A 168,432-nucleotide genomic window follows, 5' to 3' on the forward strand; every position below is an offset into this window, starting at 1 on the left:
CTCGACCCGCATCGCCTGATGACCTTAAAGCTAGACTTAAGGTCACACGCTTCGCGAATTACCACCCCTCACGCAAGACGGCCCCCGTCGGAGGCGTACGGATTGTCGGTCTGCGATTGCAAATTACACGGCTCGATGGCACGCGGAAGATGAGCCAGAACCGCAATGCGGCGGATCGCGCCGGCGTCATCGAAGGGTTATCGAAGAGCGACCGTGACGAAGACCGTCGTGTGGCTCACCTCATTGCGAAAGGATGACGAACTCGAACGACGTATTGTGAACGACGCGGTATCACCTGCATTTTCTCCATATCCTCGACTGCTCTCCTTCTGCGCAGCGATGCGCCGACGCCGGTCGGTTCCTGCTCGGGTCAGGCGCTTTTACAGAGCACAGAAAACCATACACGACGCCATCGCTTGCGCGTCGCCTATTGCGAGCGGCAGCAGCGGCGCGAGGCCCTGAGGCCAACTCCGGAGAAGAGCGGTACACGGTTGCAATCCGGGGCCTGCTTCGGGGCGCATGACAGGAATGCTCTGCATTGAGATCGGATTCAAGGGGGCTGCGCCGGCTCCACTGTCATCAAAGCAACCCTTCCTAAACCACTTTAGCACTTGGGATTGGCTCTAGCTGATCAGCCACACCGAGACTCTGCGCAGCCACAGGCGACGATTGCATGCATTATAAGTAAATAATGTCGCTCTCCCGACTCAAACAAGGATGCTTTGGAGGGCGATTGCCGTCATTCTCTCGAACACTGCGTGTGCAGCTTTCGTCTGATTCCGCTTGACGCCCTGCAAGTCTCAAGAGACTTGCAGGAAGCCCTCAAAGCGTCCTGAATCTGACGTTACGGTCAGACTGTAGATCTTCTGATTATTCGCGAAAATCTGCGAGACCGCGGGATCGAGGTTGCTGTCACTCGCTCCAACACTCCTCGATGGGCAGTAAGAAACGCGAATGTCTCAAATCCTCGAGGTCTCGCCGCTCGCTTGTGTCACGATGATCGGGGCTCCCGGAGCGCCCTGCTCGATATCGAACTCGAGCCTAAGACGGTGAAGCGACCTGTTCCGACCGATCCACGCCCTCCGGCGCAACCGGCATGCTGAACTGAAAGACCGCCCCGCGAGGATCATTGGCGCCCGCCCACATCCGGCCCCCGTGCGCCTCAATAATAGAATGGCAAATGGCCAGCCCCATGCCCATCCCTTCGGACTTGGTGGTGTAAAACGCCTCGAACACGCGGTCAGCGCTGTTCGGATCAAGTCCTGGACCCGTATCCCGAAAAGTGACCACTACGTTATTCGAGTCATCTGTCCGCGCACTGATCAGTAACTCGCGGTCACCTTCGTTGATCTCGCTCATGGCCTCGATGGCGTTCGTGATCACATTGAGAATCACCTGCCGGACTTGGACGCGATCTGCGCGGACGAGCGGCAACGCCTCAGTCCGTCGCGTTTGCACCCATACATCATTTTTCGCAAGTTCCGCGCGAACTAGGGCCAGCACCTCTAAGATCAATTCGTCAATTGCGAGAAGCTCCGTTTGCATAGGAGCCTTATTCATAAGAGCGCGGATCCGACGGATCACGTTCCCTGCACGCATACTGTCACGGACGATCAAAACGAAGGTCTGCCGAACTTCTTCCAGATTTGGCGGCTGAGCACCGAGCCAATTTAGCCCCGCCCCCGCATTACTGCTGATCGCGGCAATCGGCTGGTTGACCTCATGGGCGATTGAGGCGGCCAGCTGTCCCATTGTCGTGATCCGATTGGCGTGTGCCAGCCCCATCAGAGTCTCGCGATACCGTCGTTCGCTTTCACGGGCTTCCGCTTCCGCTCTCTTTCGCTCTGTCAGGTCGAGGACGAAGCCAACACCTTGGTCGTCTCGCGCATCGAAGACGGCGAGGCCAATTAGCACCGGCACGCGGCTGCCATCCTTGCGGACATACTCTTTCTCGAACTGCTGAACGGCTCCGGTCCGTTTTGCTTCTGTTCCAGCATCCAGTGTGCGCTCGTGCCATTCTGGCGGTGTCAGGTCGAGACCGTTCACTCGCCCCGCGACGAGATCCTCTCGGTCGTATCCAACCATCGTGAGGAAGGCTTGATTTGCCTCGATGATCTCGCCTCCTTCGCGAATGATAAATATTCCGATGATGTTAGCGTCGAGTAAGCGCCGAATTTTTGACTCCCGTTGCTGAACTTCGCTGTACAACCGGCTGTTTTCCAGCGCAGTTGCAGCTTGCGAGGCAAGCATTTTCAGCACCGAGTTGCGGGCAGCCGAGAATATGCGCGCGGCGAGATTATTCTCCAGATAAAGTACGCCGATCAGCTTGCCCTGCGTGATCAGTGGCAGGCAAAGAATAGAACGCGCTTTGCGCTCGCGGATATACGGATCTTCCGCAAATGAAGGCTCGGCGGCAGCATCTTCGAGAATGACGTTTTCGCGGACACGTAGGACGAAATGCAGCACGGACTCGGGAAGTGCCATCGGAGTTACGGGCTGTTCATTCACCTTTACAAGCAGCGCATCCGCTACCGTTGCGGCTTCCGCCTCGATCCGCGGCTCGCCTCCATGCAGCAGAATTAACAAACCTCGTTCGGCGCCGGCCTGCTCAATGGCAGTCCGCATAAGCGTGTCGATTAGTTTTTGAAGAACCATCTCGCCGGAAATCGCCTGCGACACTTTTGTAACCGTCGCGAGATCAAGATGCTCAGCCGGAGCTCCGATCCTCATTCCATTCGCGGCAGGAGTGGTCTCATCATGGTTGAGATGGGGATTCAGCTCGTCGAGCTGACGCACTTTGCCATCTGCTCCCCAACGAAGGTAGCCGCGCCGCGCCTCCTGCAGGTAAACCCGGGAGATTCTGTCAAAACCGCGCGCAGCATAAAAGCGCGCTGCAAGTTCGCAAGCGATTGCCTCGTGGTGGGCGAAACCGTTACGTGCTGCGGTCTGGATTGAGTGTTCATACAGTCGCATTGCGTCTGTATCGCGGTATTCCCGCCTTGCAATTTCAGCGCCGACCAAGGCAGCCCGATTCTCAAAGTTTTCGGGGCAATTCGTCGCCCATATCTGCAGCTGTCTGTAATGGGCATCAATGATATCCCGATGTTGGTGTTGTTCGCTTTCGCCTGGCTTGTCGCAATAACATGAGTGAGACAGCGCACCATAGAAGTGAAACTCCGCGATCAAGGGCTCTGTCGGCATGGTCCATAATTTGGGCTCCGCCTTGGAGCGAGCATCAACAGCCGCAGCATAATCGCCGGCTATAAATCGCGCCTGAAGTTTGCGGATCCAGTAGATGGTTTCGCTAGGTGACGGCTCCGGACTGCGTGCCAACGATCGCTCGACGTCTAGCTCGTCAAATTGTTGGTCATCGAAGCAACCGAATGAGCGCGTGAGGCCGCGCATGCTTCGAATGATTGCGAGCTGAGCGGCTACGGTATCAGCAGCAAACTGAACCTTTCTATTCCGTATCATAGCGAGGCTTTTCTCTATCTCGTTCTGTACCTCTTTCAGGGGATCTCCGGCCATGATCATATTTGAGGTTAGATGAAGCAAGCTGTACGCCTCATAGATGACATCGCCGCTGCTGACCGCAGCTGCGAGCGCTCGCCGAATCAAAACCCGGCCACCTCTTAGGGGCTTCGTCCACGGGATGACGTTGCACCCGAAGGCCAAATAGACGGGAGCCCGAAAACGGGAGAACTCACCGCGATCAACCAGGTCGCAAGCAAGACGACCAAATTTGTCAGCTGCTTGGTAGTCACCGAAGCGCCCGGCCAAGATTCGGCCTAGCCATGCGTAATGGGCGCAAGAAGCATCAGTGTTGCCGTATTCGAGGCTGATGGTGACAGCTCTGCAGATGACCAAAGCGGATAAATTGGCGTCCGTGAAACCTGCGGGCGGAAGAATCCGGGTCAAGACGGCAAGCGTGGCAAGCGTGGTCTGATCTGTCATTGCAGGCAAACTAGCAAGATCCTCGATTGCGTCGGGCAGTTGTGACCACATCCGCTGATATTCGGCTAATGTTTCCTGGTCCGTCGGATGCTGCGACCACTCGATCCCGACGTCGTGAAGATATTCGAGCCCTGTGAGCACTGCCCGCCCGTGCTGACCGAGCGTCAAGTAAAGATCGACCCGCAAACATGCGACCGTTGCTCGCTGGGGCGCGTTCAAGGCGCGCTTCGACAGTACGGACAGGAGGCTCTCTGCAATTTCCAGCTGGCCTACCAAGAATTCGCATTCGGCCCGGCTTGTCTCCAGTGCGAACGCGAGTTCGTGGCGCCTTTGCCAAGAGTGCTCCGCGAGCAGCGCAGCACCGAGGGTGAAATATGTGAGTGCCGAGGCGTAGGCCGCCGACGCCCTGGCACGCTGCCCTGCGACTAAATTCAGCTCTGCGAGCTGCTCACGCTCCTGACCGGAGGCAATTAGCGCGACACCTCGATTGAGTTGGCTGACGATGTCGAAGATAGCCTCTTCGCGTTTGTGCGCAGGGACGTGTGCCGCCAGCATCCTACCGATCCGCAGATGGGCAGAAGCGCGCGAGGATTCTGGCACCAGCAAGTAGGCCGCCTCTTGAACGCGATCGTGGAGAAAGCGGTAGGCTGTTCCGTGGCGCGCGATCAGTTCCTGCCGGATCGCCGGCCACAGGGTCGCGTGCACCTGCTCCTGCGAAATTTCGAGCACGATCGCAAGCTCCGCCGTCCCGGCGATGTTGCCGAAACAGGCCAGCTGTTGCAGCGCGTCCTGCGTTTCCTCGGGCAGGCGGATGAGCTTGCCGAGCATCAGATCCACGACGTTCTCGGTGTACGCTTTTGCGTGAATACGCTCGAGATCCCATCGCCAGCGCGCCGACTCGTGATCGAACGTCAACAGCTGCTCTTCGGCCAGTTCAGAAAGGAATTGAATGGCGAAGAACGGATTACCCATCGTCTTCTGATGCACCAATTTTGCAAGCGGGGCAGCGCGTTTTGGTCCGCAGCGAAGGGTATCCGCGACTAACTGCGCGACATCGTCTGCAGTGAGCGGCGAGAGCGTGATCTCCTCGCAATTTACGTCGGCTCCCCTGATGGAGTCGAGCTTGCGTTTGAGTGGATGGCCTGCATCAAGTTCGTTGCCGCGGTAAGCTCCAATGAGCAGCAGATGCAGATCCGACTGGGTCAGGAGATCCTCGATGAAGTCGAGCGTTGCGGCATCATGCCACTGCAAATCGTCGAGGAAGAGCACCAAAGGATGGGTTCGCCGGGCGAACACGCCAATAAAGCGACGAAGCACCAGCTGGAAACGAATTTGCGCTTGCCGGGCTGGAAGCTCAGCAACCGCGGGCTGCTCGCCAATGATCAGGCTCAGATCGGGAATCAATTCGGCCATCAGTCGTCCATTCGCGCCGAGCGCCTCCCGGAGCGCTTGCCGCCAGGTGGCGAGTTCGCCCTCACTTTTGCTGAGAAGAGGACGGACAAGACTCTGAAACGTCTGCACTAGCGTCACATAGGGAACGTCGCGCTTCAGTTGGTCGAATTTGCCTGACACCAACTGCCCGCGCGAGGGCACCAGTGCTTTGTGTAGCTCCTGGACGAGCGAAGACTTACCGACGCCGGAGTAACCGGCGACGAGCACCAACCTCGGCGCGCCGCTCTTCACCGCGCGATCGAAAGAGGCAAGCAAAGCCTCGATCTGAAGGGCTCTGCCATAGAGCCTCTCGGGGATGAGCAACCGATCAGGTGCGTCGTCTGTGCCGAGCTCAAACGGGTCGATGCGACCGTGGGTGGCCCATGCTGCGAGACAGTGTTGCAGATCGTGCTCAAGGCCAGCGGCAGTCTGGTAGCGTTCCTCGGCGGTTTTCGCGAGGAGTTTCATCACAATCTGAGATATCGGCAGGGGGAGGTTTTGTGATTTCTCGACGGGCGGGATTGCTTTTCTTGCAATATGACAATGGATCCACTCCAAGGGATCTGAGCCCGTGAACGGCAGCGCGCCGATCAGCATCTGATAGAATGTCACGCCAAGTGAATAGAGATCACTGCGACAATCGACCGAGCGATTCATTCGTCCGGTCTGTTCGGGCGCCATGTAGGGCAACGAGCCGGCGATGAACTCGGCAGGCTCAGGCGGCACGCGCTCGCGGGAAAGACGGGAAGCCAGACCAAAACCAGTGAGTCGTACCTGTTCGTCAGGACAATTGACCAGAATGTGAGCGGGTTTCAGGTCCTTGTGGACTAAGCTGTGCCGGTGAAGCTTGCCCACGGCCCTGGCGATACCAACAGCGAGGCGCAGGAAGCGCTTGGGTTCCATACGGACCCCGAGCAAATTTAGCAGTGGCTCGCCGCATGGATCCTCCAGGACCAGCATAGTCCGACCAGCTTCCCGGATCAGTTCCAACGGCCGCACCGCCCATGCCTCGTCTAGCTCCTCCCTCAGCTCATACTCATGGGCGAGGCGGTCGAGCGTCGTTGGGTCTTCCGTGATGGGCCGCACGGCAAGCACGACAGCCCTGCTGCCGTGGATTTGCCTCGCACGGCAGAACGCGCGATCACCGTCCTCCCACAGGGGCTGGATGTCACTGTCGACATTTGAGCCGAACAGTGTTCGGCTGAGGGGGTCCCGCGGCATTTGCCCGCCCGGTCAATAAGGACTGAGCCGAAACCTGACACATATGGGGCGAGCTTGTGAAGGGACTTCGCAAAACGGCGCGAGTACCGATTAAGGCCGCCAAAGAGTGGACCGCGGCACCCCGAGACGCGACTTACACACCCAATGCGTGGCCCGATCGTGTCGATCCAGCCCAGTCCTGCGCGCCGGCCGAACGAACACACGTGAGCGCCCCTGCAGCAGCTCGCGTTCGAGCATCTTTACGACAAACATGACGGAAAGGACTTGAATCGCACCTAGCGTCAGGTTGTACGAAGTCGGTGCGAGGTGCTTTCCTCAACCGCGCAAAGAGCAACTCACAGGCGCTCTGAGAAAAAGAAAAGTTCATGTGCTGATGCCGCTGCTACTCGTTCTGATGTCTATTTTCCTTAGTATGGGTGCGATAGTCTACGCCGCTTGCCGATCTCAACGCGGGCGGGATCGGCGCATGCACAGGCACGATAGCGCCAATTCGCTCAGCTCGCGCCCCCGCGTTCAACTACCAAGGCGCCGGGCATTCTGATCCTTCAGCCGCATAATGGGTCGTCCGCTGCAGCCTCATTCGCGAGGGCCAGGCGACACGCGCCGCCATGCTAAAGCGAGCGCCTCAAGTTCTGGAGTCGGTGCTTCTCGATCGCTGCTGATCGTTTGATCGATGCCGCGGGGCCGATCCGACGCGACGGCGGACAGACGCGAAAGGCAGTTCTCGACCAGTCGGGCGGTTTTTGCTAGACTTTCCTGTACCATCACGCTGGCGCGAATGGCTGACCCGTCACATACCTGGAAAATCTCAAACTTTGCACTGCGCGAAAGTCCTTGAAAGGCAACGTGGTCAATCAAAGGTCGTAGTAGGGCGACGATTCTACTGTAAATCGTACAAGTGAGGCTCTGATCGTGACCAGGCGCTCTGAACCGCGGAAGGAAGCCGCAAATGTCGTTGGGCCGGAGGTGAGGCCGCGCGTCTTCCTCGTCGACGATGACCTCTCAATGCGCGAATCGCTGGTCAACCTATTTCGTTCGATCGGTCTGGATGTCGTTGCTTACGGATCGGCCCGGGAAATGCTCCAGAGCGAGCTCCCTGATGTTCCTAGCTGCCTTGTGCTTGACATCAGGCTGCCGGGATTGAGCGGCCTTGAGCTCCAGAGTGAGTTAGCCAAACTGAAGATTCACATTCCTATTATTTTCATCACCGCTCATGGCGATATTCCGATGACTGTCAAAGCCATGAAGAGTGGAGCAATCGATTTTCTCAGCAAGCCGTTTCGCGATCAGGAACTACTCGATGGCGTAGTCGCAGCTATCGAACAGGATCGGAAGAGACGAGGTGTAGACAAGGTGGTCAGGAGGCTGCAGTCCTTGTTTGAGGCCCTAAGTCCACGAGAGCAGGATGTATTGAAACTAGTCGCCGCCGGCTTATTGAACAAACAGGTAGCTGCGGAACTCGGGCTCGCCGAGATTACAGTCAAAATCTATCGGGGTCACGTGATGAAGAAGATGGGAGCTCGATCGCTGGCCGATTTGATCAGGATGACTGAGAGGCTGGGAATTGGGACCGACCGTTTCAGGGTACAAACCTAGGTATGGTTTTACAATTTCGTCGTGCAAGCGCATCCTTCTGCTGGCCGTCATGCTTCCGCCAGCGCCTTCGCCCAACTAAGAACGGGTCGTCTTGTCTAGGTATTCAACTATTTCCGTTGTCGACGACGATCCTTCGATTCGTGCCGCACTGAACAACCTTTTGAAATCGCAGGGTCACAACGTTCGTACGTTTGCATCGGCTGACGAATTCTTGCGGTCATCTCAATTGAACGATACGTCCTGTGTCATTGCAGACGTGCAGATGCCCATGATGAGCGGCTTTGAACTTTTGGAACAGATGCGGGCCCAGGGCCACGCTGCGCCATTCATCCTGATGACTGCCTTCGCAGATGATCGCACGCGAGCCCGCGCGTTGAGCGCCGGCGTAACCGGCTTTTTTGCCAAACCCTTTGCCAGTCTGGAGTTGATCGCCTGCGTCGATGAAGCGCTTAGCGAGCATCTTGGTGGAACGAACGCGTGAAAGATGGGGAAGCAGTCTGGACCAAGCCGCACCTGCGCGGCGCTTACGATGTCGATCAATGCGCGATTACCCGTGCTACCGCGTGCCAGTGGCGATCCTCGCCCTTCGATCTTGCCGCATTCCTGTCGTTGTTGTTGCAGTTTCGGCATCTGGTTGAAACACTTCGTCGGGCTCCTGACAAAGCGCCTCTGGTATGATCGCGCAATCAGACGAGGCGAGGCCCTCCTCGCTTTAACGAAGGAGCGCCCTACGTTCAGTGCTACGATCCTTGCTGACTTAGCGCGAAAGTGCCACGGCAGCGGCTTGCCGGCAGTACCTCGTTAGAACAAAGAACTCACCTGAAACTTGTGCGACCGCTCCAGATAGGTCGGGCACCGGAGTTTGTGGGAGGAAAGGCGCGGCGATCGCGGCCAAAATCACGCAGTCGGTCGAAACGATCGGTGCGGAATTCACAAAAGCCACCAAGATCGCATTTTGGCGACGTTGGCTTTCGCAGGATCGAGTGGTGTACGCCACACTCGCGAACTTGCGTTCGCTCCCAGCCTTCGGCGGGCCGAAGCACCCAAAACCTACGCATCCGCTGCAGGGCAACACAAATGCCACTGGTCGAAGCGATTTCAAGCCCAACGCCTTTGCTGCCGAACGCATCCACGCCGACCACTCTCCGCGCCGGTCCGGCCAAACGCAAGGCCCAAAGCGGGGCTCTGGACGCGCGATAAGCCCGCGCGCCGGGCCAGATCTGCGGGGCCGTGTCCCTTCTACTCGCGGGACCGTGAGCGTGAGCATCCAACACACGCTTCCGCCTGGCGGGCCGCCGTCGCCGGAGCGCATCGGCCGCTCTGGTCGCGATGAAATTTTTCGGCCCACATACTTCCCGTTTCCAAGCTAACCGCGCAGTATGCGCAAATTCTTCAATCGCGCGCGGCTAAGCAAGTTTGCCCGCGAAGGACGACTTAGCCGGGGCCCTCGCTGGATGGGGACGAAACTACTAAACATAGTAGCTTTGTTCCGCCTGGTTCTCGGGTAAGCCGTTGGAGCTGATTTTCAGACGCCCTACGCATAGCCGAAAGGACGCCGAGAGCCGCCGGAACTGTGCGCTCGTGGTCTGCCAATCCTGTACGATGTTGGCCGCGCGCTTGTTCGTCGAACAGATTTTCTTGTCGAGGAGACGACCACATGGTTGGAGGACACGAGCCGCACAGAATGAAGACAGTCGAAATGCTAGAGTCCAACGTGCGCTCGTACTCACGTTCCTTTCCTGCTGTCTTCAGCAGGGCGCGCGGCTCGATTATGTTCGCAGAGGGTGGCCGAAAGGTCATTGACTTTCTGTCCGGCGCTGGAGCGCTAAATTATGGCCACAACAATCAGGAGATCAAATCGGCAATCAGCGAGTATCTGGAGTCGGACGGGGTCGTCCACGGCTTGGACATGGCCACTCCAGCAAAGATCGAATTCATGGAGACCTTTAGCTCTGTCATCCTTCGTGAACGGAATCTTTCCTACCGCTTTCAGTTTACGGGGCCTACGGGAGCTAACGCTATTGAAGCAGCTCTAAAGCTCTCGCGTAAGATCACAGGACGTCACAACGTCATTTCTTTCACGAATGGATATCACGGCCAAAGTTTGGGAGCCATAGCCGCGAGCGGTAACCGCTTTTACCGCAAAGGCAGCAGCATTCCCTTATCCGGCACAACGTTCATGCCCTATGATGGGTATCTTGGCTCCGCTCACAGTGCGGCGGATTACGTGCGAAAGGTATTAATGGACGAGAGCAGTGGCACTGATCTTCCAGCCGCCATTCTCGTCGAAACCGTGCAAGGAGAGGGAGGCATTAACGTCGCCGGCGAGGAATGGTTGCAGTCAATTCAGGCTTTGGCAAAAGAGGTCGGAGCTATTTTCATAGTTGACGATATCCAAATGGGCTGTGGCCGTACAGGCGAGTTCTTCAGTTTCGAGTTCGCTGCGTTGTCGCCAGACATTGTTGTACTGTCGAAATCGCTGAGTGGGTACGGTTTGCCACTATCGATGCTCCTGATCAAAGAAGCGATTGACGCATGGGAACCAGGCGAGCACACGGGGACGTTTCGAGGAAACAACCTTGCACTCGTCTCTGGCAAAGCGGCTTTGAATCTGTATTGGCGCAACCAGACGTTCTCGCAACAGGTCCGACGATTGGGCGCATTTACGCGGCGTCGACTCGATGCTATCGCGCACCAGCACGGAAACAGGTTTGCTGTTCGTGGACGGGGCCTGGTATGCGGATTCGATTGCAAAACGACCGAAATCGCAGAGGCGACGTCACATAGAGCGTTTGAGAAGGGATTGATTATCGAGCGATGCGGACCGACCGATCAGGTTGTAAAGTTCTTGCCTGCACTTACGATCGAGCAAGAAACGTTGGGACAAGGCCTCGACATATTCGAGGAGTCATTGACCGAAACGTTGAATTCAGCCCGAGCAAGCTAAACTTGTAGGCACACGAGAGAAACTGTTGCTAGCGACCGCATCGCCGCACACGCCGAAATGGTCAGGAGTTTTGAGGCCATGATCATGAAGGTGAAGCCTGAAGGCCAACACTATCTGTGACCCGCCGAGTCGGCTGATGCGCGGAGAACGCCTGCTGCCCTCCTTGATCCACAACACGTGAGTGCGAGCAGCACCTTGACCATAGAACCTCGCAGTCGCGAGCGATTCTGGTCCAGCTGGCTTATCTAAGTTTCCACTCTGAGGTCGGCCCAAGGTGAGCTCGCAGCGGAATGGAGTCAAATGGTGTGGTATAGCTTCTTGGTGGCCACGTGCCCAGCCGCACGGGTGCGGACTTTGTTAGGACCGTAGATTGTGCAGCAGCGATCCAGCCTGAGCCGTTTACAGCATAGGTGCAGCAACAATCACTCCGGCGGCCGGCGTTGCGACGAAAGCCGTCAAGGAACGAGCGGTGGGGATGTCCCGGGTTCTGTTGAATTTCTGAAGAGGTCGGCGTTGCCGCCTTGAGCCGGTAGGCTCGGGGTGCTGATTCCAAAGGAGAGCAACGCCATCACGAGAGATATCACACACCGGCTGGTTGGCCGGCGGCCGGCGCGGTGGACGAAGCATTTGCGGAAGTGCGGGCGAGTCCTCGAGTTCAGCTATCAGAAGCCCCTATTTGGCGTGAGCGCCTCGGCGGCAAGCGAAGGTGACGGACCAAATGTCAACTGGGCCAACCGAAGAAGCCCGACGCATCTGCCGGGTCCGAGATGCGTCGGGCTGAGTGGAAGGCTGAGCGCGACAGTCTTCCTCCCAGAACCGCGTTTGCAAATAGTATGCCGTGCCCGTACTGCTACACCAGTATCTCAAATTAGATATCTGCCCTGCCACAAAGTTCCGCGAGGCATTCGGAGACGCTCAGCCAGCTCCATCTTCAATGGCCTGACTATTCCCGTTCCAAAAACTCCCGCCATCACCTTTCGTTTGGATCAAAAATGAGGCAGAAGAAGCGGACAACGGGCCGCCGGCTCATCAACAACAGATATCTAGATGTTTGATACATTGCTACGCGTGACTGGAACGATCGCGCCGAGCTCGCGCACGACAGAGGCAAACGATCGAGATCTAAGCTTAGATTTCGCGAAAGGTGCGCTCATTGTTTTGGTGATCGTTGGGCACCTGATTCAGTATGTCATCTACCGAGACGACGGGTTTTGGTATTCGCCGTACTACAAATCGATCTATATGTTTCACATGCCGCTCTTTATGGCGATAAGCGGATATCTTTCTTCTCGATCACTGCTGCAAAAGTCGTTCACTCGAGCAGCCAGCGACCGTGCGAAGCAGCTCTTGCTGCCGATGCTGTTTTGGTGGACGTTCATGGAGACAGCTAAGCTGGCGGCATTGTGGCGCGCGCCCAGCCTAACGAGCGGACTTTTGGAATTTGTAGACGATTTCGCTGGCACATACTGGTTCATCTGGGCCACGTTTGTTTCCTACCTTCTCCTCAAGATTTCTACCAGGCTAAACCACCAATCGTGGGTCATATCTGGCTTAGCCATACTGGTCGCACTCGCGCCTCTGACATTCTCCATATCACCCCTGATCAGATTCACTTACCCGTTCTTCTGCTTCGGCTTCTTGCTTGCTCAATCGAGAGAGCGATGGACGCGTACATCGCGACATCACAAGCCGCTCCTAATTTTACTTCTCTCAATAGTGACCTGCGTATGCTTTCTAGCTTGGGGCAAGGATACCTATGTCTACAATAATCTTGGGGTAATTCACGATTTTCGGTCGGCTAAAAACGTGCTTCTGATGTTTGTTGGCTCTGCAGCTGCCTCAGCAATCGCTATCGAACTCCTGCTGCAATGCTGGAGCGTTGGCCATTCAAATCGAATTGCCCGCTTTATCGCTGTGGAGTTGGGCCAGACCACGCTGCTGCTCTACCTGGTCCAGGGTACCGTGTTCCGTCTCATGGATTTCGTACAGTTCGGAGAACTTTGGGATCTCACGACCCGGTTGATCATCGCGGGTATGCTCGGGGCCGCGATTATTGCGATCGCGCTAACGGTGCGCTCGATTGTTCGCGGCGTTCCATATCTGTCGCAGCTCGTCCTTGGAATGCCGCCACGCTCTGGTCTTCCGCAAGCCAAACCTGCAATGAACTAGCTGTATGCATTTGACGTTTGTACGGCAGGGTATGGCGATAGCTTGTGACGCCGCGGGAATAGCGCTCGAACCCAGATCCGACGTCGACGGCGTGCCGCCGGTCGAGCCGGTGATCGGCATAAGAGCAACCCCATCGAAGCGTGTATTGATCAGGTTTGTATGGCACCGGCGAACTCAGCCCATTGCCTCCGTCCATAAGATCGACTGTCGTGAGATTAGCTTCGCTGCACCAGTCGTCCAGCCGCCGGGTTTCGACCCAGATCTGGCGATCGAACCTAATCAAATCACACTCAGCGAGATGTTTCTTCGAGTGCCGTACTGAACCCGAGAGTCCAGTCGTTCGAACCTCCTCTCGGCCCGCAGCTGCCCGAAGTAAAAGGCCCTCAGCAACGAACAAGCCGTTCTTGTTCGATGAGATGGCGACGCGATTACTCATCGCCAGCAAGTTGTGCTCAGATTCAGTCGCGCGCGCAGCGAGCTCGGCCGGGGCGCCTTCGAGGACAAGAGCAAAGCATCCGGCTGCTGTAGCTGGCGCGCATCGTCAAGCAGGCGTAGGGCATCGTCCACGTTCCGAACTTGTACCTTGAAGCCGCCCATCGCGTTCACGCTTTTGTGGTGTGAGACCAAAGATGACCCATCACGGAAATTTCGCAATTCACCAAGGCCCGGATCATCTCAACACGCTTGCCCCTCCCTCAAGTTCGAGGCGTCTGCGCCACGCTGCAGGACGCCTCGAGCGTTGCATATCGGGTCGTCGGAACTGAGATGAAAGCTGAGAAACGGCATGTCAGCTACAAGCAGGGCGCCAGGCCCTGTTTGCGCGACCACGACCAGGTGGTGATTCATCGTCGCCATGCTGACCGGTAAAGTGGTCATCAAACCCAAAGCATACGTTGCCGACGCTATCGCCGACAAGAATGACGTCGACGACAGGATCGGCGATGCGTGCCGTTACCCGCATCATAAGCCGTGATCATCACCATGGCGCGCCCTTCCTCCTTGCGTCGTTGCAGAACTGGAATCGTGACGCGTTCAACCGGCAGCTGCGAAGTGTGGCTCATGTCGATCTGATCCGGCCCCGCATGTCTCTGGAAATGGCCTTCCCCTTGGAGAGCGAAAGGTATCTGTCATTAGGGAGCCCGAAAAGGAGCGTCACTGAGAAGTCGGAAGCACAAAGCTTCCAATGATTGGGCGGTCAGCAAATAAGGTCTTTCAACATGTCCTCTGCGCGGTGTTCCAGGGACTGACCATCCGAACATTCTGAGCGTCAAAAACGGCGGCCTGGAGACGACGCACGCGAGCGGCGATAGTGGGTGTGCTTATGAGGCTGCGATTTACGTGTCAAAGCCGCTGTCGGCCCCTTAAGGCGGCATGTCCGTTACCTCTGGCTGCTGACAAGGATGGGCTGGCGCTTAAAGCCACGGCTTCGGCGGACTGCAGGCTCCGCAAACGACCGCGACCAGGCGAGGGAAATAGGAAAGATGCACCAGCGCTCGCGCGGCTGCCGCAAACTCCGGAATGCGGATGACGTGTCCAGCATCTCCGTGTCCGTAGAGGCTTGATAAGACCTGCCGTCCAGGCAATCTCATCTAATCGAAATGACGGCGGAACTTCCGCAACAGGCCGTCACCAATGGACGCATAACTTCATGATTTTGTAACAACTTCGCGCAGGCATCCACACAGATGAACACGCAACCAATCGCGATAACGCGATCGGACTGAAACCGAACGCGCGATGACACTGTGGACCGACCCGGCGAAGCCCGCGATCTCGCCCGGCCGGCAGCACCCACGTTGCAGATGCGAGGTCACAATCGTCCATTTCGTAGGTATATGGCAAGGCTCTCTCAAGTCGTTCGGGAAGCCGACGACAGCTCAGGATCCTTGATCTTGCGCTGCCGCGCGTCTCTTTCAGGCCAGTGTATCGGCAGCGCCACAAATGCCTGCATATATTTCGTCCAGGTCACCTGCTGTTACACAATATGGCGGCATCACATAAATCGTATTACCGAGTGGGCGCAGCAAGAGATTACGGTCTTTAAAGAAGGCGTGAAGCCTCGGGCCGATGCCTGCGAGATAACCGGTATCTCTCGTCTTCAGATCGAGTGCTGTGATGGTGCCGCTACGGCGAACGTTTGCAAAGCGCGGATCGGCGCGGAATGCTTCAATTGCGTGCTCCTGCATGGTTGCAACCGCAGCGATGCGCCGGTGACATTCCTGGTCTTTCCACAGCTCCAGGTTAGCCTTAGCGGCGGCACAGGCCACCGGATTTGCCGTGTACGAACTCGAGTGAAAGAATGTGCGCGTACGGTCTTTTGAATAATGGGCATCGAAAATCTCCGCCCGGCAGAGTGTCACCGCGAGCGGCAGCGCCCCTCCCGTGAGACCCTTCGAATAGCACGCTATGTCTGGCACAACATTGGCCTGCTCGCAGGCGAAGATTGTTCCGGTGCGGCCCCAGCCCGTCATGACCTCATCGGCAATGAACAGGACGTCCGACGCCTCGCAGATCAGCTTCATCTCTCTTAGCACCCAAGCTGGGTACATCAGCATTCCGCCTGCCCCTAACACCAGAGGCTCGACAATAAAGGCTGCGGGATTTTCGTTCCGACATGCTGACTCAAGCGCATCAAGCGTCGCCCGCTCAAGACCGCTCGCAGGGAACGGGATTGAGGTCACGTCGAACAGGAGAGGTCCGTACGCCACGTTGAAGACACCGCGGGCACCAACTGACATCGCACCGAACGTGTCCCCGTGATAGGAGTGCTGCATGACAACGATGCGTGTTCGCTGTTCGCCTATATTGTGCCAATAGCCGAGCGCCATCTTCAAGGCGACTTCCACGCTGGCTGAGCCACTGTCCGAGTAGAACACGTGGTCCAAGCCTCGGGGTGTGAGTTTCAAAAGGAGCCGAGCGACCTCCTCGGCCGGATCATGCGTGTAGCCGGCGAAAATGATTTGGTTCAGCTTGCCGGCCTGTTCCTGAATCGCGCTCACGATCTGCGGATGGCAATGGCCGTGAGTGACGACCCACCAGGATGAGATTGCATCTATGATTCGATGATCATCCGCCGTGTAGAGATAAGCACCGTCGCCACGCACAACCTTGGTCATCTCGTTGTGAAGAGCATGCTGCGTGAATGGGTGCCAAATTGGCCACCTCTTGTTTGGCTTCATCGCTTGAAATCGCCGGGAACAAACGAGCCTTTGAAGACATCCCGTAGGCTGTCTGCCGTCAAAGGAGAAATCCAGGGCAGCCGTCCTAACCACCGCACCCGCGCGATGTCACAAATTGCGCTCTCAGTTTCAGAATTTCTTTCCCCGATGAATGCGATCCCAAGAATGTCGATCTGGCGCTTTCGCAAGGCCTCTATCGAGAGCAGCGAGTGATTGATGGTCCCGAGTAGCGTGCGCGCGCAAAGCACGACGGGAAGTCGCCACCGCTGGAAGATATCGATGTAGAGTGCGCTAGAATTCAGCGGCACCATCAGCCCGCCAGCGCCTTCGATGACGAGCGGTCGCTCCCCGGTATCCGGCAGGACGAGCGAATCGGGGTCGATGCGAATTCCATCTATTTCGGCGGCATGATGCGGGGAAGCGGGCGTTTTAAGGCGGTAACGCTCCGGAACGATCCGATCGGCCGGAAGACCGCTTAGTCGTGCGGCCTGCTGGCTATCGGTCTCTCCTTCAACACCGGCCTGAATTGGTTTCCAGTAATTCGCGCCGAGAAGATGGGCAAGGCCTGCCGAAAAGACAGTTTTGCCGATCCCTGTATCTGTGCCGGTCACCACGATCCGCTGACTCATCGAGATCCGCCCCTCGTCTCCTCAACGAGGGCATCGAGCATCGCACGCACCTCATTCTCTCCGACGTTGAGCGTCAGTGAAATTCGTAAACGGGCCGTGCCGGCCGGCACCGTTGGCGGTCTGATTCCTCGGATGTCAAATCCGCGAGCCTGTAGCGCGGACGCTAGCCTCATGGCGCGGGCATTCTCGCCAATGATATAGGGCACGATCTGCGAGTTCGAAGGACTTCTCTCGCCTCGCGCAACCATCTCCCGATGCGTGAACGCGACAAGCCTCGCCAGCCGCTGTTGGCGCTCCGGCTCCTCCTGCAGGATCAACAGAGCCTCCCGTACGGCTACCGCCATTAACGGCGAAGGGGCGGTCGCGAAGATAAACGGGCGACAGCGATTGATTATGAAGTCGCGCAGCACGCCAGAGGCGGTAACAAGCGCGCCGGCGGCTCCCAGCGCCTTGCCGCAGGTATGAATAACCAGGAGATTTTCGCGTCCTTCATAGGCCGCCGTGAGGCCTCGCCCCTGCTCGCCGTAAACGCCGGTGGCATGAGCTTCGTCCACAACCAAGAACGCATCGTGCCGGTCCGCGATCGCGAGCAGGTCTTCAAGCGGTGCGAAATCGCCATCCATGCTGTAGAGGCTCTCGACTACGATCCAGACCCGCCCCGCTCCGCCCGCGGCACGCCAGTCGCAAATTGCGCTTTCGATAACCTGGGGGTCGTTATGGGCGCTGATTCGAAACGCGGCTCGGCCAGCTCGTGCTCCTTCGTGAATGCTGGCGTGAACCAGGGAATCAAGGACGAGCAGGTCGTCCCGTTGCGGCAACGTTGTCAGCACCGCAAAATTTGCGACATAACCACCGCCGAAGAAGAGCGCGGTCTGCGCGCCGAAGAACCGCGCCGCTGCTGCTTCGAGGCGTTCGTGCTCCTCGCAGTTTCCGCGCAGAAGCCGTGATCCGCCGGCTCCGATCGGAGTACCCCCTTCGAGCGCGGTGACGATGGCTTTTTTCATGCGCGGCGCGCTCGCCAGGGCCAGATAATCGTTTGATGAAAAGTCAATCCCGGTGCGCGGCCTGAGACTCCGCAGGCGGTCGTCGTTTTTAAGCGCATCTAAGCCTGCCGCATAGCTGGCGACTTTACCCGCAATGATGGAATTCATTCTTCACTCCGAGCAAGGATGGACGCAGCAAAACTCCCAACTGGTCGCCAACGACAGGATCTTACGGCGGCTAGCTTGTTGGATTCAAACCGGGACGACGCGATTTTGTCGATCAACCAGCACAATGCGCGGCCTGAAGATTCTTGCATCCGCCTCGTCAAGTGAGGCGTATGCAACGATACTTATTTTATCGCCGGGCATCGCCAGTCGAGCCGCCGCACCGTTCACGTCTACCGTGCCGGACCCTTGTGGCGCTTCCGTCACAAACGTTGCAAAGCGTGCCCCCGTCTCGAGGTTGTACAGTTCGACGCGTTCGTTAATCAGGATACCGGCCGCGTCCAGCAGTGCGCGATCAATCGAGATCGAGCCTTCAAAGTGCAGGTCGGATTCAGTTACCGAGGCGCAATGAATCTTTCCCTTCATCATGACAATCTGCATTTCTTACCTACGCTGATAGCTTGCACGCAGCACGCCGTTGTTCTGATGACTTAAGCGAGTCCAGACGTAATGCCGAGCCGGGCTAACAAACTTGCATCACGGTCAAGTTGCGGGTTTTTGGTAGTCAGCAACACATCGCCGACAAAGATGGAATTCGCACCCGCCAAGAAGCATAGGGCTTGGAGTTCATCAGTCATATACTGGCGCCCGGCGGCCAACCGTACGACGCTCTTGGGCATCATGATCCGCGCGGTCGCCACCAGGCGCACCAGTGCAATCGGATCGGAACGCTCCGCCGTGACCTTCACCGGCACGCCATCCACCTCGTTCCACAGGTTGATCGGTATACTTTCCGGATGCTTGGGAAGATTGGCGAGCAGTACCAGCATGCCGAGACGGTCATCGACGTGCTCACCCATGCCAATAATGCCGCCACAGCAGACTTTGACCCCCACCTCGCGCACGCGCGTAAGAGTGTCGATCCGATCTTGCAAAGTCCGCGTAGTGATGATGCTGCGGTAGAACTCCGGCGAAGTGTCCACGTTATGATTGTAGAAGTCGAGGCCGGCGTCGGCGAGCCGCGTGGCTTGCTTTGGCGTGAGCATGCCGAGCGTTACGCACGTCTCCATGCCGACACGTTTAACGGCGGCAATCATGTCGCAGACCTTATCGAGATCGCGGTCCTTTGGGCTGCGCCACGCCGCGGCCATGCAGAAGCGACTCGCCCCGGCCGCCTTGGCGCGCTGCGCGGCGGCGACCACATCAGCGCGATCCATCAAGCGAGTCGCCTTCAGGCCAGTGTCGTAATGCACGCTCTGTGCGCAGTAGGTGCAGTCTTCAGGACAGCCGCCCGTCTTGATGCTGAGCAGGCTTGCGGTTTCGACGTGGTTTGGGTCAAAATTGCCGCGATGAACGGTCTGGGCCTGAAATAGGAGCTCGGCAAATGGCTGCGCGTAAACTCCTTCCGCCTCGGCCCGTTCCCAGTCGCGGCGGACCGGCGCGCCGTTGCGGCCGCTATTGCCTTCGACTTCCACAGCACCCCCAAGATTTTCGGTCGATCATACAGGCGACCCCGTCGTGCGTAGCTTCGCAAAGCAACACTCTTGCCCGGTATTGACGAGAAATATCGCCGAGTTGCGCGGGCATGGCGCTGGTATCAGGCTAATCGCCGCTCCCTCATGCAGGATTTCCTCGCGAGGCCGAGACCAGCGCAACAACGCTCCTCGACGCGCCTCACTCAGGTAACTAGCCGATGCGTACGGTAGTTGCGCCCCGTAGGAGCCTCTCCTGATACAAATGTATTTGGCCGCGCGCCGTGTACAACGGATCCACGATCTGCTCACCTGGCCGATTCCACGATGGTGTGGTTATGCGCGTCACATCCCGTACAATAAACGGTGGCCCGGACGAGCCGACTCTGCGAGCGTTACCTCCCGCCGCCTCCAGAAGCGCAGCGGGTTGGGCTCTGGGGCGCAGAGTAGCGGCCCGGCGCGCCCTTGGCGGGTCTGTGGCCACCTAGGCTTGCTCGCCGCCCCTGGCTGTGGTGAGCAACTCCGCTGGACTCTCGATCACGTCGTCGCCGCCCGACTTGGCACGACGCGGCGAGATCTGCTAAGACGTCGCACTCATCTGCGCAAACAGAATTGCCGCTTCAGACGGCCCGAGCCCGACGATGCCCACGAAGGCTGCCGGAGGCATCGGAATGACCTGACGGGTCGGCCTCCAGAGATGCAGGCAGTAGCGACTATTGTTCACATACTGCGAATGAGGAGGATGCAGCTGCATCACACATTCCTCTTCATCCCAAAACATTTCTTTGGCGAAGCACATCTCCTCCCAGTTTGGAGATCGCCGTGGCGTCGACACAGAGACATGCTCCCATCCCGGACGGACGAAGCCGACGATCTTGAGTTGGCAGCCACAAGGCCCCTGCACGAAGAAGAGACCGGAAGGACCAGACCCCGGTGCGGTGGCGAATCGGCCATCGCGGACGCGCCCCGCTTCGAGTCTTTCTACACTTTGCTTCCTCATGCGTCCTCTTTCTTCTTTTGGCCGATAGAGTTGCATCCGGCACCACTCGTGTTGTTCGACTCGTACATCGAACGGCTGGTACCCTGGCATGGGCGGCCCCAACTGCCGCTGATCATCTGCACCGACTTACTTGGATGAAGAACATCGGTTCTGTCCGCATCGTTCACCGGGGAGTTCTCTTGGGTTTATCTTTCGACAGCTGAGCTCTCTTAAACTTTCTCGTCATTCGCCCGTTCGTTGCGAACTTGGCTCATGCAGACAATCTGCGAAGACATCGACGATGGCTTGTCTTGGCAAGCCGTGCCACCAGGAGCTTCTGCTCGCCTCGTCGCCTGAACAAGTCCGCAACGTATGGCGTTGAGCTCGCCGTGCTTGGTGCAAGATGCCAGAATTCGACTGAAACGCTTAATGGCGGCGGAAGCCAATTCGCGTGGCATGATCCGGGCGAACCGGCTACTTTGTCACCCAAACAAACGTCGCAGGCTTCAGCACATGATGCAAAGCGACGCCAATGCCTCCCCAGTTCATCGAGCGAGAGGCTTTGATTTCGACGATCTGGCGGTGGCTTTCATCTCATTCCTTCATGTCTAGCGGTTAGCCGGCTTGCCGCCTGAGACACCGTCAATGCGTCATCTATGTGGCCGGCCACCGTGACTCCGAATGGATTCATGGTCAGAGGCTCGCACGCGCGGACCGCACTCGTTCAGCAGCCTCGCTCATTGGCCTTACCGCATGAAGCAGTTCAGCCCTAGCGGGCTGTGAGCTCCAACGGAGAGACACCCCGCGCCGGGGTCACAAGCATTGACGATCGGTGCAACCGTCCGCCCGGTCGATCAGAACTGCCCGTCAACCTCATTTCTTTGCCGCCCCTCCGCGAGGCGAGCCAGCTTATCATATTCCTCAGCGACCTTGATGAGCCTGCATCTGGATGTGTCGTCCTCGAGCGACTCCGCTTTTCTTCGGGTCGCTTCAGCACGGCTTCGCCAATGTTTGGCGTCTGAGAACAGGTTTTTTTGCTTCATGCGGAAGACGATGCAGTTTTTAGATCAAGAAAATGCGACACATGCCCTACGTAAGATCCCGTAGGTTGGCTGTCGCAAAAGCACCTCATTTGCCGTTATCTGCCGACCGCTCTGTTGATGTCTGAGATGCGACAAGCCGCTCGCACCAAGCGCGGCGAGGGGCGCGAAATGCGCGACTCTCGACATTAGGGCTTGAATCGTACGTAGCGTCAGATTGTAGGGTCTTCTTACAGGTGGCGAGCGTGCTTGGCCGTACAACAGCTTCCGGGCGACACAATTTCGAGTGTGTCGTTTGGCGAGCCAGATTGCAGAAGGCCCGCGTTGTCTCGGACGCCGCAGTGAAGCCGCCTCGGCGACTCATTGCAACGTGTCGCGATGAAGCCAGGCTGCAGGAGAACCGGATTCTAAGATCGCAGCAGCATTGTCGCGTGGCGATTGCGCCGCTTTGTAGATTGCTCACGCAGAGGTCGCGGTCCGGAGACCGGGGCCTCGCAGCTCAGAGTGGAATGGAAGTTGGGGGCCATACTCATCTTACATAGCCGTGATGCGGCCGCGGCGAACCTGCAATAGCTTGCTCACGCCGAAACAGGTAGCTGTAGGCATACACGGTTGCCAGCATTCTCGCCAGAGATGCGCCGACTGGTCGCTCATGCCGGAGCCCCCTACGGGTGCCTGGATTGACTCCGCCGCCGCCTCCATCATGTTTTTCGTATCCAAAGACGGACAACACGGCCTCCGGAGTAGCAATGACTTCTGCAGCTTTGGCTACCAAGCAGTCGTTCAATTGACTGCCATGGAGCGCGCGAGGTCAGACCACAAGGAAATCTCGATCTATGCCCTGTCCGAAATGTCACACAGATAACTGGTGCGAGATCGCAATGCACGATCCCTGGAGCGGCCGACCAGTGATCAACTGCAATACTTGCGGTGAATATGCCGAGTACGATTGCCTCCAGCGCAAAGCAGCGCACGCGATCATCGCAGCTACCTTGGCTTGTACCGTGAGCAAAGAGGACCAGCGAGATCCGCGGGCGGTTGCTGACAGCATTTTGGATGTGCTGGAGAATGCCGGCCTAACAATCGCTCGCGCCTCAAGATGAATGGGAGGAACCGATCGGCGCCGCTACAAGGCCCCGCCCGTCCATCAGAGAGCATGGCCAACTGCGCCGCTCGTTCCAACAGCCACTTGATTGCCTTCAAAACGCCGTCTGTCCCCTGGCCGACCTGGAGTAGTCGGCATAGCAACTCTTTGATACCAACAACGATTGTAGCAAACGCGCCAATCTGGACCCGAGCCGCGACGCTCTCAACGGGACCAGGGCTGAGTACCGCTTAGGCGCGGGCTTCCAACGTGAGGCCCGGCAGATCTTCCCACAAGTATCGAACCCGCGATGATCAACCCCGCGTGGCCTGCACCTGACGGCGCCTTTCGCGGTCCATAGTTCACAGTTATCTAGAACGGCGAAGTCACTGTTAGGTGCCTTGACGGGAGTTTGGCTCATTGACCAGATTAACGGGCTGCCGATTGATCTCGTTTCCTATTCTGCTCAGCCGCCGCGGCACCGACAACTCCCGGGAAGCAGCCCTATTATGACGGGGACAGCGGGAGAGCTCGGCTGGATAGACAAAACCAATTCGCACAGACTCGAGAGAGCATTCAGCCATGGACGATTGATTCCGGCGCCGAGGCAGCTCCTATCCACACATTCAAGTAAGCTTGACTGATTCGCTTGATCACTCGTGGCCGGCGACGAGCAGCCTCACAGCTGGGCGTAGCTATGCGCGCACACTCGAGCGGACCCGAGCTGCGCGTTCCGCAGACGACGATACAGAAAGCCAACTGCCGTGGTGAAGCGCCTCCCGCCCTCCTCGTCATGCGGCTGGCTCCTGGCGAACGAAGACGGTTTCGACATATTCACGCGATAAGCCCGCAGGGGGGATTGAATCGTACGTAGCGTCAGATTGTAGAGTGCCCCCTTAGGGAGCACCAATGTTCGGTCGCTTCAGAAGTTCCTGTGCTAAAGCGGAGCAGGCCGGTTGCTTGCGATGAGAGCTTTTCTGCCAAAGCGGCGCTCACTGCGAAGAACGCTGTTTCTGTCCTGTTCACGCAGATCGCCGGCCCGTATGAAGACAAGATCGCCCACATGTAAGAAGGCCCAATCCAGCCTTGCAGGCTTCGATATACGTTTGCGGGCACTGAGTGCCCAACCCGCCGCTGCGAGATTGATGCGCTATCCCGGAGCGGACATGTGAGAGGACCCGATAGATCCAATAGGGTCTTGCTCGTCGATCACTGTGAGGGCCAATGCCGGGCCATTGTTGGTTTCAGGAATAGCGATCCTGGAACCGCATATATGTGCGGCGAACCTGTTGTGATGGGACCTCGCCAAAAGCTGTCATCATGGTGCGCTTATCACCATTCCCGAATGCACGTCACGCCATGGTCGGGCGGACGCAGCGTCGTTGAAGGAAAGCAGACTAGATGACCAACAGTAATCCGAGACGAGCGCGCGCAATTGCTAGGCATGGGCAGCGGTCGTCGCGGGAGCAAGAGAGCTGCCGATAGATCCGCGAGCTGGATCTGCGCGACGTGCAGGCCTGACGATTGCCCCAGGGCCGAACGCCGATCCAGGCAATGAGGCCCATCAAGACCTGATGAACGAGTATTAAGAAGCTTATGTGAGCGCCTTGGATCAGAAATGATGTGGAAGTGTATACCCGCGAGGGACTGAAGATTGATCTCGCACCTTGATTGAGGGCAACACCGCGTTCGAAGCCGATAAGCCGGCGATCCATTTCGAGGGCGCGCCTCTAAAGCTTACGCTGCTTTCAGCGCATGCGAGCGGGTGGCACGTGGTTTAAAGGCCCGGGTCGACCTCTCCACGAGCAGCTCATCCGAATTCTTTCTGCCGAGGGGCTGCAAATCAAATGTGATAATTGAGGTAGAACGCAGTTGATCCGTCAGCTCAGGCTGCTGTCCGCAGAATGCTTGCTCAAGAACCGGGACTTTGCCGCGGGCATCAATAAGAGAAGGGGCGCTCGGGACCAGCAAACCGCCAGTTTCAATGGCAGCGGCACGTGCTCAAGGCGAGCCTATTCACGCAATGCGGGCTTTGCCTAGTCATACTACGGCCGGCCCAAAGACATGCTTGCGAGCGCGGAAAACACCCCCGCGCCGAATGGTCGCCGAACCGAGCACTGACCTTCTGAACCATATCGTCCGCGCGCTAAACGCACGATTGCTGTTGATTGCGTGGCCACTCGCGAGCAATGAACCGCCAGATTCTTTTCGCTACTGAATTCGTCATTCGGTGGCGCAGGGCACACTGATCGTCGCGATAAACCCCTTGAGGTCCCATATAGCACTGGCCTCATTCATGCAGCGTTTTTCTGTGAACTCAAACAGCACAGAGTCAATATGCGCGCCTTCACTTTTGCTTGCCAGATCACCAACTTGATTGTCCAGAAATGGATCGATTATGATAAGTACTGCGCGACAAGAGAACGAATTTCAATGCTTTGTTTGCCCGGCTTGCTCGCGGTTGCACTGGATGAACAGCAGACCGGAAACCTCTTAGGTAAGGACACGAAATGAGGGACACTCGCTGGCTCAACGCGCGAGTTGACCACGCAGGGGACTGTGGAACGCTTCTCGGCCAAACGGGTCTGCTTATCCCCTATGCGCGTCCGCAATTTCATTAATTGCACCCGCGCAATAGAGAAACGCCTGACGAAGGCTGAACGAAATCTTCTGGGCTACAAACTTTCGTATAGTCCTTCAAAACCCTTTCGATGTGGAATGTTACCTCCGTACAGTTGAGCAATTGATGCAATGCCTATACAGAGTCCAGAACTCGGCAGTTCGAGAGCGCGACGCTTCCGCATTCGAAGAGCCCAGACGCGATTGACGTCGTCGATCGGGGACCGACATTAGCCTGCGCAGAGCAACGATTTGTCAAACCAAGAGAGCAAACGGCGGGTCGCTCTAATCACCGGCGTGACTGGACAGGACGGCGCCTATCTCGCCGAACATCTGCTGTCGCTCGGCTATATCGTGCACGGCATCAAGCGGCGCTCGTCTTCGTTCAACACTGCGCGGGTCGACCATCTCTACCAGGACCCGCATCTCGGGGACGTGCCGTTCCTGATGCACTACGGCGACATGACGGACTCGACCAATCTGATCCGCCTGGTGCAGCAGATCCGGCCGACCGATATCTACAATCTCGCAGCCCAGAGCCACGTCGCCGTCAGTTTCGAGAGCCCCGAATACACCGCCAATGCCGATGGGATCGGCGTACTGCGGCTGCTCGAGGCGATCCGGATCCTCGGCATGGAGAAGGAGACCCGGTTCTACCAGGCCTCGACCTCCGAGCTCTATGGCCTCGTCCAGGAGATCCCGCAGAAGGAGACCACGCCGTTCTATCCGCGCTCGCCTTACGGCGTGGCGAAGCTCTACGGCTACTGGATCACGGTGAATTACCGCGAGGCCTACGGCATGTTCGCGAGCAACGGCATCCTGTTCAACCATGAGAGCCCGATCCGCGGCGAGACCTTCGTCACCCGCAAGATCACGCGCGGCGTCGCGCGTATCGAGGTCGGGCTCGAACAGACGCTCTATCTCGGCAATCTCTCGGCCAAGCGCGACTGGGGCCATGCCAGGGATTATGTCGAGGGCATGCATCTGATCCTCCAGGCGGACAAGGCCGACGATTTCGTGCTGGCGACTGGTGAGACGCGCTCGGTGCGCGAGATGGTCGAGCTGTCGTTTGCGCAAGTCGGCCGCCGCATCGAATGGCGCGGCGAGGGCGTCGACGAGACGGGCGTCGATGCCAAGAGCGGCAAGACCGTGGTGCGGATCGATCCGAGCTACTTCCGTCCGACCGAGGTCGATCTCCTCGTCGGCGACGCCAGCAAGGCGCAACAGGTGCTCGGCTGGAAGCCGAAGCGCAGCTTTGTCCAGCTCGTCGAGGAGATGATGGCAAGCGATCTGGCGGAAGCAAAACGGGAGGTGGCCCATGGCAAACGCACCGTTTGAGCTGAAGGGCAAGAGCATCTACGTCGCAGGTCATCGCGGCATGGTCGGCAGCGCGCTGATGCGCCGGCTCGCGCGGGAGGACGTGCAACTCGTCACGGTCGACCGGCGCGAGGTCGATCTCTGCAACCAGGCCGCCGTGTTCGACTGGTTCGCGAAAACGCGGCCGCAAGTGATCTTCCTCGCCGCCGCAAAAGTCGGCGGCATCGTCGCCAACGACACGCTGCGTGCCGAGTTCATCTACGACAACATCGCGATTGCCGCGAATGTGATCCAGGCCGCGCATCAAAACGGCGCCGAGAAGCTGATGTTTTTGGGCTCGTCCTGCATCTATCCGAAGCTGGCCCCACAGCCGCTGCGCGAGGATTCGGTGCTATCAGGCCCGCTCGAGCTGACCAACGAGCCCTACGCGATCGCCAAGATCGCCGGCATCAAGATGGCGGAAGCCTATCGCAGCCAGTACGGTAGCGACTTCATCAGCGTGATGCCGACCAATCTCTATGGCCCCGGCGACAATTATCATCCCGAACTGAGCCATGTCGTTGCCGCGCTGATCCGCCGCTTCCACGAGGCGAAGGTCGCGGGCGCAAGGAGCGTCGCCGTGTGGGGCACCGGCACGCCGCGGCGCGAGTTCCTCTATGTCGACGACATGGCGGATGCCTGCGTGCACCTGATGAAGAGCTATTCGAGCGCGGATCTTGTCAATATCGGCACCGGCGAGGACATCACCATCGCCGAGTTCGCGCGGGTCGTGGCTGAGGTCGTCGGTTACGGCGGCGAGATCACTTTCGACACGTCGCGCCCCGATGGCACGCCGCGCAAGCTGCTCGACGTCAGCCGTCTCGCCAGGCTCGGCTGGCGCGCGAGGACAAGGCTTGTAGATGGAATGCGGCAGACCTACCAGGCCTTCTTGGCGGTATCGGGTACATCGGACAAAACGTGAGACTCAGCTGCTAACTGCTGACGTCGCTCATTGTCCGATTGCCAGAAAGTTGCTTTAGGATCTTCCGGCGAATTCGACTGGGCTCCACGTGTTGCTTGGAGCTCGCGCACCTCCGGGTGCCGCGTGCCCGATGGAGGGCAGGCACGGCTCGATTGGCCGATAACTATAGCGAGCGAATTGGTCAGGCGCGCCTTGCGGGACGCTCTGTTTTGAACTTGAGGTAAACTGATTAGCATGTGCGGAATTGTCGGCATCTTGGGGCGCGGTCCGGTCGCGGATCGTCTCATCGATTCACTGAAGCGACTGGAATATCGCGGCTACGACTCAGCGGGCATCGGAACGCTCAAAGGAAACCAAATCGAGCTTCGACGCGCCGAGGGCAAGCTGAGGAACCTTGAGACACGCGTTCAGTGCCATCCGCTCTCAGGCCATGTCGGGATTGGGCACACGCGCTGGGCTACTCATGGCAAGCCGACGGAGCACAATGCTCATCCGCATGCAACGGACAATGTTGCAGTCGTCCATAACGGCATAATCGAGAATTTCCGCGAGCTGCGAGCGGAGCTAAAACAGCATGGCGCCTGTTTCGCCTCTGAAACAGACACCGAGGTGGTGACGCATCTCATCGACTTTTATCTGAAAGATGGCTGCTCGCCGCAGGAGGCAGTAAAAGCGTCCCTGCCGCGGCTAGTCGGCGCGTTTGCGCTTGCAATCCTGTTCAAGGGTCAACACGACCTCATGATCGGTGCGCGCAAGGGCTCACCACTCGCGATCGGGCATGGCGAAGGCGAAATGTATCTCGGATCGGATGCTATCGCGCTCGCGCCCCTTACCGGCTTGATCACCTACCTTGAGGACGGCGATTGGGCTGTGCTCAACCGCAACTTCAGCGTGGTCTACGACACACAAGGCACAGTTGTCCGCCGGCAGGTGGTGAAATCTGGCGCGTCGTCTGTTGTCGTCGACAAAGCAAACTACCGCCACTTCATGGCGAAGGAAATCCACGAACAGCCCGGGGTGATCGGGCAGACGCTGGCGCATTACGTCGATATCGCCACCGAAAGCGTAGCACTGCCGCAGGAGCTTCCGTTCGACTTCAACGAGATCGGACACATCTCGATCGCGGCTTGCGGCACGGCAGGCTACGCCGGCCATATCGGCAAATACTGGTTCGAGCGGCTGGCTCGTATTCCGGTTGAGCTCGATGTCGCCTCCGAATTTCGCTATCGTGAGGCGCCGATGCGCAAGGGAGATCTTGCTATCTTCATCTCGCAGTCCGGCGAGACGGCCGATACGCTGGCCGCACTCCGCTATGCCAAATCGCAAGGCCTGCATACCGTCTCGATCGTAAATGTACTGAGTTCGACCATTGCGCGCGAAAGCGGGACAGTGTTGCAGACACTCGCCGGACCTGAAATCGGCGTTGCCTCGACCAAGGCGTTCACATGCCAGCTCGTCGTCCTGGCGGCGCTTGCGGTCGCGGCTGGCAAGGCGCGCGGTGAATTGCTGGAGAGCGACGAGGTCGATCTCGTGCGAGTGCTGATCGAAATTCCGCGGCTCGTTACAGCGGCGCTTGCCAGCGAGCCGCAGATCGAGAAGATCGCACGCGACATCGCCAAATCGCGTGACGTGCTATATCTTGGTCGCGGCACGTCGTTTCCACTGGCCTTGGAGGGGGCACTGAAGCTAAAGGAGATCTCCTATATTCACGCCGAGGGTTATGCGGCCGGAGAGCTCAAGCACGGCCCGATCGCCTTGATCGACGAGAACGTTCCCGTAATCGTCATTGCTCCCTGCGACCGGGTGTTCGAAAAGACCATCTCGAACATGCAGGAGGTCGCCGCACGCGGCGGCAAGATTATTTTGATAACGGACGCTCGGGGAGCCGCAGAGGTATCCATGGATTCACTCGCGACGATTGTGCTGCCGGAGATGGGTACGACGTTTACGTCGATTGTCTATGCGATTCCGGTGCAGCTTCTGGCCTACCACACGGCCATCCTGATGGGCACGGACGTCGACCAACCCCGAAATCTCGCGAAATCGGTAACCGTCGAATAAGGCAGGGTGATGCGGCCTGGAAGTGTCGTGGTCAGATTCTGAATGCGCACAAGTCTCGGTCAGATCGAATTACGATGTGCCGCCCGGCTCCTGGCCCGATGCCACGGCATGGTTTGTGGCCGGTTCATAGCGCTTGCTTACGGAGGCCGAGACTCATGTGCAAAATCTACGGCCAATCAGGTTACGAGGCTGGTGTGGCGTTGCCTCCGGCAAGCAAGGAGTCGCGTATGACTTATCACGGCATTCCGATTGCTTGGACCTGGTCATAATTCGTGACGAACGTTAGGTTTTTCGTACGGCGTGGGAGCCAGATGAACCTGTTCGATTGATCCAAACGAATGCTCGCTTATCGCTGAGGAGGCCCGCTACGTTCTTACCCTCAACACGGGTTTTGGAGCGCATTAGGACCGCAACGCCCCTCGAAGTACGAGGCGCGCCTCGCTTCGAAGGACAACGTGGCACTTGCCGAGCATGGCGATCGGCGCTATCGGACGGGCTCGATCGCCAGCACGCTCACCAAACGTTTTCCGTCAAACCTCAGGTTAACTTGAGCAACTCGAGGCCAAATCGCTGGACGTCGGGGTGAGATGCTAACGCACCTCGGCCCCAATCGCAGGCTCGCGAGCTGTTCTAGCACGACATCTCACGGAGCTCTTCTGCCGCTCGAATGCCATGCATCTCGTCCTTCCTTTTCATTACATGTCGGTGCGCTCAATGAGCGAATTCGGCCACGCCACAGACAACAACCTTGTCACCGAGAATTGCCCGAGGTTTCAGTAGCTTGAGAGTCACTCCTGCCGTGCGAGCGGAATAACGCCCGAAAAACTGTGCGAGTTTGCGGCAATTGCCGAAAATATGCCGGAAACGTCAGGCGCTTACGGGTTGGTCGATAGTGCCCTGATGGCAGATTCGCGGCCATGAAACTGCACTGGGCTGGCGTGAGATTTTCTCCGGGACCGGCCATTTCAAACCGAGAGGAAACTCGCCATGTCACCAGCGTCCATCGCGCATGCGTCAAATGCCAAATCGCGCATTGGCGCCATCTTACGTGCGACGAGCGGCAACTTCCTCGAGCAGTTCGACTTCTTCTTGTTCGGGTTCTACGCCAGTGCCATCGGAAACGCGTTCTTTCCATCAGGAAGCGAAACCGCTTCACTGCTTAACACCTTCGGTGTGTTCTGGTTGGGGGCCTTGATGCGACCGGTTGGCGCGATTGTGCTTGGAGCCTATATTGACCAGATTGGCCGTCGGCAAGGCCTGATCATCACGCTTTCGATCATGGCTGTTGGCACCGTCATCATCGCCTTTTGTCCCGGCTATGCAACAATCGGCATTGCTGCACCCGTGATCGTGCTGTTCGGACGGCTGTTGCAGGGTTTTTCTGCCGGCGTTGAGGTTGGCGGCGTTTCCGTCTACCTCTCCGAGATTGCCACTCCGGGCAACCGCGGCTTTTACACATCGTTTCAGTCCTCGAGCCAGCAGGTTGCGATCTTTGTCGCGGCTCTTATCGGGTATTTTTTGAGCGAAGCACTTCCGGCCGAAATGGTTGCGGCCTGGGGCTGGCGGATCCCATTCTTCCTTGGCTGCTTGATCGTTCCGCTTATCTTCGTCCTGCGCCGGACGCTGGAGGAAACTCCGGAGTTTCTGGTCATGAAGACCCACCCAACGGCCCGCGAGGTCTTTGCCTCCACAGTTGCGAACTGGCGCATTGTCATTCTCGGCATGATGATCGCGATGCTGACGACCACGACCTTCTATTTCGTCACAGTGTACACGCCTACCTTCGGCAAGCACGTATTGCAGCTGTCCTCGCAGAACACGCTCTTGGTGACGCTTTTGGTCGCCGTGACGAACTTCATCTGGAACCCAATTGGCGGCGCGATTTCTGACAGAATCGGTCGGAAGCCGGTCTTGCTGACCATTGCCGGCCTTGCCCTGGTGACTGTATATCCGGCGTTGTCTTGGCTTGTGACCGACCCAAGCTTTGGCAAGATGCTGGTAGTGGAGATGATGTTCTCGTTCTACTTTGGCACCTATAGCGGCGCCATGTTGGGCGCTTTAGTCGAAATCGTACCGAAGCACGTTCGCACAACCTGCTTTTCTTTGGCCTTCGCACTCGCCGCAGCTCTCTTTGGCACCTTTACCCCGCTCGCATCGACTTGGCTGATCGATCGGACCGACGACAAGGCTTCGCCGGGCTTCTGGTTGATGTTTGCAGCTTTGCTCGGCATTATCGCCGCGCTCACGATTTATCCAGGAAACACCAAGAGAGTTGCGAAGCTGTCGCGACCCGAGCGCTCTAACCGGGCCGTAAGCGCGCAATTTACCACGCATTAGCAGCGCGCCCACGGGGGGACCTTCACGTCGAAGACTGAACTGAGCGGGGTGCGTGGCGGTCCTTGCGGTGATCTCGCGGTGGTCCGCGTGCCACTCTGCGGGTCACGGTTCTTCCTATGCGATGTCGAGCAGTATCGGGACGAGCCGTGGCTGATGTTGACCGGGAATGGCTGAGCACTATCGGCATGCTCGATTCGTTCTGTGGTCGAGCGGCGCGCTGATAATGCTCGCACTTTGCGGCTACTTGAAACCGGCAGAGCTCGCGCGAGGGAGATACATCCCTCGCGCGAGCTCCACGTGCACTGCCAAGCAAACTAAACGGGCAGTCTTGAGGCGAATACCAGTGGACTGGTGTATCGCAGCTCGCCAAACCTTAGCGAGCGCTCGAAAAGCTTGAATCGTGCCTGGTGCACCGAGCGACGGGCCAATGCATGACCACGACCCAGGCCGGCGCTGGCTCCGCTCGATCAGCCGCGACTTCACGCACCGCTAGTTTGCGCGGATGAGGTACCGCGCGCAAGCTGTGCGAGCTCCGTCTCGAGCGTAGGGTTGCGCTTGAACATGGCGTCGATCAACGCTTGCGCCGGCTGCTCGGCCGCTTCCACCCACGTCGCCTTCTCCGCTCGTGCGGAGGGCGCGAAGACACGCTTGACGACGGTCGGCGACCCCCTCAGACCGCATTTGGCCATGTCATCCACGCCGGCAGTTTGAGCGCTCCATTTTACGATTGAGGCACGGGCCGCACGCAAGGCATCGATCATTGCACCGCGGCGAATTTGATTGCTTGCCTCTAACATGCTGATGAGACAAGGAAGCTTGGAACGCAGCACCTGGACTCCTCCTTCGCAGCGCCGTTCCGCATCGATCGTGCGTGCTTTGAAGTCCAACGCTTTGATTGTCGAAACATAAGTAAGCTGCTGGACCCCGAGCCTCTTCGCAATGCCAGGTCCCACCTGCGCGGTATCGCCGTCGATAGTCTGCTTGCCAGTGAATATGAGGTCTGGTGGGCCATATTCCTTCCCGATATTGCGAATCGCGCACGCCAGCGCGTAACTCGTCGCCAGCGTATCGGAGCCCGCGAAACTACGATCAGTGAGCAGGACAGCACGATCGGCACCAAATGTCAGCGCCTTTCGGAGAGATTCTTCAGCCGACGGCGGGCCCATTGTGAGAACAGTGATTTCGCCGCCGAACTTGTCTCGTAGCTCGAGCGCAGCTTCCAGTGCGAACAGATCATATGGGTTGATGATTGTCGGCACGCCCTGACGCATGATCGTATTCGTGACAGGATGCACGCGGATTTGTGCGGAGTCGGGGACCTGTTTGATGCAGACGATGCTGTGCATATGCTTCTCCTAAGATGTTGAGCAGGCTCCCCACGAATAGCAACTGTCATACCACCCCAAGGCATTTCGCCTATGAGAGACGAATGCAACGGCTGCCGACTGACGGTGAGACCGTTGGGGACTGCGACGGGCTGCGTAAAGCGGACGTGATCTCTCTGATCTGAGCTGCGCCATAAACGGCGCGGCCGCGATCTTGCGCTAGTTCGACACCTAATCACTTCTCATAGTGCGAATACATTGCAAGCGGACGATGACCAGCATCGGTTGACGCGAAGATGGCTTACACTTCCCGGCATGGCCACCCCCAAGCAGAGCACATCGGTTTCGTATCCGCTTCATGGACCAGAGTACCGCCTCTTGCACGTTCTCCTACCGCGCCCGGGGGAGCGAGAGAGACGCGAGCCCGACTTTTTAATCAGAAACGCTTGATCTCGATACCGTGCCTTCTCAAGGCATAGCCAATCTGGCGCGGCGTCAGTCCAAGCAAGCGCGCCGCCTTGGCCTGTACCCACCCGGACCTTTCCATCGCCGCGACTACACGCTCGCGATCTGTGACCTTGGCGGCACCTATGCTAGGTCGGCCGGGTGGCTCTAGCGGCGTCAGTTCGCTACCGACCGGCTGATCGTGTGCCACAGGATGTGTCGGCGGCATGCTCAGCCTTGTGGGAAGTGAGATTATCGGGCTCGGCTGTCGCGCCACTTGCTCCGGCCCGCACTTCCATAGCGTGGCCGACAGGCATTGCCCGTGCCAGCAGGCAAAATCGTCTCTTCCGATCGATGATCCGTGCGCCAGCGTCGCGGTCCGCTGCACACAGTTCTCCAGCTCGCGGACATTACCGGGAAATCCGCAATTCATAAGAACGTCAACCGCACTTGAATCGAAGACCAGAGCACGGCCGTTCTCATTGTTGAAGTTCTTCAAGAATCGAGTGGCGAGAAGCGGAATATCAGTGCGTCTATCGCGCAGCGGCGGCAGTAGCAGAGGAACCACGCTGATGCGATAATAGAGATCGGCACGAAACTCCTTCCTTGCCACCGCCTCTTCAAGATTCTTATTCGTGGCTGCAATCACGCGGACGTCGACTTTGATCGTCTGATTGCCGCCCACCCGCTCGAACTCCTGCTCCTGAAGTACGCGCAGGAGTTTCGCCTGGAACGAGGCCGAGATCTCGCCAATCTCATCCAGAAACAACGTTCCCTTGTCGGCGAGTTCAAAGCGCCCCTTCCGCGCGTTGAATGCGCCCGTAAACGCCCCCTTCTCGTGACCGAACAATTCGGATTCCAGCACTGTCTCGGTGAGGGCTGCGCAATTCAGCTTGATAAAGGGGCGTTTGGCGCGCGCTGAACGCTCGTGAATAGCCTTCGCGACCAGCTCTTTGCCGGTACCCGATTCGCCACGCAACAGAACGGTGCTATTCGATTTTGCGATCAGCTCGATCTTCTCAAGCATCGCGCGCAGCGCCGGGCTGTCGCCGATAATTCCATCGACTTGGACCTTCTTACGCGCCCACCCATGAGGCTTGAGTTCGGACAGCTGCTTCTGCGGCCGGAACTCCTCGTCCGTAGGCCGCCCGCGATCGCGCGCAAAAACGCAATGCAGCTTCGCCGTCTGGCCCACAAGGCTTGCGACCATCGTCAGCACGCGGAGGTCGTCCTCGAGCTGCGCATGCGTCCCGTTGTCTGCGATGCGGTCGATGCTCAGCGTACCCACAACCTTCTCGTCAATCTCTATGGGAACGCCGATGAACGCAACACACGTATTACCGGCGGCGTCCAACATCTCGACGTCCGAAGAACTGAAGATCGGCTGCAGCGCTACGTTCTCGACGATGAGCGGCCGCCCCGTCGCCACAATTTGATCAATTGCTCCTTGCGGCAAGCGCCCCCCGCAACGCGCGTCGCGCCCTGCGCTCCGGCCCTCGTCTACGATGATCTGGGGCACCCCGTCATGTTCGAACAGACATACGATGCCGCGCCGCATCTGCACGAGCGATGGCAGACGCTCGATGACGCTCGCTAGCTTGGCTTCGAGCCGGCATAGGCCGGTGAGCGTGTGCGCTATTTCAAAGATCGTGCTTAGCGATTTCTCTTGCGACGGCAGAATAGAAGCGGAAGGGCCCGCAGAAGCGGAAGGGCCCGCGTCGGAGGTTGAGTTTGGTCTTTCGCGCAGGGAAACGCTGTCCAGCATAATGACTTCTCCGTTCCTTTCTTGATCCTCCCCATCACCTCGATCGGACTTGTTGGACTCGTGTTGCATGCCTGCCTCGATCTGACATCCGGTTCTCAGGGCGGGGCGAGAGATGACGCCTCTTCATGGCACGCCGGCAGCACTTACAGTGCTAGATTTGCCGCTTTATTCTTTCCAACTCGCTGCGCGGATTCGCCCCGGCCAACATGGCTTCCACCGATGAAACTCAGTTAGCCGGGTTCAGGGACGAATTCACTCACAAGTGTTGCCCGCCATTGATCGGCACTTCGGCGCCAGTGACATAACTCGCCGCATCTGAACATAGGAAGAAAATGACCTTGGCGACCTCTTCGGGTGTACCCACCCGGCGTAGTGGGATCTTTGGCACAAGATACGCTTCCGTGTCAGGCGACAAAATGTCCGTCTTGATTTCGCCGGGCGCGATTGCATTGACGCGAATGCCATGTGAGGCGTAATCGTGCGCCATTTCGCGCGTGAGACAAGCGAGCGCAGCTTTCGACGTGGCATATGCCGTTCCTGCAAATGGATGCACCCGCGCTCCGGCGATCGAAGTCACATTCACGATCGAGCCTGAAGCCGCTTTTAGCTCATCGAACAGACCCTGAGCGAGCAGGATCGGCGCCACCAGATTGAGGTGGAACACGCTCATCCAGGTATCGACTGAGGTCGCCAGCGACGTAAGCCGGGCACCGTTTGGCGTTTTTGGTGAGTTTCCGGCATTGTTTATCAGTCCCTGCAGCGGTGCGCCGGCAAGGCGCTCCTTTATCTGGGCAATCACGCGCGGTAACGTCCGATGATCGCTCAGGTCGACTTCGATATAGCTATCCCCCTCTGAGTCCCATGGGCACCGCACCGCCTCGAATGGTTGGCGCGCGCAAGAAATGATGCGCCAACCGGCTTCCGAAAACAATCTTCCAGTGGCGCGACCGATACCGCGCGATGCCCCGGTCAATACCAGCGTTTTCCGCTCACGCAGCGGACGGCCCCCTCCATCGGCGTGAATTGGACCGCGAGCGTCCGTTTCCGACGATTGAGCTGTGACCGCATTGTCATCTGGTAGACCTAGATTCACACGCGACTCCCCTCCGCTCCCCTCGCCTGTGCACCTGGTGCAGGATCCGGGCCAGAGCGATGCAGGGCACAGGTGGCGCGCTTGTAGGACGCAAATGGCAGGTTCCGAACATCTGGCCTGTTTGCTTTTCGACACCAACCACGCAGCAATGGCTGTCGTCGAGCTCCCGGGTGCTGCCCACTGCGTGCGCTAAGCCTTCGAGCCGAGAGGCTGGTGTTTCCATCGCGAGCTGACTGCGTCGTCCTCCATGAGTGGTCTGTGGGTCATGCGGGCTGGACGAGATAGGTAAGCTGCCTTTGGCGGAGATCAGGATTTAATGGCCAGTTCGTCCAAGTTGCTCTCGGCCATGGTACGCGCGGCCGCACATGCGGCTCTTGAGCAATATCGACGGGCCGCCGGCCCCGCGGTTCATCCACCTCCGTCCGAAAGGACTCTGCGAGCGGCGCATGAACAAGGCCGTCGTCCAGAAAACGAGCTGACCGTAAAAGGGTTGCCAAGCAAAGGCGATCCATCTACCGGACGCGCCTCCTTGCTGCTGGGACATTCTGACGTGACTGTCTGTTACGTCAGATTTCCTCGGCGACCCGAACCGCCATTGCCGTGCTTTTCACCGTCTGGCCCGCGATGGCGGATTTGGCCGGTGGATGACAGAACCATAACCTTTCCGCGCGACTCGACTTACACAGGAGGGCCCGAAGCATTGCAGCAAGGCCGTCGGCGCCCGCGGGCATTGGCCTTACGCTTCGCAGGCGTTCGCCCTCCCACCGCACCGTGGTGGTGCGCCGGTCAGCCGTCGCTTGCGGGACGGAAGTCGCCATCCACCGATCCTGCGAGACGTTGCGAAACGCGATGGTGTCGAGCCAGCAGTCTCAGACCGATGATGTAGCCCGCCATTCCTCAGGCTCACATTCTGGCGCTTCATGAAGCCGCGAAATGTTCGTATGGGTTATCGATCATGGTCAAGTGCTCCGGCTTGCTCTTGTCGAATTCAATAATCCGTGGCACGAGCAGACGGGCATAGCGCGTGAAGGCGCTGGTGGGGGGAAAGCGGATCACTGTAGCGCATCGCGCAAGAAGATACATGTCGATGAGAGCGGAAGCTCCACCTTCAATTCCCATTTCCGCACTATGCAACGGCCCTGCCCGATCGGCCTGGAAACGTTTTGGTACGGCGAAGACATCGGGAAACAGACCCGATAGGCGATCGAGCACCTGTGCACTGTCCGTGCACAGGAAGACCTTTACAGGCTTTGGATATGGCAAAGCCTTGGCTTTACGGATGGCCATGCAGACCTGACGGAGGGCGAGCTCCGAATCGGCCCAGTACGGAGCATGCTCCATGATATCTTCGCCATTGCCGTGCCGAACATGAACGCCAATGATGCTATGGCCGCTAAAGTGTTCCTCATACAAGGCGTCGATCCGCGCTTGAATCTCAGACCTGAGCTTGATGTTCCGAAAGATCAGTCGTTCGGCTTCCTCGCCACAACGCCACATCAGGCAGGCGTCACAGACAATGGTGTTGGCTTCGTTATCTTCTCTTGCCTGGAACAGCTCGGTCAGTTCGTCACGTTCTTTGAAGATCTGCTCATCCGGACGATGGATGCAGTCGATCGACGGCCTATTCCACCACCGCGGGAAGAACGGTCCGGGAAACGAGAGCTGGTTGATCCGGTCATCGCAAATCACCGGCACCCCAGCGATGTCCTCAAGCGGCTCGAAGAACACCAGAAAGGCGTTGCTGAACGGTTGGTCGATGTAGCAGGAACCGCGCCAGTCAACGACGAGCGTCCGCCCGGTCCGCTGCGCGTACGACCAGGCTGAGGCCAGCGACCAGAGGCAGTCACCAAAGCCGGTACGCCTGCGCGAAATAACAAAGCGTTCCTTCGTCAAGTTATAAACCCTTCTCGTTGCGCAAGATTAGTTTTGTGTGGCGCACCTACTCCTGCGATTCCGATCCACGCCAATGGACGGCTGGTCACCTGGACGCAAGGCGATCAACCCGCAAGCCCTCCTCCACGGCACCGCGATTGGCAGGTCATGCAAGAGGCGTCCAAGGAGCCCTCTTCCGCATTGCCCACCTTTTACGACCGCGCAGTCTGCGACGGATGCAGCCGAATACGGCGCAGATCCCAGAGCCCGCGCAGTTCGCTCACGAGAGCTTCTCGCCTAGCCCTGTCAGAGGTGACCCTGGCGAGAAGATCGGCAAGAACAGCTTCCTTCTCAATTTGCATCAGCATGTCGAACAGGTCATGCGAGACGCGCACGCTGTCCTGGGTGGAATGACCCATGCGGATCTCGCAGACTGTCTCCTGGCGTTCTCGGCCCGCATGAGCACGAACCCGGTAAAGAGATACATGGGGCGGCAGTGATACGGCGAGTGCAGTCCAGCTTTCGAGCGTTGTTGCCCGCTTCTTGACGAGGAATGACCCGACTACAAGACCATCCAGCTCGGTCGATAAAAACGCCGTAATCGCATCGGCAACGGAATCTACGATCGGTTCGGCATTGTTGTTGAAGGACGTATTAAGCAGAATCGGGACGCCTGTCCGGCCCTTGAACGCATTGATGAGTTCCCAATAGCCGGCATTGTTCGTGCGGGAAACCGTCTGCAGCCGAGCCGTACCATCGATATGCGTGATCGCGCCTAGCAAAGCACGCTTGGATTCGTGCACGCGAACGACGAAATTCATGAAGGGATATTCTGCGCGACCATGCGGCAACTCAAAGAACGCGCCCGCATCCTCCTCCAGAACCGATGGCGCAAATGGTCGATAACTCTCGCGCTTCTTGACCATCGCATTGATCCGGTCCTTGTTCGCCGCGGGTCTCGGGTCTGCAAGAATACTGCGGTTGCCGAGCGCGCGAGGGCCGAACTCCGATCGGCCCTGTACCCAGCCGATCACGGCGCCATCAGCCATCCACTCGGCTGCTCTGGTTGCGACGTCAGCGGTCCGTTCAATCTCCAGGTGTGCAGCCCATCCCTTCAGTTCCTGTTCGATGCTGTCGTCGCTGCCGACATCTGGCCCCCAATAAACCGCCTGTAGTCGCTCGCGGGGCGCAGGCTGCCCGGCCTCGTTCGACACCATCAGTGCCGCGCCCAATGCGCATCCGGCGTCATGCGCAGCCGGCTGCACGAAGATGTCTTCGAACAGGCCTGAATACAGGAGTTTTCCGTTCAGCGTGCAGTTGTGAGCCACCCCGCCAGCCAGGCACAACCGTTTCATTCCAGTCGACTCACGGTAATGCCGAAGAATGTGAAACACGATCCGCTCCAGCGCCTCCTGCAACGATGCGCTCACATCTCGATGCTGTTGCGTGAACGGCATTCCCTTTCGCCGGACCTCAATATTGCGCAGCAATGCCGGACCGATACGGTCGAGGTGAACGCGGTAGCCACCGTTTGCGGAGAGCTCATAGAATTGGGAAAAGAGCTCGCGATAGCGTGCGGGATCTCCGTAAGGAGCCAGCCCCATAACCTTATACTCGTCGAACAGGCCGTAGCCGAGATATCGGATCGTCTCCAGATAGAACAGTCCGAGAGAGTTATTCTCTGGAAAGGTCATAAGCTCGGTCATTTCGGTGCCCGACCCGACCGCCAACAGACCCGACAGGAAGTCGCCACAACCGTCGATCGCGAGGACCAGGCTTTCTTCAAAACCCGACATCGCCAGAGCGCTCACGGCGTGGGCCTGATGGTGGCCTACGAATGACACCCGCGAAGGATCAACTTGGGTACCGAACTCCGTGGCTAGAAGGTGCCGTAACAGCAGATTGGCATCTAGCGGAATTGAGATTTCCGGTTGTGAGATGAACAACCGTTCGAGCATCGCATTGCAATAGGCTTCAGTAGCGTAGAACGCAATACGATCGACGTCGCGAAGCTCCACACCCGCGGCTGCAAGACAGTATTCAATCGCACTGCTCGGGAGCTTGTTTGAATGTTTGATCCGGTTGAGGCGCTCCTCTTCCACGGCAGCGAGCACGCGCCCGTCCTTGACAAGTACCGCGGCGCCGTCGTGCAGAAACGTGTTCGGTAGTCCGAGGGGGTTTTCATAGACCCTGTCGAGGCCGCCACTCAATCCTAGACACAGCATCTTGTTCTCCGTTAATCCTGAGAGGCCTGTTGGCCTATTTCGTATCGCTTGCTTTGGGAGTAGGCCGCACGTCGCCGCGGGGCCGATCAGGCATCGCTAGCGTCACGAGACTCACATAAGCGTCGCACGCATCCGCGGTTCGTTACGCCCGATATCTCATCTCGCACACGCGATGCTTCGCTTTAGGTCTTGTTCCTCTCACCGCATCAGGCGCTGCCGAAGCAGCACGGCCGATACGAGGAAGGGAAATGCCGCGTAGATGCAAAGTGCGCCCACATGCAATCCGACGCTGTCGACCGGCCGACCGAGCATTGCCGGACGAATGAGATCGACCGAATGAGTCAGCGGCAATAAGGCCGCGATGCGTTGAAATGAACCGGGCAACTGGCTCATTGGGAAGATGGTCCCGCTCAAATACATCATGGGCGTGAGAATGAGCGACTGGTAGAAGATGAAATAGTCGTGGCTTGGTGCAAGGGCTGAAACGACCATTGCGAGGCTCGCGAAAGTCACGCCAGTGAGGGCGATGGCTGGTAACGCATAGGGGATGGATGACCACTCTGCGTAACCCAGCGCGACGGCGACAATCGTGATCGCTGTCCCGGCGAGCAAGGCCTTGCTCGCTGCCCATGCCACTTCACCGAGAACAATGTCGCCGAGCGTAAGGGGCGTACAGAGCACTGCCTCCCAAGTGCAATTTGTCTGCATGCGAGCATAAGCCGCATAGATCGTTTCGAAGGTTGCGGAGACCATCGCGCTTGTGGCGACCATGCCAGCCGCCAGAAACGAGATGTATGAGGTCCCCTCAACACCACCTATGATCATTCCAAGGCCAAACCCGAGACCGAACAGAGAGCTCATCGGCTCGGCCAGATTCCCAAGAATCGATGCCAGAGCGACTTTCCGCCAGACCAAAAAATTGCGGCGCCATACCGCGATCCAGTTCCATGGATTAGCAGGGAGCGCCGGCGCAAAACGTTGCCACATCGTTCAGTCCTTTATCTCTCGCCCGGTTAGCCGCAAGAAGACATCCTCCAGATTTGGAGGACGCTGCAGAAAGCGGAGATCCGTGCGGTTGGCAAGCCGGAGGCGCACCTGCTCTGGATCCGTGACATAGCAGAAGAGCGTCTCCCCGCTCACCTCAGCGCGCTGCACTTGGAGTCTGACCAGCGGCAGCAGTTCATGCGGATTACCGCCGTAAATCTCGATCACTTGGCAGCCGATCTGCTGCTCGATCAGCGCGTGAGGCTGACCTTCGGCGATCTTACGGCCGTGCTCAAGCACGCACAGGCGGTCGCACAATCGCTCCGCCTCTTCCATGAAGTGGGTGGTGAGAAGGATCGTTTTGCCGCGCGCTAATAGCGAGCGCAAGCGTTCCCAGATCAGGTGACGGCCGTGCGGATCAAGGCCGGTCGTCGGCTCATCAAGCACCAAGAGCTGCGGGTCGTTAATGAGGGCCCGTGCCAAGGTCAGGCGTCGCCTCATGCCGCCGGACAGTTCGGAGACGCGGGCATCCGCCTTGTTCTCCAGGCGCGCGAATTCGAGCAGTGACGGCGTCACCGCTTTCACCTCAGCCGCGCTCATGGCGAAGTAGCGCCCGAAAACGAGCAAGTTTTCGCGCACCGTGAGCTGAAGATCAAGGGTATCGAACTGTGGGACAACCCCGATCCCCCGGCGCGCCAAGCGCGCCCTTGCCGGCACTGGCTCGCCGAGCACGCATATCTTACCTGCGTCGGGCGATGCAACGCCCAGGATCAAACGCGCAAGCGTGCTTTTACCCGCGCCATTTGGTCCCAGCAGACCGAAGCACTCTCCCGGCGAGACCGTAAACGAAAGAGCGTCCACGACGACCCTGTCGTCATAGAACTTGCTCACCTGGAAAAGGTCGACTGCCGCGGTTGACATTTGCTTACGCTATCGCGACGGACGTTGTTCGCGCCGCTTCCTCGCTTGCGCGCCTTTTTGTCCAAAGCAGGCCGTCACACCATACGTGATCGACGCCTCCCCACTCGCACGCGGCGGCAGCATCCGGGAAAAAGCCGCGTCCATGCAGATTGGCGCTGGTATTGCAAAGCAGCGGAATGGCTGTGAGCTTCTCGTATTCGACGAGAAGCTCGGCCACTTTATGCTGAGAGGTTCTGGAAACGGTCTGTAGACGAGCAGATCCATCCAGATGCACGACGGCGGGAATTTTGTCCCGCCATTCCGGTCGCGTCTGGTGATCGAACAGCATGTACGGATCGGGTATTCCAGGGCTAAAAATCTCCGCCGCACGATCCTCCAGGCATATCGGCGCTACCGGCCTGAAATGCTCACGAAGTTTGATGTCGTTGAGATGATCTTTCATTCCTTCCCAGCTCGCAGCCGCGAGAATGCTTCTGCCACCCAAGGCTCGTGGTCCGAGCTCGGCACGCCCGGCAAGGAAGACCACGGGCTTGTCGCAAGCGAGGATCGCCGCAAGTTCGCCCATAGTGCAGGGCGCGCCCTCCCATTCGGGCGGGACTTCGCTGGGACGCACCGCCGGTCCACTGTAGACCGACCATTCCAGAGCTCTAAAGCCTTGCTGTGCTGCCAATGCAGAGCAAGCAGCACCAATGGCTGAGCCGCTGTCGTTCGGAAAGGGCGGCACCCACACGACATCGAACAGGCCGGTCGCACGAAATGCACTATTCCACTTAATATTCAGGCCACAACCGCCGGCTATGCAGAGGTTACGCGCCCCCGCAAGATCGGAATACCGCTCCACAACATCAGCAATGGTGCGAACCAGCAGACGCTCTAGAAAGACGTGAAATGACGCAAGGACGTCTTCGGCTTGCTTTTCCTTCAATCGCATTGCGCACGCTTCGAAGAAGTCGTGCAGAGCTTCAAGCGGCGATTGTGAGCTGTTGATCTGTTCAAGCTCAGGACAAGCGCCCTCAGCATCCGTGGCAAAGTGCGCTTCATAAAGTTCATGAAACGTCTTAATACAGTCCTCGTCGGGCGACCCCAGCGCGATATAGGCCATCAGCTTGCCGGCAATACCGAGATCCCAGCTGGTCCGGTCTGCCCGCCTGTAAGGTCCAAAGTGATGTCCTGCCGTCGCATAGGCGTGACCTATCATCGGAAACAGGCACTCGATGAACCGGATGCCGTGGGGCTCGACATAGTAGAGGCGTGGGAACATGCAGCCGTCCCACACCAAGCAGAAAGCAGATTGTGCGGATTTGGCAAACGAGCTGACGCAGTATGCGGACGCTACGTGCCCGGTGACATGGGGATAGCTTTGGTAGGGATATAGCTTCCCATCAAGCATGAGACCGATCCGATCGCGCGACGTCAGGGGGCTATCGCCTTGCCGTTCGACATACGGCGCGCCCTTGAGCTTGATGGTCGTCGTCCCACTAAGGACTTCAAACTGCGACTCGAACTCTCCATCCCAGCCATCGATGACGAACTGATCAACATCGCTCGGGTCCAGCCCGTGCTCCGCCAAGGCGCTAACAACGGCATCCAGGTTGTCGATGGTTTGATAACGCGGATTGTTGTTTAGCTTCTCCTGTTCGACACAAAACACCACCCGGCCGTCCTCGATCAGAGCGACTGCCCCGTCATGCGTCAGCTTGATACCGCAGATACGCATAGTGGCTCCTTTCAAGCTCGGCCGTTAGGACGGATCGAAGATCGCTCCGGATTGCGAAAGCGGACCAACAAGCAGTCTTCGTCAGCCGACTGCCCCTGGCACTGCACGCGTTCGACCTCAATGAGCGCTTCAGTCAACATCGTGATGACTGTCTCGGCGCCAGCGACATGCCCCCATCGCCTGCAGGTGGCATCACGTGCAGATCCGAAGACCAGATGCCCACCTGGAGCAAGCATCTTCACCATCTTGTCGATTGCGGTACGCATCCGTGTCATGTCCTCGAGATAGTAAAGAACTTCGGCGACCACGATCAGATCGAACAGCTCTTCGGTCGAGAACTGCAGAATATCGGTCGCCGCCCAGCTGATATGCGACCACCTCTTGGTCCGCTGGACCGCTCGACCGATCGCTCGCGGCATAACATCGATGACCGTGAGCCGTTTGCAGTGAGGAGCAAGCTTCTCTGTGAATGCACCGGCCGCGCACCCGATCTCGAGACCGGTTGAGACGGCGCCGTTCGACAGCGATAGCCGTAGCAATTGGGTGTGACGCTCACGTTCGAACGGATTGTCGTCAAGCCGCCACGGGTCATCGTTAGTCAGCTCCCGTTGCAGCGATTGATATGTCTTGTCCACGCTCACCACTCAATCCTCAACAAAGCTGTCAGTCAGTCTCGGCCGCGATGCCATCAGTCGCGATCAGCTGCGAGGGAGCGCGCGAAAGACCTGCCGCGCGAATTGAGCCAGGCGTTTTCGATGCCGGGTTAAGGCTTGGTCCAGTTGTGGCGTCTTCGATCGAGGCCTTCGATTCGTCAACGTGTGATGATTTCGCTACTTTGCGCGAGAGCCAGTCGCTGTTGCTCAAGGTACAGAGCGCATAGGCTTTCATCGGGAGCAGGAGGAAGATGTTGATCGGGGTGTGCAGCGAGAAGCCAATAAATCGAAGCTGGCCGGCACGAAGGGCCGCCACGCTGCATCGAATCATGGTCATCGCGACAATGGTCAGACCGGTCCACCAGGGTACGGTGCCGGTTAGTGCGAGCTGAGCGAGCGCGGCAATCGAAGAGATGGCGAGCAGCAGCGGCCCGAGGTTTTGTCCGAGCACGTCGAGCGTAAGGTACCGGTCCAGTCCGGGCAACAGGTGCAAACCCAGCAGCGTGTCGCGGTAAGTGCTCCGCGCCCAGCGGAGCTGTTGCCGCAGATACGGCAAGAGCCTGTCCGGGACCACCGTGGCGGCGATAGCGTCCGGAACGTACTCGGTTCGAAACCCTGCCTTGAGCATGAGGATCGTCAGATGGCGGTCCTCACCGAAGTCGCTCGGCTTTCCGCGGAAGAATTGCGTCTCGTATTGGTCCAGCAGCGACAGCAGCGCGGAGCGGCGGTACATGGCACACGGCCCGCAGCAGCACATGACGGCACCAAAGCGCGTCTGCGCCGCGCGCTCCTCGTTGCAAGCCAACCAGTACTCCATGTCGATCAATCGGGTCAGCCAGCTGTCGTTCCGGTTGCTGGCCGTCAATTGCCCCATGGCCGCGCCGACGGCTGGATCCTGCATCTTGCGTACGAGCTTGCTGACCACGTCGCTGGCGATTTCGGTGTCGGAATCGACATTGAGCACGAGATCGCCGAACGACCGGCGTATCGCTGCGATCTGCGCCTTACGCTTTCCAACGTTGCTCGGCAGCAGAATGACGCTGAACCTCGGGTCATATGCGTAGCTCGCATGGACCGGGGCCACTGCAGCGACATTTGCAGAGCCGTCATCGACCACATAGACCTGCAATCGCCCTGGGTAGTCCTGGCTTGCAAGAGACTTCAGGCAGGCCGCCAGCGTGAGCGGGTCCTCGTTGAAGCAGGGCACGATGACGTCCACGCTGGGCAGAGCACCGGTGTCGACCGGGTCGTACGGCGGCAGTGAGGCGTCGGTTCGCAGCGCATAAAGCGCCTGCGCGCTCTTATGGACGCTGGAGAGCAACGCGTAGGAGGCAACAGCAACGGTGCTGATGGTGGCAAGCAGGCTCATGGGAATTGATCTATTCAGTGAGTTTGAGGAAGCGACCGGATTGCAAATCCACGGTCATGCAGTGCTGGAATGAGCTGGGCGAGCGCCGTCACAGTCTGGTCGCGCCGACCAGAGTGAGGGCAGCGTTCCAACTCGTCGGGAGGGCACCCGTCGTGCAGGAGCACGATGGCCCCCGGCCGGACCGAGGCCAGCACCGCGGCAACAATCGCCTCGGCGCCAGGACGAGACCAGTCTTGCGGGTCGACTGACCAGTGCAGGGCTGCCAGTTCGGCCTTCGCCGACGCGGCGAGGGCCTCCTTGGTCCAAGCCCCATACGGCGCACGCATGTGCCGCACAGAGGCTCGGGGGTAAGCCATTCGGATGGCCTTGTTCGTCGTGAGGATCTCGTATTCCACCTCATCCGGCATGCATTTGGATAAATCCGGGTGCGTCATTGTGTGGTTTGCGACTTCGTGCCCTTCTGCAATGATGCGCTGGATCAGCTCCGGCTGACCCGCGGCATATGCACCGATCACGCAGAAGGTGGCGGGGGCCCGATGCTGCGCCAGCACATCCAGGATGGCCGGCGTGCAATGCGGGTTGGGCCCATCATCAAATGTCAGATAGACGCAGTGCTCTCCGCCGAGGTCGGCGTAGTCGCTCCGCGCTTTAGTTTCGTCGTCTGCGGACGTCACAGTTCTGGCCCGTTTCGCTCAATCGTCTCACCGGCCGGCCATTCGCTCATTGGCCTTGCAATCGGCAGAACCAGGACGACCACGTCCTCCACGCGCGTCGGAGGCACAGTGAGATAGACATCCGGACGAGTGGACCGGACACGGAGCCCTGGCAAAACAGTCGCCAATCCCTGTCGCCCGAGCAGCCTGGTAATATGTTTCTGCAGGGCGGATCGGACCGTGCCAAAGCCGAACGGCACCCCAAGATCTCGCAATACGGGATACATCACGCGGATGGAGTGGCTGATGCCGAGCCCCTCGAGATCCGGGCGTACCCCGTACAATCCGAGTTCAGCCACAAGCAGATCGATCTCACCAACTTTTATGAAGCGGCGCAGTGCGCCGACGTGAATCGCGACGCCACGATCATCGTAGCCGATTGCCCGAATCTCAGGCCTTGCGCCGGCCCAGCTTCGATGATCTTCAAAGGGCTTTGCATTGAATGCCCCGGTCGGACCATAGGTCTTCCGGAAGAAGTCGGACAATTCAATATGGTCAGCAAGTTGAAGCTCATTCTCCCAGCACAGCCTCCAACGAACTGGAGGGCGCGCCGAAACACCTCGTCTGGATTCGGGCGCGATCATTTTCATAGAGAGTAATTCCTATTCATTATCTGGCTCCTGACGCAGGCCAGCAGTTCGCTACGCTCGAAAGGCTTGCTCAAGAACTGGAGTCCAGCTTGCAGGACTCGCCTCATGTCGTCTTCGGAGTTGTCTGTGAGCAGAACGGTGGGAATCGCGCCTCCGGATGCAGCCAGATGATGGAAAAGCTCAAAGCCACTCATCACGCTCGGCTGCATGTCCGCGATCAAGCACGACGTGATCAAACGGCGGCCCGATTTCAAGAATTCGTCTGCGCTCTCGAAGGGTTCAGGTACGTAACCCGCAGAAAACACCATGTCTGTCAGAGCTTCACGCACTGACCGATCTGCATTCACAATGGATACGACGTCGAGCGTGTGCGCAACTCGCATGAGGTTCGCCAGGGACGCCTTCGCTTGCATGTTCCGCACGATTTCTCCGCAGCAAGGACGCAATCGGATGCGACCAAAACACATTTGGCACCCGCAACCGAAGGGGTTCAACTGGAGGGAAATCTACGGCCAGGTTGAGCGTTCGCTCAATTCTACGGCGGTACACGGCCGGTATAGAATGGGTTGGCGAAGCCATACGATGGTTTGCTCGTCCTATACGCCCACGCACATTTGCGGATCCCCACCGTGCTAGCTCGGCGAGATATGACTTGCGCAACACGCGCGAAACTGCGACCGCACGGTCCAGATGTCTTGATCGATCCCTGGCGCTGGACTGAGACGCGCTACGATTTGTAACCATTCTGATAGATCTGACATCTCGCTAAAACTATCCTTTGCTATCCTCATTCGGTACAAATGGTAAAATCGATTGTATCGATCGAACACATTCATACCGTGGATCACTCAAGATTATGCGTTTCAAGGGCCTCGATCTGAATCTCCTCGTCGCGTTCGACGCCCTGGTGACGCAAGGCAATCTCACTTCGGCGGCAAGAAGCATCAACCTCAGTCAACCTGCCATGAGTGCTGCCGTCGCGCGGCTTCGCACTTACTTTCGCGATGAGCTATTCACGATGAGGGGCCGGAAGCTTGTCCCAACGCCGCGGGCTCAAGCGCTCGCAGTCCCGATTCGCGAGGCTCTCGCTCACATTCAGCTCTCCATCATTTCTCCGGACGGCTTCGCTCCGTCTCAATCGAATCGGCGATTCAGAATCATCCTGTCCGACTTCATGACTGTCGTGTTTCTTCGACGAATCGTGGACCGCGTCGCGCGGGAAGCTCCGACAATCAATTTCGAGTTGCTGCCGCCCGTAGAGGAACCCGATGAACTTCTCCGGCGGGGTGAAGTCGATTTTCTCATGTATCCGGAGATGTTCATGTCGAGTGCGCATCCCAAGGCGGCACTGTTCGAGGACACTTTCGTTTGCGTGGGCTGCCCCATGAATAAGCAGCTGGCGCCGCGACTTACGTTCGAGAAGTACATGTCGATCGGGCACGTGGAAGCCCAGTTCGGGCGCTCCCTGAGGCCCTCCTTCCACGAATGGCTCTTGCTCGAGCATGGTTTCAAGGTACGCACCGAGGTCGCTGTGCAGGGTTTTGGTATGATTCCGCCTATGATATTGGGCACCAACCGCATAGCGAGCATGCCCTCAAGATTGGTCAGCCATTTCGCAAACACGATGCCCCTGCGGGTCATCGAGCCTCCGCTGCGACTTCTCACATTCACCGAGGCCGTCCAATGGCCCGCCATTCATAATACTGATCCTGCAAGCATTTGGATGCGCAACATGTTCTTCCAAGAGGCGTCCATGATGGTCTCTCCGTCCGAGACCAACCAATGTCACGGATCGTTCTAGGATTGTTCGGCCGTTTGCGACCTACTCTTCGTTAACCAGATCTACGCCAGGCTCGAAGCTCCGGTCCTCGCTGGTGTTCGGATTGGCGCGCTTGAGCGTAGTTTGATCGGGTCCGCGGCCCTATTGATTTCGCCGTGGCGTGACGATTTTGCGCGTCATACAGCTCGTTCGGCGGCGCTCCGCAATGACTTTCCGCTGATCCGACGGGCTGCTTCGCACTGTTCTACATGAGCTGAGCTCAGAGCTCGCGAAATGATCCGGCCAGTCAGATGAACGAGATCCGGCCTCAGCACTAAAATCTCTTGAATCGTACACCGCGTCAGGTTGTAGCCAAAGACCTGCGATCGAGGCTGCAAACGTGGACACTGCCAGCGCACCCGCACCGCTCTTCGCCTGCCGGTGGGCATTCTCCTTGCGGTCTACTGTCCCGGCGATCGCAGCAGTAATGCCGAAGCATGTCAGTAGCTAGACGCCTCTTCGCGGGCCGCCCCACAGGGTCGACCATTCGGATCTCGCGACAGTCGCGTTCTTTTCGAAAGTGTCGTGGCGCGTGGCGGGCGGGATGCCGCCGTTAGCCCCGAGTTGCGGCCCCTCACCGCTGTCCCCGAAGAGCTACTTCGGTGCGGTAACATGATTTGCCTATCTTACCCAAAGCATCTATGTCCAGCGCTCGCAGACCAAAGCGATACTGTTCGAGGATGAAAGTGAGTGAGCTTCTGGACGAGCAAGCCATTACCCGCGACAGTTGGACTGTGCTGCCCAACACTGATCCGGCCCAGGTCTGGATATGCGAGTTATTGCTGTAGCAGCTATGGCACGTCATTGTTTTCCCGGCGCGGCCGCGCGGCGCCCGGTGCCTGCTGACCCGTTTTGAGCGCCTCCAGGTCCAACGGATATCGGAGCGATCCTTCGAGGCTCGGTCCTCAATCGCGAGTAACCTTTCGCCAGCCGCGCGAGGTGCGCTTGCGTTGAGATACATGCCGGGAATGGTTTTGCGGCCCGCCTTCACTCATTCTACCGACGCTTTGCGTCGCGGACTTGCGCCGTTGAAGAGCAGCCATCATCTTGTGGCATTCCAAAATCCGATTTTGCCATGCGCGAACAACGCCTTCGCACCCGCAAAGCCATCTCAACAGGACTAGCAGCGTGTCGAAAATGCTCTTAGCCGCCGAACGGGCGGCCGCGCCACGATGTGGTGGTACGACTAATCTGCGTTGATTGACCAGCCAACGCCCGCTCGACGATAGACATCACAGCAAGAATTCGACCGAAAGAGGCCCATCTGATCAGATCAGTACTGTGTCTGGGCCCCCGTTCGTGAAGCTGTCTCTCAAGAGCAAGCGGGGCTGCATGTATCTGCTTTCGCTTCGCGTGGCGATCAGACAGCAGATGGCCTGCAGCATCCAGCAGAAATTGCACAGTTTCGGTTAGGGCAGTGTTGGACAAAAGGGAAGCAAACGCCTGTTGCACAACGGCACCACACGAACGTCCTGTCACATTCTTTGGCGCACGTCGCCGCTCCGTCTCCTTTTTGCCCCACCACAGCCAAACGGCTTCGTCACGTGCGGCGCCGGTGCGACAATCAAAGGAGCTTACTCTTGGATAAGCCGAGCGGAGTCTACGATCCGGAGGATCTCGCGAGCTTGGGAAACCTTTTTGATCGAGCAATCGCGTTTTTACCGATATGCATGCGAACCAGCGAGAATCGCGTGGCGATCGCAAGACTTGTGATGCAACGCGCAGCGAGGGACGAATTGGCGTCGCTGGCGAATTTGATGCTTCACTTGTCTCGGCCGCTTGATCAACTCAGTCCTCCTGGGGGTTCGCAGCAGGAGACCATCATCTAGATCATTGAAATAACTTGATTCTCACGTGACGTCAGGTTGTAGGCTTGCAAATTGAGGACCATGACAAACGCCACACCACGACGGCGCCGATGGCGCATTGGAGAACTTGCAGAGGCGACCGGCGTAACGGTACGCACTCTGCATCACTACGAACATACCGGGTTGCTGACGGTCTCGGAACGTACCGATGGCGGTCACCGCATGTACGATCGTGAAAGCCTACAACGCGTCTCTCAGATTCGCGCCCTACGTGAGCTCGGCTTCTCACTTCCTGAGATCCGCAAAGCTATCGAGGGTCGGACATCTCTCACGGACCTATTGCGCAACCATCTGGAGCGAATTGAAGTTCAAGTCGCGCGGGCGACACTATTACGGGATCGATTGCGCAATATGACGACCCAAGGTGAGACAGAAGTCAGTGTCGACGAGCTGCCGGCCACGTTAGATGCAATGTCGCGGATTGAGGAGCGTACCCCCTCGGCCATCTGCACGTGCGCCTCTAACGCTAGCCGCGAAGATCGGTGGCGCAAGATTCGGGACGAGCTACGTAGCTGCATGGATCGGGGCGAGCCTCCATGCAGTGATCGGGCAAATGCGGTCGCGCGTCAGGCCCGTTCGCTGCTGACTGAGATCGCAGGAGTTGACTCGACTGTCTCGATGATACTTAAGGTGCTGACGCGATTGACCGAACCACACAATCTCGCGGGCTGGGATGCGAGCCTCATGCGATACCTGGATCTCGCTCTCGCCGCGCTGGAGGACCAGCTGGGAAAGAGTTGACGCACACGGTTGCCCGCGACGCGGTTACTGCAATGTCTCTAAACCCAATGAAGTGATGCTGATCCTTGTCTGATGAGGATCGTTCGCCCGTAGCAATTCGCCTGCAAATCTGCGTTGTCGGCACTCTTTGGGGTTCTTCGCTCTGTGGATTTTGGCAATCGCCCTCGACGAGCACCCTTCGAAGTACTTGATTCGCACGTAGCGTCACATTGTACCTTCTAAAAGCATCGCCGCAGCGGCGGGGCGACCGACAGAGCGCCGGCTAGGCCGACGGAGACTCCAATGATCGGCATCACTTTCGGAAATTCCCGGTGAGAGCGCTGGGCGAGAACAAGTCGGTGGATGATCGTCTTTGGCCGTCGCCGGCGACTGCGCAAACGGCACGCTCTTTACCTTTATGCCGGACTCGACGACGAATGCTGCAGGGGCAGCCGCTGTCGCCAAGCTCAAGGGTACGAGCCTATCTGCCGCAGGTTGCACGCTCTAGATGCCGCAGTTCAAGCATGGGCAGGCTCAGTCAAACGGACGGGCACCTTCGATGCCACGTGGGTCGCTGCGGTCCCTACTTCGGGCTCAATCGACACGGCCATTGCCACGTTCAATTCGACTCCAAGGGAGACAATGCCGCTTCTGGGTTCATCGTTTACCGCCGGCGCGACAACACCGTCGAAGCGGTCGCGCAGACCTGACCGCCCGCACCAACACCGCACGGAGCGTTCGAATGATGAACCATCCTCGACATAGCGATTACGCGCTGCTCACGTGCGTCGCAGTCGCCGCAGTCGCAGCATTTCTCGCCCTCGCGGCAATGCTATCAAAGCTGTCGTGCACGCCCGAACGGCCGCCCGAAGAGTACGTTCCCATTCGCCTGGTGCCACTAGAGTGAGCATCACTTCCACATTTGTAAGGCCGACGAACATCAGTGACTTCTTCCAGCTAGTGAAACTGATGCGCACCTCGCTCTCGGGAGTGAGCTGCCAGGACCTCTTTAGGAGGAACGTAGCTTGTGGCAAGATGTCAGTCTTGCGCAGTCTGTCTGCGGATTGCGCGAGTTCAAGCCAAGCGTTAGCAGCGCTGTTCGGCCGAGTGGACGTGGCGTTGCCTCCCCTCGTGAAACAGGTATTCGCTGGAATAACGCCGCGCGCCGCCTGATCCGTGCTGATCGCTGCCGGATTTTGAGACGCGCTCTGATCCGGTGCTGCGCTTAGATCTGAGCCCGTCTATGGCACCCCACCCCTCACATTCATGCACACCTTGCGCTTCCCGGCTCCGAACACAGCGCGCGCATCACATAGGCTCGATGAAGGCCGTCAACTGCTCTCGTCGACAAAAGGGAGAACACCAAATTGGATGCAAAACTGCAAACTATGCTTTCCTCGCTCTCGCCGGTGGCTCGCGAATTGGATGCTCTGCCATCCGGGCGACCCACTCTGGATAATACTTGCGTGAAACTGAACACGAATGAGAACCCATTTGCTTTGCCAGCCATCGTGATGCGAAGCGCGATTGCAGCTCTTGAGGCGCAATACCGCTATCCAGAAGACGACAATGTCAGCTTGAGACAAGCGGCCGCAGCGGCCTATGGGATTGCCACTGATCGCGTGATGGCTGGCAATGGATCGTCTGAACTCCTCAGTCTCATTTACAGAGCCTTTCTTGCCCCGGGCGACGGCATCGCAATGATGTCGCCCGGCTTCTCATTCAATCGCAAGCTTGCCATGTTGCAAGGGGCCCGGTTCATTGAAATTCCCTGGTCTGAACCCGACTGCTTGCCGATGGACGAGCTGCTTTTCGGTCCGGCTAAACATGCCAAGTTCATTCTGCTGGCCAATCCGAACAATCCGACCGGAAGCTTTGTTCCGCTCGCTGAGATCGAGCGCCTCGTTATACGATCTGACCGATTGATCGTATTGGACGAAGCTTATGTCGATTTCGCACCTGAGGACGGCCTACGCCTCGTTGAGCGCCATTCGAATCTTTTGGTCTTGCGCACGTTTTCCAAGAGTTATTCCGCCGCTGGCATTCGCGTCGGCTTCGGTTTCGGCCATCCCGAGCTGATTGGGCGGCTTCGCAACATCCAGAATGTTTTCAACATGAATGTGGTCGCTCATGCCGTTGGCATGAGCATCCTTGCGCATCGCGAGGCCTACGAGGAGAACCATCGCCACGTAAGGCTTCAGCGTCAGCGCGTGGCGACCGCCCTCTCGGAATTTGGGTTCTCCGTAACGCCTTCCCACGCGAACTTCCTCCTCGCCCGTGTGCCGGTAGGCCAGGGTGGCAGATGGTGGCAGGCGGCGTTGCAAGACCAGAGCGTCCTCGTTGCCTTCTTTCCGGATGCCGGCCTGCAAGAGTGCATTCGGGTTAGCATCGGTACAACGCGCCAGATGGATGAGTTTCTTGCGGCTGTCGGCCGCATTCTTAAGAAAATGGGATGCCGTGGCTAGTGACCCCTTGCACTCAGGTCACTGATCCCCGTTCGTCATCGATCCGGACCCACACATGATGAAGCTTCGCGACGCAGCCGGAGTCAGTTTTTGTCCGATCGGAGCATTGCGAGCTGTTGAGAACGGCTTCGCAGCATATGCACCGCAGTGCCAGCGAGCGCCTCTTGCACCCCAAGACCCGGAGGACTCCGGTCCTCTCTATAGGAGATAACTGAGTGAGAAACGTTCTTCCCTCAAACCTGACCTGCGGCATCTTTGATCATCTTGACGAGGACGGCCCCGATATCGCGCGGCAATACGCGGACCGCCTCGCGCTGGCCGAGGCCTACGACCGGCTCGGTTTCTATGCCTATCATCTGGCGGAGCATCATTGCACCCCCCATGGACGCGGTCCATCGCCGAACTTGTTTCTGTCAAGCGTCATACAACGCACACGGCGACTTCGCGTTGGTCCATTGGTCATGCTGCTCAACCTCTACCACCCGTTGCGGGCATTCGAGGAGATCTGCATGTTGGATCACCTGAGCAGCGGCAGGGTCGAGGTCGGTCTTGGTCGCGGCTCCCTACCGATCGAACTGAGTTATTTTGGAGTTGGAGCCGATGTTGCCTCAAGCCGTTACGAGGAAGCTTCCCAAATCTTCGTTAACGCGATGAATGGCGGCCCGCTCTCATACGAAGGGCAACATTTTGCGCTGAGCGACGTTCCTTTGACGCTTTCACCTCATCAGCGTCCTTGTCCCCCGACATGGATTGCTACAAATCGGCCAGAGTCCGCGCATTGGGCGGCGGCGAATGGCGCTAATCTGGCGTGCATGGGGCCCTCTTCTGCCGTTCGCAAGGTGACAGATCGCTATCGCGCTCATCAGAACGCCAAGCATGACGCCAACGGTTCAGCACCATTTCTCGCATTACTCCGCATGATCGTAATTGCCAGCTCTGAAGCAGCCGCCCGCTCCCTCGCCGCGCCAGCCTACGAAACATGGGTCAAGAGCTTTAAGTTCCTGTACGAGCTCAATGACATCCCGCCTCCATCCAACCTGCCCCTAACCTTGGATGCCGCAATTGAGAGTGAACTGTGCGTTGTCGGAACGCGCGCTTCGGTGCGCCAAACTCTTCTCGATCATGTGGAAGAGGCAGGCGCCAACTATCTCCTTTGCCAGCTCGCCTTTGGATCTCTGTCACTGGATGCCTGCCTCAGCACAGCAACTGCGATTCACTCCGAGCTCATAGCGGCAGAGCACTGAGGGTGACCCAACATCGATTCCAATAAGTTCGTCCTTGACCAGGCAATAAATGGCAACACCGAGGGCCGTGAGCACCGCAGCCGGATGCATTTGTCAAGCCGCTCTTATGGTTCAAATGGCTCTTACGCGCATGAGACCCTTTCGACTACATCACGCTTTGGCGCGCCAGTTCGTCAATTGCATTCCACACGAATCCAAGGTTTGGCTTATAGCCCGGGCGGGCCTGTCGTGACGCGGACCTGGCAGCGCTCCGACCAGACGGAGGAGATCGCGCGTAAGCTCGAGATCGTGCTGGCGGAGCTGGCTTCGCTGCGCATTCTGCTGGCTGCGCACGGGATTAGCACCCCTCCACCTCTGCATGAGGACTACCTCACTGTTCAGCGATTCGCAGCGATGAACCACATAAGCCCCGAAGGCGTGCTCTCTCGGATCCGCCGCGGCAAGTTGCGCGCGGAGAACCGCGGTGGCCGCTGGTGGGTGAAATGCACGATTTGCACAGCATAGCCGTGCAGTGGCGAGGACAATAAGGCAGACGAAATGAACCAATCCGAGATCGGGAATCCAGGACATGGAAATGATCTGCGCGTTTAAGTTGCTAACTTTTTTGAGCTCGGCCGGACAGCCGGTAGAGACTCGAGAGATCGATCGAGGTCGACATGGCGCACGACCAACACACCATCGCCAGATCGGAAGGCTCGATCTCGATGCACCCACGCAATCACAAAACGGGTGGGCGCCCCGAGCACCGGGATATCGGGTGACCACCTTTGCGTGACGGGGATCACTCATTCAATTCGGCCTCGTCAACAGAGCGATCCGAGTGAGAAAGCGGAAGAGCACGGATGCGTGGCAGAAGTCCAACTCCGATGCCGCTGCATGCATTGTGGCAAATGGAAAGCGGCGCACACCCTCGATGTCAGTTTTGCACGTGAGCCACCGCACGCTACCGTGTTACGGCCTAGAGCACAGGAAAGGTAAATGCCTTGCTCGCAAATCGCACAGTTTGTGAGTTCCCCTGAGCATATCTTGAACGTCCGTCTCACGCCCCGCTGGGGCGCAGCAGCGGACATGTATCCCAGTCATTCACCTGTTCAAGGTCGCCTAGCGCGCCGCTGTCAAAGGGGACAGGTCTGATTTCGCTGGGATGGTAGCCAGAGTCTGGCTAGAGAAGGAGATAGCCAATGATGTCACCAAGACTGATATCAGTCCTCGGGTCGATGGTAGCAGTCGAGCGCATGTTTTGGAAACTTCGAGAACTGATCGATGGCGATAGCTCGATCTCACCTGAAGTTCGAGAGACGCTTCATGTAATACTAGATGCAAAGCTTCTTTCCGCAAAAGATAAGATTATGAGCGACGCGCGCGCTGCGATTGACGCAACTCCTGGTTTGCCTCAGGCGGTCCGCGATCGAGCATACAGGTCGCTCGACTTTGCAATGAAAATGTTCATGACCAGAACCGCGCCGCCCTAAGGACCTGTTAAGGAAGTGGGTATCTGCAGCGCTCATCCCGAGATGCATTGATCCATGCCCCGCTCCAGCGAGCCCTTGCCCGGACACTTTGCTGTGCAGCGTTGGTTAGCGGAGCGGCTTCGATTGAGCTCCTGAGCAGCTATGAAGCTGATGGGAATGGAGCAAGCTTGGGTGCGCAGCTGCCGAAATGCTGCAGGCTGTTTTTCTCGAGCATCCCGAAGCAGGCTTCTCTGCCCACCTTTTAATGGTCCGCGCGCGACGATCAAGGACGCGTTGACGGCGCTGTGGGAGGCGTCGGATCGGGTGGTGCGGCAAGTGGCTCAAGGTGATGATCCCGACCTTGCTGCCTGCCCTTGAGCAACATGGCCGCTTGCAGCTCGGCCAGTCGGACCGTGATCGTGTTCTGGCTATCAGCGCCGCCACCATCGATCGCCTGCGCGTCGATGTGAAGATCGCGGCGAGCGGCTGCAGGCGGCGCCGTGCCGTATTTTATTCGGCAATCCGGCGCGAGGTCCCGATCCGCACGTTCAATGACTGGAACAGCCCGGTGCCCGGCTCCTGCGAGGTCGACATGGTCGCCCATGGCAGCACGTCGGTGGCTGGCTCGTTCATCCAAACCCTCACGATGCTCGATGTTGCCAACGGCTGGACGGAGTGCCTGCCGTTGCTGACGCGGGAAGGTTCGCTGGTCGTCGAGGCGATCAACCGCGCACAGAGCCTGTTCCCCTGGCTGTTGCGCGGCGTGGACTTTGACAACGACAGCGCCTTCATGAACGATGTCGTCGTGCCATGGTGTCGCGAACAGAAGCTCGAAGTCACTCGCTCGCGCGCCTATAAGAAGAACGACCAAGCGTTTGTCGAGCAGAAAAATGGTGCCGTCGTCCGCCGCCTGATGGGCTATGCCCGCTTCGATGGCGTCGAGACGGCGCGTATGATGGGCCGCCTCTATGCGGCGGCACGGCTCTACATCAACTTCTTCAGCCGTCATTCAAGCTGAAGGAGAAGCGTAGCGAAAGTGCGGTCCTTTCGACGTCACACTCCCGTCATCGGTGGTTGACTAGTTGGTCGGCGCGAGGCGGCGGATGCTTGGTTCCTACGACGTGACGCTACGGCGAGCACGATTGCGACAGCATCGACAAGGAGCACCTTTCACTCTCCCGCGGCATCTACGCCGCTTCGATGCCCGTGGCTATCTGCACTGGGCGAGAAGAGATATCCAGAGTTATCGCACGACTTCGACTTTCATCTCGCGCAGGATCAGCACCGCATTGATCGTGACAAATGCTTCCTGGCCGAGTTCGATTCACCTGAACTCGCCTACCTAAACTGAGAGGTTTCGAATGTGAGGCTTCCCTCCTAGAACTCGATCCGCGATAGTCAGTACAGCGGATGCATCATGAAACCTGACGAGCGCCTAGCCGAGGTCCTTGAGAATAGCGCGTGTTTTGATGATGAGGCAGGGGAGGTGTGGGCACAGTGCCTCTCACCCAGTGAGCGGCTGGCGTATATTCGCAAGCATCGCTCTCACTTCCGGTTCGCAGATTACGATGAAGTGACAGCTGTTGTACGGGGTCGGCGCTTCACCGGTTGCTCATCGCAGCTCCTTCGATGGCGCCACAGGATCAGAGCAAGGGCGTTGCAAAGCGCTTTGCTCTTTTCGGTTGCGGTGTGGCTGGGCGTCATGTGGCTTGCGGTGCGCTTCATCCGCTGAGATCAGCGACCCGCTTTTCGCCCACGCTTACGCAATCTACGTTCGCACGAAGGAGCATAGCGAGGCAGTTGAAGATGATCCGCAACGCCGCAACCTGACGCAGGGTTCGGTTCAAGCATGCCTTTCGGCCCAAATGTTGCGATGCAGCTACAGCTATTCGCGCGGATGTTGTTAAGAGGCGCGAGGCTCGGGGCACTCAAGACATGAGAGTAGAAATGAAGAACTTGTTGCTTGCGACTGTAAGCATTGTGGCGCTTGGCGCGGTGGCGCCCGCATTCGGCGCGGATCTGGCTGCGCCGCCCGTCCAGCCTCTCTATACCAAAGCTCCGCAGCCTGTTGCGGCTACGATCTACGACTGGAGCGGCTACTACGTCGGTATGAACGGCGGCTTGGGCTCAAGCTCGAATTGCTGGGACTTCAATGGCGGCACGCCTGAGGGCTGCCATGATGCCACCGGCGCTACTGTGGGTGGCCAGATCGGCTATCGAAGGCAGATGGGCCAGATCGTGCTTGGTGTTGAAGGCCAGGGGAACTGGGCTGATTTGACTGGCTCGAATGACAGCGTCGCGTTTGCGGATATCAACAAGACCAAGGTTGATGCGTTCGGCGTGGTAACGGGGCAGTTCGGTTATGCCGTGGACAACGTATTATTTTACGCCAAAGCTGGTGCCGCAGTGACGAGCAATACCTATCAGATTAGCCCGACCCTCACGGGCGCGCAGCTTGGGAAGAGCGACCACATTTTTTGGGGTGGTGCATTGGGAGCTGGGATTGAGTACGGTTTCGCGCCGAACTGGTCGGCCAGCCTCGAGTACGACCACCTATTCATGCAGCCCGGAGCGGTGCACTTCCCCACGCCCGCAGGCGGAACCGATCGCATCCGTCAGGATTTCGATCTTCTGACTGCACGGCTCAACTATAAGTTCGGCGGCCCGTTTCTTCTGAAATATTGATCCGCAGTACGAACGGCGGATCGAAAGCCCTGGCCCATGGCCGGGGCTTGTTTTTTGCGAGGGCGGGTCCCAGGCGACTAGGTCGCAATTCAAGCCCAAAAATTGCTCCCATATTGGACGAGTGGCGGCATCCACAACCAACCAGCTTGCGAGGATCACTGTCGCACGCGCGTCATCGATGCGGCGAATGGTCTCCCGTCATAGCCAGTCCACGTCGGATTTAGCCAATCGTGCGAACTTCTCACTCTTCGAAGACACGACCAACCCTCGGCGGGATGCGCATCGAGGCTTCCGAAGACGATCGAGATGACAGGCTTGTCAGCTATTCGCGGCAACAGCATCTTCTGCACCTTGGGCTGAACGTCCTCGCCGCTATTGTCATATTGTCACGCTCGTCAGATCGCTCGCTCGTGACTCCGGCATAGGTCGATACGGGGCAGCGGCGCCGAAACGTCAGATAAGACCGAGGCGAATCGCCTTGGCAACGCAATGGGTACGGCTGTTCGTCTCTAGCTTTCGCATCGCGTTCTTCAGGTGAAAGTTCACGGTATTCTCGCTGACTCTCAGGATGACTCCGATTTCCCAGGATGATTTCCCCTCTTCCACCCAGCGGAGGCAATCCTTTTCTCGTTCGGATAGGGCCACTTGGATTGGATATGGCATCTGCCCTCCGATGACGGCGCGATTTCTGCAAATGCATGATGAAACTGCTAAGCCAATGCGTTGAGACGACTGAGGCGATACTCAGGGTCGACATCGTCGAACCTGGATGCAAAGGATGCGACAGAAATAGATCCATTTGGTGCCTCCGCCACCGACTTAGGCAACCGGTGCTGCGTCTTTTGAGTGGATCGATTTGGGCAGGGGCCCTGCGCCACTTCAGCCTCCTCTCTGCGAAGTGCCCGACCGAACGCGACAATCATACTTCTCGTCATGAGCTGCAATCGACTTGGCTGAGATCGGATAGTTGCTCGATAAAGAACATTGTGCATGCGCTTCTTCGGGAGGAGGCGGACCTGAAGCGTCCAGCAAATGTCGTACCAGCTGAGGCGCCAGGAGCAGTGCCGCAAAAGCACGAGTGCTGGAGAACTGGGGACGCAACGTTCACTGTTAGAATTCGGACATTCGTCGCAAGAGAGACAACCTTGTTCGCGCTAGCTGATAAATATATGTTGCATCGGCAAGTACGCGAACGATCGTTTACGCGTTGGTCAGCCTCCCGCCCCTGCCCCGGGGGCCAGCCGAGCTAGCTAGGCCCAGCGCCCGCGTCATAGGGCGCAGAGGCAATTAGACGCAGAAATGGCATGCATCCGCTGCGATACCGGTCTGCCATGGCGGTCGCGCCGTACCGAACGCAACCCTGGAGATCCCCGGTTGCGCGATCGCGTATTGCCAAGCGCTCGTGTTCAAAAGCACCCGGACATGTTTGGGCGAGCGAATCATCCGAATACGGCAATGGCACCTGCGGCTTAAATGACATTCACCTGACCGCACATCATGGGCGTTCTGTTCACGCACCTTGACAGACAGAAGCCGTGCGGATGGTCTTCCTGCACGGGGCTGGTGCTCCACCTCGGAGATGCACGGCCGTAAATCCGCTTTACAAATAATAGATCATCGGTCCGCTCGGCCAACATGCCCAGAACTCGCGACCGTCTGCACTACTGACATCTGCTCGGATTCCAGTTGCCGCGTTTCGGGCGGAGACGAGTTCGGGCGTGGTCTCGCGACGATAGTGGCTCGTTGTGCGGTAAGCATAGCACCCCCAAGCGTCGCTTTTATCGGTCTCCTCCGCGCCATCAATACTGCCCTTGAAATCACCCGTCTCTGCTCTCATCCTGGTAAGCAGCGTCGCTCACGCAGTGTTCGCAGGCGGCTTGCAGCGCCTGATGCATGTCCGCAATGAGATCACTCGGCCCCTCGATGCCGGCGTGAATACGAATCAATGGTCCATCAAATGAAACCGTTGCTTCCGTTCGTTGAGGACCATCGACAGGCAGCACAAGGCTTTCGTACCCACCCCACGACAATCCGATTCCAAAAAGGCGCAGTTTCTGGAAGAAAACCGAAAGCTGGGCCTTGGAGATAGGCTTCAGAACGACGCCGAATAGGCCACTTGCACCCAAGAAATCCCGCTTCCAAATATTGTAGCCAGGATGGTTTTGGAGCGCAGGGTGTAGAACCCGGCCCACTGCCGGGTGGTCTTCCAGGCTTTGAGCCAGCTTGAGGCCATTTTCGTAATGCTGCCTCATGCGAACGGCTAGTGTGCGCAGTCCACGAAGAGCTAAATAGATGTCATCTGGCCCAGCAATCTCCCCGAAATGATGAGCGCTTTGCTGCAGGAGCGGCCACGCTTCCTTGTTAGCGGTAGCAATGCCTAGAAGGGCGTCGGAATGACCAACGATATACTTGGTCGCGGCATGGATCGAGATGTCGACGCCATGGAGAAAGGGTTTGAAATAGAGCGGCGTCGCCCAAGTATTGTCCATGAGCACGAGCGCACCCGATTGATGTGCGATCGCGCACAGCGCGGGCAGGTCTTGTACCTCAAACGTCATGGACCCCGGGGATTCCAGGTACACGGCTCGCGTTTTTGTCCCAATCTTCGCCAGTAGATCCGAAGGCTGAGTGGGATGGAAGTACTCCACCTTGACCTCAAATCTAGTTAGAACCTGGTTCGCGAACATCCTCACCGGTTCATAGACGTTATCGCAGATCAAAACATGATCCCCGGCCTTCAGGATCCCGAGAAGTGCGTGGGAGCACGCAGAGAGCCCCGAAGGGAACAAGATCGAACGATACCCGCCCTCCAGTTCACAAATGGCAGCCTCGAGAGCACGAGACAACGGTGAGCCGAATCGTCCGTAGTTCGTCACTGGATTCTGCTTGCGCCTATCCCACTCTTCGAGGGTTTCCGAAACGATCGTGGAACCTCGATAGACAGGAACATTGACCATCCCGGCGTGTTTAGCGGGCGCGCGACCGAGATGAGACAATTGCGTGTTGGGCTCTGGCAAGAGTTTATCCCAAGCGATGCGATCCATACCTCTCCTATCTGGGACTCGCGTCGCTTAAATGCGCGGCGAATGCCCACTACTACAAATCTGCAACTCGTCTCAGGCGCGACAACTCGAGAAGTCTGTATCGTATCCCAACCTTGGAGCAGCTCTCTTCCCAGATCGAAAGCGCTGTCGACCGCACAGTGAGACCGCGCCGGACCGAGCTCCCCGAAAATCGGTGGTCAGCTTCATTCAGCTCTTCAGTGGCTCCATCACTACAGCAAAGGGCGGGCCAGACGCGCCGGCTGCGCGCTGCAGGCGGATTAAGCCGGACTGGTCGCATGCCTCGGCCACCAGGCGGATTTCTTGTCGGACAAAAGACGCTGCATGTGGGCTCCTCGCCAAATCGGCTAAATCGGGATCTTGATGTGGGTTGACAATTGCACTTCTATGAACTCGCGCGTTGGCGTTTGTTTTTGCAGCTTCCCAATGAAAGCCTAGTTGCTGCACTGCTTATAGCGAAGCGCGGAGCATGATTTGCGCCGTCATGCAAGTTCGTGGTGCAAGAGCATTTCGCAGCCCCACTACGCTGCATGATCACAACTAACAAGAACCGACACCTGACTGAATCGAGGGCTGGCCCTTAGCAGACTTGACTCGTACCTAGCGTCAAGTTGTACCAACTAGCGGTTCGATTCTTCGAACCGAGACACATTCCGGGCTCAAGGTGCCGGCGCGGCACATTGAGGATCTGCGAGGCGCGCTTGAGATGATGGTGGCAGCTCTTATTGTCCTTTCGATTGTCGCCGCCGGTGGGGCCAACTACGGCGTCCGCACTCGGCGTTTTCGCAGCCGACGAGAGCGCGCGCGGCTGCATATGGCTACGGCCCGCTCCGCAGAGAGCTGCAGCAGTCACGCGCCGTCGCGCAACTCGCTCGAGCAACCCGCCTGCTGGCAACCAGAACCACATCTTGCGGACCAGAAGCGCTCGACAATAGCCCGCGAGGGCTAAACAATTCACGCGCCTGGGATCTCTTCTCATCTGCAGAATTCGCTGCCGGCCCCCTCGGCAAGGTGCAGCTGATGCGCGAGTTCTTACGTTGTGCTGCGGCGTGTCGCGGCTCCAGAACTACGACAGACGCGTTTCTTCGGCGGGGACGTCCGAACGGAGCGACGTCCGTAAGCGGCACGCGTTTCGGCGCGCTAAGTTCAAATAATTTGAAACGCAAGCGAGTCAGACTATACCGCGAAGAAGAACCCCAATCCAAGATCGTATGATGGCTGTAGCCAGGCGTATCTATTCGATTGCCTGCATGCTAACGAAGCTTATGCGCGGTGCGAGGCTTGTTCGCCGATCTTTGCGCTGTAGATCGTCGATCCGCTCTCGGAGGCCTTAACATTCGGGCTCATCAGCCCCTTACTATCAATGATCGTGGCAAACCCCGCTTTTTCAGAAAAGCAGGTGATCAGGAATGCAGCGAGTGCGCCGATCCCACACTCTACCTGCCGGAATGCCGCACGGGTCTGACCAGCGCTTGCGCGACGTACAGCTCGATTTCAGTGAAGGAGCCCGGACGTCCTAGTCAAGGCGACGCTGGCAACTGGGGGATCGCCGCTTCTATAGCCATTTCGGCATTGACCTTACCGCGATCGCGCTCTCATTGCATGCCGGCCCGGGCACAAGGCGTGCGCTCGTCCATTACCCAGCAGGTTGCGAAGATTCTATTCCCCTCAGATGAACGCAATTTGGAGGTCAGGATTCAGGAGGCGCTTGTCGCAATTTGGCTCGAATGGCGGCTCAGGAAGGGATGAAATCCTGAAGGTCTACCTAAACCCTGTGCAGATCGGACGCGGCATCTTCGGCGTCAGTGAAGCTGCGCAGAGTTATTTCCACAAGCAGGTTCAGGATATCGAACTTGGCGCATCAGCCCTGCTTGCCGGCCTGATATACGCGCCACTAGATCTACCTTCGCATGTTGCTCTTCCGAATGCGCGTGACGACCCCATTCCCGCAACAATGCAGTGTCGCCAAACAGGGGTGGCTCGATCGTAAGCACATAGAAACGGGCCATGTTCCGGGCCAGATCGCAAGGTTCAAGCACGAGGTATTGCACCGTGAGTTCGGACATGTGCCAGAATCGCATGCTACCGAAACGGCCGTCCAAATAAACTACTGAATCGATCAGGACGAACGATTCAAAAATTTCATGCCAGCGAGCAAACGAATGCGGCGCGTTCACCGAATTTCAGGACATTTCTGGGCTATTTTCCAGCCGCTCAAAGAGAGAGAGGATTGGCGTCGCCCCTGTGGGACTCAGCTTACGGCTGCGCTGAAGCCCCGCAAGCGGGCTTCCCCTTACCGGGCTGCCATCTCCGGATTGAGTCGTCGCACCCATTGTGGCTCGGATTCTGCTCATGGAGCGGCGGACCGCTTCAAGGGAGGCCGCGCTCGCGTTTTAGCGCCGCGCAAAGCACTATGCATTAAGACGATCCTTCGTTCCCTCTAAGGAGCCCGCGGCCAGTAGTGTCCGTCTTTCGTCGGTCGCGGCCCAAAAATGGCCTGGCCAACTCTAATGACGTCAGCCCCCTCTTCGATTGCCATCTCGAAGTCGCTTGTCATACCCATAGAGAGCAGGTCAAGTCGCGGCGATATCCTGTCGCGTAGCGCGTCTCGCAACTGCCGCAGCAACTTGAAACACCCGCGAACCTTGTCGGCGTCACGACTGAAGATTGCGAGAGTCATAAAGCCGCGAGGAATCAGGGCCGGATAGTCGGGAAGCCGACGCACAAAGTCGCCCACTTCGTTTGGCGAGAGACCGTATTTGCTCACCTCGCCAGAGGTGTTGACCTGGACGAATACGTCGAGACGTCTACCTTCGGCACCGAGCCGGGCCTGGAGCGCATCGGCCAATCGTATGCTGTCCAGCGCGTGAAACTCGCTCGCGAATTTGATCATCGAATTCACTTTGTTTGTCTGGAGGTGGCCGATGATACTCCAGTTCAGCGACAGATCGGCGAGATCTCGAGCCTTGCCCTCGGCTTCCTGAACCTTGTTTTCCCCGAAGTTAGAGAGGCCGAGTTCGGACGCGATACGGATGACGGCGGTTGGCACCGTCTTGCTAACGGGCAACAGACGAACTTCCGAGCGGCGACGGCCTGCCCGCACGCAAGCCGTCTTTATCCGTTGTTCAAGTTCATCGAGATTGGAGCGAAAAAGCGAGCGCGGATCATTCGTGAACCTCTCGTTCTCTGTTTCTGACATCGTCCGCCCCTGGTCCCTCACTCGACCCTTCAGTGAGCGAGAGATCACGACATACTGAATTTCGATCGTTCCGTCCAGATATTGGGCCGTCTTCGCCGCGGTCACATGACGCGCTATCGGCATCTGGGTCAAAGTGCTCTCGCGCCAATCGATTGCATACACTGTATGATGCCGATCATTGCGGCTCTCGTGACGAACTTTTTGCGTGGGCGGCGTCAACGCTAGCGCGCTCACCGCGATCGAGCTTGGATGCCACAGCAGAGAACAACAGCCGCGCGGCGTGAAGATCCGTCGCGACGTCCGCCAGCAGCCATTGCAGCCCTGAGAATCGACGGTTTTCGAACCAAAGGTGGTGACCATGTCGTCGGTCGTTCGTGGCCGCCAGCGCGCGATCGAGCAAGGCCTCCATCATTCCACAGGGCTGCGACGAGCGTTCGGGCGACGTCGACACCGGCCATCGCACGTTTGAAGCCGTCGCTCGGAGGAAAGAGCACTGCGGCCTCGTCTACGGGGCAATCCGACAATTCGATCCCAGCGAGCCCCATGGCGTGACACCCGACTAGATCGTACGGCGGCGTCACCGACAAGCCCGCAGATCGTCGCTCCGCCAGAAAGCCAGCCGAACGCGCACGCATGGCCAGTATCCGCCCAGGGTGGGCGAGGCTACCCTGCACCGTGCGTTTTCTGGCGTGCCGGTTCTGCGCCATCTTGCGGGTGGCGCGTTCGTCGAAATACTTCTTGGCTTGGAGCTCTTGTTGCCTGGACCGTCTCTCGTCTTTACTGGGCCCGAAGCGACCGGCCCTTGAACGACTAAAAGCTCACTCCGCGGGTCGGGCGGTCGCGACTCCGTTCCCCTCCGCGACGTCGAGCGCCGCAAGGCGCCTTCGGCGTGCGCAAGCGCACGTAGACCTGTGCCGCCAAAAGCGTCAAGCAAAGGAACAGAAAGAACGCGCTGATCGGCCGCTCGACGAAAATCATGGCGTCACCACGCTCTAGACCAGCAGCGAACGGCGGAAGTTCTCTTCGAGGCGTGGCCCCAGGACGAAGCCGAGCAGGATGGAGGCCCGGTGGAAATCGAGCAACAGCAGCAGATAGCCGGTCAACCGACGACGACGGTCTCGCCGACGTGGAACATGTCGTTGTTGGTCGAGTAAACGACGATCGCGACGAAGAACACCGCACTTGGGTAGAGATATTTGTAGGCAATCATCAGGAGCTTCACCCAGAGCCCGATCAGCGGGACATTGAGCAGGACCAGCATGATGTTGCCGACCCAGAAGCTCGCGATCAGGCCCCAGAAGATGTGGGGTGCTCTTTGATCAGTTGGGGACCGGGCACGATGCCCTGGATCATCAGCGCACCCAGAATCAGAGCCATGACAGCGTCCCGGGACTCGAGGCTCATAGTCGGGATGAAGTCACCCTGCACGGACGAATGCGTTCGATGCCTCCGGACAGGCGACGCCTTCAATCATGCCGGTGCCGAACTTCTCTGGCGTTTTCGAAACCTTTTTCTCAGCCGAGTAGGAGATAAAGGAAGCGATCGTTGGTCCCGTTCCGGGAATGAGCGAGCAAAGGCTCCCGATGATGGTGCCGCGCAACATCGCGGGGATCGAGCGGCGGAGCTCATCGCGCGATGGGCGCAGATCGCGCAGGCCGACGTTCGAATATCGCGTGTTCACCTCGGAGCATTGGTTCACGCTCTTCATGAACTCAGCGATACCAAATAGACCGAGAGCGAGTCCGACGAGTTCGATGCCGTCAAGGAGATTCGGGATGCCGAACGTGAAGCGCTCCGAGCCGGTCTCGACATCCGTTCCCACGATTCCTAGAACAGGCCCAGCAGCACCATGAGCAGCCCGGCGTAGAAGTCCTTCTTTTGCAGTATGATCGGCATCTCGGCACCTCTATGCGGTTTTGGTCGCTATCACGACGAGCGCCGACGCCGGTTCGGAAGACACCTGCGTCAGCTTGTGCGGAATCGTGGAGTCGAACTGGATGCAATCGCCCGGATTCAATGTCTCCTTGCGCTTTCCGATGACGAGCTCGATCCGGCCGGTAAGGATGAACAGGATTTCCTCACCTTCGTGGTGACTCATGATGCGACCGCGTTTCGCCGTCTTGGTCGGCCGCACGATAAAGGCGCGCATCGTGCGTTCGGGAGCCAGTCCGGCGACTAGCGACAGGTGCGTGTCCACGTCGCCCGCCTTCCCGTTCTTCGCGCGGACAATCGTGATCGGGTCGTGGTCGTCCGGCTGGCCGTAGAAGCGGTCTAAGGTCGTTCCGAGAGCCTCGGCGATCTTGAGCGCGGAGCCTATCGACGGAGAGGAGAGCCCGCGTTCCAGCTTGGAAAGATAGCTACGGGTCAGACCGGAATCGGCGGCAAGCTGCTCCAGCGTCATGCCGCTCTGCACGCGGAGGAATTTGAGGTTGAGTGTCATTGCGCTCGGCTCTCTTTCGAAGTTATTGCCTGCATCGATCACGCTCCAAACCATCGACAATTCAAACCGTGGAACGGGACCCCCGTCCGATCACAGGTCCAGCACCAGTCTTTGTCCGGCGCAATCGCCCACACAGACGATGAGCTCATTCTGCCGCTCAGCAGGCGAAAGCACGCGATCGCGATGGATGGGCGGCCCCTCGGTCCAGCGCGTGCGGCAGGCACCACAGATGCCGCCGCCGCAGGACACAGGTACGTCGACGCCGAGCGCGTCCAGAGTTCCGAGAAGGCCAACATCTGGCTTGACAGTCGCCAGCTTGTTGCTCGCCGACAGATAGAGTTCGTAGGGAGGCACGTCGCTTCGGGCAATGACCTTCGGCGGGGTGAACATCTCAATGTGTTTGCGCTCGTCCGGCCAGGCCGAAACGGCATCTCCGAAGGTCTTCAACATCGCTGCGGGTCCGCAGCAGGCCGCCAGACCAGATCCGGCGAATTCCTCGAAAATCGCGACGATGACGGGCTTGGCCTGCGCGTTCGTGTCGTACAGGCGGACACGGCCTGCTTCGATGGCCGGCGCGATCATGTCAGTCAGGACCGGTCGTCCGCGGCTGGTCCAGTGCAGCACGTAGTTTGAGCGCCCTCGGCGCTCGAGATGCCGAATTGCGGAGATGAACGGGGTTACGCCGATGCCTCCTGCAAGGAATATGTTCGTTCCCTCCTGATCCAGTGCGATCCCGCCGCGCGGCAGCGAGACGGAAATCGGCTGTCCCACCTCCACCCGGTCGTGGAGGAAGTTCGAGCCGCCGCGGCCTTCGCGTTCGCGCTTCACTGCGATCACGTAGCGCCGATCGTCGTCCGGCTCATTGCAGAGCGAATAGGTCCGGACGAGACCCTGCCCCAGGTGAACGTCGATGTGCGCCCCGGGCCTAAACGGTGGCAGCTCCCAATCGTCCTGGTCGACCAGCGTGAAGCGCTTGGTGTCGTTGCCGAGATCCTCGACCTTCGAGACAACGGTGGAGACCGTCTTTACCGCTTTCGCCATCTAGATCGGCCTCACGGCGTCGCCGACGCGCAGCGTGCCCCCCGCGATGATCTTGCACTTCAGCCCCGACCGGTTGATCAACGGATCGAAGACGGACTTGCCGAGTATCTCCTCGATGTGGCGGCACGGCGTTGAAAGGCGGGTCGCCTCGACAATCGCTTCTCCAAGCCGGAAGCGACGGCCGACGAGATGATTCAGCGGGACGCCTTCGACGGTCACGTTCCGGCGATGTTCCTCGGGCAGCAACTCGATCTTGTGGTCGCGTTGCAGGGCCTCGAACGTCTCCATCTCGAACAGGGTGACCTGCCGTCCCTCCTCCGGCTTGTGGGAGTAGAAGCCTGCTTCGTGGCCGACGAAATATCGATCGCCCTCGATACCGCGTCCAGCGACGAGCTCGAGCGAGGGAAACGAGCGCATCGGCAAAAAGGCGCGCGGGGTCTTGTGCAAGAAGCGAACGACGCCCTGCCAAGACATCGTGACCTCGGGCTGATCGATTGCGATCGCGTCCATCGTGTTTTCTCCCTGGGTCTTAATCCGAATTGGCTTCATCTTGAAGCGGCGAGCGATTTATCGAGCGTCTGGCGCACGTCCGAGCGTACCTGGAGACGACCGGCCCCTTGGTCGTCATCGCCTCCGCGACCGTCGATGGGGCACGTTCCGCGTCCTCAATGACGAAGCCCGTCGCGCCGAAGGCGGGCGCCAAAGCGGCAAAGTCGGGATTCGAAAGATCCGTGCCGTACGGACGATCGGGAAAGGCCCGCTCCTGGTGAGACCGGTTGGTCCCGTAGGACCAGTTATTGGATACGACGATCTTGAGGTTCGCGCCTCGGGCGACAGTCCTCGCAAGCTCATTGCCCGTCATCAGGAAGCCGCCGTCTCCGCAGAAGGCGACCACACCTGCCGCCCCGGAAAACGAAGGCTTGCGGCGAGCCCGGACGGGTCTCCGCTGCCCATCGCTCCGCAAGCCGAGCCGAGCAGCCGCGCGGTCGGCTCGAGGCTGAAGATGCGATGGACCCATCCGGCGAAATTGCCGGAGTCGGTCGTGACGATGCCATCGGGCCTGAAGTGCGCAGCGATGGCCGTCACCGCGTGATCGAAGACGTCCGCCGGTGGTACGCCGAACCGAGGCCAACCATGCGTGGCCATCCGCGCCGCGGCAGCCGCGTGAAGCCACTCGGCGCGGTCCCGCGCCGTCACGGGAGCAGCGAGCATGGCCGACACGAACGCGTGCGATCCGGATACCACCGGGACGTCGGTCGGAACGCGCTTTCCGATCGCATCGGGATCCGGATAGACGTGGACCAACGGCTGGCGCGGTTTGGCCTGTCTGGGAAATGCGAAGCCAAGCGAGGATAGATCGCCCAGACGCGTTCCGACGGCAACGACGAGGTCGGCGCGTTCGAGCAGTTTCACATCAGGCTGAGACGTAAAGAACCCGAACTGACCGGCCCACAGCGGGAGAGAGTTCGGGAATTGGTCCTGCATCTTGTTCATAGTGACGACCGGCACGTTCCATTTCTCGGAAAACGCGACCAGATCTTCGCGGAACGATGCCGTCCGACATTCGCCGACGACCAGCAGGATCGGTCGCTCCGCGGCCATCAACGCCGTCCTCGCCTGTTCCATGGCCGCAGCGCCCGGCTCCGGACGGACAGCTCCGTTGGCTGTGGCCGCAAATCTCTCGGCCGGGTCCTCAAGGAGATCTTCCGGCAGTTCGATGGCGACGGGACCGGGCGTTCCCGCATGGGCCACAGCGAGCGCGCGGGCCATCATCTCTGGAACGAGATCCGCCGAGTTCAGACGCACCGACCACTTCAGCACGCCATCGAAAGATCGGCCACAGTCGATCTCCTGCACCGCGTCGCTTGCGAGGTTCGGACGATCGACCTGACCGACCAGCATTACCAGCGGAATCGCCTCCTGCGCGGCCACGTGCAGTCCGAGCGCTGCGTTGAAGGCGCCCGGACCACGGCTCGTCATCACGACGGCTGCGCACCCTGTGAGTTTGGCGTCCGCGACCGCCGCGAGGCTCGCGCTTCCTTCGTGCCGGCAGGTCACCAGATCGAAATCGTTGCGGTCGCGCAGCGCGGCCAGCAGCGCCAGAAAGCTTTCTCCCGGTACGCCGAAGGCCCCGTCCACGCCGTGCGCGACGAGACAGTCCGCGACGAGTTCCGCGACGCGATAGATCATGCGACGCTCCCGTCCTGCGTGATGGTCAGGGAGTCGCCCATGACGCGCAGTGACGCCTCCGTCCGATCTCGCAGCGCCTCGATCGCGAGGCCGTCGAGTAGCGCCCGAACGGCCAGGCCATCCTCGGTTACGTCGATGATGCAGAGGTTGGTGAAGATGCGGGTCACCACTCCGCGCGCCGTGAGCGGATATCCACATCGCTCCACGATGCGGGAGCGGCCATCCTTAGTGGTGTGATCCATCATTACCCAGATCGACTTGGCGCCGACCGCCAGATCGATGGCTCCGCCGATGCCGGGCGGAGACCCGTTGTCACCGGTCGTCCAGTTGGCGAGATCGCCGGCCTTGGACACCTGAAAGGCTCCAAGCACGGCGACGTCGAGATGACCGCCTCGCATCATCGCGAATGAGAGGCTGGAGTCGAAGTAGGAACCGCCGGTCCGGAGCGAGATGGGCATCTTCCCTGCATTGATGAGATCCCAGTCCTCTTCGCCCGCCGCCGGCTTCGGACCCACGTTAAGCACGCCGTTCTCGCTGTGAAGGATCACGCCAGACCCTTCCGGTAGGTAGTCAGCGACGTGAGTCGGGGCGCCGATACCGAGATTGACGAATCCTTCCTGCGGCAAATGAAGTGCGACCATGCGCGCCAGCGCATCGCGTGAAAGCGGTATCATCGGGAGCTCCTTGCGAAAACGCGATCGACGAAGATGCATGGAGTGACTATGGCTTCCGGATCCAAATCGCCGACGTTGACCACGCGGTCGACTTCCACGGCGACCGTCCGGCCGGCGGTCGCCATGACCGCGCAGTGGTTGCGCGCCGTCTTGTTGTAGGTGACGTTGCCGAGCGTGTCGGCGAGATGACCTTTGACGAAAGCGAAATCTGCATGAAGCGGTAGCTCAAGAATGAATTCGCGTCCGTCGACGACGATCTTCTCCTTGCCGTCAGCGAATACCGTTCCGACGCCGACGGGAGAAAGGAAGCCGCCGAGACCGGCGCCGTCCGCCCGGATACGCTCCACCAACGTGCCCTGCGGAACGAGTTCGAGCTCGACCGTGCCGGCACGATATTGTTCGGCGAACTGCTTAGCGCTGCGCGGATAGGAGCAGACGATCTTGCGAACGATCTTGGCTTCGAACCACAGCGACAGATCGTCCTCCGTGGAGCCGGCGTTGTTCGATATCAGCGTTAGGTCGCGGACGCCCCGGTCGAGCACCGCCTTGACCACTCCGAGCGGAAGACCCGCTCCGCCGAACCCGCCCATCATGATGGTGTCGCCGTCCTTGATGCCCTCCACGGCCGCCGCCGCGTCTTCAACCACTACGTTGCGCATCGTTTCGTCCGCCGTGTTTGCTACGGGATTGATTTGGGGTACGTCGCGGACAGGCCGCAGCCGACCCGGTCGAGCAGCATCTCGTTGGTGCCGTCGGCGTAGGCCGCCATCCGGACCTCGGCGAAATGCATGTTCAGGCGGTGGGCCGCGCCGGCGCCCGTCGCGCCCACGATTCGGACGCACTGATCGATGCCCCAAAGCGCAGTGTCGACAGCGAACTTCTTCGCTTGCGCAGCCAGCGCGACCGGATGTCTCCCGATCTGGATCTGCTCGGCCGCGCGGAAGACGAGCGCGTTGGCGGCCTCGAGCCGGACCGACACCTCCGCCAGCTCCCAGCGCAGGCCCTGATGTCCAGTCAGCGGCTTTCCAAAGGCCTGCCGGCCTTCGCAGTAGTCCACCGCCTCGCACAGTGCCGCATATAGCGTCGCGACGCACATGGCGGCCACGTGCACGCGAGCCGCGTTGACGGAAGTCATCGATGCCTTGAGTGCGGAGCCTGGCGCCGCGATCAGGCACCACTCGGGAATGAGGTGGGCATCGAAGGCAATCTCGGCCAGGCGGAAGGAACGCGCTCCAGGAACGACGATCTCGCTGCGCCTCACCGTCCCGGCATCGCCGAATGGCACATAGAAGCTGGCGATGTCCGCTGCGCCTGCAGCGTCGCCGACGCGGGCGAGGACAATCAATCCACCGACCAACAAGCCATTCGTCATCCACGCCTTGGTGCCGGTCAGAGTCCAGCCGCCGTCAACGGGAACAGCCGTGGTGGCAAGGGCCGAGACATCGCTTCCGCCCGCCGGCTCAGTCATAGCCGTCGTCAAGAGCAGCTCGCCGCGCAACGCGGGCTGCAGGAGACGCTCGATCCGGACCGGCGTACCGGTCTGGGAAAGACGCGTCGCTCCGCCTTGGTGATGGTTCAGGCAGAACGCCGCTGCGAAGCCGTGACGCGCCATCTCCTGCGCTACGCGGATCTTGCACAGGTACGACGCTTCCAAGCCGCCGTGAGCGCGCTTCGCCTGAAGTCCCAACATGCCGAGTGCCGCCCATTCGGCGATCCATTTTTCGGGAAACGCCTCGCCCGCGATGTGCGCTGCGAAGACACTCTCCGAAAAGGGGCCGGCGCAGAATGCCCGCGCCTTCGCGACATGCTCGCGCTCTTCCGCAGAAAGTTGAGCGTCGTACTGGTGATAGAAGTCCATAGAAGATCCTTCGGCGAGCTACTTCTGAAGCGGCGCTCCGATGTCCTTGGCCCACTGATTCCAGTAAGCTTCTTCCTTTCCGACGTCGGTCGTGAAGGTCTCCACCGTCGAACCAGCGATCGGAGTTGCGCCGATCGTCTCCAACTGCTTCAGGAACTCCGGATCACTCGAAGCCTTGTCGAGGGCGGCGCCAATCTTGGCGACGACTTCGGCCGGAAGGCCCGACGGACCCGCGACCCCGAACCACGGCGAGATATCAAGACGCTTGCCGCCCGCCTGCTCGATCGTCGGCAGATCCGGGAAGGCCGGCGACCGGTCGGCCGACGTCACCGCGAGCGCCTTGAGGGTGCCGGCCTTGACCTGCTGTCCGATCGTGGCTTCGGTAAAGAAGCCCACCTGCAAGATTCCCGACATGCAATCGACGATCGGTTGATTGCCGCCCGAGTAGTTGATGAACGACATTTTCGTGTCGTAGGCCATATCGAACAGCGTGCCACCGATGTGAGATGTCGCCCCGAACGTACCGCCGAAGTTCACCTCTCCCGGGTGCGCCTTCAGATAGGCGACAAGTTCCGGAACGCTGGCCACGGGAAATTTCGGGCTCACGACCAGCAGATTCCGCTGCTTCGCGACCTTCCGAATGTAGGTGAAGCCATTCTGCTGATCGTAGCGCACGGACGCATAGAGTGCCTTGGCGCGAGTATTCGAGGACTCCACCGCGACGAGAAGCGTGTACCCGTCGGGCTTCGCGCGGGAGACGTTTGACGCGGCGATCATTCCGCCGGCACCACCGTTGTTCTCGACGATGACGGTCTGGTTCAACTCCTTCGAGAGCAGACGGCCGATGACGCGGCCAATGATGTCAGTCGGGCCTCCAGCCGGGAATCCGACGACCAGCTTGATCGTGGTCGAGGGATAGGCATCGGCCGCATCGGCCGGCTCAGCAAGAAAGCCGAGACAAAGAATGACGGCGCCGGTGGCAATCGACGTAGCTTTTCGGAAGGATCGAAACATGGCACCTACCTCGAAGGACGATCCACCTTCGAGCCAATGACACTTTGTGTCAAGTAAGAAACTAACGTGACCAGACCCGAGGCGCACAATGACTCGGCAAAAGCTGCCGAATAAGCATACATTGTGCGAAAGCTAGCAAGAATTGGGCCGATTTTGCCGCCCGCTAGCCGAGTTACATGCTTGCCAGGCCCAATGATTGTGTTCTAGACGATCGGTCTAGTGAGGACGCAATGGTTAAATCTGCAGATAATTACCGCCAGCTGAACGTGTCGAGCCGAAACGAAGTCGGCTATGCGCCGACCCGTGACGTTCTGATCCGTTGCGGAATGGAGGTGATGACCCAGCAAGGTTTCGCAGCTACGGGTCTGGACGCGCTGCTGCGCCGTGCCACGGTGCCAAAGGGTTCATTCTACCACTACTTCGAAAGCAAGGCCGACTACGGCCGCGAAATCATGAAGGCCTACGACTCCTTCTTCCGACACAAGCTGGACCGCGCCCTGAACGACCAAAGGCTTGCGCCGTTGGCGCGCATGCGAGCTTTCGTCGAAGACGCCAAAGCGAGCATGGCGAAATACAGTTATACGCGCGGCTGCCTCGTCGGAAACCTCAGCCAAGAGGTCGAAGCGCTGCCCGAGGACTACAGGTCCGCGTTGGACGAGATCGTCAAGGGATGGCAGCGGAAGGTGGCGCATTGCCTGGAACGCGCATACGAGGCCGGCGAGATCGGGAGCGCGGACTGCGATGCCTTGGCTGAGTTCTTCTGGATCGGCTGGGAGGGAGCGGTGATGCGGGCGCGCCTCGTCAAGAATGGCCTCCCGCTCGATACCTTCATCGCCGGCTTCGTCGCCGGCCTGCCGCGTCCGGACGAGCCGAAGGCCAGGCCCAGAAGAAAATCGTGAAGAGGAGTTCGAGTTGTTCAAAGCCGTGTTGATCGAGAAGGACGAGCGGGGATATCGCGCCGACGTCGCCGAATTGCCGGACAGCCGCCTGCCCGACGGTGAGGTGACCGTCGAGGTCGAGTTCAGCACGCTGAACTACAAGGACGGCCTCGCGATTACCGGCAAGGGCCCGATCGTGAGATCCTTCCCGCTGGTGCCCGGGATCGACTTCGCTGGCGTGGTCTCGTCCAGCTCCGACCCGACCTTCGTGCCGGGGGACCGGGTAGTTCTCAACGGCTGGGGTGTCGGCGAACAACATTGGGGCGGCCTGGCGCAGCGAGCAAAGGTCAAGGCCGACTGGTTGATCAAGCTGCCGCCCTCGATGCCTTCCCGCCGCGCGATGATCATTGGTACCGCGGGCTATACCGCGATGCTGTCGGTCGTCGCCCTCGAGAAGTATGGCATCCGTCCCGGCGCGGGCGACGTGCTGGTGACCGGCGCCGGCGGAGGCGTCGGCAGCATCGCGATCATGCTTCTCCACAAGCTCGGTTTCCGCGTCGTGGCTTCGACCGGCCGACCGGACGAGGAGCCCTATCTTAAGAGCCTGGGTGCTGCCGAGATCATCGACCGGTCACAATTGTCGCAGCCCGGCAAGCCGCTGCAGAAGGAACGGTGGATCGCCGCGATCGACTCGGTAGGCAGCCATACACTCGCCAATGTGTGCGCCGGAATCAAAGCGGACGGAGCGGTTGCTGCGTGCGGCATGGCGCAGGGATTGGATTTTCCCGCAAGCGTCGCCCCCTTCATCCTGCGAGGAGTGGCGCTGTTCGGCATCAACAGCGTGACCCGCCCGAAGGCAGAACGTGTCGAAGCCTGGGATCGTCTCGCTTCCTTGCTTACCGAAGCCGATCTGGAGAAGACGGCGGTCGAGATCAGTCTGAACGACGTCGTCGCCGCGGCTGGCGGCCTGATGAGTGGCCAAGTGCGCGGGCGCACGGTCGTCAACGTCAATAGATGACATCGACCGAAAAGTAGCGCGATGCGACCATGGTGGTCGCGCCTCGAAGCAAACCTGAAGGCAATGACCGCTCGCGCAAAGATGGGAGATCCCCAATATGGCTGCTTCGGAATTAATTGCAAGGGATGGACCTGGGCTCGGGTTCTCGACGCGAGCGATCCACCATGGGTATGACCCTGCCCATCACTCTCGCGCGGTATCTCATCCCATTCATATGACGTCGACCTTCGCCTTCGACAGCGTCGCCGAATTGGACGCGGTGGCCGCATTGGGGGGCAAACTGTATGGGCGGGAGTTCAATCCGACGACCGCATTGCTGGAATCCCGCTTGGCAAACTTGGAGGGTGCCGAAGACGCCGTCGTACTGGCCACGGGAATGGCCGCGTTCGGTGCCTTGGTTCTTTCGCTTCTATCCCAAGATGACGAACTCATCGTCCATCGGACCTTGTATTCGAATACGACGACCATGACGGAACAGGGCTTGCCACGCTTCGGCATAAAGACCATCCCTGTCGATCTCAGTGACCCCGCCAATCTGGATACTGTTCTCACATCTCGCAGTAGAGTCGTCTACTTTGAGACGCCGGTCAATCCCACAGGGGACGTCCTCGACATCGAAGCCATTGCGAAACGTGCGCGGCGGGCCGGCCTCCTGGTGATCGTCGACGGTACATTTGCATCTCCCGCGCTGCAGAGGCCTCTCCAATGGGCGGACATCGTGCTCCACTCCCTTACCAAATATATCAGCGGGCATGGAGACGTTCTCGGAGGGGCTCTCCTGGGACGGACCGAGCTGATCGAAAAAATACGTGATCGCGGCTTGCGCTACATCACCGGTGCCGTCATGTCGCCGATAGTTTCTTCTCTGATTTTGCGCGGGATCAAGACACTTCCTCTCCGGATGGACCGCCACGGGTCCAACGCACTTGCGATTGCGCGCATGCTCGACGCCCACTCGGCAGTAGAGTGGGTGAATTATCCCTTTCTGCCGTCCCATCCGCGGCATGCTCTCGCAAAGAGACAAATGTCAGCGGGATCCGGAATGCTGTCCTTTGGTCTTCGTGGTGGTTTTGATGCTGCCCCCTGTTTTCTCGACTACCTCAAGCTCATTACGCTTGCCGTCAGTCTCGGAGACGCTGAAACGCTCATCATGCATCCCGCGAGCCTGGTTCATGCCCGGCGCGCCGTTCGTCCCGAAGCGCGCCTTCAAAGGGGCGTCGGAGATGACCTGATTCGCCTGTCGGTTGGTCTGGAAGACGAGGCAGATTTGCTCGGCGACCTCGAGCAGTCCCTAAACCGTCTTTAGCTCGCCCGCAACGCGCGTTCGTCAAGGAGAGGCCAAACATGATTTCCCCGCCGCCAGGACTCGAGCCCGCCATGGACTTTGCTCGGATTACTCTAAGCCCGCAGAAAGAGGTCGTCCGCAAGTTCTACAAGGACATGTGGGACAATGCGGACGTTGCTCTAATCCCCGAAATATTTCAGCCCGGATTCACCTTCCGGGGCTCCCTCGGTCCTGTCCTCGTCGGCTTCGATCAGTTCGCGGACTACGTCAGATGGGTGACAGACTCTCTGGAGAACTACACGTCTGATATCCTCGATCTGCTCGAGGAGGGCAACGCGGTCTCGGGAAAGCTGCGCTTCCACGGCATCCATCGGAAGCCGATGTTTGGCCATGCACCCACCGGACGCCACGTGTGGTGGTACGGTGCGCCGATCTTCACGTTTCGAGGCGACAAGGTGAGCGATCTGTGGGTCTTGGGCGACATCCACGGACTGATCGGTCATCTCGCCCCGCCGGATGCGACGAGCAAGCCGGAATTCACAACGGACAAGTAGCCCTGCTCCATGAGCGCTCGCGCCGAGCGGACCACCTTTGACCCATTAACGGAGACAAGCCATGTATACGCCTCCCGCATTCAAGGACGAAGACGTCGAGAGTATCCGCGCGACCATCCGCGACGCCCGCCTGGCCAATCTGGTGACGGCGACTGCCGAGGGCCCGCTTGCGACGCCGCTTCCATTGTTTCTCGACGAAAGCGAGGGCGAGCGCGGCGTGATCTACGGGCATCTGGCGAAGGCCAATCCGCAGTGGCAGGTTCCTCCGATCGGAAACGCGGTCACGATCTTCATGGGTCCAGAGGCCTATGTAACGCCTTCCTGGTACGCGACCAAGCAGGAGACCGGCAAGGTCGTGCCGACCTGGAACTACGTCGCCGTGCACGCGTACGGGCCCGTCGAGTTCTTCCAGGATCCAGAGCGTCTGCTCGACGTTGTGACTCGCCTGACGCGGAAGCACGAAGCAGCGCGTGCGAAGCCATGGGCCGTCTCGGACGCTCCCGCGGATTTCATTGCCGGCCAGTTGCGCGGCATCGTCGGGATCCGCATCCCCGTGGTGCGCTTCGAAGGCAAGCGCAAGATGAGCCAGAACCGTCCAGAGGCCGATCGCGTCGGCGTCGCGGCGGGCTTGGCGGCCAGCGAGAATCCTGCGGATCGGGCCGCGGCCTCTCTAATTCCCGTGCGTGTCTAGCTTTCGGAGGTACGATGTACGAGCTTCAGACGTTCGCGCTGTTCTTGGCCGCCGCTACGGTCGTGGCGGTCACGCCGGGGCCGGGCATCTTCTACATCGTCGCCCGCACGCTGGCTGGCGGCCGGACCGAGGGATTAGCATCCAGCGTCGGCTTGGGCCTCGGTGGTTTCGTACACGTGCTCGCCGGCGCGATCGGCATCTCGGCCCTGGTGATGGCGAGCGCGGAAGCGTTCACTGCGCTGAAGATCGCCGGCGCCTTCTATCTCATCTGGCTCGGCATCAAGACGTGGAGGGAAGCGCGAGTCCTCGCGCCGACCAAAGTCCAGACGACCGGCGCTGGCCGTGCGCTGCGCGAAGGCATCGTCGTCGAGGCGCTGAATCCAAAGACGGCCGCGTTCTTCCTGGCCTTTATTCCGCAGTTCGTCGACACGAGCGTGAACGTGGCGCTGCAGTTCGTTGTGCTCGGCACGATTTCCGTCGCCTTGAACACTGGCGTAGACCTGATCGTGACCCGTTGGGCGGCCAAAGCGAGGGATCGACTCGCCGGGCGACCGACGGGCCTCTACATCGGGATAAGCGATCCCGTAATGGGTGAGCAACGTTGCACAGAACAAGGAAGGGTAGCTCGAATTTCCTCACGGCATACATACAAGGGGGCATACGTGATGGCGAAACGCTGCGTCCGTGTGCCGACTCGTTCGCACGGAGGCTCGGCACAAATTTCGGGCTGTTGAAGATAAATGGCTTCGACGAACTATTTGCCGAGCCTCGGAAGAACTGGTAGGGCACGACGGCTGCACAGCCGATTAAGCGATGCGTCTGCGCAAGCTTCGCGGGTGCAGGCGTTTGATGAACGCGTGGTCCTTAAATTGGCTGCGAGTCAATCGGAGCTTCCTGTTAAGCAAGGTTGCACGCCCCTCGGATGTCAGCACACTCATCATGAGGACGGATGGAAAGGGCATACGGTCGCAGCGTGCGCAGATGAAGTTGGCGCCCTCGAAATCTGGTGGCAGGGCAACGGCTCGATCGATACCGAAAAGAGCGAACCATTCATCTTCGTTCTTGCGTTCAAGCACGAGCTCTCCACTGACGGGGGTCAGCCCTCAGACGAAACACGTCCTGATGTGTGCGTGGGCCACCTTCCGGAGCCCCCATGCGCCCCCTGCAAAGAATGGCCCAGACCGTGAAATCGAGTGCTTCGAGCGCCAAGCCAAACAACTTGTTCAATTCGAAGCAATAGCCGCCTCACCAGGCATTGATCAGTTTGGTCCAGATCGACTTTCAGTCAGATCGGCGATATCGCCTAGCAGAACATCAAAGTTCTCGTAGGGGATCGCACGCATTTGAGCCTGCTGTAGCGCAAGAAGGCCATCAAGCGTTGTCGGGACTTGAGCAAGGCCGATCCGATCGGGATAGGTCGCAATTTCAAATGCCATGGCACGTCCTTGATATCTGGATTCGTTTGATTAAGGGGCCGGACGCGCGATGACTTCGCAGGGCAACGTGTAGAAGGTGACCATCTCTCCCATAGAAATGAAACAGCCTGAGCACTCCGACGACAGCTTCAGTGCCGGTATCCAGCCAACGGGCAATTTGTGCACGGCCGGAACAGCCCGTAGGACTTCCGATCCGCGGCGGTTTGCAACGGCGATCTTCCAGCCTTGCGAATCATGTCGTCTCGCCTCGCCGCGAACGCTCCGCGTTTCCAGATCCACAGGGCGCCTGGTTGCCAGATACAGGCGTAGCGTTTACGAATCGCCTGCGTTGAGCTCATCAAATATCCTAGCCGGGCGCTTTGCTTCGCTCTTGCGCGAACAAGTTGATCTGCGGGCGCTTCTGCATTTCGGCAATCCACATGATGCCCCTGGCCGTCGGAACGGCCGCTTGTCGCCACCTGATCTGCGATTACCTGCCGCGCTGGGCTGAGATCCTGGATGATTTCGAGATTTCCACCGTGTCGGCAATATGGCCGGTCGCGCGATGCCATCCATTGTGCTGCGTAGCGCCGCCAAGGTTCGAAGAATGACGGAGTTGCTCGATAGAATAGATAGCTTTCATCTGAACTCTTGAGTCGTGACGGCGAGAGACCGCTGTTCTTGAAATGCGTCCTTCACTGTCGCTTCAATCAACATGCCGAGAACCGTTATGCTAGTCTTGCTGCAAGACAACAACACCATGTGCTTTGCGAGCGCGGAAACATTTTAGCCTGATGTCAGCGGCCGGACATGAACGTCTTCAAGACGACACGGCTGAAAACAAACATAGGGGAGTCAAAACATGATACGCTCCCCTTGCCGACCTCGCTCGCGTCTGCGCCATGTGCCTGAAACTACATTGTGTGAAGTCTAACCCAATCGTGCGAGCTTCGTTCACAAACGCCTCCTCATTTATGTGACGCTTCAATAGCCTTCACTTTGCGCATAGATGCCGTCACGGAGCGTCTACGCCTTCAAAGCGGCAACAACGGCGGACAGCGCTGTTCGCTCCGTGACATCAAGGAGATCGGAGCGCGCACGAATTCAAACAGCAAACAGGGCCGGATGGTCCCTCGGTGGGGCGTCCAGTTCGCTGAACGTCTTCGTTCTTCAGCGTACGGTTGGGACTGGCCGCTTGAGGATTGGACAAAGACATTCCCGCCGCGTCAACAGTCGCGTAACCCTCTTTGCTGCGGCTTCTAGGCGGAGCATCGCGGGATAGCCCCCATCAGGCACCGTGCCCACCAAAGCTGACTTTTGGTGGCCGCCATCTCGGAAGTCCCGCAGCCGGATCAGGGCGGCTTTTTCGAATCACACACTTCGTTTGCCAATTTCGGCGAAGCCTCATGCGCGCGAAAGAGGGCTTGGTATGAGCCTTGCTTGCTGAGGCGCGAAACCATGTGCTTCGCGCGAGCCGACGGATTACCTCCGCTCGGTGTCGGTTTCAGACATTGGATGTCTGCAACCGGACAGGGTGAAAAACAACAACGCGCAACGGGCGATAGCCATAATCGTCGATCAAGGAGACATAGCATGTCCGGTGTTGCAGGCGCATTTCTGCTGCCTTCAAGCCGCTCACAAAGGACGGTTTACGATCAGCTCAAGCACATGGTGCCGAGGCTTGAAAACCGTGGACAGGAGGGGTTCGGCGTTGCCGCGTTTATGCATGAAGAACGGTTTCAACATACAAAGTCATGCCGGCCAGCAGGCACACTAGCAGGTGTTGATTTCACTGAGCAGGACGCCCATTTCAGACCGCATGTAGCTATAGCACACGTTCGCACTCCCTCTCACAGAGAGAAGAGTGACGCCGACTTCCAGCCCTTTGACAATCATAAAACCTCCTGCCGCCGTTTGACGGTTTGTTTGAACGGGGCTCTGGTCAACGCTGATGAACTTAGGAAAGAACTGCACGCCGAAGGTCATTCCATCAGCGGCAACACCGATGCGGAGCTCTTGCTCAAGCTTATCGAGAACATTTGTCAAAGAGATTATTGGCAACACGGTCTGCCGGTTAACTACGAGAAGGTCTTCCAAGACATTGACAAGGGTGTTGACGGAGCCGTCAGTGCACTCTTGTTGGATGGCCTAGGAAATCTGACCGCCTTCCGCAATCGCAGGGGTTTGCGGCCTTTGGAATTCATGCAAACCGAAGATGGTTTTCTACTTTTTGCCTCAGAAAACAGTGCTTTCTCTGGTCTACAAGGCCGAGTCGACGAAATTCGGCCAAGTCACATCAAGCATGTGAACGGCAGAACGGGAGACTGCCTTGATCACTTTGTGGGCCAGGCTCGGCACAGTCCCAAGCTTTGCGCCTACGAAACGCTTTATCTGGGAAATGCAAGAACGTTGGTGCAAGGGCAATCTCATCTAGCAACTCGTCATGATATAGGCATGACCTTGGGCCGAATTGTCTGGCCGCGATTAGCGGTCGAAACAAGCTCCGCTCCCATAATCGTTTCTTCCATGCCGCGCACCGGGACACCGTATGCCGACGGTCTATTTGCATCGCTGGCCAAGCAGCAAAGTGCGCTCGTCCAACGGCACGAGGTGATCGCAGTAAACCGCTCTCAGCGCACACTTATCGGGTCTCTTGGCGAGCGCAACTCGCTCATCTGGCAAAAGTACCGCGTCGCAACGAACGACGTTACGGATAGAATCATCGTCGTAGCCGATGAAGCTCTTATTCGTGGCGATACAAGCCGCGCAGTGACGGAGATGCTCCTTGCCGCTGGGGCAAAGGCTGTGCATTGGGCAATCGGTTCGCCGCCTATCGTTGCACCAAATTACTACGGCATGGGTATCGAGACCATAGATGAGCTAGCGTTCTGGAAAATATGGAAAAGCCTGGCACCCGAAACGCGGCAGGATAGCCTGCGCTTTCATAGGATCGCGCCGCAAACGCTTCGGGTGATCGAACGCAAAATTGCTCTATCGATCAACGCTGCTACCATTACGTATTTGCCCTTTGAAGATCTGCTTTCCTTGCTGCCGCGGGGACATGAGGGAATCGATCTTTCTGCGTTTACGTTCGAGATGCCGACCCTTGGCGGGCAAAAACGCGCAGACGACAATTTGAATAGATTGATCGCCGAGCTCACCTCAACGAAAACGTCTGCAGCATGAGGTTATGATGAAACCTGCTCTTGTATTCGACTGGAACGGCACTCTCCTTGACGACGCCGGCGCCTTGCTACAAACGACGAACACCATTTTGGGTCGCTTAGGCCGGGCTGCCATTGATATGCAAACCTTTCGGGATCATTTCGATGTTCCACTTTCGGTTTTTTTCCGCAAACTAGGAATGTCGCAGAGTGAAATAGAAACGGTGGATAGCCATGACAGTGCTATTTTTCACGACACCTACGAACCACTGGCGAGCAAAGCCGATCTGCGCGACGGCGCGCGTTGCATTTTGGAAACGGCACGTCAACAACACGTTTCCAGCATTATTGTCAGTAACCATATAGTCGACCCCCTTATTACCCAATTGCGAAGGCATGGAATCGAAGATTGTGTCGCGGAGGTTCTGGCGTTTGAAAGCCGCGCTACTCAATATAAAGGCATAAGCAAAGGAGAGCGGCTTCGTCTGTATATGCGAGCATACAATCTGGACCCCAGCTCAACTTTCATCGTCGGGGACATGCCGGTTGAAACGGATATTGCACGCGAACTTGGCTTGATCAGCGTAGCCATTACGGGCGGATTTGTTTCCGAGACGCGTCTGCGAGCGGCGCAGCCGGATTATCTCATCGAGGACCATCATAAGCTGCTGCCCATTCTGCAGGAGCGTGGCCTTTTTCAGAACTCATAACGACGCAGAGCATGATTGAAACTCCGTCAACTGAAACGCCTGGGAAAGTCGGACAACGAATCGGCCTAATCGGCGCAGGGCGTATGGGAACAGGCATAGGACTCAGTCTTTTGCGTCATGGCGCTGAACTGCATATCAAAGTCAACAGAACCCGTGTTGGCGCGGAACGCTTGACCGGCATGGGTGCTCATGAGCACACCGCAATTTCCGAATTGGCCCGGCATGTAAGTGCCGTCGTTTTATCCCTGCCCTCAAGTTGCGAGGTCGAGGAAGTCTGCCTTGGGCAACATGGGCTATTTGCACATTTGCCCCGACAGAGTTTGATACTTGACTGCACCACGTCCTATCCTGCTTCAACCCTCACTCTAGCCGAACAGGCCAAAAAGCATGCATTGCACTTCATAGATGCCCCCGTAACACGAAGCCCTGAACAAGCAGAGCAAGGGCGTCTCAACGCCATCGTTGGATCTGATCAGAACACGTTTCCTATGGCGGCTCGTGTTCTTACCGCATTTTGCGAGAACATCGTCCATGTGGGTGATATTGGACAGGGCCATAAGCTCAAACTTGTCTATAATAGCATGACGATGGGCATGGCGGCGGTGGTAGCGGAAGCTTGCCAGCTTGCCGATGCCATTGACGTCGACCTTGCAATCTTACGCTCCTTGGTCAGTCGCGGCGCGACCAACAGCGGGATATTCCAAAACTTTGCAGCCTTTTTGTTGGACGAAAAGCCGGATGCTTTGGCAATATCGATCAGAAACGCCAAAAAGGATATTGACTGCAGCGTGCGATTAGCGAACGAAACCGCGTTGAAGGTGCCAGTTCTGACTGCCGCCGCGCAAAAGTTCCAAACCTGTCTCGCCGAAGGCAAAGGTGAATTGACCTTGCCTCATCTTGCGCTTTCGTCAAGGGATGACGAATCACGGCAGAATTAGCAGCGACGCACCCAAAACAAATCTCTACAATCCATGTCTTCCTGTTCTCCAGCGTCGCCTTCACACGGATGGCGAAAGCATCGGCTAGGTGCTTTTTGTACTTCAAAGCGATGCTCGATCTCGGGCTGCTGTTTTGAGCACGCAGGGCCGGCCATCGTTCCCGCTTTCTCCAAGCTCTTTGAAGAATACCAGGCGATCACGAGAGACCGCGATTTGGCGCAACAGCCACATACGGAAGTGAAAGTGCTCGAGGACGTCACCGGCCACAAAGCGGTTGCATAACTTTCTGACGACGCCGGAGCGGATGGCACTGCGAACGTGTCCTGGCTGATCAGGTTGTTGAGCGGGCGTTTGGAATATGTCGATGGACATGTTTAGCCGAATGCTCAAGGAGCTGAGCATCAGACATCTCCTCAACATACCGCAAAGCTTTAAGGAGTTGAGGGTTGTTTGACGTCAGACATTGTGCGCGGCAGCATTCGATGATCACTGATGGCCCATCATCGATGCGTCAAGACCATGATTGCGCAGCTCGGTGGTCGTTCCGAGAGGCAACCTTCGGAAGGGTCGATGCCTTCAACGCTTTCCGAAGTTAGTCGACGATGCCCAAGATCGGAACCCGCTGCTCACGGACCGTGGACGCGCATTTCGGTCTCGGGCGCTTTGCCGAGATCTGCACTAACTGCGCTCTTTGATGCGAGCCGCCTTCCCAAGTTGGGCAGCTAACTCCCACGTGCCTGAACAAATACGCGCATCACGCGGGATTCTAGCTCCAGCACCTAACCCAACGTGAGATTAGGGCGATTTCGTTTCTGAGGAATGTTGTGCTGAAGTTACAGCAATTCACGATGATGTTGCCAAGACGCGCAGAGCCGGGCTCAAGTGTGGAATAGCACTCCAATGAAGAATTTTCTGCTTCTGCAAGCATCGTCGCAATCAACGCGGCGGTCCCGCACTTGGCGCGGATCTCGCTCCATGGCCTGTCCAAACCAACGCGCCGCAGCTGTCGGTCGCTCCCGCGATCTGTGACTGGACCGGTTACTATATATGGGCATAACGGCAGCTGGGGTCGAGCCATAACTGCTAGGATTTCGCAGGCGTTACTCCCGAAGGCTGCCATGGTACGACGGCCGGCACTATCGGTGGCCAGTTTGGCTATCGCTGGCAGATCTTCAATGTGGTCTACGGCGTTGAAGGCCAGGGCAACTGGGCAAACTTCAGCGGCTCCAAATATCAGCACCGCTTTCCCGTCGAACATCAATCGAACCAAGACGGATGCGTTCGGCTTGCTCACCGGCTAGCTCGGCTACGCATTCAAAACCGTGCTGCTTTAGGCCAGGCGGTCCTGTGATGACCAGCAAAACAGACCAGATCAACTCCGACGGTCACTGGGGCGGAGCTTGCTAAAAGCGATAATGTCCGTTGGGGGCGCGCCGTAGGGGCTGGCCTGGAAAGTTAACTTCGCGCCCAGTTGGTCAGTTGGCGTCGAGTATGACCACCTGTTCATGCCGGAGAGCAACGTGACCTTCCCCGCTGTCGGGACGGATCGCATTCACCAGGATGTCGATATGATGACCCTTCGGCTTTACTACAAGCTGTTTCCGGGTTGGAAAATGGCGATCTCAACACGTTTGCGGCGGATCGAGGAGCCCCGACCTTCGGTCGGGGCTTTTTCTTCGGAGTGCTCTTTCGCGCAGCGCTAACTGGCCGCTTTTGCCGAAGCGCCGCCTTTCCAAGTTACGCAAGGGACATGATCTTCTGCACTGGCGCCGGCGACATACGCTCCGTCGGCAGCGGCACACTGGGTGTACGCGCCAGATCCCAGCCTTCGACCTTTGACGGCGTGGTGTGTACGGTCAAGGCTAATGACGCGATTGTCAGGTTCGAGATATCGATGTTTCCAATCTGACGCGCCTGCGCAACATGAGGCGACTAGAGAACCTTCAGTTTTCAAACGGCACGCTGCTTGCTTCATTTCGTACCGCCGTCACCGACGCCGGGCGCCCGGCGCTTGGCTAAAAACCGGATGCGCGCAATGCCCTCCAGAAGGAGCTTGTCGACTAGGTCTAGAAGCTGGTCTTTTGATCGATTCATCCTTGTAAGATAGTCAAGGAAGTAGCAGTTTTAAACTCATGACAAAAATCAACTGAAGCAAACCGTCAGCTCGAATCAAACTACCGATCTTCATTGGCGCCTAGCTACGATCGACTGAAACCCTCACGTCCTACGAGCACCTGCAAATGCTGGACTCCCTAGCCAGACCCATTCTAACTTGCCGCTCCAAAGAATGCTCGAGACTAAGCTCGTAGTTGCCGTATACAACGTGCGCGCTAGCAGCAAGTGGCTTCCTCACATGGCAGGTCGAGCTTGCTCAATGCCTTGGCGAACGATTGCCCATAGGATCGCTTTTTGTCTTCACAGCAGTTTTCATCCGCAAACTGGCTTCGATACAATCATCGTCCCATCAAGATGCTCACGCAACATGGACGTCAAAGATAAGGTTGAGGCGGATCGCCACAATGGCGGCTTGGATCCGGCTGGTCGCGCCCAGCTTTCTCATCGCGTTCTTAAGATGAAAGTTCACCGTATTCTCGCTGATTTGTAATATCCTCCCGATTTCCCATGACGTTTTGCCCTCTGCCACCCACCGTAGGCAATCTAGCTCCCGCTGCGATAGCGCAACTCTCATATTGCAGTTATCTTCGGCCGGACGTGTGATCTCCACACAAGCGGTGTGAAAGTGCCAGGCTAGTGCGTTGAGATGGCCTTTGGAATGTTGAGGATCGGCATCGTCGAACCGAGATGCAAACGATACGACGGATAACCGACCCAATGGCCCAAACAACGGTACACTAATGCCGTGCTTGAGACCAGCCTCTCTGGCCTCATCAAGTACGCGCCTTTCGTCAGGCTGTAGTTGATATTGCTCGGCGAGTTGATCCCACAGAAAGGGCCGCGAAAGCGTCGGTGTCCGCCGGACTACTGGATCGATTTTGTGGTACTTTCGCTTAAAATATCGTTCACACCATTCGGGCGGCCACTTTACGGCCACCGCCGGTGGCGGATACTCCGGTAGACGAAGTGGCTCCGCGAAATTGAGCGCTCCGTAAGAGACTTCGCTGAAGCCTTCGTCGCTCGCACAGCTAACGAGAAGCTCGAAAAGCGGTCTGAGGCATTGTGTTCGCGTCGCGCATTCGGTGAAGCTGAAAAGATCCATTTTGTGGCGCCTCAGCAGGCTGGCCCGAAAGGTCGGTATTGCGCCGCTCCATTGAGCTGGTTTTGAGCGGAGGCAAGTTCCAATCCGTCGCCGAGCCGCTCCGTGATCCCGAGCTCAAGGAGCCCGGTGTCACCGCCGATGTCCGGCTTGCCGGCGAGCATGAAAATTCTGCTTGGTGCAGAGGGCACTTTGCATACGCATCTCCGGAAGGGCGAGAACCTGGCGATGAGAACAGCAAGTGTCGTACCAGTTGCACCGCCAAAAAAATCGTATTTAACGACAATGACTTGAGGATTGGGATAGATTCCGCGGGCGCGTGCGTTGAAGTATTCGCGACATCAGGAGGAAAGCCGACAGCGCCATTTGGCTTGGTTGTTCGTGATGATTGCCTGACTGAATTTTCTCTTGACGTCTGATCGGCACCCCTTGTGCAAGGCACCGCTGGCTCGCTCATTATTGCCTGTCGCTTGCCAAGAAACTTGAAACAAGCGGAAAAGTTCAAGGGCAGCGCAGGCAGGCTATCTGACTCATCTATGAGCCGATCCGCTCTGACCGACCAATACATGCAGTTCTGAGGCACCGACAGGAGATGAGGCGCAGACGCTCGTTGGTCCACTTGCGCGCCGACGCTTCAATCCGTCACTGCGGCTTTTAGCGGCTTAGCAACGTTTCTCAGGACAGCGGCGCGGCAGTTGACAAACATCTGCTTCGTGTAATTCCCGCCTAAGTAATCCAGCACGAAGGTGCCGGTATAATCCGGATCATCGCCCACGCTGCAGATTATGCTGTCGAGAATCTCGCCGATTTCGGGAATGCGCTCGCAGTAACGGGCACGGAGAACATTAACAGCGTTCATCGAGTGAACTGCCTCGTCGGCAATCACCTCTCTCAGGCAACGAAGGAAGCTGCTGCCAAGTCCGGCATAGAACTCTCTATCCGCAGCATAGGCGCGGCAAGTACACATCTCATCAAATGCGATCATAACGATCAGAGAGAATTCGTCCTTCAAGTATTCATTGATTGCAGAAAAACTATGCGATCGAGCTTCCAATCTGTCTCGAAGATCTTTTTCGGATTCACCAGCGACAAGCTCCATGATCCGGATGAAAGCATCGGTGTGGCGCTCTTCATCCGCGGCCCAGGCACTAAAGAACGCCTCAGCTTCGTTGGTGGCGATCAGATTTCGGTTGAACAATTCTTGTTTTAAGTGCCTCGCGTCGTATTCAGTATACAACTCAGGCCACAACTTGTCCCGACGTGCGCGCACAGTCGATGGTCCGGCCGTGAACATCGCCGGCGTCAACTCATCGAAAAAGTCTTTTGGATTCCAGTTACGTCGAATCGGCGCAATCATCCGACTGTCCTTCTCTGCAAGCGGCCTAGCAGAGGACGCTCGCAAAGCATACTTGACCTACACCAAGTATGCTGTCGCCCCCTTGTTTTGGTGGGCAATTTCGAGACGCAACTCATCAAACGGTTTGAAACTCGCGATCATCAACAGAAGCTCATAGGGGCCGTCAACGGTTTTGGAGTTCGCGTGCAGTGTAGGCTGCGGTATCCCATCGCTTTCTTTGCAAACTGCGCGGCGGGATGAACCGGGGGATGTACGATTTGGCTCAATACACATCCTATCAGATCGGCTGGACTCCATGTGGAGGGACTATCGAGTGAGTACCCTGAAAGAGGCGCGCTTAGCTCGCGGATACGACTGATGTCTGAAGTAACTTACTACTTGCTTTGTCCTTCGCCCCCTCTGACGAAGGCAACGCACCCGGAAGGCGACGCAATGTTTCAGCGCCAAGCGACTGTCAGGCACGCCGCAGCTCTGTCGCGCAAGCTAGGTCTGCCTGCACCCTCGCCTTCTCAAGGACGACCGATCCATCGAGCGTCGAGTTGGGGAACGCCAAGGTGATTCAGAAATTTGGGAATATGGAAGGACCCTCCTCTCGATTGTGTGTTGTAGCCGCCAACTTCCCGGCTGCCCTGTGTATTAGGACGCATGCTCGAGTCTGCCAGACAGACACCTTCGGGAATTGGCTCCGGGCGCTGAAAGATGCGAATGCCATTGCTCAATCGCCGCCCGCATGCGCCTTCTCGAACTCGGCAATCTTGGACAATGTGAGACCAATTGAAGGCACTTCCGAATTGCGGTTCGACGACGGCCACGGTATTGACTTTAATTCCTTCAGCAGGGCAACACCGGGTCGTGTTCCCGGTGGTGGTGTAGCTCGGTAGAGCAAAGCCGCCCGGACGCGCCCCCAATAGCGCCGTAGCGGGCGGGCGGTCGTGCGCTGGTCACCGGCAATCCTCCGGTAAGATCGGGTTGCGACACGCCAACCCAACCGAGCAACCACCGATGACCGACGGCATGATGAACCTGCGCACACTCGTAGAGAAAACCCTGATGCCGATCTGCTGCGCGAGATGATCGGCTTTGCCGCCCAGCGTCTATGGAGTTGGAAGTCGAGGGCCAGACCGGGGCGAGCTACGGCGAGAAGAGCCCCGAGCGCCTGGCCCAGCGCAACGGTTACCGGGAGCGGATCTGGGAGACCCGCGCCGGTGCGGTCGAACTGTGCATTCCAAAGCTGCGCAAAGGCTCCTACTTTCCGGGTTTCCTGGAGCCGCGCCGCATGGCCGAGAAGGCGCTCACCGCACGCAGGAAGCTTATGTGCAGGGCGTCTCGACCCGTTCGGCGGGCGATCTGGTGCAGGCGGTGGGCATGACTGGCATCTCCAAAGCCAGGTCAGCCGGCTGTGTGGCGAGATCGACGACAAGGTGAAGGCCTTCCTCGCCCGCCCGATCGACCGCCGAATCTCCGGCTGAAGTAAACCGCGCCGTGCTTCCATGCCCCGAAGGAAGCGAGTCCATAATACCCTCAGCGCGAACATCATCCCGATCCTCGAATTAAAGCTGGCTGAAGAGCTCTCTCAAGTTCGGGGCACTGAGCCACCAATTTCCTCAGTATGCCACCGAGGCGTCTCCGGCCCCTAGAAAGCGACGGTCGCCATGGTATGCCGCCGCTGCGGGGATCAGAATTTGGCGCACTGCGCCCTCCCCAAACCTTAAAGGCGCGCGCGTCCACAACGAATTCGCGCCCTGACTTGCTTGAGCCCGCACTCTCTAGAATGCTATCGACTTCAGAAGCCTTCGCGCAGATCGTGCAGTCTCAAAACCGCGTGGACAAATGCAAGATCGATGATGCCGTTGGTCGGCGCCTCGACCAGGGCACAACTGTGCTTTCAATTTGTGCCATCACTCAAATGATCGGCGGAGCTTAGCAGTGATCCTCGAGCACTGCGAGACGGAACAGGTTTGCGGGCCCGATCAACTACCAACCCTCGTAATTGATCTAGATGACGGAAGCATGTCACCTATCGATTGATGAAATCGGCCGGTCTCCACGTTACGCCGGTCATCACAAGGAATTGGCATGCAACACCGATTACCATCTGTTCTCGCCAACGGCCCTGATCAATCCGCCGGTTCCTCACGTGCTGAAATCCTGCGCGCCGAAATCTGCTCCCGCAGAGAGCTATCGTTCCTCATGGAAGCGCATGATGGTCTCTCCGCCGCGATCGCTGAGCGCGCAGGGTTCAAAGGCCTCTGGGCGTCTGGCCTGTCTATTGCCTGCTCCCTGGGCTACCGCGATGCCAACGAAGCGTCGTGGAGCCAACTCGTAGACGTAGTCGAGCGGATCGTGGAATCGAGCGAACTGCCTGTGCTCGTTGACGGAGATGGCGGCTTCGGGAATTTCAACAATGCACGCCTCGTGACACGCAGGCTCCGTCAGCGTGGAGCAGCCGGCGTCGCGCTCGAGGACAGCTGTTTTCCGAAGATGAACTCGTTTGTTGGGGATCGGCACCCCCTCGCCGACATCGACGAATTCTCTGGCCGCCTCCGGGCAGTGAAGGATACAGTCGCGGACGACTTGATCTTGGTGGCAAGGATCGAGGCATTGATCGCTGGGCATGAGATGGACGAAGCACTTTCGCGCGCTCACGCCTACGCCGACGCGGGAGCCGATGCGATCCTTATTCATTCGCGAAAGAGAACCGCGGACGAAATCCTTTCGTTCGCGCGCGCTTGGCAGAACAGATTGCCGGTCGTGATCGTTCCGACGAAATACTATCGAACACCGATCTCTGCATACCGCAAAGCCAACATCTCTACGGTGATCTGGGCCAACCACTCCATGCGAGCGGCAACAGCGGCAATGCGTCAAGTCTGCGGTCGCATCATCGCTGAGGAAAGCACCGCGAGCATTGAGCCGCATATTGCTACTCTCGAGGAAGTCTTCGAACTGTTCAAGTACGACGAACTAGCCCGTGCGGAAGCGCGATATTTGCGGCCCGACGCTGAACTGCGCAAATAGGGTTTCGTCGACACAGGAGCGCATCGTCATGGTCGAAGACCTCCTGTCCTGGACTTCCTCCTAGCTGGCCAGGTTCGACTGCAATCTCAAATCCCTAACCATTGCACTGAGATGTCCTTAGATGGCGTAGCACGCCTCACTCAGCCGAATGCGCACTTTGCCATCTCGGCAGCTCGAGGCACCGGATCCAGCGCCTTCCTTCTCTCTGGAGAAAGGACCGACCAGGACCATTTGCTTGTCTTCACGCTTGGGCTCCATTTTCAGATGGCTCCCGCAGACCTGATGTCGCTTCAGCATGCCTACGCTGGCGACGAAGAAGCTGTCGGTGTTTCACCCTAGAGGCGCGACGAGAAAGGAACTAAACGGTGACCGATGCTCCCAAGAACGCCGTCATTCTCGCCGCTGGCTGCGGCTCTCGCCTGCGTCCTCTGACAGATCTGCGGCCGAAGTCGCTGGTCGAGGTCAACGGCACTTCGATTCTTCACAACGCTCTGCGCAATCTGGAATTTGTTGGCGTGGAAGAGGTGACGATCGTGGTGGGTTACCGCAAAGATGCCATTCAATATGCCTGCGGTAGCCACTTTGGCGAACTCAAAATCAAATATGTCGAGTCGACCGTCTTCGACCGGACCGGAAGCGCCTATTCTTTGTGGCTGGCGCGCGACGCTCTTCTCTCCGGAGACTGCTTTCTTCTCGAGGGCGACGTCTTTTTCGAAGAGGATGCGCTGCGACACTTGATGGTCTGCCGGGGGACAGACGTAGCTGCAGTCGTTCCCTTCGATGATTCAATGGAAGGGTCGGCCGTTCTGTTGTCGCAGAACGGCTTCATCTCAGGTTTTCGATTGAAGCAAACCGCGGCAAATCTTGTTGCGGATGGCCCACAGCTTTTCAAGACGATGAACCTTCTACGGCTTTCGGCGCCGACACTCAAGGCAACGATCGTTCCGACACTGGACGATGTTGTCGCCGCTGGAGCTCGGCAGACCTACACCGAAGAACTTTTGGGTTATCTGATAGAGAGGCGAGGCCTCCAGCTCGCCGCGGCGCGATGCGATGGCCTCAGCTGGTACGAAATTGATAACGCTGACGATTTGGAGATTGCCGAGCGCATTTTCAAGGACCGAACGAAGGCCTACACGGCGAGACGTGATTTGCAAACGAGGTGAGAGTGCAATGCTAAAATACCTTTGGGATCCAGCGAACGCCATAACGATCACAGGTCTTCTCTTTTCCTCCGCCAGCCTGTTTTTAGCTCTCTCTGACCGCCTTGAGCTATCCGTGGCAGCAGCGCTTTGGGCCGTTCTATCGGACCACCTCGACGGGGTTGTGGCAGGTCGCACGAAAGGTCGCAATCCAGATGTCGCAAGAATGGGAGCGAGCCTCGATGGGTTTGCAGATATCGTCTATGGAGCCGTTGTGCCTGCGGTAGTTGTGGTACAAGTTAGCCAAGCTTCACAACTCGCGCTTGCGACCGCAACCGCTCTACTGGTGACGGGAGCAATAAGGCTTAGCTACTTTGCGAACTTCGGCAGATCGCGCGATGGACGCTTCTTGGGCGTCCCCTTGTCATACGACGTGCCGCTCCTGGCGCTCCTATTTCTTTTTAAGCCTCTTATTCCTGCTGAAGCATTTACTGACGTCGTAAACATTGGCTTCTTGCTGCTCGCTACAGCGCATGTCGCGCCTGTTCGCGTGCCACCACTCGGCGCAATAATGTATACGGCAATAAGCATCTTCGCCGTCGCGTCGTCGGTGGTTTTAGCCAGTCGCTCCTTTTGATTGCGGATGGAAGTATGATCCAGCGACTGCCTTCTTCGTGTTGCAGGCTTCCCTCCATGCAGGTCACATGATGACGTGTAGTCTCGCCAACCGCGGCGTGCACCAGACTTGTTGCCGAGAGCATTTCCCCACCAATCGGCACTGCTCGATGCTTGTTCGCCGTGAGCTTGTCGAGAGATGGCGACCATCTTGCAATTTTCGTTTGTCCTGAAATGTTGAGCTAGTCGCACGCATGAAGAGGGCAGCACAAATGGACCCACCCCTTAGGTCGGACGAGGTCTCTGACCTGATCAACCGATTCCCCGGCGGCTATTGGAAATATGACATCAAGGACTTCGTCCTTCTGGTAAACCCTTATTTTCCGCCGCAGGCGTTCCTTGACGAACTTAAGAACGCGCTACCGCGGCTTATTACCTGCTATCCCTCTCCTAATGCGCAGATGGTCCAGCTTCTTGCGGATGCGGTGAAGACGCCAGCGAATAAACTTGTCATTTGCAATGGCGTGGCTGAACTCATTCCCATCTTCCTTGGTCGACTGGGAATGAGGATTGCTGTCCCGGTCCCAACCTTCAATCCTTATGAAACCACCGCCTTGCCCGGGCGGTTGTCACGCTTTTTTCTGTCACCGCCAGATTTTGAACTCGATGTGCACCGCTACGCAGCATTTGCGCGTACAAATGGCGTCAACGGCGCAGTCGTGATATCGCCGAATAATCCCACTTCGCGGATGGTTCCCTATGCGGATTTACTATATCTCGCTTCCGCGCTTCGAGCTCAACAGCAACTGCTACTGATCGATGAGTCATTTATAGAGTTTAGTGAGCTCGGACGAAGTGCTAGCCTGGAAAATCACTTGCTCGAATTTCCCAATGTGATCGTTCTCAAAAGCCTCGGAAAGATTTACGGGACATGCGGTTTGCGGATGGGGTATGCGGCATCCGCAAATGAACAGATGATGAAGGAAATTAGAGCGGCGCTCCCCACGTGGAATGTCAATACGGTTGGCGAGTTTTTTCTGAGCAGGCTCCCTCACCTCGCGCACGCGGCACAGCAGAGTTGGATGAGGGTAGGCAGCGACAGAGACAAACTATACGCAGACCTGCGCAGCATCGACGGAATGAGAGTTCTAAAGCCCGACGCGAATTTCGTGTTCTGCGAACTGCCGCCCCACTGGCCGGATGGGGACGTGATCGCCTCAACGCTTTTAAAAGATAGACGCATATTGATCAGGCACAGTGGCGGAAAGACGCTTCAAAATGGCAAGCGGTTCTTGCGCATCGCATGCCGCACTGATGAAGACAATAAACTCTTGGTGGAAGCATTGAAAGAAGTTGCTGATTAGCGCAACTTGTCTTCAGTCACCGAGCATTCGAGACTTGAGACATCCTTCGGCATTGAAAGGCACAGCCTGCGCTCCGAGGGAGCGAAGCTAGTGGCCTTCCGGCGCTCGCCCCTCAAAACAGCCAGACAGCGCTGAGGCTCTACATGAAGTGCCGTAGACCGATAGCCCGCCAGCGGCCGCGGCAAGGCGTCGTTGAGCACCTCGACCGCTTACCGGATCGAGAAGGATCCCCGGCTTCCATCGCAGAGAAGGCTCCCCGCGGCCGTCGCCGGCTGAGCCCGTTGGCCAGCGTGTTTGAGACAGAGATGGTGCCGATGCTGAAGGCCGCTCCCGGGCTGCGGCCCGTCGGGATCTTCGAGGAGATGTTTCGGCGCCATGCCGAACTCCGAGCCGGCACCCGTCGCACACTGGAGCGTCGGATCCGAGCCGAGAACGAACGCGTGTGGCCAATCCGACCTCAGAGACGCTTCACAAAATCGGGCCCGCGTTCGGATTCAAGATCGGCTTCGTGCTGATCACGCCCTCCGCATCCGCGAAGAATACGAAGGCGTAACCAGTATCCGCGCCATAATGCCGTTCGACGCTTACAGCAAGGAGCAAGCAGTTCAGTCAAACTTGTAGGAGACCTGGAAGAACGTACCCCATCGTTCCATGCGATAGTCCCCCGGAAGGGGCCCAGAGGTGGCAGGAGGGCGGTTCTCCTGGTTGGCTCCGGTAGCGAGCGTCTTACGTTGGTTTGGCGTCCACATAGCCGAATAGCGGCCACCGAAGCCAACGCTGACGTTCTTAGTGATAAAGTAGGATAGGGCTGCCTCAACCTGCACACCACCGCCACCACTCCCGCGTTGATCAAGGAAGGTCGTGAATTGGCGCATCAGATGGTTGTCGCGTCCTCGGAAGTCCGTCCACGGCAAGTAAGCAACGTCGGCACTTACGCGCCAGCGATCGAACAACATGGTCTCAGCGCTAAGGCCGATGCGCAGCGCATTCCAATCAGTGTCTTGGCTGCCGACAATCCTTCTATCGCCCGGCACAAGGCAAGGTGCAACGTTGGGGGAGGCGGTCTGCACACATCCGATCGTGTCAGACTTCTGGCCGTAGTAGCTCCAGCCCATGAACCCACCAACCTTGTAGGTGCTGCCATGCAGGAAATCGTAACCGGCATCCGCGGTGAAGTACGTGAACCTTCCGTTGCCCTGGCCCGATAGTGTGTTTTGATAAGCGAGCGTGCCCACGCCCCAATCTTCATCGTTCATCTTTCCATTGCTGAAGCGCCCAAACCCGATATTGCCCTTCAGGAAGATTCCCCAGGGGCTGTCCAGCCGTCCGAACAACTCACCGGAAATCCCATCCTGCCCATGGTAGGTGAGCTTTGATACTAGATCAGTACTCCCGTGGTCCCATTGAAAGCTTCCGCGGCTTAACCACAGCCGTGTGCCGCTTTCCAGCGACCACCCATCAGCGAAGCCAATCGGCGACGCGCTGACGGTCGGCTTCGTTGCGTATAGCGGCGTATCTGACCATCCTGGCGTCCGTGGGTGTGCGTCAAAATGGTAGTTCAGACCGAGCTTACCGATGTGATAGCTGCTGGACAGGCTGGTGGTGTTGGCGGGGATGGTTGCCAAGGGCGGCCTCTGTAGGGTCGGAGGGGTCGCGACACTTCGACCGGTGAATCCCAGATAATCGTACTCAAACGTCACGGACCATGCGTTCGCGAGTGCTTGCTCGACGCCCAGGCCGATCGTGCCACCGACTCGACCATAATCGAAATCGGTGGCATTCTGTGGCGCCAAGCCAAATGGGTGACTTCTGCTACGGAATTCGTTATTGTTGGCGACAACGCCGCTATTGTGCTGCGCAGCCACGCCCCCCTTGAGATAAACAAGTGTTTGGCCATGCGGGCCGAACGCATACCCAAGGCGACCCGTCCCGGTCGCAAAGACGCTTGGACCAGCGCTGCAGTTTGCGCTGATGACAGAGCTGGAGGCGGCAAGACAGGTGTTTCTGCCGTCTGAGACAGCGCGACTGGCGTCCAGTTCAACGCCAAAAACCCAGCGTTCCCTCTGCCAGTTGTAGCCGATCTGACCTCCGGCCAGGAACACAGGGGTGTCGACAACGTCACCATAGAGTGACTGGCCATAGGGGTCGCTGAATGATGTTCGCCCGTAGCCCCCACCGACGTGCCCGCCGATATATCCTCCGGTCCAGCTCCAGACGGCGAGTGGGACCTTTACTGCCGGCTTGAGATCGGCCGAATTGACAGCGCCGCCTGCAATGAGCGCAGCTGTTGCGACAGCGTAAAAAAGAAGTTGAGACCGCATTTCACCTCACGAACACAGACGCGCGCCACCTTGCAACGACAGCCAAATGGCCGACGTTATTAGCGCCGCTTCCACAGCGGTTGCGGTTTGCAGGATCTAGGCCAGCGGACGCAATGCGCATTCGCTGCGGTTTTCGACCTCGATGTTGTCTTCGCAACAAGATCGGTGGGTTTTGAAACGGGCCGAGCGTCTGAGGTCGGACACGAAACGCATGCTGCACGCCGGCTCCGGCCGATCGGAAAGGTGGTGAATGCTCCCGCGAAGAGCCCTTTCTCTTGCTCCACACTCCTCGGCTGTCGCACGGCTCGGCCGTCCCGGACGCCGGGGAAGCCGATGAGGACGTCCACATCGCAGGCGACGAGCTCGGAGACGGCGACGCAAGGGCGCTCAGGAAGACTGCAGAGTACCTTGCTGGTTCGGGCCTCGACCCGCAAGCCTTTTAGGCGTTGTCAGATGTGCGGTGAGCGGTGAGCGGCTCTCCGTGTTCCTCGGCGGTTTCTTCTCACACGACGTCGTACTCAATCGGCATGTCTGAGCGAAGGATCGTCGACTCGAGCGCCTCCTCGCTCTTACCGCCGCGAGGATACGCGCGAGGGTCTCGTCAATGCAGCGGCTTTATTCCTCAGCTCATCCCTCTCTAAGGGTCGGAGTTCAAGCGGCGGTACCGCATTCCACAATAGTGGATCGACGGCCAGCCCACTCTTCCGATCCAGCAGTTGATTGAATTGCGTGAAACGCGCGCCCGCCAGCGCTGCATACAGGTTCGGCTCGCTGGCCATCTGACTGGGAGCTGGCTAACCGATCTTGCGTAGGTCCTCGCCTTTTCGGTCAGCCTTTGCCAGTCATTAGGCGAGCCGCTTTTGAGGAAAGAGGAACTCCTATACGTGTGGACGCATTGATCTGTTGAACTGCCCGACAAGCCGATGTCCGCAGCTTTTTCTTCTGCTTTCCTCGCAGTCCAAAGACTCGCCGGTGCCAAATTTAACCGTTGGCCACCGAAAAATGAATGAACTCAGTTGCACAAAGATGGTGCAGAAGCACGCCACCATCACCCACATCATGAGGAAAGCCCGCAGAACGTATGTGGTGCTCCTTGTTCGCATCAGGCTCGCGAACACAAGCAGCACGACCATGAAGCCCAGCATGATAGCCGCGCTGTTGGCGGCGCTTCTGCTGTCCTCTTTTAACGCAGTATAGACAATAGCTGCGGCGGCACCGACGCCTGCAACGCCTATCGCGCACGGAACCGGACGGTACCTCTTCACAGCCTCCAACAGCAGACTCGGCAGATCTGAAACTAGAAATACCGTCGTCCATCAGCAGCGTCCAAGGTAAGACGCTATTTTCGCGATCGTCTTTTCAGCGGGACACGCAACGCCCTCTTCTGCCGAACGTAACGAGAGACCCAGCTGCGATCGGCCGTCCTACTTGCCGTTCCAACCGGCCAACGCCTTCAGGTAGGCATCTGTTTGGTCAACGCTGAACTCGCACCACATGATCAGGTGGTCCGACATCTGGAAGGTGCGCCACTGCCTGAACATGTTAGCGGTCGGCGCGCTTTTACCGCCTCTGAATTCCTTCGGATCGTCGAAGACATAGTCGAAGAAATTGAAAACGCCTGCGTTAGTGCTTTTCACACCTACCTTCTGCTTGAAAAATGCGATTTGGTCGTAGAACTTGTTCTGGTCCACGTTACTCCCTGGCAGCTTTTGCAGCTCGGCCGGGACCTCGAACCTGTTTCTGGTGATCGCCTCGTAAGTCTTATCCGTGCGGGAAAAGATATTGAAGTCGCCGAGCAGTACGAGGTGTTCGGGCGAGTAGTCGGCCGGGGCGCTTGTGTTGATGTAATCCTTGGCCTTGGTGGCAAGCAGCTTGGCAAGCGCGTTGATCTCGTCGACACGCCGCGGATCCTCCGCTTTGGCGGTACCGTAGTAGATGTGGACCGTACACAGGTTGAACTTGGCCCAGCCCACCTGGAAACCGCAGACGAAGGGGGTACGGGCGACCTGGCTCATTCGCTCGGTGGCGGTCTTGCTCGGCAGAACCAGTTCGCCGGCAAGTCCGGTGAAGCTGACCTTGGCCGTGTTGTAGACAAAAGCGAGCCGCTCGAAATTGCCGCCGTCGGCGAAACTGACGTCTGTGAAGATGACGTCCCACTGCCGGCCAAGCAGGCGTAGAATTTCCTTGAGCGCCTTGAGGTCGGCCCGTACCTCCTGCACCGCGATCAAGTCGAAGCGGCTTATGCACTCCGCGATGTAGTACATTGCGTCGGTCGTTCGGCCGCCATACTTGGTCCCGCCGAACTCGCGGATATTCCAGGTTGCCAGCAGTAGCGTACCGTCACTCTTGGCAGGCACCTTCTTCTTAAGTCCGGTGCGCAGTTTGCTGAGCCCCGCAACAATTCTCTGGCGCTGCTTGTCGTCCTTGATCCACCTCAGGCCTGTGTAATTCATCGATAACTCCAAAAAACGATAGAGCGAGCGCGGTCGCTGAAATCACCGTATACAACCACTGATTTTATCGATTTGAAATAGAGGAAGGCCGACGGGGCGGGCAAAAACCCTGCGGCGCTCTGACACAACTTGGATCGCTCGCGGAAGATTGCTGGACAGCGCTGGCTTGGCGCCCTGAGCGCCGGGCGTACCGTTGGCGATCACCGGCCCGGCGTCGTTCCGCCGCGTCCCAAGGTAGCGATGACTTCACCGGCGGCTTGATCGAGGCAGCCAAGCTGCTGCATACAGCTTTTCTACGCTAGACGGCGGCCGCGACTGGCACTCCTGCCCGTCTTCTTGCGTGCACTGTCAGCGCATGATCCGTCGTGGCCTTCCCCCACGCCACTTTCTTGCGCGTCTGTGACATGGCGACACCTGCGCGCCACGCTTGCGCATGGCTGCCGATCACGTTCGACCGATGCGCTACGCAGCAAAAAGAAAGATTTCTGCGTGTTATCGCCCTGATGAGGCCTACGGATCGACGCTCAGTTTATGTGAGATTGTTGGGACGACCCACCACGTCAGCAGAATCAAGATAGACTGCCTCACCGACCTGCACATGACGGAGGTGCTGGTGGTATGCGCCGCTGCTGGTCTCGTAGACCTTTTCGATCGTCCGAGGCACGTCCCCTCCCTCGTCGATGAAGACCTCAGTGAGGCCGCGGCCGGTCATCGTTGCTGGCCGCGAGATGCCCAGAAGACCGAGCACTGTGGGCGCAAAATCGCAAATACTTGAGGGGACTTTTGAGACGAAGCCGCCTTTGACGAGCGGTCCTGCCAAAATGCCGACAGACGACATCTCCTTGGCATGCAACCCGCCGTGCACTCCTAAGCCGACTGGCCCATCCGCACTCCAACTGCGACCGATAAGACCAAAACGATCAAGGCCGCCATCGGATCGAAACGAGAACAGGATATCTGCCGATCGGGCATGGTCGGCGAACACGAGATGACGGGCGAAGCTGCCGGGCGCAATGCCATCGACCGCGCCGCCAGCGGTGAACACCGGACCGCACCAGGGCCTTTCGATCATTGCCCCGACGGCGCGGCGGATAACGATCTGCGAGGGCTCGGCCAGGTAAATTGCTCCGACCTGCCCAGGTATGACGATGGCGTCGATCCCAGCCGCCGGTGCCGGGCCGCAGCGCAGCCCCGCAGCCTCAAGCGTCTGCAAGAGATCGGCCCGCGCATGCACCGTCACGTGCCCGTGATCGGAGGCTGCGATCAGGTGCACGCCCTGGCACACGCCTTCAGCTTCCCACCAATCGAGCACCCGGCCAAACTGCCGATCGACAAAGCTGATCGCTTCCAGAGTTCTTGGCGCGCCGGTTCCACAATCGTGGGAGGAACTATCGGGTTCGCCGAACGAGAGGATTGCGACGTCGGGCCGAATCTGAGGCCAGATGACGTCGAGGAACGCTGAAGTCAGAAAGGCTTGAGAGGCAAGATCCGGGGTGCCGTGGGGTGGCGTCGCAGGCGTCGGCCCAAGCAGGCTCTCCACCTGTCTGAGCATCTCGGCCGAGGTCGCGATAGAAGGGAAGTGGCCCGAGAGCGTCACCTGGCCGAACTTTCGGGCCTTATGGTTCAGCAGACGGGTTGCCCCCGCCGAGTTGGATGCCAGGACTGACAATGTCCTGCCGTTCGCCGCGAGGATCTCGCCAAGTGACGCCACACCGAGTAGATGGCCGTCGCTCGCGGCATCGAGGTCCTCGATCAGACGCGCATTACTTGTGTCAACCAAGCGCGGTGCCGGAAAGTGCCGGTCGAGATACTGATTGCCAACAATGCCGTGGCGATCCGGCGTTGCGCCCGTGATGAGGCTCGTGAGCGCTATCCGTGTTTCGCTGGGATAAACGGTGCGCTGCCGGGCCAGCACCGCACCGCGGCGCTGAAGCCTGACCAGATTCGGCGTCAGCGATGGTTTGATGAGATCCGGCCGAAGCCCATCAAATAGCACGATGAGAACCCGATACCGGTCCGGTCGATTGAACATGATCGTGAGCTTTCGTCTAGCTGGGACGTAGCGGATCGGCCGGGGCTTGGCTGACCTGACGCAGCCTAGCGCCATTGTCTTCGGGATGGACGCTGATCGCTTGCGCGAGGGTGATGCCGGTATGGAGCTCCCAGTCATGCCGACCAACGCCTGGCCGGCGTGCCGACCGGCACCGTGCCGGGATCAGTGGCGTGCGAGCGCCAGCAGCTCTCTTCAGTCGTAGACTGCACCGGGTGAGATTGGACAGCGACTGCATCGCTAGCGGCTTCTGAGCGAGGACGTCAGGTGAGACATCCAACAAGCCAAGGGCAGCCTTGCCTCGCAAACAAAAATAACAAATGCTTCGTCGAATCAAGCTCGCTCGGCGCAGTAGCCGATCCTGATCTGGTCGACATTGCGGTTGAGCCCGGCGTTGTGACTGCTGCTGCCGCCGATTGTGTGGCAGCTTGATTCCGGCGATTGCGATATATCGCGGGTGCTTGGCAGGAATTCCGCGGCTGCGGAGCTCGCAGTCGACGGCCGGCGTCTGGAAAGTCGATATGCCCTGATTGAGAGTCATCGCGTCAGCGCGTTTTGCATGTGGCCACCTGTCACAGGAACGCTTTCGAAGGGAAAACCCGTTGAGCCATTCTGTCGGGGGTACCAAGTTGGAAAGCTCGCGAATTGCGAAGGACGCCTTGAGGAGTCCTACTAGCTCCCGAACGAGCTAACCACTTTGCGTATCGCTTTTTGGAACGGAATGATCGAATAACGCGATGCGCTAGGCGTCTCTTTACGCTTGCAGTCGCGCCATCAGGAGCAACGTCCAATTTTCAGCCAATCTCGAGTTTCGGCCCGCTCGTATCGGCCAGTGCAAGTATCCTGGCATATCGTCGCCGCTTGGCATCAGCGATACGCCCGCATCAGTGAGCGCGGTTTGTCAAGTTGCGGAATCGCAGGACGAGAAGCGCCGCATAGATTGTCGTTCCGGTCGACAAGCCGATCCATATACCAGTGGCGCCAAGACAGACCTTCAAGCCGAGCCAATAGCTGAGGGAAAAGCCGATCAGCCACCAACCAATGATCGCAAACAGAAGCGGCATTCGCGAGTCCTTTAGTCCGCGCAGGCCGCCCGCCGCAATGCACTGGACAGCGTCAGTGATAAACAGCGTTGCGCCGACGACGAGGAGCTCTGCAGCAAGGCTAATCGTTGCCGCCGAACCGGCCGATCTGCCCAGAAACAGCTCGACGATCTCAAAGCGCGCAGCGATCAGTGCGAGCGTCAACGATGCAGCTATGACAATACCGATCAGCATCGCTGCCAGATATGCCTGCCTGGCGCCTGCAATGTCGTTGCGGCCGGCCGCATAGCCAACGCGCACGGCTGCGGCCGTGCCAACGCCCACACAAATCATGAACAGGATCGCGGCGAGCTGTACAGCGATCTGATGAGCGGCCAGTGCACTGGTGCTGATCAAGCCCGCCAGAATCGATGTGGCCCAAAATAGTCCCGCCTCGATCCATGAAGCCATTGATATCGGCACTCCGATTGCGATGAGCTGTCGCATTGTGCGCCAATCGAAACGCCAGAGATGTGTAAGTACATGGTAGTGACGGAACGGACGACGCAGTGCAGCGAACCACAGGCCGGCTAAAAACATGCTGCAGTTCACCAGCGTGGTCGCAAGACCTGCCCCCAGCAGCTCCAGCCGAGGCAGTCCAAGCTTTCCGTAGGCCAGCATATAGACCAGCAAAGCATTCAGGGGAGTCGCTGATAGCGTAATCCACAAGACCGGCAGTGGCCGATTGACCGCGCCCATGAAACTGCGGATGGCCAAGAACGAAAGTGCCGGCGCGGCGCCGAATCCTAGTCCAAAGAGGTATTGCTGGGCGAGCCGCGCAACATCTGGGGCTTGGCCCAATGCAAGCAGTATTTGCTCTGCTCGCAGCGCCACAGCAATAATTGGGAAAGACAGGATCATGGCGGCCCATAACCCCATGCGCAGCGCACCCCGTACTGCGGCTAGATTATTTGCCCCAAACGCCCGCGCCGCCATGGGCGCGATGGCACTTAGTAGCCCCGCGCCGAAGGTGAAGCTAATGAGATAGAACCGGCTTGCCAGCGCGGCCGCAGCAAGCGCCTCGGCGCTGATCCGACCGATCAAGGCAAGATCAGTCGACATCATCGCGATCTGCCCAACCTGCGTCAGCACCATTGGCCACGCGAGTTTCGCGATTTCGCCGAGCTCGACAGCGAGACAATGCATGGCCGCCCGTCTCGTCACTTCCGGGCGCAAATTCGATGTCGGCTTCGTCTCGGCTATTTTGTCCATGTCATCATGGCGCCGCTTGGCTCGGCGAGCGAAGCACTGCCTCTTTCTCGAAAGCATCCACCTGCTGACGTGAACTCGTGGGTCAGTCGACGATACGTTCGCGCTGGGCTTCGACCAGCGCGGCCAGCGATTGTCGCATGCGATAAGTAGAGGAGAGCTTGCAGATGCCGTCTCAAACTGATTGGCCGATTACCACTCGCGCAATGGTGACGGCGCGCATCGGAGTCGAGCGAGCTCGATCAGGGAGGCGAATTCATGCGCGAGCTCCTGAGTTGATGCCAAAGGTTGGAGGACCGAACTTGGACCTGATCAACCCGATGCACTGAAGGCTCATCATCCCGTAAGCCATTCCTGCATTCCTGAGCGATCGATGAGATCCCAATCCTTCAAAGCTCGTGCCAACTGCGACAGCTGGATGCTTGCATTCATCCCAAACCGACCTGTCGGGGGATCGACAGCATGTCGCGAATAAGACGATCGGCATCGCACGTTCAGCCCGAGTGGGCGCCAATGCGACCACAGTGAGTGGCGATTTTCACCGTTATGAAGACGTGCCGGGATGATCATCACGAGCTCTGAATGTTCGCGCTTGCTCGACTGGATCACAGATATCGATATGCAGTCATATGGATGAGCTGCGCGGCCTCGATGACGGCCCGGCGAAGGCGAGCACGGCACGGGTCTTGTCTGGGGCCAATCAGACCGGCACCTTCCTGTCGTCAATCCATCGTATTGGCTTGAAGCTCGCGAACGGCATGAGCCATCGGTGCTCCTGACCAAGTCAGCGCCTCCAATGCGCGCTGTTGACGCTAAATTGGTAGTGCCACTGTCCGGGCCTATGCGAAGCAGTTGCTCGAGATCGACTGTCTTGCCGTTCGCGATCTTCTATTTCTGAGTGGCGTCCAGTAGCGATTGGTGCAATGGCGGCATGCTCCATCGCGCCACGACGATCTCGCGCCCGTCGGCGATGCCATGCGCCAGCTTGCGGATCGACCGCCGAGGCCACGAGAACATATTATGAACTAGGAGTCAGGTCTCCGATCGGCAGTCTCTTGAGGCGACGCGCAGCTCGGCTCCGACAAGCAGCACGATACCGAGCTGCAAGGGTACATGAACGCTCGAAAGCTGCACATGAAATGCGGTACCCTGGCCTAGCCGGCAAGGTTTCGGTTTGAAAACCGATGATGTGCGCTACGTGCCTCTGGTAACGCCGGCATTGTCTCGCTTTCGTTGAATCATTACGTGCCCACATGAGCTTTCAGCTGTCCATCCTGAAGATACTTGCCGGGCAACCGGGCGGCCGAGCCAGTCTTGAACTCGTCAAACAGCACTTGGCGATCTTTTACACCAGTGGGCCCGAGTGGCCAGCGCGCATGAAGCGCATCGCGAGCCGCGAGCCGAACCTCGATATCTTTGGACAAAGGCTGATCGAGCGGGAGGAAGGATATTGGATCATCACTGCGCATGGACGAAAGATCCTCGAGAGGCTTGAGGTCCTTGACGCCGCTGAGAAGCTCAATGAATCTGTGACGAAAGGACAGCCCCAGGGACAGGCCGAGGGGACAGCTGGGCGATGAGAGACTGCCGTTGCCGGCTGCGCCGCCACGACCGATCGCTTGGAGGAAGCGTCCATGGCGTACCTGCCGATGAACTTCGTCAAAGGTAACGGTCCTGCTGAAGCGGCGACACTTTACTTCGCAATTGTCGACGCCGCGCTAAAGGTGTTGATCAAGCGCGAAAAGTGGAAGGGCTTTGAGGAAAAGGACAGCCAAGCCAACTGCGGAGACTCTTGCCAAAATTGGTAAGGCCTTCGGCCTCCAAATCGGCTTTGTCCCGATGGCATCAGCTCAAGCTTATGCAAGCGAGAGCGATGATCATTTGCCCCGAGCCAAACGAAGCTGAGGTACCGAAGTTCTGCCGCCGCGATAAGCAGGAAAAAATTACGAGGGACCCTCACGCGCGGTTTGGTCGGATGCTTGAGCTGAACCTGGCTGCCTTTCTGGGCTACCTGCGTCCAACCGTGGGCTTTTGGGGCTGCAATGATGTCCATCGACTTCATTGGTGCATAGCGTTTGAGTGCCTTGGACGAGTGTCAGGGTTCCGATTTGCTCTCCATACAGCAGAACGTCGAGGACGGAAACATCAGGCATCGTCCTCCTCCTCGTCGAGTGCGTAAGCCGGGCGCGGCGCTTCCGGCAACGCGTGGGCGATGCGGTTGCGCAACTCTCTCAGTTGTTTTGAGGCGCTCTGACCATAGGTAGCGCGTTCGGACCCGTCGACAACTTCCATCAACCGGTCGGTGATGCGCCGGATCGCTTCAAGTTCTGAGCTTCCGAGTTGCAAATTTTCGAGCTCGCGTAAGGCTTGGTTCAGGCCTTCTATGCCCGTCGCATTTTGATGCAGTCGATTTAGCCTGGTTACGGCTGCCTGCGCGCGGCTCAGCACGCTGGAGCGCAAGCGCGCGTCATCGGAAAGTGCAGACGAAGCGTTCCGGACGATAGCCTCGACCGCCGCAAAAGCTTGCGCGGCACCAGAACCACTTCATGGTCGAGCGCGCGCGAGCTCGACGAGGCTGGAGAGCCTCAGATCGGCGCCGCCGCTCTCGATTTTGGAAATGTGGCTCTGCGGTACTGTGATCCGGGCACTCAGATCGCGTTGACTCAAGCCGATGGCCTCCCGGGCCGTTCGGAGGTGTAAAAACAGATCGCGACTGGCATTTGATCTGCTAAAACAGATCACCCTGTAAGCCCGATTTGAGGCAATAGAGGTTTGGAATTCCCGATATATCTGCGCTGCCCAGAAGCGCTATGCGCCGGCTACGGGACATACGCCGGCTGGCTTCGCCGCCCAGGCAAATCTGGCCAAGCATGGTCTGCAGGGCTCAAGGAATGGTATCGGGCCGGAACTGGAAAGAGGACAAGGAGGCGATGTCGGACGCCCAAAGCCGAGGACTGGCTCGAACCTATCTCCCCTGGCCCGGCCAGCGCGCTCGAATAGCTTAAGCGCAGAGGGTTTTCGGCAGCACTCATTTTGGCGGCCGGAGCCTTCCAACCAACTAAGCCGCGCTTAGGACCTCCCGCGGCCGCCGGCAGCCCGTTCCGGCGCCTTGCTGGGCGTGTCCGCGACCTCACCGGTCGCAATCCTGCCGATGTACGGTGTCGGCGTGGCGCTTCTCGCCTTTTGGGGCCTTCATTCGTCGGTTCCATAGTTGAATTATTCGTTATAGTCCTATTTACATCGAACCTTGACCCTCCTGTCGATACAATGTATCTACACTATCTAGTTGCGCAGCAACTTTATTAGTGTATCTTCGTTGTTGATACCTGCCGGGTATCTCGTTTGGAGGTAGCGATGGTCGTTCAGTTTGCAATGTGGGGCAATAGCTTGGCTCTCCGCATTCCGAGCGCCTACGCAAAGGAAATCCAAGCGTTCGCGGGTCGGGAAGCCGAAATCACGGTTCAAAACGGCAGATTAGTCGTAGAACCGCGCAAGACTCCCGTTTACACGTTAGACGGGCTTCTAGCTGGCATGACTCCCGAGAACTTGCATGAGGAATATAACACGACTGCTGCAGTCGGCGAAGAGTTCGGCTCCTAAAGAGCCGTATTGCCCAGACGTGGGTGATATTATCTGGCTCAACTTCGATCCGCAGGCTGGTCGTGAAATGGCGGGACGACACTCCGCGTTAGTGGTGTCGCCCCGCAAATATAATCAATTCTCCCGTCTTTGCCTTCTTTTCCCGATCACTAGCAAGGTAAAGGGCTATTCGTTCGAGTCGCTTTTCCCGGAGGAATTTGAAATTCCTGGCGGCACGGAGCGCGGCGGCTGCGTTGTGGCCGATCAGCTCAAAAGTATGTCTTGGCTTGAAAGAAAGTCGGACTACGCGTGCCGGGCCCCCGATGGCGTTCTGGAAGATGCCATCGCAAAGTGCAGGACATTGCTCCCCCTCGGAGATTAACGCCCGTTTAGACGTGCATTTTGTTTGTCCTGCGGCGGCAATATAAGAGGTCCAGAGAGACAGTGAGGAGTAACCGCAATGGAAGCAGCAGTACTGGAGCGCCCAAGGGCGCGGGTAAGGTCGCGCCGCGTCCGGAGCGAAACCAATATCCACATTCGCGCTACCGCACAGGTGAAGCATCTGATCGATACTGCCGCCGTTGCAGTCGGTAAGACGCTTAGCGAATTTATGCTGGATAGCGCGCGGCAACATGCCATTGATATGCTTTTGGCTCAAAGATTGTTTATTCTCGATCCAAAGAAGCACGCCGCCTTCTTGAATGCGCTTGATAACCCGCCTCCGGCCGGACCAAGCTGAAGGCACTGATGAAGCGTAAGCCGCTTTGGCAGAAGTAATCCAACATCCGGGGAAACGTGCGGGCATGACAACCTCCACGCTTCTCAAGCCTACGCACGACTTCAGCCGTTTTGGCTGTGGCAATGAAGCGCTGAACGATTGGCTCAAAAACCGCCGACTGACCCATTACCTCCCATTCAGCCATTGAGGAGGGCCTCGTGAAAAGCAACGCAAAGGCGCGCCCGGCCAGAATACCGAGTGAGCGCGATGAGCGCCACGAGTCGCGTGGCACGCGCCAAGCCTTAAGAAGGCTGGTATTGTGCAGGTCTCGACCGGCAATTTGCGCAAGGCTTTACTGGTTCTTTCGCGTCGAGCCCCACTCATAATGCGAAAAGCTTGTTGAAAGAACAGGACCGACGCACCTTGTGAGGGCTGCCAAAAAGCATGCCCTGCGCATAGGGACCAACGCTCCTTTCGGAGGTTTGCGACGTCTTACGAATTCTGAATAACCTTCAACATCGCCTTGTTACGCTTCCCTGCGGCATACAGTGGGAGAGGGATTGCTCGACTGGAGTAAGTATCCCGCGAAGTACCTGGACCGGCTCGTGCGGGCACCCGCGCACAGCAAGCCGCTTTACAGCATCCAACATCAGCTTGAGCCAAACTGCGCGCTCGAGGCCGCGGCGTGCGACCCCTATCAGGCTACAACAGCATGTAAATCGAGATCGAGGTCGGCACAAAGCAAACTCGCATTGCTGCACGTCCAACCCGCCTGAGCGGTATTGTTGTTGACGATCATTGTCGAACAAGCCCCGCTGGTGAGACACGCGTCTTGAGGTTTGCCAGCCAGGAAACTCCAAGCCGAACCGGGCGTCCGGCGCTTCTCTTGCCTTGCCATTGCAAGAACAGATCACCTTGAGACGTGAAAGGTCCGACGCAGGCATGAACTTGTCTGCTATGGTGCCGAAAGAGTACGATCGTCTCCCCTGCGAGCAATGAGATATCTTCGATCTCGCGTTTCAAAGTCTCACGACAATGTTTTGTCGATCCGGTCGCGCAGCCAGTCGCCGACCAGCGAAATCGACAAGGTCGTAAGCGAGATGACCAGCGAAGGCAGAACAAGGATCCAGGGAGCACGGGTCAGATAGTCACGGCCATAGCCGACCATATTGCCAAGGGAAGTCAGCGGCGGCTGCACCCCAAGTCCAAGAAAGCTAAGGCCGCTCTCGAGCAGAATGATGTCCGGAAAGGCAAGCGTCATGGTGACGATCAAGGTCGAAGCGATGTTCGGCATGATGTGGCGCAGGTAGAGACGCCATGGACTTGCGCCAAGCTGCCGTACGGCGATCACATAGGCTTGCTCGTTGGCACTCATCGCAAGCGCGCGGGTGACGCGGGCGTAGCGTTCCCATCCGTGGAGACCGATGAGCCCCACGAAAAGGAGCAAAGAATTGCCGAAGAAGGCAAGCACCGCGAGCGCCAGAACGAGAAACGGCATGCTCGCCTGGAAATCGACACAGCTGAGGATGACCTGCTCTACCCAACCGCGGAAGTGAGCAGCCAAAAAACCAAGCGTGATGCCAAGAATGGCGCCGATCAACGTCGCCCCGAAAGCAATAAGGAGGCTGATGCGGATGGATATGACGAGGCGTGCCAGTACGTCCCGGCCGAGCTCATCTGAACCGAAAGGATGCGCGATGGTTCCACCGAGGCTAAGAGGTGCAGCGAGGCGATGATGAAGGTCGAGGGCTGCATAGTCATAAGGAGCGAGGTGATCTGCAGATATCGCGACAAGAAGCATGAAAACCAGCCAGGCGACTGCTATTCCGATCGCGCGGTCGCGCCACCACCACACCTGTCGCATCTTTGAAGACGGCAGAACCTGGTCTGCGAAAATGCTCAATTATCGCCTCCCAGAGTGCAACTGGCGCAAACGTGGATCGAGCATGCCATAGAGCAGATCGATCGTAAGATTGTTGGTGATCATGGCGGCGGCCGCGACGAGCAGGATGCACTGGACGACAGCCAAATCGCGACTGGCGACTGACACGACCAGCAGACTGCCAATGCCTGGCCACGAATACACGCTTTCAACCAGCACCGTTCCCGCGATGAGATTGCCGACCATGAAGCCGACGATGGTCAGCACCGCTATCGCGGCGTTGGGCAGAGCGTGACCGGTCACGACCCTGGCCCAAGGCACGCCCTTGGCGCTGGCCGCACGAATATAGGGCTGTCCAAGCACCTCGAGCATGGCGCTGCGGCTGAAGCGGGCGAGAACGGCCGCGCCGCCCAGACCGAGCGTGATGACCGGCAGCACCACATGGTGCCAAGTGCCGGCGCCGCCCGAGGGGAACCATGGGAGCTCGACTGCGAAAGCGAGTATGAACAGGAGGCCAAGCACGAAAGATGGCACGGTGAAGCCGATAACGGCGACCATCATCACCAAGCGATCTGCCAGACTATCCCGCTTGAGGGCCGCGTAGACGCCGGCCGGAATGCCGATCATCAGCTTGAGGATCAGCGCCGGCGCAGTCAGCATCAGCGTGATAGGAATGCGCTCGGCAACGACGGTGATCGCGGCACGTCCGTCACGCATCGATTGGCCAAGATCTCCATGAACAACGGCAAAGAGGTATCTGACGTATTGCACCCAGAGTGGCGCATCGAGCCCCCAGGCCTTTCGGAAGGCCTCCACCGCTTCCGCGGGGGTTTCCGGCGACAACAACGCCAGTGCGGGATCGCCAGAGGCACGCAGCACCACGAATGCGAATGTAACCACAATTGCCATGGTCAGGAACGCGCGCGCCAAGCGGACCAGAATAAAACGAGCCATCATGTCTCCTTGTCGAGTTCGGCAACATGATCGCCGATCAGATGGCAGGCGACGCGCCGCCTGTCGGGAGCGTATCTGAGCTCTGGAGCGAGCCGCGCGCAAAGCGGAAGAGCGACCGGGCAGCGAGGATGAAATGCACAGCCGTCCGGTCGCGCAGCCGGATTGGGCGGATCTCCTTGAAGGATGGTGCGAGAGCGATGTCGTCCTGGCCTCGGCACCGCGGAAACGAGCGCCCGCGAATAAGGATGCAAAGGATTCAGAAGAACCGCCTCAGACGATCCTTCCTCGACGATGCTGCCGAGATACATCACAGCAATCCGATTGCTGATCAGCCGGACCACTCGCAAATCATGGCTGATGAAGATCATCGCCATGCGCCGCCGCTCCTGCAGGTCCCGCAGAAGATTGATCACTTGCGCCTGGATCGAGACGTCGAGTGCCGATACTGGCTCGTCGCAGACAAGGAGATCCGGATCGGTGGCCAGCGCACGAGCCAGGACGGCACGCTGGCGCTGGCCGCCTGAAAGCTCGTGCGGAAAGCGCCCGAGGTGGTCGGTCCTGAGCTCCACATCCGTAAGAAGCGCATTGACCCGCTCCTCTCGTTCAGACTTGCTGCCTAGCCGATGAATTTCGAGCGGCTCGGCCATTTGCGCGCCGATCGTCAGGCGCGGATCGAGCGCAGCCAGCGGATCCTGGAACACCATTTGGATTCGCATCCTGAGCCGGCGCCATCGACTATCGCCAATAGCGGGCAAAGCTTCTCCGCCGAAGGTCACCTTGCCGGCATCCGGCCGGTCCAGGCCGATCAGGAGCCGGCCCGCAGTCGACTTGCCGCAGCCGGATTCGCCAACCAGTCCGAGAGTTTCGCCGGGAGCCAGCTGCAGAGAGAGCCCATTGACCGCGTGGACCACCGCTGGAGGTTGGAAAAGGCCCTGCCGCAATCGATAATTTCGGACAAGCCCGTCTGCTTGGAGGATCGGCGGAGCAGCCCCGGTCATGCAGCCACGACCTCGCCCGCGGGCCGTTCGCTCGTGACATGCAAGCAGGCAGCCCTGTGTCTGATGTCGCCATCCAGCGAGGCGAGCTCAATCGCCCATTCACGACAGCGTCCGATCCGCCGATCGCATCGAGGGGCGAAAGGACAGCCTGGCGGAAACGCGGCTGCGTTTGGCACGACACCGGGAATGGCGAAGAGGCGTTGCCGCGGCCCATCCAGGCTTGGAAGAGCCGCAAGAAGACCTTTCGTATATGGGTGAGCAGGTTGGTTCAAGAGGCGGTCGGCGGGCAATTCTTCGACGATGTGCCCCCCGTAAAGGACCATGACACGTTCACAGATCTCGCTGACGACACCGAGATCGTGCGAAATCAAGACCAGCGCCATGCCCGTCTCGCGCTGGATTTGCCGCAGAAGCTCAAGGATTTGCGCTTGAATAGTGACATCCAGGGCGGTGGTAGGCTCATCAGCGATCAAGATGTCGGGCTGTCCTGCAAGCGCCATGGCGATCATGACGCGCTGGTTCTGCCCACCGGAGAGTTCGTGCGGATAGGCGCCAAGCCGGCGCGCTGCATCGGGTATGCCGACCTGGTCGAGCAGACGTCGCGCTTCGGCCTGGGCCGTGCGGTGATCCATGTCACCATGGAGCCGCAAGGATTCTATGATCTGATCGCCCACCCTGTGCACAGGATTAAGCGCGCTCGCCGGGTCCTGGAAAATCATGGCGATCTGCCCACCTCGCATCTTGTCCAGGCGAGATGCTGGTGCATGGAGCAGCTCCTCTCCGGCCAAGCGTACGCTGCCCGTTACTTTAGCGCGCCGCGTCAACAGTCCAAGCGCAGCAAGCCATGTCACCGATTTGCCGCAACCGCTTTCACCGACCATGCCCAGCGACTCGCCGCGCGCGAGCGTGAGATTGATTCCGCGCAGCGTCGGCACACCGTCGAACGCGACACGTAAACCTGCGATATGAAGAAGCGCCTCCATGCGAGGCCCCTGCTCGTCCATCATATAGGCCGCATCCGCTTTAATCCGATTCAAGGTATGCGTCATCGCGATCAGGTCCGGATCAGAGCTCTGTTGAATGGGCCGAAATTGAGGTCGAGCGTCAGTCCCGGCAGCCATGGCACATCGCGGCGCTTGCCATAGAACTGGCCTGAGACGTGCAAGATCACGCAAGGGGGATCGAGCTCGTTGATGATCTCGAGCATGCGACGGATGATCGGCCGGCGCTGTTCGCTCTGCACGGTGTCCAGGAGCTTGGCGCCGAGCGCAAAATATTCCTCGTTCCTCCAGACTCCGATCGACCTTGGCAGAGTGCCGCTGGGTCCGAATTCACGCCAGGGATGGCCGAGATGATCGAGGAACAGCGCCGTATTCGACGTATCGAAGATGGCACGGACCGGCTGGCGCTGAACTTGCGCGAAGTTTTCCATCATCTGGATTTTGACGTTCAGGCCAACCGCGCGCCACATCTCGATCATCGTTTGCGCGCCAGAGACCTGATTGGGGTAGTAATTGTTGAGCAGACGATAGGTGATCTGCTCTCCCTTGTAGCCCGCATCAGCCAGCAACTCCTTGGCTTTGCCGGGATCGTAGGCAAGCGAGGGGAATTCGTGGATGTAGCCTTTGCCGTAGCTCGGCAGCTGGTAGCCGTTCGGAATCGGGACCCGGTTCTCCCACAAGCTTTGCACGATCAGCTTGCGATCGAGCGCAAGGCTCATCGCACGGCGAACACGCGCATCCTTCAGAATGGGATCAGTCTGATCGAGGGCGAGCGAGCGGATATTCTGCACGGCACCACCCACGACCTCGAGATCAGCACGCTTCTGGATGCCCGCGAACTGATCCGGCGGAATGTCAGTGGCAATGTCGAGCTCGCTGGCGAGCAGGCCGTTCACGCGCGCGGAAAGCTCGGGAATGATACGGTATTCGATGCCATCGAATGGCGGCCGCCCGCCCCAATACGCATCGTGGGCGCTCAATGAGACACGAATATCAAGCTTGTGATCGACGAGCTTATAGGGACCGCTTCCGACAGGGGCGGTGGTCCAGCGCTCCCACGAGCCCGCCGCCAAAAAGGCGCGCTGGCTCACGACCTCAGATCCCCAAGCAGCCAGACGCTGCTCGAGGAGGGCGTCGCTACCCTTTGCATGCACCACGACGGTGTAAGGATCGACGATTTCGACCTTCTCGAGCCGATCAAGCGACTGAAGCGCCTCGGACATGCCGCTGCGTCCAGGTCCCAGCAGATGGTCAGGACCAAGGCTAAAGGCAACATCTTCAGCCGTCAAAGGCGCCCCATCGTGGAAAACGACTTCCTTGCGCAAGAACAGCCGCAACGACTGCGCGTTGATCCGCTCCCAACGCTCGGCCAAGCCCGGCCGTAGCGTCATGTCGTGAGCATGGTCTACTCTGATCAGCGTATCAAAAATCTGCGGCACGACCCGACGAATGGCAGTATCGGTCGCGATAACCGGGTCGAACGATCGCGGAAATCCGGACATGCCGACTTTGAGGCGGCGACGCGGCAATGTCTTAGGCTCACTCTCCACAGCGCCGGCGCCTGTGCTGGCTACCACGCTTGCGGCAAGGCTACCTGCGATGGCTTGCCGTCGCGTCAGATCGATACGGGTCATCACCGCCTCCGCTTCCACGTTCATTGATGCGAATGCCAGCCCGCAATTTGTTCGACCGGCACAGACTCTCGATTGCCGAAATCGAGCGCTTGTGTTGCTCCAATTTCGCGATCGTGCGCGACTTAAAAGCCTGAACTGCTACGCCAGAATGACACACATCGAATAAGTCGATGTGTGCTTGCAACTATGCGATGATCGGCAGGCCGAGGATGAGGAAGAGCTGAGACGCAAAGGCCTCATGCGAGCGCCAACAGAGCCGCACGAAGACGCGATACAATTATCGTAATCTTCGATGATTTTATCCAAAGCCGCGATCACCTGGCTCGTTTGGTCGTTCGAGTTCGGATAGATCCCCATGCAACCGCTCATTCGAACGCGTAGGATATTGTGTCTTGTCTCTCGTTTCAGAACGGCTCAAGGTCGTCCGTCCCTCTCAAACCAAGGTCATGACGACTCGCGCAGCCGAGCTGCGAGATCAGGGAACCGATGTGATCACGCTTAGCCAAGGCGAGCCGGACTTCGATACGCCATGCGTCATCTGTGAAGCTGGCATCCGGGCCATCCGTGCCGGGCAGACGAAGTACAGGTTGTGTTCAACGCACTATTTGCCAGCCTCGATGCTGGCGACGAGGTTGTGATCCCGACGCGATGCTGGGTCTCCTATCCCGACATGGTGGCGCTTGCAGGTGGCAAGCCGGTGCTCGTCGCCTGCAGTGAACGCGATGGCTTCAAGTTGCGCCCCGAGATACTGGACCAGGCGATCACGCCGCGCACCAAATGGTTGATGTTGAATTCGCCATGCAATCCGACCGGTCCGGTCTACAGCCGAAGTGATTTGCTCGCGCTCACTGCGGTGTTGCGCCGGCATGTGCATGTGCATGTGCATGTGCTATCCGACGCTTCTATGAAAAACTCACCTATGACGCCGACTTTGCAACAATGGCCGCAACCGCGCAGGACCTGTGCGAGCGTACCTTAACGGTCAACGGGGTGTCCAAGGCAGACGCGATGACCGGCTGGCGCGTCGGCTACGGCGCCTGGCCTTTGGCGCTGATCAAAGCCATGAATCTCATCCAGGGCCAGACCTCTTCGCACACCAGCTCGGTTTCTCAATATGCCGCGCTGGAGGCGCTGTCAGGGAGACGGGACGATATCACAGAGTTCGCGCGCGCGTTTATGCAGCGACGCGATCTTGTTATCGCCAAGCTGAACCAGGCCAAGGGGCTTGCTTGCCGTGTGCCGGATGGTGCCTTTTATGTTTTCCCTTCCTGCGCGGGTGTCATTGGCAAGCGCACGCCCGACGGCAAGATAATCGAGACCGACAGTGATTTTGCCATGTATCTGCTCGACGCTTTTGCCGTGGCTGTCGTGCCTGGCAGCGGCTTCATGGCTTCGCCCTATATCCGCATGGCCTATGCTTCCTCGCTCCAGGACCTCACACGCGCCTGCGACCGGATCATCGCCGCCTGCGCGAGCCTGTCCTAAAAGGATTTTCCGATGTCCTCTGCCAAACGCCTCCGTGCCCGCATGACCGAGACTGGCCTTGTCCACGTCATGGCCGCCCACAGCCCATTCTCAGCGATGCTCGCTGAAGAAGCCGGATTCGACGGAGTGTGGGCGTCCGGCTTCGAGCTATCTGCGCTTTATGGGCTGCCGGATATGAGCCTGATCTCAATGACACAGCATCTCGACATGCTGCGGGCGATCGCCGGGCGCACGAGGCTTGCGATCGTCGCGGACATTGATACAGGCTATGGCAATGCGATTAACGTCATTCACGCTATCACGGAATATGAGCGGGCCGGCGCCAGTTCCGTTGTCATCGAGGACAAGACTTTTCCAAAAGTGACGAGCCTTGCTGCCGAGGGCCGCCAGGACCTGTTGCGCATTGAAGAATTCCAGGGGAAGATCGAGGCTGCCATCTCGGCAAGATCAGATCCGGATTTCCTCGTCATCGCCCGCACGGAAGCCCTGATCGCCGGCCTCGGCGAAGTGGAGGCCCTGCATCGGGCACATGCTTATATGGAAGCTGGCGCGGACATGATCCATGATCCTGATCCATTCGAAAAGCAAGACTCCTTGCGAGATCGAAAGCTTTGCGCGCGCCTGGACCGGAACGGTGCCGCTGGTCATCGTGCCGAACGCCTACCCTGACCTCGATGCCAAACGGGTCAAAATGCTCGGCAACATCCGCATGATGATTTATGGCAATTACGGCATTCGTGCTGCAGGAGACCTTCCGCCGGATCATCGCGGATGGTGGCGTCCAGAATGTCCACAAGGATATTCTGCCGGTGGATGAGATCTTCAGAATCCAGAAGATGGAAGAGGCCAAGGCGGCTGAAGCTCGCTTCCTTCGCCAAACGCTGAACCGATGCCTGCCAGCGAGATTTTGAGACGGCACTCAGCAGCGAGCTCTGATTCGCACGCAATCCTGAACGCACCTAAGAAGTCTCGGGCCTGTCATCTCGACGGCCCTCGATGTCGATCCCGACATCAGCAGTCATTCCCCTTGCCGGCAGCTGGAGATCACCTCTTAGAAAGCCGTCGCCAGCAATCGAAGTCGCCGAGCCAGATCGCCCGAATCCTCGAGAAGGCAGATTTTGTGCGCGAGATATCACTTATAAGCGGCAATCCGGCTATAGACATCGAATAATGTGATGGAGCTTCTGGCAATGGCCCGCCGTGACAATCAGGGAGGCCCAGAAGCTACCGGAGCAGAAAATGGCTGCCGAACACAATGAAGTGCCCCTCAATGCTATCCGGGTCTTTGTGACCATTGCGCGCGAGGGAAGCGTCACGCGTGCGGCGAGCACATTGGGAACGACACAGAGCTCGGTCAGCCGCTATTTGGCTGTGTTGCAAGACTACTTTGGCACGGATCTCGTTCAACGGCGGGGCCGACGCAGTGAATTGACAGAATTTGGAAGGCTCTTTGCGAACGCCGTGGCCGAACCGCTTGATACAGTGTGTTTCACCGCGAAGAGAATGCGGCGGAGGAACCGAACGGACGCCAATCGAATCGTAGTCCACACCTCTCTTTCCACCTTCGCCTACTCCTTCCTGATACCCAATCTCCAGGCGTTCTCTGCCGAGATGGGCGGCGTCGTCGTCGACGTGATCAGTTCATTGTCTCCACCGAGATCCTCCGACAGTTTCGACATCCTGCTTACTCGCGATCTTTGTGTCGCTGAACCGGCCGACGATTGGGCGATCTACAATGAGATGCTCGTATGCGTAGGCTCTCCAAATCACGTCATGGGAAAAACGCTCTCCACTGCCCGTTCAATGCCAATTCTGAATATCACATCGCGGCCCGACATACTGCCCACCTGGCTCAGAGCCATGAACCTGACCGCGAAGGACATCAAGTCGGGGGCGCGATACGATCATAATTACCTTGCTTTGCCCGCCGTCATAACCGGAAAATGCCTGCTGGTGGCGCCGGAAATCATTGTCAGCGATCTCGTGCGTACAGGGGCACTCCATGTCATACCGGGATCGCGTACTTCAAGCGGCATGCAATATCGGGCCTATGCGTTGGACCGAAGTGACAATCTCGAAGTCGCTCGCGCCTTTTGCCGATGGGTCGCGCGGCTCTGTAAGAAGGCCGCGATTCCGGAAGCCGCCTAATCGCGTATTTGCGTGATGGCAGACGTTTGATCAATCTTTGGAATCTTAGCGTGTCCATTTGCACATGCTGACTGTTCCGATTGCCGGCGAGCTCGTCATTTTGCGAGCACCGCGGCCAGCCTGCAAGTGAAGACGTTACCCCCGCCCTGTCAAAACGCGTTCAAACCGGCCGACTATGATGGTTTTGTAAGATACGGGCTAGCCGATCAGCCAAAGCTCAGGACGGGTCGCCCTCGCCTTTACGCTTGCGACGGAGCAAGGCGCGATAGCCGCCTCGCACCAGAAGCAGCCCGGTCTTGACCAGGCGAATGGTCCGGCTGCGCAGATCGTGCGTTTTCCAGCCGCGATCGGAAATGCGATGCTTGCCGAACAAGCCTTGCGCGATTTCGCGATAGCTGTGTCCCTCCAACGACCCATCGACCGCACGCAAGGCGAGGATGAGCCGACGGCGGGTCAAGATTGGCAGCGTCAGAGGCGGTGGTCCGATGGGGCGCCGTTCGAGCGCCAGCCAAAAACGATGTGCTGCCCGCAAACGAACCTCGAAACTGCCGTCGAACGGCAGGTCGACGGCAAGCGAGGAGCCGCTCGGTGGAAGTTCTGTTAGCCACAGGCGATGCTTTGCTCCTCCGAGCGCCACGATGGCATGCCATCCATCCGGCGCATGGCGAAGCTCGCTGCCCGCCAATTTTCTGAAATCCAGATCGTACGACGCTGCCGAGCGGACAGCCGCGCGCAAGGGCAGCACGGTCGCGAGCACCTCGGGCGCCCAGAAAATGGCTTGTTGGTCGAAGGTCTTTTGCGGATCAGCTGCGAAAAGACAGTCCCCACTGCTGCCGGAAATGGTCCGGCATCGCGTCCGATCGTTCGCTCATGGCGAGAGCCAAATAGTCTCGTTGGTACTCGCCGTTGCGGCGTAGCCACTCCCAAGCTATGCCCGCGGCCCCTGCTTTGTTCGCATCGGGATAGGCCTTCTCTGATCTCCAGTCAGCACCTGGCATCGCACCACTTTCCCCGTATGTTGATAACGCACATGCAGGGAATTGCAGCCCGACGAATGTGACTATTTCTGGTTGCCCCAATGCAGGTCTTCGCGATTGATGCAGTTTGCGCGATATGACGATCTAATTTTGCGATCGGTCATCACCAGAAGGGACATCCGTTTCGAACGCACTTATTCCTCACTCTTCGGCCAACCGCGCTGCAGGAGCTGCCGAAAGCCATGACGTGCCGCCCACTTGGCGCGAGCCAGATGGCTTTCAAAGATACGTCGGGCGCGATCCGGATCCAGGGTGGCATCAATACCAAGCACAATGCGCGCAACTTCTCGCCAATCAGCGTTATCGGCCTCGGCATCCAGCAGACGCATATACGTGACGGCATGTTGCTCGTCATAGGGCGTGAGCTGCGGCGCGTTAGGCGGGAAATCTGCGATCTTGGGATCGGACGGCACGGCCTGAAAGTCCTACCAGATTGAGAAGCCTATGATTTTAGGGACGGTAGCCGTATTCAGAACCTTTTCGTAGAGAGCCGATTGTCGCGGCCTTCAGGAGCATTCTTGCCAAAGTCAATGAATACCTAACAGCGGTGACTGCCGTCGTTCCCATCAATTCGTTCGCTCCGACCATCGTCCGAATGCATCTGATCGCAGTCCGTTCCGCTCGATCAGCAGAACTGTCGTCCAGCCTTTCGAATCTAGTGGCGAAATGGGACGCAGCTCGTCGTGCTCGTCAGCACAGGCTGATTCGGCGCGCCATCTGAATCCAGTACCGCTCCTTCATTCGGATTACGCGCGGACTCTGCTCATCTGCATTTTGGGCGAACGTACCGCAATAGTATGGTTATAGCCAGTGGTTTGATTGCCGTCGGAATGGCTGCTTTAGCGCATGAAAGCTCGTGCGCTTGTCGCCTGGAATGTGCGCCGGATCCGCGTAGATCGCGGTGTTTCGCAAGAGCGATTGGCATACGATGCCAAGATCGACCGCTCCTATATGGGCGGTATCGAGCAGCAATCGGAGAACCCGACAATCGATCTTCTCGATCGTATCGCGGAAACGCTTGGGGTTCATTTGTCTGAATTCTTTCTTCAGCCACCCAAAGGGGCGATGGCTCCCAAGCCGTTGCGTAAGGGTCGAAAGCCCCTACCCCCACGTAGCAGAAAGAAATGACACTCCTCACGCATGAGCTTTGTACTTGCTGCCCAAGCCGCTCACATCAATTTAGCGACTGCCGCAAGCTCACCGGGGCGGACAATGGATCCACCGATGTCACCGCTTGAGGAGTTCAGGTTGTCCTTGTGTATCCTGATGAGCTCCACCAGTTTCTCGCTGCCGTAGTCGGTGAACGCCATGATGTCGTGGTCACCGAGACCGAAGACCAGATGAGGCCGTCCTCGGGGTCCATTATAAAAGCGGCGTCTGACAGCCAGTCCTCGTCTTCGCCGAGACCCGCTCCGGTCGAAATCGATGATCGGTCAGCATGTCGCTGCCGCTCTCCCGGTAACCCTCATACCAGCGATAGAATGTGGCGCGTGGGATACCAAGATTGTCCCGCCTGGCCAGAAATGCGATTGCTCCACCAGCTAAATGATCGGTTTTTCCTCGGACGCAGGATATCTCATGCCTCGCCCTCCCCCATCCCCGTTCATGCCTTTTTGGGCGACCGGTTCCCCAGCGTAAGGTCGGCCACCGATTTCCTTTGGCGCCGTCGTCTCAAGACGCAGATCTTTCATCTCGCCAGAAGTTGCCGCACCCCACGAACTCCTTTGGCCCGCCATACTACATCGAGGCGGCAATGCCCCCGCGCCGGCAGAGCTCTAAAGATATTCTCCTCGCCCCGGCATTCTTTCCAAGATGATAGCATCTTCTCTTCCGCAGAATACTGCCGGTGTGTTCTGGCGCCGAATGTCCTTCGGTACTTGTTCCGCCGGCGCTTTGCCCGGTCCGGATTTCTGTTTCATCGATGCTTCTGGTGCCTACGATGAACCAGAAATCCCTCATTCGGCGAAACCGTCAATTTGTCTCACACGTGTGACGGCCAGCCCTGATGAACGCGAGCCTCCTTTCTCAAAAGGTTGATCAGTCCTCAATTCCTGGCGCCGTACAATTCCGGGCGCCTATACAGAAACTAGGTCGCAGAACCCGTCCAAGGGCAGCTCATCGCATTGAGGGTAGTGTGTATTGGCTACCCATGCGTTGGTGTCGACCGGTTTGCGCGGCAACCCAATGGACGAAAGTGGGTACCGCCGCTGCAAGCGCCACGGCGCTCGCGGTTACAAAAGCCAATTTTTCATTCGAGAGTCGCTCCCTTAGATTGGCCCCAGCCGCCTTCAACCTGTCCTATATGACGGCCCAACGAGCTGTAAAATGCATGCTTTTGACGATGCATCTACAGTATGGATGAGTATCGCGCGGAGCACCCCGACGGCTGGCTACAGCCGATTCTGCAACCTCTATCGGACTGGAGCGAGATGATCTCGGGGCGCATGGGCCTGGAGAGAAGTTGTTCGTGGCTTCGCGGGTGACAAGGTGCCGGTGTTCGACGCCCGCGACGGCGCGCAGCGGCTGGCCCATGTCTTCGTTCGCCTGCTGGAGTGCGGATTCCGCTCGATGTCGCCCAGCATTCCGAGATGATCTCGCCCACCTTTCCGATTTGAAGTCGCCCACCCATTCCGAGATGATGTCGCCCACCGTTCCGGGATGATGTCGCCCGGGTGACGAGGCCTCTTCTGGCTCCCTTAGGGTCCCCCTTTCGGCTTTGCGAAGGGGGACCCTGGATGCCGACGGAGAGGCTTGCGATGCGCCGTGTGCGCGATGTGATCAGGATGAAGGCGGCTGGGCTGCCGAGCCGCGAGATTGCTCGGCGGATGGGCGCGGCGCCCACGACAGTGCGGCTGACCATCCGGCGGTTCGAGGCCGCAGGCCTGAGCTGGCCGTTGCCCGACGAACTCACGGACGCGGCCCTGGAGGCCCGCCTGTTTGCCAAGACCGGCAACGGTAACCGGCAGGGTCATCGCCGCATCGCCGAGCCCGACTGGGCGGCGGTGCACCGCGAGCTCAAGCGCAAGCACGTGACGCTGTCGATCCTTTGGGAGGAATACGTCGGCGCCGAGCCCGGCGGATACCGGTACTCGCGCTTCTGCGAGCTTTACCGCACCTGGGAGGGACGCCTGTCGGTGACGATGCGCCAGGCGCACGCGGCCGGCGACAAGCTGTTCGTCGACTACGCGGGCGACGGCGTGCCGGTGGTGGTCGACCGCCTCACCGGCGAGCGGAGGACGGCGCAGATCTTCGTCGCCGTGCTCGGCGCCTCGAGCTTCACCTACGCGCAGGCGACGTGGACGCAGGGGCTCGCCGACTGGATCAGCGCCCATGTTGGCGCCTTCGCGGCGATCGGCGGCGTCCCGGCGCTGCTGGTGCCCGACAACACCAAGGTCGCAGTCATCAAGGCGAGCCTCTACGACCCGCAGATCAATCGCACCTATGCGGAGATGGCCGCGCATTACGGCACGGCCGTCTTGCCGGCGCGACCGCGCAAGCCGCGCGATAAGGCCAAGGTCGAGCAGGCCGTCCTCATTATCGAGCGCTGGCTGCTCGGCCGCCTGCGCCACCGCGTCTTCTACAGCCTCGCTGAGGTCAACGCAGCGATCGGCGAGTTGCTCACCAGGCTCAACGAGGAGCGGCCGATCCGACGGCTCGGCGTGACGCGCCGCCGGCTGCTCGAGGAGATCGATCGGCCGGCGCTCAAGCCGTTGCCGGCAAGCCCCTACGTCCTCGCGGAGTGGCGGATCCCCCGCGTCAGCCTCGACTACCACGTCGAGGTGGAGAAGCATTATTACAGCGTTCCGCATCGCTTCGCGCGTGCCGAGGTCGAGGTGCGGTTCACCTCCCGCACCGTCGAGATCTTCCACAAGGGCGAGCGGATTGCCGCGCATCAGCGCATGAGTGGCAATCACAAGCACACCACCGTGCCGGAGCACATGGCCTCCAGCCATCGCCGCTACGCCGGCTGGACCATCGTGCGCATCCGTCAGGACGCCGCCGCGATCGGCCCGGCGACCAGCGCATTGTGCGACCTCATTCTCGACGAGCGCTCGCACCCCGAACAAGGCTTCCGCGCCTGCCTCGGCATCCTCAGGCTCGCCGCCTCCTATGGGCGCGAACGGCTGGACGCGGCAGCTGCGCGGGCGATCGACATCGGCGCGCGCACCTATGGCTCGGTCAAGTCGATCCTTGCCAACAATCTCGATCGGCGTCCTGCTCACCAGCGCTCCGCGGACGATGCGCCGATCCTGCATGCCAACATCCGCGGACCGCGCTACTACAATTAGGAGATCATCCCTTGCTCACACATCCGACCCTCGACCGCCTCAACGCCCTCGGTCTCCACGGCATGGCCAAGGCCTTCGCCGACATCGAAGCTGCCGGTGAGGCTGGCAGCCTCGGTCACGCCGAATGGCTTGCTCTGCTACTCGAACGTGAAGCCTCGCTGCGGCACGACAAACGGCTCGCCACTCGCCTGCGCTACGCCAAGCTGCGCCAGCAGGCGTGCGTCGAGGACATTGACTACCGCACCCCGCGCGGCCTCGACCGCCCACTGTTTGCCAAGCTTGTCGAAGGACGCTGGATCGACGACCATGCCAACCTGCTGATCTGCGGCCCGGCCGGCGTCGGCAAAAGCTGGCTCGCCTCGGCGCTCGGCCACAAGGCCTGCCGTGACAATCGCTCCGTGCTCTATCAACGTGTTCCGCGGCTGTTCGATGATCTGGCGCTTGCCCGCGGCGACGGCCGCCATCCACGCCTATTGCGCGGCCTCGGCCGTGTCGATCTGCTGATCCTCGATGATTGGGGGCTCGAACCGCTCGATGCCGGTGCCCGTCATGACCTCCTGGAAATCCTCGAAGATCGCTACGGTCACCGTTCCACCATCGTCACCAGCCAGCTCCCCATGGACCAGTGGCATGTGCTCATTGGAGATCCCACCTACGCCGACGCGGTGCTCGATCGCCTCGTCCATAATGCCCATCGGCTCGATCTCACCGGCGAGAGCCTGCGCCGAACTCGGCAATCCGCCCGAAAAACCTGAGCCCGTAACGCTGTGGACATGCCGCTTCGCTTGGACAACGCCAGGCGTTGCCCACATGCCCACAGCAACCGCAACAAAAGCAGAAGAAGTTCAAGCCGCGATTCCAGGTTGACCACGCGGCTCGCCAAATGCCAGAGAAGCTACCGCCAGAACGCCTCGTCACCGGGCGAGATCAAATCGGAAAGGTGGGCGACATCGTCTCGGAATCCCCGAGCGACTTCATATCGGTACACCCGGGCGACTTCGTCGGAATCCGCATGCTGGAGCATCCAACCGCACGTTTGCCGGGGCGCGCTGGTCGCGAGCGGTGGCTGACTGGATTGCGCTGCACGTCAATGCTTGGCGGGCGATCGGCGCCGGGCCGAAGGCGATCGGACGCTCTGAGATCCGGCGTAACCGCCATCTGTCGTTATGAGCTCGCCAACTTAACCAGGAGGTAAGGAGCCCATCGCAATGGCGGTCGGCGAAGGAGGGGAAAGCCGCCGCCCCGACTGCACCTTCATCACCAGATACGCTCCGATCAACTACAACTCTGGTAATTGATCTCAAAGCGAACGCTGGTCCATTTACACGAAGAAAACGTTTTGCATCGAGCATCTGACGTATGATGCGTGACGGCTCTCATGCCGCTGACACGCGTCATCATGTCTTCGTGGAATGATCTGTGGGATGGATGGATGATTCCACATGAGCAGAAGCCCAACTACTTCGCGGATAGATGTAGCCAATCCGCATCCTGCTGATGTGTATATTTCCCCCGCCAACTTGACAGCCAATGGCAGAGCACATCTTGGGCACGCCGCTGGACCATTTCTCAGAATCGATGCTTTACAGAGGCACCTGAAGCGGGCAGGACATCATGTCCGTTCTGGGCTTACGACCGACGGTTTCGAGAACCATGTTCTGGTCCGAGCGGCTCGACCCGTCGGACATGGCACATGGCTTCCATGTCAAGATTCTTGACGATCTCGCCTCGGTCGGGATCGTTTTCGATCATTTCGACGATCCAGCGCGTGGCAGCAATCTGCAGCGCTTTGCGGACGTCAGCAACGCCCTGATGGATGCGTTATATGCAGCTGGCTCCCTACACTTCCGCGCAGTGCGCTTGCCAGTGGACGATGCGGGCTCTGCTGCCACACCAAAAGAAGAGCGATTTTGCATTGGAGGCTGGCTCAGTGCAACTTGTCCTGTCTGCGGGGCATCTGCGGGTAGCTTCTTCTGCGAACAATGCGGCCATCATTTCGAACCTGATGAAGCACTGAAACCAGTATCGAGGCGAGGACGGATCGTAGAATGGACGGACAACATCTCCGCCTATCTTTCGATTTCGGGAACAGACCGACTTCTACGGACGTGGCACGACGCGGCCGCATGCGCTTCGACGCCCTCCTCCCAGCGAAGCGGACCAGTACCAAAGATCGAGGGGCGCAGGTTGGCGACTGTAGAATTGAGCAAAGCCTTCCAGGAAAGATCGTGGCATGACACCCTCCCCGGAAACCGCCCTCGTGGACAAACTCCCCAGTGCAGTCTCGTTGGAGGTGTCAATCCCCTTCATGCTTGGCAGTGCCAGCTTGGCTGCGTCCCATGGCTCAAGCTTCTTCCTCGTTGAAGCTCTGCGGTCCATTGGACAAGGCACCACGACCGCCGGGACCGTTATTTCAACAGGTACGATCGCGACAATCCTGAGTTCCCTTCTAGCGGGCCGCATCGCGGATTTACTAGGCTTGATGCGAACCATCACCTTTGCCGCGGCGATGATTGCAGCAGCAATGATATGTTTCGCATCCGCATCGATTTTGCCGCTATTCGCCTACATCGGCGGGCTTCTTCTCGGCATTGGATGGTCTGTATTCTATATCCTGGCGCCGCTTCAGGTCATGTGTCACGTGCAAGCTGAAGCCCGTATCAAGTATCTCACCTTACTTTCAGGATCTCAAATGCTGGGCATCGGGCCCGCTGCCCCCCTGGCCCGAACCGCTGCGGAGGCTATTGGATCCTAGATTGCAGTTTACGCTCTATTTGCCGTTGTATGTATCCTTGGTACGATGCTTTTGGAGTTCGCTGGTAGGGCACTGGCGCAAGCTCCTCAGATCAAAATGCCTGCTGTACGACTGACGTTCAAAGGCGTGGTAAGAGCCTTCAAGTCGAACGCGCGATATCCGATCATCATGATCGGCATTGGCGCCTGCGTTTTCGCCGGTCATTCTACGTTTCAATCGCTCTACGCCACATCGCGAGCACAGTCTCCCGATACATTCTTTTTGGTCTTCGCGGTGACAGCCGTCTTCTTCCGGTTCGCGACGATAATTGGAAGATTTCGCCTTGAACGCGTAGCCGCACTTCTCCATGCATGCACTGTTGCAGGGCTATTCATTCTCTTCTTCAATGTCGGTAGTTACGGCCATTTACATTCTCGGGGCGGCCTTCTTCGCGCTGGGATACGGCCTCAGCTATTCGACGCTGAATAGTATGATTGTCCACATTGCAGACATCGATGAGACAGCTTTCGCCATTTCCTCTCAGGTATTCACGCTCTCCTACTTTATTGGCCTGTTCGGCTTTCCATACGTCGCTGGGCAAGTTGTGAAAGCCAGCAATTTCGATTGTCTTCTGATCGGCATGATGATGCTTATCGCAGCGAATGGCGTCCTTCTTGCAGTTCATATGTTCTCAACCAACCGGAAGCATTGAGTGGCTCCTCGTAGGGATCATGCGATGCTGAAGCACAGCGACAGTTATGGCGTCATCGCAATCGGTGCAGGGCCGGCAAATTTAAGCTTGGCAGCGCTCTCGGCCCCGATTCCGGAAATTTCTCTCCACATTCTCGAAAAGTCAGAGTCGGTTAGCTGGCATGCCGGTCTGCTCGTAGAAGGCGCCGTTATGCAAACCAGCCCGCTAAAGGACTTGGTGACACCGGCTGACCCGACGAGCGCATACAGCTTCCTCGCCTACTTGCATGAAAAGCGGCGACTTTATCAAGCGATCATCCGTGGGCTGGAGCATGTTAGCCGGAGCGAATTTGGCGATTATTTGCGATGGGCAGCGGAAAAGCTGGGCAACGTTCGATTCGGCGAACAGGTTGTTGCAGTCGAATTGCGTGGCAAGTCCTTCAGTATCATAACCAGCCGCCGCGGGTATCAAACGCATACGACCGTCAGCGGCGTGGGTCGAGTGCCCTCTATTCCTGATTGGGGCCGGAATGCACCGCCGAATGAGGTGTTTCACGCAGGCACCCTTATCACTCAACGCCGCGAACTTACGAGCAAGCGTGTTGTGATCGTAGGTGGCGGCCAAAGCGGCGCCGAAATCTTTCTTCATCTCCTGAGTGGCGCATGCGGCGCGCTGGGATCCCTGACTTGGGGTGACGCGCCGCGCAAACATATTTGCGCGCGAGCATAGTCCTTTCGTCAATGAATGGTTCGTTCCGCAATATGGTGGCTGGTTCTTTGAGCGAGGCAGCTCTACTCGGGCGCGGCTTCTCGAACAACAGTCGTTGGCCAGCGATGGCGTCAACTGTTCGACGCTTCGCGCCATCTACAACGCACTTTACGATCGCGAGTTTCATCGAGGTTCCTACCCGACTCACGTACAAATACGCGTCGACACCACGGCAGAGAAATTGAGCGGCGTGTCTCCCTTTCTTCTGGGCTTGCGTCAACAGATGACAGGCATTTGTCCAGAACATGTCGCTGATATTGTCGTCTTGGCCACAGGCTATCGCACCGAACTCCCCTCGTTCTTGGTGCCAGTGCGCCTGGTGGCTCTCAAGAGATCCTGGTTGAGAAGGACTACTCAGCTCGTTTCGATGGCCCCGAAAACTGTCATTTGTACGTACAGAATGTCGCGCGCTTTCAACATGGCATCGCTGATACAAATCTCAGTTTGACTCCTTGGCGCGCTTCGACGGTCCTCAATTCTATCATCGGCCGCATAGCTTACGATTGCGGGCCTGCACGGGGCGTCGTCGACTGGTATAACTCGGGCTTCGAGGACTCCCATTCATCGGCGAGCAAGCAGCCAGCGTGCCGCGATCCGGCCCATGTCGATTGAGAGTCCTTATGAAGAATGCACAGCTGATTACCTTAGGTGACATCACGATCTACAGCCCTGGTTACTGATGCAGACTATCAAAGGATTAGGTGATCCCCAGACCACTTGCCCCGTTCAGCTCATTGAATTCTGGCTGGATCCGTTCGCCGCCTCGACACCCCATTCCCATCCTGCCACGGAGATCTGGCGCATCACGAGCGGCTACGGCCAGGTCATAACAGACGATGGCGCGTTGCCAATCGAGGCAGGCGACCTTGTGTTTCTGCGACCAGATCGAACCCATCATTTGGAAAATGTCGCCAACGAGATTCTAAGCGCCCTGTCTATCTCCTGGATGGCAACTCGATGACGGACGAGATTTACGACCTCGCGATCGTTGGCGCCGGCGTCATGGGCCTCAGCGCTGCCTTCATCGCAGCGAGCAATCGCCCGCGGGACAGAGTCGTCATCTTCGAACGAGATGTCCTTGGGGCAGGCGCCAGTCGCTTTGCGCCCGGCATCCAAATCGACATCTGTCGTAACGAGAGGGAAAGACAGCTCATCAATCATAGTTTGAAATTCTGGCAAGGGATCTATCCCCATGGGCTTTGGCCCGTCGGTCGCGACTGTGACGTGTTTTGGCTGACACGTAATCCCAAAGCGCTCGCGCGTCTGAGTAGCGTGGGCGGCACGCCCCCATCAACCTCGTCCGCACTGAAGCAGAGGCTTTCCTCTCTGCCGCATTTCTCTGTCCCAAGCGATACGGCCGTGGAACTGGATCGGGGTTCTTACAGTCCAGTAGATCGCATTGTTAAGGATCTGGCCCAAAGGCTCAAGGCAGCCGGAGTCTCTCTGTACGAACGGACATCTATTAAACGGATACGGCAGGGACCAAGCAATATTCTTCTTCAAACCTTGGATAATAGATGGTCTGCAAATTATTGGCCGTGGTGCAGGCAATGGGTTTCGTTTTGGGCCCGGATGTGCGGAAGAGGCAATAAGGTCCCTGTATTCCCCGTATCCCGGTGTCGTCACCACGACATGATGTGAAAACTTATGCCTGATACGATCAATATCGAACCAAACCTCCCTCATGATCTCGCAGACATCGGTTATGGCGAGACCTCGAGATCGACCATGATTGTTGATCTGGGCGCCATTCGATCCAATTATCGGAAACTTCAGGCGCTTGCGCCCCGCAGCAGTTGCGGCGCAGTTGTCAAGGCAGACGCCTACGGTCTCGGCGCGGGACGTATAGCGCCGTTCCTTGCTGACCTTGGCTGCACGCATTTCTTCGTAGCCGATGTCGAGGAAGGGATTGCCATACGCTCTGTGGTACCATCATCTGCCAAGATCTACGTGCTTCACGTCGTGATGCCAGGTATGGAGCCGGCTGCCGAGCAGCATGATTTATTGCCCATCCTGAACAGCAGGCAACAGTTGGATGCATGGCTGCGGCATTGCCGACGTCGCAATCGAGCGTTGCCGGCCGGTATCCACGTTGATACTGGCCTGCCTCGGCTGGGTTTTCCCATGGATGAGTTGCAGGCACTCGCCGAGAAAGAAACGGGCTTGTCCGAACTAACCACAGCGCTATTCATGAGTCAGCTTGCTTGCGCAGAGTGGAAAAATGAGGTTAGTCGTCAACAATTACGTCGTTTTCGCAAACTGACCCATTTGTTTCCGAAAGCTATTCTTTCTCTTTCGAACTCGGCAGGACTATTCGCCGGACGCCAATTCCATTTCGACCTCATAAGACTTGGAGGAGGAATTTTTTGGCTTTTCCACATCCGATCACCCCTGCTTCAAGCCGTCGCAAGTCGTCAGTCTGCGAACGCAGATCATTCAATGCCGTGAACTGACGCATGGGGAAGCTAGCGGATACCATATGTCGTACAAGGTGAAGACACGGATGCGTGTCGCCGCCGCATCTATCGGTTATGCCGGTGGATTTCCGCGTATTCTGGGCAATCGGGGGCATGTCTTCATACGTGGTACTCGTGTGGCAATCGTCGGGTTCGTGTCCATGGACCTTATGACCATCGACGTAACAGAGCTGCCCACAAGCTGGACTCTGCCCGGCACCTTGGTGGATCTGATCTGCCCAGAGCAAACTGTGGAGGATTTGGCTTCAGCGGCGAATATGCTGAGCGATGAACTGACCACCGGGATCGGACCCCGGTGCCGCAGGCTTTATGTTCAGTGTTGACGAGATGACCGATGACCTCCTCCGCCCCTCAATCCAAGCAATTCAATCGATCAATCTACTTGGCCGCCGAAGGCATGCGCCTCATGCGTCCGAGGTACTTCACGCCTGAAGTACGCCAGTTTCCAGGACTGGGAGAGATTCTTTCTTCTCGATCTCCTGCGCTCGACCCCATACCATTTGATCATCGAGGTAGGGTGTAGTTACTACCGCCTCATCGGCGTCAAAAATGATGTCACTGATTACCTTGGCATCGACATAAACCCACCTCGCGCACGACGGTCAGAACATGGGGACGGGGCAGTTATCCGCTGCGATGCAAACAAATTCTTGAAGGACGCGGCTGATCAATGAGATCATGAGGCGATACGGAAGGATACTTTGTATACTGCCATTCAATTTTCTTGGTACGATGGATGCCCCACTAGAGTTTCTTGCAGTGGTCTGCCAATCGCCCTTTGATCTGGTCTTGTCGCTGTTTTCAACCAGCGAGAGGGCAACCGTAGTACTATGATCTTTGTGGCATCGAGGTTCAGAGTGTGGCGCGTACCGATGACTATGTTCGCCTAGACTGCTCCAACGGTTTCCAGGCGTTCGCTTTCGATTCGATCTTTCTCAGAAATCGCATATCCGGTTATGGCTTCCGCCTGAACAATGCAGAGCATCATGACGTCTGCAACTCCTCCATTTTTCAAAAGTTCTGAAGGATATATAGGATGAGAGGCGCTGCTCGCGCAAAAGTACGTCCGGCCGGCCTCAAGACACTGAACCCTTCGGCTTCTGAGTACGGATTTAGCACAATAATCAAACGAAGTGTAGCATGACTTAACACCACTGACGGTCATACTCTGAAGGCCTCTGAAAGACACGCTCGCAAGGCAGACGGACATAGGCGACGGCATGTTGAATCTGGTGGTGAAGAGAAGCAAAGACGTCTGATGCGGTAGGTACCGTTTATTCATTTCCAGCGAATACGAAAGCGACCTGCCTCCCCTAGAATTGGTAGCGCGACTTGCCCGGTGTTTGCTGTAGATTTGGCCTTCAGGACGAATGGTTCGCGACTAGAGCGTCGCAATTGGTTGCCGCGATCTGCAACGATCATGCGAGATGGCGGTGACAGTGATCTAAACGTGGTACGGATCCCGCCATTCCTGAAGCGTCCCGAGAACGGAGCTGCAGATGCCAAGCCGGACAGATGATCCACTTATTTCACCAACACCCACAAATTCCACGTACGGGTGCCTCGCCGGAGCGGTGCAGTTCGCGCTTGGAAGCAACAAGCGCGCTAGGCCGACAATCCCGACCTCAACGACCAGTTTGTGCTTGGCACCACTGCGGCGTCGAACGTTCAGTGTCGCGCTCGCCGGCGCACCTTGTGGGTGCAAGAAAAGTGCAGCAGATCTAAACAGACACAGACCCATGGCGCCGTGCTGCATCGAAGCTAGCAGAACAACTCAAAGGCGGCACACTAGTAGGCCTCCCCAGCTATTTCTCGCATTCGAAAACGGCGAGCTGTCTCACCAACAGAACACGCAGCGGCCGATCCGCTCATGACGAGCCGATTGATTGCCAGATGATGACGCTGCAAACTCATGGTCAATTGTTATGAAGCTTGTTGAATATCCTTCCGGAAGCTACACCGGACCGAGGATCTTTGTTGGCAAGAATCGTCTCGGAAACTGGGTCGTCCGCGAACAGAACGGCATTTTTGGCGGCTTGTTCGCGAGCCGGAAGCAAGCGCTCAAATACGCACTCGGCGAGAATGGCCAACATCCAGAAGCTATCCTCGAGGTATCTCGCGAGATCGAACTCGATATTCCCCACGATCCGCAGAGGCGCGCGGCCTGCCGATCGGCTTAATTGAGAAAGGTTGTTGGCTTTGCTGCAGCCCGCGGAAGCAGACCGCCACGCCCTTATGTGAGGATGCAGGGCTTTAGTGCGATCAAGTGCAGTGAAACAGGACGTCGAGCTCGCGCCTAGAGGACGGGAACCAAATCGCATCTTCGCTGGCTGCTGTCGCCGCCAGGGGGCACGCATGGCTTATAGCCCGGACGGAGCCTGAATACCTTCTTTGAGCCTCGCCAAGCAAGTTACGGCGAACATAGACTCTGGCCAAAGTTAATCTAGCGGCATGTTGCCGAAAAGCACTGCCGTGTCGTTCACTTGCGTGCCTCTATCGCGCCCAATATGTCTTGACGGCTCTCGAGAAAACCTGCGAACACGTCGACGATGAACTCAGCGTCGGCACGCGTCATCGGTGACGAAATCGATGCGGCAGCACCATACGGCAGGATGATGCCGTTCTCCGCAAAGAAGCGTGTGAGCTCCTTCATTAGAGTTACTCCGGCAGGCGTGGGATAGATCTCGCGATAATCGCTCGGGGTTTCCGCCCTCGGATGAATGCGGAAGAGTGAGGCGGCACCGGTGACACAGAGCGGAGCGCCCAGGTTCGAGACGGCCCGGCCGATCCCGTCCCGGACAATGTCCCCAAGGATCTCCAGATGTGCAAAAGCCGCATGATCGAGATGACGCATGGCAGCCAACCCCGCTGTCATGGATAGAGGATTGGCAGAGAACGTACCGCCTTGCGGAAGCAGTGGCCGACCCACTGCGGCATCGAATACTTTCATTACGTCCTCGCGGCCGCCGATTGCTCCAATCGACAAACCTCCGCCGATGATCTTGCCCATCGCAATGACGTCCGGAACAAGGCCGTAACGTGCGGAAGCACCCTGAAAGCTCTGCCTGAGATTGAGGACCTCATCAGCGATCACAAGAATCCCGTTCTTGCGAGCAGATTCCTGCACCGCGGCCATGAATTCAGGCTTCGGCGCAACGAGTCCCCCGCAGCTCGGCATCGGATCCAGAATGACGGCGGCAAGATCGTGCGCATTTTATGATATCAAGCGGCGTGCGCCTTCAACATCATTGAAGCGCAGCACAACCACCTCATTGAGCACGCTTGCAGGCATACCGCGGTAGAAGACCGTCGAGTTGGGCTGGTTGGCGTCACCCCAATCGTCCGGTGTCGCCGCTTGACTGACCTCGACCCAGTCATAGGCGCCATGATAGGCGCCCTCGAGCTTGGCAATCTTCGAACGTCCAGTGAAGGCCAGCGCAGCTTTGATCGCAAATAGCACGGCCTCGGTTCCGGTATTAACGAAGCGAACACGGTCAGTCCTCGGAATGCGCTCGCAAAGTAGTTCAGCGAGCTCAATCTCGCTCTCCGTCGGATTTGCGAAGCAGCTGCCGCGCTGGAGTTGACGGGTTAGTGCTTCCACAACGGGGCCGAAGGCATGTCCATGGATCAACGTCGTGAAGTTACAATTGAGATCGAGAAACCGGCGGCCGTCGACATCGAGCACATAGCTGCCCATCCCACGCTCAATGTAGAGCGGAGTTGGATCTCGCTCAATCGTTACCCGCGAGGTGCCGTCGGGGAAAACCTTTTCCGCCCGGGCAAAGCTTTCGTTGGACCGCCTCCCAGCGCGCAAGACTTCTGCCGCCGTATTGGAACCTGCGTTATCTTGGCCCACAACGTCCCCATTGCCTTCTTGAATTTGTGCTGAGTAGGCCCACAACAGCCATTGCAGTGCCACCAATATGCGGGCCCTCCTGTTCGGCTTCCGGTGAGTGCCGGAGGGTCTCTTGAGTGACATTGAGCCAATTTGCTCATCGCAGCGGCCGGAACATCACTTGAGCTAGATTAGCTGCCCTTCGTGCCGGACCGCCGCCCCCTTCAGCAATTTCTTCCCGATGTTTGTTCGGTACTCGCTCGTATCCTCGCTGGCTCACAGTAACCAGCTTGCTTGCAGGCGCCTGGCACATGCGCCGCAAAGACTTGATTGGTGTGGGAGATGGCATTACCTGACGGCCGCGTGTGGCGATTATGCTGATACCATCCCACTAGCTGCATCATAGCGGACGGCGAGTTGCTAGCTGACCGTATTCATTCTTGTTAGATCTGGATACTACCTACTCTGGTGATAGTTGGGCCTTTAATGGGAAACGTCTCGTTAGCATCGGTTTGAAGATGGCGACTAACAAAAGATTCGCGTACTCGTTGCAGCAGGGCGGACAATTCGGACAGCCGACAGTTTCTTTGCTCTTCGTGCTGCGGAGTTTGCCCTCGAGCTGGATCTACTCATCACGCCGATGGCTTCTTAGGGGTCCAAACTAATTTGCAGGAAGTATATGGATCACGAGCCTGAGCTGCGCTACTTGGCCGGACGAAGAACATATTCGTCGCGGTCCGAGTGGGCGATCGCAATCGCCTTGTCTGCAGTCGGAAGAGGCTTGTGCCCGGCCTATCTGGAACACGTACAAGCTGGCATATTCGCTTCGAGGATCAGAAGCAGCCTGCATCGGAAGTCCCCGCACGGCTATGGACGACGGCTATAGGCGCTGAGGCTTGGTGTAACTGCACCGCACACCGCTCAGCGCACGGCTCGGACTGTTGAAGTGCGCACCGCGCTTGATGCCATCAAGCGATCACGGCCACATCATATTGGTGTAAGGACAGCCGATGATCAGTCTTGTTCGCGCCCATCGCTTCATGCAATCGAGCATTGTTGCGCCTTAGCCCTGCGGCGGAACAGTGAACATGGCCACCAATCTCTCTAGCCAAACGGGTTGGCTGGACTGAAAGAGGAGCGTTCGGCAACCGGGTGTCGTGCTAATCTATTAGACTGGTGATACCTTCTCTGTTCTTGTGAGATCGTCTTCGGAAAGCATCTGCCGATGATACCTAGCTAAGTGCGCGATCTCTGTGTCCAAAAGCCCAAGAAGCCCTGATAGAATCTCTCTGTTATGCTGTCCAAGTGTTGGTGCCGCTGTGCGGATTGCATTGGGTCTGTCACCTTCCCGAATCGGCATGGACGGCTGCGGATGCCGGCCAATGAAAGCGCGTTCGGCCTCTTGCAGATACCCGCGCGATTTGACATGCCGATCACTGAGCAGATCAATTGGCAGGCGGGTCACGCCGGCCGCTATCCTTGCAGCCTGCAACTCTGACATGGCCTGGTCCGCATCGCGGGTGATCGTCCAGGCTACGATCGCTTGTTCGATCGAATCCTCGCTATCACGGCGAGCTTCCGCAGTTTCAGCGAAACGTCTTTGGCCCAGTCTGGCCGCCCAACGAGTCTGGCAAGCCTCTGCCACATGTTCTGATCGGTCGCGGCTATCATGACCTAATTGTCCTCACCGGCACAGCGGAAGCAGCCATGTGGCACCAACTGCGGATGGCGATTGCCGTATTTTACCGGCGGCGCACCGTCGATCGAATGGAGCGTGATCCATGGAGCTGCTAACGGCAGCATGCATTCGATCTGCGCAAGATCAATGAACTGCCCTCGCCCGGTGGTACGAGCGTGGATCAGCGCAACCAGAACTGCAGCGCAGCCGTTCAAGCCACCTACGGCATCTCCAAAGGCAATGTGAGTCATCACGACCAAGAACCGGCGTACGATCTCCAGTCCAATCCCGCGCGCTCCTCCAGTCACAAGCGCAACGCGCCCGTCGCTTTGCTCGCCGAGTTCTCCTGGCTTCGGCATGTTTAGACAATCGCAACCGGCGTTACGAGCGAGCAACGCGCTGTTGAGAACAATGGCCCGAACAATCCGCAGACGTCTAGGACGTCGAATAATGGATTGAGATTTGACGAGCCTTTATCATCCTTCTTGATATAAGGTGACAGCAACCGTATCGGGTAGCTCGATGAAATTCGTCCTCTGAATCATTGCATCACCTCAAGGGTATGGCTTTCCCGTCGTTTGAGCCACAGCTTCCAAGATGCAGTCGCACAATCGCGCTATATCTTTGTCTTCGTGATCGGCCGTAATGCACACTCTGATCCCTGCCTTTCCCTGCGGGACCGTCGGAAAGAATGTCACCGAAGTGTAGAAGCCGGAATCAAGGAGTAACTTGGCGATTGCAATGGCCTTGGTTTCCGATCCTATTGCAATCATCCTGATGGGGAACAACTCTCCTTGCTGGCCGGTTTCAACATGACGATCGAATTCCTTGATACGCTGGGCTAACCGCTGCTGCCGATCGCCAAGTTCTGCCGAATGGTGAATTTTGCACGATCCGAGCGCCGCGCCAACCGCCGCCAAGTTGGGGGGTACGGAAAACGCATAGGGAATGCAGTACCTTCGAAAGAGAGCTTCTTGATCAGCCGTTCCGAGCATCACCATGCCGCCCGATGCGCCAAAACCCTTAGCCAGCGAGGCTACTATGATCGTGCGGTCTCCCAGGACTTCCGGAAACTGAGATCGAGCAAATCCTTCCCCCTGGCGTCCGACGATCGATATGCCGTGCGCATCGTCGATATAAAGAAAGAGCCCGTACCGTTCCTGGAGTTGGCGCAGCTCCTTGAGCGGCGCATCCCCTCCCATGGAGTAAACACCATCGCATACATAGACAACGGCTGAATGGTTGCGGCACAAGCGTTCCAGAGCGTCAAGGTCGTTGTGCGCAATTGTTTCCACGCCCGTTTCATCAGCAACCACGGGCTTGTGATAGGCCAGCGATAAGTGCGCAAGGCGGTCGAACACCACAAGCGGCTTTCTTCCACCGGTCAATTCGCCCGATGCAAGGAGTGGCATCGCACCTAGATTCGCAAGCATGACAGTGGAAAAGGCGATCACGCGTGCGGAGAACATCTCCGACAGGATTGTTTCAAGTTCTGCCAGAAGATCGAAATTGAGCCGCGTTCGTGCGCAGGACCAATGCAACGACCGATGCGCCTCGATCGCGTCGATCGCGGCAGCGACAATGACGGGATGATTGTCCAAGCCCAGATATGAACATCGCACGAAATCAATTATTTCCGGTCGCTCCTCAAGTGAACCCGAGCCCAGAGCGAAAGCACGCCCCGTCGTCGAACGTCCATGGATGCCCATTAGACCAGCCTCGTGGGCTGCATCGAAATAGCGACGGCTCTTATTGATCATGTAAGTGGTGTTCCGGAAATGTCCGGCCGGCCGACCATCCTCAGAGAGCGAGCTCCGCTGTGGCATTTGATACTCCGTTGCATGCGGGTGGAGGGGACGGCTGAGTAGCGCGGTCGGCACTTGGGCGACCGCTTGTACTGGATTTCGCAGCTCAACTGCCTTCTTTCTCAAAAGCGACTTAACCATCGGCGAGTTTGCTTGGGCAGCCACCAAGTCCGATAGGCTAGGGCGGACACGTAATTGCCGCGCTTTCCATTGCGACACAAATCGCTCGTAGGCAATCAACATCTCGTATTCGCGCAACGCCTTACTGTAGTAGGCATAGGCTGGACTACGCCGGCTACCCTTCTGCCATTATAGCGATGGTTGGACATGAGGCTAGGCGAAGACAGCTGACCATGCTCGCAAGCATTGGAATTTCCGAGGCTACGATCTACAATTGGAAGGCCATTTTGACGGTATGGAGGTCTCCGAGGCCAAACGACACAAGGCCTAAGAGGATAACGCGAAGCTGAAGAAGCTCGGGGTGAGCAGATGCTCGATGCGGCCGCGCTTCGCGAGCTACTTTCAAAAAAATGGTAGGGCCCGCCGCTAAGCGCGCTGCCGTCACGCATCTGCAGGCGGTCGAGAGCCTGTCGGAACGGCGGCCCTGCTCGATCGTGAGCGCGAATCGGAAGATGATCCGCCATTTTTCCAGCCGCCCTCCTGAGGCAGAGCTGGGAGCCGGCTGCGAGATTTCGCCAACGAGCGCAGGCATTTCGGCTAACGCCGGCTGTCCGTCCTGCTGCGGCGGGAGACCGCCGTCTGGGATCAACCGGATCTACCGGCTTTATCGCGAGGAAGAGTGGCCATCCGGATCTGCTCGGCGCAAGGCGTGGGGACCCGGGTCCCGATCTTGGTGGAGGTCAGATTCAGCGCGCGCCTTGCTCACGGCCAGTTCGCTAACGGCCGGCGCTTCCACGTCGTCTCTTGAACAAGCCAGGAGCACTCTACGAACGCAGGAATCCTGCTTTCACCTGACGCTTCTGGCTCGATTGCAAGGCTCGGGAACAGTAATGACGAAACAATGGATCAACATGTCGTAAGCTCGGCCGGCGTGTGATGTCCTCTCTGCTTCGATCTCCCTTGTCACTTGGCGGATCCGTTCTTCGAGGCGGCAGAGATCGTTGTAGTGATCGCCGACCAGACGCCGCATCATTGGTGATAAGTCGTTCCCTTCATCTTTCAAAGCGTGCGGCAACTCGAGCTTGAATATTCCAGCACCCTGATGCAAAGCTACGCCGTACTCGAGGCAGAAAGCCCGCATCTGACTGATCAGGCGCGTCCGTGCGACGCCCGCGCGAGCGGCATGGTGAGCGACACAGGAAGGCGCCAGTCAGCCCTCGCCAGGATTCGGCATAGGTGAAGGCTGACGCTTCGTGGGCGGCCGTGATCCAGCCGACCTCTCGCGTCTCAAAGTAGACCGGAAGACGGTTCATGTGGCTCCTCCTCGTCGCTGTCGGGAATGTCCGGTGTCTCGGAAGTGTTCGCGCGGCGGGCTTGGGCCCCTTGAGAACCTCCTCGATGCGCAGCCCGAGCACGTTTGCCACGTGCAGACTGCGCCCGAGCTGACAGGTGCTTTTTCCGGCCTCAAGGTCGACGATGAAGCGCTTTCCTGTCCCGCTCACCATGGCCAGCTCGTCCTGCCGGAGGCCCTGCCGTTTGCGTTCTTCCTGGATGAGGCGACCGAATGCTGCAGCAAACTCGGCCGCTTGGCGCGCGACACCGGTCTCGCCACGAGCCTCGTTTCCGCCCGAGGGGGGAGTGCCCTTGGGAGCGTGTTCATAGCTCTCTCGCCTAAAGTTACCGATCGGGAACATTCGGCCAAGTCGATGGAAGGAGGATAAAAGTTACCGAACGGGAATATTTCCCCTTAAGTGAGGCTTAACGGCCCGAAAAGTTACCGATCGGGAATTTTTCTTCGATGAACGGAGTTCATTGAAGAAGGAGCTCGACGACGGAAGGCTGGAAATCCCAGCGAACTCTCTGCAGTCCCGAGGGACAGACAATTCCCGCGGTCACAACACGCTCCTAGCCCATGCGATGCCATCACCCCAAGGTGACAAGAACATAAGCGCCGCCTTGGAAGTGCTTCTGGAGTATCGCGACCCGGCGGTCCTGGCCACGAGCACCCGGGGCAATCATCTTCCATCTGCGGAAAACAAGGTCATGAGGCTGCTGTTGCTGCCAGTCAGCGCCCCAGAAAGGCAGTCGCTGCCTCTGTCACAAATCTTCTCCGATTGCGGGGGCGTTCGGCGCTCGTGGCAAAAAATTGATGAACTCGAGCAAGCTGTTTCCAGCAACAAAAGCCTCATCAGCGGGCTTGGCATAATCCCTGATTACCGCAAGGCGAGCCGCGCTCCAGGCGCAGAAGGCCATCCGCAGGCGGACGCCGCGTGAAGCGAACATCTCCAACAGCTCCGCAGTACCCAGAGTTTGCGTGGGCAGCTCACAGGCGCAGATGACCAAATCTGATCAACCCCTGCTCTAGCTAGCGAAGATTACGCGCGCGGCTTCCTCCGACAATCATTCCCCGCCATCAACAAGCGCGGTCGATTTGATCGCTGCTGCGCGGAGAAGATAAGAACTTTACCTAAGATAGGTGCCGCGCCCTCCAAGCCGCGGCGAAATCGACGCACTCCAGCGGGTCCGCTTCTCCTGCAACGACTCCGGGCGCTCCGACGCCGACTGCGGAGCAAGTCAATGATTTTGCAGCATCGGTGATCACTTGCGCGCCGACTTCGGTTGGCGAGGAATTGGCCCAGCCCGGCACTCGAGTCCGGCGCGCACGTCAAGCTGGAGCCCTGGTTAAGCGGGGCCGCTCCATTTAATCAGCGCGGGCCTTTTTGAGCGAGACAGGAGGTGCAGCCCGTCTTGCGTATTGCCGAGCCGAGCGCATCACGAAACACATAGTCCGCCGGGATCTGGCCCGTGTTCTGCTAACGGATTCATGCTCACGAGGTGTGCGCGACGTACACTTCCCGGCGTGTTCACGGACGAGGTTTGTAGATAGCACATGAACTTGATCGTATCGCTCCCATTCTGATCACAGACTACTCGCATGAGCTCCAACCTGCGCAATCAGAACTGATAGGAGAACTCCGTTGCCGTTTGAGCGATTCCTCCAGCTTGAGGAATATTTGCCGCCCAGACAAGGCCAGAGCCGATTGGCGGCCAATAGCCGAAACTTTGGAGTCGCATGCTGGTTTCGAATTTGCGATGTGAGTAGCACGACAAATCGACATTCGCTTTCCGATCGCGAGCCGGAGAACGGCGGGATCGCAGTCACTTGAATGGGAATCGAGGACCTGAGTCACCATGACGCTTTGCTCAGATGATAGCTCCACTCATGTGAAACAACCCATATTGGAGCGATTGTTTTTGTCGGCAGAAACCGGCAACTGGGTTGCTCACGAAACACGCGGCGCGTTTGGCGCCTTTTTATCGACCGCGCTGAAGCTCTGAAATACGCTCTCTTCAAGAACGGAGGCGCTCCAGAGAACTTCATCGAAGTGGCGCGTGAGATCGAGTTCGAAATTCCCAGGCCATGAACTGCAGAACACAAAGGATTGACTGCCCTTCTGCATTCGCCGACCCGTCGGAGCGGGGCACTCGCAAACGATGTTCTTGAGCGTTCGCACTGCAACCTTCAAGGTAAGCATCTTTAGCCGTCCTACCTCGCTTCGTGCGACAGCCTAAGCCAGGAGAAGAACGCACCATCGACTATCCATCTGGCACGCGTTTCATTACGGAATCATAGCGCACAATTCAACGAACCGGTCTGCATCGATCATTTGAGCTGGAAGGGGTCGCGGGCCTAAGGCCATCTCCTGCGCACAGAGACCCAGAAACGCCCGGAGCGGCGCGTCCGCCGCAAACATGTTCAAGCTTATCTATCCGCTATATCATCGGAAGTACGCAACCTTTTGCATTTAAGCCAGCCACGCTTGGTGAGAATCGCCCGCTTGGATCAGCGCAGACGCCGGAATATGGCGCAAGTTCCACGAACAGCACGCTTTTGGAAATGGATTCGCGGAAGTCCCAGCCGTCTAAACCGGCTTTCCGATGACGACGACTTCAGTAGCGGAGCTGCCACGATCAACTCTCCTCAAATTTGTGCACACGCATATGACCGCTGGCGTCCGCAGCAGGGAGGACGGACCGATCACTACGTTAACCGAGGCAGCCGACTGGCCGTCGAGCTTTCAAGAGCGTTATGCCCCGGATCTAACCTCGCCTAGTGGTCCACAGCGCGCCGTGACGATCGGCGATGAAAATTGTAGCGCCGTCCATAGCTGGACAGCTGCAGTGCGTAATCCGCCTCGCATTCCGCCGGAGCAACCGACAGTTACCCCTTAGCGGCAACGCCAAAGCGGCCGTTACTTTAGATAAGACCTAAACGCCGCGCCTTGACGACGCACTGCGTCCTGCTGGTCCTTTCCAACTTTCGCATCGCATTCTTGACATGGAAGTTGACGGTGTTCTCACTCACGTTCAGGATGACTCCGATTGCCCATGATGACTTTCCCTGCTCGATCCATCGCAAACACTGTTTTTCCCGTTCCGACAGCACAACCTCTTGCACATCCGCCATGATTTTCTCCTGGCCTCGACAGAACAGGAGAGCCATCAGCAAATGCGATGCCACTCAGTGGCGCCAGCAAACACGGGGAAGTAGGATGACTTCCTCGACGATTGCCTCAACATTCGCGCGAGGCCGCCATTCCATTGCAGCCTTGTCGACGGGCTTGCGACATATGTCGCAAACATAACATCAGCACTGCGAGAATTGTGGCTGTCGATATTGTGTCCAAATCTACGTGAGCCGGATATCGCCCTTTCACTAAACACTCCTCCTTCCAAGGAGTGGGGAATTCTCCTGAGCCGTAGGACCAGGCTCGCGAACCCAGGTCAAATTCGCCGTATTTTTTCTCCTCGAGGATTTCCTGCGCGGATCGGCCATCTCGCGGCGGAATTCCTCTCAGGCTGGAGGTGATTATGCGCTACGATCGGATAGATGCCCGCATCCTCGAGATCGTGCAAAAGAATGACCGTCTGACTTCAGAGGTGATTGGCGAGATGGCCGGGCTTTCCGCTACCGCATGCCAACGACGGCTGAAGAGGCTCCGCTCGGAGGGCATCATCCAGGCCGACGTGTCGGTCGTATCGCCAAAGATGGTCGGACGACCTATTCAAGTGCTTGCAATGGTGGCCTTGGAGCGGGAAAGCGCTGATATCATCGATAGGTTCAAGAAGGTCATCAAATCATCAATCGACGTCGTCAATGGTTTTTACGTCACGGGCGATGCCGACTTCGTCCTGTACATTACCGCACGGTCCATGGAGGAGTACGAGGAGTTCACGCGGCGCTTCTTCTACGAAAATCGCGACATCACAAGGGCTTCAAGAGCATGGTCATACTGGATCGCGTAAAGGTTGGATTTGCTGTTCCGGTTGAGCTTCCACCAGACGATTGACTGCACCGATGCTGGCGATCGTCTCCGCAATCGAGGTCTTGACCTGACCGTTCAACTCTCCGGCCGTTCCTTAGGCTCTCAGTCAGGCATAGAGAAGAGACGCAGCTCGAGCCTGGTCATACGCAATGTCCTGGACGCAATGATCGGACCGCTAACGGCAAGGGCAAAAGCAAGAATATGGCCCGTTCAGTTGGATTCGGCGCGAGCGCCGCAACGCTGACGCGCCGCCAGGCGTGATAAGTCCGGCCATTAGCGGGCACGTTGGACAACAGGTCCCGCGCGCGGGCGCAGAGGCTGCCGGCAAGCGCAGCCGGACGATGAAGCGAACGTCAAGAAGTTAAGCATCAATGCAAGATCCTGCTGCCTTAGCCACAACGCGTTCGACCGCGGCCGCCCCCAAGGGTTGTCGTATCTTGAATATTGATGACGACCTTTTCCACGGCGTAGCCCGCCAGCCAGCTTCGTCAATCGGGTGCGCGGTACATGGATGATGTTTCTTCCGAAGATTGCAGAGTCAAGGGCAAAGCCCGGCGAACAACTCGCGCTCGGAATTCTGATTGTAGCCTACGCCAGCGCGAACCAATCCCTCTGTTTACCAGATCCACAAATAGCCAATTTGCGTTGCACGAGCATTTGTCCTGCCCTTGATACTTCCCATGTAATCTCATCGAGCTCAGCAGCAATCTCCTCGGCGCTACGCAGTTCGCGTCTTCGCAGCGATTTCAGAACGCGCCGCCCGAGCGCGAGGAGCTCGAAGTTCGGCTCAAGGTTACCTTCTTCAAAGCGGTCACACCACAGGAGCTGGCCGCGCCAGATTATAAAATGACTACCGCATCCTCCGTCTCGCCAAACCGAGGGATAGAGGGTTGGCTTGCCGGTCCGCATATCCAGTCTCCACGACTTTCCTGCGCGTGAATCGAGATTGACGACGAGCGTTTCGTCGCATCCGTCGGGACAGCGCATGAGGACTGAGCGCAGCGCGCCTCGCCGGATGACCACCACATCGCCGGGAGCGGTAAGCATCTTCTCTCCCTCATCCCGGTATTCCGCAAAGCCGCGCAGGTTCACCCTCCTCGGAACAATGCTCATGTCTTCCTCCTCGCCAGCTCGCTCGCCAATTGGGCCGCGACGGCGTATTCCTTTTGTGCGCCTAAAGCGGTCGGCAGCAGGACCGTCATCCCATTGACAGCGCCTGAGGAGTTGCACGGCGACGGCAGCCTGATATTCAGTGGAACACGATTGTACTGCGATTCCCATCCGCCTGAGCTGTCGGACCACGCTGGACATCCAGCAGAACTTGCTGGTCGGATCACAGGGCCCGGGGGGATGCAAGAACGATGTCGGAGCGCAAAGACGATCAATCTCAGCAACCCAAATGGCATCTTCATATACCCAAGGGTTGCACTCCGGTGGCATTTGAAAGGCAAGCCAGGTCTCCAGCGATGCCAGATCCGCCGTCAGGGGAGCGGAGCGGACAACCGAAGCAAGGTCAATAACAATCGCATGGTCGTTGCGCACGCGCACGTTTTCCCCATGGAGATCGCCATGCGCGGGCGCACTGCGGTAGCGCTGGTGCAGTTTGCCTAACTGATCTAGAATGATCTCCGGGGTCGCCGTGACATCAAACCGAAAAGCATCTTCAACATAGCGCGACTTCAGCTTGCAAGGAAGCAGTATCTCGGCGCCGATCATAGCTTGAACGACTGAGCCCTCGTCCGGATCCTTGCCGTATGCTTGATCACGCCAGCCGCCAAGAGTCTCTTCGATCAGCGACGTCACGGCCCGAGCCGCCAAATTTCGGCGCGCCAAATTCCATAAGGGTTCGGATCGGTCCACGAAACTTCCGACCAACAGACCGCGTTCCGCCCCGAATACCGGATCGTGAATATTCGGTCTCAAGCCGAAAGGAATATATCTATCCGCATATTCGCGGTAGTTGCGGTATTCTTGCTCGATCTTGTCGTCCATCCAGTTTGGCGAAATCGGGCTGCGGCCATGCTCCAGCATTGGACGTATGAACGGTCATGTGAACGGCGAAGACGCGAGCTTGCGAAAGCCCACCCGTGAGTTCCTCCAACACGATCCGACTGCAGTGCGCGAATGCACGCTTAAAGAGTATCTTGTCGGCCTCGCGCACCGGTTCGCGGTCTCCCGCGACTTCGATCTTGAGGTCTGCGCGCGGCCTCTGACCGGCGTCGTGCCTTGCGATCTTCTCTGCTAAGGAATGCGCCGGCATATCTGTGCGGACCGCGACCCCGGCGACATTCAGGACTGATTTCGCCGACGCCTGCACGCGCCCCATTGTCTCGTCATCGTCCGCAATAAGATCGACGCGCAAACCGCTGTCGATTAGGGTTCTCACATGGGCACCGGCGGTCCTCACTACGTCTTCCGGCATGTCGGAGCCGAACTGAAACACGGCGGCGCAGGCTTTTGAGCTATCCACGCCACCCGCCGAGGCGCAGCACACCAGGTGCAGGTTCCGTTGCACGAACTCCCGCTCAGTTCGGGCGGCGGTGGCGTACCGAACCATAGCACTTCGGGTCGCGCCTTAGCCATTCTTCGCACTCGGCCGGACCGGAAGAGGCCAGGAGGGCCCTTTGGCAAGGGCGCCACGACGCGAACAGACGACGCAATCCTCGACTCTTCTCGCCTGGGTCGGTCGTACCGCGCCTCTGACACCCTCGTAAAGCTGGAAACGAGCCTGGCCCGGCATCGAGGTCACGGCAGCCATGAACATAGTGGCCGCTAGCGAGGCCATCGTCGTGTTGATTGACATGACGGCCGGCTGAGGCTCGTGGTGCCCCAGCAGATAGGGATCGGACGCGCGGCGTTCCGGGGTCATCATCTCGCGTCGGATCTGATTTCCGTCTAGCGCGCCTGTACAAGTCAGACACGGCAACTCGGGAGCCAACATCTGCACACGCCCGCTGATGTGGGTGACTGCACCCTCCCGGGCGGTAATGCTCGTGCCCATGTCGATTGTAGGCAACAGGTATTGGTAGGCGACCTGGCAGACCACTGCCCTGCTCGCATGGGAATCAGTGCAGAGGAAGACGAAGTCGAGGCCGACAAGCTCCGCCGCGATGTTCGCATCGACTACATCGGCTCTCAGTCCCCGCACCCGCGAGGTCGACGAGCACGCGAGTATCTCCCTTTCCGCGACAGCGATCTTGCTCATACCCACGTCACTGGGACCGGCTCCGGCCAAGCGGTTGAGGTTCGTGGTTTCGACCACGTCAGGATCGATCAGCACGAAATCGCGAACGCCAAGCCGAGCAAGCTGTTGGAGCAGCACTGACCCTGTACCGCCGACCCCGACGACACCCACCTTCATTGACGAGATTACCCGCTGACCATCGGCACCGAAGGCGCGCACCTGCCGATCATATCGCACATCGCTGCCTCCAGTGAATTTGTCAGACGACAGGAGGACCAGTCGCTCGCCGATCTGCCAGACCCGCACCTCCTGGGCCGTGCCAATCCGCCGGGCTCGGCAGCCCGCCTGACTCAATACGAGCGCGAGGTGTTCGCCTTTAGGCGCGCGGCGACGTAGATAGTCAGCCAATGCGACCTCGCCCCTGTCGTCGACTGCGGAAAATCGCGGATGGCTCTGTTCGAACGGATGGGTATGCACCAGCACGACGCTTCGTCCCAGCGCGCGGGCACGGTTGGCCACTTCGACGATGAATGCAGGTCGAAGCGTTGCCGACACCTCATCGCGATGCTCGTAAGCCGAATCGGCGACGCTCTCTACATCGTCCACCAACCATGTGTCGGTGTGCGGATCGTGAACCGAATAGGCTACCCCACAGCTCTCGAGCGGCGCCGAGGCCAGCAGGTCGGCCGAGGCCTTACGATACGCCGGCCAGGCGAAACGCAGCCCGCTCATTGCAGTCGCCTCAGGCGATCGGCGATGGTGTTTATCCAGCTTGAGAGCGTGTCGCGGTTGGGATTCCATGCTTGGACATGCCAAGAGAACCAGAGTCCAGGCTCCGCGGTCTCCGGGATCATGTTGTTGTTGCCGGCACTGCACGGCATGCGTCCACCCTCGAGCGTCAGATCATTGTCCGCCCAGAAGCAATCGGGTGCGGCAAAGGGGTAGCCGGTCGGAACCAGAAAACGAATCGAAGTCGCAGCCCTGCTCCAGCCGGGCGGCAGCGAGATCGAACCGATCGTCACCAGGATTGCGCCGCTCGGCAGTTCTTGCGTACGCACATCCGGCCAGCGCCTACGCAGATCCTCGATCTGGACTTCAGCGGCGCCGCCCATCAGCCGAAGTTCGCCTTCGGGGCCGACGAGAAGCGAAGCGGACCCTTGTCCTTGTCTAGCGAGACCCGTTCGTCATCTCCGATAAGGTGATCGGGATCGTTTCCGTGCCCTTCGAGAACGAGATCATGCGAGGAATCCCACTCCGCAACGCGCGCCTTAATTTGCAGCCCTGTCAGTGCCGGCTGGTCGGTCTCGTACTTTTTGCCGCCGACAAAGAAGAAGTACGTCTCTTCATGTCCGTTCTGCTTGTCACCCATCTGTTCGCCTCTATTGTGTCTCGCACTAAGGCGCGGCTTCCCGGCCGGATATGCGAGTTCCCGCAAATCACAGATGCGAGCTCCCGGCCCGCGTGTCCGGCCGTTGTTACACGAACAGGATCGGTGATTTCCTTCGAAATAGGACTGATCGACGCCGAACGGCGCACGAGGGACGCTGAAGCGCTCAGGATCCCCGCTCTCGTGGCGTCGGCCCGCGTCAGTTCTCAAGGCTGGCGCGAATCGGCCACCGCAATGGGCTTCCCTCACGCTGCCCAAGTGGCTTGCACCTGAAGACGAAGAAAGCGGGCTTACCTCCAAAAAGCGGCGCGGCTAGAACGTTCGTTATCCCAATGATGCATGCACGTGTCGGGGCGCGCGAGTTCATTCGAAAGCACCCGCACACACGTCGGGACAGGCGGCCTCCCCTGCAGCCCCCCCCAACCGAAGCGGTAGCTGCCTCTAAGCGTCGAATGGCCTTCGGCAGACATAGGACTGACTGACCTTACGAGCCTGCAGAGCGATTTTTCGACTACTCTTAGGATTGCGGTTGTGGCGCGCACACATAGAAGAGTGTATGACAATATTGCGATTGGACACGGGCGGCGCGGGCCCGGATCTGCGGATTGAGAGGGTGATTGTTCTTCATCCGTAAAAAGCGGACGGCCAGCTCCTGCTCTGGACCGACACTCCATATGACCATCTCATTGGTTGCGAATCTGACCTGGCGAGCGCCGGGCCGGCCCCCCGGCGTCTGCAGCCAGCGCCGGCCTTTCATCGTCAGAGACCTGAAGAGGACGCAGCACTGCGCCGCCGGCCAGGTGCTCCTCTCCAAAATAGAGAGCTAAGCTTCTTTCCGCCGAGCGGCGCGCAGGGCCGCAGATTCCACGCGTGCATCACCTTAATTGAGCAGAATTTCGGCTCAGACAGCGCTTCATGTGATGCGACATTTACCTCTGGATCGGCCGCGGTAACAAGCCGCGGGTGCTGCGGAAAGTCGCTGAACGCTGTGCGAGGGAGCGGAGCGTGACACGATCATCGTTCGTCTGCCCCGTTTGCGCTGAGGAGAATGCGGAACGGCGGCATCGCGCGAAGGACGCGACTGGCGGCAGTGGATCAGGAACAAGTGTGCCGTCACTCCACCGGGCATACCAGCAGCTGTCGAGATGCTCGACCCCGCATCCTCGGGGCGACCACTCTCCATCGCGACAGCGTTGCCGTCCATAATCAACTATGCGCCGATGTTGTTGCAAAAGTCGGCAGTGACCGGTGATGTGGTTCGGCCATTTCCCTTAGGGTGACGGGGTTTGGTCCCGCGACCCCGACGCTCTCTACGCAACTTTTACGCTACGCGGTACACAGAGCCTGAGCGGGTGGCGGTCGCGCAACCAGCGATGCGAGGCGCCTCAGATTTTGAGCGATGGCAGCCAGAACAAACTCGTCCTGCGCGCCCCGTGGGCCACGAAGCCGAAGCCGACCAAGCCTCAGGATGCGCTTCAGGTGCGCAAACTGCATTTCGATCTTCTTGCGCTGTCGTCGCGATGTCTCGAAGCCCTCGGTCCCAGCGAACGACCGGGCGACGTCCCGGGCGTGCTCATGTATATCGCGCGGGATCTTGCGCGATGGTTCTTTTGGACAGCACTGGTGTTTAAGTGGGCATGCGTCACAGTCGAGCTTACTCGCACGATACAAAAGCGTTTTGCCCTCGTGCACGGTGCCGCTCGTCCCGAGCCGCTTTCCGCCCGGACAATGGTAGACGTCGCTGGTCGGATCATATCGAAAGTCGCTGCGCGAGAAGGTGCCGTCATCTCGCTTCGACTTGTCGAACACGGCGATATGTGGCGCGATGCCCTTCTCCTCGACCAGCCAGTTCAGCATCGGAGCAGCCCCGTAAGCGGTATCCCCGACGAGCCGCTCCGGCTTGAGACCAAAGCGTTCCTCTGTTCGTTCGATCATTGTCCTCGCCGCTCCGACCTCGGCCTGGCGAATGGAGCGGGACGCCTCAACATCAACGATGACACCGAACTTCATGTCGATGAGATAATTGTCGGAGTAAGCGAAGAATGCTGGTCCCTTGTGAGCTCCGGTCCACTGGGCCGCGGGATCGGACAGCGAGATGAACTTCGGAACAACGTCGCTGGCCGCGCCCCACGCCGTATCGTCGAGAGTCGCCAGATACTCCTTCACCGCGCGGCTTGACCTCGCCGGATCGCGATCCCTGCGCCAATCCTGACCCGCGATCGAGCGCTGCTTGTTAGCATCTGCCTGGATCAGGCTCGCGTCTACCGCAAAACCTTCACCACCAACCAGACCCGCCACAATGCACGCATCGACAATATGCTCGAATACGCGACGAACGACGTCTCCCTCGCGGAAGCGCTCATTGCGGGCCCGCGAGAAGGCCGAATGATCCGGGATAGCATCCTCAATACCGAGCTTGCAGAACCATCGATAGGCGAGGTTCACCTGCACTTCACGGCAGAGCAGGCGCTCCGAACGAATCGCGAAGACATACCCCACGATCAGCATCCGGATCATCAGCTCCGGATCAATCGACGGGCGACCCGTGGACGAATAATGAGGAGCTAGTTCGCTGCGAAGCCAGGACAGGTCGAGAGCAGCATCGATCTTCCGCACGAGATGATCTTCAGGAACAGCGTCGCCAAGATGAAACTCGTAGAACAGTTGACCTTGGTCACTCTTCAGACGGCCCATCATGGATCGACCTCGTCGCGATTCGCGTCAACACACGGAATCACGCTTGCCGGCTCGTATCAACCGACTTTTTGCAACAAAACCCGCCGAAGGTGAACATCTTCGCGTCCGAATCAAATTGACGTCGTGCAAGCAGCCGGAGCGGCGACGACGTATTAAAGCTTGAATTTTCGAGCGCATGTCTGCCCCGCATCAACAGCGACACCCCGTTAGCACACACACGGGACTTTTCGCCGCTGGCGCGCTCGGACAGCGCATCATCGCGGACTCTCTTCTCAGATCTAATAGGAGAACTCGGTTCCGGTTTGAGCTATTCCTTCCGGGTTGATGAACTGTCACCGCCCAGCGAAGGCCACAGGCGATTGTGTGGCTATTAGCCCAGCTTTGTAGTCGTAGATGCTGGCTCTCGAATGCCGGGACGTGAGTAGCACGAAAACTCAACAATCGCTTCACGATCCCAGCCGGAGCACCTCCGAAGAGGATTGTTCCACATGAATGTGAGCTGGCATCTCCCCGAAAGGACATGGTCCTCGACTCCCATTCAAGTGACTGCGCGTCGCCGATTGTGTTCGTCGGCAGGAATCGGGCCGGCAACTGGGTTGCCCTTGAACAACGGGGCGCGTTTGGCGGGCTTTCTATCAACCGCGCTGAAGCTCTGAAATACGCTCTCTTCAGGAACGGACGCCATCCAGAGAGCATCATCGAAGTGACGCGTGAGATCGAGCTTGATATTCCCAGTCCGTGAACTGCAGAACATAACAATGTGATCGCTCTTCTGCACCTGCTGCCCTATGGAAGCCGGACACTCGTTCATCGTCGCAGGATCAACCGCGGCCAGTCCATTCCTTCAGCGTGCCCACTTCAAGCATTCAATTAGGCACCCCAGAGGCTTTCCGCGTAGATTCTATCGGACGACAATCATCGGCCAATCAGTGCCTCCGCACGACGAGCGTTACATGGTTATGCGCATGAACATGAGCCGTCCTCAGTCGTTGCGTGCGACGACATAAGAGAAGAACACCAAGGACGCACCATCGACTGTTCCGTGTTGACGTTGCGTGCTCCGATGACAAGCAAGTGCCTGAGATAGGAATCGCCCTGTTTCGTAATCCGCCCGAGCCGATCCTTCCCGCCGGTGGAATTCTGCTTAGGCGTCAGGCCAAGCCAGGCCGCGAACTCCCGCCCGGAGCGGAACATTGTCCGTCGGGCACGGTCGCGGCGAGAGCTGTGGCCGTTATGGGACCGATCCCGGGGATGGAGGACAGCAACTTCGCCATGGATTTACTCGCTGGATCTCATTCAGTTCGCGCTCGATGGCCTCGACCTGCCGGCCCAATCCTTCAGTTGGCTCACAAGGACGGCCAGCGCGATGCGGGCGTGGACCGGTACCGTCAGTTCCTCGTCATCCAACAAGTCCGCCAGACCATCCACCCGTTGCCGGCCTTGCCCGACAATGATTCCGAACTCAGCAAAGTGAGCCCGAATGGCGCAAGCTGTCATGGTGCGTTGGCGGACCAGCAAGCCTGTTGCACGATGAAGCATCAAGAAGCCCTGGTTCTCGGCGCTCTTGATTGGAACGAACCGCATATTGGGCCGACTGACCGCCTCGCAGATCACGGCCGGGTCAGCGGCGTCATTCTTGGCCCCTCTTCGGAGGTAGGGTTCAACATGGGCCGGCGCATCAATCTGACATCGTGTCCAAACTGCCGAATCTCCCGCGCCAAGTGGTGAGCAGTCGCGCAGGCCCCAATGCCGACCAGGCAAGGTGCGAGCGAGGAGAAGAACGACACGATCTCGCCTCGCCGGAGACGTTGGCGACCGGCCACTTGGCCTTGGCTATCAACTGCATGGATGTGAAATACGTGCTTCGAAATGTCCAACCCGATTGTCGCGGCTTCCATTGGTCAATTGCTCCTGTTAGCGGGTTCGTCCATCGCTAGTATATCGCCGGCGCCGAGGGAGCGGGGCCGTCTTCCCATCAACGGCCGGATGCGGGATGAGTTATTGAACGAGACGTTGTTCACCTCGCTGGCCCAGGCCCGTGTTGCGCTCGGATGCTGGCGCGCGGATTACAACGACACAGGACCGCACTCACGGCTCGGATGGAGGACGCCGTCGGAGTTCGCCATCACCTACAACCGCGACGGGATCTGGCGCTGCTGCGCTATGCTGAGGCCTCCCGTCGCTACCACCGCCCAAATGGGCAAATCCAACGACCGGGGCAAACTCAGGAATGGATAAAACTTGATGTGGTGGAACGGCCCGCTCCAAACAGCATCCGCCAGAGGACAGGTTCCTCGCTCCTCGGCGCTGCTTGGCGGTGCGGCCCTGTCAGCAAAATCCCCATACGCCCAGGAGCCTTGCTTGGGCCGGCTGGACCATCGCCCGCCTCGGCGGTTGGACCGGCTACGATAGCGACAAATCCCACGGCCCAATCACAATGCGCGACGGGTTCGAACGCTTCCGAGCCATCGCGCAAATGCAAACGTCCCTGCAGGGCGCGCTCTCCTCGAGGTCGAGGCCTTGGCGCTTCACGGCGCTCTTGCCGAAGGCGCGGCGCTGGAAAAGCTCCCTGTTATCGCTCTCATTGCGGCGTGCCAGACCATGCACCGCTTGCTGACCACCCATGATGTTGAAACTGTCGAACAGGCCGCGTCACGGTGATCGGCTGGTATCGCCAGCGCTGGCATGTCGAATAATTGTTCAGGACTGCGGTTCGGAACGGTCGTCATCTGTCGGCCGGCATCCTGCTCCGATCCTCACGCGCCGCGCCAAATTGAACTATCGGCCATCGAAGTCCGTGAGATTGATCCGCCGGATAGCACCTGCATTTCGCGATCGTCAAAGACGTGCGAAGCAGGCTGGTTATCGTCGGGCGAGGAGCGTGCGAGCACGAGCTGCTCGTCAAGCGCAGTTGCCTGCCCGCGCCGGCAGATCGATTGTCAAGCGATGTTGCTCGGGCAGCGCCGCCATGGTCGCAAACAGACCGCCATCGCCTGTTGTTGCACGATCCCGGCACGCTCGGCTCAACAGATGCGTGCGACGATCCGGCAGGCGAGCCCATATCTCGTAAATGTCCCCTTCGCGGTCGTCGATCACCGTGATCGTGGCCGCCTTGGTCAGACCCCATTTGGCCCGCCGCGGACCGTTCACCCATCGATAGGACTCCTTTTCCTCAATCGGCTGCTTGCGGTAGTCGGCGGCCTTGGTCTTGAAGCGCCGCCAGACCTGCACATCCGCCAGGCCCAGACAGTAACCTGTGTCCGCATCAACCGTCAGAACGGGGTGCACGAACAGGCCGACGTCACTGCCATTGCCCACCCGGCCGAGATCGCGCTTGCGCCCGCGCTTGGCTTCATAATTGATCTCGCTGGTATCCTGGATCGCCAGGACGTGCCGGCCGGCCGCAATCTCACGCACACGCGCCCGCGTGCGGATCACCATCTTCTCGACCGTGACCCGCTCATTCATCAAAAATCGCCGAAATTTGACCTTCTCGGCACGGTCGTCGCCAAGCTTGCGCAGACAAACTGTCTGTCGCTCGCAGACACGCGCCAGCAACAGAGCGCCGTTTTTTTAAGACGCTCGTCGCCAAAATAGCCGATATCCATCTCCGCCATCGGTCCGCTGCCAGAATCACGACGGCCGATACAGAATCACACGCGATTCATTCAGCGCAAGAGATCTGTGCCCAAGCTAGCTCCCCAACCCTCTCCGCAAGCAGGAGAGGGAGCGCACTTCCGCCGTAGCAACGATCATGCCTGATTTACTAGGGCCGTTACGAGATTTCGCGCGGCAGCTTCCAATCCAGCCGCGGCGCGAATGTCTCGTCCACGCGCTCGACGTGATAGCCGTCGGCCAAGAGGTGGCCGCCCTCCTCCTCGGCGACCGCCATGTTTGACGTGCCATCCGTTGCCATTAGCCGGAGGTAACGTCGATGCGGCCGATACGCGCGTTCTGATCGGAACTTCGGGCTGGCACTACGCCTCCTGGCGCGGCCCGTTCTTCCCCGAGGGCGTGACGCTGAAGCAGCAGCTTCGCTACTATGCCGGGCAGTTCGACACCACGGAGCTGAACGGGGTGTTCTACCGCACGCCAACGCCGGAGGCGGTGACGGGATGGCGGGAGCAGACCGGGCGCGATTTCGTGTTCGCCTGGAAGGCGTCGAAATTCATCACGCACTGGAAGCGCCTGTCCGACCGCTCCGTCAACAGCCTCGAGCTGTTGAAGGACCGCATCTCGCGGCTCGGCGGCAAGGCCGGCCTCCGATCCTGTTCCAGCTGCCGCCGCAATTCGAGGCGAATGCGGACCGGCTCGCCTCGTTCTTCAAGCTGCTGTCACGGAAACGGCGGTACAGTTTCGAATCCGTCATCCGATCTGGTATCAGCCGCGCATCCTGCGCATGCTGGCCGACGAGAACATCTCGCTGTGCCTGTCCGACCATCACGATGCACCTAGCCCGTGGAAGCGCACGGCGGATTTCGTCTATGTGCGCGGACACGGGCCAGGCGGGCGCTATCACGGGCATTATACGGAGGCCACGCTGGCGCAATGGGCCAAGCGCATCACATCGTGGAAGCGGCAGGGCTGCGACGTCTACGTCTATTTCGACAACGACCAGAAGAGCGCAGCACCGGCCGATGCCAAGGCGTTGAAGCAGCTGCTGTGATGCTAGATGACACCGCTCTGCCGAAGCGGTCCGCATCGTAGCCGAGCTCGGCGAGGACACGATCGGTGTGCTCGCCGAGCGTCGGCGGGCGGCTTGCGATCTCGCCCGGCGTTTCCGACAGCCGCACCGCGGCGCGGGCGACCGGCGCCTGTTTCGGCAGGCCCGGATAATCGACATCCTGCATGAAGCCGGCGGCGCGGATGTGCGGATGATCCAGCGCCTGTTGCGGTGAGAGCACGGGGCCGGTCGGGATCATGGCCTGGCCCAGCGTGTCGACGGCCTCCTGCGTGGTGCGTTCGGCGCACCAGCGCGCCATCCGCTCGCTGATGATGCGGCCGTTGTTGCCGCGGCTGATGTCGTCGGCAAAGCGCGGATCGTTCAGCCACACGTCCTCTTCGCCCATCAGCCGCGCCCAGCGCTTGAACAGCGGATGTCCGGTGACCTGGCACAGCACCCAGCCGTCTTTGGTGCGGTAGATGTCGGCGGGCGCGGCGGTCTGGCCGAGATTGCCAGTCGGCACGCGGTTGACGTCGATGACGGCCTGCTCGATCAGCGTGGCATTGGTGAAGGACAGAGCGGTTGCGAGCAGCGCGCCCTCGACGATCTGGCCGCGCCCGGATTTGCCGCGCTCGATCAGCGCGGCGAGCGTGCCGAAGGCACAGTGCAGCGCGGTGCCGAAATCGACCCAAGCCACCGCGGCCCGATACGGCGGATCGCCGCTGCCCGTCATGTAGACCGCGCCCGACATCACCTGGCCGACGCCGTCGAAGCCGACGCGGTCGGACCACGGCCCCGGCCCGCCGAACGCGGTCGCCGTGGTTAGGATGATGTCCGGCTTGATCGCGTTCAGCGATTCGTAGTCGAGCTTCATGGCGCGCAGGGTCTGCGGCGGCAGATTGGCGACGACCACGTCCGCGGTGGCAACCAGGCGGCGCATCACCTCCTGCCCCTCCTCCTTCATCGGATCGAGCGTGATGCATTTCTTGTTGCGGTTGACCTGGAGAAACAGCGCGCCTTCGCCATCTTCGCCGACCGGCGCCACGAAGCGATCCTCGCTGCCGTCGCGCTTTTCCACGCGAATGACCTCAGCGCCAAATTCGGCCAGCAATGTCGCGCAATAGGGCCCCGCGATATAGCGCCCGAAATCGAGCACGCGCACGCCCTCCAAGACTCCTCCCATCGGCTTCTTCCCCCCAGTGTTTTGCTCAGATTGCAGGGAATAATTGCCGCGGCAAGATGGGGCCGGCGCTCAGGCCTCGCGGTAGTCCAGCAGGACGAGCCCGACCAGGATGAAGGCGACCGGCCAGATCCACGCCGCGACGTTGCGGACGCGGCCGTCGAGCCGCAATTCGAGCCAGCGCGCCCAGCCCGCGGCGATCCCGCACAGCGCAAGCGGCGTGTGGCTCATCTCGATCAGGAGCTGGTCCTTGATGTTGGCGATGGCATGGGAATGCGTGAGCAGGAGCGCGCCGCCGAGCGCGGTCGTCAGGGGAAACACCAGCGCTCATCGCGATATGCTCTCGCACACGTTCTAGGCCGTCGAAGTCTCCGAAGCACTCGATATGCGCCTCATTCGAAGAAGACAACTCATAAGCGTTTTCGATGAAGAGGGTGGCAGACGTGCGTGAAGTTGGAAGGACAACGGACGGCACGAGAACGTCTCTTGGACGCACTGTCTGGATCAGCGCTCCCAATTCAGAATTTGGTTCGACTAGAACACCTTGCGCTCCTCTTTGATACATAAGATCGGTATTCGAGGTCGAGATGGGCTGATTAGCGCCGATCTCGACATAGAACACGCTCTCCCAAGATCTTTGGCTCTTGGAGAGTCTTGCAGCCAACATTCCTTCTAAAGTAACGTCTTCTCCGGCTTGTGCGTAGCTAACTGCGGCGAAGTGCTCGATCCGAAAGTTGGGAAGATTGAGCCTTTCGACTTCCCGGTTTATGCACTCATTCTCAAGCTCGGAAAACATGATCTTGCCCTCCACATGTAGCCGTTAAAGATAGCTCTCGCATGGTGGTCATCCCGGGCGCAACTGGCGATGCTGGTAGTGAGGGAGCCGCCTGCCTTTATCAAGAAGCTCTTGTGACGGAACAGCCGTCCATAGAACCATGCCTCATCCTCATTCACTCCTGTTACTTATTTAGCTAGGTCATTGGCCGCTTTCATGGGCCAACGTAAAGGTGAGCCACAGCTCATGCCTGGCGGGTGTCACTAATTTTGAGGCAAACGATACCAACCAGATTGTAAGCCGAAACAGCTGACTCGCCCTCGATCTTGGGTCTATTTGAGCGAGCGGTCGCCTACTGCGCCAGTGCTGCGGCGGCAGCCGTCTTCGCAAGCTCGACGAAGATGTGACGCAGTACCGCACCAGTGACAACGCGTTCGATAGCGCGGAACAGGTCTCTTACCGCGACCGCGAGAAGATTAGCCACCCACCGGGCTCGTTGTTTCAGCCGGCGGTCCAAGGCCAACTTCGAAAATCATCCTGACGGGACAGATGGAGTCAATGTGAGCTCACCTTCCCCTGCAGCAACTGAGACATTTAATTTGTGCGCGGCGGCAGCCAGGACGGGCACTGGCACTAAGCTCTCGCCTGCGAGACGCACAGGGGCACTCAATAGCCTTTGCGGAATTCGCGATTGAGATTGCCCAAACTTCAGGTTTCTCGTTCAACAAGAAGGCCACGAAGGTTTGAAATATTCCGCTGTTAGTGGAACCCCGACTCACCAAAGAGCAGAGCGTTATGAGATCGACGTCAACACCGGAACCAAACTGGCAGACCTCCACGGCCACCGCCGCTATCCCACAGTCATGCTGTTGTAGACAAGCTTGAGCTTGTGACCTTGTCCGACCTCCCCGGCGTGAAGAACGGTCTCGCAAAATGCGGCAGAATGCCCGCACCCGTGGGGAAAAGCTTTTCACTCGATCCGACGATTGCATTGAGAAAGCCTAGCTCTGCGTGTTCGGGGCTCCGCGTTACTGGAGCATCGACAAAGCTTAGGCGGCGTTTTGAGCCTGCTCAGCCAGTGCAACCGTCGAAGCAGGATAAGACGTGGAGCAGTCAATTATCAGACCTCCTGGGGGCATATAGACGAACAACCCATCTTGGCAAACTGCCTCAACCTCGCGGCTGGAAGGCAGCGATAACACGTGGGCACCTGCACCAGTCAAACGATCCGCACCGAACCGACTTTTTTACTTTGATATTCAGGTCGATTTCTTGATGCAACAGGCTGGTACCAATACCGGTTCCATGCGTCCAGCACCGATAAGGCCTACTCTTTGCCTCGTTGTCTTAGGAGCGACGTTCTGTGGTGATTCCTTGCCAATCATGCTTTACGCATTCCGAAAAACACCGCGCCTTTGCAAGATTGGTAGCAGCTCATGATGGCTGTTAATCGTGAAGTCAGGACGCGCCGCGCGCAAGCGCAACGCCGAAACGACTCCGCCCGTAATGGATATGCTTAAGAGTCCCCGCTTGCGTGCGATATGCGTTCCGGCCGGAATATGGCAATGATAGAAGGAGGTTGACGCCGACTTTAAGTTGTTTTGCTGCATGTGTAGACGAAGCCGCTCTTCTTTGCTTATGGATTTGTATTGTGGTGCGGCTTTCAAACGCGAGCACATCGTTGATGCAGTCATCGACTCCAATTCGCTTTGATTGGAAACGTTGAGGCTCACGATGATTGACGATGCCCCTTCTAGGCGCGCCAGCTCGTTGATTGGCACGCCTTCTGGATGGCTGGGCAGATGGGTCGCTCTGCTCTGTGAGAGGTGTTCCGTTCCAACCTCAGGCGCTTTTTGCCGGTTGCGGTATGACGGCTCTAGCAGCGCCATCGCTGGAGCTCCGAGGTCTTCCACGGCGAAGCCAGACCTGGCACGGACTGGCGCCCGCCATACGACGTGGCCTGCCAAACATGAAGATCCGGGCCTACCTGACAGCCGCCGCCATCAACCTCAAGCGGCTGGCAGCCACTCTCCTTGTGCTTATTCCAAATCGCGCCATGGCGCGGGTTTGACGCGAGGCCATGACGGGACTGGTTGTGCACCGCGCGAAATCCAACGCCCCCTATGCGCACTTCCTGCGCAAGGCCCTCGACTATGTCGCCCGGAAGGTCGATGACGATTGCCTGCTCGAGTTCAGATGGATGTACGACCGGCGCGACCTCTCGTAGGTACGGCGCGATCTTGCCGTCTGGTTCGCCAAATGGGTGGCAAACCGCGAGCTCACCGGCTGGGAGAAAGGAACATCGAGGAAACACTCACCTACTTCCGCCTGCCACTGGCGGACCGCAGTAAGCGCTTAGCCGTGCTTTCAATTACCCATAATCTTTGCCTCGATCGCGGCTCCCAGTTCGATGTCAGTCAGCCGCGATAGTCCGCGCCAGATCACGGTATTTCCTGGAGGCGGATCGTTGGCTCGGGCCAAATATCCTCCGAGCCGCGCGATCTTGACGACATAGTGCGAGAGCGTGCTTCGTCGAGGGCGATCGCCACCCCTGTCTTTCACCAAATGATCAAGAAGCCTGAGTTCGGGATCTGTCAACGCGGTCTGCGGTAGGGCATTCGGCGAGGAACGATTGAGCATCGTCATCCAGAAGACGCGCCAACTTACAATGCAAAAAACAGCGATCAGATTGACCAGACGCTCAGCGGTTCGCAATTTCGAGTCCTCCGCCTTGCAGCCTGATTTGAGGACCTTATGGAAGACTTCGATCTTCCACCTCAACGCGTACCATTCGATCTTCTCAACGGCGTCCTTGCGCGATTGGACCGAGAGATCGGTGAGGAGCTTCCACTCGATCTTCTTTCGCCGCTTCGGCGTTCCCCGCTCTTGAGCATGGATCACGGTCAGAGTGAGTGCGGGATATTTCTTCTGCTTACCGATAGCGGCAAGTGATACTGATCTGGCCGCAGCTTCTCGGACTTCGCGCCGAACTTCTCGCGTCGCAATTCGCCGAGAATGATCTCCAGCCGACGTCGCGCTTCCTCCGACGCCGCCAGCGCCCCCTGATGCTCGCTCAAGGCCGCCTGCGTTTGCGCCAAAAGCGCCTTGAGGGCGTTCGTTTTCGCCGCGTAGCGCCGCGATGCTCATGTGCTATTTCGAGCACATCGCCGCCGCGCGTGCCACGCTCAAAATAGCTGCCGAGTCATTCTGCCGCACTTATCCAGCGACCTGCGGGCGCCGTGCTTCTTCCGGGCGGACCAACCTCCAATCCAGCCCCTCGAACAAGGCCGCGAACATCGCCGGCGACATCCGCATCACGCCGTCCGCGATCGTTGGCCAAACGAACTTGCAACCTTCGAGGCGCTTGTGAACCAACACCAGGCCCGTTCGGTCCCACACCAAAATCTTGATTCGGTCCGCTCGTTTCGATCGGAACACGAAGGCTGCCCCGCTGAACGGATCGAGACGAAGCATCTCCTGCACCTTCGCCGCAAGCCCATCGTGGCCACAGCGGAAGTCGATCGGCCGCGTTGCAACGTAAATCTTCAGATCTGCACCGACCGCGATCATCGTGACGCTCGCACCGCGCGGATCACCCGGGACAGCTGCTCGCCATCTATGGCCGTATCCGTCCGCAGAACGACATCACCGATCGCAATCTCAAGCTTGATCGCCGGAACCTGTCGCTCCTCCAACGCACCTTCCACGACCAGCGGCGCGAATGTCGGATGCGACGCCTCGCACGGCGGCAACACGCCTCGTTGCCGAAGCCGCCGTCGCCAATCGTAGATCTGCCAGCGCGCCGCTCCGTGCTTGCGCGCCACCTCGGCCACCTGGGCACCGGGCAACAGACTCTCGGCTACGATCCGAGCTCTCTCCGCTTCCGAACGCACGCGGCGCCCCGACGGTCCTTCAAGAACTTCCAACCGGCTCACCGACCCCGCCGACGGGCCGTCTAAATGGACGTCCTTTTTGCTGTCCAATCCCATCTCAAACCTCCGTCCAACCCGGAGGCTTCTTCGCACAGCTATCCCGATCCCGAACCAAGGGCTCCGGCTAAGCGCTTACGCACCGCAAGCACATGAAGTCAAGCAACATGGGATCTTCCCCTATGCCGAGAGCCGCTTGCGGCTGTGCGCGTCTTGAACGTCGAGCGTGCCTCCTTCTTGTGTTCCTTCAGTACGCCAAGCGGCCTGACGATGCTCAGGCCCACCAAGGGGATGCACCGCCCTCCGCCGCCGTGGCTCCCTCAGCGCTACGCTTTTGGCAAGCGTGCGACGGCGGCTCCGAGCGGATGGCTCGACCGGACCCCGTGATCAATTTGCTGAACTTGACGCACAGAACTTTCAAATTCTGGCCCGAGTTCACGGCAGCACATTTTATGATGAGCAGGGTGCTCCGCCGTCTCTCTGATGTTTTGGGCAATCTAACTCCTAAGATCGATTGTCATGTCCCCTGCGCTACTTTATCGACCTGCCCTTCGGAGAGCATCGCCGTCCCGATGATCCTTTCTCTCCGCAATTCAGCAATGTTCGCTTCGGAGAGACCGAGTAAGTCTGACAGGATCTCTCCGTTGTGCTGTCCCAGCGTCGGTGCCGGCGTACGGATCGCACAAGGACGGCCTCCACCTTCGCGAATCGGCATCGACGGCTGCGGCTGCAAGCCGATGAAAGCGCGGTGGATATTTTGGAAAAACGCGCGCGACCTAAGATGCCGATCCTTCAGCAGGTCAACTGGTAGCCGCGCCACGCCGGCAGCAATCTTGACGGATTGCAACGCAAACATCGCTTCGTCCGCATCGCGGGTGAGCGTCCAGGCTGCGATACTTGTCTCAATGACGTCCTCAACAGCCCGGCGACCTTCTGCAGATTTCAGCGACGCATCAGTGGCCCAGTCTGACCGGCCAATAAGAAGTGCGAGCCTCCGCCACATATCGTCATTTGTCGCGGCTATTATGATCCAGTTGTCCACACCCGCACACCGGAAGCACCCGTGCGGCACAAACTGAGGATGTCGGTTGCCGTATCTTATCGGCGGGAGACCGGCGATCGACTGAATCGTGATCCATGGCGCAGCGAACGGCATCATACATTCGATTTGCGCCAAATCGATGAACTGCCCCTGGCCACTCGTGCGGGCGTGAATCAACGCGAGTAGAACCGCGGCGCAGCCGTTGAGCCCACCGACCGGGTCCCCGAAGGCGGTGTGGCTCATAGTGGGTGACCCTCCGGGATTGCCGACTACACTCGGTAATCCCGATCCCTGCTCGAGAGTCGATCCGTAAGCCCGGCAATCGCGATAGACGCTGTTCGAACCAAAGGCTGACATCGACATCATCACGAGGCGCGGATTGAGCACCTTAAGCACGTCATAACCAAGCCCGAACTTTCGCAGGACATCAACAGAAAAATTGTCAACGACAATATCAGCTCGCGCAACCAACTGTTTTGCGAGAGCGAGGCCTTGCGGGCGCGTTAGGTCGAGTGTGATACCGCTCTTGTTGCGATTCATGATGCAGAAGCGCACCGCCTTTTCGTACATTTGACCGCGGACGTAAGCGGCCCGGCTGTCAAGGCCGCGCCACCAGTCTGGATGCTGGATGGCCTCGATCTTAATAACATCTGCACCAAGATCGGCGAGCGTGCGCGTACACAATGGGCCCGCCCAGCCCATCGTGAAATCAATTACAACAACCCCAGCCAACGGGTGCCGGTTGGGAGCGACGCAGCCAGGCGAACCCTCCACTGCGAAGGGGGAATTTGTTCGGCTGGTTGCGAGCTCCTGCTGCTCACCGGGAGCCGGAACCTTTCCGCCTCGACGGGGATTCGTCAAGGTCAGCCGCTGCACCGAACCCACCGTCATGCCCTCTTCTTCGCCAATCAACACAGGCACAATCGCGCCACGCGCGCTTTTCTCGGGGTCGAGTAGCAGATCCGATATTTCGGGTACAGGTACGATCGGAATCTTCCGTTGCAGTCCCTCTACGAACCACTCCTGCGCCGTCCGAGCTTTAAGCTTTGGCAGAAACTGTCTTTCGATTTGGTCTATGTATGGCAAGCGATCTGCGCTGAGCGCCAGACCTGGATTGTCACGTAACTCCGATAGACCGAGCATATCGCAGAATGAGCGCCATTGCGCCGGCGTTAACGTTGTAACTCCGAGCCATCCCTTTTTGGTTTCGTAGATGCCTGCCGGAAACATTGGCCAGAAGCGATTAATGCCGAGCCGACGTGTCATTTCGCCCCGAGCATCGGCTTCGAACATATGATTCTCGCTGAGAGCGAGGTTCGCTTCGAAAATGCTGACCGACCACGACCGGCCCGCCCCTCCCTGCGTCCGCGCAAAAATCGAAGATGCCAGGGCGATGAAGGCCCAAAGGCCTGCAAGAATGCCCGCCTGGAAATCCGGAGCGGACAACGGCGGACCCTCAATCGGTCCGACCAGCTTGATGAGCCCGGCCAGAGCACGTACCGTCGAATCAGTTGCCGCGAATCCTGCGTAGGGTCCCCCGCTACCGAACCAGCTCGCTTCGATGCAGATCAAACTCGGGCGACGCTGCCGGATCGTCGCGACATCAATGGACCGACAATCTGCGGGATCGACATCGCGGCCATCAATCAGAATGTCGCAGTTTTCGATTAATGCCGTTAACTTCATCACCGCGTGTTTGTCGTCCGGGTCGATGATGACGCTTGACTTATTGAAGTTCAGGAACGCAAACCACGTGCTTTGGCCCCTCGGTGTCAGTGGCGCGCTGCGGCGAAGTGGGTCGCCTAGGGGTGGCTCGACTTTCTGAACATCGGCGCCAAAATCGGCGAGCAATCGTGCGCAATAACTTGTCGTAGCCGAGCTTCCGATCTCAACGACTCGCAGCCCTGACAGTATTCCCATCGTGATTCCAGTTCCAATTATGCTGCGGCCACGAATCATCGCCTGTTACGCGTTCGGACATTATCGATGCGCGAAGGACGACGCGGCTTACAAGTAGCGACACGTGGGTGGTTTGCGCTGCGTCCGGGGACAAGCTCTGAGTCGTTCATCTTCGCCCGACAATGACCGCGGCCTGGACAGTAATCACCTGCCTCGAAGAGACCGATCGGGAAGGCAGCGGCCTTCATCTTGTGCATAGAGCGGGCACGACGATTTCGCGCGAGCGTCACCATTTTCTCACGGAACGGGCTGGACCGTATGAAGGCCCACAGTCATGTCGTTGATTCTTTCCAAGACGCAATCGCATAACCGCTCTATATCGCGAGCCTCATGATCGGCCGTAATACACACTCGTACCCCCGCTCCTCCTTGCGCAACGGTTGGGAAGAACGTCACCGACGCATAGAGCCCGGCATCTAGAAGCTCTCTTGCGACTGCAATGGCCTTGGCTTCTGATCCGGTGGCGATCATCCTGATCGGAGGTGAATTGCCTTGCTCCGCAGTTACCACCCTACGATCAAAGAGTTTTATGCGTTGCGCCAACCGCCTCTGCCGCTGACCGAGTTCTTCCGAGCGGTGAATCTTGCAGGAGCCAAGCGCCGCTCCAACTGCCGCTAGGTTGGGAGGCACCGAGAACGCGTAGGGGACGGAATACCGTCGAAACAAAGTCTCCTGGTCGGAAGTCCCGAGCATCAACAGGCCGCCTGATGCGCGGACCCCTTGCCTAGTGAGGCGGCTATGATCGTTCGGTCACCGAGGCCGGACGGAAACTGGGAGCGAGCAAATCCTTCACCGTGCCGTCCAGATAGCGATGTGCCATGTGCATCGTCGATGTAAAGAAAGAGCCCATAGCGTTCCTGAAGTTGACGCAGTTCGTTGATCGGCGAATGGCCTCCCATCGAGTACACTCCATCGCATACATAGGCCACCACCGGCTGTTGGCGACACAGGCGTTCGAGAGCGTCGATGTCGTTGTGCGCAACCGTTTCGACCCGTGCTTCATCGGCAACCACGGGCTTGTGATAGGCAAGCGAGACGTGCGCAAAGCGGTCGAATACTACGACCGGTTTCCGTCCGCCCGTTAGTTGACCAGATGCAAGGAGGGGCATTGCGCCTAAATTGGCGAGCATAACGGTGGAATAGGTAAGCACGCGCGCGCGGAACGTATCTGACAGAGTTGCTTCAAGTTCCGCCAGGAGGTCGAAATTGAGCCGCGTTCGCGCGCAGGACCAGTGCAATGGTCGATGCGCTTCGATCGCCTCGATCGGGCCAGAGATGACCACGGGATGGTTGTCGAGGCCCAAGTAGGAGCATCGCACGAAATCAAGTACCAGTGGTCGGCTGTCAAGCGGGCCGCAACCCAAAGCAAAAGCCTGACCGGCCGTTGAGCGTCCATGGATACCCATGAGGCCAGCCGCGTGCGCGGCATCGAAATAGCTCCTGCTCTCCTCGATCACGTAGGCGGTGTTACGAAAGTGTCCGGTCCGCCCACCACTAGAGGGCACATTTTGTTGCTGCATTGCATTCTCCATTCCATCTGCGAACCAGTCGCCCTCGATAAGCGCGGCGCAATGTGGGGTCTAAGGAAATCGGCCGAACTTAAGATCCAGCGCGAGGCATTGCGGACAGCTCTCTCCTCTGCTCCGGCTACCAAACATTACCGACGTCGCTCGTGCAGCTACTAAGTCAGATGGGTTGGCCAAATCGAAGCGCCGCGCGATGTATAGGTGATCAGAAACGATCGCGCACCGGTTTTACGCAACTCTTGGTGATAAATTTATCGACTAGGAAAGAATGGAGAACAACACTGCAGGCCACATTCTCAAAGTTCAGGAATCTCTTATGAATTTCATTATCTCGCCCAAGCAAAAGGAATGGCTCGACCGCGTGCGGTCCTTCATGGCCAAGCACGTGCGCCCGGCGGTGCCGATCTACGATCAGCAGGACAAGAGCGGCGATCGCTGGAAGGTGATCCCGGTCCTCGAGGACCTCAAGAAGAAGGCGAAGGCCGAAGGCCTCTGGAACATGTTCATGCCGCCGTCCGAGCACGAGGACGACGAATTCCGCGGCGCGGGACTGACCAATCTCGAATACGCGCTCTTGTCGGAAGAGATGGGCCGTATCACCTGGGCCTCGGAAGTGTTCAACTGTTCCGCGCCCGACACCGGCAACATGGAAGTGTTCATCCGCTACGGCACCAAGGAGCAGAAGTGCAAATGGCTGCGCCCGCTGATGGACGGTGAGATCCGCTCCACGTTCCTGATGACGGAACCGGCGGTCGCCTCATCCGACGCCACCAATATCGAGACCCGCATCGAGCGCGACGGCGACCATTACGTCATCAACGGCCGCAAATGGTGGTCGTCCGGCGTCGGCGATCCCCGCTGCAAGATCGCGATCCTGATGGGCAAGACCGATTTCAAGGCGGCCAAG

Annotated in this window: 131 protein-coding genes and 21 pseudogenes; 65 read left to right on the forward strand and 87 right to left on the reverse strand. The window is 58.4% G+C overall.

Going from position 1 to position 168,432, the window contains the following annotated elements:
• Positions 1-257: pseudogene (locus IVA98_RS12485) on the forward strand (hypothetical protein); the annotation flags it as partial.
• A 784-nt stretch (positions 258-1,041) separates the two neighbouring features.
• Here the strand turns inward: IVA98_RS12485 and IVA98_RS12490 are convergent.
• The gene (locus IVA98_RS12490; protein ID WP_247354903.1) at positions 1,042-6,606 is read right to left on the reverse strand and encodes a trifunctional serine/threonine-protein kinase/ATP-binding protein/sensor histidine kinase; all 5,565 of its coding nucleotides are present in this window, start codon (positions 6,604-6,606) and stop codon (positions 1,042-1,044) included.
• 966 nt (positions 6,607-7,572) lie between these two features.
• On the opposite strand from IVA98_RS12490, the gene IVA98_RS12495 reads away from it, so the two are divergent.
• From IVA98_RS12495 to nolL, 4 genes are all read left to right on the forward strand, one after another.
• On the forward strand, positions 7,573-8,202 hold the full coding sequence (locus IVA98_RS12495; protein WP_247355029.1) for a response regulator transcription factor: 630 nt from the start codon (positions 7,573-7,575) through the stop codon (positions 8,200-8,202).
• Positions 8,203-8,293: 91 nt separating this feature from the next.
• A complete protein-coding gene (locus IVA98_RS12500; RefSeq protein WP_247354904.1) occupies positions 8,294-8,683 on the forward strand; it encodes a response regulator transcription factor in 390 nt (129 codons plus the stop codon).
• A 1,203-nt stretch (positions 8,684-9,886) separates the two neighbouring features.
• Entirely contained in the window at positions 9,887-11,149 is a 1,263-nt protein-coding gene (ectB, locus tag IVA98_RS12505) for a diaminobutyrate--2-oxoglutarate transaminase (protein WP_247354905.1), read from the forward strand.
• A 1,047-nt stretch (positions 11,150-12,196) separates the two neighbouring features.
• Positions 12,197-13,318, forward strand: a complete 1,122-nt coding sequence (gene nolL / locus IVA98_RS12510) for a nodulation factor fucose acetyltransferase NolL (RefSeq protein WP_247354906.1) — start codon at positions 12,197-12,199, stop codon at positions 13,316-13,318.
• A 454-nt stretch (positions 13,319-13,772) separates the two neighbouring features.
• Here the strand turns inward: nolL and IVA98_RS12520 are convergent.
• From IVA98_RS12520 to IVA98_RS12550, 7 genes and pseudogenes are all read right to left on the reverse strand, one after another.
• A pseudogene (locus IVA98_RS12520) lies at positions 13,773-14,379 on the reverse strand (3-methyl-2-oxobutanoate hydroxymethyltransferase); the annotation flags it as partial.
• A gap of 852 nt (positions 14,380-15,231) precedes the next feature.
• Complete coding sequence (gene bioA, locus IVA98_RS12525) at positions 15,232-16,497, reverse strand: adenosylmethionine--8-amino-7-oxononanoate transaminase (protein ID WP_247354908.1); 1,266 nt, start codon at positions 16,495-16,497, stop codon at positions 15,232-15,234.
• A complete protein-coding gene (gene bioD, locus IVA98_RS12530) occupies positions 16,494-17,126 on the reverse strand; it encodes a dethiobiotin synthase (RefSeq protein WP_247354910.1) in 633 nt (210 codons plus the stop codon). The genes bioA and bioD overlap by 4 nt, the downstream gene beginning before the upstream one ends.
• Entirely contained in the window at positions 17,123-18,277 is a 1,155-nt protein-coding gene (locus IVA98_RS12535) for an 8-amino-7-oxononanoate synthase (protein ID WP_247354911.1), read from the reverse strand. Before IVA98_RS12535 ends, bioD begins: the two co-directional genes overlap by 4 nt.
• 84 nt (positions 18,278-18,361) lie before the next feature.
• On the reverse strand, positions 18,362-18,715 hold the full coding sequence (gene panD, locus IVA98_RS12540) for an aspartate 1-decarboxylase (RefSeq protein WP_247354913.1): 354 nt from the start codon (positions 18,713-18,715) through the stop codon (positions 18,362-18,364).
• A 50-nt stretch (positions 18,716-18,765) separates the two neighbouring features.
• Positions 18,766-19,749, reverse strand: a complete 984-nt coding sequence (gene bioB / locus IVA98_RS12545) for a biotin synthase BioB (RefSeq protein WP_247354915.1) — start codon at positions 19,747-19,749, stop codon at positions 18,766-18,768.
• A gap of 577 nt (positions 19,750-20,326) precedes the next feature.
• A complete protein-coding gene (locus tag IVA98_RS12550) occupies positions 20,327-20,782 on the reverse strand; it encodes a DUF7694 domain-containing protein (RefSeq protein WP_247354916.1) in 456 nt (151 codons plus the stop codon).
• 4,938 nt (positions 20,783-25,720) lie between these two features.
• Between IVA98_RS12550 and gmd the strand changes: the two genes are divergently transcribed.
• The 4 genes from gmd to IVA98_RS12570 all read left to right on the forward strand — a co-directional run bounded on the left by gmd (position 25,721) and on the right by IVA98_RS12570 (position 32,144).
• Positions 25,721-26,806, forward strand: coding sequence for a GDP-mannose 4,6-dehydratase (gene gmd, locus IVA98_RS12555; RefSeq protein ID WP_247354917.1), 1,086 nt, complete (start codon positions 25,721-25,723; stop codon positions 26,804-26,806).
• The gene (fcl, locus tag IVA98_RS12560) at positions 26,787-27,746 is read left to right on the forward strand and encodes a GDP-L-fucose synthase (protein WP_276577598.1); all 960 of its coding nucleotides are present in this window, start codon (positions 26,787-26,789) and stop codon (positions 27,744-27,746) included. The genes gmd and fcl overlap by 20 nt, the downstream gene beginning before the upstream one ends.
• A gap of 234 nt (positions 27,747-27,980) precedes the next feature.
• The gene (glmS, locus tag IVA98_RS12565) at positions 27,981-29,807 is read left to right on the forward strand and encodes a glutamine--fructose-6-phosphate transaminase (isomerizing) (RefSeq protein WP_247354919.1); all 1,827 of its coding nucleotides are present in this window, start codon (positions 27,981-27,983) and stop codon (positions 29,805-29,807) included.
• A gap of 987 nt (positions 29,808-30,794) precedes the next feature.
• Positions 30,795-32,144, forward strand: coding sequence for an MFS transporter (locus tag IVA98_RS12570; RefSeq protein WP_247354920.1), 1,350 nt, complete (start codon positions 30,795-30,797; stop codon positions 32,142-32,144).
• 479 nt (positions 32,145-32,623) lie between these two features.
• On the opposite strand, the gene IVA98_RS12575 is transcribed toward IVA98_RS12570, so the two are convergent.
• The 13 genes from IVA98_RS12575 to IVA98_RS12635 all read right to left on the reverse strand — a co-directional run bounded on the left by IVA98_RS12575 (position 32,624) and on the right by IVA98_RS12635 (position 48,228).
• The gene (locus IVA98_RS12575) at positions 32,624-33,490 is read right to left on the reverse strand and encodes an electron transfer flavoprotein subunit beta/FixA family protein (protein WP_247302408.1); all 867 of its coding nucleotides are present in this window, start codon (positions 33,488-33,490) and stop codon (positions 32,624-32,626) included.
• 415 nt (positions 33,491-33,905) lie between these two features.
• Entirely contained in the window at positions 33,906-35,678 is a 1,773-nt protein-coding gene (gene nifA / locus IVA98_RS12580; protein ID WP_247354922.1) for a nif-specific transcriptional activator NifA, read from the reverse strand.
• A 256-nt stretch (positions 35,679-35,934) separates the two neighbouring features.
• Entirely contained in the window at positions 35,935-36,702 is a 768-nt protein-coding gene (locus IVA98_RS12585; protein ID WP_247281339.1) for an SDR family NAD(P)-dependent oxidoreductase, read from the reverse strand.
• A 987-nt stretch (positions 36,703-37,689) separates the two neighbouring features.
• A complete protein-coding gene (locus tag IVA98_RS12590; RefSeq protein WP_247354923.1) occupies positions 37,690-38,664 on the reverse strand; it encodes a nodulation protein NodZ in 975 nt (324 codons plus the stop codon).
• A gap of 191 nt (positions 38,665-38,855) precedes the next feature.
• A complete protein-coding gene (locus IVA98_RS12595) occupies positions 38,856-40,868 on the reverse strand; it encodes a carbamoyltransferase family protein (RefSeq protein WP_247354924.1) in 2,013 nt (670 codons plus the stop codon).
• Positions 40,869-41,066: 198 nt separating this feature from the next.
• Positions 41,067-41,855 (reverse strand): nodulation factor ABC transporter permease subunit NodJ, encoded by a 789-nt coding sequence (gene nodJ / locus IVA98_RS12600; protein WP_247311328.1) that lies wholly within the window; start codon positions 41,853-41,855, stop codon positions 41,067-41,069.
• Between the two features lie 3 nt (positions 41,856-41,858).
• Entirely contained in the window at positions 41,859-42,773 is a 915-nt protein-coding gene (nodI, locus tag IVA98_RS12605) for a nodulation factor ABC transporter ATP-binding protein NodI (RefSeq protein WP_247354926.1), read from the reverse strand.
• Between the two features lie 4 nt (positions 42,774-42,777).
• Positions 42,778-44,490 carry a nodulation protein NodU gene (nodU, locus tag IVA98_RS12610; RefSeq protein ID WP_247354927.1) on the reverse strand — a complete coding sequence of 571 codons (1,713 nt, stop codon included), beginning with the start codon at positions 44,488-44,490 and terminating at the stop codon, positions 42,778-42,780.
• 11 nt (positions 44,491-44,501) lie between these two features.
• On the reverse strand, positions 44,502-45,131 hold the full coding sequence (gene nodS / locus IVA98_RS12615; protein ID WP_247302390.1) for a nodulation methyltransferase NodS: 630 nt from the start codon (positions 45,129-45,131) through the stop codon (positions 44,502-44,504).
• A gap of 22 nt (positions 45,132-45,153) precedes the next feature.
• Complete coding sequence (gene nodC / locus IVA98_RS12620) at positions 45,154-46,512, reverse strand: chitooligosaccharide synthase NodC (protein WP_247354929.1); 1,359 nt, start codon at positions 46,510-46,512, stop codon at positions 45,154-45,156.
• Between the two features lie 14 nt (positions 46,513-46,526).
• Positions 46,527-47,186: a chitooligosaccharide deacetylase NodB gene (gene nodB / locus IVA98_RS12625; protein ID WP_247354930.1), complete on the reverse strand. Its 660-nt coding sequence runs from the start codon at positions 47,184-47,186 to the stop codon at positions 46,527-46,529.
• A complete protein-coding gene (locus IVA98_RS12630; protein WP_247354931.1) occupies positions 47,183-47,815 on the reverse strand; it encodes a NodA family N-acyltransferase in 633 nt (210 codons plus the stop codon). Before IVA98_RS12630 ends, nodB begins: the two co-directional genes overlap by 4 nt.
• Positions 47,812-48,228 carry a response regulator transcription factor gene (locus tag IVA98_RS12635; RefSeq protein WP_247355031.1) on the reverse strand — a complete coding sequence of 139 codons (417 nt, stop codon included), beginning with the start codon at positions 48,226-48,228 and terminating at the stop codon, positions 47,812-47,814. Before IVA98_RS12635 ends, IVA98_RS12630 begins: the two co-directional genes overlap by 4 nt.
• Before the next feature lie 443 nt (positions 48,229-48,671).
• Between IVA98_RS12635 and IVA98_RS12640 the strand changes: the two genes are divergently transcribed.
• From IVA98_RS12640 to IVA98_RS12675, 8 genes are all read left to right on the forward strand, one after another.
• Positions 48,672-49,616 (forward strand): LysR family transcriptional regulator, encoded by a 945-nt coding sequence (locus IVA98_RS12640; RefSeq protein ID WP_247354933.1) that lies wholly within the window; start codon positions 48,672-48,674, stop codon positions 49,614-49,616.
• A 1,907-nt stretch (positions 49,617-51,523) separates the two neighbouring features.
• Entirely contained in the window at positions 51,524-52,243 is a 720-nt protein-coding gene (locus IVA98_RS12645; protein WP_247281307.1) for a MerR family transcriptional regulator, read from the forward strand.
• Positions 52,244-53,610: 1,367 nt separating this feature from the next.
• Entirely contained in the window at positions 53,611-54,687 is a 1,077-nt protein-coding gene (gene hisC / locus IVA98_RS12650) for a histidinol-phosphate transaminase (RefSeq protein WP_247355032.1), read from the forward strand.
• A 215-nt stretch (positions 54,688-54,902) separates the two neighbouring features.
• Positions 54,903-55,931, forward strand: coding sequence for an LLM class flavin-dependent oxidoreductase (locus tag IVA98_RS12655; protein ID WP_247354934.1), 1,029 nt, complete (start codon positions 54,903-54,905; stop codon positions 55,929-55,931).
• A 228-nt stretch (positions 55,932-56,159) separates the two neighbouring features.
• Entirely contained in the window at positions 56,160-56,435 is a 276-nt protein-coding gene (locus tag IVA98_RS12660; RefSeq protein WP_247354936.1) for a hypothetical protein, read from the forward strand.
• Positions 56,436-57,112: 677 nt separating this feature from the next.
• The gene (locus IVA98_RS12665; RefSeq protein ID WP_247354938.1) at positions 57,113-57,403 is read left to right on the forward strand and encodes a hypothetical protein; all 291 of its coding nucleotides are present in this window, start codon (positions 57,113-57,115) and stop codon (positions 57,401-57,403) included.
• Between the two features lie 325 nt (positions 57,404-57,728).
• A complete protein-coding gene (locus IVA98_RS12670) occupies positions 57,729-58,400 on the forward strand; it encodes an integrase catalytic domain-containing protein (RefSeq protein ID WP_247354940.1) in 672 nt (223 codons plus the stop codon).
• A 929-nt stretch (positions 58,401-59,329) separates the two neighbouring features.
• Positions 59,330-60,067 carry an outer membrane protein gene (locus IVA98_RS12675; protein WP_247354941.1) on the forward strand — a complete coding sequence of 246 codons (738 nt, stop codon included), beginning with the start codon at positions 59,330-59,332 and terminating at the stop codon, positions 60,065-60,067.
• Between the two features lie 453 nt (positions 60,068-60,520).
• Here the strand turns inward: IVA98_RS12675 and IVA98_RS37575 are convergent.
• Positions 60,521-60,870: pseudogene (locus tag IVA98_RS37575) on the reverse strand (helix-turn-helix domain-containing protein); the annotation flags it as partial.
• 1,014 nt (positions 60,871-61,884) lie between these two features.
• Positions 61,885-63,111, reverse strand: coding sequence for a cystathionine beta-lyase (gene metC, locus IVA98_RS12685; protein WP_247281299.1), 1,227 nt, complete (start codon positions 63,109-63,111; stop codon positions 61,885-61,887).
• A gap of 1,690 nt (positions 63,112-64,801) precedes the next feature.
• Here metC and IVA98_RS12690 point away from each other — a divergent pair.
• Positions 64,802-65,119, forward strand: coding sequence for a transglycosylase domain-containing protein (locus tag IVA98_RS12690; RefSeq protein WP_253075101.1), 318 nt, complete (start codon positions 64,802-64,804; stop codon positions 65,117-65,119).
• Here IVA98_RS12690 and IVA98_RS37580 read toward each other — a convergent pair.
• The 14 genes and pseudogenes from IVA98_RS37580 to IVA98_RS12765 all read right to left on the reverse strand — a co-directional run.
• Positions 65,112-65,210 (reverse strand): annotated as a pseudogene (locus IVA98_RS37580) (hypothetical protein); the annotation flags it as partial. The gene IVA98_RS12690 and the pseudogene IVA98_RS37580 sit on opposite strands and share 8 nt — an antisense overlap.
• Before the next feature lie 359 nt (positions 65,211-65,569).
• Positions 65,570-66,328 (reverse strand): YggS family pyridoxal phosphate-dependent enzyme, encoded by a 759-nt coding sequence (locus tag IVA98_RS12700; protein WP_247355033.1) that lies wholly within the window; start codon positions 66,326-66,328, stop codon positions 65,570-65,572.
• A 175-nt stretch (positions 66,329-66,503) separates the two neighbouring features.
• Positions 66,504-66,740 carry an acyl-CoA dehydrogenase family protein gene (locus tag IVA98_RS12705; protein ID WP_346657706.1) on the reverse strand — a complete coding sequence of 79 codons (237 nt, stop codon included), beginning with the start codon at positions 66,738-66,740 and terminating at the stop codon, positions 66,504-66,506.
• A gap of 687 nt (positions 66,741-67,427) precedes the next feature.
• Positions 67,428-67,732 (reverse strand): annotated as a pseudogene (locus IVA98_RS37585) (tripartite tricarboxylate transporter permease).
• 13 nt (positions 67,733-67,745) lie between these two features.
• Entirely contained in the window at positions 67,746-68,150 is a 405-nt protein-coding gene (locus tag IVA98_RS12720) for a tripartite tricarboxylate transporter permease (protein WP_247354946.1), read from the reverse strand.
• Positions 68,151-68,234: 84 nt separating this feature from the next.
• Positions 68,235-68,768 carry a helix-turn-helix domain-containing protein gene (locus IVA98_RS12725; RefSeq protein WP_247354948.1) on the reverse strand — a complete coding sequence of 178 codons (534 nt, stop codon included), beginning with the start codon at positions 68,766-68,768 and terminating at the stop codon, positions 68,235-68,237.
• Positions 68,769-68,858: 90 nt separating this feature from the next.
• A complete protein-coding gene (locus IVA98_RS12730; RefSeq protein WP_247354950.1) occupies positions 68,859-69,809 on the reverse strand; it encodes a PDR/VanB family oxidoreductase in 951 nt (316 codons plus the stop codon).
• The gene (locus IVA98_RS12735) at positions 69,810-70,319 is read right to left on the reverse strand and encodes an MOSC domain-containing protein (protein ID WP_247354952.1); all 510 of its coding nucleotides are present in this window, start codon (positions 70,317-70,319) and stop codon (positions 69,810-69,812) included.
• Positions 70,320-70,338: 19 nt separating this feature from the next.
• Positions 70,339-70,671 (reverse strand): thiamine pyrophosphate-dependent enzyme, encoded by a 333-nt coding sequence (locus tag IVA98_RS12740; protein ID WP_247354953.1) that lies wholly within the window; start codon positions 70,669-70,671, stop codon positions 70,339-70,341.
• The gene (locus tag IVA98_RS12745; protein WP_247354955.1) at positions 70,671-71,999 is read right to left on the reverse strand and encodes a thiamine pyrophosphate-binding protein; all 1,329 of its coding nucleotides are present in this window, start codon (positions 71,997-71,999) and stop codon (positions 70,671-70,673) included. Before IVA98_RS12745 ends, IVA98_RS12740 begins: the two co-directional genes overlap by 1 nt.
• Positions 71,996-72,673 carry a 3-oxoacid CoA-transferase subunit B gene (locus IVA98_RS12750; RefSeq protein ID WP_247354957.1) on the reverse strand — a complete coding sequence of 226 codons (678 nt, stop codon included), beginning with the start codon at positions 72,671-72,673 and terminating at the stop codon, positions 71,996-71,998. The genes IVA98_RS12745 and IVA98_RS12750 overlap by 4 nt, the downstream gene beginning before the upstream one ends.
• The gene (locus tag IVA98_RS12755; protein WP_247354959.1) at positions 72,670-73,332 is read right to left on the reverse strand and encodes a CoA transferase subunit A; all 663 of its coding nucleotides are present in this window, start codon (positions 73,330-73,332) and stop codon (positions 72,670-72,672) included. The genes IVA98_RS12750 and IVA98_RS12755 overlap by 4 nt, the downstream gene beginning before the upstream one ends.
• A 20-nt stretch (positions 73,333-73,352) precedes the next feature.
• Positions 73,353-74,531: an acyl-CoA dehydrogenase family protein gene (locus IVA98_RS12760; RefSeq protein WP_247354960.1), complete on the reverse strand. Its 1,179-nt coding sequence runs from the start codon at positions 74,529-74,531 to the stop codon at positions 73,353-73,355.
• 18 nt (positions 74,532-74,549) lie between these two features.
• Entirely contained in the window at positions 74,550-75,632 is a 1,083-nt protein-coding gene (locus tag IVA98_RS12765; RefSeq protein WP_247354961.1) for a Bug family tripartite tricarboxylate transporter substrate binding protein, read from the reverse strand.
• Between the two features lie 143 nt (positions 75,633-75,775).
• Here IVA98_RS12765 and acuR point away from each other — a divergent pair, with 143 nt between their 5' ends.
• From acuR to IVA98_RS12795, 6 genes are all read left to right on the forward strand, one after another.
• Positions 75,776-76,444: an acrylate utilization transcriptional regulator AcuR gene (gene acuR / locus IVA98_RS12770; RefSeq protein WP_524536371.1), complete on the forward strand. Its 669-nt coding sequence runs from the start codon at positions 75,776-75,778 to the stop codon at positions 76,442-76,444.
• Between the two features lie 13 nt (positions 76,445-76,457).
• Positions 76,458-77,441 (forward strand): acrylyl-CoA reductase (NADPH), encoded by a 984-nt coding sequence (gene acuI, locus IVA98_RS12775; RefSeq protein WP_247354964.1) that lies wholly within the window; start codon positions 76,458-76,460, stop codon positions 77,439-77,441.
• Positions 77,442-77,538: 97 nt separating this feature from the next.
• Positions 77,539-78,747, forward strand: a complete 1,209-nt coding sequence (locus IVA98_RS12780) for a trans-sulfuration enzyme family protein (protein ID WP_247354966.1) — start codon at positions 77,539-77,541, stop codon at positions 78,745-78,747.
• A 38-nt stretch (positions 78,748-78,785) separates the two neighbouring features.
• Entirely contained in the window at positions 78,786-79,280 is a 495-nt protein-coding gene (locus IVA98_RS12785; protein WP_247354968.1) for an ester cyclase, read from the forward strand.
• Between the two features lie 61 nt (positions 79,281-79,341).
• Entirely contained in the window at positions 79,342-79,971 is a 630-nt protein-coding gene (locus IVA98_RS12790; protein ID WP_247354970.1) for an FMN-binding negative transcriptional regulator, read from the forward strand.
• A 14-nt stretch (positions 79,972-79,985) separates the two neighbouring features.
• Positions 79,986-80,705, forward strand: a complete 720-nt coding sequence (locus IVA98_RS12795; protein ID WP_247354971.1) for a LysE family translocator — start codon at positions 79,986-79,988, stop codon at positions 80,703-80,705.
• Positions 80,706-80,777: 72 nt separating this feature from the next.
• Here the strand turns inward: IVA98_RS12795 and IVA98_RS12800 are convergent, their stop codons facing one another.
• From IVA98_RS12800 to IVA98_RS12810, 3 genes are read right to left on the reverse strand one after another with little or no spacing between them, the layout of a single operon-like run.
• On the reverse strand, positions 80,778-81,047 hold the full coding sequence (locus IVA98_RS12800) for an arylamine N-acetyltransferase family protein (RefSeq protein WP_247354972.1): 270 nt from the start codon (positions 81,045-81,047) through the stop codon (positions 80,778-80,780).
• Entirely contained in the window at positions 81,040-81,198 is a 159-nt protein-coding gene (locus IVA98_RS12805; RefSeq protein ID WP_346657707.1) for a hypothetical protein, read from the reverse strand. Before IVA98_RS12805 ends, IVA98_RS12800 begins: the two co-directional genes overlap by 8 nt.
• A 32-nt stretch (positions 81,199-81,230) precedes the next feature.
• Entirely contained in the window at positions 81,231-81,407 is a 177-nt protein-coding gene (locus tag IVA98_RS12810; RefSeq protein ID WP_247354973.1) for an arylamine N-acetyltransferase, read from the reverse strand.
• A 1,572-nt stretch (positions 81,408-82,979) separates the two neighbouring features.
• Here IVA98_RS12810 and IVA98_RS12815 point away from each other — a divergent pair.
• The 3 genes from IVA98_RS12815 to IVA98_RS12825 are packed head-to-tail and all read left to right on the forward strand — an operon-like array spanning position 82,980 to position 86,198.
• On the forward strand, positions 82,980-84,572 hold the full coding sequence (locus tag IVA98_RS12815; protein ID WP_247354974.1) for an amidophosphoribosyltransferase: 1,593 nt from the start codon (positions 82,980-82,982) through the stop codon (positions 84,570-84,572).
• 7 nt (positions 84,573-84,579) lie between these two features.
• On the forward strand, positions 84,580-85,260 hold the full coding sequence (locus tag IVA98_RS12820) for an HAD family hydrolase (protein ID WP_247354975.1): 681 nt from the start codon (positions 84,580-84,582) through the stop codon (positions 85,258-85,260).
• A gap of 11 nt (positions 85,261-85,271) precedes the next feature.
• Positions 85,272-86,198: an NAD(P)-dependent oxidoreductase gene (locus tag IVA98_RS12825; RefSeq protein WP_247354976.1), complete on the forward strand. Its 927-nt coding sequence runs from the start codon at positions 85,272-85,274 to the stop codon at positions 86,196-86,198.
• Positions 86,199-86,300: 102 nt separating this feature from the next.
• Here the strand turns inward: IVA98_RS12825 and IVA98_RS12830 are convergent, their stop codons facing one another.
• From IVA98_RS12830 to IVA98_RS12845, 4 genes are all read right to left on the reverse strand, one after another.
• Positions 86,301-86,600 carry a hypothetical protein gene (locus IVA98_RS12830; RefSeq protein ID WP_247354977.1) on the reverse strand — a complete coding sequence of 100 codons (300 nt, stop codon included), beginning with the start codon at positions 86,598-86,600 and terminating at the stop codon, positions 86,301-86,303.
• A 2,071-nt stretch (positions 86,601-88,671) separates the two neighbouring features.
• A complete protein-coding gene (locus IVA98_RS12835; protein ID WP_247354978.1) occupies positions 88,672-89,415 on the reverse strand; it encodes a LuxR family transcriptional regulator in 744 nt (247 codons plus the stop codon).
• 11 nt (positions 89,416-89,426) lie between these two features.
• Entirely contained in the window at positions 89,427-89,576 is a 150-nt protein-coding gene (locus IVA98_RS12840) for a hypothetical protein (protein WP_247354979.1), read from the reverse strand.
• Positions 89,577-90,046: 470 nt separating this feature from the next.
• Positions 90,047-90,769, reverse strand: coding sequence for a hypothetical protein (locus tag IVA98_RS12845; RefSeq protein WP_247354980.1), 723 nt, complete (start codon positions 90,767-90,769; stop codon positions 90,047-90,049).
• Between the two features lie 1,002 nt (positions 90,770-91,771).
• On the opposite strand from IVA98_RS12845, the pseudogene IVA98_RS12850 reads away from it, so the two are divergent.
• The 6 genes and pseudogenes from IVA98_RS12850 to IVA98_RS12875 all read left to right on the forward strand — a co-directional run.
• Positions 91,772-92,220: pseudogene (locus IVA98_RS12850) on the forward strand (transposase); the annotation flags it as partial.
• Positions 92,221-92,914: 694 nt separating this feature from the next.
• The gene (aepX, locus tag IVA98_RS12855; protein ID WP_247355036.1) at positions 92,915-93,787 is read left to right on the forward strand and encodes a phosphoenolpyruvate mutase; all 873 of its coding nucleotides are present in this window, start codon (positions 92,915-92,917) and stop codon (positions 93,785-93,787) included.
• A 365-nt stretch (positions 93,788-94,152) separates the two neighbouring features.
• Positions 94,153-94,953 (forward strand): phosphocholine cytidylyltransferase family protein, encoded by an 801-nt coding sequence (locus tag IVA98_RS12860; protein ID WP_247354981.1) that lies wholly within the window; start codon positions 94,153-94,155, stop codon positions 94,951-94,953.
• Between the two features lie 7 nt (positions 94,954-94,960).
• Positions 94,961-95,566 (forward strand): CDP-alcohol phosphatidyltransferase family protein, encoded by a 606-nt coding sequence (locus IVA98_RS12865; protein WP_247354982.1) that lies wholly within the window; start codon positions 94,961-94,963, stop codon positions 95,564-95,566.
• Positions 95,567-95,816: 250 nt separating this feature from the next.
• Positions 95,817-96,908 carry a pyridoxal phosphate-dependent aminotransferase gene (locus IVA98_RS12870; protein WP_247354983.1) on the forward strand — a complete coding sequence of 364 codons (1,092 nt, stop codon included), beginning with the start codon at positions 95,817-95,819 and terminating at the stop codon, positions 96,906-96,908.
• A 143-nt stretch (positions 96,909-97,051) separates the two neighbouring features.
• A pseudogene (locus tag IVA98_RS12875) lies at positions 97,052-97,336 on the forward strand (IS21 family transposase); the annotation flags it as partial.
• Between the two features lie 177 nt (positions 97,337-97,513).
• Here IVA98_RS12875 and IVA98_RS12880 read toward each other — a convergent pair.
• The 4 genes from IVA98_RS12880 to IVA98_RS12895 all read right to left on the reverse strand — a co-directional run bounded on the left by IVA98_RS12880 (position 97,514) and on the right by IVA98_RS12895 (position 106,026).
• Entirely contained in the window at positions 97,514-99,229 is a 1,716-nt protein-coding gene (locus tag IVA98_RS12880) for an outer membrane beta-barrel protein (RefSeq protein ID WP_247354984.1), read from the reverse strand.
• A gap of 1,424 nt (positions 99,230-100,653) precedes the next feature.
• Positions 100,654-101,682: an endonuclease/exonuclease/phosphatase family protein gene (locus tag IVA98_RS12885; RefSeq protein ID WP_247354985.1), complete on the reverse strand. Its 1,029-nt coding sequence runs from the start codon at positions 101,680-101,682 to the stop codon at positions 100,654-100,656.
• A gap of 529 nt (positions 101,683-102,211) precedes the next feature.
• Positions 102,212-103,714, reverse strand: a complete 1,503-nt coding sequence (locus IVA98_RS12890) for an alkaline phosphatase family protein (RefSeq protein WP_247354986.1) — start codon at positions 103,712-103,714, stop codon at positions 102,212-102,214.
• A gap of 902 nt (positions 103,715-104,616) precedes the next feature.
• Complete coding sequence (locus tag IVA98_RS12895; protein WP_247354987.1) at positions 104,617-106,026, reverse strand: MATE family efflux transporter; 1,410 nt, start codon at positions 106,024-106,026, stop codon at positions 104,617-104,619.
• Between the two features lie 1,250 nt (positions 106,027-107,276).
• Here IVA98_RS12895 and IVA98_RS12900 point away from each other — a divergent pair.
• Both IVA98_RS12900 and IVA98_RS12905 read left to right on the forward strand, forming a co-directional pair.
• Positions 107,277-107,603 (forward strand): hypothetical protein, encoded by a 327-nt coding sequence (locus tag IVA98_RS12900; RefSeq protein WP_247296170.1) that lies wholly within the window; start codon positions 107,277-107,279, stop codon positions 107,601-107,603.
• 54 nt (positions 107,604-107,657) lie between these two features.
• On the forward strand, positions 107,658-107,831 hold the full coding sequence (locus IVA98_RS12905) for a hypothetical protein (protein WP_247281282.1): 174 nt from the start codon (positions 107,658-107,660) through the stop codon (positions 107,829-107,831).
• A gap of 149 nt (positions 107,832-107,980) precedes the next feature.
• Here IVA98_RS12905 and IVA98_RS12910 read toward each other — a convergent pair.
• From IVA98_RS12910 to relB, 3 genes and pseudogenes are all read right to left on the reverse strand, one after another.
• Positions 107,981-108,085: pseudogene (locus IVA98_RS12910) on the reverse strand (type II toxin-antitoxin system HicA family toxin); the annotation flags it as partial.
• An 83-nt stretch (positions 108,086-108,168) separates the two neighbouring features.
• Entirely contained in the window at positions 108,169-108,483 is a 315-nt protein-coding gene (locus IVA98_RS12915; protein WP_247354988.1) for a hypothetical protein, read from the reverse strand.
• Positions 108,484-108,567: 84 nt separating this feature from the next.
• Positions 108,568-108,765 (reverse strand): type II toxin-antitoxin system RelB family anti-toxin, encoded by a 198-nt coding sequence (gene relB, locus IVA98_RS37220; RefSeq protein ID WP_346015596.1) that lies wholly within the window; start codon positions 108,763-108,765, stop codon positions 108,568-108,570.
• A 612-nt stretch (positions 108,766-109,377) separates the two neighbouring features.
• On the opposite strand from relB, the gene IVA98_RS12920 reads away from it, so the two are divergent.
• The 3 genes from IVA98_RS12920 to IVA98_RS12930 all read left to right on the forward strand — a co-directional run bounded on the left by IVA98_RS12920 (position 109,378) and on the right by IVA98_RS12930 (position 110,341).
• The gene (locus IVA98_RS12920; RefSeq protein WP_247354989.1) at positions 109,378-109,623 is read left to right on the forward strand and encodes an AbrB/MazE/SpoVT family DNA-binding domain-containing protein; all 246 of its coding nucleotides are present in this window, start codon (positions 109,378-109,380) and stop codon (positions 109,621-109,623) included.
• 19 nt (positions 109,624-109,642) lie between these two features.
• Entirely contained in the window at positions 109,643-109,984 is a 342-nt protein-coding gene (locus IVA98_RS12925) for a type II toxin-antitoxin system PemK/MazF family toxin (protein WP_247354990.1), read from the forward strand.
• 78 nt (positions 109,985-110,062) lie between these two features.
• Entirely contained in the window at positions 110,063-110,341 is a 279-nt protein-coding gene (locus tag IVA98_RS12930; protein WP_247354991.1) for a type II toxin-antitoxin system TacA family antitoxin, read from the forward strand.
• Positions 110,342-111,347: 1,006 nt separating this feature from the next.
• Here IVA98_RS12930 and IVA98_RS12935 read toward each other — a convergent pair.
• From IVA98_RS12935 to IVA98_RS12955, 5 genes are all read right to left on the reverse strand, one after another.
• A complete protein-coding gene (locus tag IVA98_RS12935) occupies positions 111,348-112,184 on the reverse strand; it encodes an ABC transporter permease (protein ID WP_247355037.1) in 837 nt (278 codons plus the stop codon).
• A gap of 39 nt (positions 112,185-112,223) precedes the next feature.
• On the reverse strand, positions 112,224-113,156 hold the full coding sequence (locus tag IVA98_RS12940; protein ID WP_247354992.1) for an ABC transporter permease: 933 nt from the start codon (positions 113,154-113,156) through the stop codon (positions 112,224-112,226).
• Complete coding sequence (locus tag IVA98_RS12945) at positions 113,156-114,154, reverse strand: ABC transporter ATP-binding protein (protein WP_247354993.1); 999 nt, start codon at positions 114,152-114,154, stop codon at positions 113,156-113,158. Before IVA98_RS12945 ends, IVA98_RS12940 begins: the two co-directional genes overlap by 1 nt.
• Positions 114,151-115,137, reverse strand: a complete 987-nt coding sequence (locus IVA98_RS12950) for an ABC transporter ATP-binding protein (RefSeq protein WP_247355038.1) — start codon at positions 115,135-115,137, stop codon at positions 114,151-114,153. The genes IVA98_RS12945 and IVA98_RS12950 overlap by 4 nt, the downstream gene beginning before the upstream one ends.
• Positions 115,138-115,208: 71 nt before the next feature.
• A complete protein-coding gene (locus IVA98_RS12955) occupies positions 115,209-116,807 on the reverse strand; it encodes an ABC transporter substrate-binding protein (RefSeq protein WP_247354994.1) in 1,599 nt (532 codons plus the stop codon).
• A 374-nt stretch (positions 116,808-117,181) separates the two neighbouring features.
• On the opposite strand from IVA98_RS12955, the pseudogene IVA98_RS12960 reads away from it, so the two are divergent.
• The 4 genes and pseudogenes from IVA98_RS12960 (at position 117,182) to IVA98_RS12975 (ending at position 120,422) form a co-directional block, all read left to right on the forward strand.
• Positions 117,182-118,274 (forward strand): annotated as a pseudogene (locus IVA98_RS12960) (pyridoxal phosphate-dependent aminotransferase).
• Positions 118,275-118,286: 12 nt separating this feature from the next.
• Entirely contained in the window at positions 118,287-118,943 is a 657-nt protein-coding gene (locus IVA98_RS12965) for an isocitrate lyase/phosphoenolpyruvate mutase family protein (RefSeq protein ID WP_247354995.1), read from the forward strand.
• 50 nt (positions 118,944-118,993) lie between these two features.
• The gene (locus tag IVA98_RS12970; RefSeq protein ID WP_247354996.1) at positions 118,994-119,185 is read left to right on the forward strand and encodes a hypothetical protein; all 192 of its coding nucleotides are present in this window, start codon (positions 118,994-118,996) and stop codon (positions 119,183-119,185) included.
• Positions 119,186-119,513: 328 nt separating this feature from the next.
• Positions 119,514-120,422, forward strand: coding sequence for a LysR family transcriptional regulator (locus IVA98_RS12975; protein ID WP_247354997.1), 909 nt, complete (start codon positions 119,514-119,516; stop codon positions 120,420-120,422).
• 217 nt (positions 120,423-120,639) lie between these two features.
• On the opposite strand, the gene IVA98_RS12980 is transcribed toward IVA98_RS12975, so the two are convergent.
• The 3 genes from IVA98_RS12980 to IVA98_RS12985 all read right to left on the reverse strand — a co-directional run bounded on the left by IVA98_RS12980 (position 120,640) and on the right by IVA98_RS12985 (position 121,872).
• Positions 120,640-121,179, reverse strand: coding sequence for a DUF2285 domain-containing protein (locus tag IVA98_RS12980; RefSeq protein ID WP_247354998.1), 540 nt, complete (start codon positions 121,177-121,179; stop codon positions 120,640-120,642).
• Between the two features lie 46 nt (positions 121,180-121,225).
• Positions 121,226-121,420 carry a transcriptional regulator domain-containing protein gene (locus tag IVA98_RS37590; RefSeq protein ID WP_524536370.1) on the reverse strand — a complete coding sequence of 65 codons (195 nt, stop codon included), beginning with the start codon at positions 121,418-121,420 and terminating at the stop codon, positions 121,226-121,228.
• A 173-nt stretch (positions 121,421-121,593) separates the two neighbouring features.
• The gene (locus tag IVA98_RS12985) at positions 121,594-121,872 is read right to left on the reverse strand and encodes a DNA -binding domain-containing protein (protein WP_247354999.1); all 279 of its coding nucleotides are present in this window, start codon (positions 121,870-121,872) and stop codon (positions 121,594-121,596) included.
• A 433-nt stretch (positions 121,873-122,305) separates the two neighbouring features.
• On the opposite strand from IVA98_RS12985, the gene IVA98_RS12990 reads away from it, so the two are divergent.
• A complete protein-coding gene (locus IVA98_RS12990; RefSeq protein ID WP_247355000.1) occupies positions 122,306-122,587 on the forward strand; it encodes a helix-turn-helix domain-containing protein in 282 nt (93 codons plus the stop codon).
• 41 nt (positions 122,588-122,628) lie between these two features.
• Here IVA98_RS12990 and IVA98_RS12995 read toward each other — a convergent pair whose 3' ends face one another.
• Both IVA98_RS12995 and IVA98_RS13000 read right to left on the reverse strand, forming a co-directional pair.
• Entirely contained in the window at positions 122,629-122,769 is a 141-nt protein-coding gene (locus tag IVA98_RS12995; RefSeq protein WP_247355001.1) for a hypothetical protein, read from the reverse strand.
• 94 nt (positions 122,770-122,863) lie between these two features.
• Positions 122,864-123,378 (reverse strand): annotated as a pseudogene (locus IVA98_RS13000) (IS3 family transposase); the annotation flags it as partial.
• A gap of 837 nt (positions 123,379-124,215) precedes the next feature.
• Between IVA98_RS13000 and istA the strand changes: the two are divergent.
• From istA to IVA98_RS13045, 11 genes are all read left to right on the forward strand, one after another.
• Positions 124,216-125,748, forward strand: coding sequence for an IS21 family transposase (gene istA, locus IVA98_RS13005; protein ID WP_247355039.1), 1,533 nt, complete (start codon positions 124,216-124,218; stop codon positions 125,746-125,748).
• 11 nt (positions 125,749-125,759) lie between these two features.
• Entirely contained in the window at positions 125,760-126,503 is a 744-nt protein-coding gene (gene istB / locus IVA98_RS13010) for an IS21-like element helper ATPase IstB (protein WP_247355002.1), read from the forward strand.
• Between the two features lie 898 nt (positions 126,504-127,401).
• The gene (locus tag IVA98_RS37595; protein ID WP_524536372.1) at positions 127,402-128,112 is read left to right on the forward strand and encodes a class I tRNA ligase family protein; all 711 of its coding nucleotides are present in this window, start codon (positions 127,402-127,404) and stop codon (positions 128,110-128,112) included.
• A complete protein-coding gene (locus IVA98_RS13015) occupies positions 128,009-128,503 on the forward strand; it encodes a hypothetical protein (RefSeq protein WP_247355003.1) in 495 nt (164 codons plus the stop codon). Before IVA98_RS37595 ends, IVA98_RS13015 begins: the two co-directional genes overlap by 104 nt.
• Before the next feature lie 346 nt (positions 128,504-128,849).
• A complete protein-coding gene (locus tag IVA98_RS13020) occupies positions 128,850-129,194 on the forward strand; it encodes a hypothetical protein (protein WP_247355004.1) in 345 nt (114 codons plus the stop codon).
• Between the two features lie 24 nt (positions 129,195-129,218).
• Positions 129,219-129,902 (forward strand): SidA/IucD/PvdA family monooxygenase, encoded by a 684-nt coding sequence (locus IVA98_RS36845; protein WP_253075102.1) that lies wholly within the window; start codon positions 129,219-129,221, stop codon positions 129,900-129,902.
• Entirely contained in the window at positions 129,865-130,389 is a 525-nt protein-coding gene (locus IVA98_RS36850) for a SidA/IucD/PvdA family monooxygenase (RefSeq protein ID WP_346657708.1), read from the forward strand. Before IVA98_RS36845 ends, IVA98_RS36850 begins: the two co-directional genes overlap by 38 nt.
• Before the next feature lie 231 nt (positions 130,390-130,620).
• Positions 130,621-130,902 carry a cupin domain-containing protein gene (locus tag IVA98_RS13030; RefSeq protein ID WP_247355005.1) on the forward strand — a complete coding sequence of 94 codons (282 nt, stop codon included), beginning with the start codon at positions 130,621-130,623 and terminating at the stop codon, positions 130,900-130,902.
• Between the two features lie 41 nt (positions 130,903-130,943).
• Positions 130,944-131,582, forward strand: coding sequence for an FAD-dependent oxidoreductase (locus tag IVA98_RS13035; RefSeq protein ID WP_247355040.1), 639 nt, complete (start codon positions 130,944-130,946; stop codon positions 131,580-131,582).
• Positions 131,583-131,588: 6 nt separating this feature from the next.
• Positions 131,589-132,389 (forward strand): alanine racemase, encoded by an 801-nt coding sequence (locus IVA98_RS13040; RefSeq protein ID WP_247355006.1) that lies wholly within the window; start codon positions 131,589-131,591, stop codon positions 132,387-132,389.
• Positions 132,292-132,741 (forward strand): alanine racemase, encoded by a 450-nt coding sequence (locus IVA98_RS13045; protein WP_247355007.1) that lies wholly within the window; start codon positions 132,292-132,294, stop codon positions 132,739-132,741. Before IVA98_RS13040 ends, IVA98_RS13045 begins: the two co-directional genes overlap by 98 nt.
• 1,593 nt (positions 132,742-134,334) lie before the next feature.
• Here the strand turns inward: IVA98_RS13045 and IVA98_RS37225 are convergent.
• The 5 genes and pseudogenes from IVA98_RS37225 to IVA98_RS13070 form a co-directional block, all read right to left on the reverse strand.
• On the reverse strand, positions 134,335-134,511 hold the full coding sequence (locus IVA98_RS37225; protein ID WP_346657709.1) for a hypothetical protein: 177 nt from the start codon (positions 134,509-134,511) through the stop codon (positions 134,335-134,337).
• Positions 134,512-134,897: 386 nt separating this feature from the next.
• Positions 134,898-136,274 (reverse strand): annotated as a pseudogene (locus IVA98_RS37600) (aspartate aminotransferase family protein).
• A 1,147-nt stretch (positions 136,275-137,421) separates the two neighbouring features.
• Complete coding sequence (locus IVA98_RS36855) at positions 137,422-137,898, reverse strand: CoA transferase (protein WP_346657710.1); 477 nt, start codon at positions 137,896-137,898, stop codon at positions 137,422-137,424.
• A gap of 29 nt (positions 137,899-137,927) precedes the next feature.
• Positions 137,928-138,290 carry a CoA transferase gene (locus IVA98_RS36860; protein WP_253075103.1) on the reverse strand — a complete coding sequence of 121 codons (363 nt, stop codon included), beginning with the start codon at positions 138,288-138,290 and terminating at the stop codon, positions 137,928-137,930.
• A 195-nt stretch (positions 138,291-138,485) separates the two neighbouring features.
• Positions 138,486-139,757 (reverse strand): aminotransferase class I/II-fold pyridoxal phosphate-dependent enzyme, encoded by a 1,272-nt coding sequence (locus IVA98_RS13070; protein ID WP_247355042.1) that lies wholly within the window; start codon positions 139,755-139,757, stop codon positions 138,486-138,488.
• A 316-nt stretch (positions 139,758-140,073) separates the two neighbouring features.
• On the opposite strand from IVA98_RS13070, the pseudogene IVA98_RS13075 reads away from it, so the two are divergent.
• Positions 140,074-140,661, forward strand: a pseudogene (locus tag IVA98_RS13075) (transposase); the annotation flags it as partial.
• 247 nt (positions 140,662-140,908) lie between these two features.
• Here the strand turns inward: IVA98_RS13075 and IVA98_RS37605 are convergent.
• Positions 140,909-141,361 (reverse strand): helix-turn-helix domain-containing protein, encoded by a 453-nt coding sequence (locus tag IVA98_RS37605; RefSeq protein WP_524536373.1) that lies wholly within the window; start codon positions 141,359-141,361, stop codon positions 140,909-140,911.
• On the opposite strand from IVA98_RS37605, the gene IVA98_RS37610 reads away from it, so the two are divergent.
• The gene (locus IVA98_RS37610) at positions 141,281-141,577 is read left to right on the forward strand and encodes a hypothetical protein (protein ID WP_524536374.1); all 297 of its coding nucleotides are present in this window, start codon (positions 141,281-141,283) and stop codon (positions 141,575-141,577) included. The genes IVA98_RS37605 and IVA98_RS37610 overlap by 81 nt on opposite strands.
• Positions 141,578-141,668: 91 nt before the next feature.
• Positions 141,669-142,130, forward strand: a complete 462-nt coding sequence (locus IVA98_RS13085; RefSeq protein ID WP_247355010.1) for a hypothetical protein — start codon at positions 141,669-141,671, stop codon at positions 142,128-142,130.
• Between the two features lie 1,010 nt (positions 142,131-143,140).
• Here IVA98_RS13085 and IVA98_RS13090 read toward each other — a convergent pair.
• Both IVA98_RS13090 and IVA98_RS13095 read right to left on the reverse strand, forming a co-directional pair.
• The gene (locus IVA98_RS13090; protein ID WP_247355011.1) at positions 143,141-143,392 is read right to left on the reverse strand and encodes a hypothetical protein; all 252 of its coding nucleotides are present in this window, start codon (positions 143,390-143,392) and stop codon (positions 143,141-143,143) included.
• Positions 143,393-144,114: 722 nt separating this feature from the next.
• Positions 144,115-144,324, reverse strand: coding sequence for a response regulator transcription factor (locus IVA98_RS13095; protein WP_247355012.1), 210 nt, complete (start codon positions 144,322-144,324; stop codon positions 144,115-144,117).
• Positions 144,325-144,728: 404 nt separating this feature from the next.
• On the opposite strand from IVA98_RS13095, the pseudogene IVA98_RS13100 reads away from it, so the two are divergent.
• Positions 144,729-145,207 (forward strand): annotated as a pseudogene (locus IVA98_RS13100) (Lrp/AsnC family transcriptional regulator).
• A 564-nt stretch (positions 145,208-145,771) separates the two neighbouring features.
• Here the strand turns inward: IVA98_RS13100 and IVA98_RS13105 are convergent.
• From IVA98_RS13105 to IVA98_RS13130, 6 genes are all read right to left on the reverse strand, one after another.
• Positions 145,772-147,175 carry a ubiquitination-like system serine protease family protein gene (locus IVA98_RS13105; RefSeq protein ID WP_247355013.1) on the reverse strand — a complete coding sequence of 468 codons (1,404 nt, stop codon included), beginning with the start codon at positions 147,173-147,175 and terminating at the stop codon, positions 145,772-145,774.
• Positions 147,123-147,740 (reverse strand): hypothetical protein, encoded by a 618-nt coding sequence (locus IVA98_RS13110; RefSeq protein ID WP_247355014.1) that lies wholly within the window; start codon positions 147,738-147,740, stop codon positions 147,123-147,125. Before IVA98_RS13110 ends, IVA98_RS13105 begins: the two co-directional genes overlap by 53 nt.
• An 18-nt stretch (positions 147,741-147,758) precedes the next feature.
• Positions 147,759-149,099, reverse strand: coding sequence for a ThiF family adenylyltransferase (locus IVA98_RS13115; RefSeq protein ID WP_247355015.1), 1,341 nt, complete (start codon positions 149,097-149,099; stop codon positions 147,759-147,761).
• The gene (locus IVA98_RS13120; protein WP_247355016.1) at positions 149,096-149,479 is read right to left on the reverse strand and encodes an E2/UBC family protein; all 384 of its coding nucleotides are present in this window, start codon (positions 149,477-149,479) and stop codon (positions 149,096-149,098) included. The genes IVA98_RS13115 and IVA98_RS13120 overlap by 4 nt, the downstream gene beginning before the upstream one ends.
• Complete coding sequence (locus tag IVA98_RS13125) at positions 149,479-149,736, reverse strand: multiubiquitin domain-containing protein (RefSeq protein WP_247355017.1); 258 nt, start codon at positions 149,734-149,736, stop codon at positions 149,479-149,481. Before IVA98_RS13125 ends, IVA98_RS13120 begins: the two co-directional genes overlap by 1 nt.
• A gap of 1,344 nt (positions 149,737-151,080) precedes the next feature.
• Positions 151,081-152,451: a transposase gene (locus IVA98_RS13130; RefSeq protein ID WP_247355018.1), complete on the reverse strand. Its 1,371-nt coding sequence runs from the start codon at positions 152,449-152,451 to the stop codon at positions 151,081-151,083.
• Positions 152,452-152,971: 520 nt separating this feature from the next.
• On the opposite strand from IVA98_RS13130, the gene IVA98_RS13135 reads away from it, so the two are divergent.
• A complete protein-coding gene (locus IVA98_RS13135; protein ID WP_247355019.1) occupies positions 152,972-153,193 on the forward strand; it encodes a hypothetical protein in 222 nt (73 codons plus the stop codon).
• Positions 153,194-153,498: 305 nt separating this feature from the next.
• Here IVA98_RS13135 and IVA98_RS37615 read toward each other — a convergent pair.
• Positions 153,499-154,349, reverse strand: a pseudogene (locus IVA98_RS37615) (IS110 family RNA-guided transposase); the annotation flags it as partial.
• 79 nt (positions 154,350-154,428) lie between these two features.
• On the opposite strand from IVA98_RS37615, the pseudogene IVA98_RS37620 reads away from it, so the two are divergent.
• Positions 154,429-154,594 (forward strand): annotated as a pseudogene (locus IVA98_RS37620) (integrase core domain-containing protein); the annotation flags it as partial.
• 377 nt (positions 154,595-154,971) lie between these two features.
• Positions 154,972-155,112, forward strand: a complete 141-nt coding sequence (locus IVA98_RS13155) for a hypothetical protein (protein ID WP_247355020.1) — start codon at positions 154,972-154,974, stop codon at positions 155,110-155,112.
• A 240-nt stretch (positions 155,113-155,352) separates the two neighbouring features.
• Here IVA98_RS13155 and IVA98_RS13160 read toward each other — a convergent pair whose 3' ends face one another.
• Complete coding sequence (locus IVA98_RS13160; RefSeq protein ID WP_247355021.1) at positions 155,353-156,009, reverse strand: hypothetical protein; 657 nt, start codon at positions 156,007-156,009, stop codon at positions 155,353-155,355.
• A gap of 351 nt (positions 156,010-156,360) precedes the next feature.
• On the opposite strand from IVA98_RS13160, the pseudogene IVA98_RS13165 reads away from it, so the two are divergent.
• Positions 156,361-157,117 (forward strand): annotated as a pseudogene (locus IVA98_RS13165) (DUF72 domain-containing protein).
• On the opposite strand, the gene IVA98_RS13170 reads toward IVA98_RS13165, so the two are convergent.
• From IVA98_RS13170 to IVA98_RS13180, 5 genes and pseudogenes are all read right to left on the reverse strand, one after another.
• Entirely contained in the window at positions 157,014-158,297 is a 1,284-nt protein-coding gene (locus IVA98_RS13170; RefSeq protein WP_247355022.1) for a CaiB/BaiF CoA transferase family protein, read from the reverse strand. The pseudogene IVA98_RS13165 and the gene IVA98_RS13170 overlap by 104 nt on opposite strands.
• 69 nt (positions 158,298-158,366) lie before the next feature.
• Positions 158,367-158,621 (reverse strand): annotated as a pseudogene (locus tag IVA98_RS13175) (copper resistance D family protein); the annotation flags it as partial.
• An 800-nt stretch (positions 158,622-159,421) separates the two neighbouring features.
• Positions 159,422-159,553 carry a hypothetical protein gene (locus IVA98_RS36960; protein WP_256468166.1) on the reverse strand — a complete coding sequence of 44 codons (132 nt, stop codon included), beginning with the start codon at positions 159,551-159,553 and terminating at the stop codon, positions 159,422-159,424.
• A 377-nt stretch (positions 159,554-159,930) separates the two neighbouring features.
• A pseudogene (locus IVA98_RS37625) lies at positions 159,931-160,271 on the reverse strand (NAD(P)-binding domain-containing protein).
• Between the two features lie 186 nt (positions 160,272-160,457).
• Positions 160,458-160,958 carry a hypothetical protein gene (locus IVA98_RS13180; protein ID WP_247355024.1) on the reverse strand — a complete coding sequence of 167 codons (501 nt, stop codon included), beginning with the start codon at positions 160,956-160,958 and terminating at the stop codon, positions 160,458-160,460.
• On the opposite strand from IVA98_RS13180, the pseudogene IVA98_RS13185 reads away from it, so the two are divergent.
• Together IVA98_RS13185 and IVA98_RS13190 are read left to right on the forward strand one after the other, a co-directional pair.
• Positions 160,950-161,140: pseudogene (locus tag IVA98_RS13185) on the forward strand (hypothetical protein); the annotation flags it as partial. The gene IVA98_RS13180 and the pseudogene IVA98_RS13185 sit on opposite strands and share 9 nt — an antisense overlap.
• 51 nt (positions 161,141-161,191) lie before the next feature.
• Positions 161,192-161,415: pseudogene (locus IVA98_RS13190) on the forward strand (transposase); the annotation flags it as partial.
• Positions 161,416-161,436: 21 nt separating this feature from the next.
• Here IVA98_RS13190 and IVA98_RS13195 read toward each other — a convergent pair.
• The 5 genes and pseudogenes from IVA98_RS13195 to IVA98_RS13215 all read right to left on the reverse strand — a co-directional run bounded on the left by IVA98_RS13195 (position 161,437) and on the right by IVA98_RS13215 (position 167,531).
• Positions 161,437-162,216 carry an IS4 family transposase gene (locus IVA98_RS13195; RefSeq protein ID WP_247355025.1) on the reverse strand — a complete coding sequence of 260 codons (780 nt, stop codon included), beginning with the start codon at positions 162,214-162,216 and terminating at the stop codon, positions 161,437-161,439.
• A gap of 69 nt (positions 162,217-162,285) precedes the next feature.
• Positions 162,286-162,639, reverse strand: a complete 354-nt coding sequence (tnpB, locus tag IVA98_RS13200) for an IS66 family insertion sequence element accessory protein TnpB (RefSeq protein ID WP_247304128.1) — start codon at positions 162,637-162,639, stop codon at positions 162,286-162,288.
• Positions 162,636-163,058, reverse strand: a complete 423-nt coding sequence (gene tnpA / locus IVA98_RS13205) for an IS66-like element accessory protein TnpA (protein ID WP_247355026.1) — start codon at positions 163,056-163,058, stop codon at positions 162,636-162,638. Before tnpA ends, tnpB begins: the two co-directional genes overlap by 4 nt.
• Positions 163,059-163,515: 457 nt before the next feature.
• Positions 163,516-165,960: a CaiB/BaiF CoA transferase family protein gene (locus IVA98_RS13210; RefSeq protein WP_247355027.1), complete on the reverse strand. Its 2,445-nt coding sequence runs from the start codon at positions 165,958-165,960 to the stop codon at positions 163,516-163,518.
• 276 nt (positions 165,961-166,236) lie between these two features.
• Positions 166,237-167,531, reverse strand: a pseudogene (locus IVA98_RS13215) (aminotransferase class I/II-fold pyridoxal phosphate-dependent enzyme).
• 310 nt (positions 167,532-167,841) lie between these two features.
• Between IVA98_RS13215 and IVA98_RS13220 the strand changes: the two are divergent.
• Positions 167,842-168,432, forward strand: a 591-nt coding sequence (locus IVA98_RS13220; protein ID WP_247355028.1) for an acyl-CoA dehydrogenase family protein, incomplete at its 3' end; no start/stop codon positions are given.

Source organism: Bradyrhizobium sp. 160, from assembly GCF_023073735.1.
GTDB lineage: Bacteria > Pseudomonadota > Alphaproteobacteria > Rhizobiales > Xanthobacteraceae > Bradyrhizobium.

Bases quoted from the DNA above. Each gene is read 5' to 3' on its own strand.
- IVA98_RS12490 (WP_247354903.1), bottom strand. From the start codon at position 6,606: ATGCCGCGGGACCCCCTCAGCCGAACACTGTTCGGCTCAAATGTCGAC.
- ectB (WP_247354905.1), top strand. From the start codon at position 9,887: ATGAAGACAGTCGAAATGCTAGAGTCCAACGTGCGCTCGTACTCACGT.
- nolL (WP_247354906.1), top strand. From the start codon at position 12,197: ATGTTTGATACATTGCTACGCGTGACTGGAACGATCGCGCCGAGCTCG.
- bioA (WP_247354908.1), bottom strand. From the start codon at position 16,497: ATGAAGCCAAACAAGAGGTGGCCAATTTGGCACCCATTCACGCAGCAT.
- bioD (WP_247354910.1), bottom strand. From the start codon at position 17,126: ATGAGTCAGCGGATCGTGGTGACCGGCACAGATACAGGGATCGGCAAA.
- IVA98_RS12535 (WP_247354911.1), bottom strand. From the start codon at position 18,277: ATGAATTCCATCATTGCGGGTAAAGTCGCCAGCTATGCGGCAGGCTTA.
- panD (WP_247354913.1), bottom strand. From the start codon at position 18,715: ATGCAGATTGTCATGATGAAGGGAAAGATTCATTGCGCCTCGGTAACT.
- IVA98_RS12550 (WP_247354916.1), bottom strand. From the start codon at position 20,782: ATGCAACTCTATCGGCCAAAAGAAGAAAGAGGACGCATGAGGAAGCAA.
- fcl (WP_276577598.1), top strand. From the start codon at position 26,787: ATGGCAAACGCACCGTTTGAGCTGAAGGGCAAGAGCATCTACGTCGCA.
- glmS (WP_247354919.1), top strand. From the start codon at position 27,981: ATGTGCGGAATTGTCGGCATCTTGGGGCGCGGTCCGGTCGCGGATCGT.
- IVA98_RS12570 (WP_247354920.1), top strand. From the start codon at position 30,795: ATGTCACCAGCGTCCATCGCGCATGCGTCAAATGCCAAATCGCGCATT.
- IVA98_RS12575 (WP_247302408.1), bottom strand. From the start codon at position 33,490: ATGCACAGCATCGTCTGCATCAAACAGGTCCCCGACTCCGCACAAATC.
- nifA (WP_247354922.1), bottom strand. From the start codon at position 35,678: ATGCTGGACAGCGTTTCCCTGCGCGAAAGACCAAACTCAACCTCCGAC.
- IVA98_RS12595 (WP_247354924.1), bottom strand. From the start codon at position 40,868: ATGCTGTGTCTAGGATTGAGTGGCGGCCTCGACAGGGTCTATGAAAAC.
- nodJ (WP_247311328.1), bottom strand. From the start codon at position 41,855: ATGTGGCAACGTTTTGCGCCGGCGCTCCCTGCTAATCCATGGAACTGG.
- nodI (WP_247354926.1), bottom strand. From the start codon at position 42,773: ATGTCAACCGCGGCAGTCGACCTTTTCCAGGTGAGCAAGTTCTATGAC.
- nodU (WP_247354927.1), bottom strand. From the start codon at position 44,490: ATGCGTATCTGCGGTATCAAGCTGACGCATGACGGGGCAGTCGCTCTG.
- nodC (WP_247354929.1), bottom strand. From the start codon at position 46,512: ATGAGCCTGCTTGCCACCATCAGCACCGTTGCTGTTGCCTCCTACGCG.
- IVA98_RS12630 (WP_247354931.1), bottom strand. From the start codon at position 47,815: ATGAAAATGATCGCGCCCGAATCCAGACGAGGTGTTTCGGCGCGCCCT.
- IVA98_RS12635 (WP_247355031.1), bottom strand. From the start codon at position 48,228: ATGCAAGCGAAGGCGTCCCTGGCGAACCTCATGCGAGTTGCGCACACG.
- IVA98_RS12640 (WP_247354933.1), top strand. From the start codon at position 48,672: ATGCGTTTCAAGGGCCTCGATCTGAATCTCCTCGTCGCGTTCGACGCC.
- IVA98_RS12645 (WP_247281307.1), top strand. From the start codon at position 51,524: ATGACAAACGCCACACCACGACGGCGCCGATGGCGCATTGGAGAACTT.
- hisC (WP_247355032.1), top strand. From the start codon at position 53,611: ATGCTTTCCTCGCTCTCGCCGGTGGCTCGCGAATTGGATGCTCTGCCA.
- IVA98_RS12665 (WP_247354938.1), top strand. From the start codon at position 57,113: ATGATGTCACCAAGACTGATATCAGTCCTCGGGTCGATGGTAGCAGTC.
- IVA98_RS12675 (WP_247354941.1), top strand. From the start codon at position 59,330: ATGAAGAACTTGTTGCTTGCGACTGTAAGCATTGTGGCGCTTGGCGCG.
- metC (WP_247281299.1), bottom strand. From the start codon at position 63,111: ATGGATCGCATCGCTTGGGATAAACTCTTGCCAGAGCCCAACACGCAA.
- IVA98_RS12690 (WP_253075101.1), top strand. From the start codon at position 64,802: ATGAACGCAATTTGGAGGTCAGGATTCAGGAGGCGCTTGTCGCAATTT.
- IVA98_RS12700 (WP_247355033.1), bottom strand. From the start codon at position 66,328: ATGTCAGAAACAGAGAACGAGAGGTTCACGAATGATCCGCGCTCGCTT.
- IVA98_RS12705 (WP_346657706.1), bottom strand. From the start codon at position 66,740: ATGATGGAGGCCTTGCTCGATCGCGCGCTGGCGGCCACGAACGACCGA.
- IVA98_RS12725 (WP_247354948.1), bottom strand. From the start codon at position 68,768: ATGACACTCAACCTCAAATTCCTCCGCGTGCAGAGCGGCATGACGCTG.
- IVA98_RS12730 (WP_247354950.1), bottom strand. From the start codon at position 69,809: ATGGCGAAAGCGGTAAAGACGGTCTCCACCGTTGTCTCGAAGGTCGAG.
- IVA98_RS12735 (WP_247354952.1), bottom strand. From the start codon at position 70,319: ATGGACGCGATCGCAATCGATCAGCCCGAGGTCACGATGTCTTGGCAG.
- IVA98_RS12740 (WP_247354953.1), bottom strand. From the start codon at position 70,671: ATGACGGGCAATGAGCTTGCGAGGACTGTCGCCCGAGGCGCGAACCTC.
- IVA98_RS12745 (WP_247354955.1), bottom strand. From the start codon at position 71,999: ATGATCTATCGCGTCGCGGAACTCGTCGCGGACTGTCTCGTCGCGCAC.
- IVA98_RS12750 (WP_247354957.1), bottom strand. From the start codon at position 72,673: ATGATACCGCTTTCACGCGATGCGCTGGCGCGCATGGTCGCACTTCAT.
- IVA98_RS12755 (WP_247354959.1), bottom strand. From the start codon at position 73,332: ATGCGCAACGTAGTGGTTGAAGACGCGGCGGCGGCCGTGGAGGGCATC.
- IVA98_RS12760 (WP_247354960.1), bottom strand. From the start codon at position 74,531: ATGGACTTCTATCACCAGTACGACGCTCAACTTTCTGCGGAAGAGCGC.
- acuR (WP_524536371.1), top strand. From the start codon at position 75,776: ATGGTTAAATCTGCAGATAATTACCGCCAGCTGAACGTGTCGAGCCGA.
- IVA98_RS12780 (WP_247354966.1), top strand. From the start codon at position 77,539: ATGGCTGCTTCGGAATTAATTGCAAGGGATGGACCTGGGCTCGGGTTC.
- IVA98_RS12785 (WP_247354968.1), top strand. From the start codon at position 78,786: ATGATTTCCCCGCCGCCAGGACTCGAGCCCGCCATGGACTTTGCTCGG.
- IVA98_RS12790 (WP_247354970.1), top strand. From the start codon at position 79,342: ATGTATACGCCTCCCGCATTCAAGGACGAAGACGTCGAGAGTATCCGC.
- IVA98_RS12795 (WP_247354971.1), top strand. From the start codon at position 79,986: ATGTACGAGCTTCAGACGTTCGCGCTGTTCTTGGCCGCCGCTACGGTC.
- IVA98_RS12810 (WP_247354973.1), bottom strand. From the start codon at position 81,407: ATGGCATTTGAAATTGCGACCTATCCCGATCGGATCGGCCTTGCTCAA.
- IVA98_RS12815 (WP_247354974.1), top strand. From the start codon at position 82,980: ATGTCCGGTGTTGCAGGCGCATTTCTGCTGCCTTCAAGCCGCTCACAA.
- IVA98_RS12820 (WP_247354975.1), top strand. From the start codon at position 84,580: ATGAAACCTGCTCTTGTATTCGACTGGAACGGCACTCTCCTTGACGAC.
- IVA98_RS12825 (WP_247354976.1), top strand. From the start codon at position 85,272: ATGATTGAAACTCCGTCAACTGAAACGCCTGGGAAAGTCGGACAACGA.
- IVA98_RS12830 (WP_247354977.1), bottom strand. From the start codon at position 86,600: ATGCTCAGCTCCTTGAGCATTCGGCTAAACATGTCCATCGACATATTC.
- IVA98_RS12835 (WP_247354978.1), bottom strand. From the start codon at position 89,415: ATGGATCTTTTCAGCTTCACCGAATGCGCGACGCGAACACAATGCCTC.
- IVA98_RS12840 (WP_247354979.1), bottom strand. From the start codon at position 89,576: ATGCTCGCCGGCAAGCCGGACATCGGCGGTGACACCGGGCTCCTTGAG.
- IVA98_RS12845 (WP_247354980.1), bottom strand. From the start codon at position 90,769: ATGATTGCGCCGATTCGACGTAACTGGAATCCAAAAGACTTTTTCGAT.
- IVA98_RS12865 (WP_247354982.1), top strand. From the start codon at position 94,961: ATGCTAAAATACCTTTGGGATCCAGCGAACGCCATAACGATCACAGGT.
- IVA98_RS12870 (WP_247354983.1), top strand. From the start codon at position 95,817: ATGGACCCACCCCTTAGGTCGGACGAGGTCTCTGACCTGATCAACCGA.
- IVA98_RS12880 (WP_247354984.1), bottom strand. From the start codon at position 99,229: ATGCGGTCTCAACTTCTTTTTTACGCTGTCGCAACAGCTGCGCTCATT.
- IVA98_RS12885 (WP_247354985.1), bottom strand. From the start codon at position 101,682: ATGAATTACACAGGCCTGAGGTGGATCAAGGACGACAAGCAGCGCCAG.
- IVA98_RS12890 (WP_247354986.1), bottom strand. From the start codon at position 103,714: ATGTTCAATCGACCGGACCGGTATCGGGTTCTCATCGTGCTATTTGAT.
- IVA98_RS12895 (WP_247354987.1), bottom strand. From the start codon at position 106,026: ATGGACAAAATAGCCGAGACGAAGCCGACATCGAATTTGCGCCCGGAA.
- IVA98_RS12900 (WP_247296170.1), top strand. From the start codon at position 107,277: ATGAGCTTTCAGCTGTCCATCCTGAAGATACTTGCCGGGCAACCGGGC.
- IVA98_RS12905 (WP_247281282.1), top strand. From the start codon at position 107,658: ATGGCGTACCTGCCGATGAACTTCGTCAAAGGTAACGGTCCTGCTGAA.
- IVA98_RS12920 (WP_247354989.1), top strand. From the start codon at position 109,378: ATGGTCGTTCAGTTTGCAATGTGGGGCAATAGCTTGGCTCTCCGCATT.
- IVA98_RS12930 (WP_247354991.1), top strand. From the start codon at position 110,063: ATGGAAGCAGCAGTACTGGAGCGCCCAAGGGCGCGGGTAAGGTCGCGC.
- IVA98_RS12935 (WP_247355037.1), bottom strand. From the start codon at position 112,184: ATGCGACAGGTGTGGTGGTGGCGCGACCGCGCGATCGGAATAGCAGTC.
- IVA98_RS12940 (WP_247354992.1), bottom strand. From the start codon at position 113,156: ATGGCTCGTTTTATTCTGGTCCGCTTGGCGCGCGCGTTCCTGACCATG.
- IVA98_RS12945 (WP_247354993.1), bottom strand. From the start codon at position 114,154: ATGACCGGGGCTGCTCCGCCGATCCTCCAAGCAGACGGGCTTGTCCGA.
- IVA98_RS12950 (WP_247355038.1), bottom strand. From the start codon at position 115,137: ATGGAGGCGCTTCTTCATATCGCAGGTTTACGTGTCGCGTTCGACGGT.
- IVA98_RS12965 (WP_247354995.1), top strand. From the start codon at position 118,287: ATGTCCTCTGCCAAACGCCTCCGTGCCCGCATGACCGAGACTGGCCTT.
- IVA98_RS12970 (WP_247354996.1), top strand. From the start codon at position 118,994: ATGGCAATTACGGCATTCGTGCTGCAGGAGACCTTCCGCCGGATCATC.
- IVA98_RS12975 (WP_247354997.1), top strand. From the start codon at position 119,514: ATGGCTGCCGAACACAATGAAGTGCCCCTCAATGCTATCCGGGTCTTT.
- IVA98_RS37590 (WP_524536370.1), bottom strand. From the start codon at position 121,420: ATGCCAGGTGCTGACTGGAGATCAGAGAAGGCCTATCCCGATGCGAAC.
- IVA98_RS12990 (WP_247355000.1), top strand. From the start codon at position 122,306: ATGAAAGCTCGTGCGCTTGTCGCCTGGAATGTGCGCCGGATCCGCGTA.
- IVA98_RS12995 (WP_247355001.1), bottom strand. From the start codon at position 122,769: ATGGCGTTCACCGACTACGGCAGCGAGAAACTGGTGGAGCTCATCAGG.
- istA (WP_247355039.1), top strand. From the start codon at position 124,216: ATGCGCCGTGTGCGCGATGTGATCAGGATGAAGGCGGCTGGGCTGCCG.
- IVA98_RS37595 (WP_524536372.1), top strand. From the start codon at position 127,402: ATGTTCTGGTCCGAGCGGCTCGACCCGTCGGACATGGCACATGGCTTC.
- IVA98_RS13020 (WP_247355004.1), top strand. From the start codon at position 128,850: ATGCATGCACTGTTGCAGGGCTATTCATTCTCTTCTTCAATGTCGGTA.
- IVA98_RS36845 (WP_253075102.1), top strand. From the start codon at position 129,219: ATGCTGAAGCACAGCGACAGTTATGGCGTCATCGCAATCGGTGCAGGG.
- IVA98_RS13030 (WP_247355005.1), top strand. From the start codon at position 130,621: ATGCAGACTATCAAAGGATTAGGTGATCCCCAGACCACTTGCCCCGTT.
- IVA98_RS13035 (WP_247355040.1), top strand. From the start codon at position 130,944: ATGGGCCTCAGCGCTGCCTTCATCGCAGCGAGCAATCGCCCGCGGGAC.
- IVA98_RS13040 (WP_247355006.1), top strand. From the start codon at position 131,589: ATGCCTGATACGATCAATATCGAACCAAACCTCCCTCATGATCTCGCA.
- IVA98_RS37225 (WP_346657709.1), bottom strand. From the start codon at position 134,511: ATGTTGGCCATTCTCGCCGAGTGCGTATTTGAGCGCTTGCTTCCGGCT.
- IVA98_RS36860 (WP_253075103.1), bottom strand. From the start codon at position 138,290: ATGCCGAAGCCAGGAGAACTCGGCGAGCAAAGCGACGGGCGCGTTGCG.
- IVA98_RS13070 (WP_247355042.1), bottom strand. From the start codon at position 139,757: ATGCCACAGCGGAGCTCGCTCTCTGAGGATGGTCGGCCGGCCGGACAT.
- IVA98_RS37605 (WP_524536373.1), bottom strand. From the start codon at position 141,361: ATGGTGAGCGGGACAGGAAAGCGCTTCATCGTCGACCTTGAGGCCGGA.
- IVA98_RS13090 (WP_247355011.1), bottom strand. From the start codon at position 143,392: ATGCTTACCTTGAAGGTTGCAGTGCGAACGCTCAAGAACATCGTTTGC.
- IVA98_RS13095 (WP_247355012.1), bottom strand. From the start codon at position 144,324: ATGGCGGATGTGCAAGAGGTTGTGCTGTCGGAACGGGAAAAACAGTGT.
- IVA98_RS13105 (WP_247355013.1), bottom strand. From the start codon at position 147,175: ATGGACGACAAGATCGAGCAAGAATACCGCAACTACCGCGAATATGCG.
- IVA98_RS13110 (WP_247355014.1), bottom strand. From the start codon at position 147,740: ATGGTTCGGTACGCCACCGCCGCCCGAACTGAGCGGGAGTTCGTGCAA.
- IVA98_RS13115 (WP_247355015.1), bottom strand. From the start codon at position 149,099: ATGAGCGGGCTGCGTTTCGCCTGGCCGGCGTATCGTAAGGCCTCGGCC.
- IVA98_RS13120 (WP_247355016.1), bottom strand. From the start codon at position 149,479: ATGGGCGGCGCCGCTGAAGTCCAGATCGAGGATCTGCGTAGGCGCTGG.
- IVA98_RS13125 (WP_247355017.1), bottom strand. From the start codon at position 149,736: ATGGGTGACAAGCAGAACGGACATGAAGAGACGTACTTCTTCTTTGTC.
- IVA98_RS13130 (WP_247355018.1), bottom strand. From the start codon at position 152,451: ATGATGGGCCGTCTGAAGAGTGACCAAGGTCAACTGTTCTACGAGTTT.
- IVA98_RS13135 (WP_247355019.1), top strand. From the start codon at position 152,972: ATGGTCCTCGACTCCCATTCAAGTGACTGCGCGTCGCCGATTGTGTTC.
- IVA98_RS13170 (WP_247355022.1), bottom strand. From the start codon at position 158,297: ATGGGAGGAGTCTTGGAGGGCGTGCGCGTGCTCGATTTCGGGCGCTAT.
- IVA98_RS13180 (WP_247355024.1), bottom strand. From the start codon at position 160,958: ATGGCGCTGCTAGAGCCGTCATACCGCAACCGGCAAAAAGCGCCTGAG.
- IVA98_RS13195 (WP_247355025.1), bottom strand. From the start codon at position 162,216: ATGAGCATCGCGGCGCTACGCGGCGAAAACGAACGCCCTCAAGGCGCT.
- tnpB (WP_247304128.1), bottom strand. From the start codon at position 162,639: ATGATCGCGGTCGGTGCAGATCTGAAGATTTACGTTGCAACGCGGCCG.
- tnpA (WP_247355026.1), bottom strand. From the start codon at position 163,058: ATGGGATTGGACAGCAAAAAGGACGTCCATTTAGACGGCCCGTCGGCG.
- IVA98_RS13210 (WP_247355027.1), bottom strand. From the start codon at position 165,960: ATGGGAATACTGTCAGGGCTGCGAGTCGTTGAGATCGGAAGCTCGGCT.